Origin of the sequence: Sphingomonas sp. URHD0057 (assembly GCF_000620665.1) — a bacterium.
Classification (GTDB): Bacteria; Pseudomonadota; Alphaproteobacteria; order Sphingomonadales; family Sphingomonadaceae; genus Sphingomicrobium.
Window position 1 is genome coordinate 912,823 of sequence record NZ_KK211162.1, and the last position, 172,342, is coordinate 1,085,164.

Here is a 172,342-nt window from a genome sequence, read left to right on the forward strand (position 1 = left end):
TTGAGCCAGACGCGCTGGCCCGCGATCTCGCTCTCGATCAGCGGCGTGGTCTCCACCAACCCGCGAATTCGCTCCTTCGCGGCGATAACCTCGTCGCGGTCAACGGCAGTCAAAGCGGTCCTCCTCGCCAGTCCGGCATCGGCCGCTCCCCGATCGCGACTTCGACGGCCGCGGCGGCCAGCAGCCGCGTCGAATCGAGGATCGGCAAGGGCGAGACATCGGCGGTGATCAGCAACGGGATCTCGGTACAGACCAGTGCCACCGCATCGCAGCCTTCGGCGGCCAGCGTGCGGATAATCTCGACATAAGCGTCGCGCGAGCTGTCGCTGACCGTCCCCAGGCATAGCTCATCGAAGATCACGTCGTGGATCAGCCGGCGGTCCTCCTCGTCCGGAATTGCCCAGTCGATGCCTCGCCTGCCCAGCGCGCCGGGATAGACCGGGCCGGTCATCGTCCAGTTGGTGCCGAGGATGCCGATCTTGCGCCGTCCCTCTTCGCGCGCCTGCTCGGCGACAACCTCCGCGATATGCAGGCACGGAAGCGCGAAATCCTCGCCGGCCGTCTCCAGCGCAATGTGCGCGGTATTGTCGGGGCAGATGAAAAAGTCGGCGCCGGCCGCAGCGAGCTTGGCGATATCCTGCTCGAACAGGTTACGGACCGTCGTCTGATCGTCCCGCTCATAGGCCTGCATCATGAAATGCATGGCGATCCCGGTCATCGTGATTTCGGGATGAAGGTGGGGGCCGAGCCGGCGAACGCCCTCGAGGCAGGTGGTGCGATAGCACAAGGTCGCGCCCTCGAAGCTATGGGCGAGGATCCCGATGTGCTTCATTTCCATGCCTTAAGCCCCTGTCTTGGCTGAGGTTTCGATCAACCGTTGCAGTTTGACGACAAATGCGCCCGAAAATGAGCCGGCGGGTTCAAAAATTCTTGCACCGCGGGACCCTCGCACATATATCGCGCCCCGCTGCCCCATGGGACTTCCAACCGCAAGGCAGCTTTGGCTTGGATTACCCGTTGGAGGTCCCTTGAATTGCACAAGCATCATCGCCCGCTGGGGCTAGCTAACTCCCAGGACGGCGCCCGGGGGGGTGTCGACATCGCAAAGCTTCGTCCGGTCCAGCCGGTCACGCTGCTGCGTCCTCACGCGGCGCGTCGCGCGGCGCGTTTCTTCGTCGAGAAATTCCTCGGCCGCTCGATCTACGCGGTCAAGGCGAACCCCTCGCCCGACCTGCTGAAGATCCTGTGGGACGCCGGCGTAACCCATTACGACGTCGCCTCGATCGGCGAGGTCCGCCTGGTCAGCGAAACGCTGCCGGGCGCGGTCCAGTGCTTCATGCACCCGGTCAAGGCTGAGGAAACCATCGCCGAGGCCTATTTCGAGCATAATGTGCGGACCTTCAGCCTCGATACGCTGGAAGAGCTGGAGAAGATCATCCGCGCCACCGCCCGCGACGGCGTGGCGGCGACCGACCTCAACCTGCTCGTCCGTATCCGCGTCAGCTCGGATCATTCGAGGTACAGCCTCGCCTCGAAGTTCGGCGCCGAGCCCGCCGAAGTGAAGGCGCTGCTGATGGCCACTCGCCAGGCGGCGGACGCGCTCGGCATCTGCTTCCATGTCGGCAGCCAGGCGATGAGCCCGGCCGCTTATGCCGAAGCGCTGGCGCGGGTTCGCTCGGCGATCCTCGAGGCGTCGGTCACGGTCGACATCCTCGATGTCGGCGGCGGCTTCCCCTCGGTCTACCCGGGCATGGAGCCGCCGGCCCTGGAGAATTATTTCGCTGTCATCCACGCGGGCTTCGAGGCTTTGCCGATCAGCTATTCGGCCGAGCTGTGGTGCGAGCCCGGCCGCGCGCTCTGCGCCGAATATGCGAGCCTGGTCGTGCGCGTCGAAAAGCGCCGCGGTACCGAGCTCTACATTAACGACGGCGCCTATGGCGCGCTGTTCGACGCGGCCCATGTCGACTGGCGATATCCCGTGCGCCTCTTGCGCGAGACGCCGTCGAAGACTCGTAGCGCCGAGTTCAGCTTCTTTGGACCGACCTGCGACGATATCGACCAGATGGCGGGACCGTTCGAGCTTCCCGGAGACGTCGGCACCGGCGATTATATCGAGATCGGCATGCTCGGCGCTTACGGCTGCGCCATGCGCACCCGGTTCAACGGCTTCGGCATGACCGAAAGCATGATCGTCGAGGACGAGCCGATGGCCAGCCTCTACGCCGGGTCCAAGGTTCGCCGCTCGAACGTGGTCAAGCTTTAAGGCCACCCCCGACCGTCATCCCCGTGAAAACGGGGATCCCACTTTGTTTTTCTTGACCATCGCGAGTAGCGGAATTCCCGCGTTCGCGGGAATGACGAGGATTTGAGTGACATGGAAACCGATACGCTGAACAAGGTTCAGGACGCCGAGCGGATCAACGATATCCGCAAGGCGGAGCTGCTGGCGACCCCGATCGAGCATATCGACATCACCACGTTCGACGCCCGCCCGATCATCGATTCGATGGGCAAGATGAGCTTCACCAGCCGCGATCTCGCGCGCGCAACGGGCATCTACAACCAGATGCTCGAGGACCCGGCCTGCTCGATCATTTTGGTGATCGCCGGGTCGACTTCGGCCGGCGGCTGCATGAACCTCTATGCCGAGCTGGTGAAGTCGAACATGGTCGATGCGATCGTCGCCACGGGCGCTTCCATTGTCGACATGGATTTCTTCGAAGCGCTTGGCCACAAGCACTACCAAGCCAATGAAATTCCTGACGATGATACGCTGCGTTCGCTCTACATCGACCGCATCTACGACACTTATATCGACGAGCAGCAGCTGCAGGATTGCGATCACACCATCGGCCAGATCGCCGACAGCCTGGAGCCGCGCGCATACAGCAGCCGCGCCTTCATCCGCGAGATGGGCAAGTGGCTGAGCGAGGGCAACGCCAAGAAACAGGGCAGCCTCGTCCAGCTCGCTTACGAGCATGACGTGCCGATCTTCTGCCCGGCCTTCGTCGACTCGTCGGCCGGGTTTGGCCTCGTCAAGCACCAGGTCGATGCGATGAAACGCGGCGGCCATTACATGGTGCTCGACGCGATCGCCGACTTCCGCGAGCTCACCGACATCAAGATCAAGGCCGGCACCACCGGCCTGCTGATGATCGGCGGCGGTGTGCCGAAGAACTTCACCCAGGACACCGTCGTCTGCGCCGAAATCCTCGGTCACGACGATGTCGAGGTGCATAAATATGCGGTCCAGATCACCGTCGCCGACGTCCGCGACGGCGCCTGTTCTTCCTCCACCCTCCAGGAGGCGGCGAGCTGGGGCAAGGTGTCGACGGCGATGGAGCAAATGGTGTTCGCGGAGGCGACGAGCGTCCTCCCGCTCCTCGCCAGCGACGCCTGGCACCGCGGCGCCTGGCGCAACCGCGAGAAGCGCCGCTTCGCCAAGCTGTTCGAGTAGCGAAGCCTTCATTCGTCATTCCCGCGAAAGCGGGAATCCACCTTTTCTGAGATATCGCTAAGAAAGGTGGATCCCGGATCAAGTCCGGGATGACGAATGGGGGGACACATTCATGGAATACAGCCCAATTCTTGCGCCCGTCGTGGCGCTGGTCGCGTGGTCGATCCTCGTCATGCTGTGGATGTTCGTCGCGCGTTTCGGCGCCTTCCGCAAAATCGGCATCACGCTGGCGAATGCGCCGCGCGGCGGCCGCGGCGTTGACCTGGAGGGCCGCGTTGACGCCGCCGACCAGTGGAAATCGCACAATTACAACCATCTGATGGAGCAGCCGACGCTGTTCTATGCGATCGCGCTGACCCTCGCGTTCATGAACTTCGGTGGCGGGATCAATTACTGGCTGGCCTGGGGCTATGTCGTTTTCCGCATCCTTCACAGCCTCGTGCAATGCACGGCCAACGTCGTCGCTATCCGCTTCGCTTGCTTTGCGCTGGCCTCGCTATGCCTGATCGGCCTGACCACACACGCCGGTCTGCGCATCCTCCACGACTGCGGGATCATCGGCTGAACGAAGCGGCGAGCTCGATATGAGTCGACCAGCGGAACTGCCCCACCGGCCTGACCCATGACAGAGCGTAGCCGCCATCGGCCAGAGCCTTGGCATCGCGGGCAAAGGTCGCCGGGTTGCAGCTGACGTAGGCGATCCGCTGGACATTTGAGGCCGCGAGCTGGGCGGTCTGCTCGGCCGCACCGGCTCGAGGCGGATCGAGGATGACCGCTTCGAACTTGCCAAGCTCGTCGCGGTCGAGTGGTCGGCGGTAGAGGTCTCGATGCTCGACCGCCATGGCGGGCGCGGCGCGCTTCAAGGCTGCCGCCACATCGCGCGACGCTTCGGCCGCATAATCCGCGCCGATGGCGAGCGCGAACGTCCCGAGCCCAGCGAACAAATCCGCGATGGGCCTTCCATCCCCCACCGCCTCTCTGACCGAGGCAACAAGGGTCTCTTCGCCATCGACCGTCGCTTGGAGAAATCCGCCAGTTGGGAAGAGAACCGTTTTACCGGAAAGTGTCACTGTCGTCGGATGCGGCTCAAAGTGTGTTTCCGGACCCAAACCGCGATCGATAGCGAGCCTAGCCAGTCCGTTCTCCATGCCGAACGAACTCAGCGACTCGAGCGCATCATAACCTTGAGGATCGATGGCCGTGAGCAAGACATCGGCTCCCTCGTCCACGAGTGTCATGCGAATCTCGCCGATTGCCTTCGGAATCAGAAAGCTCATCAACAGTTTCCGTAGCGGCCCGACAAGCGCGAACAGCTCCGGCCTCAGGATGTGGCACTCGCGCATGTCGACGATGCGATGCGACTTCGCGGCGTTGAAGCCGATGACCGCGGCCTGCCCGACCTTAAGCGCCCGAAGCGTCGCGCGCCTGCGGCTGTTCGGCGGCGACAGATGCGGCGGGCGGATTTCGGCCGTCAGCCCGTGCTGGGCGAGCGCTCCTTCGATCCGTGACACGAGATAGCCGCGATAGGCCTCGTCGTCGGCGTGCTGGAGCTGACACCCCCCGCACTCGGGAAAGTGACGGCAGGGCGGCTCCTGGTGATGCGGCCCCGACGCCAGCGCGCCATCCTCGAGCAGCACGTCGCCAGGAACGCCCCAGGCCACATGGCGCCCGCTTGGTGTCACGCCGTCGCCGCGCGCCGCAATCCGGACGATCGGCTCGTTCACAGGGATGCGATTGCCCCCGGGATCGCGGCGGCCAGGTCGTCGGCGATCATTGCCGGGCCGGCGATCTCCGCCGCTCGTCCGTGCAGCCAGACGCCGGCGCATGCCGCCTCGAATGCCGGTATGCCTCGCGCGCGCAGGGCCGCAATCATGCCCGACAGAACGTCGCCGGTCCCTGCGCTCGCCAGCCACGCGGGCGCCGGCGGAGCGAAGCTGACGCGGCCGTCGGGCGAACCAACGATTGTGTCCGGCCCCTTGTAGACGACCACTGCACCGGATCGCCGCGCCGCTTCCAGAGCCTGGTCCGCCTTCGAGCCCTCGATCTGGCCAAACAACTTCGCAAACTCGCCCGCGTGCGGCGTGATGATGGCATCCTGGCCCCGCAGCCGCTCCGGCTCACCGAGCTGGGTGATCCCCTCGGCGTCGATGACCTTCGGCGCGCGGCTGGTCAGCGCCAGCGTCAGCAGCTGTGGGATCTCGCCCATGCCGGGCCCGACGAGCAGGCAGCCGATCCGCGGATCGTTCACTTCCGCGGTGTCGACCTGGACAATCGATGCCGGCAAACCCTCGATCGGCCGCGACGTGCTGACCCGGACATAGCCCGCTCCCATTCTCGCCGCCGCCGTCGCCGCGAGCGCGATCGCGCCTGGCATTTTGCCGGCCAGCGCGTGGACCAGCCCGCGGTCATATTTGTGCCCGCCGGGGTCGAGCCCTGGCAAACCTGGCGGCGCAATCTCGTGCCAGTGCGTCTCGGCCGCGATGCCGATGTCGGCAAGCGCGATCCGCCCGCATTTGCGCATCGCCGGGAACAAGCGGTGCGCGGGCTTGAGCGCGCCGAAGGTTACGGTGAGATCGAACGCGAGAACCTCGCTGAGCTCCGCTCCGCCGTCCGTCTCGATTCCGCTCGGCAAGTCGGAGGCGACCTTGGCCACAGCCCGGTCGCACAAGCGCGAAAGTTGTTGTGCGACAACATCTTCGAGGCCGCGCTTCAGCCCGGTTCCGAATAATGCATCGATGACCAGGGGCGCCGACCCCGTCTCGCCCGACAAGACTTCGACCTCGCCGTCCCATTGCGAGCGCGCCCATTGTGCCGCCTCGCTCCTGGGATCGCCGAGCGCCGCCACGCGCACCTCCACCCCGCGCGCCCTGAGCGACTGCGCGGCTACATAGCCATCGCCTCCATTGTTGCCGGGCCCGCACAGCACCAGCGTCGGCAAGGGGCCCGCAAACCGATATGCGGCCTCGGCGAGCCCTGCGCCCGCTCGTTCCATCAGTTGTTCGACGCTCGTCCCGGCATCGATCGCCGCCTGCTCGGCGGCGCGCATCTGCGCGGCAGTGAGGATGGGACGGCCGGTCATGGCCGCGCTCTAGCGCAGGCTGGTCGCCAGATGCCACCATTCACGCGGAACCGCCTCCGCGGCGGCGTCGCGCGCTTCCTCGCGGTCGAACAGCGCAAAGCAGCTCGCGCCACTGCCCGACATGCGCACGAACTCCGCTCCCGCCTGCGCCGAGAGCCAGGCGAGGACCGTCTCGATCTGCGGCACGAGGGCGATCGCGCTTGCCTGGAGGTCATTTCGCCCGAGGCGCCAATCCCCGAGCGGACCGCGATCCACGCCGTCCCATCCGGTAAACACGGCGGCCGTGCTCAGCGGGATCCGTGGATTGACTAGCAAAACCGGCGTTCCGGCCAGCTCGGGCAGGTCGACCGCAGTCAGCGCATCGCCGGCCCCTTCTCCCCGCGCCGGCAGGCTGAGCAGGCACGCGGGGACGTCGCTTCCGAGAGCGGGCGCGAGCTGCTGCGCCAGCCCCGGATCGAGCCCCCACAATGACGTCAGCAACCTCAGGGTCGCCGCAGCGTCCGCCGATCCGCCGCCAATCCCCGAAGCAATTGGCAGCCGCTTGTCGAGCCGGATCGCCGCCCCTTCGTCGATCTTCGCGGCGGCACTCAGCGCTCGCGCCGCTCGGAGCACCAGATTGTCGTCATTGGCGCCGAGATCGGACCCAAAGGGGCCCGTGACTTCGAGCGAGAGGTCGCTCGCCTCTTCCGCGCTCAGCCCATCGCCATCGACGCAGAAGGCGAACACCGTCTCGATATCGTGGCGACCATCGTCGCGCTTGCCGCGGACGTGCAGTGCAAGGTTGAGCTTCGCCGGCGCGATCTCGCGCGCCGGGATCACGGCGCGGCGTTGGTCGTGGTGAGCCCCGACGTAAGCTTCGCCTTCACTCGCGCGACGATCTCATCCTCTCCGGTCACCAGCGCCGCACTCCACGCGAACCGCGCCTCGTAGCGCCGTCCCGAGGTGTAAAGCGCATCGCCGAGGTGCTCCTGGATCTCGGCCTGGTCCGGGTCCTTCTCCGCCGCCTTTTGCAGGGTCGTGATGGCGTCCGCGGTCTTGCCGCGCTTGAACTGCGCCCAGCCGAGCGAATCGATGATCGAGGCATCTTCCGGCGCGAGAGCGCTCGCCTTGCGGATCATTGCTTCGGCAGCGTCGGTGTCCTCGCCCTTCTCGAGCTTCGCATAGCCGAGGAAATTCAGCAGCAACGGCTGATCGGGAGCAAGCGCCAAGCCCTTTTCCAGAGCCTGCTTGGTCTCAGGCCAGCGATTCGCTTCCTGGAGCGCGCTCGCCTGCAGCAACAGCATGGTCCACAAATCGCTCTTGCGGCCCTGGGCCTCGCCGAGCGCGATTGCGCGGCCGTAGGCATTGGCGGCCTCGTTATAGCGCTTCATCGCCTGGTAGACGTCGCCGAGGCGGGAGAAATCGCTGGCGGTGGCGTTCGGCGCCGCGGCGGCGGCAGCCGCGACCGCATAGGCCTCGTTGAAGCGCTTGCCCTCGCTGAGGACGCGGGCCTGGCCGTCGCGCGCCTCCGAAATCATGGCGTCCGACGGAGGGACCGCACGCAACAACCCAAGCGCCTCCTCCGAGCGCCCCTGAGTGTCGAGCAGAAGTGCCAAAAGGATCGTCGCGCCGCTGTTGTCCGGGTTTGCGTAACGCGCGACCTGGACCAGGCCGATCGGCGGGGCAGTCCGCTGCATGCGCGCGAGATCGGTGCCGAAGGCGGTCAGGATTTCGCTCAGCGCCTTGGCGGAATTGTCGATCGCCTGCCCGCTCCGCCGGCCGCCGAGGATGCGCTGGCGCGCGTCGCCGGCGCCGGCGTCGATCCCTTCGAGCATGATCTGCGCCCGCGCCCGGTCGCCGGCGGCAAGGAAGCCGTCGGCCAATGCCAGGCGCAGTCTCGTCTCCCGCGAACCCGCCGAGCCAATCGCGCGGCGCGCATAGGGCTCGGCGTCCGCGGTCCGGCGGAACTTGAGCAGGATCAGCGCCTTCTCCTCGTCCCGCAGCGGCGCCAGCAGGCTGCCGACCGGGATCTGGTCGACCGTCGTCAATGCGCGGGTGAGGTCGCCGCGCTCGGCGAAGTCCCACGCGGTGATCACCGGCGACAGGAAAGACAGGTCGCCATTGTCCGCGGCAACGCTCAGCCACGGCAAAGCCCGATCCAGGCGCCGGCGGCGCACTTCGTCGGCGACGAGCAGCAACCGGGCATCGGTCGGCAGCTTGGCCGTCGGGATCGATCTCGCGAGCCTGAGCGCAAGGTCGATCTGCCCCGCGCCGAGCGCCTCCCCGAGCCCCTTCTTGGCCAGATCGGGATCGCTCGGCTGGGTTTCGGCCATCGCCGCGAACAGCGCGGCCGAGCGCCCATGATCGCCGTTCATCGCCGCCGCCCGGGCCTCGACATAGGTCCGGTTCGGATCGCCCGACGCGGCCAATTTGGCGGCGGCCGTCCCCGGAACCAGCGCCAGCGCCGCCACGGCGGCACCGGCGAGCAACTTACATGTTCGGGTAATTGGGGCCTCCGCCGCCTTCGGGGGTGACCCAATTGATGTTCTGGGTCGGGTCTTTGATGTCGCAGGTCTTGCAGTGAACGCAGTTCTGAGCGTTGATCTGAAGCCGCGGTTCACCGTTCTCGCCATCGACAAATTCGTAAACTCCCGCAGGACAATAGCGCTGCTCCGGGCCTGCATAAACCGGAAGGTTGATGGCGGTCGGTATGTCCGCGTCCTTGAGCGTCAGATGAACCGGCTGGTCTTCTTCGTGGTTGGTGTTGGAGATGAACACCGACGACAAGCGGTCGAACGTCAGAACGCCGTCGGCCCTGGGATAGTCGATCGGCTGCGCCTCTTTCCTGGGCTTGAGGCTCTTGTGGTCGGGCTGGTTCTTGAGCGTCCACGGGAGCGACAGGCCAAGCTGGCCGAGCCACATGTCGAGCCCCGCATAGAGCGTGCCGAGGGTGCCGCCCCAATGCGCCACCGCCGGTTGAGCGTTGCGAACCAGCTTCAGCTCTTTGGCGACCCAGCTGTTGTGGAGCGCCGCCGGATAAGCCTCGAGCAGGTCGCCTGAGCGATCCGCCGCGATCGCCTCGAACGCCGCTTCGGCGGCCAGCATCGCCGATTTCATCGCGGTGTGCGTGCCCTTGATTCGCGGCACGTTCACGAACCCGGCCGAGCAGCCGATCAGCGCCCCGCCCGGGAAGACCAGCTTTGGAATCGCCTGATAACCCCCCTCATTGATCGCCCGCGCCCCGTAGGAGACGCGGCGGCCGCCTTCGATTTCGGCGCGGACCGCCGGATGGGTCTTCCAGCGCTGGAATTCCTCGAACGGCGACAAATACGGGTTGTGATAATCAAGCGCGACGACGAAACCGAGCGCGACCTGGTTGTTCTCCTGATGGTACAAAAAGCCCCCGCCCCACGCGTCGCTGAGCGGCCAGCCTTGCGTGTGGATCACTCGCCCCGGCTTATGCTTGTCGGCAGGAACGTCCCATAATTCCTTGACACCAAGTCCAAAAACCTGGGGCCCGCTGTCCTTGCGAAGCTCGAACAGCACGCTCAGGCGCTTGGTCAAATGGCCGCGGGCACCCTCAGCAAAGAAGGTGTAGCGAGCGTGGAGCTCCATCCCGGGCTGGTAGTCGGGCCGATGGCTGCCGTCGCGGGCGATGCCGAGGTCGCCGGTGGCGACGCCCTTCACTGAGCCGTCATCGTTGAACAGGATCTCGGCCGCCGGAAAGCCGGGGAAAATCTCGACCCCCAGCTCCTCCGCCTGGCCTGCCAGCCAGCGGCAGAGATTGCCGAGGCTCAGGGTATAAGTGCCCTTGTTGCGCATGAACGACGGCAGCAAAGCGTGCGGCATTCCCCATTTGCCGCTTTTGGTCAGCAGCCAGTGATGGTTCTCAGTCACCGGAACGGTGAGCGGCGCGCCTTTGTCCTTCCAGTCGGGAATGAGCTCGTTCAGCGCAATCGGGTCGATCACCGCGCCAGACAGGATGTGGGCGCCGACCTCGCTGCCTTTTTCGAGGATGCAGACCGAAAGCTCGCGCCCGGCGGCGCTCGCCAGCTGCTTGAGGCGGATCGCAGCGCTGAGCCCGGCGGGGCCGGCGCCGACGATCACCACGTCATAGTGCATGGACTCGCGTTCGCTCATCGGTCCCTCTCCGGGCGTCCGCTCGGCGTCTCGTCGCGGCGGAAGCACAATTCGACTCACCCGCCCTGCCAATTCCTTGACCATGCCGTCAATGGCAGGGAGGAGTAGGCGCGTGGGTGGGGTTGTCGACGATATGACCCTCGCGGAAGCGAGGAGCGCGCTCGCGTGGTGGCTGGAGGCTGGCGTCGACGTCGCCGTCCAGGAAGGGCCGCGCGACTGGCTCAAGGCGCCGGCGCCGCGCGTGAAAGCCGCAGGCGAAGCTACGTCCCCGCCGAACGTCGTTCAGCCCAACCAGGAAACGCTCGCCGAGCTGCAGCAATGGCTCGCGAGCAGCGCCACCCTCCCCCTCGCCGGTCCGGCGGCCAAGCGTGTGCTACCCCACGGGCCGGAAAACGCGCCGGTGATGCTGCTCAGCGACGCCCATGCGCTCGAAGATGCGGCTGCGGGGCAGCCCATTGGGGGTGAGGCGTGGATCCTCGCTCAGCGGATGCTGGCCGCAATCGGGATCGACGTCGACGACGCCTACAGCGCGTCGCTGTCGAGCTTTCATGCGCCAGGCGCCCGGATGAGCGAGCAGGACCGCGCGGCCTGCGCCGAAATCGCTCGCCAGCATATCCGGCTGGCCCAGCCGAAGCGCTTGCTGCTGCTCGGCGAAGGGCCGTGCCAGGCGTTGCTCGGCAAGGGCCTCGTCGCCGCCCGGAGCCATATTCACAAGGTCGAAGGCGTGCGCACGGTCGCGACCTTTCATCCCCGTCAGTTGATTAATCAGCCCTCAAAGAAATCAATGGCATGGTGGGATCTTCTGCTTCTGATGGAGAATGAGTCTTGAAGGCGGGATGGCTTGCGTTCGGATGCTTGATTTGGGCCGCGCCGGTGGTGGCGCAGTCGTCTGACCCGCTCGCGCCTTTGCCCAAGGACACGCAATCCTCGCAACCCGCCGCGACGACGGTTCAGCCGGTAACCGCGCCAGTCACGGCGCCGACAGCCCCCACCATGCCTGTGCCCAAGGACTGGCGCGGGGTGTTCGACGCCATCGACGCCGGCGCCTGGGGATCGGCACAAGCGGGGATCGCGGCGCTTCCACCCGGCATCCTCACTCCGGTCGCGAGGGCCGAGCTTTACACCGCCAAGGGTTCGCCGACGGCCGATCTCGGGTCGCTCCAGGCGCTGATCGCCTCAGCGCCCGAGCTGCCGCAGGCCGACCAGCTCGCGGCGATGGCGATCAGGCGCGGAGCGATCACCGCCCCGCTGATCATCTCCGAGCGGGCGACGGTGAACCTCGGCTCCGCGCCGGTCCGCTACAAGGCGCGGCCGGTTTCCGGCGAGCCCGCCGCCGACGAGCTTCGCGCCTTGCTCGATCCGCTGATCAAGGCCGACGATGCCGCCGGCGCCGAAGCCCAGCTGCTGATCTATGCCCCGCAACTGTCCGCGGAAGCGCGCGCCGAAGCCGGGCAGCGGGTCGCCTTTGTCTATTACGTCATGGGTCTCGACATGGACGCGCGCCGCGTGTCCGACACTTGGCGCCAGGGCGCGACCGGCGAATGGGCATCGCAGGCGGCGTGGATCTCGGGCTTGGCCTCGTGGCGCCTGGGCGACTGCGAATCCGCGTCGCGCAATTTCCAGCAGGTCGCCGCGCTCGCGCAACAGCGTGAGCTTCGCGCCGGCGGCCTCTATTGGGCAGCCCGCTCCGAGCAGATGTGCCGTCGGCCGGCCTCGGTCGAGCCGCTTCTTCGCGCCGCTGCCAACACCGCGGAGGGCCCCGAAAGCTTCTACGGCCTGATCGCGCGCCAGACGCTCGGAATGACCACCGAGCTGCCCGGCGACCCGTTCACGGGCCGCGATCCACGAATCGATCAATATCCCAACGTCCAGCGGGCGATGGAGCTGGCGCGGATCGGCGAGCCGGCGCTGGCCGAGGAGATGCTTCGCCACCAGGCCAAAATCGGCTCGCCTGTCGAGCACCACGCGCTGATCCAGATGGCGAAGAGGCTCGACCTTCCGGCGGCGCAGCTCTGGCTCGCGAACAATGGGCCGCCCGGCGCGCGGTCCGACGCCGCCGACCGCTATCCCAATCCGCGCTGGTCACCGCTCAACGGCTGGCGAGTCGATCCGGCACTTGCGTTCGGCCACATTGTCCAGGAATCGGCGTTCCGGCGCACGGCCATCAGCGGCGCCGGCGCGGTTGGCCTGATGCAGGTCCTGCCGGTGACCGCGCAGCTCGTCTCGCGCAATCGGGGCGTGCCCTACACCACCGCCGCACTGACCGATCCGAAATACAATCTCGAATATGGGCAGTGTTTCATCGAAATGATGCGCGGCAATTCGGGGACCGCAGGCCAACTCCCGCGGGTCATCGCTTCCTACAATGCGGGTCCGCTCCCGGTTGGCCGCTGGGCGGCGATCAACGACAAGGGCGATCCGTTGCTGTGGATCGAGTCGATCCCTTATTGGGAGACGCGCTATTACGTGCCCGCGGTCCTCAGGAACATGTGGGTGTACCAGGGGCTCAACAGCGAAGGGACGCCGACGCTGAAGGCGATGGCCGAGCATCATTGGCCGCCGTTTCCGACCAGCATGACGCGGATGTCCAACTAGCTTCGTTCTTGTTATGTTCCCGCGTGAGGATTAGACTCGCGCCATGCCGGTCGAGTCGAGCCATGGTCGCGGGGCCACCCGCAACGCCACGCCCACGCGCTTCAACCTCAAGGAGCGTGTCGCGGAGGGCGAGTGGCTCGACCAGGTCGAGGGGATCGACGGTGTGCCGACCCGCCGCACGACGGTGACGATCGAGCATCCCAAGTCGATCCTGACCCGCAACAGCTCGCCCGACATCGGGTTCGACCGTTCGATCAACGCCTTTCGCGGCTGCGAGCATGGCTGCATCTATTGCTTCGCTCGACCAACCCACGCCTATCATGACCTGTCGCCGGGTGTGGACTTCGAATCGCGGCTGTTCGTGAAGCCGAAGGCCGCGCAATTGCTTCACGCGGCCCTGTCCCGCCCCGGATACGAGTGCCGGCCAATCGCGATGGGCACCAACACCGATCCCTATCAGCCGATCGAGGAGCGCTGGCGGATCACCCGCTCGGTGGTCGAGCTGCTCGTCGAAACCCGCCATCCCTTCACCATCACCACCAAGTCGGACCGCGTCCTCCGCGATCTCGACCTGCTCAAGCCCGCGGCCGACCTCCGCCTCGCGTCGGTCGCCATTTCCATAACGTCGCTCGATCCCCGGACCGCCCGGACGATGGAGCCGCGCGCGCCGCAGCCGAGGAAGCGCCTCGCCGCCGTCAAGGCGCTGAACGCGGCGGGAGTCCCCTGCTACGTCGCGATTGCGCCGGTCGTCCCGCAAATCACCGACCATGAGCTCGAGCATATCGTCGAGGCCGCGGTCGAGGCCGGGGCGCCGGGCGGTTTCTATCTTCCGGTGCGCCTGCCGAACGAGGTCGCGCCGCTGTTCCGCGCGTGGCTGGAAACGAATTACCCCGATCGCGCTGCCAAGGTGATGGCGACGATCAACTCGCTGCGCGGCGGACGCGACAACGATCCCAATTTTTTCAGCCGGATGCGCGGCCAAGGGCCGTGGGCCGACCTGCTCAAAACCCGGTTCGAGATTGCCGCCGCGAAATACGGGCTGAAGCAAGCCAAGTTCCCGCTCCGCACCGACCTGTTCCAGCCCCCTCAGGGCGATCAGCTGCGGCTGCTTTAATCGATCGACGTCGAAATTTTATCGGCTGTAACGCGTGACTCCCGCCCTCTCTTTGCTAGGCCGTCGTCCATGATCCGCATTCTCCTTTCCGCCGCCCTGCTGGCGTCCGCCGCATCGCTCTCGGCCCAGGGCCTGCCGACCCCGACGCCCGCCCCGTCGAGCCCGCCCCTCTATCTCCCGACCGTGCCGGCCCCGGTGGCAGCGCTGCGTGACCGCGCGCTCGACGATCATTATGCCTGGGACATCGTCGAAGGCCTGACGACCGAAGTCGGCCAGCGCATGGGCGGCACCGCCGCCGAGGCCCGGGCCCGAGAATGGGCGGTCGCCCGGCTGACGGCCATGGGCTTCTCGAACGTCCGGGTGGAGCGCTTTGCATTGCCGGTCTGGACTCGGGGGCCGGAGAGCGCGGAAATCCTGGCGCCTTTCCCTCAGCGTCTCGCGCTGACGGCGTTCGGCAATAGCGCGTCGACCTCGCCTGCCGGCATCACGGCGGAGCTCGTCGGCTTCGACAGCATCGCCGACCTGATGGCCGCGCCCGATGCCGCGGTGCGGGGCAAGATCGTGTTTGTCGACCATGCCATGCCGCAGACCCAGGACGGCTCCGGCTACAGCTTCTTCGGCGGCCCGCGGCGCCAGGGCCCGAGCATCGCCAGCCGCAAGGGCGCGCTGGCGATCGTCGTGCGCTCCATCGGCACCGACCATCATCGCAACCCCCACGCCGGCGGCCAACAATTCGAGGCCGGCGTGCAGCCCATCCCCGCCGCGGCTCTCGCAGTCCCCGACGCCGAGCAGCTCCAGCGCATCCTCAAGCGCGGCAAGCCGGTAACGATGCACCTGACTTTGGTCTCGACCGTCCAGCCGGGCGAATCGGGCAACGTCATCGCCGAGGTTCCGGGCCGCGACCGCGCCGCGCCGATCCTGTTGGTTGGCGGCCATCTCGACAGCTGGGACTTGGGGACGGGCGCGATCGACGACGGCGCGGGAGTCGCGATCACCACCGCAGCGGCCAAGCACGTCATGGACGCCGGTCGGCCGCTGCGGACCATTCGCGTGGTGTGGTTCGGGTCGGAGGAAATGGGCCTGTTCGGCGGTATGTTCTACAAGGACCTGCATGGCCGCGAGCCGCATCATGCGATCGCCGAGAGCGATTTCGGCGCCGACCGGATCTGGAAGGTCGATAGCAAGTTCGGCAAGGATCGCGAGGCGGAAGCGCGAGCCCTGCAGGCGGCTCTAGCGCCGCTCGGCATCGTCCCCGGCGCAATCGACAAGGCCGACGGCTCCGACGTCGGCCCGATGATCGACGGCGGCTTGCCCGGCGTCGGCCTGAGCCAGGACGGCACGCATTATTTCGATATCCACCACACACCCGACGATACACTGGACAAGATCGATCCGGCCCAGCTGCGCCAGAACGTCGCCGCCTGGACCGCGATGCTCGCGGTACTTTCCGGTGGAATTGAGCCGGGACCGAAACAGCCCAAGCGGCGTTGACCCTCCCAAACAAGGGAGGAATCCATGCGCTCGATGATCTTCGCTCTGCCGTTGCTCGCCCTCGCCGGCTGCAACGTAACCAAGGACGGCAATGCGGTCACCGTCCAGTACGACCAGAACACCGCCGAGAATGCGGTCGCCGACGTTACCAACACGGCGGAGAATGTCGCGGCGGACGTCGGCAATGAGGTCAAGAATACCGGCGACAAGATCGACAACAAGGTCGACCGCACCGATGCCAACGTGAACGTCAACGCCAACGTCAAGACCGAGAACAAGCAGTAGGCTTGTCGCTTACTCGGTGACGGATGGTCGGGGAGACAGGATTCGAACCTGCGACCCTCTGCTCCCAAAGCAGATGCGCTACCAGGCTGCGCCACTCCCCGATATCCGTCCCACGAGCTTGCGCTCGTGAAGAGCCGGTGGGCCCGGAAGGATTCGAACCTCCAACCTAGCCGTTATGAGCGGCCGGCTCTACCGTTGAGCTACAGGCCCGCCCCGGCCCGGTCGCGATAGCGGCGGAGCCGCTGGGCGCGCAACCCATCAAGCGAGCCGGGACGCCGGCAGCAGCAAGGCGAACGCCATCGGCGTCATCGTCAGGTCGCCGCCGGCCACGCGGGCGAGGCCGCGGACCAGCCGAAGTTGAAGCGCGACCGTGGCGTCGGCCTTGTCGGCTCCCGGTGAGTCCGGTTCGGCAAGCAAGGCGCTTGCGCTGCCGCGAAGCGCCGGCGGCCGGGTAATTGCGAATCGCCAGTGATCGCCGACGTGCTCGAGTGACAGCCGGATCCGCTCGCCCGACTGCGCGCGACCGATCACGGCGGCACCCAGCCGATAGACCAAGCGGTCGGCGAGCTCCGGCTCGACCGCAGCGATCGCGCTTTGCCGAAAGCGGGCGAAATCGAGCTCGACGCCGCGCGACGCCGCCAGGTCCTTCAACGATCCGGCAACTCCACCCAGCAGCTCGACGAGGTCGACCCGGCGGCTTTCCTTGCTGGCGCTGTGGATCTTCGCCGCGAAATCGAGGTCGTCGATCGCGCCGAGCAGCAACCGCGCCTGGGCAACGATGTCGGCCGCCCGCTCGCGATAACCGCGGTCGGCGGGGCCGAGAAGCTGCCCATCAATGATCTCGGCAAAACCGATGATCGCGTTCAGCGGGGTCTTGATCTCGTGGACCAGCTCGCGCAGGGAATCGGGGTCCGGCAGGCTTTCCGCCAGCGCGTCCGGCGCGGCTTTCGGCGCGGGAGCCTCGCGCAACGCGATCCCGCGGTAGCCGGCAAATCGCCCGTCGGCAGGCTCAAACGCGGGCACGCCGCTGACCTTCCATTCGCCGGCCACCGCCCCCTCCCCGGCGACGATCAACGAGGCGTCGCGAAACGGTGCGCGCATGGCGAAGGCCCGCGCCAGCTCCTCGCTCACGCGGTCGCCGTCCTGGTCCTGGGCGCGAGCGATCGAGCGGCCGATCAATGGGCCGCGCGGAGCACCCTCCACCCAGGCGATTTCGCCGCTTGGCCCGCATTCCCAGCGGAACAACCCGGCCGCGGACACCGGCGCCGCGCCGGCCAGGCCCCGGTCCGACGTCTGCTGGACCGCGCGGTTGCGCCGGCGGCGCTCGATTCGGGCAACGACTTCGTGAAGCGAGGGAGCCGAGGGCTTGGCCTCGACCTCGGGTTCAGGCGGCGGCGCTTCGATCAGCTCTTCGGTGAGGTCCGACTGGGGCGCGGCAGCAATGTCCGGATGAAGCGTTTGGACGAAGCGACGCGTTTCCTCATCGGCCTTGTCGAGGACCGTGCGCCACTGCGCCGGGTCAAGGCTCGCGGCGGCCAGCACCGGCGCCGACACCGCCAAGCTGTCGGAGGCGAAATATTCGAGCAAGCCGATCGGCAAGGGCAGCGCGGCAACGGCCCGCGCGGCAGCGGCGCGGAGGTTATCCTCGACCTGCGCCGCGTCGGAGCGGATCGCCGCGAGTGCATCCGCGACCACCGCGCTCGCGCTGTTCGGCCCGGCGCGCGCGACGAGATCGACCAGCTGCCGCCAGCGGACCGCCGCATCATGGCGGTCCGCGGCGGGCTGGTTCAACACAGTCAGCAGGCGATCGTCGAACCGCAAATCCCGTTCCCTCAAGACGCACTGGACAGTAGCCCTATGCGGAAGGGGGAGCGCCGCTAAGGCGGCAGCGCTTAACTATCCCGAAACGGGACAGTACCGAGATTGGTGCGCGCCCGGGAACTTTCCGGTGTCAGGCTCAGGTCTGGGTGTAGAGCAGCCAGTATTTCGCGATCTCGGACCGCGAGCCGCCGACCTTGTTGAGCGCAGCCGCGGCGTCGGCCTTGTCCCCGCTGCGCGCCAAAGCCATGCCGATGTGAAGATTGGCGGCTTCGGCGTCGGCGCCCGGCTTGGCCAGCGCGGCGCGATAAGTTTCGACGGCCTTCGCATAATTGCCGAGACCGTAATAGCGATCGCCGATGCGGATCAGCGTTGCGGCCGGTGGGGCGGTCTTCACCGCCTCGGCGAGGTCCGCCTCGGTCGCCTGCGGCTTGGCCTTGAGCCCGGCGACCATGTCGCGGAAACTCGCCGACGCCAGGTCGATATGCTTGGCGGCTGCGCCCTGGTTGAGGATCGCCAGCGCCTCGACATAATTGCCCTGCTGGGCCGAAGCGCTCGCATAGAGCTGGTAATCGTTCGGGTCAGTGAGAGCGCCGGTGGCGCTGGCCAAACGCAGCAGGTCCAGCACGCCGTCGGTGTCAGGATGGTTCAAGTTGCGGTAGATCGCGATCGAATCCTTCCAGCTCTTCGGGCTCGGATATGCGGCGACCCACTGGCGGGCGAGCGCAGGAGCGTTGGGCAGCTTCGCACTGTAGGCCAGCCCGGCAGTGCGCTTGACCCAATTCTCGTCGGGCTTGCGACCAGCGGCGGTCTGGACCTGGGTGCCGCGCTGCAATGCCGCGACGGCGTCCGCCGTGCGCCCTTGCGCGTTGCGGGTTTCGGCGAGCAGGCCGATGGCGTCGAGATCGTTAGGATCGAGCTGCAGGCGCTGATCGATGACCGCGGCCGCCTGATCATATTGCTTGGCGTTGAACCGCAGGCCGGACAGGTTTTTCAGTAGCGGCCCCAGCTCGGCCGGCTGAAGGACGCCCGTCGTCAGCATTGCGTCCATGGCATTCATGGCTGCAGCCGTGTCGTTCAGATCCGCGGCATGCTGAAGCTGGAGTTGCGCGAGGATGAAGCGGTCGTCGTTGGTGGAAACCACGGCCTGCGCCGCCGCCAGCTTGGCCTGGATCGCGGCTGGGTCCTTGCTCTTCACCGCGGTCTGCAGCTCGGACAAGGGCTTCAGCGCCTTGGCCGAGGGCTTGAGCTGCCGCTGCGGCTTTTCCTGGATCTGGCTCTGTGCGTTGGGCTGCGCCGCCGCCGGGACGGCGGAAAGCGCGGCTACGAGCGCGATCGCGCTGTACGTAAGTAGCTTCATCGAAAAGGTCTCCTGTGCCGGGCGGCCTGGTGCCGGCGCTCGAAATTGCGCGGCGACGCTTAGCTCCGGATTGAAAGCAGGCCAAGCATTTGCCGAAGGCGCTCTGAACCCCGATTGAACTGCCGCGAAATCCCCGCGGAAATCCTCACGCGCGCGGGCGCGCATGTGGCGTTTTGTGGCGCAACACCCTAAATAGGTCGCGGGGAGGCCGCAGTTCGCTGCATTCCCCCTGTGCACCCCTAACGAGCAGGAATTTTCTTGGCCACTGAACCGCCAGTCGACGACCTCAATCCCACCCCGCCCTCTCCGGGCGACCGCGATATCGCGCCGATCTCGATCGTCGACGAAATGAAGACCAGCTACCTCGATTACGCGATGAGCGTGATCGTCGCCCGCGCGCTGCCCGACGTGCGCGACGGGTTGAAGCCGGTTCACCGCCGGATCCTCTATGCCTGCCAGGAAGCTGGCTACGTCGCCGGCCGCCCGTACCGCAAGTCGAGCCGCATCGTCGGCGACGTCATGGGTAAATATCATCCGCACGGCGACAGCGCGATTTACGACGCGCTCGCGCGGATGACCCAGACCTGGTCGATGCGCGTGCCGCTGATCGACGGCCAGGGCAATTTCGGCTCGATGGACCCTGACCCGCCGGCAGCCATGCGCTACACCGAAGCGCGGCTGGCCAAGGTCGCCAATTTCCTCCTCGGCGACATCGACCGCGACACGGTCGATTTCACCCCCAATTACGACGCCTCGGAAAGCGAGCCGCAGGTCCTTCCCGCGCGCTTCCCCAACCTGCTTGTCAACGGTGCGGGCGGCATCGCCGTCGGCATGGCGACCAACATTCCGCCGCACAACCTCGGTGAAGTGCTCGCGGCCTGCCGCGCCTACATGGACGATCCAGCGATCAGCACCGAAGGGCTGATGGAGCATGTCAAAGGCCCGGATTTCCCGACCGGCGGACTGATCCTCGGCCTGTCGGGTATTCGCAGTGCCTACACCACCGGCCGCGGCTCGATCATGATGCGCTCGCGCCACCACGTCGAGGAAGGCCGGGGCGACCGGCGTTCGATCGTGCTGACCGAGATTCCCTATCAGGTCGGCAAGAACCGGCTGGTCGAGATGATTGCCGAAGCCGCCAAGGACAAGCGCATCGAGGGCGTCGCCGACATCCGCGACGAGTCCAACCGCGAAGGCGTGCGGGTCGTCATCGACCTGAAGCGCGACGCGACCCCCGACGTCGTCCTCAACCAGCTGTGGCGGCACACGCCCGCCCAATCGTCCTTCCCGGCGAACATGCTCGCGATCCGCAGCGGCCGGCCCGAAACGCTGACCCTGCGCGATTTCATCGAAGCCTTCATCCGCTTCCGCGAGGAAGTGATCACGAGGCGCTCGAAGTTCGAGCTGCTCAAGGCCCGCGAGCGCGCCCACATCCTGCTCGGCCTGGTCATCGCAGTGACCAATCTCGACGAAGTGGTGAAGCTGATCCGCGGATCGGCGAGCCCCGCCGTGGCGCGCGAAAAGCTGCTCGAACGCGAATGGCCCGGCGAGCAGATCCGCCCGTACATTCAGCTGGTCGAAGCGGTCGAGCCTCAGGCCAAGCGCGAGAAGTACACGCTGTCCGACGCCCAGGTGAAGGCGATCCTCGAGCTTCGCCTGCATCGCCTGACCGCGCTCGGGCGCGACGAGATCGGCGGCGAGCTCGAAGGACTGGCGAAGAATATCGGAGAGCTGCTCGAGGTCCTCGCCAACCGCGCTCGGCTCTACGAAGTGATGCGCGAGGAATTCGACGAGGTCGAGGCCGAATTCGTGACTCCGCGGATGAGCGAGCTTGCCGCGGCCGCCGACGGGATCGAGGACGAGGATTTGATCGAGGTCGAGGACATGGTCGTGACCGTGACCATGACCGGCTACATCAAGCGCACGCCCCTCTCCGTGTTCCGCGAGCAGAAGCGCGGCGGCAAGGGCCGCGCCGGCATGGCGACCAAGGAAGAGGATGCGGTCACCAACCTGTTCGTGACCTCGACCCACAACCCGGTGCTGTTCTTCTCGAACCTCGGGCAGGTCTACCGGATGAAGGTTTGGCGCCTCCCCGAAGGCGGCCCCAACACCAAAGGCCGGCCGATGGTCAATCTACTCCCGCTCGCGGAGGGCGAGGTCATTTCGACCGTGCTGGCGCTGCCTGAGGACGAAGCCGAGTGGGGCGGGTTGCACATCATGTTCGCCACCGCTCGCGGAACGGTCCGGCGCAACAGCATGGACGCCTTCGCCAGCATTCGCTCCTCCGGCAAGCGGGCAATGCGCTTTGGCAGCGATGACGAAGAAGACAGCGATCCCAACGATCGCCTGATCGGCGTGTCGTTGCTGACCGAGGAGGATGACGTCCTGCTGGCGACGCGCAACGGCAAGGCGATCCGCTTCAAGTCGACCGACGTCCGCGAATTCCAGTCGCGCGATTCCCAAGGCGTCCGCGGAGTCCGGCTGCAACCCGGGGACCAGGTCATCTCGATGTCGATCCTCCACCGCGTCGGCACCACCCAGGAGGAACGCGAGGCCTATCTCAAATGCCCGCCGTGGCGCGAGCGCGAAGACGTCGAATGCACGCTTCCTGAGGAACGGGTTGCCGAGCTGTCAGAGCGCGAGCAGTTCATCCTGACGGTCACCGAGAACGGCTACGGCAAGCGCTCATCCGCCTATGAATATCGCCGCACCAACCGCGGCGGCCAGGGCATCACCAACATCGACACGTCGGAGCGCAACGGCTGCGTCGTCGCGAGCTTCCCGGCGCACCAGGGCGAGGCGCTGATGCTGGTCACCGACCAGGGCAAGATGATCCGCACCACCGTCGGCGACATCCGGGTGATGGGCCGCAGCACGCAAGGCGTGACCATCTTCCGGGTCGCCGAGGACGAGCATGTCGTCAGCGTCGCCAAGATCGACGAGAGCGACGAGGAGGAGATCGAGCTCGAGAGCAGCGACGAGATCGCACCGGTCGATGATGCGATCACCGACCAGAGCGAGCTCGATCGGCCGGTGGATCCGGAGGCGGAATAGAGCGAAGGCTGCGACCAACTGCCGCAACCCGCGCCTCTGCCTCCGCGTTCTAATGACGAACGATAAGGAGGAAAGCCCGATGCCCCTTCCCAACAACGCCTTGGTCCTGGTCGCCGACGGCCGTAAAATGCTGTTCTTCCGCAATCACGGAGATGAAAACCAGATCGATCTGAGGACCGAAGCACACGATGCGAGGAAGGACCGCAAGGACCGCGACATCAAGACCGACGCTCCCGGCACGACGAAGCAAAGCGCGGGCTACGGCCATTCCACCTACGAGGAAACGGACTTCCACCAGCAGGAAGAGGATCGCTGGGTGAAGGACGCCGCCGACGAGCTGAAAGCGCGCGCGCTGCGCAACGATTTCGACGCCCTCGCCATCGTCGCCCCACCCAAGGCGCTCGGCGTCCTCAAGAAAAGCCTCCACAAAGAGGTCGAGCGGCGCTTGGTCTGCACCGTCGACAAGGAAATGACCGGCCGCCCGATCCCGGACATCGAGGCGTTGCTCGACGGTCATACCGCGGCGGCCGAGCTTCCGTCCGTTTAAGCTCCGAGGGCCGGCTTCGTCCTCCATTCGGGCGAGATCGCCGGGGATTGGATCCGCTCGGACGAACGGTTCACCAATCCCCGGTTGACCCAGCGCCCGCTGTTCGGCTGACGCCTAGCCGCGTTCGCCCGCGCCGCGCTCGGTCGGCATCGGCACCGGCGGTGGCGGCGGCGCAACGTTCAGCATTTGCGCTTGCTGAAGGTGCATCTGCATCATCGGGATCGCCTGCGACGCAGCGGTGCGCAGCGAGGCGACATCGCCGCTCGCGGAATAGTTCTGCATCAGCTGGATCGCCTGGTTGTGCGCGTCGATCTGCGCCTGGCGGTAGGCCATGTCGAAATTCGGCCCCGTGCCGGCGGCACGCAGCTGTTCGAGCGCGGCCTGCTGCGCCGGAAGCATGCCCGGCGGCGGCATCGGCACGCCACCTGCCGCTGCGGCCGCCGTCACTTGCTGCCCGAGACGGGTGTGGTCGGAGACGAGCAAATTCGCATAATTGCGCACGGCTTGGTTCTGGGACGCCTGCAGCGCCAGCTGGCTCGACTGGATTTCGAACTCGTTGGCGCTCGAGGCCTGGGCCAGGAAGCCCGGGGCGAACAGTGGATTGGTGGGGTCCACAACCGGCGCTGGTGGCGGCGGCGGTGGCGGCGGTGTAGTTGAACAAGCGGCAAGAACGATCGTCCCGCCGAGCATAATCGCCAGTTTCCTCATCGGCCTGTCTCCCTTGTTTGTTCCGGAACGGTAACTGGCACGCGTGGGCGCGGTTCCCTGCGCTAACGCAAAGCAGCTAGGCGAAGAGGTGCGCCACGTCCGCATCCGGAGCAACCGTCTGAAGCAGCAAGGTCCGATGGCACTGCGCCGGCTCGCGCTCGAAGCACAGCAAGGCGCTCGATTTTTCGGCCGCAAGCTCGACCATTTGCGCCGCCTGCACCATCGCCTCGGGCAACTCGAGCTGGCCCGCGTAGATGCGCGCCATAACCTCATGCCGTCCGGAACGTGCCGCCGCGCGGCCCTCGGCGGGGGTACCGAGCGCTTTCAGGTGCACATATTCGATACCGGCCTCCTCGAGCGTCCCCCGCAGCGCCGATTTCGAGAAGCCCGGCCGGCGCGACAGCGGCAGCGCTCGCACGTCGATCACCCGTTCGACGCCGGCCTGCTTCAGTGCGGCGAGGAACTCCCCGACGGTTGCGCCCTCATAACCGATCGTGAATACCCTCATTCCGCGTTGTAGCAGACAGCTTCGATGTTCGCGCCGTCCGGATCGTAGACGAATGCGGCATAATAATTCGGCCCGTAATTGGGCCTCGGGCCGGGCTTGCCATTGTCCCTGCCGCCGGCCTTCAGTGCGGAGACGTGGAAGGCATCGACCTCCGCGTGGCTGTCGGCCGTGAACGCAACGTGGATCCCCTCGCCGACCTTGTCGCCGTCGCCGATCCAGAAGATCTTTTCGCCCGGCACTCCAAAGCCGAGCGCGGTCCAGCCGCCTTCCTCGTCCGAACTATATTCTTTCTGGACCGACATACCGAGCGCTCCAAGCGCGGCCTCGTAGAATTTGCGAGAGCGTTCGATGTCGGAAACGGGGATACCGATGTGATCGATCATTGTTGCACTCCTGGGGCCTGCCAATAAAGCAACGCCTTATGGTCGATCAGGTTCACGTCATTGGCGGCGGGCTGGCCGGAAGCGAAGCCGCGTGGCAGCTCGCCGAGGCCGGTCTTGATGTCCGGCTAAGCGAAATGCGCGGCGGCGCCGGCGGGACCCCCGCGCACGAGACGGATGCGCTCGCCGAAATGGTCTGCTCGAACAGCTTTCGCAGTGACGACGCCGAGCACAATGCGGTCGGCCTCCTGCACCAGGAAATGCGCGCGCTCGGCTCGCTTGTCATGCGCGCCGCCGACAAGCACCGGGTCCCGGCCGGTTCGGCGCTCGCCGTCGACCGCGAAGCGTTCGCCGCCGAGGTTACGCGGGCCATCGAGCAGCATCCCAACATCGCCATTGTCCGGGAGCGCATCGATCGCCTGCCCGACCATCCGGCGATCATTGCCACGGGCCCGCTTACCGGTTCGCAGCTGGCGGAAGCGATCGCCGCCGAGACTGGCGAAGGCGCCCTCGCCTTCTTCGACGCCATCGCCCCGATCGTCCACCGCGACAGCGTCGACATGGACGTCGCGTGGATGGCGGCACGCTGGGACAAAGGGGGCAAGGACTACATCAACTGCCCCATGGACAAGGCGCAGTACGAGGATTTCGTCCAGGTTTTGAACGACGGCGAGAAGATGCCGTTCAAGGAGTGGGAACAGGACACTCCTTATTTCGAGGGCTGCATGCCGATCGAAGTCATGGCCGAGCGTGGGCCCGAAACGCTACGCCACGGCCCAATGAAGCCCGTCGGCCTCGACAACCCCCGCACGGGCCGCTGGCCCTATGCGGTGGTCCAGCTGCGCCAGGACAATGCGCTCGGCACCCTGTGGAACATGGTCGGCTTCCAGACCAAGCTGAAGCATGGCGAGCAAGTGCGCATCTTCCGCAATATTCCCGGCCTCGAGAATGCCGAGTTCGCGCGCCTCGGCGGGATCCACCGCAACAGCTTCATCAACTCGCCGCGCTTACTCGATCGCGAGTTGCGGTTGAAATCCAAGCCCAACATCCGCTTCGCCGGCCAGATCACCGGCTGCGAGGGCTATGTCGAAAGCGCCGCCGTCGGCATCCTCGCCGCGCGGTTCGCAGCGGCAGAGCTGCGCGGCGAGCAACTTGCGCCTCCGCCGGTCGAGACTGCGCTGGGGGCAATTCTCGGCCACATCACCGGCGGCGCCGACGCCGACACGTTCCAGCCCATGAACGTCAATTTCGGACTGATGCCACCGCTCGACGGCCGCCTCAAACGCGCCGACCGCAAGCAGGCCTACACCGACCGGGCCCGAGCGGCGTTAGCCGGATGGCTCGAGCAGCTCAGGGTCCCCGAGCCGGCTTAATCGTCCGCCGATGCAATATCCGTTGCGCGGCAGCTGCAGCTCGGGTGCTTGGGCGGCGGGGGGGCCGTGGTCGAATATTCCGCCGCGGTCAGGATGCCGTTGCGGTCGCGGTCGGCGCCTTTGAACTTGCCGATCGTCTTTGCCGCCCATTCCTCGAACGACAATGTGCCGTTCGCGTTCGTGTCGAGCTTGGCGAAAGCCTTGCGCCGCGGGTCGAGCAGCTCGTTGGCCTCGATCCGCCCGTCCTTGTTCTTGTCGGCGCGGCTGAAGCGCTTCTCTTCGCGGGACTTGGGGCTCGCTTCGGGTGCCTGAAGCGGCACCGGTTGCCCGGTCAGCGACGCGAGCCGGGCTGGCGGTGCCGGCAGGCTCGGCGCGCGCTGGGCGTGGCCTTGCCACAGGAGGAATGCGCCGGTCATGAGCAGGAAACAGGCCGCGGCCCCGGCGAGGAATCGCCACATCGGGCACCTCCATCAAACGGAGATTCGGCGCGAACATGCTCCAGATCGGAGCGGCATCTGTCAACCGTAGCGCGGCAGCCGTCCGCTCAGGCGGTGGCCCAGCATCGTCAGCGCCCGCCCCGGCGTTCCTTCTGGCTCGAACGGTTGACGCCGGCGACAATCGCGGATTGCCAGCGCCGCGAGCATCGACAGCGGCCGGAGGATCGCCGGAAAGCGCGCCCCGCCCAGCCCGTGCGCGAACTTGCGGGCGCGTTCCATCAACATCGCACGCGACTGCTCGTCGCTGCAGTGCCGGGCCGCATCGACCAACGTCCAAAGCCCGCCCGCACCCTGGATGCGGTCGTCCGCTTGCCCAAGAACCTTTGCTCCGATCCCTAACAGCAAGTTCCCGCGAAACCAGATCGCTTCGGCAGTCTCCGCGCCCCACGGAAACGGGTCGAACAGCCGCAGCCAGCCAGTTTCGAGCTGAGCGAGGTCGCGGCCGGCAACGCCGCGCGGGTTGAGTTCCTGCTGCACCGCCTGAAGCCTCGGCTCGGCTGGGGCGCCGCCATCCAGCTCTTCAAGCCGCTCGCGCCACCAGGCCAGGCGGATCGGCCCGAGCTGCGGCTCACGGGTCGTGCGCACCACGTCTGCCATCGCCGCGTCGATCCCGAACAGCGCCTCCAGCGCGCCGCGATCGGCGGTTCGCACATAGGTCAGCGCCAGGCGTAAATCGGCGCCAGGCACGGCGTCAGCGATAGGTGACGGCCTTGACCGCTTCGACCACCTGGGATGCTTTGATCAGCGCCAGCTTTTCGAGGTTGGCGGCATAAGGCAGCGGCACGTCGGCATCGCTCACCCGCAGCACCGGCGCATCGAGGTCGTCGAAGCCCTCGGTCATGGCGATGGCAATGATCTCCGACGCGATCGAGCATTGGGGCCAACCTTCCTCGACCACCACCATGCGGTTGGTGCGCCTGAGGCTTTCGAGCACGGTCGCCTTGTCCAACGGGCGCAGCGTGCGCAGGTCGATCACCTCGGCGTTGATGCCCTGCCCCATCAGCTCCTGCGCCGCTTCGAGCGCGACGCCGACCCCAATCGCGTAAGTGACGATGGTCACGTCCTTGCCGGGGCGGACAATGCGCGCCTTGCCGATCGGCAGCACATAATCGTCCATCTGCGGCACATCGAAATGCTGACCGTAGAGCAATTCGTTTTCGAGGAAGACCACCGGATCATCGGTGCGGATCGCGGCCTTGAGCAGGCCCTTGCCGTCGGCCGCACTGTAGGGTGCGATGACGATCAGGCCCGGCACGCTCGCGTACCATGGCCCGTAATTCTGACTGTGCTGGGCGGCGACCCGCGCGGCGGCGCCGTTCGGACCGCGAAACACAATCGGGCAACGCATCTGCCCGCCCGACATGTAATTGGTCTTAGCCGCCGAATTGATGATGTGGTCGATCGCCTGCATCGCGAAATTGAAGGTCATGAACTCAACGATCGGGCGCAGGCCGCCCATCGCGGCGCCGGCGCCGAGCCCGGCAAAGCCATATTCGGTGATCGGCGTATCGACCACGCGCTTGGGACCGAACTCCTGAAGGAGATTCTGGGTGACCTTATAGGCGCCCTGATATTCGGCGACCTCCTCGCCCATCACAAATACGCGGTCGTCGCGGCGCATCTCTTCCGCCATGGCGTCGCGCAGCGCCTCGCGCAGCGTCATGGTGACCAGCGGCGTGCCTTCGGGCACCTCCGGCTCGTCGCGGGTCGCGGCGACATCGGCGACAAGGTCGCGTGCCGCGGTCTCGAACACGTGCGGCGTCGGCGTGCCTTCGGTCTGTTGCGATTCCGGCGCGGGAACCGTCGGCTCTTCCTTCATCGCCGGCTTGGGCGCCTCAGCGGGCGCAGCGGCAGCTTCGCTGACCTGCTCACCATCCGCGGCAAGCAGGGCGATCGGCTCACCGACCTTCACTCCGTTGGTACCTTCGGGCACCAGGATCTTGGCGATCTTGCCCTCGTCGACCGCTTCGAACTCCATCGTCGCCTTGTCGGTCTCGATTTCGGCGAGGATGTCGCCCGACTTCACCTCGTCGCCTTCCTTGACCAGCCATTTGGCGAGCGTGCCCTCCTCCATGGTCGGCGAGAGCGCGGGCATCTTGAGCTCGACGGGCATCAGTAGGTCCCCACCAACACATCGGTGTAAAGCTCGGCCGGCTCCGGCTCCGGCGCGTCTTCAGCAAACTTCGCAGCTGCGATGACGATAGCTTTGATTTCGTTGTCGATTGCCTTGAGCTCGTCTTCCTTAACACCGAGCTTTTCGAGTTCCTTGGCGGCATGGTCGATGGGGTCGCGATGTTCGCGCACGTCCTGCACCTCCTCGCGCGTGCGGTACTTGGCCGGATCGGACATCGAATGGCCGCGATAGCGATAGGTCAGGAACTCGATGATGATCGGCCCCTTGCCGCTGCGGGTCCAGTCGAGCGCCACCTCGGCGGCGCCACGGACCGCGAGCACGTCCATCCCGTCGACCTGCAGGCCGGGAATGCGATGCGCCTCGCCGCGCCGGTACAACAGCGGCTCGGCGGAGGAGCGCTTGATGCTCGTCCCCATCGCATATTGGTTGTTCTCGATCGCGTAGACGACCGGCAGGTCCCACAGCTTGGCCATGTTGAAGGCCTCGTAGACCTGGCCCTGGTTGACCGCGCCGTCGCCCATGTAGGTCAGGCACACCCCGCCGTCCTCGGCATATTTGTGCTTGAACGCGAGCCCGGTGCCGAGCGGCACCTGAGCGCCGACGATGCCATGCCCGCCGTAGAAACCGTGGTCGACGCTGAACATGTGCATCGACCCGCCCTTGCCGTGCGAGATGCCGGCGTAGCGGCCGGTGAGCTCGGCCATGATCAGTTTGGGATCGATGCCGTAGGCGAGCATGTGGCCGTGGTCGCGATAACCGGTGATGACGCTGTCCTTGCCGACCGTCATTGCCGATTGAAGGCCGACGCCAACCGCTTCCTGGCCGATGTAGAGGTGGCAGAAGCCGCCGATCAGGCCGAGACCATAGAGCTGGCCCGCACGCTCCTCGAAGCGGCGGATGAGCAGCATCTGCTTGTAGAGGCCGAGCAGCTCGTCCTTCGACGCCTGGAAGCGCTTGGGCTGCGGCGGCCGCTCGATCTGGGGTACCTGCGAGGCAGGAGGAACGGCGGATTTCTTGGCGGTTCGCGCCACGGCGATCTCACTTCTGGGATAAGCGCGCTCGCCTATAAGTGGCGCTAGGCCGACCGGCAACTCATTGCAGCGGGACGATCACCTCGTCGGGGCGGACCAGCCCAAGGTCCTTGCGGACCAGCTCGTCGGCCATGTCGGGATCGGCCTTGCGCGGGTCGAGCAGCGCCGAATGGTGCCGCAGCTCGGCCTTCTGCTGCTCGAGCTGCGCCAGCTCGGCCCGACGCTCTTTCAGCGCGCGGTGGTAACCGCCCCAGGCGAGGACGCCGTTGGGCCCAGCGATCGCATGACCGGCGAAGGTTCCGACGATGATCAGCGCCAGCGCCGGCCACGCGGCCCGCCGGATCAGCTCAAAGATAGGCTTCCCACCCCTCATAACTCAAAGGAATCACGAGTGACTCACGAACGCAAGTGAAAAGAACGGTTTGGTGGATACTTCGCGGAAGAACTTGTGGAAGACGCGGGTAATCGCTGTGGATGATAGGCTTTCAGCGCGGCGCGGCCAGGATAGCGCGCCGCCGCGCCGAGTTGCTCCTCGATCCGCAGCAGCTGGTTGTACTTGGCCGTGCGGTCCGACCGCGCCAGGCTCCCTGTCTTGATCTGGCCGCAGCTCAGCGCGACGGCGAGGTCGGCGATGGTCGAATCCTCGGTCTCGCCCGAGCGATGCGACATCACTGCGGTGTAGCCGTTGTTGTGCGCCAGCTTCACGGCGTCGATGGTCTCGGTCAGCGTGCCGATCTGGTTGACCTTGATCAGGATCGAATTGGCGATGCCGTGGTCGATCCCCCATTGGAGGCGCTCGACGTTGGTCACGAAGGCGTCGTCGCCGACCAGCTGGACGCGGGCCCCGAGCTTGTCAGTGAGCGCCTTCCACCCCTCGGCATCGTCTTCCCCCATGCCGTCTTCGATCGAGGCGATCGGATAGTTGCTCGCAAGATCCGTGAGGAAGTCCGCGTTTTCGGCCGGCGACAGCGTCTTCCCCTCGCCCACCATGCGATAGGCACCATCCTTGAAATATTCGCTCGCGGCGCAGTCGAGCGCAAGCAGGACGTCCTTGCCCAGCTCGTAGCCGGCGGAGCGAACCGCCTTCTCGATGAAATCGAGCGCCTCGCGCGACGACTGGATCGCGGGCGCGAAGCCGCCTTCGTCGCCCACCGCCGTCGACAGCCCGGCCGCATGCAGCGCACTCTTCAGCGCATGGAAGATCTCGGCGCCGCAGCGCAGCGCCTCGGCGAAATCGGGCGCGCCGACCGGCATCACCATGAATTCCTGGAAATCGATGCCGTTGTCGGCGTGCGCGCCGCCGTTCAAAATATTCATCATCGGCACCGGCAGCAAATTGGCCTCGGCGCCGCCAATGTAGCGGTACAGCGGCATGTCCGCGCTCGCCGCCGCCGCCTTCGCATTGGCGAGGCTGACGCCGAGGATCGCATTGGCGCCGAGCCGGCCCTTATTGTCGGTCCCGTCGAGCGCGATCATCGCCTGGTCGAGGCCCGCCTGGTCCTCCGCCTCGCGGCCGACGACGGCCTCGGCGATTTCGCCGTTGACGGCGTCGACCGCTTTGCCGACGCCCTTCCCGCCCCACCGGCTGTGGTCGCCGTCGCGAAGCTCGACCGCCTCGTGCGCCCCGGTTGAAGCCCCGGAGGGAACCGCGGCCCGGCCCGTGCTTCCGTCGGCCAGAATCACGTCGGCCTCGACCGTCGGGTTGCCACGGCTGTCGAGGATTTGGCGGGCGCGGACACGGGCGATGGCGGTCATGGCTTTCCTTCTTGCGGACGCGTAACAATATGGGGGTACGCGAGGGCCTATAAGCGCCGCGTCCGGGCGTGCAACTTTCGGTGCGGCACGCCGGAACGACCGCCCGGCCCTCTCCGTTGAGAGGCCAAAGGAGGTATTGCCATGGCTGACCAGAGAACTGCCGATCTGCCCGATGGGACCGACACGATCATCGAACCGGCGGAGCCCGAGAACACGGGCGCGATCGCGACCGACCGCGCGGCCGAGGACGAAGGAGGAGCGAATTTGACGATCGATGATCCGGGCCTGCCGTCCGGCGGCATTGCCGAGCGGCTTCGCAGCGGGCGCGAGCAGCTCGGCAGCCAGGCCGGCGAGAAAGCGCGCGGGCTGGTCACCCAGGGCCTCGAGCGAACCGCCGAAGCACTGGCCAACGTGTCCAAGATGGTCGGCGACACCGCCGATGGCATCGAGGAGCGGCTTGGCCCGGAATATGGCGACTATGCCCGCCGCGCCGCCGGAGCGATCGAGACTGCCGCCAATACCCTTGCCGAAAAAGATCCCGACGAGCTGATCGACGACACCCGCAATTTTGTCCGCAACAGCCCGGGCATCGCGCTTGCCGGCGCGGCGGTGGTCGGCTTCGTCGTCGCCCGGCTGCTGAAGAGCGGGCTCGCCAAGGATGAGGACGACGACGAGGATTGATGCTGAAGACGCCTGAACAAAGCCCTCCGGCGGAGCCGGGCCGCTCGATCGGCGAGATGATCGAGCGGCTGTTCGACAATGCGCTCGACTACGGCCGCGCGGAGCTCGAGCTGCTCAAGGCCCGCGCCCTCGAATTCGCCGAATCCTATGTCCGCGCGGCAATCCTGTTCGCGCTTGCGGCGGCGTTCGCACTCGTCGGTTTAGTCACGCTCTTCGTCGGCATCGCAATCGCCTTGGCGAGGTGGATCGGACCTTTGGGCGGCGCGATCGTCTCGACCTTGCTTGCAGCGACGGTTGCCGGCCTGCTGATCTGGCTTGCGCTGCGCGACCTGGAGAAGGCGAAGTGAGTGAGGACCGCGTCGAGGCTGCTCGAGCGGAGGTCGACCAGGCCCGCAATCGGCTGCTGGTGGCCCTGAACGAGGTGACCGGGCAGCTCGAGCCGCACCGGCTGGTGCAGGAGGTGTGGGAGAAGGCCAAGGACAAGGGCGCCGACCTCGCCGAGGATGCCGTCGATGCGGTCCGCTCCAGGCCGCTGGCGGCGACCGGCGTGGTTGCCGCAATCGCCATGTTCCTCGCCCGCGAACCGCTCATCGAGCTCGCCGGCAAGTTGGCCAGCGGGCTCTCGAAGAAGGGATCGGCGAAAAAGCGCCGAGCCGCCAAAACGGAAAGTGAAACGGAGACAGCGTAATGATCGACGACGACACCACTGCCGACACCGGAAGCTCGCCTCGCCAGCGGGCGATCGAAGCTTACGAAAGCGCTCGGGACAGCGTCTCCGGCGCCGGCCGGCGCGCCGCCGACACCTTCGGCGAGGCGCCGCTGATCGCGCTTGCCGGCGGAATCGCCGCCGGCGCGCTGATCGCCGCGCTCCTGCCCCGCACCGACGCCGAGACGCGGCTCGTCCGGCCGACGGCCAAGCGCGTGAAGGACACCGCTCGCGCGGCTTACAAGGCGGCGCGCGACACGGGGTCGGGCAAGCTCAACGAGCTCGGGCTCAACCGCGAGAAGGGCGAGGAAACCATCCGCGGCTTGTTCCAGGGCGTGACCGATGCCGCCAAGGCATCCGGTCAGGCGGCGCTTGACGCGGCTCGCAACAAGGGCTGAACGAGCAGGATGAGCAAGCTCCACCTGGTGTTCGGCGGGCGGGTCAAGGATCCGCGCGCCCTCGATTTCGATCTCGGCACGATCGACCTGGTCGGCGTCTATGACAGCTTTGGCGCCGCCGAAGACGCCTGGCGCGGCAAGGCCCAGGGCAGCGTCGACGATGCCGAGATGAAATACGTCATCGTCCACCTTCACCGCCTGCTCGAGCCGAACCTCGAAGGCGATATCCCGGGCATTGCACGGCCGCGGGAACCGGCGGGCTAAGGCACGCCTATCCGGTGCTGCTGTCCGGGAATTGATCCAGCGGGCGATAGTCCGAAGGATCCAGGCCGCAGGTTCCGGTAGCGTAGATCGGAACGCCCTGGGCGCGCGCCTCGAGCAAGGGCCGCGGTTCGTGAGTCAGCGTGGCCGGGTGAACGAGCGCCCCGATCCCGTCGAGCCAGTTCGGCCCCGCTTCGCGCCGCTCGATCGCCAATCCGTCCCACATCGGCTCGAAGGTCGCGCCGAACACCACCAGCGGTTCCGGAGCGGCTGCAACCAGTCTCCGGGCGACATCGGGGCGCTGCCGAGCGATCGTCGGGCCAAGGAACGCAATGCGGTTGCCCGCCCGCCGTGGCCGCACCGGCGGCTTGTGCCAGGACAGCACGACCGCCCGTCCCGGAAACATGGCGGCGATGCCGTGGTGCGGCGTGTAAACGCGGCGTGCGCGGGCCAGCAGCTCGGCTTCGCGAGCAACCAGGTCGTTCGAAGCCCGAAAATCGGCAATGGTCGCGGAATCACCGATCTCTGCGGCCGCCTGGTCGAGCAGCCGATGAATTTCGGCCAACGGATAGCGGCTCATCACGACGTCGAAGCTGCGGCCGCCCAACACGCCTGCTTCGTCTAGCCAGGGCAGCCAGCTCTGCGCGACCACCAAATGGCGAGCGCGATAGTCGATGTGCCTTGCAAGTTGCCTCGCGACCAGCCGATCGTGCTTCAAGTAGGTTCTCTGGCGAACCGCTCCGCCGGCCGTGGACGCGCGCCGCATCGCCCAGTGCCGCTGCGCCGTCGCCAACGAGGCCACATGCCGGCACGACCGTGGCCACCGATATCGCGCCGGCCACGCCCCGACGATGCCCGGCGCGAGCAGCTGATCGTCCTTCCCGAATGACGCTCCAAGCATGCTTGCGGTCTCGGGCCAGGCGTTGTCGAGCACCCACGACACTCGCTCGGTCGGCATTTCGAGCGTCTTAAGCTGCTTGTGCATGTCGCAAGCGACTTCGTCGCAACTCGCGCAGCTGCGGGGCTCGACGCTCACCGGAGCGCATCCAGGCGCACCACGAGCGTGGTCTCGGTCAGCCGGGCGCCGATCCGGACCGGCACCGACGAGCGAAAGCGCAGATCGATATAGTTCCAGAACACCGTCGCGTCGGTCTTGTCGTCAATGAAAAACCCCGGCGGATGGACCGTGTGGCTGTGGCGTTCGACGATTTCCAAGCCGGCTTCGTGAGCAACGCGCGACAACGCGTTGGTCAGCTGGCAGATTCCGCCGCCGACCGAGGGGATCAAGCAGCCGCCGCGCAGCTCTCGCCCGGTGACATAGCCCTTGCCGCGGCCCGGGCGCCCGGCGGCCCGCCAAAAGCTGAAGGTCTCCCCCGGCTCCAGGATGATCCCGTCGACGGCGTCCGCCGCGACGCGCAAATTCTGCACCTTGCCGAGCTCGGCGTCGCGCTCGCGCGGATCGGTGGCCGAGTACAGCCGATGCTCGTCGGCCGCGATCAGCGTGGCGCCGGGCGGCACGTTCGCCAGCTTGCGATAGCGACGGAACAGGTCGCCACAAGCGAAGGCCCTGGCCAGCCGCCGGCCGATGAGCAGCCGTGATTTGAGCCAGAAGACGAACCTGCCGGACGCGGCATGACGCGCGTGCAGCGTGCCGCCTTCGATCGTCGAGCTCGCCACCCATGTGCTCATGCGAGCAATCTATCGCGGGTAGCGGCTTATGAAAGCGTTACCGTCTCGAGGGGAGCGTCAGGCTTTCCGGTACCGCCACAGCAGCAGCGGGCGCTGCAGAATGAGCCCGGCGGCGAACCCGCCGACATGCGCCGGCGTCGCGAGGAGGAAACCCTGTCCGCCGGCGAGCCAGCCCATCATCAGCTGCAGCACGACCCACGCGACCATCAGCCACAGCGCGTTGATCCAGCGATTGGCGGTGGGCGACGAGGTGAACCGCTTCGGCCGCCCGAAGCTCAGTGCGAAGGCGCCGATCACCGCGCTGATCGCGCCGCTGGCGCCGATCATCGGGACGGTGCTGTAGGGATCGACTCCCCATTGCGCGAAGGCGGCGGCGAACGCGCCGACCAGGTACAATGCGAGCAGCGCCGTCTGTCCGAGCACCCGCTCGACCGCGGTCCCGCACCAGACGAAGATCAGCATGTTGAAGGCGAGGTGGATGAAGCCCGAGTGCACCAGCGTCGCGCTCAGCGGCGTCAGGAGCGCGGGAAGCGCAAACCACGGCACCGGCAAACCGGTCAGCCGCGCCGGAATGAAGCCGAGCGCCAGCTGCACGGAATCCTGACCGACGAGAATCGCCACCAGCCATGCGAGCACCGTCAGCGCCGTGATGGCGATCGTGGCGGTGCGCGGAATGGCTAGCTTGTCGATCAGATGAACTCGATCTTCTTGATCCCGTAGTAGCGGTCGCCCGACGGGGCCGAAACCTCGACCTCCTCGCCCTTCTCGCGGCCGATCAGCGCGCGGCCGAGCGGGGAATTGTAGCTGATGCGCCCGTCCTTGGCGTCGGCCTCGGTCTGACCGACGAGCTGGTATTTGACCTTCTTGCCGTCCTCGTCCGTGAGCGTCACCGTGGCTCCGAACACGACCTTGTCGCCCGACAGGGTGGTCGGATCGATCACCAACGCCCGGCTCAGCCGGTCCTCGATGTCCGCGATCGACGCCTCGACGTGACCCTGGTGCTCCTTCGCCGCGTGATATTCGGCATTCTCGGAGAGGTCGCCATGCGCGCGCGCCGCCTCGATCGCCTCGACGATCTCGGGCCGTTCGTTCTTGAGGCGCTTCAACTCGTCGGTGAGCTTGGCAAAGCCCTCCGCCAGCATCGGCACCTTGTCGGCACTCGCCATGGTTCAAAAACCCTTTTCAAAAACCCACCCCGGCGCCGCGATCAGCAACGCGTTTGAGGGGCAAAGAGGATGGAAGCTAACGCTTTAGGAAGCGGAGTAATAGGATTGCAGCGAGGCGACTTCAAGCGCGTGGCCCCGCACCGCCTCGATCGCCCGGGCCGCGGCGATGCTCGCCGCTGCAGTCGTGAAGTAAGGCACGCGCTTGGCCAGCGTGGTCGTGCGGATCGAATGGCTGTCCTTGAGCGACTGCCAGCCCTCGGTCGTGTTGAACACCAAGGCGACGTCGCCGTCGAGCAATCGGTCTACGATGTGGGGACGACCCTGCGCGACCTTGTTGACGGCGCTCACCGGCAACCCCTTGCTCGCGAGATGCGCCGCGGTGCCGCCGGTGGCGATGATCGAAAAACCGAGCTCGACCAGCTTCTCGACCGCGGGCAGGATATTGTCCTTGTCGGCGTCCTTGACCGAGACGAACGCCGTCCCGCTCTGCGGCAGGACCATGCCGGCGCCGAGCATGGCCTTGGCGAAAGCGATGTCGAAATCGCGATCGATTCCCATGACTTCGCCGGTGCTCTTCATTTCCGGTCCGAGTACCGGATCGGTCCCGGGAAAGCGGGCGAAGGGAAACACCGGCCCCTTGACCGCGATATAGTCGAGGTCGTGCCGGATCGGTTCGAGCTCGCTGAGCCTTGCCCCGGCCATGACCCGCGCGGCCATCTTCGCCACCGGCTGGCCGATCGCCTTGGCGACGAACGGCACGGTGCGGCTGGCGCGCGGGTTGACCTCGATGAGGTAGACATCCTCCCCCTGGACCGCGAACTGGACGTTCATCAGCCCCTTGACCTTGAGCGCCAGCGCCAGCTCGCGAGTCTGGCGCTCGATCTCGTGCACGATCGCTTCGCTGAGGCTGTGCGGCGGGATCGCGCAGGCGCTGTCGCCCGAATGCACCCCGGCCTCCTCGATATGCTGGAGGACTCCGCACACCACCACGTCCTCGCCGTCGCTGATCGCGTCGACATCGACCTCGATCGCGTCGCGCAGATAGCGGTCGATGAGGACGGGCGAAGTGCCGGATACCGCCACCGCGGTCGCGATATAGTGGTCGAGCTGCTGCGGTCCGTCGACCACCTCCATCCCGCGCCCGCCGAGCACATAAGACGGCCTCAGCAGCACCGGATAGCCGATCCGCTCGGCGATCCGCAGCGCCTCGTCGCGGTTGCGGGCGATGCCGTTGGCCGGCTGCTTGAGGTTCAGCCGCTGCACCAGGCTGGCAAAACGCTCGCGGTCCTCGGCGAGGTCGATGCTGTCGGGCGACGTACCGAGGATGGTCACCCCCGCCGCCTGCAACTCGGCCGCCAGCTTGAGCGGCGTCTGTCCGCCAAGCTGGACGATCACGCCCAGCAGCTCGCCCTTCTCCTGCTCCCGCCGCACGATCTCGAGCACATCCTCGCCGGTCAGCGGCTCGAAATAAAGCCGGTCGGACGTGTCGGGGTCGGTCGACACCGTCTCCGGGTTGCAATTGACCATGATCGTCTCGAGCCCGGCCCCATCGCGCCCGAGCGCGAACGCCGCGTGGCAACAGCAATAATCGAACTCGATCCCCTGCCCGATCCGGTTCGGCCCGCCGCCGAGGATCATCACCTTCTTGCGGTCCGAAACCTCGGCCTCGTCCTCCGCCTCGCCGAACAACGGCGCCTCGTAAGTCGAATAGAGGTACGGCGTCGCCGCATCGAACTCGGCGGCGCAGCTGTCGATCCGCTTGAACACCGGCCGCACGCCAAGCTTCAATCGGTGCTCGCGCACCTCGGCCTCGGTGACGCCGCCCGTCATCGCCCGGATCGCGCTGTGCACCAGCCCTCCGCCCGCGGCGACCGCCTCGCTCATCTCCCGCTCGACATGCGCCGAGCGCAGCGCCAGCTGCGCCAGTCGCCCGTCGGAAAAGCCCATCGCCTTCAGCCGCCGCATGCCTGCCGCATCGCGCGGCAGGCCGCCGAGGCGGACCTCCTGCTCGGCCTCGACGATCTCCTGCAGCCGCTGGAGAAACCACGGGTCGAACCCGGAAATTTCGTGGATCCGCTCGACGGTGAAGCCCTGGCGCAGCGCTTCGGCGGCGACCAGCAGGCGATCGGGGGTCGCCCGCGCCAGCTCGCTCTCGATCCGCGCCGGATCGGCATTCTCGAGCTCGCGCACGCGATCGAGCCCGGTCAGCCCCGTCTCCAGCCCGCGCAGCGCCTTCTGCAGGCTCTCGGCGAAGCTGCGCCCGATCGCCATCACCTCGCCGACCGACTTCATCGAGGTCGACAGCAGCGCCTCGGCGCCGCGGAATTTTTCGAATGCGAAGCGCGGCACTTTCGTCACGACATAATCGATGGTCGGCTCGAAGCTCGCCGGCGTCGCCCCGCCGGTAATGTCATTGGCGATTTCGTCGAGCGTGTAGCCAACCGCCAGCCGCGCCGCGACCTTGGCGATCGGGAAGCCGGTCGCCTTCGACGCCAGCGCCGAGCTCCGCGACACGCGCGGGTTCATCTCGATCACCACCATCCGCCCGGTCTTGGGATCGACCGCGAACTGGACATTGGAACCGCCTGTTTCAACACCGATTTCGCGCAGCACCGCGATCGATGCGTTGCGCATCCGCTGATATTCCTTGTCGGTCAGCGTCAGCGCCGGCGCGACGGTGATCGAATCCCCGGTGTGCACCCCCATCGGGTCGATGTTCTCGATCGAGCAGATGATGATCGCATTGTCGGCGCGGTCGCGCACGACCTCCATTTCATATTCTTTCCAGCCGAGCACCGATTCCTCGATCAGCACCTCGTCGGTCGGGCTGGCTTCGATGCCACCGCGCACGATCGCCTCGAATTCATCGCGGTTGTAGGCGATGCCCCCGCCCGTCCCGCCAAGCGTGAAGCTCGGCCGGATGATCGCCGGCAGCCCGATCGTCTCGAGCGCGCTCAGCGCCTCCTCCAGGCTGTGCGCGATCGCCGAGCGCGGGCTTTCGAGCCCGATCCGGTCCATCGCCTCGCGGAACTTCAAGCGATCCTCGGCCTTCTCGATCGCCTCGGCATTGGCGCCGATCAGCTCGATCCCGAGCCGGTCGAGCGTGCCGTCCTTGAACAGCGCCAGCGCCGTGTTGAGCGCGGTCTGCCCGCCCATCGTCGGCAGCAGCGCGTCGGGCCGCTCCTTCTCGAGGATTTTGGCGACGATCGCCGGAGTGATCGGCTCGATATAGGTCGCGTCGGCAATCTCCGGGTCGGTCATGATCGTCGCCGGGTTCGAATTGACCACGATGACGCGATAGCCCTCGGCCTTCAGCGCCTTCACGGCCTGCGAACCCGAATAATCGAACTCCGCCGCCTGCCCGATGACGATCGGCCCCGCGCCGATGATCAGGATGGACGAGATGTCGGTGCGCTTGGGCATCTATCGTCCGAACAGCTTTCCGAGCAGCCCGCCGCCACGCTCGACTTTCACGCCGTGGACTCGCCCGGCTTCGGCAGCGGCCCTCTCCATCTCGGGAGTCAGCGTCAGTTGATCCAGGAAGCTCGCCTTGGCGTCACCGTCGATCGGCGCGATCTGCAGACGAAAGCTGCTGACGTCGGTCTTCGCGGCAGTGATGCCGGCGCGCAACTGGTCGAACTCGCGCATGACGAAATAGAGGTCGCGGTTGCCCTCGCCGTTCACGACGGCGATCAGGTAAACTTCGGCATTCGCTGCCTCGAGCTTTCCGATCAGCCGGTCCTCATAATCGTCGAGGTCTTTCGTCGACCTGGGCATGCCGGCATCGTTCGCCTCGCCCTCCGCAAGGATGCAGCGGATCCGCGCCATCTCATGCTGCTCTGCGAATTGGCGCACGTCGGGCCCGTGGGTGCGCGATCGGAACAGCAGCGGTTTACCGCTCTGCCCCTTGCGGCCGAACAGTTTCCAGTCGCTGCTATGCATCGATAGCCTGTCGCTCATGTCGCGGGTCCTTCCGGGAACTGCATGTTGACGAACACGGCCTTCAATCCATTGCGCCGCGCCCATTTGGCGACGCAGACGCGCTGCTCGACGCTGGGGTCCTGGCGCACCATCAGCAGCAGCTTTTTTTCGCTTTCGTCCTGGATCAGCTCGCCCAGCGCCAGCCCGCAGCCGAGCGCGATACTGTTGAGCTGCGCCTCGTCATGCATCCGCGCCGGCGTCGCGCAGGCTGAGAGGGCGAAGGCGCCGATTAATAAGCTGCGCTCGAGCCTTGCGAACCGGGCCATCAGGATAGTTTCCGAAAATCGAGCATTCCAAAACTCGTTGCCGAGACTATCGCCCTGTCCCGTGGCTCCCAGGACCAACCGAGGTATTCGAGCTGGTGCTCTCGCGCGTAGCTGTAAAGCTTCTCAACACGCAGCGAGAGAGACGCAGAACTAGGCAACGCGGTTTCCCACGCTTCCAGTCTATCGGACAACCACTCCAATCCCATTTCCTGGAAATCGGCAGTTAGAGGTGCGTAAAAGTCGAAATTACCCTCAGCGAATAGATCCACATCCCCGTTAAAATGGTGACACACGCGGTTAGGACCATCATCACCGCGCTGTTCAATGATGCGGATCGCATCATCCGATGCCTGCAATAGATTTGCGATCGTTGGTTCGAAGAGAGGCTCATCAAAATCTGTCACCGCATCGCACCGACGAATTTCTCGAACAGATAGAAGCTGTCCTGCGGCCCCGGGCTCGCCTCGGGATGATATTGCACGCTGAACGCCGGGCGGTCGGTCAGCTCGATCCCGCAATTGCTGCCGTCGAACAGCGACACGTGGGTTTCGCGCACATGGTCGGGCATCCCTTCTCGCTCGACCGCGAAGCCGTGGTTCATGCTGGTGATCTCGACCCGTCCGTCGGCGAGCCGCTTGACCGGATGATTGGCGCCGCGGTGCCCCTGGAACATCTTACTGGTCTTGCCGCCGACCGCGAGCGCCAGCATCTGATGGCCGAGGCAAATGCCGAACAGCGGCTTCTTGGTCTCCAGCATCTGCTGGATCACCGGCACCGCATATTCGCCGGTCGCCGCCGGGTCGCCCGGCCCGTTGGACAGGAAGAAGCCGTCCGGCTCGTGCGCCATGATCTGGTCGAAGGTCGCGGTTGCCGGGACCACCGTCACCCGCGCGCCGGCCTCGACCAGCAAGCGGAAGATGTTGCGCTTGTTGCCGTAATCGACCGCGACGACGTGGGGGCGGCCGTCCTCCTCGGCGCCCACCCCATGACCCTCACCCCAGGCCCACTTGCCGCCGCTCCAGCGCTCCACCTGCAGCCGGCTGACGTCCTTCGCCAGGTCCATGCCCTCGAGCCCCGGCCACTGCGCCGCCATCGCCTGCAGTTTCTCGAGGTCGAACTGCCCATCCGCGTGATGCGCAACGGCGATGTTGGGCGGCCCGTCCTTTCGCACCAGCTTGGTCAGTGCCCGCGTGTCGACTCCCGCAATCCCGATCCGACCCCATTTCGCCATCCACTCGGCGAAGCCCTGGCTCGCCCGGTAGTTCGAAGGCTCGGTCACCATTTCGCGGACCAGGCAACCGAGGGCATGCGCCTCGCCCGCCTCGACGTCCTCGTCGTTGGCGCCGACATTGCCGATGTGGGGAAAAGTGAAAGCGATGACCTGCTTGGCGAAGCTCGGGTCGGTCATGATCTCCTGATATCCGGTCATCGCCGTGTGGAAGCACAGCTCCCCGACCGCCTGCCCTTCCGCGCCGAAGCCCTTGCCCCACACCGTCCGGCCATCGGCGAACACCACTACTCCCGTCGCGCCCTCCGGTTGTCGGGCGCGCGTAGCCAAGGGGACCGGGCGTGCGTCGGCCATGGGCGGGAAGAGCCTTTCCGTCAGGGTCAGAACAACGATGTCGCTAAGGCATTTCCGCTATGCGCTTTGGCGGTGCGGGTCAACGCTGGTCAGCGCCAAAATCGCTCGCTAGGGCCCAAGTTACACTTCAAGAGTGCACCATGATCCGCGACGCCATCAAGACCGCCACCATCGCTGCGATGAAAAGCGGCGACAAGGAAACGACGCAGACCCTGCGCCTGGCCTCCGCGGCGATCAAGAACCGCGACATCGAGGCGCGCACCGGCACGGCGCCGAAAGACGACGACCTGTTGGTCACCGAAGTCCTGCAGAAAATGGTCAAGCAGCGCCGCGAATCCGCGGAGATCTACCGCACCAATGGCCGCGACGACCGCGCCCAGGTCGAAGAGGCCGAGATCGCGGTGATCGAGGGCTTCCTGCCGGCCCAGCTCGGCGACGCCGAAGCCGAGGCGAAAATCCGCGACATCGTCGCCGAGACTGGCGCTTCTTCGATGAAGGACATGGGCCGGGTGATGGCGCTGGTGAAGGAGCGTCTGGGCGGCGCGATCGAGCCGGCCCGCGCCAGCGCGCTGGTCAAGGCCGCGCTGTCTTAGCCCACAAAAAAGGCCCCGCCGCGCGTGGCGGCGGAGCCATGAAATTCAACCGAGCTTAGTGCGTTGCAGCGGCTGGTGTTCGCGTGCCGCCACCGGCGAGACCCATCAGGCCGTCCATGACGAGCCCGTACAGGAAGATGGCGATGGCACTGGCCAACGCGCCGCCGACACCGATCTGGAGATTGGCGGCAACTGCCATGAGTTGCGTACCGATCGCCGGGATATGACCAAGCGCTCCGCCCACAATCGGAAGCACGAGGGCGATGACTCCCGCCAGGATCATCTTGTCCTGCGGCATCGACAGGCCCGAGATCAGGCCGAGGGCGACGAGGATCAACGCCATGTCCATCGTTCCCAACGCTACGAATCCGGTAATGATCGCGAGCAGAATATAGAGAGCGCGGGCAAGCCCGCTGATCTTGTTCAGCATATGAATCCCCCTCCTTGTTGGCCCGTCTCCCGCTCTTTCGGCGGTTCGTTTCGGAGCCAGTCCAGATTAACCATTCACGGCCGTATGCACAGCGCTATGAATCCTTTCGAATCAGCCCGCTGCGGGAGTCTGTGGATAACTATTTGGCGTCCGTTTGCCCCGGGCCGATTCGCGCATAGGGTCGAGTCGTGACGCTCTCCCCCGCCTGGCTCGACGAATTGCGCGCGCGGACCGTGCTGAGCGCCGTGATCGCGCCGACCGTCAAGCTGCTCCGTGCCGGGCGCGAGTGGAAGGCGTGCTGCCCGTTCCACAACGAGAAGACGCCGAGCTTCACCGTCAACGACGACAAGGGCTTCTACCATTGCTTCGGCTGCGGCGCGCACGGCGACGCGATCCGCTTCCTCACGGACCAGCGCGGAATGCCGTTCATGGACGCGGTCAAGGAGCTGGCGTCCAAGGCCGGCATGGACGTGCCCGCGCCCGACCCCCAGGCGAAGGAGCGCGCCGACCGCGCCGCCACCCTCACCGACGTCATGGGCGAAGTCGCCAAATATTACGCCGAGCAGCTGCAGGGCCTCGCTGGCGCCGAGGCGCGCGAATATTTGAAGCGCCGCGGGATCGACCCGGCCACGGTGCAGCGCTTCGGCATCGGCCTGGCGCCCGACAGCCGCAACGCGCTGAAACGCGCTCTCGCGCATCTCGGCGAGGACCGGCTGGTCGAGACCGGCATGCTGATCCAGCCCAAGGAGGACGGCAAGGACAGCTACGACCGTTTCCGTGGCCGGCTGATGATCCCCATCCGCGATCCGCGCGGCCGGGTCATCGCGTTCGGCGGCCGCATCCTCGGCACCGGCGAGCCCAAGTACCTCAATTCCCCCGACACCCCCCTCTTCGACAAGGGCCGCACCCTCTACAACATCGACCGCGCCGGCCCCGCGAGCCGCACCGCGAAGCGCCTGATCGTCGTCGAAGGCTATATGGACGTGATCGCCCTCGACCGCGCCGGGATCGCCGAGGCGGTTGCCCCCAACGGTACCGCGGTCACCGAGGCGCAGCTCGAGCGGATGTGGCGCCTCGACCCCTCGCCGATCCTCTGCTTCGACGGCGACAGCGCGGGCCGCAAAGCCGCGATCCGCGCCGCCTTGCGCGCCCTTCCCTTCATCACCCCCGAGCGGACGCTGCGCTTCGTCGAGCTGCCTGCGGGACAAGACCCCGACGACGTCGTCAACGCCGGCGGCCGCGAGGCGCTGGAAGCCATGCTGGCCGCGCCCGAAGCCCTCTCAGACCGCCTCTGGCGCCACGAGTTCGAGGCGGCGCCGTTGAGCACCCCAGAAGCCTGGGCGGGCCTGAAGCAGCGGCTGATCGACCACGCCTCGACGATCGGCCACGCCGACCTTGCCCGCATCTATCGCGAGGAGTGGCTCAACCGCTTCTTCGCCCAGCGCCGCCCGGCCACCCCACAGCGCTCGTCCGCGCAGCAAAGGCGGGGCACGTTCAAGAACGGTCGTTTCGTCGCCCCGGAAAAGCCGCCGGGCGACATGATGAAGCAGATCGGCACGCGCGGCATCGATGCCCGCCACGCCCGCGCGCTGCTCGAAGGATTCACTTTGTTCCCTGAGGAATTGCCCGCTCATTGCGAGCAGCTCGAAGGCCTCGTCATTGCTGACAAATCCATTGCATCCCTGCGCGATCAACTGGTCGAGGCCGCCTTCTCCGGCGCGGCGCTTGATCGAGACCGCGTAATGACCATATTGGGCGGCAACGAAGCGGGGGGCGGAACCGTCCCGCGCACGATGGGCTTTTCCTTCACCCGCCGCGACAGCGATCCGGAGCGCGCGCGAAGCGATCTCGCCGCTGCGGTCGAGATCCTCTCGGCGGCGGAGGAAGTGGAAAAAGCTCTCGACGATGCAACGGAACGGCTGAAGCGGGATTTGACCGACGAGGCCTACGAGGAACAGCAGCGTCTCCAAGAGGCGCAGCGTGGATTGAGACAGAGGCTGGCATCGCTTGCCGGCACCGATTAATTAGGCGGACAATGGCGAAAAACGAAGCACAGGAAGTCGAAACGGTCGACGAGGGCGATGCCCCGCTGCTCGACCTCAACGACGCGTCGATCAAGAAGATGATGGCGCGCGCCCAGAAGCGCGGCACCGTCACCATCGACGAGATCAACGCGGCGATCCCGGCCGATCAGAACGAGATGATCGAGGATATCATGTCGCAGCTCTCCGAGCGCGGCGTGACGGTCGTCGAGAATGACGAAGAGTCCGGCGACGACGACGAGGACAAGGATTCGGAACCGGCCATCGAGGACGAGGTCGACCCGCTCGACGACGGCGGCCCCCGCCCCGCCGCGGCGGTCAAGAAGGAAGCGGTCGACCGCACCGACGACCCGGTCCGCATGTACCTGCGCGAGATGGGCGCCGTCGAATTGCTCTCCCGCGAGGGCGAGATCGCCATCGCCAAGCGCATCGAGGCCGGCCGCGACATCATGATCTGGGGCCTGTGCGAAAGCCCGATCACCTTCAACGCCATCATCGGCTGGTCAAACGCCCTCAACGAAGGCCGCATGCAGCTGCGCGAAATCCTCGACCTCGAGGCGATGCTGTCGAAGGGCCCGACCGCCGAGCAGCTGGTCGAGACCGAGGCTGGCGGCGAGAACGCCGAAGGCGAGATCAGCGAGAAGGTCGCCGGCCCCTCGATCAAGGAAGAGGAAGAGGTCGCCGACGAGCCCGAGGCCGGCGCCAACGAAGACGACGAGGACATGGTCGAGCGGCGCACCCAGCCGCAGGCCGAGGAAGAGGACGAGGACAACACTTTGTCGCTCGCCCAGATGGAAGAGACGCTGAAGCCCTCGGCGCTCGAGAAGTTCGCCGAGATCACCTCGATCTTCAAGAAGTTCAGCAAGGTCCAGGCGGCGCGCATGGACGCGCTCGCGACCATGCAGGATTTCCCCACGGCCGACGAGAAGAAGTATCAGAAGCTGCGCGAGCAGCTGACCGCGGAAGTCGAAAGCGTCCAGTTCCACGGCAGCAAGATCGAATATCTCGTCGAGCAGCTCTACAGCTACAACCGCCGCCTGACCGGGCTCGGCGGCCAGATGCTCCGCCTCGCCGAGCGCCACAAGGTGCCGCGCAAGGCCTTCCTCGACAGCTATGTCGGGCATGAGCTCGACGAGACCTGGCTCGAGACCGTCGCTCCGAGCGACAAGAAGTGGGGCGCCTTCGCCACCGCCGAGCGCGACACCGTCGAGCGCATCCGCGGCGAGATCGCCGACATCGCCAACGCCACCGGCACGTCGCTGATGGAGTTCCGGCGCATCGTCAACATGGTCCAGAAGGGCGAGCGCGAGGCGCGCATCGCCAAGAAGGAAATGGTCGAGGCCAACCTCCGCCTCGTCATCTCGATCGCCAAGAAATACACCAACCGCGGCCTGCAGTTCCTCGACCTCATCCAGGAAGGCAACATCGGCCTGATGAAGGCGGTCGATAAGTTCGAATACCGCCGCGGCTACAAATTCTCGACCTACGCGACGTGGTGGATCCGCCAGGCGATCACCCGCAGCATTGCCGATCAGGCAAGAACCATCCGCATCCCGGTGCACATGATCGAGACCATCAACAAGCTGGTGCGCACCGGCCGCCAGTTCCTCCACGAGACCGGCCGCGAAGCGACCCCGGAAGAGCTCGCCGAGCGCCTCTCGATGCCGCTCGAAAAGGTCCGCAAGGTCCTCAAGATCGCCAAGGAGCCGATCAGCCTCGAAACGCCGATCGGCGACGAGGAAGACAGCCACCTCGGCGACTTCATCGAGGACAAGAACGCGGTCATCCCGGTCGACGCCGCGATCCAGAGCAACCTCAAGGAAACGGTCACCCGTGTCCTCGCGTCGCTAACCCCCCGCGAAGAGCGCGTGCTCCGCATGCGCTTCGGCATCGGCATGAACACCGATCATACGCTCGAGGAAGTCGGCCAGCAATTCAGCGTGACGCGCGAACGCATCCGGCAGATCGAGGCGAAGGCGCTGCGCAAGCTCAAGCACCCGTCGCGCTCGCGGAAGATGCGGAGCTTCCTCGACCAGTAACGTCATCGACCAGTAACGTCATCGCGAGGAGCGCAGCGACGTGGCGATCCAGAGACGGATCGCTTCACGCTCGCGTGGCGCCACGCCCCTCAACACGTATCGATGTCGAGCGACCAGATCGCCGAATAATCCGTGTCGCCAGGTGAGCTGTGCGCTCCATCGGGGGCGCCGGTGCCGTCGCCGTTGGTGGCATGGGTCGGCACCCGGACGTCCGGCCCGCCGATCGTATAATCGCCGCCGGCCAGCGTGCCGCCCTTCGGGCTGTGAAGCACATTGGGGGTCGAGATCACCGGGCACACGAAGCCCGTGCTGAACTGGACCGAGCTGGCGTTGGGGTTCGGGCCCGAAGGCGGCTGGGCCGCAACACTTCCGGCCCAGGCCAGCGCACCGGCCGCGGCCGTCATTGGAATGATCCTCATCGCATCCTCTTGGATTGTTGGGGAAACTCGCAGCAACGCGCGTGCCCAGCCAACCGTTCGCATTCGCCCGCGTTCCTCAGCCCAACCGCCATCCCATGGCACTCGCCGCTCGCGGAAGATGCGGAGCTTCCTCGACCAATAAACGGCGTCGAGCTAGGATCGGCCCGCGATGCGCCTGATTGACGAGATCACCGCCGGCGCCCCGATCGCCACCTTCACCCACGACCAGGGCGGCGCCGCGACGCTTTACGCCTATCAACCGCAACCGGCGGCCGAGACACGGTCCGGCGAGAAGATGGCGAATGCCCTGTTCGGAGGGATCATCGACACGCGGTCGCCCAAGACGCCATATTTCTGCTCCTGGCGCGATCCCGCCCCGAGCCGGTTCAGGGCCGGTCCGGATGCGGGCCCACCGCACGAAATCCTGTCTCTTTGCCACTTCGGCACGTCCGCCTGGTCGCCTCCGACCGACCTCGTCAAGCACGCCGAACAGGCGATGAGCCGAGACTCGGCGTCGGTCGTAATGGGCTGGAAACGGCGCGACGACGCTTATGTCCTGACCAGACTCGAAGTGGTGATTTCCAACCTCGCCGCCGAACGGGACTTTCGATCGGTGTGGTTCGACGACGAGATCCAGGAACTCCCGTTCGAGCGGCAGGCCATCACATTCCCGGCCTCGCCGGTTGATGTGCTGACCTTCGAAGTCACCGCCTCGCTGCCCAAGCGGTACAACCGGCGCGAGCAGCCGAAGGAGCCCACGGCGACGTTCACAATGACCGGAAGCGCCCCGCCACTGCCGGAGTGGGTGCTTTACTAAGGCGCCGAAGCCAAGCGGCCACGCTTCTGGTAGATCGAGGCGCCGACGACGACCGACGGCGCTTCGCTTTCTTGTATTCTGCTGCTAACCCCTTGCGACGATCCGAAGATCAGCAAGGCGGCGGGCCTGACGAAGCCGGCACGAAACCATTTTGAATAGGAGAAAGTGCATGGCGGGCCGTTGGACCAACAATAACCGCGAAGCTCTGCATTTGGCTAAGATGATACGAGACGTCCCATTCGCCGGAGTCTGCCAGATTAGCTTACTTGGTGGCCAGGTAACGATCGAGGGCATTGTCCGGGGGTGCTCAGCCGGTAACAACGCTGGTCTTGGAGGTAACTGGGCCTATCACGGCTCCATGACTGCGGAGACGCTAAATGGCGGCGTTCATGAAATTGACCTGTTGGATGCTCACGCCGTTGTGGACGTCACTGCGCAGCGGCTGCAAGCATATGCTGACGCTGGACTGGTGACCTTCGTCGAAGTGCCGACTGACTGCTAAGCTACTACAAATCGGCAGGCCTCTGAGCGACGAGGTTGTCGCTCTTTCGGGCACATGAAATAGTCGCTGCGAAAAGATTGCGCAAGCACATGGGGCTTGCACCTCATTGATTACACTCAATTAGCCGCCACACTGACTGCGACAGAAAGGGGAGGAATGAATACCGAACAACTGGTTGCGCTAGTTAATGAACTTGTCGAAGACGATGAGAACTTTAAGATCCAGCCCGCCCTTGCAACGGTCTCGCAGGCATTAGCGAACTTGGCGGCTAATCCCCAAGATCCGGCTCATCAAACGGCAGTGGCCTCCGCCATGGAGGAGCTCGCCAATGCCTCCGACCTCGAATATGTCCCTGCGACTTTGCAGCGCATGGAAGAAATTGGCGCGAAGCCCTACTTCACGTCAGCAATGGTAGCGCGGTTGCGTCAGAGCATGGAAGATAACCCCATGACTCCCGCGATCGTCCAAACAGAGGCGGCCCAGCTGGTCCAAGAGCGCGCTGAGTTCTTGAATCATTTGCTCAATCTTCAGGCCGCTTTAAGCACGCTCGGATTCCAGGAAGACGAACTCAAAGTAGGAGAAGCCGAAATCGGTTTCCAACTTCCTCGTTCACTATTTCGGAACGAACTGGAGGGGTTCGCAAAAGAGCTTCACGAACTTCGTCTCATCATACGGGCATTCTCCGAGGCTGCCGGTAATACGGGCGAACGAATACAACTTCGGCAGATTTCGACGAGCGACCCTTTAATCTACGTCCTGCTCGGATACCTTACGATCAGCAAGATTGGCGGGGCAGTGAAATGGTGTCTCGATCAGTGGAAGACACTCGAGGAAATCCGTGGCCTGCGGGCGAGCACCGCCAATCTGAAAGGAGTTCCCGCTGCTCAAAAAATGGCGGAGCAGTTTGATGAGATTATAGAGCAAACGGTAACCACCCGAATTCGCGAAGAAGCCGAGCGGCTTTCGTCTGAGGCTAATGCCGACGCATCGCGTGAAAACGAACTCGCAAATCATCTAGCGAAAGCGCTTGAAGGGTTGCTGGCGCGGATTGAGCGCGGAATGAAGGTGGATATCCGTGTCCTGCCACCATCGACGGAAGGCGAAACCGTGGACAAGTCCGTCGCGGATGAATTTGATAGACTTGAGGAACTACGAGACGAGCTCGTTTTTCCAGTGCTTGGAAATGATCCACCCATCCTGAAGCTGACTAAGCAACCAGAACCGCCACGTGGCAGCGGGGGCAAGCGGAAGCCAGACCCGAGCTAAGCTTCGTCGAATTTCGATGACAGCGGAATTTGGCGACAGCGCGCTTAATTTCCAACGGCACATTGACCGCCTTCCGCCTTCCACCCAGCATCGAGATATGCCGCACGATCTCACGGCAAATACAGATGACACACACGAGCCGCGCCGCCTGAGCTTTCCGCTCATGCTCGGGATCGTGTTCTTTCCCGTCATTTGCTGCTGGTTCTTGCTCAGGCGCGGATACTCCGATCACCTGCGGATCGTTGCATTTCTATGGGCAGCGATCGCGCTGGTCATCGGCCTCGTTAGCATCGCCAACCCCTAGAAACGCACTCTCTCGGCAGGCCAACGAATTCGTGCGGTCGACCCGCCTAATCCATGTTAAAGCCGTGCTGCTCGGCGCTCCAACCTTGGAGGGCATCATGCGCCCCATCACAAACCGGACCCTGCTCGCCTCGATCGGAATCGCGGCGCTCGGCATTGCCGCGATCGGGTCAGTGCAGTCCGCTGCACAGCCCCAGAATCCCGAGGCCGCCAATGTGGCTACTTGGATCCAGAGCGTACCCAACCGCGCATTGATCGCCTGCCCGGCGTCAAAGGCGGTCGAAACGCCCGACAATCCGTGGTTCGGTTTCGGTCAGCTCGCCAATCCGGTCATGGCTTCCTGTCTCGAGGATGGTGCCTACACCTGGAACGGCAACCGCTGGTACCTCCAGCGGATCAAGGGGTTCGTGTTCACCGACGGCACGAAGGACGCAGTCCGGGTGTGCAGCCCCGCCGCCGTCGACCCCGATCGCACATCGCATTTCCCGGGACCGTGCCGGACCAAGGATGGGGCCGGCCCTAAAGGGTGCGAGCTCTGCGTGAGAGGCGGCGTGCCGCTTTAGGAACGGGTGCGGGCCGGACGCGGCGGCCACCGCTCCCCCGGTCGCGAAGCGCCCGAGAAGGCGGACGCCTGGGAGCGTCGCCGTGAGCGCCCGCGGCGTCCGCTGATCGAGCTTGCACCGACCGCTAGTCACCACTTTCAATCCATGCCACTTCCGCCGCGGGGGTCGCGTGGACAATTTCGATTATTTCATCGTCTTCTACACGCTGATCCTCGGCCTTGCCGTGACCGAGTTGCTGGGCGGCTTTGCGCGGTTGGTCCGGGCCCGCGCGGTCGGCAAGCTCGAGCCGCAGACGGCCCTCCTTGCGTTGCTGACGCTCATCCTCGTCCTCGCGACGTGGATCGACGCCCGCATATCGCTCCTCTCGGTCACGGTCGATTTCGCCGGGTTATGGGCCCCGATCCTGCTCGCGATCCTCTATTATCTGGCCGCCGCGGTGGTCTTTCCGCACGACGATGCGGACCACGAGCGCCTCGCCGATTATTATTCGGCGCGAAAGCGGTTCGTTGTCGGCATGTTGCTCGCCGCGGGCATCGTCGAGCATGTCACCTATCTCCCCGTGTTCGAGGGGCAATGGGCGCGCCATCCGGCGATCTTCTGGCTCTATCTGCTGCCTTACAATGTCGCGATCGACGGATCGATGATCGCGCTTCTGTTCGTCCGCTCGCGGCGCGCCAATGTCGTCATGCTGTCCGTGCTCATCCTGCTCATCACCATACCCTATTGGGATGCCGGCCTGATCCGGGAGGTGATCGCCAGGCATTTCCACTACAGCTCGGCCGGCTAGCCGACTGGGGCGAGAGATCTTGACGAGGCTTTGCTGAAATCCAGCTCCCAATTGCGCAAAAAACGCTGTCCTACAGCCCCACTTTTGTGATCCAAGCTGGCGGATGGAGCTCCTCGGCCTTCCGGCGAAGTTGACCAAGTTGACTCACCCCACCCCCCCGTGGGCGTGCGCTGCCAACTTTGTTGACTTTCGAGCCCAGGAGCTCGTGCTCGTTCAGCCCCTCACCACCCGCACCGCCGCTTCCATCCGCCTGGTGATCGCGGCTTTCTCGTCCGGCGCCAGCACCCAGTCGCCGTCCTCGTCGGGCTGCCCGGTCGGCGGGCGGGCGTCGGCGTTTTCGAGGTAGAAGATGATCACTTCGGAGAGGCCCTTGGGGTCGCTCACCCGCGCCAGCCGCGCGACCCGGTACAGCTTGGGCGACGCGTAGCCCGCGGCCCTCAGGAAGGCGCGGGTCTTGCCCGGCTCCTTGTCCGGCGTCGCCTTGGCCGCCGCCGCATCGTCATAGGCGAACGCCCCATAACGGTAGGTCTCGGCGCCGAACTGGCGCGGCGGGGTTGAGGGATAGCGGAAGCGGAAATCGGAGCCGGGCCGGACCTTCTCGAACTGGATCACGACCATGCGGTCGATCACGCGGTCGCGGCCGGCGTCGACGAAGATCCGCCGCTCGGCATTGGTCAGATCCTCGATCGGGAATTTGAGCGGCTTTAGCGCCGTGAAGCGCGGATCGATCCGCAGCGTCAGCGCGGGCGCTGCCTTCGACACGATCAGGTTCGGCGCCGCCGCTGCCGGCAAGCTCGCCGCCACCAGCAGCGCGGCTGCAATCTTCGCTAGTTTCATGCGCACCCCCTTCGACCACGCCATCGTAGCCAATTCGCCGAAGGAAGCAGCGGCTTTTCGACCAAGGGTTTCTCTGGCTGCGGGCCAAAGAAAAGGGTGCCCGGCCCTCTCGAACCGGACACCCTCCATCTACCGTCCTCGACTAGCCCTGGTGCGGGCAGTCGGGGCAGCAGTCGGCGATCGCCTTCGCCGCCCCGGGAACGGCGGCAAAAGCCCCCGCGCTCGCGGACAGCATCAGGACCGCTGCAAGCAGCTTCCTCATGTCATTCTCCATTGAAATGGTTGATCCGAAAAGCTGGGCTCTACCCAAGTCGCGGAGGCGGCGGGTCGAGCGCCGGATCGACGCTGGAAAGCGGACTAAGCTCGGACGTGAATGGCTCAAACGAAGGCGGTGCTTCGCCGCCGACCGGCGCCGGCGCCGGCAGCACCGCGAGGCACGCCGCGCAATTGGGCCCGACGTCCGCCTTGGCGGGCGCCCGGCTGCCGTGCTGGTGCATGAGATGACCGCTCATCGCCATTGCCGGCGAGTCCATCGGGCACGACGCAATCGCCTGATTGCTCCAGCCGAGCGTCGACAGAAGCGCGGCAACGGCAACCAGGACCGACAGTGCATGGCGGACGCGGGTCATGGCTTGCTTGTAGCGGTGGCCGGCCACGCTCGCCAGCCCACGATCGCCGGCCTATTTCGCCGGGATCGGCTCCGCGGCCGCCTTGGCCGCTTCGTGGGCGTCGCGCATACGGAGCGTGCGCGCGGCACGGTCGGCGAGCGCTTCCCACGCTTCTTGCGAACGCCGGCAACGCTCGCGCACATGGGCGAGCGTTGCCGCGTCCGCCTCGGCCCGGGCCTGCGCGGCCCGGGCGAGGTAGAAATCGAGGTCGGTCGAGTGACGCACGAAGCCTATTCGGCCTCGTCCGACCCCGCTTCGTCATTGCCGGCCGCTTCGGCGGGAGCGCCTTCGTCGGCATCGCGGATGTTCACTGCCGCCATCTTGCCGCGGCGATCGGCTTCGAGGTCGTAGCCGACGCGCTGGTTCTCGCGCAGCGTGCGCATCCCGGCGCGCTCGAGCGCGGTGATGTGGACGAATGCGTCCTGTCCGCCGCCGTCCGGAGCGATGAAGCCGTAGCCTTTGCCTTCGTTGAAGAATTTTACTGTGCCGGTAGGCATATTGTATGTCCTTGCGCTGGCGGGCCGGAATCGCCGGTCCGCTTCCTGCTAGAAGTCTCGAGAAGAAGGAAAAGGAGCCGCAAAGCGCCCTGGACCGTCCGTTTGCGACTGGTAGCCCGGGCCCTATGCGCCATTTTGAGGCCGAAGTCCAAGGATCGGCGAGGATACCCATCGATAGCTAGGCGCCGTTTCCATCCTGCCCTAGGCGGGAGCCATGAAATTCTATCACGTCTACAGCGTCGACCCGCAGGGTTCGATCACCGGCGACCGCACGATCCGGGCAAACAGCGACGACGACGCGATCTTCGAGGTGCGGGCGATGCAGCGCGCGCTGGAAACCCAGATCTGGGACAAGGACCGCCGCGTCGCGCGAATCCCGGCTCACCAGGGCTAGTTTCGCGAGCCGGTCGGGCCACCGATTCGTTCATTTGTCTTAACCAATTTCCCTCATCTACCGCTAACCGCGGCGGAGTTAATAAGGGGTCGCAGCGCCGTTCCTGTTTTAGCGAGCTCGGGGCGGCCTGTTTCGAGCGTAAGAAGCCCTGCGATCAGGCGCCTCCCCTCGCCGAGCAGGGCTTCATCGCTCGATCTTCCCGTTAAGAAATTGAAATCCTCAGCGAAATATGCTGGCCATTATGCGGACGTTCGCTGTTTTCGGCATCGCTCTCCTGACCAGCGGATGCCTGGCGCCGGGCCAGCGCAATCCCACCCGCTACCCATGGGATCAGCCGCCACCCAAAACCACGTTTTGCGTCGTCGCACTGGAACCGCCGGGCACCAGCGGAATCACGATCGGCCGGCACCGCCCAGAGCTGCTGGGTTGCTCGACGCCCAAGGCCGCGTCCCGGAGGCCCGAGCAGGCGCGTCCGATCTTGCCGCCGCTTCCTTATTGCGTCGTCCCGAGCAGCGCGTGGGTAACCGACGGCAAGCCGAGCGAGCTCCGGACCGATTGCGTCAGGCCGGGCCTTGGTGCCGATTCGCCGCTCGGCCCGGCCTATGTGTCGCGCGAGCTCGGCAACGGCATCACCCAGACCATCAAACTTCGCGACCTCACCCCGGACGAGATCGCTGCGCTCCGGCCGAAGCAGCCGCCGAACCTTCGCTGAAGCCCGACTTGGCTGGTTCAGGGCACCGCTTCACTCGCGGTTCAAGTCGAATGCCGCTAGGGCACTGGCTCACGCGACGCAGACCACTTCCCAACCTTGCCAGCCTATCGCCTTGCCTTGCCCCACGAGCGATCGCCATTGCGGCGGCGCGCCTCGGGATTCGCGCTCGCTCTCGCCGTCAATTTGCTGCTGATCCTGGCTCTACTGACGCTTGGTGCGCGGTTGCCGAAGCCGAAGGGCAGCTCGGGCATACTCATCTTCGACGTCCCTCCCCAATCGAAGAAGAGCGAGAAGGAGCAGGAACAATCGGAGCCGGTGCGGCCGCGAAAATCAAAACCGGTGCCCAAACCGCCACCGATCGTCCTTCCGTCCAAGCCGACCATCACCGTCGAAAAGCCGCCGCCCTATATCGAGCTCAGCCACGACCAATATGCTGAGGCGGATGTTCGGGCCTTGCCGAAGAGCGCGCCCAGCCCCGGGCAGGGAGATTCGCAGCCGGTCGGCCGCGGCCCGAACGGCGAAGTGCTGTACGCGGCGGAATGGGCGCGCGAGCCAACCAACCAGGAGCTGGGCTTCTACCTGCCGCGCAACTCCCCGGACGGTTACGGCCTCATCGCCTGCAAAACCTATCCGCAGAACCGGGTCGACGACTGCATCGCGCTGGAAAGCTATCCGGTCAGCGGGCACCTCGCTCACGCCGTGCTCAATGCCGCCTGGCAGTTCAAGGTTCGCCCCCCGCGCAAGGACGGGAAACCGATGATCGGCGAATGGGTCCGCATCCGGATCGACTACGTCCACTCTGACGGCGGGCGCGACTAAGCCGCCTAGGCGGCGACCAGGCTTCCGCGCTTCTGGCTGGAACCGGGAACCGGCTCCGAAGCGTCATTGCCGATCTTTACGACGTGGTTCTTCTCGTCGACGTGGACGACAAGCGGCTTCAGCGCGCGCGCTTCGGCGTCGTCCATCACCGCGTAGCTCATGATGATCACCAGATCGCCGGGATGCACGAGGTGCGCGGCGGCGCCGTTGATCCCGATCACGCCGCTGCCGGCGGGGCCAGGGATCACATAGGTTTCGACGCGGGCGCCATTGGTGATGTCGACAATCGCCACCTGCTCCCCTTCGAGCAAATCAGCGGCCTCCATCAGCGCGGCGTCGAGCGTGACCGAGCCGACATAGTCCAGATCGGCCTGAGTCACCGTCGCGCGGTGGATCTTGGACTTCATCATGATCCGCATCACGTGGCACCTGTCCTTCAAATGCGCTCTCAACGGGCGGCGCCTCTAGCAGATTTGCGACGAGCCGACACTTTTCAAGTGCTGCAGTGCAATATCGCACTTGCAGCATAAGGTGCAAATTCCCAACTCATGGGTGCGGGACGTGGCGCCATTTACGAACTTCGCCATGTCCTGCGTCGGTAAAGCGCTGACAAACAGCGTTTTTCCAATTTGGCACGGCTCTTGCTCAGTATCGGGCAACAGTTCGCCAGGAGTTTGAGATGCACGCGCAGGACAATATGATCGAGCAGGGTTACACGCCGCTTCCGCTTCGCGCCCACACCATTTTGGGCATTTGCGAAGCGATCGGCGAGGATTTCGGGTTCAATCCCGCGTTCCTGCGCATCCCCCTCGCGGCGTCGGTGATCGTCAGCCCGCTGTGGGCGTTCGGGACCTATTTCGCGCTTGGCGCGATCGTGCTGCTGTCCCGCCTGCTATTCCCCCACGCGAAGGCAGCCGCTGCCGCGGCGGGCGATCGGCGCCCGCTCGTCGCGAACGAGCAGCGCGAGCTTGCGAAAGCGGCCTAGTAGTCGCTGCGTGCTTCGGCGCGGGCCTCGAGCAAGTCGAACAAGGCGCGGTGCTGGAGCAGCAATTGCTCGCCACCAAACGCCAGCGCGCGTGCGGCCGGAGCAATGCCGGCCAGATCGTCGATCACCGCAACCACCGACGCTTCATCGGGCAGCGACGGCGCCGGAGTGTCGATGCCGCCGCGCGCCGCCGCGCGGTCGAGCAAGCGGCGAATCGGCCACCAGTCGCCGACCAGGGCCGTCGCGGCGCCAACCGCACAGCCATTGCGTTCGGACAGCGCCAGCGTCTCGAGCGCATGGCGCGCCGCAAGCAGGCTCGCCTCAGTCTCGGCCGCTCCGGGCGTGCTCGGCATCGGCCCCACTGCGGAGGTCAGCCGGACCAGGTACAAGCGCTCGCGCTCGAACGCTTCGCTGGCATGCGCGAGCCAATCCTTGGCGGCCCCTCGCGGACAACGCTGAAGGGCGATCTCGATCAGTCCGGGATAACGCCCGTGAAGTGCGCACAGGAGATGTACCGCGTCGGCTAGGTCGCGCCCGGCATGAACGCCGGTGGCTTCGAGGAGGGCATTCAAATGCGGGTGGCGCGCGCATCCTTCGCCCGCGACGCGAGCGAGCTGCACTTCGGCAACGCTGACCGGTTTGCTTTGAACTGACCGGTTGATCGCCATTCCCTTCCCCTCGTTCGCGAGCTTGAGGCGGAGCCTATTCCGGCTGGTCCTAAACCAAGGGCGTAAAGAGGAGGTTTATGCCGGCGTAAGTTTTCGGAAGTTAGCTCAGCGACAAAGCTGTGGATCAATCGTCGCGGTACGCGAGCTCGAAATTGCCCCACCGGCGACCCTTGACCCACAGCGGGATGAAGATGTTCTTCACCGCGATGAACTTGTCCCCGAGCTCCATGCGGTAGGTCGCGAGCGTTGCCGGCCGGTCGCTGGCGAGTGCGTTGCGAGTGACGTCGTCGATCATGATCCGCCGATTGCGGCAATGTTCGTCGTTCCACACCGGATCCGGGCCTTGCGGATGGCAGCGCTCCGACAAATGGGTCGGCAGATAGCCATTCATGTCGCCAATCGCCGAGCCGATGATGCGATTGTCGGTCGCCTTGTTGCGGTCGAGGATCGGACGAACGTGGCGGTCGGCGGCGTCGTTGAAGCGGACCATATATTGGACCGGGTTCGAGCCTTCGATCACCTGATAGTCGCGATCGAACACGTCCTCGAAGGTGACTTCGCCCTCATCGATCGCGCGCTCGATGGCGACGACGATCTGGCGGCTGGTTTCCTGGGCCTTGAGGATGAACGGCGTGTCGTCGATCTCGGCGCCGGAATTGGCGAGCGTGTCCAGCATCGTGTTCGATAGCATTTCGAGATGCGCGAGCCGCTTCTGGGCGGTCTGCAGCTCGCTACCATTAGCGCGGGCGTCACCGGCAAACTCGGTGAGTCCCGCCTTCACGCGATCGACGCTGGTCTGAATCATGCTGGTCGAATGGGCGATGCCCTCGGTCTGGCGATCCACCATGCCGACGATCTCGCTGACTTCGCGAACTGTCTCGCTGATGGTGCCGAAGCCCGACTGTGCCGCGCGGCTGCGCTCGACGCCGGTCTTGATCTCGGTCGTGACGGCGCTGGCCTCGCGGGTCAGCTCGCCGATGGTCGAGCCGATCTTGCTGGTCGCGGCGCGGGTGTCGTGGGCGAGCTTCTTCACTTCGGCGGCGACGACCGCGAAGCTGCGCCCGGCATCGCCGGCGCGAGCGGCCTCGATGGTCGCGTTGAGCGCGAGCATATTGGTCTTGCGGGCAATCGTTTCGATGGTCGAGGAGACGGTCTGGACCTGATTCATCGCCGAGGCGAAGCCGGCCATGCGCTCACCGAGCTGCACAATGAGGTCGGTCAGGCCCTTGAAGCCCTCGATCGTCCCTTCGATCGCCTCGCGTCCGGCGTCGAGCTTCGCCTTGGCCTGTTCGGAGAGCAGCCGCGCTTCATCAGTTGAATCGCTGACGCGCCCCTGGTCGCTGAGCAGCCGCGTCGTCACTTCCTCGAGCTGGTCGAGCATGCGCAGATGCTCACCGATGCGCTCGGAAACCCCCTTTACGTAACCGGAAACGTCGCTGCACTCCATCGACAGCGAGCCGCAATCGCGCGCGACCGCGCGGATCGCGTTTTCCGTGACTTCCTCAATCCCATGAGTGGCCATTGAAGCCGCACTCCCACCAACACCGTGGGAGCGGGATTACGGATAACCTCCTACTTCTTCGTTAACCACATCGCTCAGAGGCGGCCGTTAGTTGCCGGCACCGCACATTCCGTCACCTTTGCAACTATAGCCCTTGCCCTGCATGTCCTCCCAGTGCTGCTTTTGGTTTGCAGTTTCCCGCGTCCATTCGGAACGGGTCATGCACATCTTGGTCGTTGCGATAAGCGAACCCGTCGTGATGTCTTTTCTGCAAATGATCTGATCGGGCTTCGGCATGGTTCTGCCGCTCGGCGCATCCGCCACCCTGGTCGCCCCCGGCGGAAGCTTCCACACGATGAAGCCCTGCTGCGCGGCGCGGATCGCGCGACCATCCTGGTTTCGAACGGGTTGAACCTGCGCGTACAGGCTCATGACCTCACAGGTTTCCTTGTCGAGCGCGGGAAAGCCGCTGCTTTCGGTGACGTCGCAGGATGAAATCGTCCCCACGGGATCGATCGTCAGACGAAAGGCGACGCGACCTTGTTCGCCGCGTTTCAAAGCTCCGGGGGGATAGTATTTCCACAGGAACTCGCCGTTCTTCTCGTTCCGGACGATCTGATCGGCGGCGTTGGTTGCTCCACCCGGTGCAGTCCACAGCATCGCCGGAAGCGAGATCAGCATCAACAAAGGCGGCATCCGCATTCTCCTCCCTGAATTCAGCAATCCGGCCTAACTTCGTCGGCGAAGCGCTCCAGTCTCACTGTCCTGGGACGAGCCCGTCGCCGTTGGTGTAGCCCTTGCCCTGCATCTCGCCCCAGTGCGCCTTCTGGTCTTCGCTGTTGCGGTTCCATTCGGAGCGTCTCATGCACACTTTGGTGCTCGCGATCAGCGAGCCGGTGGTGACGTCCTTACGGCAGATCACGTCGTCCGGCTTGGGCAAGACCTTGCTCGGCGACGCGCTGGCGACCCTCACCGACCCAGGCGGAAGCTTCCAAACGATGAAGCCGCCCTGCTCGGCACGGATGGCCCGGCCGTCTGAATTGCGGACCGGCTTTACCTGCGCATACATGCCCATGATTTCGCACGTTTCGGCATCGAGGGTCTTGAAGCCACTGCTCTCGGTCACGGCACAGCTCGAAACCGTTCCCGTCGGTTCAATCGTGAGCTTGAACCCGACTCGCCCCTGCTCGCCGCGCTTGAGCGCGCCCGGGGGATAGTATTTCCAGATGAACTGGCCGTTCTTCTCGTCCCGAACCATCTGCTCGGCGGCGTTATTTGCACTACCTTCGGCAGTCCACAGCATCGAGGGCACCGAAGCCAACAACAGGAACGGTATCATCCATCCTCTCCATCAAAAAGAGCTGCTCAATGATACGGACAATAAAGGCCCAGTCAAACCCGCAAACTGCCGCAAAGTCGGGCGATCGGTCACAGATTCAATGGGAATAACCCTTGCCTTGCATCTCTTGCCAATGCTCTTTCTCTTGTTCGGAGGTCAGTTGCCATTCCGACCGCGGCAAGCACATCCGCGTCGTCGCGACGAGGGAACCGGTGCGGGTATCCTGCCGGCAGATGACCGGATCCGGCTTCCTCATCACGCTTTTTGACGGTTCGCTCGCAGCTACCGCGACGGCGGGTGGAAGCTTCCAGGTGATAAAGCCGTCCCGATTGCCCCGGGTGGCCCGTCCCGCCGAGTCTCGGATGGGCGTCAGGTGCGCGTACAAGCCCATGATCTCGCAAGTCTCCTTGTCCAGCGTCGCGAAGCCGCTGCTCCCGATCACTTCACAGGTTGAAATCAGGCCATCTGGTTCGATGGTAAGGCGGAACGCGACTCTGCCCTGCTCACCGCGCTTGGCCGCCCCCTCGGGATAGAATTTCCATAGGAACTCGCCGTTCTTTTCGGCGCGAACACTCTCTTCGCTCGCGTCGATAGCGCCAGCCGGCCCGACAAGCATCGTCGGCAACGCGGCGAGCAGGACGAAGGGGATCATCATCTCTCTCCGTAGTACTGCGAGAATCGATGACTATGGGGCAGCAAATATCCAGAGAATGACGAATCTACAGGGCGCCGATGAAATTTCGACGAAGTTAGAGCTTTGACGAATTTTCCAGCCACTGACGCTCATCGGGGACCGCAAGCGCGTCGAGGTCGCCCGGCTCTGCTTCGCTGTCATCGGCCCATTCGCGCAAAAGCGGCGAGCCGTTGATCACGTCGATCGCCAGCTTTCCAAGCTCATATTCATAAGGAAAGTCTCGCCACAGGTCATAATCCGGATAGAGCCGCCGGATTGCCTTGAAAGCGAGCGCCTGCAACCGCCACGGCTTGAACGCCTGGTGATCGTACCACGGTCCTTCAGCATGGATGTGAACTCCGCGGCACATCTCACCAACATGTTTGTGGAAAGTGGGCTGGAAGGTGATGTCGCGGAGCTTGCAGCCGGCGAGCCAATCGGGCGCCAGCCTGCGCATCTCCGCCATCACCGCAAGCGGCTCGATGTCCGGCGCCCCGAACAGCTCGAGCGGACGGGTCGTGCCCCGGCCCTCGCTCAAGGTCGTGCCCTCGAGCATGACCGTGCCGGCGTAGCAGCGCGCCATGTTGAGGTTCGCCGCATTGGGCGAGGGATTGATCCAGACACGCTCCGCCGGCCACCCGAACCCCGGCGGCGCTTCGGGCTGCCAACCGTCCATGGCGATCACGCGATAGTCGACGTCGAGCTTGAAATGGTCGACGAACCATTGCCCCATCTCGCCGAGCGTCAGCCCGTGCCGCATCGGCATCGGCCCGGCGCCGACAAAACTTTCCCAGCCCTCGCGCAGCGTCAGTCCCTCGACCGGGCGGCCGGCGGGGTTGGGGCGATCGAGCACCCACACGCTTTTGCCCTGCTCGGCGGCGGCTTCGAGCACGTACAACAGCGTGGTGATGAAGGTGTAGATCCGGCAGCCGAGATCCTGGAGGTCGATGAGGATGGTGTCGAACGTGTCCATCGACTGGCCGGTCGGGCGCCGCACCTCGCCGTACAGGCTGAACACCGGGATGCCGTGGACCGGATCGGTATAGTCGTCCGACTCGACCATATTGTCCTGCTTGTCGCCGCGCAGGCCGTGCTGCGGACCGAACGCCGCCGTCACCTTGAGCCCGGCCGCCATCAGAGCATCGAGGCTATGCGTGAGGTCCCGAGTGACTGAAGCAGGATGAGCGAGCAGTGCGACGCGCTTGCCTTCCAGAGGCTCGCACAACTCAGGCTCAATCAGCAGGCGGTCGATTCCGAACAGGGTCATGGCGCTTGTCTAGGGCAGGCTCGCCGCGAAGCAATCGGGGGCATGGAAATCGGGCTTGTCGCCCGGCGGATGCGCCAGTGCCCAGTAAGATTTCGTGCCGTCCGCTTCCTCGAGGATCGCGGACAGCCCGAGCGTCCAAACGGCGTCGGCATCGACGGCAATGGTGGCCCCCAGGCCCCACCATGTGAGATTGTCCTCGATCCGGATGTAGGGCGGCGCGACGTCGGCATCGGAGCGGCCGTCGCGGTGACCGGTGAAATCGTACGCGGCCCATTCGCCCGACGGCGCGAAATTCCACTCGCGGTAGGCGCTTGCGCCCGGAATCCGCAAAAAAGCCTCGAAGCAGGTCGTCTGCCACAGATCCTCGGCTCTTGCCGGTTCTTGCACCTCCGGAATTACGAAGCGCTCCGCGGGCGCGCCGACCCCGTACCAGATGTTCGTCGATGCGGTGGCGCCGAGCGAGTTGGCGTGATCGATGCTGACCCAGACCTTCAGCGGCCCAGACGGCGGCGTGGCGGGATGCGGCACGAGGTTGAACTGCATGGCCGCACAGTAGCAGCGAGCGAAGTGAGACGCTAAGCGCTGGGTCGATGACAGCCTACAATTCCTCTTTGCTCAAGTTGCTCGACGAGCGCGGATATATCCACCAGCTGACCGACGCCGCGGCGCTCGATGCGCTAGCGGCGAAGGAAGTCGTGCCCGGCTACGTCGGCTTCGATGCGACAGCGCCGAGCCTTCACGTCGGCAATCTCGTTCAGATCATGCAGCTTCGTCGGCTCCAGCAGGCGGGGCACAAGCCCATCGTCCTGATGGGCGGCGGGACCACCAAGGTTGGCGATCCTTCGGGCAAGGACGAGAGCCGCAAGCTGCTCACCAGCGAAGAGATCGACGCCAACATTGCCAGCATCCGCCGGGTCTTCGAGCGCTTCCTCACGTTCGGCGACGGTCCGAGCGACGCCATCCTGCTCAACAATGACGAATGGCTAGGCGGTCTCGAATATATCCCCTTCCTGCGCGAGGTCGGGCGGCACTTCACCGTCAACCGGATGCTGACCTTCGACAGCGTCAAGCTGCGCCTCGACCGCGAGCAGCCGATGACCTTCCTCGAGTTCAATTACATGATCCTCCAGGGCTATGATTTCCTGGAGCTGTCGCGCCGCGCCGGCTGCCGCCTCCAGATGGGTGGCTCCGATCAATGGGGGAACATCGTCAACGGGATCGAGCTCGGACGGCGGATCGACGGCGCCGAGCTTTACGGCGTCACCACGCCGCTGATCACCACCTCCGACGGCGCCAAGATGGGCAAGACCGCGCAGGGCGCCGTATGGCTCGATGCCGACTTCTTGAGCCCGTACGATTATTGGCAGTTCTGGCGGAACACCGACGACGCGGACGTCGGACGGTTCCTGCGCTTGTTCAGCGACCTTCCGCTCGGTGAAATTGCGCGGCTCGAAACGCTCCCCGGCGCCGAGATCAATCAGGCCAAAATCGCACTCGCCACCGAGGCGACTGCGATGCTCCACGGGCGCGAAGCGGCCGACGCCGCAGCGGCAACTGCGCAAGCAACCTTCGCCGAAGGCGGCGTCGGCGCCGATCTGCCGACCCTCAACACTGGTGATGCCATCTCCATCCTGGCGGCGCTGACCGGCCTCGGCTTTTGCGCCTCCAACGGTGAGGCCAAGCGCAAGATCGCCGAAGGCGCGGTGCGTCTCGACGATGTCACCGTCAACGATCCGGGACTGATGCTGACGGCGAGGGATGAGCCGCTAAAGCTCAGCCTTGGCAAGAAACGCCACGGCTTGCTGGTCCGTTAGCCGGTCACCAGCTTCGCCAGTCGGCCGAGGTCCTTGCCAACCGAGCGCTTGACGAACCAGCCCATAAGCTGAGGCCCCGGCCCGGTGTTGCGGATCGATACCTGCGAGGCATTGCCGACGGGCTCGATGCGATACGTGACGGTCCCGCCCTTCATCGGCCCACTGACGAAGTTCATGTGCAGCAGGTGGTCCCGATCATGGCCGGCGACCTCGGTGGTCCATGAGAACTTCTTCCCCATGAATCCGCCGTGGCGCGTGGTTCGAGCACCCAGCGCCAAGGGATTGCTGGTCGCCTGCTCGACCGACTTTGCGCCGCCGATCCATTCGGGGTCGCGGGCGGGATCGAACATCACGGCAGCGACCCTATCGGGCGGGGCCGCCATGGTGCGGGTCGCGGTGACGTTCATGCGATGCAAACGAACGTGCGGGTCAACCGCTCCGGATCAGGTCGATCGCCTGGTCGCGCTCGAACAAATAGAGGCACGTCCGCGCCGCCTGGCCGCGCTCGCCCTTGAGGCCGCCATCCCGATCGAGCAGGAGCTGCGCGTCGCTCTGCGCGACCGGCGCCAGCGCCGCGACATCTTCGGGCCGGGCAACGCGGAACGCCTCCTCGCCCGACTGCCGCGTGCCAAGAATTTCGCCCGGGCCGCGCAACCGCAAATCCTCCTCCGCGATGCGGAAGCCGTCATTGCTTTCGCGCATCAGCGAAAGCCGGGCGCGGCCGACCTCGGTGAGGTTGGGGCCGCGGATCAGCAGGCACGTGCTTTTCCCAGACCCGCGGCCGACCCGCCCGCGCAGCTGGTGGAGCTGGGCCAGGCCGAAGCGCTCGGCGCCCTCGACGACCATCAGGGTCGCGTTGGGCACGTCGACCCCCACCTCGATTACTGTGGTCGCGACGAGGACGGCGAGATCGCCGGACGCAAAGCGCGCCATGACCGCGTCCTTGTCGGGCCCTTTCATGCGCCCATGGACGAGGCCGATCTTGTGGTCGCCGAAACGCTGCTTGAGGACGCGCGCGCGTTCCTCGGCGGCGGCGGCGTCCGACTTCTCGCTTTCCTCGACCAACGGGCACACCCAATAGGCTTGGCCGCCGGCGCTGATATGCCGCCCGAGGCCGTTGACGACGTCGGACAATTTCTCTTCACTGATCACCCGCGTCTCGACCGGCGTTCGACCCGGAGGCATTTCGTCGATCCGGCTGACGTCCATCTCGCCATATTGAGTCAGCGTGAGCGTGCGCGGGATCGGCGTCGCCGTCATCACCAGCAGGTGCGGCGGATGCTCCGCCTTCGACGATAACAGCAGCCGCTGCGAAACACCGAAGCGATGCTGTTCGTCGATCACCGCGAGACCGAGGGTCTTGTAGGCGACCTTCTCCTGGAAGATCGCATGGGTGCCGACGAGGATGTCGATCGAGCCGTCGGCTAGCCCCATCATTACGCTCTCGCGCGCCTTGCCCTTCTCCCGCCCGGTGAGGATCGCGACCCGTACCCCGAGGCTGTCGACCTGACCCAGCAGAGTCGCATGATGCTGCCGGGCGAGGATTTCGGTCGGAGCGAGCAATGCCGCCTGCGCCCCGGATTCGACCGCGGTCAGCATCGCCGCCAGCGCGACCAGCGTCTTGCCCGAGCCGACGTCACCCTGAAGCAGGCGCAGCATCGGCGCGGCCTGGATAAGGTCGCCGCGGATCTCGCGGATCACCCGGCGCTGCGCGTCGGTCATTTGGTAGGGCAGCTGAACCCGCCGGATCAGCTCGCCTGTCCCCGCCAGCGGCGGGGTGCGGTGCCGCCGCTGCGATTGGCGGAGCAGCAATAGCGCGAGTTGGTTGGCGAAGATCTCGTCATAGGCGAGGCGCTTGCGGGCGCTCTCGGTGCCAGGTTCCTGGTGCGCTTCGGCGAGGGACGCACGCCACGGGCGCCACGCCTCGCTCGACAACAGGCTCGGCTCAACCCACTCAGGCAGCTCGGGCGCGCGTTCCAGCGCTTCGCGGGCAAGCTCGCCCATGCGGCGGTTCGTGAGCCCCTCGGTGAGCGGATAGACCGGCTCGCGGAGCGCCGGCGCGGGCCCCTTCCCCGCCTCAGCGACCTCGGGGTGGATGATCTGCCATTCGTCGCCATAGCTTTCGAGCTTGCCCGAGACGATCCGCTTCTGACCCATCGGCAGCTGGCGCTTCGCCCAACCCGGATTGTTGAAGTAGATGAGGCTGATCGCGTTGCCGTTGCTGTCCGAAGCGAAGACTCGCATCGGCCCGCGGCCCGAGCGGCTTTCGCGCGTCTCGAATGGGGTCAGCTCAAGGATGACGTTGCGCCCAAGCAGCGCCGAGCTCGCGGCCGGCGCCTGGATTCGCTCGATCGAACCGGTCGGCAAATGGTAGAGCACGTCGACGACGCGCGTCAGGTCGAGCCGCTTCAGCGTCTTGCTCACCTGCGGACCGACGCCCTTCAACACCTCGATCTCGGCGAACAAGGGGTTGAGGATGTCCGGGCGCATGAGCCGTTGTTAGCGCGAGTCTCGCGTCTCGCAATGAGCCGCGAAGGTGACTACATGCAGCGCATGCCTCCCGACGTGGACCTGAAGCGCCTGCATTGGCGCGCGCACCATCGCGGCACCAAGGAGGCCGATCTGCTGATCGGCGGGTTTTTTGATGCTCACCACCGGCAGTGGGGATCGGACGAGCGCGCGCTGTTCGAGGAAATGTTGAGCGAGCAGGACGTCGACATCATGGCTTGGGCGCACGGAACCGCCATTCCTCCGGCGCGCTTCGCGGGCCCCATGACCGAGGTGCTGAAGAAGCTCGACTATGTGCCGGTGAGCCGATGAGCGGACCGCTGCAGCGCGTCCTTCGCGCCGATCGGCCGCTGACGCTGGCAAGCGTTCCAACCGGCTTCCTGCCGTGGCTTGCCGCGGATCTGGCGCGCGCCGCGCGCGGCACGGGAGAAGGCGGCCGCGCGGTCGTCATTGTCGCCGACGAAGCCGCCATGCGCGCGCTCGCGGAAACGGCGCCCTCGTTCGCGCCGGAGGTCGAGGTGCTGACCTTCCCCGGTTGGGACTGCCTTCCCTACGACCGAGCCTCGCCCGCGCTTCGCGTCATGGCGGAGCGGCTGGCGACGCTGAATGCGCTCCAGGCGAAGCGCGACAAGCCGCAGCTGCTCGTCGCCACCGCCAGCGCCGCCGCCCAACGCGTGCTGACGCCGTTCCGCATCCGCCAGCTGACGCGGCGCATCGCCGAAGGGGAGCGGATCGAGCGCGAAGTGCTGATCGGGCAGCTGAACGCCCTCGGATACCAGCGCGCAGACACCGTCGCCGAGCATGGCGAATACGCGGTGCGCGGGTCATTGATCGACCTGTTCCCGGCGGGCGAGGAGCTGGCGCTCCGGCTCGATTTCTTCGGCGACGAGATGGATTCGATCCGCCGCTTCGATCCGGTCGACCAGCGCTCGACCGACAAGGCCAAAGCCTTCACTTTGATGCCCGCCTCGGAAGCCCTGCTCGACGAGGACGGCATCAAGCGCTTCCGCTCGCTCTACCGCGAGACCTTCGGAGCCACCGCGACCCAGGACCCGCTCTACCAGGCACTGTCGAGCGGGCGGCGGATGGCGGGCATGGAGCATTGGCTGCCGATGCTCGAAGAGCGGCTGGAGACATTGTTCGACCATCTTGGCGAGAACGATCTCATCCTTCGCGACAGCAATGCCGACCAGGCGCTCGAGGCGCGGCGGGAGGCGATCAAGGACTATCACGACAACCGGGTTCGCGCCGCCGCGGCCGAGCCCGGCAGCTATCGACCGCTTGCCCCTGACGCGCTGTACCTCGGCAAAGCCGAGTGGGACGGTTTCGCCACCGACCGGCCGATCCACCTTGCCTCGCCGTTCCCCGAGCCCGAATCCGAACGGATCATCAACTTCGGAGTCGAGGCGGCGCGCGATTTCGCCCCGGAGCGCGCCCAGCAGGCGAACGTCTATGAAGCGGTCGCGGCGCATGTGAAGGCGCTTGCCAGGGGCGGCCGCAAGGTCGTGCTCGCGAGCTATACCGAAGGGGCACGCGACCGCCTGGCCGGCCTGCTGGCGGAGAACGGCCTCAAGGCCCACACATTCGCCGACAGCTGGCAGGAAGCGCTTGGTGCCAAGACTCAGCCGGCGATGCTGGTCCTGCCGCTCGACCATGGCTTCGCCACGCCCGACGTCGCGGTTCTCACCGAGCAGGACATGCTCGGCGACCGACTGGTTCGGCGCCGCCGCAAGCGCAAGGCCGCGGCGGCGTTCCTCGAAGAGCTGGCGACGCTGTCCCCTGGCGACCTTGTCGTCCACGCCGACCACGGCATCGGCCGCTACGAGGGCTTGACCCAGATCCCGGTCAGCAGGGTCCCGCACGATTGCGTCGCGCTCGAATATGCGCGCGGCGACAAGCTCTACGTGCCGGTCGAGAATATCGAGCTGTTGAGCCGCTACGGCAACGAGAGCGAGGGAGTGACGCTCGACAGCCTCGGCGGCGAGGCATGGCAGCGGCGCAAGGCGCGGATGAAGGAGCGCATCCGGGAGATCGCCGGCGAGCTGATCAAGACCGCGGCGATGCGCGCCATGCGTCCCGGCGTCGTGGCTGAGCCCGACAGTAGCTATCCGCAATTCGTCGACCGTTTCCCCTACGAGGAGACCGATGACCAGGAGCGGGCGATCGCCGACGTGCTCGCCGATCTCGAAGCGGGCAAGCCGATGGACAGGCTGGTGTGCGGCGACGTCGGCTTCGGCAAGACCGAGGTCGGGCTGCGCGCGGCCTTCGTCATGGCGATGTCGGGCAAGCAGGTCGCTCTGATCTGCCCAACGACCTTGCTCGCCCGCCAGCATTACAAGAATTTCGTCGAGCGGCTGCAGGGCTTCCCGATCAATGTCGGGCGCTTGTCGCGGCTGGTCCCCGCCGCCGAGGCCAGGAAGACCAAGGAAGGCCTCGCCGACGGCACGGTCGACATCATCATCGGCACCCACGCGCTGCTCGCCAAGAGCATCGAATTCAAGCGCCTGGGACTGGTGATCGTCGATGAGGAACAGCATTTCGGGGTCGCCCACAAGGAGCGGCTGAAGGCGCTGCGCGCCGACGTCCACGTGCTGACCCTGACCGCTACGCCGATCCCGCGCACGCTGCAGATGGCGATGTCCGGCTTGCGCGAGCTAAGCGTCATTCAGACGCCGCCGGTCGACCGGCTCGCGATCAGAACCTACGTCACGCCGTGGGACGGCGTCGTGCTGCGCGAGGCGCTGCTGCGCGAACATTATCGCGGCGGGCAGAGCTTCTTCGTCGTGCCGCGCATCGCCGACCTGCCGCAGACCGAGGAATGGCTCCGCGACCGGGTGCCCGAAGTGAGTTTCGTGACCGCGCACGGGCAGATGAGCGCGAGCCAGGTCGAGGAGCGGATGAGCGCCTTCTACGACCGCAAGTACGACGTGCTGGTGTCGACCACCATCGTCGAGAGCGGGCTCGATATCCCCAGCGCCAACACTTTGGTGGTCCATCGCGCCGACCGCTTCGGGCTCGCCCAGCTGTACCAGCTGCGCGGCCGCGTCGGGCGGGCGAAGACACGCGCCTATGCGTATCTGACGATGCCCGCCGATCGATCGATCACCGACGCGGCGATGAAGCGGCTGCAGGTGCTCGCCGACCTCGACAGCCTCGGCGCCGGCTTCCAGCTCGCCAGCCACGACCTCGACATCCGCGGCGCCGGCAATCTGCTCGGCGACGAGCAGTCGGGCCACATCAAGGAAGTCGGGTTCGAACTCTATCAGTCGATGCTCGAGGACGCGATCGTCGGGCTCAAGGCCGACGGGGCGGTGCGGCCGGAGGAATTCTCGCCGCAGATCAGCGTCGACGCGCCGATCCTCATACCCGAGCATTACGTGCCCGACCTCGACCTCCGCATGGGCCTCTATCGCCGGCTCGGCGACCTCGAGGATCGGCCCGCGATCGATGCCTTCGCGGCCGAGATGATCGACCGCTTCGGCAAGCTTCCGGATGAAACGGCGAACCTGATGAAGATCGTCGAGGTGAAGCTGAACTGCCGCGCCGCCAGAATCGCCAAGCTCGACATCGGTGCGCGCGGCGCGGTCGTGACCTTCGCCGACGCCGGCTTCCCGGACCTGCAGGCGCTTCTCGGCTACATGGAGCGATTGAAGGGCGCGGCGAGGCTGAGGCCCGATAGCAAGCTCGTCATTTCACGCAACTGGGCGACGCCGGCCGCCCGGCTTGATGGAGCGTTGCAGGTATCCCGCGGCTTGGCGCGCGTCGCCGCGGCGGGCGAAGCGGCGAAGGAGGTGCTCGAACCCGCCTAAGGCTTCACGAATTTGTAGGCGAATTGGCTCGTGTGGCCGCGGATCGACTTGTCGAACACCGGGATGTCGAGCGGATCGTTTGGGTTGTTCAGTACCTTCGACTCTCCGGCGAATTGGAACCCCACGGCCTCGACCTGTCGGCGCACGATCGCGGGGTCGATGCGGTGCAGCGCCTCGGTGTCGGCCATGCCGCGCCCCGGCTTCGCCATATGGTCGATGATCATGTAGGTCCCGCCCGGCTTGAGGATCTTGAACACCGCTTTGTTGAGCAGGCCGGGATCGGCGTCCTTGCCCATATATTCGTCGGGATAGTCGTGGTAATTTTGCGACGTCCAAACCACGTCGAGCAGCTCGGGCGCACTCAGGATCGCGCTAGGCTGAACCTCTGTGACGATATTGCCATAATATTTGTCCGCGGACAGCTTACGCATGTCCTGGACGTTGCCCATCGAGAAGCGCGCATAGGCTTGTGGCCAGACGGCATAGACCTTGCCCTCCGGCCCCACGATCTTCGAGAAGATCCGCGTCCAGTATCCGCTGCCTGGAATCAGATCCAAGACTTTGTCGCCGCGTTTCACCCCCGCAAGCGCGATCAACGGCCCCGGCTTGCGGCGCTCATCGGCCGCATCGCGCTGAGCCTTCCGGCCGGGATCGGCGAGGGCCTGATCGAGCGCGGCCTGTGAGAACGCGCGCGGGGTCTCCGCCTTCTTGCAACTGGCGCACAGCGCCGCAGTCAGTGCCAGCCCGATTATCAATGTCCGCATGAGGTCCTCCTGCCAAGCAACAAGCACGGCAATGCCGGCGCGCCAACGCCCCGACGAAAAGTTGACGGAAAATTTAGGCGGCTTCGATGTGCGCGGCGGCGACGAACCGGGTCAGCTCTTCGTGAGTGAGGGCGCCGGCGCCGAGGAATCCCTGGTAGAGGTCGCAGCCCCATTCGACGAGAAGGCCAAGCTGGCCGGTGCTCTCGACACCCTCCACCACCACCGCCAGATCGAGCTCGCGCGCCAGCTGGATCAGCGCCCGGACGACGATCCGGTCGCGGCTTCCGCCGACGATGTCGGCGATCAGGCCACGGTCGATCTTCAGCATGTCGAGCGGCAGTGTGGTGAGATAGGCAAGGCTGGTATAGCCGGTGCCGAAATCGTCCACCGCAACGCGCAGCCCCCGTTCGCGCAAGCGTGTGAGGCGGTCGGCTACGGCGCGTTGATCGACCAGCAGCGCGTTTTCCGTGATCTCGATGGTCACGCGCGTGGGATCGATGCCCGCGGCGTCGATCTCCGCCAGCAGCCAATCGTCGTATCCATCGCGCGAAATGTCTTCGGGCAGCAGGTTGATCGACAACCGCAAGTCCCTGAGCGGACCCTCCCACACCGCGGCGCTGCGCAGCGCCTTGCGTTGCACCAGCCGTGACAGCCGTTCGCTAAGGCCGCTTGCCGCGGCGCGGGCGAACAGGGCCTGAGCCGAATCGGCGATCGACGAGCGCGCCAGCGCTTCCGCGCCAAGGATCCGGCCCGTCTTCGGTTCGATCAAAGGTTGATAGAGGACCTCGATCCCCTCGTGCGCGATGACCGTCTCCAGGAGACTGTCCCTGACGCGACCAACGGGCGCCGGAGCCTCTCGGTCCGACGCCCGCCTCCCCCACTCGAATACGCTATCCCACTTGAACATGGCGGGTCCGTAACGCCCCGCTCTGCCACCCGAAACCAAGGCCTCCTCGCGTGAGCCGAAACGGGACAGTGACGCTTTGCCCCAATCCCCTTATGCTGGATGCGGTTGAGGCTGCCCCGCGAGGACCAGGTTGAACGCCGACGCGCCCCATTCGCCACGCGGCCGCAAGGCCGACCTCAAGAGCCTCGGGATCGGGCTCCTCGCCTCGAATCGCGAAGCATCGCAAGCCGCCTCGGCGGTCCTTGCCCAGCGCTATCAGTTCGCAGACCCGGACAGCGCCGAGACGCTGGTGGCCCTCGGCGGCGACGGCTTCATGCTTCACACCCTGCACCGGATGCTCGAGGGCGAGTGCCCGAACCTGCCGGTGTTCGGGATGAACCGGGGCACGGTCGGCTTCCTGATGAACGAATGGCGGTTGGAGGATCTCGCCGAACGCATGGCCCAGGCCAAGGCAATCCGGGTCGCACCGCTCGAAATGCGCGCCACGACGGTCGGCGGCGACACCTTCGTCCATGCCGCGATCAATGAGATCTCGCTGCTCCGCGAAACCCGCCAGACGGCAAAGATCGAGGTGTTGGTCGACGGCCGCGTCGTCCTGCCCGAGCTGGTCTGCGACGGCGTCCTCGTTTCGACGCCGGCCGGCTCGACCGCCTACAACCTCTCCGCGCACGGGCCGATCCTCCCGCTCCAGGCGAAGATGCTGGCGCTGACGGCGATCAGCCCGTTCCGTCCGCGCCGCTGGTCGGGCGCGATCCTTCCCGACGAGAACAATATCTGCTTCCGCGTGCTCGAGCCAGAAAACCGCCCGGTCTCGGCGGTCGCCGACCAATATGAGGTGCGCGACGTCGCCAAGGTCGAGATCCGGCTCGACCGCGAGCGCTCGCTGACCCTGCTGTTCGATCCCGAGCACGCGCTCGACGAACGCATCGCCATGGAGCAATTCGCGACCTAAATTCGGTTCGGTCACTTGCCTTTAAGGTCGGCTTGGCTATTTAGCCCCCGCGCCCCGCCAAGGGGCTGCTCCCCGGTAGCTCAGCGGTAGAGCGTTCGACTGTTAATCGAATGGTCGCCTGTTCGAATCAGGCCCGGGGAGCCATTCTTCTCGATCCTCCAGCCCTCAAATCGAGAGGCGCAGCTTGGACCAAGTTACCGGAATTTGCCTCTGCGGGGACATGCGGATCGTGGCATCGGGGCCGCCATACCGGGTCGGCGTTTGCCATTGCCTTGACTGCCGCGAGCATCATGGCGCGCTCTTCCACGCCTCGGCCATCTTCCCGGAGGATGCCGTCACCATCGAGGGCGAGACCCGCGAATATGCCGGGCGGCATTTTTGCCCCCGCTGCGGCTCGTCCGTCTTCTCCCGCTCGGGCGATGAGATCGAGGTCAGCCTGGGGGCGCTCGATGCGCCTGACCAGTTCACGCCGACTTACGAACTGTGGACCGTCCGCCGGGAATCCTGGCTGCCGCCGTTCCCGCTCAAACGATACGAGCGCGATCGCGACCCCACCGCTCGATCTGAGCCCTAGGGCTTGGCGCCGTTGAAGGCCGCGGCCTCGCGGACAAGTGCCTTGAACGCGCCCGGGTCGACTTCGTCCCCGTCGTGGAAGTCGATCGCGCGACGGGTATTGCCGTCGAGGCTGGAGTTGAACAGGCCCGCCGGATCGGGAAGCGAGGCGCCCTGGGCAAAGGTCAGCTTGACCTTGTCTCGGTAAGTCTCGCCGGTGCAGATGATCCCGTCGTGCTCCCACACGGGCACTCCCATCGGGTTCGACGGCTTCCGCCATTTGACCGTTTCGACCACTTCCGGGTCGGCGTCGCGAATGAGCGCACGGAGTCGCTTCAGTGTCGCGCCGCGCCAGTCGTCCAGGGATGCAAGCTTGGCGTCAATCAGTTCAGAAGATGATTCAGACATGCCGCGCGCCGTAGCATGAACGGAGCGGCGCGGACATGACGCCCGGCCGCTCCGGCGGAGTGCGTTCGTGTCTCGCTAAAGACCACCCCGCACCACGATCAACCATCATTTGCGCGCCGCGCTCCACAGGCCACTTGCGACCGTATCAAGCCGGGACAATGATGCTGCTACAGGCAGGGGGGCGAAAATGGTCTGGTTCCTAATTTTCCACATCTACGTCGCGCCGGCGGATGCAGTGGACTGGGATGGACCTTGGACCATAGACGACAAGCCAGCGCTGACCGCTGAACATTACTTCAATTCGCAAGCCGAATGTGACGCCACAGCAAAGAAGTTCATTGCCAAAATGCATGAGGGAATGCTCACACCCATGCGATACAACTGTGTCGCGATCCCTTCTTCCCTTCCGAAGGGGACTCCGCGGTAGTTTAGCCCTCGAGCGCCGCCATCAGGCTGGCGTTGCCGCCGGCGGCGGTGGTGTCGATGCAGGTCACGCGCTCGGTCGCGAAGCGGGCGACGTAATGCGGGCCGCCGGCTTTGGGTCCGGTCCCGCTCAGCCCCTCGCCGCCGAACGGCTGGCTTTCAACCACCGCGCCGATCTGGTTGCGGTTGACGTAGAAGTTTCCGACATGCGCGTGCTCCTCGATATAGTCGCGCACGGTGTCGATCCGGCTCTGCAGGCCCAGCGTCAGGCCGTAGCCCGTCTGATTGATATCCTTGACCACCTGTTCGAGGCCTTCCGCGGGGAAGCGGACGACGTGCAGGATCGGTCCAAAGTTTTCGTGATTCAATTGGCTTAGAGAACTAATTTCATAAAACGCGGGAGCAACGAAACAGCCGTGCGCGGCGTCCTTCGGCAACGCCAGCTGACAGACCTTCTTCGCATTCTTGCCCAGCCATTTGATATGCTCGTCGAGCAGCCGCTTGGCGTCGCCGTCGATCACCGGGCCGACATCGGTTTTGAGTTCGCTAGGGTCGCCGATCGCGAGCGCGCTCATGGCCCCCGCGATCATCGCGATCATTGGATCGGCAACGTCGTCCTGGACGAACAGCACGCGCAGGGCCGAGCAGCGTTGGCCGGTGCTCTGGAATGCCGAGGAAATGACGTCACGGGTGACCTGCTCGGGCAGCGCCGAGCTATCGACGATCATCGCATTCTGGCCGCCGGTTTCGGCGACGAACGGGATGATCGGCCCGTCGCGGTCGGCCAGCGTGCGGTTGATCATGCGCGCGGTTTCGGTTGAGCCGGTGAACACGACGCCGGCAAGCAGCGGATGCGCGGTTAGCGTTCCGCCGACCACCCGGCCTTGCCCGGGCGCGAGCTGGACGACGTCCTTGGGGATGCCGGCCCGATGCATCAGCTCGACCGCAAGCGCGCCGACCAGCGGCGTTTGCCCGGCCGGCTTGGCGATAACCGCATTGCCCGCGGCCAGCGGCGCCGAAACCAGGCCGGTGAAGATCGCCAGCGGAAAATTCCATGGCGATATGCTGGCGAAGACGCCGCGGCCGTGGAGGCGAAGCTCGTTTTGTTCACCGGTCGGCCCGGGGAGCGGCATCGGCCTGACGAACTGGCGCCGCGCTTCAGAAGCATAGAAGCGGAGGAAATCGACCGCCTCGCGCACTTCGAGCACCGCGTCGATCAGGGTCTTCCCGGCCTCGCGAATGCACAGCGAGAAGAGCTCTTCCCGATGTTCCTCATAGAGATCGGCGGTGCGGTCGAGCAGGGCTGCGCGCGCCTCGCCGCCGAGCGCATCCCAATTCTGCTGCGCCGCGTGGCCGGCGCGGGCCATCCGGTCGACTTCGGCGGCCGTCGCTTCGAACACCATGCCGACGGTGATCCGCCGGTCGTGAGGCGAGGTGACCGGCCTGGCCTCGCCTTTCCCGAGCGTTGGGCTGGCGGTCCAGCTGCGGGCTTCCAGCGCCTTCAACCGCTCGAGCAGCGGCTCGCGGACGAGCGGGTCGGACAAATCGACGCCAGCGCTATTGTGCCGTTCAGCTCCGAAGACATCGCGGGGCAGGATGATCTTGGGATTGCGCTTGGGTTCCAGCGCTTCGAGCTCGGCCACCGGATCCCTGACCAGCTCGTCGAGCGAAAACTGCTCGTCGGCGATGCGGTTGACGAAGCTCGAGTTCGCGCCATTCTCAAGCAGCCGCCGGACGAGATAGGCAAGCAGCTCCTTATGGCTGCCGACTGGCGCGTAGATGCGCACCGGCGTCGGCGTCTCGCCAATCCCGCGTTCGAGCTCGGCCAGCTCGTCGTACAGCGCCTCGCCCATGCCGTGGAGGCGCTGGAACTCGAAGGCCTTGCCGTGGGCAAGCGCCTTCACCTGGCCGATGGTATTGGCGTTATGGGTGGCGAAAGCGGGGTAAATGACGTCGCTCGCGGCGAGCAGCTTCCTGGCGCACGCGAGATAGGAGACGTCGGTCGCGACCTTGCGCGTGAACACCGGATAATCGCTCAGCCCGGCGACCTGCGCGGCCTTGATCTCGGTGTCCCAATAGGCGCCCTTGACCAGCCGGACCATCAGCGTGCGGCCGTGCGCCCGCGCTGCCTCGGCGACCCAGTCGCACAAAGCGGCGGCGCGCTTCTGATAAGCCTGCATGGCGATCCCGAAGCCAGCCCAGGAGCTTCCATCTTTTCTTGGCGCGAACAATTCGTCGTCGGCAAGAAGCGCTTCGAACACGTCCATCTGCAGCTCGAGCCGGTCAGCCTCCTCGGCGTCGATGGTCAAATGCACGTCGGCGCGGCTCGCCTTCAGCGCCAGCGCGCGGACCACCGGCACCACCGCCGCGACCGCTTCTTGCGCATGGCTGTATTCGAAGCGCGGGTGAAGCGCGGTCAGCTTGACCGAAATGCCGGGAGAGCGGCGGAAACCGTCCTTCGCATCCTTGGCGATGCGGTCGAGCGCACCGGCATAGGCCTCGGCGTAGCGCTCGGCATCGGCGAACGTGCGCGCCGCCTCGCCGAGCATGTCGAAACTGTGGCTCAGCCCCTGCCGCCGCTCGGGCTCGCCGCGCTTCATCGCTTCGTCGATGGTGCGCCCAAACACGAAATTGCGGCCGAGGATCTTCATCGCCTCGCGCACAGCGGTGCGCACCACGGGCTCGCCGAGGCGGCCCACGGCACGGCCGAGCGCCGCCTTCCAATTGTCCGACCGATCCTGGGCGCCTTCGAGCACCTTGCCGGTGAGCAGCAGCGAGAAAGTCGCGGCGTTGACGAACGACGAATCCGATCGTCCCAGCTTCTCCGACCAATCGGGCCCCGCAAGCTTGTCGGCGATGAGCTCATCGGCGGTGTGCGCGTCAGGGATGCGCAGCAGCGCCTCGGCAAGGCACATCATGGCGATGCCCTCGTCGCTGCCAAGATCGTAGGCGTGGAGGAAGGCGTCGATCCCGGTCGCCTTGTGGGCGCGAACGCCCTTGACCAGCGCGCGCGCCATCGCCGTCGCTTCGCCCAGCGCCGCTGGCTCCAGCCGAGCCTCCGCCAGGCGCTCGGCGACGACCTCCTCCTCGTCGGGACGATAGGCGCGGCGCAGCGCCGAACGGTCGATTGGGCTAACGAGCGCCACCGGCGCTACGCGAGCTGGCCGTGGCAATGCTTGTACTTCCGCCCCGAGCCGCACGGGCATGGCGCATTGCGGCTGAGCGGCGCTTCGACCACCTCGGCGGAGCCTTCATGCTGGGGCATGGTCGGCTGCGGGATGTTGAGCGGTGGCAGGTTCGACAGGATCGCGCCGGTCGCCGCATCGATGTCGGCAGTGTCGTCGTCGCCCGAGAACGGGTCGATGTGCTGGGTAATGAAATCGGGCAGGCCCGGCGGCGGCCCTTCCTCCAGCTGAACCTGAGCCCGCATCAGCACGCGAGTCACTTCCTCGCGGATCGAGACCAGCAGCCGCTCGAACAGCAGGAAGGCCTCCTGCTTATATTCGTCGATCGGCTTCTTCTGCGCGTAGCTGCGCAGGTGGATCACCTGCCGCAGCGCGTCGAGCGTCGCCAGATGCTCCTTCCAATGGTGGTCGAGAGTCTGGATCAGAATCTGCTTCTCGACGTCGTTCCAGCGCTCGGGCTCGAGGCCGTGGACCTTGGCGGACATCGTCGCTTCGGCCGCCTCGTTGAGCCGGTCGATGATCATCTCCTGCTCGACCGCTTCCTCGTGAAGCCAGTCGTCGATCGGCGGCTGAAGCCCGAACACTGCCTCGACGCTCTCCTTGAGCCCGGCGACGTCCCACTGCTCGGGATAGCTTCCCGGCGGGCAGTGCACGGTGACGAGCGCCGCCGCGGTCTCGACGCGCATGTCGGCGATGACGTCGTTGACGTTCTCGGCGTCCATGATGTCGGCGCGCTGCTCGTAGATTACCTTGCGCTGGTCGTTCATCACGTCGTCGAATTCGACGACCTGCTTGCGGATGTCGTAGTTGCGCGCCTCGACCTTCTTCTGGGCCGTTTCGATCGCCTTGGAGATCCACGGGGAGACGATCGCTTCGCCATCCTCGAGGTTCTTCTGCATCATCCGCGCGAACAGCGTCTGCGGTCCGAAGATGCGCAGCAAATCGTCGTCGAGGCTGAGGTAGAATTTGGACAAGCCGGGATCGCCCTGCCGGCCCGAGCGTCCACGCAGCTGATTGTCGATGCGCCGGCTCTCGTGGCGCTCGGTGCCGAGGACGTAGAGCCCGCCAGCCTCGAGCACGCGCTGCCTCTCGGCGGCGATCTCGGCGCGGACCTTCTCGGCCTGCGCGTCATATTCCGGCGTTCCGGCGACAAGGTCCGGAAATTCGTCGAGCATCCGGAAGTCGAGGTTGCCGCCCAGCTGGATGTCGGTGCCGCGGCCCGCCATGTTGGTCGCGATCGTCACCACACCACTTCGCCCGGCCTGCGCGACGATGTGCGCTTCCTGCTCGTGGAAGCGGGCATTGAGGACCGAGTGCTTGACGCCCTGCGCCTCCAGATATTCCGACAGCATCTCCGATTTTTCGATCGAGATGGTGCCGACGAGCGCGGGCTGGCCAAGCTCCTGCTTGAGCTTGAGCTCCTCGGCGATCGCCGCGAACTTCTCGGTTATCGTCTTGTAGAAGACGTCGTCCTCGTCGATGCGGAGGACCGGAACGTTGGTCGGGATCGCGACAACGTTCATCCGGTAGATGTCGAAGAATTCGGGCGCTTCGGTCATCGCCGTGCCGGTCATGCCCGACAGCTTGGGGTACATGCGGAAATAGTTCTGGAAGGTGATCGAAGCGAGCGTCTGGTTCTCCGGCTCGATCGCCACGCCCTCCTTCGCCTCGACCGCCTGGTGGAGGCCGTCCGACCACCGGCGTCCGTCCATCATCCGGCCGGTGAACTCGTCGATGATGATGACCTTGGCGTCCTTGACGATGTAATCGATGTCCTTCTTGAACATCATATTGGCCTTGAGCGCCTGGTTGAGGTGGTGGACGACCTGCGTGTTGGCGATGTCGTAGAGGTTGCGCCCCTCGATCAGCCCGGCCTCCTCGAGCGCTCGTTCGGCCTTCTCCGTCCCGTCTTCGGTGAGGACGACGCTCTTCTGTTTCTCGTCCTTCTCGTAATCCGCTTCGGCCAGGGTCTTCACGATCTTGTCGGCTGAGATGTAGAGATCCGACTTGTCGTCGGTCGGGCCCGAAATGATCAGCGGCGTCCGGGCCTCGTCGACCAGGATCGAGTCCACCTCGTCAACGATCGCGAAATGGAATGGCCGCTGGACCATCTGATCGCGCGAATATTTCATATTGTCGCGCAGGTAATCAAAGCCGAGCTCGTTGTTGGTCGCGTAGGTGATGTCGCTGTTGTAGGCGTCGCGCCGCTGCTCGTCGGTGAGGTTGGGGACGATGACGCCCACGCTCATGCCGAGGAAGCGGTAGATTTGCCCCATCCAGTCGGCGTCGCGGCGGGCGAGATAGTCGTTGACGGTGACGACGTGGACGCCCTTGCCCTCGAGCGCGTTGAGATAGACCGCAAGGGTCGCAACCAGCGTCTTGCCTTCGCCGGTCTTCATCTCGGCGATCTCGCCGCGATGGAGCGCGATGCCGCCGATCAGCTGGACGTCGTAGTGACGCTGGCCGAGCGTGCGGGTGGCCGCCTCGCGCACCGTGGCGAACGCCTCGGGGAGAAGCGAATCGAGCTTCTCGCCGGCCGCCAGCCGCTCACGGAGGCGGTCGGTCTGGCCGCGCAGTTCGTCGTCGCTGAGCGCGCTGATCTGCGGCTCGTACGCGTTGACCGCGTCGACATATTTGCCAAGGCCCCGGACATAACGATCGTTGGCCGATCCGAAGATGCTCTTTGCCAGTCCGGCGATCATGGAAATTCCTTAAAAACCGCGCGTTTCGCGGAGAGCCGTGTGGCTCTTTGGCGACGCTCGGGAAACCGTCGCGGGCGATGTAAGGAGCGGCCTAGCCGTAGTCAATTAAGAGGAAGCGTATGGGACAGACCGGTGGATGCATGTGCGGCAGCGTGCGGTACGAGTTGCACAGCGAGCCTTTCGACGGCGGCTGGTGCCATTGCCGAACCTGCCAGCTGAACAGCGGCGCGCCGGCTATGGCTTTCGCCAGCGTCAAGAACGGCGACTGGGTGGTCACCAGCGGCCAAAGCGCCCTGCGAACGATCCGGTCGAGCAGCTTCGGCCACCGCACCTTTTGCGGCGAATGCGGCACGCCGCTCCATGTGAAGGTCGATCATCAGCCCGATACCGTCGATTTCAGCATCGTCACGCTCGACGACCCGAACGCGATCGCGCCCGAGTTCCATATCTTCTGGTCCAGCAAGGCCGACTGGTTCCCCGGCCTCGATTTGCCAAAGCATGCTCGATTTCGTCCGGATACGCGCGGGCTCAGCGGAACCGAGCCGCCCGATGATTCATCGCTCGTCGGCGGCGGTTAGCCGGCGCTCGACTGGGCCGGCGCGTCGAGATTGCTTTCCAGCCACTGCTGGATCTGGCTGCGCGGCGCCGCGCCAACCTTTTGCGCGATCGGCTGGCCGCCCTTGAACAGCAGCATCGTCGGGATTCCGCGGACTCCGTAACGGCCGGGAATATCCGGGTTTTCGTCGATGTTGAGCTTGGTCACCGTCACCTTGTCGCCAAGCTCGCTGGCAATTTCCTCCAGCGCGGGGGCGATCATCCGGCACGGCCCGCACCATTCGGCCCAGAAATCGACGAGGACAGGGCCTTCGGCGCCAAGCACATCGGTGGCGAAGCTCTGGTCGGTGACGGTCTTTGTAGCCATGGCGGGCGAATCTCCATCTGGGCAATCGTTAACGGCAATATGGGCGCTCGATCGCACCCTCTCAAGGTATCAGTTCGATGAGCTTTGGTTCATTTGTGTAGAGAAGCGCGGCCCGGACCGTGCGCCCCGGGAAGATCACGCCCAGCGCTTGCGCATAGGCTTCCATCTGGGCGCGGTGCGCCGCGGGAACGTCGCCGTCACTCGCGGGCACGCGACCGGTCTTGAAGTCGATCACCGAAATCCGGTCCTGCTCAACCAGCAACCGGTCGACGGTGCCGGCAATCACGCGGCCGTCGGGCAGCGTCGCGGCGAGCGGCGCTTCGCCGAGCGACCCGAGCCCGAACAGCTCGCCGAATTGCGGGTCCGACAGGATTCCGCACACCTGGTCGGCGATTTCGGCGCGCATTGCCGCATCATCGACTCCCGCCGACCGCTCGAGCCAGGTCAGCGCTGCCTCGCGCCGCCGCTCGCCTTCGACGGACACGAGCCGTTCGAACAGCTGATGGATCAAGGTTCCGCGCCGGGCGGCGGCGCGCATCGCGATGCTCGGCGGCGGAGCAGCTTCGTCGTCGGCGGCGATGGCCGAGGGAGCGAGCGGCCGCGGCGGGCGTGCTTCAGGCGGCGCCGCCCGCAGCGCCCAGTCAGGCACAGCCACCGGCGCAAGCTCGAGCTTCGCCTTGAGCCGTTTCGGCGGACCAGGGCTCGCTCCGTAAGTCAGCGCCGGCCCCCACGGCCCCTCGGCCACCTGAGCCGAGAGCGATTGCAACGCCTGCTCGACAATGCGGTGCCAGCAGTTCACCGGCCGCGGATCGGAACCGTCCTTTTTCGCCTTGGGCTCGACGCCGGTCACGATCAGCCGGTCGGCAGCGCGAGTAAGCGCCACGTAGAGCAGCCGCCAATGCTCTTCGAGGTCGCGTTTCTCCCGTTCGGCGATCACCTCGTTGAAGACCGGCCCCCGCCCCTCCTTCCTCGGGCGGAGGAGCGGCACCTTCCCCCACGGCGGCACCTCGAAGTCGAGAGTCAGCGGCACTCGTCCGAGCCTCGCCGGGTCGGCGGTCGCATCGGCAAGGATGACGACGGGCGCCTCGAGGCCCTTGGCGCCGTGTACGGTCATCACCCGCACCTCGTTCGCCGGCTGGCCGGGATCGCGCTGGACGTCGACCGTGCCGCGCGAGAACCAGGCGAGGAAGCGCTCGAGCGACGGCGTTTCATTGCGTTCGAAGTCGAGCGCGCTGTTCATCAGTTCGTCGATCGCGTCGCGCGCGGCCAGGCCAAGGCGGGAGTACAGCTTGCGCCGCCCCTGCATTGCGCCGGTCAGGATCGTTTCGAGAAAGCGCGCGGGGGTCGTGAAATCCGCGATCCGGTGCAAGTCCGCCAGCGCCTGATGCGCTTCGGCAAATTCGGACGCGCGTTGCCTTAGCTCGCGCCACAGGCTGCCGCGGCGTTCGAACGCGAGCTCGCGCAATCGGTCCTGGTCCCAACCGATCAGCGGCGACACCAGCAAATTGGCGAGGTTGAGATCGTCGTTCGGTTGAATCGCAAACCGCATCGCAGCGAGGAGGTCCTGGACGACGATCGGCTCGTGGAGCTGGAGGCGATCGACGCCCGCCACCGGGACCTCCGTCGAGAACAGGCGCGCGACGATCAGCGACGCAAGTTCGCCGCGGCTGCGCACGAGGATGAGGATATCGCCCGGGGTCAACGGCCGCTCCGTCGACGGCAGATAGGGCGCGTCGTCGACCATCCTCTTGATCTGCCCCGCGAGCGCCTCGGCGTAGCGGCGGTCGCGCAGGCTGATCCAGCGCTCCTCCCCCTCATCGGATTCGTCGTCGCTCGCCTCGATCCTGAACGGCGCCCACAGCTCGACCTGGCCGGCGCGCCCCGAATGATGCGCGCGGTGCGGTGGTGGCGGCTCAGCCAACGCCATCGCCTGGTGGCCAAGCGCACCGATCACGGCATCGACGACGTCGAGGATCGGCTGCGCGGAGCGGAAGCTCGCGGCGATCGACAGGTCGCGGAATTCTCGCGCGCGACGCCGAAACAGGTCGAGCGTGTCGGCACTGTCGGAGAGCGAATCGGCGAGGCGCTTGAAGTGCTCGCGCGCCTCCTGGAAGCGCCGCGGATCCGTGCCCTGGAAGCCGTAGATCGATTGCTTGAAGTCGCCGACCATGAACAGGGTCCGGTGGCGCTCCTCGCTTTCGCTCGAGCCGCTGAAGAACTCCTCGACCAGCCGCTCGATGATCTCCCATTGCGCGGCGTTGGTGTCCTGCGCCTCGTCGACCAGGACATGATCGATCTGGCGATCGAGCTTGTAGCGGATCCAGTCCCCCATCCCGGGTTGAGCGAGCAGGCCCCTGGTCCATTCGATGAGGTCGTTGAAATCGGCGACGCCGGCGCTGCGCTTGGCCTGGGTGTAGGCCGCGGCGAACGCCTGGCCGGCGCTGAGGCCGGCGGTCATGTCGGCCGCCAGCCGCGCTCCGTTCTGAATCCGCAGCAGCTCGCCGACGAGGTTCGCCAGCCGCCACGCCTGTGCCTCGTAATCCGGCGCGGCCTTGGTCTGCCCCGCGGATACGCGCGGCGTGCCCTTGTCCGTCAGCACCACCTTGCGCAGGCCCTGCAAATCGGCGGCGCGCTCGATCGGGGTCAGCGACAACCATTGCTCGATGACCTCGGCGTGGCCGATCCCCGACCGTGCGCCCCATTTGCGATTGGCGTCGGCGACCGCGCGCAGCAGGTCACAATCGAAGCCGGCGTCGCCGCATTGCTCGGCGATATATTGCTCGACCGAGCCCTCGGGCAGGTCGAGCAAGCGGCGGATCGATTGTTCGATCCTCTCCCGCGAACCGAGCGCCGCAAGCGCCTCGTGACGGCGGGCGCAAATCTGCAAATATTCGACCGCGCCAGCCTCGCCGAGGCGGATGCTCAAGGTCTGGACGTCGCGGATCAGTTGCTGGTCGCCGCGCTCTTCCGCCGCGACCATCAGCTCGGCGAGCGTGCGCCGCACCAGCTCCTCCTCGGCGCGACCCTCGATCGCCTGGAAGCCCGGCACGATCCCGGCCTCCGCCGGAAAGGCGGCAAGGATCGATTGGGCGAAGCTGTGGATGGTCTGGATCTGCAGCCCGCCCGGGCAGTCGAGCACCTTGGCGAACAGCTGGCGCGCGCGCTCCCGCGTTCGCGGGTCATTGGATTCGCCGAGATGATCGAGATCCGTCGCCAGTTCGCTGTCCTTGAGGCGCACCCAGCGCGCCAGCCGCGCCCCGATCCTGTTGGCCATCTCCGCGGCAGCAGCTTTGGTGAACGTCAGGCACAGGATCGATTCCGGCCGCGCGCCCTGGAGCAGCAGGCGAAGCACTCGCGCGGTCAGGACTTGGGTCTTGCCGGTGCCCGCCGAGGCGGACAGCGCGGCATGGGCCTGGGGATCGGACGCTCGCGACTGCTCGCCCTTCAACTGCGGAAGCGGTTTGAAGCGCGCGCTCATTCGGCTTTCCAAGCGAAGCCGGAGGCCATAGAAAACCGCCAATGACCGACGACAATGACAAAGCGAGCGAAGAGCGTCGCACGAAACTGGTGAAGGCGGGAGTCGCCGTGGGCATCGGCTCGGCGGCAATCGTCGCCGCGCTGCTTTATGCCTCCAAGGTCAAGAAGAAGCCGCGCCGCTAGGGTCATGAGCGGCCGTACCATTCTTCGAGCCGCATCAATTGATCATAGTCCCCATAGGGTGCGTAAGCCGGGTTGAGCTTGGCCGTGAACGGTTCGGCGCCCGTCAGCCATTTCTGCACGGCATCGGCAAAGTTCGCGTGGGCATGGGCGAGGAACTCGCCGGGCGCCATGTCCTTGTCGGGCGCCATCAGCCGCCCGAACCGGCCGCGGTAGCGCGCAAGCGACCAATATTCGAACGCGGTCGGATCGCCGCTGACGCCTTCGAACCCGCCGGCGCGCCCGATCAGGCCGAGCAAGCCAAGCTGGAGCGCGAACCCGGCGTCGACCGCTTTTTGCGTCGGCGGGGCGCCGGTCTTGTAGTCGATTATCGCAAGTCCGCCGTCGGCGAGCCGGTCGATGCGGTCGGCCCGGCCGTGAACTATCACGCCGGCAACCGCTGCCTCGCCTGCCGCCTCGGCCTTGAGCGGGCGCCGGCCAGTCGCCCGGTTCTCCCGCTCCAGCTCGGCTATCCAGTCGATCGCTTCGAGCAGCCGGGGCGCCCACAAGGCCCGCAACATCGGATGGATGCCCTGATCCTGCAGCAAGGCCTCGGCCCGCCATCGCAGCTTGGCCGGGTTGCAGTCGTCCTGGTCGAGCCATTCCTGCATCGCGGCATGGACCGCAATGCCCTTCCACGCCGCGGAATAATCGGCATCGACCGGATCGATCCGGCGCAGCTTAAGGATGGATTGAGCATAAAAGGCGAAGGGGTCGGATTTGAGCCGGTCGACCTGCGTCACCGAGATGCGGTCGGGCCGCTGCTCGGGCGGCGGCGACGGCTGCGGACGGGCAGCGGGCGTGGACGACCCTGGGTCGTCGAGTGCCTGTGCCATCCGCTCGAGCCGGACATCGCGCGGCAGGCCGCCACTCAGTGCGTCAAGCCGCATCAACAGGCGCGACGCCACCGTGGGCGAGCGGCCGTCGCGCCTGGATCGGGTGATGAGCACCTCGGGCGCGCCCAGCGCGCTCGCGAAATCATGCGCGGCGAGGCCGATCCGAAACTCCAGCCCCGGGAGATTGAGCTTGGCGCGGACCTTGGGCGCGAGCCAAGGGTCCGGCGCGGCAAGCGGCGGCCAGGTGCCCTCGTTCAAGCCGCCGAGAACCATCAGGTCGGTCCGCTGCAGCCGCGCTTCGAGAAGGCCCCAGATGAAGACGCGGGGATGACCGCCGTAGGGGGGGCGGACCGCGCGCGCATCGAGCAGGTCGCGGAGCAGCGGCACTGCATCGTCAGCGGTGACGATCAGCTCCGCGGCCGCCGGCGATGCCTCGATCTCGGACAGCAATTCCGCGGCCATGCGCCCGGCCGGCCCGCGCCAGGCGGAATCGCCGGCGACGGCTTGAACGGCGGCGCCCAGCCCACCGCTGAACTGCGCCAGCGACATCGGCTCCTTGAGCAATTCGTCGACCGCGACGAAGCGCGGCCGAACCGTCCGCCACTCGCGCACCTCCTCAAGCTTGCCGTCGAGCCCGGCAAGCCCTGCGGCGGGGCGCGGCCCGCGCAGCTTGAGGTCAACCGCCCGCACGGCGTCGAGCCAGGCGAGGCGCTCCTCGCCCTCCCCGCCGACCAGCGGATGCTTGGCCAGCGCCAGGAGCGTGACCGGCGCAAGGTTTTCCGCGGCCGCCGAAGCCACTCCAAGCAGCAGGGTTCCGGGCGCGGTTTTCGAAAGCGGGCGGCCCGCGCTGTCGTCCGCTTCGATTCCCCACCGCGCGAGAAGCGCGGAGACTCGCGACGCCAGCTGCCGGTCGGGCGTGACCAGCGCCGCCGTCTTGCCTGGCGTTTCGAGCGCCTCGCGCAGCGCCAGCGCGATCGCCTGAGCCTCTCCGGCGGCATGCGGCAGGGTTGCGAGCCGCACGCCGGTCAGGCGGCGTGCGCTCGGCCCCAGGCTCCCCCATTTGTGCGAATAGTCGGGTGACGCCATGGCATTTGCAACCGCCCGGGCCCGCGTCGGCGACGAGGCGGCGCCGCCGGTCGATCGCCATTGCCGCACTTCGCCCCGCGCAACGCCCATCCGGTCGAGCAGCAGCTTGAGATGGAATTGCGGATGGGTTTCCTCGCCGTGGCCACGCTCGTCGGGCCCAAGCGCGTCCCACTCCTCGTCCGGCATCAGATTCGCGAGCCACAGGCCGGGAATCACCACCATTCCCTCGGGCATGCGGGCGACGCGCGCGACGAGGTTCGCGACCGCCGGAGCGGCGGTCGTGATCCCGGCGGCGACGGTGAATCCGCTCGGCGGATCGCACCTCCAGCGCTCGGCGACCCGCTCGAGCTGCCGGTTGCGGCGCTCGGCAAGGTCGATCGCGCCGGCGTCGCTCAGCAGCTGCGGCCACACCTCGTAGATCAGCTGAAGCTTCTCCAGCGATTTGCGCCAATGGCCCGCCACTTCGTCGCTCTCGGCGATGGCTTCGCGCAGCCGGGTTGGCTCGACCTTCTCGATCAGCAGCGCATCGAGCGCGCGCGCCAGGTCGGTGGCGAGGCGGACGGCGTTGGCGCTGCCTTCGCCCTTGATCGTCGATCCCAGTCTCAGCAGTCGTTCCAGCGGTTCGATCGACGGCGGCACCGGCGCCCCTTCGTCGATCCGATCGAGCGCGCCGCCGATCCGCTCATCGAGCTCCGGGTCGCCGACGGGGATCAGCCGCGGCAACAGGAGGCCGCTGCCGCTCGCGCGAACGAAAGCCTCCGTCAGCGCTCTCACGGCGCGATTGTTGGGCAGCAGGATCCGGCCGCCGGCGAGGCCGAGCGGATCCTTCCCGAAGCGCTGGATCAGCCCGGCGGCAAGCGCGTCGGCGAACGAACGATGTGACGGGATGGTGAAGACCGCGACGCGGTCAGACATTCTGCAATGCCGTTTCCGTCAGCTCGATCGATTGTGGCGTCCCGACGTCAAACCACAGCCCCTGATGGACGGCGCCGAAGCATCGTCCCTCCTCGATCGCCCGGTCCCACAGGATGTTGGTCGAGAACGGCCCGTCCGGTGCATCGCGCAGCACGCGCTTCGAAAGCATCTGGATGCCGGTGAAAACGAACGGCGCGACGTGACTGCGCTGGCGCCGGCGCAGCCGGCCGGTGCGCGTCATGTGAAAGTCGCCAATGCCCTTGTGGTTGAGCGCCCGCGCCAGCGGAACCAGCAGAAGCAGCGCATCCATCTTCGCATCGTCCCAGTGCGACGCCAGCAGCTTCAGCGTGTCAGCCGGGCCGTCGACCCACAGATTGTCGCTGTTCAAGGCCAGGAACGGGTCGCAATCGATCAGCGGAGCCGCTTGGACTAGCCCGCCGCCGGTCTCCAGCAGCAGCTCGCGCTCGTCGGAGATCACAACCTCGAGGCCGTGCGCTCGGCTGGCCAGATGCGCTTCGAGCGCGTCGGCCAGATAGTGGACGTTGACGACGACCTTGCGCACACCCGCCAGCCGCAGCTTTTCGAGCACATGGTCGAGCAGCGCCTTGCCGCCGACTTCGATCAGCGGCTTGGGCCGGGTCGCGGTCAGCGGACGCATCCGCTTGCCCAGCCCGGCGGCCATGATCATCGCGGTATGGGGCACCTCCGCCGGCACTTCCGCCCGGAGCCGAAGGGCTCGCCGGGCCTCGCTCATGCGGCCTCTCGCCAGGGATCGCGCCGATATCGCGCCGGGACGTTGGCGTCGAACCAGTCGCGCACCGGCTCCAGCCCCGGTTGTTCCAAGTCGCGTTCGAGCAAGCCCCACATCCGCGGCTGGAATTGCCGGTAGTGCGGTTTGTTGTCGCGCTTCCACAGGCGGGTGAAGACGCCGAGAATGCGCGTGTTGCGCTGGGCGGCAAGCGCCCAATAGGCCCGCTCGAAGGCCTCACCGTGGCCGGTCGCGGCGATGTAGCGGTCGATCATCGCGCGCTCGATCGCCGCAGGAACGTCGCGCCGCGCATCCTCCAGCACCGACGCGAGGTCGTAGGCCGGGTGACCCGACAGTGCGTCCTGGAAATCGAGCAGGCCGAAATGCTCGACGCCGCCGCGCCCGGCCACCAGCATGATGTTCTCGGCGTGATAGTCTCGCAGCACCGTGACGGGACTCATCCCATCGCCCGCGACCGGACTCAGCGCACGCGTCCACGCCTCGCGATAGCCCGCCGCATCGATCTCGAGCCCAACCGCCGGGCAATACCAATCGGTGAACAGCTTCACCTCCTCGAGCCATTGGTCGAGGCCGTGAACCGGAAGGCCGGGCATGGGCCGGTGCTGATGGAGGTGGATGAGGACGTCGGTCGCCACCTCATAGAGCTCGCGCTCCCCGTCCGGATTGTCGTCGAGCCATTCGCGCAGCCGCCAGTCGCCGAAATCGCCGAGCAGGAGCAACCCCTTGTCGAGGTCGCGGGCGATGATTTCGGGCGCGCTCAAGCCGACCGAGGCCAGCCACTCGGCGATCGCCACGAACGGCCGCGGATCCTCGTGCGGCGGCGGGGCGTCCATCAGGACCGCGCTGCGATCCCCCTGGACGACGCGAAAATAGCGGCGGAACGACGCATCGCCCGCAAGCGGCAGGACGTCGGCCCCCTTCCACCCGCAAGAGGCAAGGAATTCAGGAGCATGGGCAGGCGGAGTCATCGTGGAGGCCATCGTCCCACCCATGCCGGGGGCACTTGGGCTGTCAAGTTTCTGTCGCCATTCTGCCCGAACTCGAGCGACAAGCGGAGCGCGTCGGGCCAGATTCCCGCGCCCGCTCGCTCGGGCCATTCGACCAGCAGGATCGCGTCCGCGGCGGAATCGAGGCCCAATTCCTCGATCTCGGACGGATTTTCGATCCGGTACAGGTCGACGTGCCACACCGGAGGGTCCAGGTCCTCGTAAGGCTGAACGATCGAGAAGCTGGGGCTCGGCACTTCTCCGTCATGTCCGAGCGCGGCGATGACCCCCCTCGCGAGCGCCGTCTTGCCGACACCGAGCGGCCCCGAGAGCGTGATCACGTCGCCCGGCTTCGCCGCCTGCGCAAGGGCTGCGCCCAGACGCGCGGCTGCGGCTTCATCCTGGAGGATCATTTCGCGTCGCGCGGGACCGTGATGGTGACGGTCGTGCCTTTCCCTTTTTTCGACTGGAGGTCGACCGTGCCGCCGTGGGCTTCGATGAACTGGCGCGTCAGCGGCAGGCCGAGCCCGAGCGCGGCCTCGCCTCGAACGCCCTCCTCGACGACGCGGTCGAACCGGTTGAACACGCGCGGGACGTCCTTGGCCGCGATCCCCATGCCGTTGTCGCTGATCTCGATCACCGCCTCGGTCTCATCGCCGCTCGCCTTGAGCGCGATCCGCCCTTTGCGGTCGGTGTAGGCGATGGCGTTCTGGAGCACGTGCTCGACCGATTCCCGGATGCGCCGGGCGTCGCCGAACACGAACCCGGCGTCGGGCGAAATGTCCGCCTCCAGCTTTTGCGCCTTTTCCGCCGCGCGCGCCTGGGCGGTCTGGACCGCGGCCCGGCACAGGCCGCCGATATCGACCCGTTCGCGCTCCAGCGCGACGCCGCGGCTGTCGCCGGTCGTCAGGTCGAGCACATCGTTGATCAGCTTCGACAACCGCTCGACGGATTCGACGATCGCCGAGACATAATCCTGCCCCTTGGCGCTGAGCTTTCCGGCGTAGCCGCCCTCGAGCAGCTCGGCGAACCCGCCAATCGAGGTCAGCGGGGTCCTCAGCTCGTAGCTCATGTTGGCGACGAAGTCGGTCTTGATCCGGTCCGCCGCTTCGAGTGCCGCGGCGCGCTCGCGCAGCGCCGCCTCGATCCGGCTGGAATCGGTGACGTCGACCATGGTGAACAGCGCATTGCCGTCGGGTAGCGGGACGGCGGCGAACTGGAAGTTGCGGCCGTCGGTCATGGCGATGCGGCCATTGGCGGACTGGCGGTCATTGGTGGCCTGCCGCACCATCTCGCGGATCTGCGCCGCCGCGGTCGGATTGACGAGCTTGGGCGCCATTGCCGGCACCAGTTCGTCGACCCGCGGGTGCTCCGAGAGCCATTCCTCGTCGAGCTCCCAATTGTCACAGAAGCGGCGGTTCCACAGGTACAGCCGCCCATCGCTGGCGAACACGCTGATCGCCTCATACAGGTTGTCGAAGGTCGCGGCCCGCACCCGAAGCAAAGTATCGCGCGCCGAAGCAAGCCGCAGCTGCTCGGTGCGATCCTCGAAGAACAGGCGGAGCCCCCCGTCCGGAAGCGGCTGGGCGACGATCCGGATATGGTCGCCGTCGGGCAGCATCCATTCCTCTTCGATGACTTCCTCGGCGCTGGTGAACCAGTTGCGGCGCTCGTCCTTCCACGCCGGGAAGTCGCGGGTCTCGGGCAAGCGATGATTGTCGCGCATGCGGTCGATCAGGCGGTCGAACTCGGGTTGCTCTGCCAGCCACTCGGGGTCGAGCTGGGTCATTACTGCGAACGGGCGATTGAAGAAGCTCAGCGTCCGGTCGCCGTCGAATTGGGCGGTGCCCGCGGTCATGCGATCGGCGAGCTCGCGCTGGGACTCGATGTAGCGCGTGAGCTCGGTCTGCGCGTCTTCGAGGTCCTGGACGTCGACCGCGAAACCGGCCACGGCGCCGGTCGGCAGCGGCACGTTGACGATCTTCAGCATCCGCCGCTCGCCGCGAATGATCGCCGGCTGCATCCGCGACTGGACCCGCCCGGTTTCGACCGCCGTGCGGGCGCTTGCCGCGGGGCTGTCGTCGCCGGCAGCGTCGATCAGCTCCAGGCCCTGGTCGATCACTTGCCCGGCGTCCTTGCCCTCGACCGCCCCGACGAACGCACTGTTGACCAGGCCCAGGCGAAGGTCGGGACCGCGGTACCACATGGGAAACGGTGCCGCCTCAATCAGCTGGGTCAACGAATTGAGCGCGCCTTCGGTTTGCCTCAGGCGTAGTGCGATTTTGGCTTTTTCTTCCTCGCTCGCGCTGGTGTCGAAGAACCACAACAGCATGGTCCCGGCGGGTTCGGGCGCCGGGGCCGGACCGCCGCGGATTTCGAACATCCGTCCCGATCCCGCCGTCCGGACCTTGCGGGAGATCCTCCCGGCCGAGACGCGTGCGGCCTCGAGGTCGTCGGTCAATGCGGCGAGATCGTCGGCGGCGATACCGTGGTCGTTGCCGAGCAGCTCGCCGAGCCGTGACGGCTTGGTGCGCAGCCCGAGCTCGCGAACTAGCTGCGAGTCGATCTCGATCCGCGCATCGGCGCGAACGAGCATCGGCCGTGCCGGGGTCAGCTCGAGCAAGGTCGCATTCGAACGAGCGGCAGCCAAGACGCTCTGGGCGAGCTTGAGCCGGCGCGCGGCAAGGATCGACAGGCCAACCGCGATGGCGAGCCACAGGACTGCCAGGGCGATGGTGACATAAACGGCAGCCGCGTTCCCGTTCACGCCAATCGATCTCCCCGCCCCATAAGCGAGTGAAATAGCTTAAGAACCGGCGCGCGCCAAAGCGCTAATTCGACGCCTGGGTGACGGCAAAAAAGAAGGGCGGGATTGCTCCCGCCCTTCTGAAGTCACCAAACGGCTCTACTTACTTGAACGTGCGCGTCACGTTCACGAATATCGAGCGGCCACGATAGTCATACCCGGAATTGGCAAAGAAGTTGCCGAAACGCCCGTATGGATTCACGTTATCGTTGCTGATCGTCGGCGGATCCTTGTCGAACAGGTTGTTCACGCCAATCGTGAACTCACCAATGTCACGCCACAGATATTGGGCCGACACGCTGTGCTCGAAATAGTTGGGCACCTTGAAGTCGTAGTCGACAAGGAAGCAACCCGGCCCAGCGCCCAGCGGACAGACAGTACCGTCGTCTTGTCGGTAAGCGGCGGTTGCGAACTGTTGCGAACTCATCTTGCCAATGAAGTTCACGCCCCAACGGAAGGTGAAGCCGCCGGTCTTGAACCGTGTGTCGAGCGAGCCGCTCCACTTCGGGCCGGCGCCGGCACCAGGATAACCCAGCGTTCCGTTGAAGTCGTTAACTTGACCACCGGGGAAGTTGACGATCGACTGTTTCAACATCCGGGTTGCCTGCAACTGCGTCGAAAATTGACCGCCGAAGAAGCGTGCAGCGTAACGCGCGTCGAAGTCGATGCCCCTCGCTTTTTGCGACGCGATATTGAGATAGGGGTTTTTGAGTAGGACGAGGTTGCCGACTGCGTTCGGGGTCGGCGCATTGGCGACCGTGTAACGCGCTCCCGCAAGCGCACAATAGGGGTTGTCGGGGTAGGACCCGCCATAGGTATCCGTATCCAAGCAGAACAACAGGATGTTTTGGGCGCCTAGCACTGAGACTTCGCCCTTCACATTGATGTTCCACAAATCGACCGCGAGCGAGAAATCGGCGATCCGCTTCGGCACGGTCAAGACTACGCCGCCGCCCCAGGTCCTGGCGGTTTCCGCCTTGACGACGCCTGCTCCGCCCGTCGTTTCCACTTGGAACCCGCCGCCTTGCCCACCATAGTTGAGCGCTTTAGCCTGGTTGCCGTTAAACGCCGCCGTCAGTTCGGACAGGCAGTGGTCATAGAGCGCTTGGCCAGGTGCAGATTTCTGCGGAAACAGGTCGCAGGGATCGAGAGAGTTAGGCTGGAAGCCGATCTGGGACGCAACAAACTGCTCGTAGAGGTTCGGCGCGCGGAAGTTGGTGCCGTAGTTGCCGCGGAACCGAACCGCCGCCACCGGCGCCCATTGCGCACCGAGGTGATAGGTCCATCCCGTGCCGTACGATTTATAGTCGGTGTAGCGGCCCGAAGCGTCGAGCTCGAGTAGGTTTAGGAACGGCCGATCCCGGAAGAACGGCAGGTCGATTTCGGCGTAAGCTTCCTTGACGTTGTCCGAGCCCTTCGTCCGCGCAGCCGTGCCATAGCGGTAAATGTCGCCAGCCGAGCGTTCGGCGCCGGGCTGATCGTCGATATGGTCGCCGCGATATTCGAAGCCGACGGCGCTCTTTACGTCGCCGCCGGGCAGGGCGAACAGGGTACCATCGAAGTTGAGAGCGAAGGTTTCCTGCTTGTACGTCGTCTTGGTGTAATTCAGCCATGGGTAGAGATAGGCGATCTGCTGAGGGGTGATCGCGCCATTGAGGAAAACGTTCGGGTCGAAGATATTGAGCGGCTGACAGGTACCGCCATTGTATGCGCCGTTCGTGACGTTGCTCGCGCACGTGAACGACTGACCTGCCAGATACTGACCGGGAAGCGCGGTCGTGATGAAGTCCGCGGGCGTGCCCGAGGGAGCCACCACTGCGTTCAGGACGTTCGTGACCGCGTCAGTGGTCGAAACCTGACGGTCGTCGCGCCCTTTTGTGTGCGACAATTGCACGTTGGCATCATAACGCCAGTCGCCAAGACCCAGGTTGCCGCGAATGCCGCCATTGGCGCGCCAGAAATCTACCTTCTGCTTATTCTGCGGTACGAAGTTTGGCGCATAGAGCGGATTGGTTGCTATCAGCCCAGCGTTATTCCAGGCAATCGGGTAGAAGGGCGAAACCTGCGACGCATATATCGGGCTATGGACGTAGTACTGATCGCCCGGGAAAAAGTCGGGACCATACCTTTGAACCGTCAGCGCGCTTCCGCCGCTGGCGCTGCCTAGCCAGTCCAGACGGTCCGTCGAATACTGATGCGACGTACGGCGGACGAACAAGCCTTCGCCATACAGTTCGGCATCGCCCAGCGCCCCCAACTCATAGGAGCCGTTCACATAGCCCGTGTACGTCTTGAGCGGCGTCAGGAACGTGTTGTCCAGAATGTTGTAGTTGGTATCCGGGCGATCGTTGAAATCGAACTGATTCTTCGCAACCGCGACCGGAACACCAAAAATGTCGGGATGGCCGGTCCAGTAATCGGCGAAGGAGACTCGGGCCGGTCCTGGTGCCGGGCCGGTGAGGTTCTGACGCCACCACGATCCCAAGCCGTAACCCGCCGGAGTGCCGAGGGTGGGACCAGGCCCGAGTGAATAGCAACGCAGTGTGCCAGGCTCGTGTGGCCGGGTCTGGCCAACCTCGTGGCCATTGACGAAGGCCAATTCACGCGCGCAGCGGGTATCCTTACGATCGCCGAAGTCCAGACCCTGGTCCTGCTTATATTCGAACGAAGCCATGATGTGGCCGCGGGCGAAGGTCTTGCCGGCGGTAATTGAACCGCGCAGCGTCTGGCCAGCGCCGATCAGCGGATTATCCGCGAAACCGTCGAGCGTGATACCGTTGATTGACGTGTCCGTGACGACGTTGATGACGCCCGCGATCGCGTCCGAACCGTAGATCGAGGACGCGCCCTCGCGAAGGATTTCGATGCGCTGAACGACAGCCGTCGGCAGCGTGTTGAGATCGGCCGCGATGAGCTGTTCGCCGACGCCGGCCGGCGAAAGCCGGCGGCCGTTGAGCAGAACGAGGGTACGCGACGAGCCAAGGCCGCGAAGACCGACCGTGTTCGCACCCGTTCCGTTGTCGGACAAGAAGCCAAGGAAGCTCCCGCTGACCTGCGACGTGCCGGACGTAACGCTGCTTGATTGCAACGTGTCGGCCACCGAACGAGTGCCCGCCAAGACCTGATCGTCGCGCGTCAAAACGTCGATGTTCTGGGGTGTGTTGAAGTTATTGCGGCGGATGCGCGATCCGGTGACGACGATCGCGCCGCCGCTTGCGGCCGGCGGCGTCTGAGCTACCGCCTGGCCTGTGGCGTTGGTCGGCCCGCTCGACGGCGGAGTGGCCTCGCCCTCTTGCGTCTTCTCGGGGGTCGTATCGACCGGAGCTGGAGTCTGCGCAAATGCCGGCGAAGCGGTCAGTGCGACAATGGAGATCGAAGAAAGAAGCAGTGAATTAAAGGCGCGCATGGCTCGGCCATCCCCTCAGATTGGCTAGAAAACGAAGGGGCTTACTGACCGACTGAGGCTCTAAAAAAAAACTAAATCTGCCGCCGTTCGCAGATTGCTCGAACCATGTAACATTAATGCCACATGAAGAGGTGTCGGCTATACGACACTTCTACTCCCGCCAATTGCCCAGCGTCTCTCCCAGCGCTCCCTTGAGGTCGCCGAGCCACGGCTCATAGTTGCGCCACTTGCCGAAGCCGGCGCGATTGATGGGCCGCCGAACCTGTTCGGAGCTCGGCGTGTGCACGGCACGCTCGGTTTCATAAAAACGCAGGCATGCCTCGTCGAACGGAACCCCGACATAGTTCAGGAGCCGGCGCACCTCCCCCTCGAGATCGTCGACTAGATCGTCATGGATCAGGCGATGAACGCGGCCGGGCAAAACCTCATCGAAATGACGCATCGCCGCGACATAGTCGGCATAATATCGCCCCATGCCACTCTGGCTGAAACTATGGTCTGCCGCGGAGCCATAATAGCGGAAGTAGTTTGCGAAGCAGCAGTCCATGGGATTGCGCCGGACGTCGATGATCCTCGCGTTCGGCAGCATGCAATGGATCAGGCCGATAAACTTCCAGTTCCCGGGATATTTGTCGGTCAGGAACGGGCGCCGCGTCCGCCGGGATCGCGATGATATCTCGAAATAGCGTTGGCCGAACAACTTGAAATCTTCATTCTCGAGGGCTCTCAGCGTGTCGCCATAATTTTGATCCGGATGACTCAACGCCAGCTCGTTCGAGAAGGTGTTGATGATGAAAAGCTCTTCGCTGCCCTCGATCTGCGAATGGCTGGAAAGGATCTGCTCGACCAGGGTTGAGCCGGCACGATGCATCCCGACGATAAAGATCGGGCCGCTGCGCTGGTCACCCCACCCTTGCCGCTCATCGAAGAATTGCTGCGTGAAAGTCTCGCGGATGAAGGCGGACCTCCCGATGATGGATTTCGATTTCGGCTTCTCGGTCTTGCCGCGGATTTCACTGCCGAGTTCGATATGCTCGATGGCGCGCTCGAACTCGCCCGCCGAATCCAGCGCCTTGGCAAGCGCGAAATGAAGCGGAACCCGTTGCCCGTCGGGCAGATCGTCACGCTCGAGCGCCGCCTCCATCTGGGCGATATCGCTTTCGAACAAAGCGACATTCTTGAGGTCGGCCAGGGTCCACCACCCTGATCCGTTGCCGGGATCGAGCGCAAGCGCCGTCCGGATCGCCGCCACCCCCTCGCCCGCCTCGCCGAGCGTTTTCAGCAGATACCCGTATCCGATCCAATATGCCGCGACCTGCGACTGCAGCGAGACGAGCTTGCGACAGGCCGCGTGAGCCTGGTCGAGGCCGCGCGTCTGCATCATCATTTCGGCCTTGAGCGCCAGACCGCGCTCGTGAGCGGGTTCGATCTCCAGCGCCCGGTCAAACACTGCCGCCGCCTTGTAAATCAGCTCCGGAATGTCTTCGTGAACCGCAATTCGGCGAAGCGTCGCGGCGAGATCGACAAGCGCATCCGGATCATCGACATGAAGGCGAGAGGAATGATCGAGGATTCGGTCGCTATCGGCGCGAAGCCCGCAATAAGCGGCAATCTCGGCCATCATATGCATGGCCGGAGGATCGTTGCGGATAATCGCGAGGTGCTTCCGCAGGAGGATTTCCGCTTCCTCCAGCTCGTTCTCGTCAATCAATCGCCGCGCCTCGACGATTTCCGGCGCGGTCGGCGTCGCTTCCGGCTTGGAGTTGGGGAAATCCCGTTGGTATTGCTGCACGACTTCGCGGAGCCGCTCGGCGGCTGACTCATCGCGCGGCGCGGCCGCAACTGCCGCGCGGGCCCGCTCAGCAGCTTCCCTCGATTGGCTTTCCGGTCCCACTTCGCGAGCATTACTTTTTGACGAATTCGACAGCATCGCCAGCCGCTTAAGGGCGAAGCGCCAATGGCGTCAATCTACGTGACAGAAGCGAGAGCCGCGCGCGCCAAAGGATCCGCCGGAAGCGCTCGCCCCGCAACACGACTGAGTCGGCAAAAACGTCACAGTTCATGCTTGATTCACTTTCGTGCTCTCCCGTCGATTGACAGTTCCCCTTCGGGAGGCAAATCATTGCGATCGAGTACCGGTCTCTTGCCTGGACCGGTCCAGAGGGGACGAGCAATGGGAACAACAGAGCGTCGGGCTGCACCCGCACGCGCCGGGCTTCTGGTCAGCGTGTCGGCCACCGCCATCCTCCTTTCTTCACCGGCTTTGGCCCAAACCGCCGATCAGCCGCCCGCTCCGGCGGCGACAACGCCTCCGACCGCCGACCAGCGACAGGCTCAGCAGAGTCTGCCGGCCAATCCGACGGTCGGTTCGAGCGGCGCGAACACGGCCGCGAGCGAAGACCGCAACCAGATCGTCGTCACCGGCACGCGCATCCGGCAGCCCGAGTTTACGAGCTCGGACCCGGTCGCCTCGATCGACCCCTCGCTCGCGCGGCGGGAAGGCAAGCTGGATACCGCGGACACGCTGCAATCGTCACCGATCGCCGCCGGATCTGCGCAGGTCACCGCGGCGATTTCGTCGAACCTGGTTACGAACGGCGGCCCAGGCGCCCAGACCATCGACCTTCGCGGCCTTGGGCCCAACCGTACCCTGGTGCTCCTGAACGGCCGCCGCGCCGGCCCCGCCGGAACCCGCGGCGGCGTGTCGTCCTTCGACCTCAACGTGCTTCCGCAATCGATCATCAGCCGCATCGACATCCTCAAGACCGGCGCTTCGTCGATTTACGGCTCGGACGCCGTGGCCGGCGTGGTCAACATCATCACCAAGACCGACACGAACGGCATCCAGCTCGATGCAAATTCCTCGGTTCCGATCAGCGGCTCGGGGAGTCAGTATCAAATCTCCGCGACATGGGGGAAGAAGTTCGATCGCGGCCACGTCATGGTCGCCGTCGATTACTACCGACAGAACGAGCTGCAGCGCGGCGACCTTCCCTATCTCGGTTGCCCGGAAGCCTTCGTTTTCACCGACGAGAGCCATAACCAGCGCGCCGACCTGATCGACCCAAGGACCGGGAAACCGCACTGCGAGGACCTGCGGTGGGGCCACGTTTGGACCTATGAGAGCACCGGCCAGCTTTACACCACCACCGGCCGGTACGCCGCTGGTCCGGGGTACACCCTGCTGCAATATCAGTATCCGGGCGAGAATCTTGGTTTGCCACCGATCGACCCATCGCTAGGATTCTCATCGCCACCGGGTTGGTTCCCGACCGGCTATGACAGCGCATCCCTTGCGGTGCAGAACGCCTTCCACCCGTTCGTTGGCCAGCAGTCGATCATTCCGCCAACCACCCGCTACACCGTGTACGCCGACGCATCCTACGAATTCGCCGACGCGATCGAAGGCTATGCCGAGTTCCTCGGCAATCGCAGGAAGACGTACCAGAACGGCTGGCGCCAGCTGTGGACCTACGGCTACGGCGAAGACGTTTATCCGGACAACCCGTGGGGCCAGGGTTGGCACGGCCCCAACCTGCTCAGCCCGCTGACGATCACCAATCACGCCGATGCCGGGCAGAAGGTCGATTACTGGCGCGGTGTCGGCGGGCTTCGCGGCGATCTCGGCGGCCTCTTTAAGGGCTGGGCGTATGACGCTTACGTCCAATACAGCCATAACAAGGGGCTCTATAAGACCGAGCAGTTCCTTCAGGACGTCTACGACGCCTCCTATTCCCAAACCGCGTCGTGCGTCGGGAGGACCCTCCCGTTTTCGGGCAAGCAGTGCATGGATCTACCGTGGACGGATCCATTCTTCCTCGCCGGCCAGATGACCCCCGAACAGATCGACTATATGTTCGATTGGGAGACCGGCAAAACCATCTACAAGCAGCTGAGCGGCGAAGCGTCCGTCAACGGGCATTTGTTCGACATGCCGACCGGCGCAGGCCCCGTCGGACTGGCCTTGGGCGTGACGGTGCGGCGTGACTCGATCGTCGATACACCGGGCGACATCACCTTCTCGCCCAACCCCAATTACGATCCAACGATCCCGCTGACCGATCCGCGTTGCACCAAGCATTTCTTTGCCCAGCCCTTATATCCGTGCGATCAGTTCCACAGCAATGCGTGGGGGGTCAGCTCGGGCGGGATTACCGCGGGCCACAGCATTACGAAGGAAGCGTTCGGGGAAATCGAAATCCCGATCCTGAAGGACGTCCCGTTCTTCCGCAGCCTGACATTGTCCGGCGCGGCGCGCATCACCAACGTCACCGCCGTCCAGCGAGACTCTGGGATAACCGACAAGGACACCGGGAACTGGACCTACAAGATCGGAGGCAATTGGGCGGTCAACAAATGGCTGCGGTTCCGCGGGACCTATGGGACGTCGTTCCGGGCGCCGGCCTTGTTCGAAGAGTTCAAGGCGAACGAGACAAGCTTCGTCACTACCTCTCGTATCGACCCTTGCGTACGGGTCACGGCAAACCTCGCGGCCCACAACATCGGCCAGGCGCAGCATGATCGATGCCTCACTGAGCTAACGGCGCTTGGCGTGCCCAATCCCGGAAATTACGGAGGAGGCACGGTCAGCGCGACCGTCTTCGGCCAAGGCGGCATCGGCAACCTCGATCCGGAAACGTCCAAGGCGAAGACCGCGAGCGTCATCCTGACTCCGAGCTTCTCCTTCCTGCCCGACACCCGTTTCAGCGTCGCCGTCGATTATTTCGACATCGACGTCAAAGGCGAAGTCTCGCAGCTCGGCGCATCAACGATCCTGAACCAATGCTATCAGAGTGCGGAGTTCCCGAATTCGTTCTGTGGGCTCTTCACGCGCGCTGGTACTGGCTCACCCGACCCGGGTCAGATCCTCGCGATCCACGACAGGTACATCAACATTGCGGACCAGAAGACCAAGGGCATCGATGTGACCGGACTGGTCCAGCACAATATCCCCGGAGCTGGCCAGATAAGCCTGCTGGCAAACATGAGCTGGACGCTCAAGCAGCAATTCTCTCTGTTCCCCGAGCAGCCCGAGGACCTCCTCGGGGTCATCGACGCGGTCGGCCAGACGCGCACGGGGACGAGGAGATTTGTCGGGGACTTCAGGGTGACCTGGCGAGTGCCGGGCGGCTGGTCGCTGTTCTGGGGAAGTGAGGTCTTCAGCGGAGCGAGCAACGAGAAGGAATTCCGGGACAATAACGGCGGCAGCCTGTGCGTCGACAATTTCGCTGCGGACATCAACGGCGACCCGACGACGATCCCGCTTCGAGGCCACATTTGCGTGGACGTGAAAGTGCCGTCGGCGTGGTATCACAATGCGTCGATCACCAAGGAGTTCGGCAAGGACTTCGAGTTCACGGTCGGCATGAGGAACGTCTTCGACAAGAAGCCGCCGCGGGTGAGCCTGGTCGGCCCGACGACAGGCGCCGTCGGCCTCCCCGCTACCATCGGCCCGGTCGTCGCGACGTCGCAATACGACTTCCTTGGAAGGCGGATGTTCGTCAGTGTGAGCAGGAAATTCTAGGCCTTACGGCTTGGTTTTACGGGGGGCGGCCCTATTCTGCCGCCCCCCGTTTCTTGTAAGCGAACTCCAACCGTGGCCATGCAAGCCGTCATCAGGGTGAAGCCGGATACGCTGGACGCCGACACCGTCCGCTTCGCTCCCGAGCCCTTGCGGCAACCCTTGTTCCTCAACAGCATTCCGAAGAGCGGCAGCCACCTTCTTCGAAACATCCTGCGGATGTTCGTGCCCGTCGAGCAGCAATATCGCGAACAATTCATCCAGTGGCCGAACATCCGGCAACATCTCGACGCCTTCGACTCCGCCCGCAACTACATGAGCTTCGGGCATCTGTTTTTCACCGACGGCCCGGCGATTGAGCTCGCCGACGTGCGCAAGATCCTGCTTTACCGCGACCCCCACGAATGGGTCTTGTCGCGTGCGCGATTCTATCTCTCCGATGAGTTCCAGGGCGAGCTTGAGCATCTCAAGGACGGCCGCATCCACGTCGATGATCTCCTGACGCTGATGATCTTTGGAATTCGCACCGTCGTTCCGTCCCTGAACCACATGTACGAGCTGAATGTCGTCGCCTGGCTCGGGTCGGATGTTTTTGTGGTGCGTTATGAAGACCTTATCGAGCACGTGCAGGCACTCGAAACGAACCAGGCCGAGTCTTACTTTGCCGCACTGTTCGAGGCGTGCGGCATTTCCCCCGTGCCGGCCAATTGGAAAGAGCGCGTCCTGGTCGGAGCAGACCGACGCCAAAGCGGAACGGCGCGCGAGAACCTGACCGGCATCCGGACCAAGCTCCCCGACACCCTTCCCGCCAAGCACCAGCAAATGATCGAATATGCGGCGCCGGGGTTGCGCGCGATCCTCGGCTATGCCGATCGCGCTCGATGACCGGCATTTCCGCATACCCTCGCCTGCGCCAGGCGGAGAAGGCGATCGAAGAGGGCCGTCTGGAAATGGCTTCGGCGATCGTGATCCAGCATTTGCGGGAAAATCGGAACGAACCGCGCGGGGTTGCTCTTCTCGGCTCGATCGCGTTCAAGATGGGCGCGCTGGTTCAAGCCGAGCAGTTCCTTCGGCAAGCGATCGCGGTTGGCGGCAGCTCACTCGAAGTCCAACGCGAGCTCGCCTCCGTCATGCACCACCAGGAGCGTTTGCCAGAGGCGTTGAGCGCTCTGAGCGTGCTTCAGGACCAAACTCCCGACGTGGGACTCCGCGGTGCAAAGGCGCTGATCCTCGATAAGCTCGGACGCAACGCCGAAGCGATCCGCGAACATGAAGACCTGGTGGCGAAGCATCCCGACCACCCCCGGGTCTGGCTCGGATATGGGAACAGTCTTCGCTGGGCCGGCCGCAACGAGGAAGCCATTGCGGCTTACCGCCGGGCGACCGCGATCGATCCTGAACACGGCGATGTGTGGTGGGCGCTCGCCAATATCAAAACGAAGGTCCTCACCGACGAAGACATCGAGATCATGAAAAGCGCGTTGAAGCTTGCGATCGACGAACGAAACGTCATTCCGCTTCATTTCGCGCTCGGCCGAGCCCTTCACGATCGCAAGGAGTATCAGGGCGCTTTCGAGCATTTCGAAACCGGCAACCGACTGCGCGCAGAAACGATCAATTACGTTCCCGAAGACCTGAGCGCCGAGGTGGATGAGATCGGCCGGCTATTCGACCGGGAGTTCTTCGAACGCCGTGAACGGCCGGCGCCGCGCGACGAACCGACGCCGGTGTTCCTGATCAGCTTGCCCCGCGCCGGGTCGACATTGCTCGAGCAGATGCTCGACCAGCATCCGGACATCGAAGCCGTCGGTGAGCTCCCTTACGTGCGCGCGCTGGTCCGCAGCGCCCTGGAAATTCACACTCGGCGAAGGCCCACGACCGTCCCGCAAATGGTGCTGGCGATGAGTCCCCAGGAAGCGCGAGCCTACGGGCAGGATTATATGCACCGCGCTTCGCTGCATTGGACAGGACGTCCGCGCTATTTCGTCGACAAGATGCCCATGAACTGGAGCGAAGTGCCGTTCATTTGGCGCATTCTCCCCCAGGCACGCTTCATCGAGATCCGCCGCAACGCCATGGACTGCTGCGTCTCGAACTATATGCATTATTTCTCGCGCGCCCACTCGTCGTCATTCTCGCTGCGGCACATCGGCTGCGCCTACCTCGACATGGTACGCATGATGGATCACCTCAATTCGGTCGCGCCCCGCCTCGTCCACTCCATCCGATACGAAGAACTTATCGAGAGCCCGGAACCGATCTTGCGCGGCGCGCTCGATTATCTCGGCCTCGAATGGGATCCGGCGCTGCTGAAGTTCTACGAATCCGATCGCATCGTCCGGACACCCAGCGTCGAACAGGTCCAGCAGCCGCTCAATCGCAAGGGCATCGGAACGTGGACGCCCTATGCGGAGTGGCTAGGGCCCTTGCGCGATGCGCTGGGATCCCTCGCCGACGCTTGATTCACTGCAGAAATAGCCGGGTTGACCGGTGCTTCATGGGATTCAAGGGGTTAGATCCTTTATCCAGTCAGTTGACAGTTTCTCTCTGGGCGGCAAATCATTGCGGCGGCATTACGTAACTGTAATGTGGCAACGTCGCGGTCACGACCATCGTGTCATTGGCCGCAAGAGGGGATGAGAACAGATGGGAAAATCAGAGCGTCGTAACGCTCGTGCACGAGTGAGCCTTTTGGTCGGCGTGTCGGCGACCGCGATCCTCATCTCGTCGCCGGCATGGGCGCAGACGGCTGATCAGCCCCCGGCCCCGCCGCCCGAGACGACGCTTCCCGCCGAGCAGCAGCTCCCGCCCACGGACAATCAGCCGCCACCCTCGGAGGTAAGCAATCCCCGTCCGGCGGCGACGCAGCCCCAGCGCGATCAGCAGATCGTCATCACCGGCAGCCGCATCCGCCGCACCGAGGCGACCAGCGCCGCCCCGCTCCAGATCATCGACCCAACGCTGAGCCAACGCCAGGGCCTGAACACGGCCGCGGAGATCATCCAGTCGTCGCCGATCGCCAGCGGATCGAGCCAAATCACCTCCGCCATCTCGACCAATTTCGTCACCAATGGCGGGCCCGGATCCCAAACCATCGATCTGCGCGGCCTTGGCGCCTCACGCACGTTGGTCCTGCTCAACGGGCGGCGGGCCGGCCCGGCCGGTACCCGCGGCGGCGTCACCGCATTCGACCTCAACGTCCTGCCGGCCGGCATCATCCGTTCGGTGGAGATCCTCAAGGATGGTGCGTCGTCGATTTACGGCTCGGACGCCATCGCCGGCGTGGTCAACATCCTGACCAAGAAGGATACTGACGGCATTGAACTGAATATCTCGGGCAACCTTCATCAGCACAAGGGCGGTGAGGAGTTCGAGGGCGGCGCGACCTGGGGCAAGGATTTCGGCCGCGGCCACATCCTGCTCTCCGCCGACTACTACAAGCAGAACTATTTGAAGCGGAAAGACCGCAAGTTCCTCGGCTGCCCGGAGGACTATATGTTCCGGCCCGACGGCTCGCGCGCCGACCTGATCGATCCGCGCACCGGAAAGCCGCGCTGCAACGGCGTCGTCTGGGGTCAGGTCTGGACCTATTACGCCTACAACCTTCCGGATTTTGGGACGGCGGTCCTGCTTCAGCCGGACTTTGGCGACGGGCTCGCGCAATATGTGCCCCATGTTCCCGGGGCGCATGGATACGGCGAGCTCAACGTACCGTCGGACTTCCTGCCCGTCGGCTATATCGCACGACCCGATACGAGCCCTGTCGACGACCTATTCGGGCCAAGTCGGTCTGTCGCCAATGCGCTCGAGAACCTCTACAGCCCAATCGAGGCGGGGACGTCGGTCATCCCGAAGACCAAGCGAATCACGGGTTATGCCGACGCCTCGTACGAGATCACCGACAATATCGAGCTCTACAGCGAGTTCCTGTTCAATAACCGCAAGACCTATACTCAAAGCCTCGTCCAACTTTACAACTTTGGGTACGCCGCGACTGCGCCGTTCGAAGGCGATCCCTTCCCTGGCTTCTATCAGCCGGAAGGCGGCTTCGTCCTTGTCAGCCCGACCAACATCACCGACCATTACGACAATAAGATCGACGTCGATTATTACCGCGGGGTGCTCGGCGCGACCGGCAAGCTGTTCGGCGACTGGGTCTGGGATGCTTACGGCCAGTACAGCCACAACGTCGGCAAATACACCTACGACCAGATCCTCGCCGACTCGATCGCCATCCAGAGCTACAAGACCGGCAGCTGCGTCGGCGAATTCACGTCGGTGGCGCATAAGGCGTGTATCGACATCAACTGGGTGGACCCGGCTTTCCTGGCCGGCAACCTGACCCAGGAGCAGATCGACTTCTTGTTCGGCACCGAAACCGGCAAGACGATCTACAACCAGAAATATTTCGAAGCCTCGACCACCGGCACTTTGTTCCACCTGCCCGCCGGCCCCGTCGGCATTGCCGCTGGTGCCGCCTGGCGAAAGGACTCGATCGACGACCAGCCGGGCAATATCACCATGGCGCCCAATCCGGATCAGGATCCCAACGATCCGGACGACGATTTCATCGACAACGGCTACGCCAACCCAATCGCCTCAGGGCACACGTTTGGTCACAGCGTGACCAAGGAAGCGTTCGCAGAAATCAACGTCCCGATCCTCAAAAACTTCGTCCTCGCGAAGAGCCTGCAATTCTCGGGCGCAGCGCGAGTTACGGATGTGAAGGCGACCCGCGGCGGCGACGGCTTCAGCGCCAGCAGCAAGGGAAATTGGACCTACAAGCTGCAAGGGAATTGGCAGATCGTCGACGCGATCCGGCTGCGCTCGACTTACGGCACTTCTTACCGGGCCCCCGCCTTGTTCGAGCAGTTCCTGGCCAACCAGGTCTCCGGCGCGCGTCAGGTCAATATCGACCCATGCGTCAACTGGGCCAATGGCCTCGCCAAGGGCACGATCACGCAGCGCCAGGCCGACAATTGCGCCGCCGACGGCATCTCTCCGACCCACAGCGGCGCCGGCGTTCAGGCCGCGGTCTTCAATTCGGGTGGCGTCGGCGTGCTCGAGCCGGAAACGTCCCGGGCGTTTACGGCCAGCGTGATTCTGACGCCGCCGCAATTCCTCGACACCAGTGTCGCATTCACGGTCGATTATTTCGACATCAAGGTGAAGGGCGAAATTACCCAGCTTGGCGCCAAGAACATCATCTACGGCTGCTACGCCTCGCTGGACTTCCCCAACGACCCGTTGTGCTCGCTGTTCGAACGCGGCCAGGTCGGCGACCCGACGAACGTCAAGAACGTCTTCGACAAGTTCATCAACGTCAACCGCCAGCACAACCGCGGCCTCGACTTCACGCTTCGCGCGACGCACCGTCTCGGCGGCTTCGGGCGCCTCTCCTTCCTCGGCAACGCCACCTATCAGCTCAAGGACGACGTTACGCTGTTCGGCGGGACGATCGACAATTTGAACGGCGAGATTGGCGATCCGAAGCTAGTGGCGGACGGCAAGTTCACCCTCGACCACAAGAACACCTCGTTCTTCTGGGGGATCGAATATGTCGGCAAGGCGTCGAACGCGAAGCAGTTCATTCGCGACAACGGCGGCCTCTGCAACACCAACCCAGACACCCATCTCATCTTCGGCGACTATTGTTACAAGGTGAATGTCGAACAGCGCTTCTATCACAACGCTTCGGTCACTCAGCGCTTCGCCGGCGACCGTTACGAGCTCACCGTGGGCGTTGCGAACCTGTTCGACACCAAGCCGCCGCGGATCTCGACTCCGGCGGTGGTCAACATCGGCCAGGTACCGGCGGTGTCGCAATACGACTGGCTCGGCCGGCGCTTGTTCTTCTCGGCCAAAGCCCGGTTCAAGTAAGACCGATTCAGCTTTTTAAGGGGCGGCGGAGCATGCTTCGCCGCCCTTTTTATTCACCGGTAGCGAGACGCCGTTCCGGCCGTTAGGATTCAGCCGATGCAGCGCGTCAATCTGAAGGCCGACACACTCGACCAGGAGAACCGGCGCTTTTCGCAGGCCGTCCTGCGCGAGCCCGTATTCCTCAACAGCGTGCCCAAGTCGGGCTCGCACCTGCTGCGCAACATCGTCCGCATGTTCGTGCCGGTCAGCCAGCAATACCAGCGACAGTTCGTCCAGTTCGCCAACCTCGAAGAGCATCGTGACGCATTCAACGCGGAATTGCCGATGGTCAGCTGGGGTCATCTGCCGTTTTCGGACGAATCGGCGATGGATCTCACCGGCGTCCGCAAGATATTGCTGGTCCGCGACCCCTGCAGCTGGGTGATTGCGCGCGCGCGCTTCTTCGTCTCGGACGAGTTCTCGGGCAACCTCGACCTGCTGAAGGAAGGCAGGCTCTCGGCCGAAGAGCTGATGAACCTGATGATCTTCGGCATCTACCAGCGCGCGCCGAGCCTCAATGAGATCTACACCCACAATGCGATCGCCTGGCTCGGCACCGGCGTGCACCTGGTCCGCTACGAAGACTTGGTTGGCCATCTCAAGAGGATCGCGGCGCCGGAGGCTGAGGCTTATTTCGGGGCTCTGCTCGAAGCTTGCGGCGTGGCGCTTCCGGGCGACTGGCGAGAGCGCGTGCAAGTCGGCAGCGACCGCGCGCAAAGCGGCACGGCGCGCGAGAATCTGTCGACCGCGACCAACCTCGAGTTCCCCGCGGAGCTTCCGGCGACCCAGCGGGCCCTGGTCGAGGTCGCGGCACCGGGTTTCCGATCCCTCCTCGGCTATGACTGACAAGGTCGAGGTCCAGGCCGGAACGCTCGAGGAGGGTCTGGCCAACGGCTATGCGCTGCTCGATCCGCATCCCGAGGCCGCGCTGATGCAGGCGCAGACCTTGCTCAAGCTCGGGTCCGACGCGCGGGTCTTTCGGCTCGCCGCGAGTGCCCACCGCCGGCTCGACCAGGCGCGCGAAGCCGAAGCGGCGGAGCTTGCCGCGATCGAGCATAGCCTGACCGTCCCCGAGCTGAAGGCCGCCGCCGGGGCCGAGCACGAGGGCCGCAGCGCCGAAGCCGCCGCCGCGACAGCTGCCTGGCTCGAGCGGCATCCCGACGATCTGCTGGCGATGACGATTTCGGCCGAAGCCGCAATCAGCATGAAGCTGCTCGGCGAAGGCGAGCAGCTGCTCCGCCGCGTGCTCGAGCGAGCCCCGGGTTTCCTCCGCGCCTCGATGTTCCTCGCGCGCGGCCTGATGCTCCAGTGCCGGATTGGCGAAGCGATCGAGGTCATGACGCGCGCGGTCGCCAGGGCTCCCGACAATCTCTCCGCCAACAAGTTCCTCGCCCAGCTCCAGGCCGAGGCGCGCGATTACGAAGGCGCGGCAGCGACCTACGAGCGCCTCCTCGGACGCCACGACAAGGAGGCCGAGCTGTGGGTCAGCTATGGCGACATGCTTCGTTTCCTCGGCCGCCGCACCGACAGCGAACTCGCCTATCGCCGCGCCATTTTCTGCGACGGCGGGTACGGCGCCGGCTGGTGGGGCCTCGCCAGCCTGGACGCCAACGCGCTGGCCGACAAAGACGTGGCGCGAATGGAGGCCGCGCTCGTCGAGCGGCGCGACAAGCCGGAGGACGTCGGCGCCCTCCATTTCTCCCTCGGCGAAGCGTTCGACAAGCGCGGCCGCTATGAGGAGGCATTCGAGGAGTTCGCGGCCGGCAACGCGCTGCGAAGGAAGGCGCAGCCATACGACCCGGCGAGCCTGACCGATGAGATCAGCCGCTCGATCGAATTCTTCACCCGCCACCGGCTGGAGGCCCAGACGAGCGCCGCGGGCGACGCCGGCCCGATCTTCATCGTCGGCATGCCCCGATCGGGATCGACGCTGATCGAGCGCATCCTCGGCGGGCATCCTGAGATCGAGGCAACCGGCGAGTTGCCGATCATCCCGCGCATCGTCGAGGTCCTGAGCGCGCGCGGCGGCGGGGTCGGCGGCTTTCGCGATGTGGTGGCGAAGATCGACCATGCCGGCCTGCGACGCCTCGGCGGAACCTATCTCGAGCGCTCGCCCGAATACCGCAAGAGCGACAAGCCCCGGTTCACCGACAAGCTCCATATGAACTGGCGCCACATCGGCTTTCTCCGCATGATCCTGCCCGGCGCGAAGATGATCGACGTCCGCCGCGACGCGCTCGATTGCTGCTGGTCCAACTTCAAGCTGCTGTTCACCCGCGGCCACCCCGCCGCTAGCGACCTCGACCATATCGGCCGTTTCTACCGCGATTATGTGCGCATGATGGACCATATGGACGCGGTCGCGCCCGGCGCCGTTCTTCGCGTCGGCTACGAAGACGTGATCGACGATGCCGAGCGTGAGGCGCGCCGCATCTTCTCATTCCTCGGCGTGGAGTTCAACGCCCAGTCGCTGGATTTCCACACGTCGGCCGAGCCCGTCGCGACCGCCAGCAGCGAACAGGTGCGCCGCCCTCTCAACCGCTCGGGCATTGGTACGTGGCGGCCTTACGCGCAGTGGCTGGCGCCCTTGCGCGAAGCTCTGGGGCCGCTCGCCGACGCTTAGTAGCGGTAGTGGTCGGGCTTGAACGGCCCGTCCGGCGACACTCCGATGTACGACGCCTGCTTGTCGTTGAGCGTCGTCAGCTTCACTCCGAGCTTGTCTAGGTGGAGCCGCGCGACCTTCTCGTCGAGGTGCTTGGGCAGCACGTAAACGTCGTTCTTATACTTGTCGGCGCCGGTCCACAGCTCGATCTGCGCCAGCACCTGATTGGTGAAGGACGACGACATGACGAAGCTCGGGTGCCCTGTTGCATTGCCGAGATTCACCAGGCGGCCCTTCGACAGCACGATAATCTTCTTGCCGTCCGGAAACTCGACCTCGTCGACCTGCGGCTTGATCTCGATCCACTTCATGTTGGCCAGCGCGCCGATCTGGATTTCGCTGTCGAAGTGGCCGATGTTGCACACGATCGCCATGTTCTTCATCGCCCGCATGTGGTCGAGCGTGATCACGTCCATGTTGCCGGTCGCGGTGCAGAAGATGTCGGCGCGGGTCACCGCTTCCTCCATCGTCACCACCTCATAACCTTCCATCGCCGCCTGCAGCGCGCAGATCGGGTCGACTTCGGTCACCAGCACGCGCGCCCCGCCATTGCGCAGCGACTGCGCCGAGCCCTTGCCGACGTCGCCGAAGCCGGCGACGCAGGCGACCTTGCCCGCAAGCATAACGTCGGTCGCGCGGCGGATCGCGTCAACCAGGCTCTCGCGGCAACCGTAGAGGTTGTCGAACTTCGACTTGGTCACGCTGTCGTTGACGTTGATCGCCGGGAACGGGAGCTTGCCCTTCTTGGCCAGCTCATAGAGCCGGTGAACGCCGGTGGTGGTCTCTTCGGAGACGCCCTTGATCGCTTCGACCGTCTTGGTCAGGTAGCCCGGCCGCTCCTCAAGGAAGCGCTGGAGCGTCACCGCGAAGATTTCCTCTTCCTCGTTCGACGGCGCGAACAGCGCTTCGCCGGCCTCGACGCGCGCGCCCCACAATGCGAACATCGTCGCGTCGCCGCCGTCGTCGAGGATCATGTTGCAGGTCTGCTCCTGACCCCAGTCGAAAATCCGCGCCGCGTAATCCCAATAATCCTCGAGCGTCTCGCCCTTGATCGCGAACACCGGAATGCCCCGCGCCGCAATCGCCGCCGCGGCATGGTCCTGGGTCGAGAAGATGTTGCACGACGCCCACCGCACTTCGGCGCCGAGCTCGATCAGCGTCTCGATCAGCACCGCGGTCTGGATCGTCATGTGCAGCGATCCGGTGATCCGCGCGCCCTTGAGCGGCTTCGACGCCCCGAACTCCTCGCGCAGCGCCATCAGCCCCGGCATCTCGGTCTCGGCAATCTCGATTTCCTTACGGCCGAAATCGGCGAGGCCGAGGTCCTTCACGACAAAGTCGTTGAAACGGGTGTCAGCCTGCGTCGCCACGTCGAGATTCTCCAATGATCATGATGGTGCGCGTCCTCCGCGCCAATGCGCCGCCCCTAGCGCAGGGCAACATATAAGGAAAGCTTTATATGACCGCATTCACCAGTCCGGTGAACGTGCAGGTCCGGTTAGCCGGGCAGCCGTGTATCCGGACGGACACCCCGCTGTCGCCAATAGCGCGCCAATCCGATCTCCTCGCACAAGCCTTTGAAGCGGACGTCGTTACGGACAGCCGCGAGCGGGGGCAGGAACAGCCACTGGGTTCGGCACCAGCTAGGCGAATTTGCGACGAAGCTGCGCGGGACGATCGGCCGGTTCGCCACGAGCGGCCCCTTGCTCAGCAACAGGCCGTCGATAACGGCGAATGCTGCATCAATTTCACCAAGTTGGCTGAGCACCATCGCAGCATATGTCGCCTGGCCCGGATTGAGCTTCGCCGCCGCAAGATTGGCCTCTCTTGCACTTGCGATGGACGCGGGGCTCGGTTCGGCGAAGGCGTCGAGCGTAGGCAGCCATTGAGCAAGCCTGACGGGATGCGCATTACCCGGCGCGACTCCCGCGTTGCGGAGCATCGCCGAGGCTGCGCCTGTCCGACCCGTGAACGCGAGGATCATGAAACGCGCGTTCCACACCAGCGCGTGCCTGGGCCACAGCGGCAGCAACCGCTCGCTTAGATTGACGGCCTCCTCGTCGCGGCCCGCCGTCCAAAGCCGGAGGGCCCGCCGCCATTGGGGCGTCGGTGAGGTCGGAGCGGCTGCCGCTGCTTGCTCATTGTACAACCAGGACTTGGATGTTCGCCCTGCGGCCTGAAGGAACGATGTCATGCTGCCGAGTACATGCGGGTTGGCCGGCGCCGATGCACGCAGGGCCTCTAGCCGGTCTTCCATTTGAGACCAGTCAAGATTGCCGGCCGCAATGTCGATCATCGCGAGGCGCGCATGCGGCTCGCCGGGATCGCGCTGCAGCGCTGCTCGCGCAGCCTGCTCTGCAGCCCGCAGTGTCTCTCCGGCATTGGCGCTCCCGCCGTTGTTCGCACGGGTCTCTTCAGCCAGCGCCAGCAGCCCAAGCGCCTTCGCGTTCTCAGGATCGATCTCAAGCGCTGACCGCAAGGGCGGCAACGCATCGCCGGCTTGGAGCGGAACTGCGTCACGCAGCAGGATATCGCCGCGGTCGACCAAGCGCTGTGCCTCAGCGACGCGAGCCTGCTTTCGCGCGCGCCACAGTCCGGCTCCTCCGAGCGCAACCAGCGACGAAGCGCCGGCGCCGAGCAGAGATCGGCGGGTGATCGGCGGCGTCACGCCGTCGCCTGTCGGTTCGGCGATCAGTCGGTATCCGAGCCTGGGCACCGTCTCGATCTGCACCGCGCCGGCACTCGCCCGTTCGAGCGCTTTCCGGAGGTTTCCGACTAGCCGGTTCAGACTGTCGTCACCCACCTGAGCGTTGCCCCACAGGTGATCGAACAGCTCACGCCGTGGCAGCACCTGTCCCTGACGCTCGACGAGTTGCAGGAGCAACTGCATCACCAGCGGTTCCATGGGCACCTCGCCGCCCGGCCCGGCAACGCGGCGACGGACCGGATCGATGGTCAGTTCGGCGACACGAAAAGGAAAAGTCGCTGCTGCGTTCACCAGTTCCCCCTTTTGTTCGGCGGATCATCGGCTGCTCATCATGGTCTAATCGCTGCCCACCGCCAAGCTTCATCGCAGGCGCGAGCCGAGGGCGAACACAGGAGCTGATGGAATGGGACTGCAGCTCGTCGAGCCACAGTGGCAGCTCGCGGGTACTTGGGGACGTCAATGGGATGGGCGCGACGACGTCATCTGCGCGACAATGATGGGCGCATCACTTCTATCTGATTTCGACGTGGCCCAGGCAGGCAGCATATGACGTGAACTCGAAATCCACGAGCTGCCCCGTGTCCTTGAGGAAATTGCAGACCTGCGTTTTGAAGGCAGCATCTGGCGAGTGGGCAAATTCGAGGCAGTCTCGAAGGTCGAGCGGATACGCCGTGCCCGTAGCGAGCTCATAGCAGATCTCTTGGCGTGCCATCGCATGATCCGGGGCTCTGCCCTGTCGCGCCGGCGCGGGTGCGTTGAAATGCTGTCCTGCAGTCAGAGCCGCTGCTGCAAGTTGAATAAGCGCCGGCATTTCGGACTCCCTTGGGATAGCATCCCGAACCATCGCCGTTCGACAGTGTCTCGAAGGGCTGGAAAGCGGATGTTTGTCTTGTCTCGGAAAGTAGGGACGCGTCGCCGCGTCCCCACCCGGAAGACATTTAGTGCCTGCCGAACGTATGCTGCGGATTGCAGCCCTCGGATGGAAACGCAAAGCTGTCCCGCTGCGCGGGATCGCTCGGATCGTACAAGTCAAACTTGGACATGAAATAGCCAAATGACTGCACCTGTCCGCCTGGATCGATTCCGGGAAGTCCAAGGGGCGTGTCATTCAGCCCCGAAAACGAACAAAGAGAATTGCCATTGCTAATGCTGCTATTCGGCGGCGAGGGAACGTTGCCCGTCGGCGGCGGCCCGGTGATTTCGCCGGCGAGTACCGGTGCAGCCATTAGACCGGCACCGACGATTAATGCAGTTGCACGAAGAAACTTCCTCATGGCGTTTTCCTTGTGAGATGTGTGAACTTCGCGACTCACCCGCGGTGCGCCTGCGTGAGGTTCGGCCTGCCAACGTGCCATGATGAACAGCCGATGATGTTCTGATCATCGTCACAATGCGTGCGCGGCAGGACCACAGGATATTGAAGGTCGCGGATCTGTCCGACCGCTCCGACCGACGCGGCGAAAAGCGGACATTAGCATAACGGACAATGACGAGCCGGGGTCAGTTGCACGTTTCAGTAATTTCAGCCGGACTTTATTCTCGCCTTTGTCCGTCGAAACCGTCGCCGCGCCTTTGAATGTCGCGTCAGGGCCGCGGCAAGGTCATTGTGCTACCGCCTGGCTAATGTCCGCAATGGATAAAAAGCGGTCGCTAGCGAACCATCCTCAGGCGAAGATGAAGTCGCCGGTGGCGACGTGGCTGACACCGATCAGCGTGATGGTGAAATCGGCGCGCCCGTTGTGATCAGCGTCGACTGAGATCACCGTCCCGCTCGTACCAACGGCGATCTTCAAGTCCGCGCTGGTGATGCCGGCGATGAGAGAAAGGTCGATCGTGTCCGTTCCCGAGACGAAGTCCGTCACCTTGTCGCTGCCGCCACCCCTTTCGAACATGAACGTGTCGCCGCCAAGACCGCCGGTCAGCGTATCTGCCCCGAGGCCCCCGCGGAGGAGATCGTTGCCAGCTCCCCCAATCAGCTTGTCGCTTCCGGCCATGCCATAGAGAAAATTGTCGCCATCGTTGCCGATGAGGACGTTGGCGAGCGAGTTCCCGATGAGCTCGACCGAGAACGTGCCTTCGAGGACCCCATTCTCGACATTGGCGCCGAGTGTGTAACCGACCGTCGAATGGACAGTATCTATACCCTGTCCCGCCAGCTCCATGACCTTGTCGCCGGCATCGTCGACATAATAAATGTCGTTGCCTGTCCCGCCCTTCATAACATCGCCGCCCGTGCCCCCGTTGAGCGTGTCGTTGCCGCCGAGACCGTTCAGCGTGTCGTTACCCGCGCCTCCGGTCAGCGTATCGGCGCCGCTGGTACCATTTAAGGTAATTGGCGGCGGCGCGGTGAACTGCAGGCCGGCCTGAACCGTCGCCAAATCGACATTCTGAAAGGTGATCTGGTCCGAGGACGAAAGCCGGACGACCACGTCAGATCCGATCTGAGTGATCGAGACAGCCGAGGCATAGCCATCGATCTGGACCACCTCTCCACCGGCCAGATCGGTGATGATGTCTTGCCCGTCGCCCTTGGCGAACAGGAACGTGTCGGTGCCGCCGCCGCCGGTCAACGTGTCGTTGCCCCAGCCTCCGTGAAGCGTGTCGTTCCCGCCGGCACCACTCAGGAAGTTACTGCGATAGTCTCCGCCCAGCGTGTCGCCAAATGCCGAGCCGGTGGCATTTTCCACGTTACTAAAAGAATCGCCGCCCGCGCCATTCCCCCATTCGAAGTCAACGGACACGCCGCTCGTCGCATTGCGGTAATCGACCGTGTCGATACCCTCGCCGCCGGAGAAGGAGTCGATGCCGGCACCGCTGACAAGCGTGTCGTCGCCGTCACCACCCTCAATGCCATGGAAGCCGTCGCCAGCAATGAAAACGTCATCGCCGCCACCACCATATATGTTCCCGGTGTCTCCGTTCAGAATGAACACATCGCTTCCGCCTTCACCGTCGACGCTGACGTCGGTCGACACTGTGAGTGTGTCGGCGAAGTCCGTGCCGCCAACGAACTGAAGATTTTCAACGTTCTGGATGGTTGCGCCGCCGATGACGGTTCCGGCGAGAAAGGATGCGGTGTCGAGAGTAACGCCGGTCGGCGCCGTAATCAGGCTCAAAAACAGGGTGTCCACGCCGGTTCCGCCGTCGACATCGTCGCCGTAACCCGCGTTCAGGAAATCATCTCCGGCGCCACCGACTAGCGTGTCGTGCGCGCCGTCGGGGTCATTGACCTCCGCATCCGAAAGCCCCTCCGCGCTGTATGAGTAGAGGGAATCGTTGCCCGCGCCCCCGTCGATGACGTCCGCACCGAGCCGGCCTTCGATCCGGTCATCGCCGCTGCCGCCGTTCAAATGGTCGTTGTTCGAACTGCCATAGATCAATTGCCCGAACGGCAGTGCGGCAAAATACATGCCGGCCTGTACGGTCCCAACGTCGGTATTCGACAGAGTGATCTGGTCGGTGCCCGAAAACACGACCACGACATCGCTTCCGACCTGCGTCATCGATTGAGCCTGCGTATAGTCTGCTACCTCGATGAGATCGCCCGCCGTAAAATCGGTGATCACATCTTTCCCGTCGCCCGCACTGAAACGGAATGTATCGTCACCTCCGCCGCCTGAGAGAGTATCGTCGCCGGTTCCACCCCAAAAACCGTCGCGGCCCGTGCTGCCGATGATTGTATCGTTGCCGGCGTCGCCGCTGATGAAATTCGAATAAAAGGTGGGGGCGACGTGGATGGTGTCGTCTCCGGCACCTCCGTGAAGGGTTCCGGCCCCGAAGATGATGTCGTCGCCATCGCCGCCGTTCGCGATCGCGCTCAGGTTGGCAGGGACATAAAGCGTGTCGTTGCCGTCGCCGCCGTCGACCTCCTGCAGATATTGGCTGCCGCGGCCATCGACGATGTCATTGCCATCGCCACCGTCGAGTAATGAAGTAACATAGCCGGCGATCAGCGTGTCATCGCCGCCCATTCCCAAGAGGACTGCGCCGCCTCCATGTCCATTGCCGTCGGCGTCCTTTAGGTAATCGTTGTAATTGCTGCCTTGGATCCAGTTGATATTTTCGAAGCCCGTGATCGTGCCGCCGCCAACGACCAGCGTCCCGAGGCTGAAATCGGCAGTGACGCCACTGCCCGCGCCTTGAAAGCTGATGAATAGCTGGTCGCCGTAATTTCCCTGTTCGCCGCCATCGACATTGTCGCCGTATCCCGCGAAGATCGTGTCATCTCCGCCGCCGCCGATCAGGGTGTCGGCCTCACTTCCGGTATCGAGAGCGGGCGCGTGATACGGGATGTAATAATAGGGACTATTGTAAGCGGGTGAGACATCGGCGCTGTAGATCGTGTCCGCGCCTTCGCCGCCGTTGATCGTATCGCCGCCCGAGCCACCGGCAATGGCGTCGTTCCCGGCCAGACCATCAATCGCGTCGGACCCGCCCAAACCATTGATCGTGTCGTCTCCACTGGTCCCGGTCAGCTGGTCCGGTCCCGCCGTCCCGTTGATCACCGGCGGCGTGGCGTCAGCAAAATAGAGCGCCGCCTGGACGCTTGCGAGGGTAGCATTCTGGAACGTGATCTGGTCGCCGGCAGACAGGACGAGGACCACGCTCGTACCGGCCTGGGTGATCGACTGGGCCGTGGCGTAGCCATGGATCTCGACCGTCTCGCCGGCCGCCAAATCGGCTATCGTGTCCTTTCCGTCGCCTGCCTGAAACTGAAAGAGGTCGAGTCCCTGGCCACCCCTCATGCCATCATCGCCGGCGCCGCCACTGATCACATCTGATCCGTCGCCACCGTCGATCCTGTCGTTTCCCCCCTGACCGTGGATCGTGTCCGATCCTCCGAGGCCGCTAATGATGTCGACGCCGGCGGTGCCGTTCAACACGTCATCGTTGGCAGTCCCGTTGATAGTCGTACTGCCACCCGTTGGTCCCGGCATAATCCCTCCAGCCATCACTAAAACTCATCTGCCCGAGCAGACGTTCGGCTGAAGAACCCCGTGGCCGGTTCCGGGTCGGCTTCCCGGCTGATCCGGCATTCGGGAAAACCCCCGAAGCCCCTGCGCGACGGACGGTGCCCGTTGCGCAAATGAAACATTACCGGGCGGAAACCGCCCGTGCAACATGCGACCAATCGAATGTCCGCAATGGGTCGAAAGGAGCCATCAGTGCAGCGGCACTTAGCGGCCTGACCCACCCGCGCTCCGTATTTTATGCTGTCCTTCGAGACGACCAGCCGAGCGGCGGCTCAGGCCACTCGGGTAAAGTCCATGAACCAATCGTCTTCCCAGGTCTTCCCGTCATCCAGCGACATGGCTTGCTCCCATCGGGCCGATTGCGGCGTGATGCGGGACCAGATGAAGCGCGCCTTTATCGGCTTTCCGTCTAACTCGGTGTCGCCATAGAAAAGTCCGGTCCCGTCGCGGAACCCTCCATGCATTGGAGAATCGATTGTGGCGTCGCTCGCTTGCACCCACCAAATCGACCACAAACGCGTCGTCGCGTTGAACGTGCGAAGACTGACCGCGCGAACGGTCTTGCTGGGAAATTCCAACACATTGTCATCGATATTTCCGTAACCTCCGAGGATTGGCCAAAGGGCAAGCGTACCGTTGAATTCGATCCAGTCGGCGCTGCCGACGAGGCGCTTTTTGAGATAGCGATGCCGTACGGCCCAACGCCCCGTCAGAAAGTCGAAGTCATGGAGATCGCCGGTCTGCGGCGACAAGTTGCCGCTGGCCCCTTTGGTTTGCGCTTCCGCCAATGCCGTTCCAGAAACCGAAGCCGCCGCAGCGATTGCTGCTAGCGACGCAATCATGTCACGGCGTGTGCCGCCTTTCTGGAGCATGCGACCCTCCCAGTGTCCCCCTATGTGGTGACTTGTTCCGACGTTCCCTCGGAAATTTGCTACGCCCGCAATTGGGTCCCCGGTAAGGTCCAGTTCTACATCGAGGCACATAACCAGTCTCGCCGTCCGAGCGCCGGACTTCGCTTCTTTCAGCCGACCAATGTCAAAAAAGGGGTGGAAGGCAGACGCTCGTGCAGCGGCACTTAGCGACTGACCTCGGCATACCTATGCGACAGGACAACTTCTCCGACTGCTGATTGATTGGCCCAGCAATCGGTCAGCTGCGATCGGCAATTTTGTGCTGTCCTACAGCCCCGTCTTTGGCATATCTGAGTCGCCTCCTTCCTCCGGAGGCATAATGGCCACAAAACTCCCCGCCACCTTCACCCGGTCCCCGTCCGCCCGCTTGCTCCTCGCCTGCGCGCGTTCGCGTTGGACCGAAGTTGACCAAGTTGACTCACCCCCCTCCCCCTTGCGTGGGTGCGCGTTGGGGTGCCAACTCTGCCAAATTTCGCGATCATGCCGCGCCGGTCTCGCTGGTCAGCAGCCGCGGATCGATGCCCTCGGCCTTGAACGCGGCCGCCCAGCGCTCGTCGGTCGGCGTGTCGAACAATATCTTCGCGTCGCCGCGCGCGGCGAACCAGCCGTGACGCGTCATCTCCTCCTCGAGCTGACCCTCGCCCCAGCCGGCGTAGCCGAGCGCGGCGATCCATTGCGACGGGCCGCGCCCTTCCGCGATCGCACGCAGCACGTCGATCGTGCCGGTCATCGCGAAGATCGGGCCGTCCGGGCCGGCGACATGCAGCGTATCCTGCCCGCCCCAGTCTTCGGAATGGAGAATGAAGCCGCGCCCCGGCTCGACCGGGCCGCCATGATGCACGGCCAAGTCCGGCGCTTCCCCCGGATCGATGTCGAGTTGCCGGAGCAGGCCGCGGAACGTCATTCCGGTGCGCTTGTGGCCGATGCCGATGCCGATCGCGCCATTCTCGTCGTGGACACACATGGCGATCACGGCGCGCTCGAAACGCGGGTCGGCCATGCCGGGCATTGCAAGCAACAGCCTGCTCGACAGAAACGCTGGCTCTTCAACCACGGGGCCGACCATGGTCCGCCGATCCGCAACCGACAAGCCTTGAGGCCGTCACCCGCCACGCCTATCTGCCGCCTCGACCCCCACGCGAGGAGTATTCCCCAATGACCATTCAAATCGGTGAGCGCCTGCCTGACGTGCCTTTGTCCGCCGCCGGCCTCGATGGCCCCCAGCCAACCACCAGCGCCGAATATTTTCAGGGCAAGCGCGTCGCGCTGTTCGCGGTCCCCGGCGCCTTCACGCCGACCTGCTCGGCGCGCCACCTGCCCTCCTACGTCGACAAGGCGCAGGACCTCAAAGCCCAGGGCATCGACGAAATTGCGTGCATTTCGGTCAACGATCCGTTCGTGATGGCCGCTTGGAACGCGCGCGACGGCTCGCAGGACATCACCATGCTGGCCGACGGCAACGGCGCGTTCGCACAGGCGATCGGCCTGACCATGGACGGCAGCAAGTTTGGCATGGGCGACCGCTCGCAGCGCTATTCGATGATCGTCGACGACGGCGTGGTCGAACAGCTCAATGTCGAGGCCCCCGGCGAATATCGAGCGTCGAGCGCCGAATATATGCTCGACCAGCTGGCGACCGCGTAACGGCTTTTTACGGCTGGCCGCTGCCCGGCCACTCCTCACCGCTCAACCGTCGAATCGACCGAACGGCAAGCGCTTTCAATCGTTTAATCGAGATGAATGCGTAACAATTGTGAGGAGTATTAGTATGCCCAGGAACAGCAATCGAGGCGGACGGAACAACAACCCTTCGGGCCGCAACCAGTATAGCGACTGGGGCGTGATGGAGATGGCGCGCGAGCGTCCGGTGGCGGCGGCCGCGGCCGCAGTGGGCGCCGCGGCGGCGGGCCTTTTCCTGTGGTCGAAGCGCACGCAGATCACCGACCAGCTTAGCAGCCTCAGCGACCAAATGGGCGAGTGGCGGCAGAATATGGGCTCGGGCGGCACCGGCGGTGAATTTGACGATACCGCGGGCCTGACGACGACCGGCTCGAGCCGCACTGCCGGCCGCGGCATGAGCGAAACCGGCGGCGGCAATGCCAGCCTCGGCGCGAAGAGCGGCGGCGGCGGAATGCGCTCGACGGCGAGCGGACGCGGGCGCGCTCAAAGCCGGGCCACGAGCTAACTACCAGGGGCGCCTCCGGGCGCCCCTTCTTCTACGCGGCGAGAAACTCGGCAATCGCTTCGCCGAACTCGGGCTTGGTGACCGAGCTCATGTGGGTTCCCGGAACTTCACGGAAGACGGCGTTGGGGAGCACATTGGCAAGCTCCTCGGCCGAGCCGTTGTCCTCGTCCTCGCTTCCGCACACTACCAGCGTCGGCATGGTGAACGCTTCGAGCCAGGTCACGAACGCATCCTCGAAGCTTTCGAGCAGCTGCGCCGCCGCGACCCGATCGACCTTCTGGGTCTTCATGAACTGGATCGAAAGCCAGTGCGGGTCGCCGCGTTGGGCGGTGTCGAACAATGCGATTGTCTCGAGGAAGAAGATCTTTCGCCGTTTCCAGTTGCGCAAGCCCTCGAGTCCCGCCCCGCCGAGGATCGCCTTGCGCGGCCGCAACCCCTCGCCGACCGCCTCCACAACCGTCCGTGAGCCGAGCGAGAATCCGCCGAGGTCGAAGTCGCTCAGCCCCAGTTGGGCGATCAGCTCGCGCAGGTCCCGCGCCAGGATTCCCTTGGGATAATATTGCTCGCCATGCGGTCTGCCGCTGAGCCCGTGGGCGCGAAGGTCGGGCATGATCACTCGAAATCCCGCTTCCGCAATCCGCGCGGCGTGCCCAAACTTGATCCAATTGACGTTGGCGTCGGAGAACAGGCCGTGGAGGAGGATGACCGGCCGGCCCTGGCCGCATTCGCGCCAAGCCAGCTCGACGCCGTCGGACGCGGTCCAGTAATGCGTGGAGACTTCGCTCATCCGGGAAATCCACTCCTTGGTGCGGCGCCCAATGCCCGGCTAAGGGGCCGCATGTCCAGCGCGCCAAGCCCTGACGAGATCGCCCGCGACGCCACATGGCTCGCCCAGGCGCTCGACCCCGCCGCGGGCGTCATCCGGCTGATCGCCATGGACCGCGACAGCTACCGTGCGGCGAGCTTCCTCGACGACCGGATGCTGCAGCAGCCATTGGATGCACAGATTGTTCCCTGGCCGGACGTGGAGGCGGCAATGGCCGGAGATCTGCGCAGCGACGCGCGCTGGATCTTCCATATCGGCCATGTCGGGTCGACCCTCGTTTCCCGGCTCCTTGGGGAACTCGACAACGTCCTCGCGCTGCGTGAGCCGCGGCTGCTCCGCGACCTGGCGCTTTGCCCGCCAGACGTGCGGGATCGATACCTGCCGCCGGTGGGGAAGCTGATGTCGCGCACCTTCGCGCCCACAGAGGTAGCGCTGGTCAAAGCGACCAGCTTTGTCAGCGAAATCGCCGCCGAGCTCGTTCCGGCGGGCGAAGCCGCGCTGCTCATGTACGCGACACCACGAAACTACGTCGCGAGCATTCTCGCCGGCGAAAATTCGACAAAGGAGCTGCACGCGCTGGCCCCGACGCGGGCGCAGCGACTGGCACGCCGGATCACCGCCATCCGAACGCCGCATAACGATGCCGAGCTCGCCGCGGTGGCCTGGGCCTGCGAGATGAGCGCGCTCGAAACCGCAGCCGAGGCAATGAGTGACCGCCGCGTTGCATGGCTCGACTTCGACCGGATGCTGGCGGATATGCCGACAGCGCTCGCGGCCAGCGTGGAACTCCTGCAAATCCCGGCCGATGCCGAAGAACTGGAGGCGATCGCCGCCGGCCCGCTCACGACCCGCTACTCCAAGGCGCTCGAACACGACTACAGCCCTGCCTTGCGCCGCGACCTGATCGCCGACGCGACCCGCCGCTTTACGTCCGAGGTCGATGGGGCCCTTGCCATGTTGCGCGCGGCAGCCGAGAAATCGCCGTTGCTTGCGCGCTCGCTCGCTCGCTGCGGGGAGGATTGATGTATCGAATTCTGCCGATTCTGACCGAGGCGGAGGTTGCCGAGTGCCGCCGGATCGCGGCTGCCGCGACCTTCGTCGACGGGCGCATCAGCAACCCGCACAATGTCGCCAAGCAGAACGAGCAACTGCACGACGCCGAACCCTATCAGCAAAGCTCGGAGCTTCTGCGCCAGGCCCTCGTCCGCAGTGAGGAGTTCCGCAACTTCTCCTTCGCTTACGCTTTGGCGCCGCCGATGATGACCCGCTACAAGCAGGGAATGCAATACGGCGCGCATGCGGACGCCGCCTTCCTGCCGCTGCCGCAGGGCACGATCCGCAGCGATTTGTCGTGCACCATCTTCCTCAATGAGCCCGATGAATATGACGGCGGAGAGCTGCACATCAGCCTTGGCGATGCGGATTTGTTGTTCAAGCTCAAGCCCGGAGAAGCCGTGCTCTATCCGTCGGACACGCTGCACCAGGTGGTCCCGGTCACCAAGGGGGAGCGGCTGGTCGCGATCACCTTCATCCAGAGCCGCATCCAGGATCCGTTCCGCCGCAACCTGCTTTACAATTTGAACGAGGTCGCGGCGCTCGAGGGCAACAATATGGCGCCCGAGAACTTCACGCTCCTCCAACTCGTGCAGAATCAACTGATGAGGCACTGGGCCGAAACGCCCTGATTTCGTCCCTTCGTCACGGAATTCGGCACTCCGGCCCATTCGTCTTTGCCCCCGGCCGTCCGCGCGCCAGCCTGCCGTCATAGCACCACCGCGGGGAACGATGACGATGACCAAGATCGACAGGCGAGCACTCCTGACCACCGGAGGCGTCCTCGGCGTCGCCGCATTCGGAATCGCCGGCGCCCAGGCCGTGATCGCACCCAAGGCAGCGGCGCCGAAGGCCGCGCCGGATATGGGCGGCCGGATTCCCGTCGCATTCGTGATGGGTTCGGGGTCGACGATGATCGACTTCGCCGGGCCGTGGGAGGTGTTCCAGGACGCCGGCGACGGCGAGAACCAGGCATTCTACATCTACACCGTGTCAGACTCGACCGACGAGATCATGACGACCGGCAATTACCTCAACGACAAGATGAACGGATTGCGATTCCGGCCCGACTTCAGCTTTGCCGACGCGCCCCAGCCGCGCATCATCATGATGGGCGCGCAGGGTGGCCACACGCCGGCGAAAATTGAATGGATTAAGCAGGCGGCGGTGAAGGCGGATCATGTTTTCTCGAACTGCACCGGGGCGTTCCTGCTCGCCAAGACCGGGCTCCTCGACGGCCTTTCGGCCACCACGCATCACGATTTCTTCGACGGCTTCGAGAAGCAATTCCCCAAGGTGAAGCTGGTCCGCGACGCGCGCTACGTCGACAATGGGAAGATGATTACGTCCGGGGGCCTGACATCAGGCATCGACGGCGCACTGCACATCGTCGAACGAACGCTGGGACGCGAACGGGCGGAGCGGACGATCGCCTATATGGAATATAGCGGCGACGGCTGGCGGACCCGGGCGCGCGCCTAGGCCGCCTTCTGCAGATGCTTGCGGCCGAGAAGCTCGGCGATCTGGACGGTGTTGAGCGCCGCGCCCTTGCGGAGGTTGTCGCTGACCACCCATAGCGACAGGCCGTTGTCGACCGTCGGGTCGTCGCGGACGCGGCTGACGAAGGTGGCGTAGTCGCCCACGCACTCCACCGGCGTCACATAGCCGCCGTCCTCGCGCTTATCGATGAGCATGACGCCGGGCGCCTCACGCAGCAGTTTTTGCGCTTCCTTGGCGCTAATTTCATTCTCGAATTCGACGTTCACCGCCTCCGAATGCCCGACGAACACGGGGACGCGGACGCACGTCGCGGTCACCTTGATCGAGGGATCGAGGATTTTCTTGGTTTCCACCACCATCTTCCATTCTTCCTTGGTCGAGCCATCGTCGAGGAAGCTGTCGATTTGGGGGATGACGTTGAACGCGATCTGCTTGGTGAACTTCACCGGCTCGTTGGAATCGCCGACGAAGATGTTGCGGGATTGCTCGAACAGTTCGTCCATCCCGGCTTTTCCGGCGCCAGATACCGACTGATAGGTCGCAACGACGACGCGCTTGATCTTTGCCGCGTCGTGCAAGGGCTTGAGGGCCACCACCATTTGCGCGGTCGAGCAATTGGGGTTGGCGATGATGTTCTTCTTGCGATAGCCGGCGATGGCTTCGGGATTCACCTCTGGCACGATCAACGGCACGTCCGGGTCCATGCGGAACGCCGAGCTGTTGTCGATCACGATACAGCCCTGTGCTGCCGCGACCGGCGCATATTTGAGGCTGGTCGAAGCCCCCGCCGAAAACAGGGCGATGTCGTAGCCGGTGAAGTCGAAATGCTCGAGGTTCTTGACCTTGAGCTCCTGGCCGCTGTCGCCGAAGTCGATCAAATTACCAGTCGAACGCGCCGAGGCGACTGCGGCAACCTCGTCAGCGGGGAATTGACGCTCGGCGAGGATGTTCAGGATCTCGCGCCCGACATTGCCCGTCGCACCGACGACCGCGACCCGATAACCCATGTGCCGATTTCCTTGCTGAAGACGGGCCGCGAGGTGGGCTTGGCGCCCCCGATTGTCAACGCGAACAAAGCTGTCACTATCCGCACCGGAATTGGGGGCGTCATGGCAAATTGGCTTCGCGCGCTGCTGGTGTTCGCGCTCCTGCTGGCAGGCTTCGCGCTCAAAGGTGTGCTGATCGCCCCGCCGACTGCGCCGGCCCACGTAAGAGCGGGCGAGTTCGATACGAGCCGCGCTGCCACACGGCTCCAGCGCATCCTCGGCGATGAGCGCCCGCACCCTGTCGACAGCGCGGCGGACGACGCGGTTCGCACCCGGTTGATCGCCGAGCTGCGCGCGAGCGGTCTTCAGCCGCAGGTCCACGAAACGATGGACTGCAGCGCGATGCCCAGGACCCGCGCCGTCAGCTGCTCGCGCGTCCGCAACGTGATCGCCACAATCCCGTCGCGGCGGCCGGGCCGGCAATTGCTGCTGAACGCGCATTATGACAGCACGCCGACCGGCCCCGGCGCGGGCGACGACGGGCTTGGCGTCGCGGTCCTGCTCGAGGTCGGATCGATCCTCAAAGCAAACCCGCCGCCTCGGCCGGTCACGTTGCTGTTCAACGAAGGCGAGGAATATGGCCTCAACGGTGCCCACGCCTTCGTAAGCGGCGATTCGCTGGCGCGCCAGGTCGATTCGCTGATCAACATCGATGTCCGCGGGGTGAGCGGTCCGGCGCTGATGTACGAAACCAGCGATCCCAACGGCGCCGCCGTGGGCATCTACGCCAGCGCCGCGCGGCGGCCCTACGCCAATTCGATCAGCACCGATTTTGCCAGGCTGATCCCGAACACCACCGATGTTGTCTTTTTCAAGCCGCGCGGCTGGACGCTGCTCAACTACGGCATCATCGGCAACGAGACCCCCTATCACTCGCCCGGCGACACGGTCGCGGCGCTGAGCCGGGACAGCCTCGGGCATGTCGGTACGGAAGTGCTCGCCGCGACCAATGCCATGGCGGCCTCGGCCGATCCCGCTCGGGCAGGAACGGGGCGGACCGTGTTCACCGATCTCGGTGGTCACGCTTTGTTGCGCTTGCCTCTGTTCGCCGCGGCGACCGCTCTCGCCATCCTGTTGCTCGCGGCATTGCTGCTCGGCTGGCGCAGATCGGCGCTCGGTCGGCCGTTATTGCTGTGCACGGCGATGGTTTTCAGCGGAAGCCTGGCGGCGGGCCTGCTGAGCTTTGTCGCGGGCCTGGTCCGGGCCGGCGATTTCTGGCGCGCCTATCCGTTGGTCTCCTACCTCGCCCTCTACGCCACGCTCCTCGCGGCCATGGGCGCGATCTGGTCGAGGTGGGGCCGAGGCTTCGACCCCAAGCGGATGCGGGCGGCCGCCTGGCTCCTCATCCTGATCTTCGGTTCGGCGCTCAGCCTCGCTTTGCCCGGGGCCACCATCTTCTTTCTGATCGCCCCGGCAATCGCCCTGCTCGGGATCGCGCTCTCCGCGCGCTCGCCGTCGGCGGCGAACTTCCTCGCCGTCCTTGCGATCCTCGTTCAGTTTGTGATGGTCGCGCAGCTGCTGGCGCTCATGGAAATGCTGCTGATCGACGGGCCATTGGCGGCGGTCGTCCCGCTTGCCGCGCTCGCCGCGTTGCCAGCAATCGTCGAGACCGACGCTGGATCGCCGCGCCCCGCCCTGCTCGGCTTGCTTCTCGTCGCATCGGTGCTGTGGGTCGCGGCGCTGGCAGCGCCTCGGGCCAGTGCCGAACGGCCGCTCGGGTTCAGCATCGATTATTTCCGGGATGCCACCAAGGGGACCGCGAACTGGGGCGTCGCGACCAAGCAAGCGCCCCTGCCCGCGAGCTTCCCGGGCCGTTGGAGCAAGTCCGTCCTGCCTTACAACGGCCGGCCGCGCTGGGCCTCGGATGCGCCACTGCTGCAGACGCCGATCCCGAACGCGCGTGTCCTCAGCAACATCCCGGAGGGTAACGGCCGCCGGGTGCGCCTGATGATCTCGCCGGGCGGCGGCAACAGTGTCGCGATCCGTTTCCCGAAGGATGTGAAGCTGCTTGCCCTGGGCCTTGCGGGCGCCGCGATTCCCCTTCCCGCAAAGGGCGAGCCCGAAAAGCCGCTGCTGCGCTGCACTGGTCGATCATGCGCGGGCCTGCAGATCGAGGTGCTACTCGGCAATCGGGAGCCGGTCGAGGCGGAACTGTTCTCCACGCGCTTTGGCTTGCCGCCGGAGGGGCAAGCGCTAATCGCCGCGCGCCCTGCAAACGCAATGCCGCAATATGCGCCGGATCAGACCATCACGATGACGCGAATCAAGCTCTGACCGCTACGCCGTCAGTCTATCGCACCAGAGCGGCTGGAGGCCCTAGCCCTTGGCTTCGGTCTCGGCGCCCCGGTCGCCCGGAACGTCGCGCTGGACCATTCGGCGCTCGGCGATGCGCGCCGACTTACCGGTGCGGCCGCGCAGGTAATAGAGCTTGGCGCGGCGGACGTCGCCGCGGCGCACGACCTCGATATGGTCGATGATCGGCGAATAGAGCGGGAACACGCGCTCGACGCCCTCGCCGAAACTGATCTTGCGGACGGTGAAGCTGGAGCCGACACCCTTGTTGGCGCGGGCGATGCAGACGCCCTCGAAATTCTGCACACGAGTGCGCTCGCCCTCGATCACCTTGACGCCGACGCGCAGCGTGTCGCCTGGGCGGAATTCGGGAACGGGCTTGTCGGCGGTGAGCGCATCAATGGCTTCGCGCTCGAGGGTCTCGATCAGGTTCATTTGTTCTTCTCTTCACTGTCCCGCTGCGCGCCAGAGGGCGGTGCCTGCGATGCGCCCCCGTGGCGCTCGATCAGGTCCGGCCGCCGTAGCCGTGTATCGTCGACCGCGCGTTCGTGTCGCCACGCCGCGATCTTCGCATGATCCCCCGACCGCAGCACTTCGGGGATCGTGCGCCCTTCCCATGTCACTGGTCGGGTATAGTGCGGATATTCCAGGAGACTCTCATCGAAGCTCTCCTCCTCTCCGCTGGAGGCCGCGCCCATTACCCCGGGAAGCAGCCTCACGCAAGCATCGAGGACGACCATCGCGCCAAGCTCGCCGCCCGAGAGCACATAATCGCCAATCGACACCGGTTCTATCGGGCGCGCCTCGAAGATCCGCTCGTCGAACCCCTCGAACCGGCCGCAGAGCAGGATCATGCCCTCGCCCGCCGCCAGCTCGCGCACCCGCTCCTGGGTCAGCGGAGCGCCACGCGGCGTCAGCGCCAGCATCGGGCGGCCATCGGCGACGCCGTCGAGCGCTCCTGCGAGCACATCCGGCCGAAGCACCATTCCGGCGCCGCCGCCGGCCGGCGTATCATCGACGCTGCGATGCTTGTCGGTCGCGAAATCGCGGATGTTGACGGCGTCTAGCGCCCAAATGCCCTCCTCCAAAGCTTTGCCCGCCAAACTCGCGCCCAGCGGCCCCGGAAACATCTCTGGGTAGAGCGTGAGGACGGTCGCGCGGAAGGTCATTCCGCCTGCCTGCGGCTGGTCAGGGTCGCGCCGACCAGCCCACCGATCCACGCAAGCAGCGCGAACCCGCCGCCGATCGCGGTCAGCGCCATGATGGCCAGATCCTCGATCTGCTCGCTTCCACGATGATCCATCATGGCAATCATCAGCACCCCGATGCAGGTCGCGATCAAGGTCATCAGCGGAAGCGCCAAGGCGGCAACCAGTCTCCTCCGCCGCCGGCTCCATTGCGGGCGGATTCTGGTGAGCAGGGAAACGAGCGCCGAGCCCATGAAGACCGCGAGCGCGAAGCCGATCAGCACAAAGGTCCAGTTCATTGGCCGCGGGCTAGTCGGGAACCGCCGTTGCGGCAATCCATTGGGCCGCTTCATGGACGAACCCATTCTCGACTGCCTGGTCATCGGCGGCGGGCCCGCGGGCCTGACCGCCGCCATCTATCTCGCCCGCTTCCACCTCGACATCCTCGTCGTCGATGGCGGCAAGAGCCGGACGAGCTGGATTCCCTGCACCCGCAACCACGCTGGCTACCCCGACGGCATCAGCGGGGAGGAGCTGCTCCAGCGGATGCGCGACCAGGCATGCAAATATGGCGCGAAGATCGAGGCGGAGTTCGCGACCAAGCTCGAGCGTGAGGGGCAAAGCGGACTGTTCACCGCCACCTGGGGCTCGGGCGAAGCGAGGGCGCGGACCGTGCTGCTTGCGACCGGCGTCAGCAATCGCCGCCCGCCGATGGACGAGGAGCTTCACGATGACGCGCTGGCGCGCGGCCTCATCCGCTATTGTCCGATTTGCGACGGCTACGAGGTGACCGACAAGCGGGTCGGCGTGATCGGCAGCGACAGCCATGGCGTTGCCGAGGCGGTGTTCATCCGCAGCTACACCGCCGACGTCACGCTCATCGCGCCGGACGCTGCGCTAAAGCTGGGAGCCGAGGACCAGCGCAAGCTCAAGGAGGCCGAGATCGACTGTGTCGACGGCCCTGCTCAGGCGGTTGCGCTCGCCGGCGAGTGCATCGTCGTCGACACCGCCGAAGGTCACTACACCTTCGACAGCGTCTATCCGGCGCTCGGGTCGGACACGCACACCCAGCTCGGCGAGATGGTCGGCGCGGCGCTCGCCGAGGACGGCTGCTTCCTTTGCGACGACCACCAGCGGACCAACGTTGTTGGCCTCTATGCGGCGGGCGATGTGGTGCACGGGCTCGACCAGATCGGCCACGCCATGGGCGAAGGGGGTGTCGCCGCGACCACCATCCGCAATGACCTGTGGACCAAGGACCCGCGCTGGCGCGAGCCGGTCGAGGAGCTGGAACAAGCGGAAAGCGGCAGTTAGGCGAGAAATTCCGGATCGAGGAGGATGCGGCCGTTCTCCAACTCGGCAATTCCAGGCTTGAACGGGATCAGCGAGCGCTTGCCCTGCTCGTTCTCGATTTCGAGCAGGTCGCCGGCGCCGTAATTCTCGACGGCAACGACGGTGCCGACACGAGCGTCGGCGCGATCGAACGCCGCCAGCCCGATCAGGTCGCCGTAATAATATTCGCCCTCACCGAGCGGCGCGAGGGCGGCGCGGTCGACCTCGACCAGCGATCCGCGGAGCGCCTCGGCGGCGCCTCGATCGGCAATGCCCTCGAACCGGGCGACGGGCGATTTGCCTTCGCGCACCGCAAGGAGCCGCCGCTCGGAGCCGCCGACATAGAGCTTTTTGTGGTTCGACAGGCTTTCGACGCTGTCGCTGAACAGCTTGAGTCGCACCTCGCCTTTGACGCCATGCGCTCCGGCGACCGCGGCGAGAGCGATCCTGCGCTCGCCACGGTCACCCGAAGTCGTCAATTACTCGGCCTTCTCTTCGGTCTCGGCCTGGGGCGAGTCCGCGGTCGGCGGGTTCACATCGTCCGCGCCTTCGGCCGGGGCCTCGTCGGCCGGCGCTTCCTCGGCGACGGCTTCCTCAGCCGGAGCTTCCGCCGCGTCGGGCTCGGCCACGACCGACTCTTCGCCAGCCTCGGCTTCAGCAGCAGCCTCTTCGGCCACCACTTCCTCGGCAGGAGTCTCTTCAGCAGCAACGTCCGCGACCGGAGCTTCCTCGCCCGCTTCCGCCTCGGCGGCGGCTTCTTCGGCTACCGGCTCTTCGACCGGAAGATCGGCGGTGTCGGCCGGGGCCTGCTCGGCAGCAACTTCCTCGGCCTCGGTCGGAGCCTCGGCGACGGGTTCCTCCTGCGGCGCGGCGGCGGCTTCGGCGGCTTCGGCTTCCTTGGCGGCGCGCTGCTCGACGCGCTCCTTGGCCTTCTCGCCCGGCTCCGCCTTCTGGGGGTTGTTGCGGGCGGTCCGCTCGCGGATGCCGGCGGCATCGAGGAAGCGCAGCACGCGGTCCGACGGCTGGGCACCGACCGATAGCCAGTGCGAAATGCGCTCCGCATCGAGCTTCACCCGCTCCGGCGAATCCTTCGCCAGCAGCGGATTGTAGCTGCCGAGCTTCTCGATGAAGCGGCCGTCGCGCGGGGCGCGGCTGTCGGCGACGACGATGCGGTAATAAGGCCGCTTCTTGGCGCCGCCACGGGTTAGACGAATTGCTAGTGCCATTTGTTATTCCTTTCAGTGCGTTCGTTTATTTCTTTGAGAATTTATCGAAACCGGGTGGCAAATTGAACGGGGAACCTCCGCCGAGACCCGGAAGCGCCGGACCGCCACTGCCAAGGCCCGGCATGCCGCCGGGCGGCAGCGCGCCGGGAGGAGCAAGTCCGCCGAGCGCTCCTTCGAGGCCGCCCTTGCTGAACATCGCGGCGAGCTTGCCCAGCCCACCCATTTTCTTCAGCCGCTTCATCGCGGTCGCCATTTCCTGGTGCATTTTGAGGAGCTTGTTGATCTCCTGCACCGTCGTTCCGCTGCCCTTGGCGACGCGGATCTTGCGCTTGGCGTTGATCAGCTCGGGCTTGATCCGCTCCTTCGCGGTCATCGACGAGAGCATCGCCTCCATGTGGACCAGCGCCTTGTCGTCCTGCGCCTTGTCCATCGCGCCCTTCATGCCCTTGAGGCCCGGCATCATGCCGGCGAGCGCACCAAGTCCGCCCATGCGCTGCATCTGCCGCAGCTGCGACCACAGATCGTCGAGGTCGAACTTGCCCTTGGCCATCTTGGCCGCGAGCTTCTCGGCTTCCTCGACCTGGATCGTCTCGGCGGCGCGCTCGACCAGGCTGACGACGTCGCCCATGCCGAGGATGCGGCCGGCAACGCGCTGCGGGTGGAAGGCCTCGAGCTTGTCGATCGCCTCGCCGACGCCGGCGAACTTGATCGGCTTGCCGGTGACCGCGCGCATGGACAGCGCCGCGCCGCCACGTGCATCGCCGTCGAGCCGGGTCAGGATCACGCCGCTCAAGTCGACCTCGCCGGCAAAGCCCTTGGCGACGTTGACCGCGTCCTGACCAGTCAGCGCATCGACCACGAGCAGAGTCTCGGTCGGCTGCGATGCCGCCGCGACCGCCTTCATCTCGGCCATCAATTGATCGTCGACGTGGAGCCGGCCCGCGGTGTCGAGCAGCACCACGTCATAGGCCTGGAGCTTGGCCGACTGGATCGCGCGTTTGGCGATGTCGACCGGCTGCTGCCCGGTGACGATCGGCAGCGTATCGACGTTCGCCTGGCGGCCGAGCACCGCGAGCTGCTCCTGTGCCGCCGGCCGCGCCACGTCGAGCGAGGCCATCAGCACCTTCTTGCGCTCGCGCTCGGCAAGCCGCTTGGCAAGCTTAGCCGTCGTCGTCGTCTTGCCCGAGCCCTGAAGCCCGACCATCAGGATTACCGCCGGCGGCGTGACCGCGAGATTGAGCTCCGACGTCTCCGCGCCAAGCGTCTCGACCAATGCATCGTGGACGATCTTGACGACCATCTGGCCCGGCGTGACCGAGCGCAGCACTTCGGCGCCCACCGCCTGCTCGGTGACCTTGTCGACAAAGTCGCGAGCAACCGGCAGCGCGACGTCGGCTTCGAGCAAAGCGACGCGCACCTCGCGCATCGCAGCGCGCACGTCGCTCTCGCTGAGCGCGCCGCGCCCGCGAAGCCGGTCGAATACGCTGCCGAGCCGATCGCTCAACGTGTCGAACAAACTGGTTCTCCCAACCTCAAACGCAACGCCTCAAAACGCAAAATACGCCGGCGGGCGAAACCTCGCCGGCCAGCGTGCACCCGTGGGCGCCTACATCGATGTCTGTCCTTAGGACGTGGCGCGCTTAGCCGCTCGATCGAGAAAACTCAACCGTGTCAGAACTTGGGCTTGCCCTTCGGCTTGCGTGGTCGCGAGGGGCCGCCCCCCGGTCCGCGAGGCCCGCGGTTGGGCCCTTCGCCGTTCGGCGGGCCGCGGCGAGGGCCGCGCGGCGGACCGCGGCGATCGTTGCTTGGGCGCTGGCGGTCGGGCACGCGGTCCATCGGGCGCGCCGCCTGCATCTCCTGGCGCAGGCCGACCGCATAGCCTTCCTTGAGAAGCGCCGTGAACGCCGCCCGCGTGCTCTCCGCGAGCTGGTCCCGCAACTCCTTGGGCAAATCGGCGAAGGTGACGTTGGCGTGGATCGCCTGGACATCGCGCAGCAGCTGGTTGGGCAACCCGCCCGAGGCGCGCTTCAGCGCGGCGATGCCGTCGAGCACCGCCGAGAACAGGATCGATTGCATGACGTCGTTGGCGGCTCTCGGCATGATGCCCTCGCAAGGTGGACTAAGCCCGGCGCGCTCCCTAAGTCGCGGGCCGATGCGGCGGCACTTCCACAAGATGCATGGTCTCGGCAATGATTTCGTGATCATCGATGCGCGAAACGAGCCGTTCGACGTCACGCCGTCGCTCGCCAAAGCGATCGCCGATCGCCGCACCGGCGTCGGTTGCGACCAGCTGATCGTGCTCGAACCGAGCACCACCGCCGACCTCAAGATGCGGATCTGGAACCAGGACGGCGGCGAGGTCGAAAGCTGCGGCAACGCCACGCGCTGCGTCGTCCAGCTGACCGGCGTCCGGACGATCGACAGCGATGGGGGCCTGTTGACCGGCGAGAGCGTCGGCGCCGAGGTCGAGGTCACGCTTCCAGAGCCTCGCTTCGCCTGGAACGAGATTCCACTTGCCTACGCGATGGACACCAACCCGCTGCCGATGGCGTGGGATGAGCTGAATCATCCGGTCGCCATCAACGTCGGCAATCCCCATCTGGTTTTCTTCGTGCCCGATGCGCGCGAAGTCCCCCTGCAAGACGTAGGGCCGCGGATAGAGAACGACCCCGCCTTCCCCGAACGGATCAACGTCAACGTCGCAACCTTGGTTCATGACCGGTTGAAGCTGCGCACGTTCGAGCGCGGCGTCGGCGAGACGCTCGCCTGCGGGACCGGCGCCTGCGCCAGCGCGGTCGCGGCGATCGTAACCAGGCGCGCGCAGTCTCCCGTCACCGTAGACATGGCCGGCGGCTCGCTGACGGTCACGTGGGAGCCGGGCCAGCCCATTCGCATGCGCGGGACCGCCACGCATGTCTTCGAGGGCGAGCTCAACTTGGACGCGCTGCAATGAGCGTCGAGACGATCACCCTCGGCTGCCGTCTCAATTTCGCGGAGAGCGAGACGATCGCGCGTGAAGCGCCGGCCAGCGAAGACTGGATCGTCGTCAACAGCTGCGCCGTGACCAACGAGGCCGTGCGCCAGACCCGCCAGGCCATCCGCCACGCGCACCGCCGGCGCCCGCCCGCCAAGATCCTCGTGACTGGCTGCGCCGCCGAACTCGACGCGACGGCGTTCGAGGCAATGCCTGAGGTCTCCCGCGTCGTCGGAAACACGAATAAACTCAGCGCCTTCAAGGCAAATGACGTCATGGCGCCAGCGGGCTTCTTGCACCATGTGAAGAGCTTCGTCGCGATCCAGACCGGCTGCGACCATCGCTGCACCTTCTGCTCGATCTGGCAGGCCCGCGGGCCGAGCGTCTCGCTGCCCTTCGACGCCATTCGCGACGCCGTCGCTCGCGAGATCGGCCGCGGCGCGAAGGAGATCGTCCTCACCGGCGTCGACATCACCGACTATGAGGGCGGCCTCGGCGTGCTGTGCCAGCGCCTGCTCGCCGCCGAACCCAGGCTCCAGCGCTTGCGTCTGTCATCGCTCGACAGCATCGAAGTCGACGAGGCCTTGTTCGAGCTGATCGCCGGCGAGCCCCGGTTGATGCCGCATTTCCATCTTTCCCTGCAGGCCGGCGACGATTTGATCCTCAAGCGGATGAAGCGCCGTCACAGCCGCGCCCAGGCGGTGCGGACGGTCGAGCGGATCAAGGCCGCGCGCTCCGATGCCACGATCGGCGCCGACCTCATCGCCGGATTTCCGACCGAGTCTGAGGAGATGGCGCTGAATACGCTGGAATTGCTTGATGATTGCGACATTGTCGCAGCTCACGTTTTTCCCTTCTCCCCGCGCCCGAAGACGCCCGCCGCGCGCATGCCGCAAGTTGAGCGCGCGCGGGTCAAAGTCCGCGCCGCCCGCCTCCGCGTTGCCGCCGCCGAGCGGCGCATTCGCTGGCTCGACCGTATGGTCGGCAACCGGCAGCCGGTCCTCATCGAGGGTGACGGCACCGGCCACACGGATAATTTCGCCCCGGTGGCCATCGTCGGCACCCGCCGCGGCGAGACGGGCCTCGCCCGCATTACCGGCCGCAATGAAGGTCGATTGGCGGCGGTCTGGGCATGAGCTGGCTCGATCGCCTGCGCGGCGGCTTCCAGAAAACCGCCGAGCGGGTCGCCGACAACCTTACCGGCGTCACCAACCGCGCCGCGCTCGACACCGCCACGCTCGATGACGTCGAGGAGGCACTGATCGCCTCCGACCTTGGCCCCGAAGCGTCGCACCGGATCCGTGAGGCGATCGCCCGGCAGAAATTCGAGCGGCTCGACGAGCGCGGGCTGCGGACGATTCTCGCCGACGAGATCGAGAAGATCCTAACCCCCGTCGCCAAACCGCTGGAAGTCTGGGGCTTTCCCCGGCCCCATGTCATCCTGGTGATCGGCGTCAACGGTTCGGGCAAGACGACCACCATCGGCAAGCTCGGCCACTGGCTGAAGGAGCAGGATTACGGCGTCCTGCTCGCCGCCGGGGATACCTTTCGCGCCGCGGCGATCGAGCAACTGCAGATCTGGGGCGACCGCATCGGCGCGCCGGTCATTTCGGGCAAGGAAGGCGGCGACGCGGCCGGGATCGTGTTCGACGGCGTCAAGCAGGCCACCGCCCACGGCGAGGACGTGCTGATCGTCGACACCGCCGGGCGCCTGCAGAACAAGACGCATTTGATGGAGGAGTTGGCCAAGATCCGCCGCGTGCTCGGCCGCCTCAACCCCGAGGCGCCGCACGACATTCTGCTCGTGCTCGACGCGACCACCGGTCAGAACGCGCTTGCCCAGGTCGAAGTGTTTCGCGAGAGCGCGGGCGTGACCGGCCTCATCATGACCAAGCTCGACGGCACCGCGCGGGGCGGCATCCTGGTCGCCGCGGCCGAGCGATTCGGGCTCCCGATCCACGCCATCGGGGTCGGCGAGACCGCCGACGACCTGCGCCCGTTCGACCCTCGCGCCGTCGCCCGAGCGATCGCCGGACTGCCGCCCGAATGAGCGAGAAAGCCGAGCCGCAGGGCGGCGCCAAGCTCCTGATCGACCTTGGACCGCTGCTGGTGTTCTTCCTGGTCAATTTCCTGGCACCGGTCCCGTCCGTGCTGAGAATCTTCGTGGCGACGGGTGCCTTCATGGTGGCCATGGTCGCGGCGATGCTGTTTTCGGCCATTCGCTATCACCGGATTTCGCCGCTCCTATGGTTCTCCGGCGTGATGGTCGTGATTCTCGGCGGACTGACGATCTGGCTGCACAACGAAGCCTTCATCAAAATGAAGCCGACGATCTACTATGTGCTCGTGTCCGGGCTATTATGGTTCGGTCTGGCGACGGATCGTCCCCTGCTTCAGCGCGTGCTGGGCAGCTCCTACCCTGGGCTCGACGACGATGGCTGGCGAAAGTTGACGCGCAACTGGGCCCTGTTCTTCGCGATCATGGCGGTGCTGAACGAGGCGGTCTGGCGCAACAGCTCGACCAATTTCTGGCTCGGCTTCAAGCTGTGGGGCGCAATCCCCCTCACCTTCCTGTTCGCGGCCGCAAACATGCCGATGCTGTTAAGGCACGGCCTCATGAAGGAGGACGCAGTGCCAGCCGAACCGGGACCTGTCGAATGAGCGAAATCATCCTCTCCATCCGCGGCCTGCACAAGGAGTATGGCACCGGCGTCAAGGCGTTGAAGTCGGTCGATCTCGACATCCGCAAGGGCGAGATTTTCGCGCTGCTCGGGCCCAACGGCGCCGGCAAGACGACGCTGATCAACATCATCTGCGGGATCGTCACCGCGAGCGGCGGCGAAGTGCTGGTCGAGGGCAAGAACTGGCAGACCGACTATCGCCATGCGCGGGCTCGCATCGGCCTTGTCCCGCAGGAGCTGACCACCGACGCCTTCGAGCCGGTGTCGCGCACGGTCGCTTTCTCGCGCGGGCTGTTCGGCAAGCCGCGCGACGACGCCAGGATCGAGGAGCTGCTGAAGCGCCTGTCGCTGTGGGACAAGCGCAAGACGATCATGATGCACCTGTCGGGCGGCATGAAGCGGCGAGTGATGATCGCCAAGGCGCTCAGTCACGAACCGTCGATCCTGTTCCTCGACGAGCCCACGGCCGGCGTCGACGTCGAGCTTCGCCGCGACATGTGGGACCTCGTTCGCCAGCTCCGCTCCGACCGCACCACGGTCATCCTCACCACCCATTATATCGAGGAAGCGGAGGAAATGGCCGACCGCGTCGGCGTGATCAGCAGGGGCGAGTTGATCGCAGTCGACGAGAAGCAGGCGCTGATGGCGCGACTCGGCAAGAAAACGTTGAAAATCATGCTGGTCGAGCCGCTCGAGACGATCCCGCCCGAGCTTTCGGAATGGAACCTCGCGCTCGAGGATGACGGACACCAGCTTTGCTACCAGTTCGACAGCCACGCCGAGCGCACCGGCATCGCATCGCTGATGAGGCGCCTGTCCGATCTCGGCATCGCCTACAAGGATCTCGCAACCCACCAGTCGAGCCTCGAGGACATCTTCGTCGAGCTCGTCCACGGCGAAAGGGCAAGCGCATGAACTGGAACGGGATCGGCGCCATCTACAAGTTCGAGATGGCGCGCTGGGGGCGGACCCTGTGGCAAAGCCTGATCACCCCGGTGATCACCACCGCGCTCTATTTCGTGGTGTTCGGATCGGCGCTCGGCAGCCGCATGACGGCGATGGACGGGATCAGCTACGGCAGCTTCATCGTGCCCGGGCTGACGCTTCTTTCGGTGTTCATGCAATCGATCTTCAACGCCAGCTTCGGAATTTATTTTCCGAAGTTTACCGGCACGATCTACGAACTTCTCTCAGCACCGATCTCGAGCTTCGAGGCGGTGCTGGCCTATGTCGGAGCAGCCACCACCAAGTCGGTGATCCTCGCCCTCGTCACGCTGGCAACCGCCCTTCTGTTCGTGCCCGTCCAGGTCGATCACCCGATCGCGATGCTCCTGTTCCTGCTTGGCATCACCACCGGATTTTGCCTGTTCGGCTTCGCCATCGGCGTCTGGTCCAAGAATTTCGAGCAGTTGCAGATCTTCCCGATGCTGGTGATTACGCCGCTGACCTTCCTCGGCGGCGCCTTCTACTCGATCAAGGCGCTCGGCGCGCCGTGGCGGACGATTGCGGCGTTCAACCCCATCGTCCACCTCATCAGCGGCTTCCGCTGGAGCTTCTACTCCGTCGCCGACGTGCCCGTCTGGGCCAGCGCCGCGGTCACGCTGGCGATCAACGTCGCCTGCATGGCGGTCATCGCCTGGATGTTTAAGACGGGCTACCGGCTCAAGCAGTAAGCTCCGGCGACCGCGCGCCCTCGCCTTGGTTGGCGCGCTCGAAGCCTTGCCCGTCGAGGTTCTGGGCGACGAAGTCCCAGTTGACGATGTTCGCCAGCACCGTGCTCGCGAACCGCGGACGTTCGTTGCGATAGTCGATGTAATATGCGTGCTCCCACACATCGAGCGTGAACAGCGGCACCATGCCCTCGTGGACGATCGGAGTGTCGGCATCGTGGAGCGACGTCACGCGCAGGTTGCCACGATCGAGGAGAAGCCACGCCCAGCCGTTGGAGAAATGATTGACCGCTTCCTCCTGCAGCTTCTGCAGCAGGTATTCGGCGTTCCCGAACGCGTCGTTGATCAGCGTCGCCAGCTTGCCCGATGGCTGCTGGCCCTGCGCCGGCGCCAGGCATTGCCAGAAGAAGCTGTGATTCCACAGCTGCGCGCCATTGTTGAACAGCTTGGCGTTATCGGACCGCCGCGCCTCGCGGACCACCTGGGTCAATGACGCTCCGCTGAGGTCCCGCTGTCCTTCGATCAGTTCGTTGGTCTTGGCGACATAGGCCTTGTGGTGCTTGCCGTGATGGTAGTCGAGCGTCTCGGCCGACATGTGCGGCGCAAGCGCGTCTTTGGCATAGGGCAGTTCTCGCAGTTGGAAGGGCATTTGGGGCAACTCCTTGAACTGTCGGGGAAACGCCGTTTCCAGCGCCGTCTCCGATCGTGCACCCCTGCCCGCCTTCGCCCGAGATGCTTGCAGCGGGGAAAATTTCAACCCAAGAAGCGACGGCGAAACGAAGTTTTGCGTCGAAGCGCGGCGCGACGGCGCATTGGCGCAACGACAGAGGGGGAAAGTGATGGGAAAATTCTTCGCGAATCTGAACCTGGTCCTGTGCGTGGGACTGATCCTTGCCGTGCTGATCGCGGTCTTTCCGGACTCCGGCTATCGGCCTCCGACCGGGGACCTCGTCAACGGCGTGCTGCAATGGCTGCACGTCTTCTTCGGCATCACCTGGATCGGGCTGCTCTATTATTTCAACTTCGTGCAGACGCCGACCATGCCGACGATTCCCGCCGAGCTGAAGCCGGGGGTCTCCAAGTACATCGCCCCTAAAGCCTTGTTCTATTTCCGCTGGGGCGCGGCCTTTACCGTCCTCACCGGCCTCCTCCTCGCCTGGTCCTATGGGGAGCTCGTCGAAGCGCTGACGCTGCAGCCGTCGGCGCGGCTAATCGGCATCGGCATGTGGCTGGCGCTGATCATGGCCTTCAACGTCTGGGTCATCATCTGGCCCAACCAGCAGAAGGTCCTCGGCCTGGTAGCCGCCGACGATGCGGCCAAGGCGAAAGCCGCTGCGACGGCGGGCATGGCCTCGCGCCTCAACGTGCTGCTGTCGATCCCAATGCTGCTGGCAATGACCAACGCCCACTGACGGGGGCGGTCGATCGCTCAGTGAACCCGGTAGCGCGCCAGCTGCTCGGCCGGCAGCTTCCAGCCCGGCGCCATGTCGCGCGCCTGGCTGAGATCCGTGAAGGCCGCCTTGAGATCGCCCATCATCTCATGCGCGACGCCGCGCGCGTAAAGCGCCAATGCGGGGCGGATCGTATGCGCCTCGATCGCGCGCTGGATGAGCGGCATGGCTTCGCTCGGCTTGTCCTGGCGTAGCCGCAGCAAGCCCTTGTTGAGATAGGCTTCGGCCTCGTTCCGGTCCATCGACAGCGCGGTGTCGAAATCGCGATCGGCGCCGGCATTGTCGCCGAGATTCATGCGAACGATGCCGCGATTGACGAGCGTTGCGACGCGGTCTTCAAAGCTCAGCGGCTCCTGATCCAGGGCAGCCGTGCAATTGTCGAGCTCGCCCGACCGGACGCTGTAGCTTTGCGATGCCGCATAGCAGGTGGCGGCGCGGCTTCCGACGCTGAACGTGCTGGCTTGGGCCGGTGCAATAGACAGACCGGCGACAAGAATAGTGCCGGTACAAAAAGTCAGCGCTTTCATAACGACCTCCGTGGATTCTGCCGTCGCATCATACCACGGGCGGAAGATCGTTTCCTGAGCGTTTTGAAAGCGAATTCGGCGTTTATGCCGAAGAATCGTGAAGCTTATGCCGCTTCAAGGCATGACGAAGCTGGTCATAGCTGAGGCCCAGCGCGACGGCGGTCGCGCGCTGGTTGAAGCGGTTGCGCTTCAGCGCGTCCTCGAGCAGCGCGCGCTCATATTCCGCGACCGCTGACCGAAAATCACTGGTCGAGGCCGGCGCCGGGACCGGTGTCGCGCCCGGCAGGTCGGCATCGGCCGCGGTCTCGTCCTCGACCAGTCGTGCCGGCCCTACATAAGCCTGGGCTGCCGCGCGCGGCGCCCACGGCGAATGAAAGGGATCGAAGACGATCTCCTCGACCGGCCGCTCGGGGTCCTCGTGCCGGTAGACGGCGCGCTCGACGACGTTGCGGAGCTCGCGGACATTTCCCGGCCAGTGATAGGCCTCGAGCTCGGCCATCGCGCGCGGGCTGAATCCCGGCCAGTTGGGCCAGTCGAGCTCGACGCCCATGCGCCGCCCGAAGTGCTCCGCGAGCAATGGAATGTCTTCCTCGCGCGAGCGCAGGGGCGGCAAGGTGATGACCTCGAACGACAGGCGATCGAGCAGGTCGGCCCGAAACTTCCCCTTGTCGACCTGGGCGGGCAAGCTTTCGTTGGTCGCCGCGACGATACGGACGTCGACCGCGATCGGCCTCGACGCGCCGATGCGGGTGATTTCACCATATTCGACGGCGCGCAGGAGGCGGTCCTGGGCCGCCATCGACAACGTCCCGAGCTCATCGAGGAACAAGGTGCCGCCGTCGGCTTCCTCGAACCGCCCGTGGCGGGTCTTGGCGGCGCCCGTAAAGCTGCCCGCCTCATGTCCGAACAGCTCCGCCTCGATCAGGTTTTCGGGAAGCGCCGCGCAATTCATGACGATCAGCGGCCCGGCCCAGCGCTGCGACAGGTGATGAAGGCGTTCCGCGATCAGCTCCTTGCCGGTGCCGCGCTCGCCGACGACGAGCGCCGGCCGGTTGAGCGGCGCGGCCCGGCTCGCCCGCTCGACCGCGTCGAGGAACGCCAGGCTTTGCCCGATGAATTGTTCGGCCCGCTCCATTTTGTCTTTCGATCAGAAATCTGACCGACTGTTGGTGGCAAATCCCATGATTTGGCAAGGATTTTCATGCTGATTTCACACTTAAAAATCGGAAAATTCAGCATGTTTGGCGTTTCTTGCGTTTTGGCACGCCTTTTGAATGGTAAATGGCAGGTACAGGGTCCTGATTTGTGAATGCGGAGTGCTGGAATGGGTATTTTTTCCCGGTCGCGCGATATTTTCGCGGCCAATATCACGGAGCTGCTCGACCGCTCCGAAGATCCGGCGAAGATGATCCGGATGGTCATCCTCGAGATGGAGGAGACGTTGGTCGAAGTGCGCTCGTCTGCGGCGCGCTGCATCGCCGACGGCAAGGAAATGCGGCGGGCCCTGATGCGGCTCGACGAACTCCAGTCGAGCTGGACCGAAAAGGCCGAGCTCGCGCTCAGCAAGGAGCGCGAGGACCTTGCCAAGGCAGCGTTGATGGAGCGCCAGAAAGCGGCGGACATGGCCGACGGCCTGCGCCAGGAAATCGGTGTCATCGACGGCACCCTCAAGGATTATGAGGCGGACATCGCCAAGCTGCAGGGCAAGCTGCGTGAAGCGCGCGCGCGCCAGAACGCGATCTCGACTCGGTTCGAAAGCGCGGTGACGCGAGCCAAGGCGCGCGAGATCATGAACGGCAATCGCACCGAGGACGCCTTTTCGCGCTTCGAGGTGCTCGAGCGCCGCGCCGACTTCGCCGAGGGCCGCGCGGACGCACTGGGAATGACGGGGCCGAAGAGCCTCGAGGAAGAGATTGCAGAACTAAGGGCGAGCGAGTCGGTCGATGCCGAGCTGGAGGCGATGAAGGCCGCGCTCAAAGCGAAGGGAAAATAAGACTTTATGGATGATGTTCTCGGATATTTGGTTGGTGCGATCGCCATCCTCACCTGCTGCCTTGGGTTTCCGTGGCTAGTGTTTCACTACATCACCAAATGGAAGCAGGCGAAGACGTTGACGTCAGGCGACGAGCAACTGCTCGATGAGCTGCACGATGTCGCGCGAAGGCTTGACGACCGCCTGTGCACGATCGAGCGGATCATGACCGCGGAAAATCCAGACTGGCGTCAGCAGTGCCTCCCGGGCCGCGAGAACCAGCGCCTGCTGGCGGACGGAGAATAAAATGGCGGACGATCGCTACCCCATTTCTTCGGACCGGTCCGACCGCGGTTATTTGACCGAGCAGCCGGCCAGCCGCACCCGCTTCTATCGCGACAAGCGCCACGGCAAGGTCATGGGCGTCTGTGCCGGGATCGCCGATTATACGGGCTTCGACGTGAGCCTGGTCCGGATTTGCATGATCGCCGCACTGTTCCTCAGCAGCGGTTCCATCCTGCCGATCTATTTCATCGCCGGCTGGATTGCGCCGGTGAAGCCGCGCGAGCTCGACTATTCCGACCGCGAGGAAACGCGCTTTTGGCAAGGCGTCCGCGCCTCACCGGCCCGGAGCGCGCGCGACATCCGCTCACGCTTCCGCGACCTCGACCGGCGCCTGGCCGACATCGAAAGCTATGTAACCACCGAAAATCGTTCGCTCGCTCGTGAAATCGACCAGCTTCGCTGAACCACCAGGAAGGGGCACAACTCAATGGATCAGGACGTCCAGCAAGTCTTCAACTTCGTCATTGACATACTGCCGTGGGTCGCCGCGATCGTCGCCTTCAGCGTCGGCGGCGCGGTATTTTCCACCTGGCTCAAGATCAAGAACGGCTATCCGCTGTCCAACAGCTGGGGGATGCCGATGCATCCCAAGACCGACAGCGAGGCAGCGGAGAGGATCCGCCTCCTCACGACTGAGAATGCCCAGCTCCGCGCCGAGCTCGGGTCGGTCAAGGACCGGCTGGAAAACATCGAGCGAATCGTGACCGACGAGCCGACACGGCTGGCTCAGGAGATTGATTCCCTCGCGCACGGCAAGGCTGGCCGCGCATGATCGGCCCCGGCGAAGTGATGGTCGCGCTGATCGTCATCGGGCTCCCCGTGATCATGCTGATGGTGATCGGAAACCGCTTCTTTCGCCTCCGCGAAAAGAAGCTCGAGGTCGAAGCGGGGTTGGCAGCGGAAAAAGCCGCACAATATGCGTCGCGCACGATGGAGCTCGAGCAGCGTGTCCGAGTCCTCGAGCAGATCGCCACCGACGGAGGCGCCCAGACGGCCGCCCAAATCGAGGCGTTGCGTGAGCACAAGCGGATCGAGAGCGGAGAAGAAATTCGATGAATCCTTTTGAGATGGTTGCGGTGATCGTGGTCGCGGTGATGATCGGGTCAGTCCTCCGCGCGCGGTACGGCTATCATCGACGCGGTGGTGCGCCCGCGGGCGTCAGTCCCGAAGAGCGTGCCGAGACTTTGCGCCTGCGCGAGGAAGTGAAACAGCTCAAGGAACGGATCACCGTCCTGGAGCGGATCACGATCGAAAAAGAGAACAGCCTGGCCAAGGAAATCGAGTCGCTCCGCGACCGCTAGCGATGCTAGGGCAAAGGGGTGAGCGGTCTTCCAGCCCTGTCGGACATTCGGGAGCGCGATAATATCGGGGTGGAGGACAAAGCCTAATGGACGGCGGACAACTCACGGCGGTTCTCATTGTCGCGATCGTTATGGTGGCCTCGATTATCCGCGCGAGGTTCGGCTATGGCCGGCACGGCCGTCGCGGCGGCGAGGTGAGCGCCGGGGAACAGGCCGAAAACCTGCGCCTTCGGGACGAGGTGAAAGAGCTAAAGGAGCGCCTCAAGGTGATCGAGCGGATCACGGTCGAAAAGGAAAACAGCCTGTCTCGCGAAATCGAGCAGCTACGCGATCGCTAGTGACCGCGCTGCCCCGGTGTTAGGGCAGGCGCATGCCGCTGCCCGCGCTCAAAGACATTCTCGAGGAATATCAGCTCGTCGATGCCGAGGACCGCTACCGGCTGCTGATCGACCTTGGCCGCCAGCTCGAACCGATGCCCGAGGCGCTCAAGACCGACGCGACCAAGGTACGCGGCTGCTCGGCTTCGGTCTGGGTTTATCCGACCGCCGCGGACGGGCGGCTGCATTTCCTCGCCGACAGCAACGCCGCGATCACCAAGGGCATTGTCGCGCTGATCCTGTCATCGGTGCAGGATAAGCCCGCGGCGGAAGTGGCCCGAATGGATGTTGCCGACCTCCTCGCTCCGTTCGAGCTCGCCAGGCACCTCAGCGCCAACCGCACGCAAGGCGTTCCCAACATGATTGCTCTCGTGAAAGCGACCGCGGAGCGCTACGCTGCGGCCGCCTGAGGAGTACGGCTGGGGAAGTTGATTGGAAAACGACTCAATACGAACGATTGGTACCGACACGCTCGTCGACATCTGGATCGACGGCAAAATCCGCGCCCTGTGCGTTTCGCATGAGGCCATCGGCGCCTTCCTTGGCTTCGACCAGGCCAAGGACCTGACCGAAAGCGACCGCTGCGAATTCGTCAGGACTCATCTGCCGCTGATCATCACCGCGGCCAAGGCACGGCTCGGCGAAACGGGCTTTGACGCCGAGGCAGTGACCATCGACGTCGGGCAGCTGCCGCGCCCGGACGGAAAGCCTGGCGATCGTCGCGAGAACGATCGCCGCTCGAGTGAACGGCGCAAGGTCGATGTCCCGCGACGGGGACAGGCGGAACGGCGGCGGAGCGATCGCCGGCAGGGCGACCGGCGGACGAAGCCCGCCAAGCCACGGACGCGTTAACCGACCGTCGTCTTCCCGCTGTTCCGCTCCTCGGCCTTTTTGAGGACGTCGTAAGCCGCCTGCACCTGCTTGAACCGCTTGGCCGCCTCGTGGTCGCCGGGATTGGCGTCCGGATGCGTTTCCTTCACCAGCCGCCGATGGGCCGCCTTGACCGCCTTGAAATCGGCGTCGGGCTCCAGCTCCAGGGCATCGAGGGCGCGCATCTCGTCGCGGCTTCGCGTGCCGTCGCCCGGCCCCGCCCATTGCCATTGGGCGGACTGGCGAAATCCCTTCGCCCCAAGCTCCTCGTCGGCGGCGCGCCGCGCCGCCTCTTCGGGGCTTAGCCCGGCGAAATAATTCCAGTTCTTGTTGTATTCGGCGGCGTGCGCCTCGCAGAAATACCAGCGGTCGGAACTGTGCGGCGCCTTGGGCGCGGGCCGGTCGCCGATCTCATTGCAGCCTTCGCGGTCACACAGCCGAATCCGCGCGGCCGAGCGGCTCTTGTCGCCATAAGAGCGCCAGCGCGGAAATCCCCAGTCGTCCGATCGTTTGTGCTTGGCCATTCGAATCCTTTTGCCGTCATTGCGAGGAGCAAGGCGACGAAGCAATCCATTTGCGCCGTCTGGATTGCTTCGCCCGCATCAGGGTGCGGGGTCGCAATGACGAAAATGATGCCAGAGGGCCTGTAAGCCGGGTTCTGTCCATCGCGCCTTGTGGGCGAGACTGTGCGGCCATTCCTCTAGGAGACGAGTCGCCCCGCCCCTCAAGCAACCAACCCGGGCGACGAGCCGGAACAGGCCCATATGTCGCCCCTATTCGGTCTTGCACCCGGTGGGGTTTACCGTGCCGATCCCGTTGCCGCGACCGCGGTGCGCTCTTGCCGCACCCTTTCGACCTTACCCGTCCGAAGCCGGGCGGTGTCCTTTCTGTGGCACTGTCCCTGATGCGCCTTCGCCGAAGCTAGCGGCGCACCGCCGGGCGTTACCCGGCACCGTTGTTCCGTGGAGCCCGGACTTTCCTCGCCGGAGACAAGTCCCCGCCGCGGCCGCCCGGCCCTCTGGCGAGCGGGATATAGGGGAATGGCCCGACCGTTGCGAGTCAGGTTCCCAATGTCTGCTTTGGGTGGAGAGCGGACCTTAGTCGGGGCATTCCTCGAACCTGACAAGGCGCTCACCAACATCCGAGGCGGCCGCAAAGAGCTTACGCTTTGCCGCCTCACGCTTTGGCGGGGCAGACGTGCGATAAACAAAATCCAAGCGATACGCTCGGTCGTAGCTTAAATGGTGCGGACCGTTCGGATTACACCTGTCGCGAGGCATCGGGGACAGAACCACGGTCACGCCGCTTGCCTCTAGAGTATACATTTTGCTCCGGTCAGCATCCGGAGGCGCATAATCCGATGGCTCCCATGCCCCAGACAAGCGGTTTGAGAGAGCGTCCAGGAAACGCTCGACTGGAACTTTGCTCGTGTTCAACACGAAGTTTTCTTGGTCTGGCCGCGTAACCCGACACCCGGTTAGGGTGAGCGGGACGCAAATACAGACGAGAGCCGCAGCAAAGCGGCGGAAAGCTAGGCTCATTCGTCCTCGCTACGATAGCGGCGCTAATGTCTGCAACGGGTCGAACGCAGACATTGGCAACTGACTATCGCTCCCTACTGCGGCCTCGGCAGCAACAACGCCAGCAACTTCGCCCGACACTCGCCGTCGATGATCCCGTCGATGAGGTCGGGGCGGAAGCGGCGCTGGAAGGCGATCACCGCCTTCTGCTCGTCGGTCACGTCATAGCCGAAGCGCTCCAGCGCGAGCAGGAAGCCCGCGTCGGTCCAGAAGGGATCGATGAGGTCGCGCGAGGGGCTCGGCAGAGCGAGCCTGCGCTTGGCCAGCTCCCACCACGGGAACAGCTCGCCCGGGTCCTCCTTGCGCGCCGGAGCGACGTCGGAATGCCCCACAACGTTGCCGCGGCCGATGCCGTGGCGCTCCTTGATGTCGGCGACCAATGGAATGACCGAGGCGATCTGCTCGTCGGGAAATTCGCGGTAGCCGAACTCGTGGCCCGGATTGACGATCTCGATGCCGACGCTGGCGGAATTGACGTCGGCGACCCCGCGCCAGCGCGACTTGCCCGCGTGCCATGCGCGATTGGCTTCGTCGACGAGACGATAGACGGTGCCATCCTCGTCGACGAGATAGTGGCAGGAGACCCCGGCCTCGGGCGAGGTCAGGCGATCGAGCGCCCCGCCGGCGTCGGGCATGCCGGTGTAATGGAGAACGATCATCGAGACCGGCAGCAGGCGCTCGTCGAAATTGGGCGACGGCCGCTCGATGAAATCCATGTCCATGGCGCCGCAATGGCGCACAGCTATGGCGCTTGGGTCAAGCCCCGGATGCGGCGCGGCGGTCGGCGGCGCGTTTCTCGATTCGCGTCCCATCGCCGGTCAGGCGGTATAGCCCCCGCGCCTTGATGTCCGCCCCAAGCTTGCTGCTCTGGCCGATCACCGTTTCCCCGGCGCCCAGCATCAGCCAGCCGTCTTCGGCCATCGCCCCGGCCAGGCGGTCGAAGGCCAACGCCTTCTTCTCGGGACTGAGATAGAGCAGGACATTGCGGCACAGCACGATATCGAAGTCGCCGGGATGGGGGAACGGCTCAAGCAGATTGTGGACCTGGAACCGGATCGGCCGGCGCAGCGCTTCGGCCGCGCGCCAGCCATCGGACGTCTCTTCAAACCACTTGATCATCTGGTTGATGCCGAGCCCGCGCTGGACCTCGAACTGGCTGTACGACCCTAGCCGCGCCCGATCGATGCAGTGGGTCGATACATCGCTTCCCAGGATGTCGATCGTCCATCCGCGCCATTGCTCGGGCTCGTCGGCGAACAGCATCGCCAGCGAATAGACTTCCTGACCCGTCGAGCAGCCCGCCGACCAGATGCGCACGCGGCTGCTTTTGGCACGCCGCTGCAACAGCTCGGGCAAGGCATAGCGCGCGAGAAGGTCGAACGGCGCGCGGTCGCGGAAGAAATAGGTTTCGTTATTGAGCAAGGCTTCGACCACCTCCTGCGACAGGCTCGGCTCTTTCCCCATCACGAGGATGGTGATGAGCTCGTCGAGCGTGCCGATTCCGCGTTCGCGGAGCAGTGCCGAAAGCGCAGTCTCGATCCGCCAGCGACGGCTCATGGTCAGCTGCTGGCCGGTCCGCGCTTCGAGCAATCCGGCAAGGATCCGGCTGGAGCTGTCGCTCAGCTGCACTGGGATTGCTCCTCGGTACGGGCGGCGATCCGCCGCGCGATCTTGTCGGGCGCGAGGACGGCGCTGGCGAGACCGGCTTCGAGGATCGCGCGCGGCATGCCCCAAACGGCGCAGCTCGCCTGATCCTGCGCCAGTACCGAGCCGCCGTCGGCGACCAGCTGGGCGGCGCCCTCGACTCCGTCGCGCCCCATTCCCGTGAGGACGACGCCGAGCGCTCCCTCGCCGAAGATCGCGCCCGCCGAAGCGAGCATCGGGTCAACCGACGGCAGGCAGCCGCTCGAGCTCGGCCCGTAGCTCAGCCGAACGCACGCGCCGCGGCGTGACGGCTCGAGCGTCAGGTGCGCCGTACCGGGAGCAAGAATGATACGATCGGGGCAAAGCTCCATGCCGTCCTCGGCAACCAGGGTCTCGCGCTGCGCCATGATGCTCAGCTGGCGCGCGAACACCGGCATGAACGGCGCCGGCAAATGCTGGGTGACGAGGATTGGAATGCCGATCCTGAGCGGCAGCTCATGGAACAGCACGCCGAGCGCGTGGATCCCGCCGGTCGACGCACCGATCGCGACGACGTCGATCGGATCGCTCGGCATCGGCCGAAGCAACTCTTCCGGCGCCAGTCCCGCTGGGTTGACCGGCGCGATGACCGGCGCGCGCGCATAACCCAGCGCCTTGAGCTTGCCGACCAGGATTTCAGAGAATTTTCCGTTGAACCGTCCGGTCCCCGGCTTGGGCAGGGTGTCGGCGGCGCCGAGCGCTAAAGCCGCGACGGTCTGCTCGGCGCCTTCTTCGGCGAGCGAGGAGACGATCATCACCTTGGCGCCGGACGCCGCAGCGATGATGCGCGGCATCGATTTCAGCCCGCCAGCGCCCGGCATCTCCAGGTCGAGCAGGATGATATCGACGCGAATGTGGGCAAGTGCCTCGATCGCGGCTTCGGCGGTGCCTGCGATGGCGGAGATTTCGAATACCGGATCGCTTTCGATCATCCGCGACAGCACCGCCCGGGCGACCGTCGAATCATCGACGATCATCAGCCGGATGCGGCGGCGTGCAGGACGGGGATCCGGCAGGCGGTCCCGCGATCTGGCGAGCGCCCGCTCCACGTCGCCTAACTCAGGCGACGCCGACGAGCTGCAGCTTGATGTGAAGCGTCTCTCGGTCGAAGGGTTTCATCACATATTCGTCCGCGCCCGCCTCGAGCGCCGCGCGAATGTGCGCCATGTCGTTCTCGGTCGTGCAAAAGACGACCTTCGGCTGATCGGAATGGCCGCGCTGGCGCAGCATCTTCAGGAACTCCATGCCGCTCATCACCGGCATGTTCCAGTCGAGCAGGACCACGTCGGGCATCTTGGCCTCGCAGCGCGACAAGGCCTCCTGGCCGTCGCCGGCTTCCTCGACCTCGAACTCGAGGGTTTCGAGGATGTGCCTCGCGACCTTGCGGATCACCTTTGAGTCATCGACGATCAAACAGCTCTTCATTGGTTCGGCTTCCCGCTTGGACTGGCGCAGTCTTTAAACACTAAGGGTAACGAAGAAATTAAGCTGCCTTGGCCTCGACGCCGCCGATCAACGCAGCAACGTCGACGACCAGCAGGGGCCCGCTTTCGGTCTCGACCATGCCCTCGGAAATGCGTTCCCATCCGGGTCCCATTGCGGCCCGCACCGCAACCGGCTCGGACAAAGCTTCGACAACGTCTTCGACGAGGTCGACGATGAGCGCGTAATGATGGCCGTCGAGCTCGACGACGACGGCCTCGCGAATACCGCTCGAACATTCGGTGGTTCCAAGATCGATCGAGCGCATGCAGTCGATGACCGTCAGCACCCGGCTGCGCAACGCGGACAGCCCGGCGACATGCGGAGCGGCGCGCGGCACCGGAATGAGAGTGTCCAGCTCGACGACGGATTCGACTGCGGCGGCCGGCAAAGCGACGCGCTCGCCGGCGATCGTCACGACTAGTAGAAGCTCGTTCACTTGCCCCTCCCCGCGCCGGCTGACTTAAGGGCCATCAGCAATCCCGCGCGGTCATAGCGATAGATACTCTCGTCCTTCTTCCCCGAAGCTTCCGCTTCGCTGCGCAGCCAGATCGTCTCCCTGGCCGCATCGTCGGAAATTTCGGCACCGCGCGAGGCAATCACGAGGTCGGCCGGCTCATCGCCCTCGCCGACGACGCGATAGCCCGCCGCTTCGACTATCGGGCGCAGCATGTTCTGCATCCACGGATCGTCGCTTGGCAGGCGACACACCGGGGCCTCGCCCGCGCACGCCGATGCGCCGACGTAATTGGCGAACAGCCAGTGTGCGTCCACGATCTCCGCCGGCTCGCCGCTGATCAAGGACACGCCGCCAATTTCTCCGGGGCTGGCGGCATGGATGACGTCATTTTCGATCACTGCGAAGTCGAGCACTTCGGCGAACGCATATCCGATCTCGTGCGCACCGTCGTTCAGCCGGAACACGCGGACCTTCCCCTCGCCGAACTCGGCAGCGGTTGCACCCGCCAGCGGCAGGATGGCTTCGCCGACCTGGACGCGCAGTTGCCCGGCGGCGTCCTGGATCGCCGATGGTGCGACCTCTTCGATGCGATCGACGACTGCCAGGCGCAGCGCGCGACGGCCGCCGTCAAGGCCGCGGAACAGCAGCACGGCGGTCGACTTCGACGCTTCGCTGGTAGCGGCCTCGGCAATGCGCGAGCCGCGCTCCTGTACTTCCAGCTTGACTCCGCCGACCTCGGCGAGCCCGTTGGCATCGAACAGCAGGATCGGGCTGCCGTCGTCCGCCAACGTAGTCCCGGCATAGAGTCCGGTCGCCATCACCGCCGGGGCGGCAGGCTTAACCACCAGCTCCTCGTGATCGTGGATGCGGTCGACCGAAAGCGCATAAACATCGCCGCCGCTGGCACGAAGCACGACGAGCCGGCGGTCGGTTTCCGGGACGTCGCTCTTCAAGCCGAGGATGTCGGCGAGTGAGACTTCCGGCACGCGGCGACCGCGGATCGTCGCGACGCCCGCGCCGCCGACCCTTTCCAAGGTCACGGATTCGCCGTTGGCCCGGACGATTTCCTCGATTGCCGAGCGCGGGATCGCGAAATGCTGGCCGGCGATGGAAACCGTCAGCGCCGGGATGATCGTCAGCGTCAGCGGCACGCGGAGCGTCATCCGCGTGCCTTGGCCGAGCTTGCTGTCGACCTCGACGATGCCGCCGATGCGCTCGATGTTCGAGCGCACCACGTCCATCCCGACCCCGCGGCCGGAGATGGCGGTGACTTGATCGGCGGTCGACAGTCCGGCCTCGAAGATGAGCGCCAGCTGATCGCGCGGGCTGAGCGCATCGGCGGCGGCCGTGTCGAGCAAGCCGGACGCGGTCGCCTTGTCGACCAGCTTCCTGCCGTCGATTCCGCGACCGTCGTCATGGATGTCGATCAGGATCTGGTTGCCCGACTGGCGCGCCGAAACCGAGAGTATGCCGATTTCGCGCTTGCCGGACTTGAGGCGGTCGGCGGGAAGCTCGATGCCGTGATCGACCGCGTTGCGGACGATGTGCGTCAGGGGATCGCGGATCATTTCGATCATCTCGCGATCCAGCTCAACGTCGCCGCCTTCGATGTCGACGAGGACTTGCTTGCCAAGCTCGGCGCAGAGGTCGCGCACCATGCGCGGGAGGCCGACGAACAGGTTCTCGATCCGCTGCATGCGCGTGCGCGTGATTGCATCGCGCATATCGGCGATGATCGATGACAAGCGCTCGAAGGCGCCATCAACGGGCACGTCGGTCGGCGACTCCCGGAGACGACGCGCGAGCTCGTTACGTGCCAGGACCATGTCGGAGACTGTGCTCATGACACGGTCGAGCAACTCGACCGACAGCCGGATGGTGCGCGGCGCGGAAGCAGACTTGCCATTTCCTTCGAGCGCGGCGGCGAGCGGCGTTGCGGGCCCCTCAGCGCCGGGCGCGAGCGCGGCGATCAGCAAGCTGTCGTCCCCGACCGGAAAATCCTCCCCCGCCTCGATCGCCGCGACCATTTCGCCAATTCGGTCAACGATCGCGAGCACGGCGCTGACGAGCGCACCGTCGGCCTCGCGGCGGTTGGCGCGAACGTCGGCAAGCGCATCCTCGGCGGCGTGGCTCAGGGCCTCGAGCCGCGGAAATTCGAAGAAGCCGCAATTGCCTTTGACGGTGTGGACAAAGCGGAAGATCGAATCCAGGCGCGCGCGGTCGTCCGGCCGGGCCTCCCAGGCGACGATCTCGCCGCCCAGGGCTTCGAGCATCTCGCGGCATTCGGCTACGAAATCGGCAATCAGGTCGTCCATCGGAAGAGACCGTCCCCCAAGCGCTGGTTCGAGGGCCTTATGCCGGGCAGGAGTTAACGCGCCGTTATCCCTACGACCGTTGGCCTAGTCCCGCAGAATCATAACTCCGACCCGGTGCTCGCAGCTGCGTCTGGGCTCTGCCTCCGGGGGCGCCGTGGGATCGCGAAAAGCAGTATGGAAAACGTTGGCGCGCGGTCCGGCGTCCGGACTTTCCTTCCAGAACTCGGACTGCTTGAACACGAGGACCTCATTGGTCGTCATCGCTGGGTAATATCGCCAGCTCTGGCCGGGGTTGAAGCGCAGCGCGAGGTGGCGGCTCACGCGCCCCTCCGAGGTGAGGCGCGGAATCCGTGCCGAAAAGACGTCGTCGGGGTCGACACTCAGTGGGTCGCACAGCGCAAGGGGATAGTCCCGCACCGGCTCGCGCATATTGATCGGCCGCCAGAAGTTGATGAGCATGAAGCCGGCGACCTCGTCGCGAGCAAAGTTCCGGCGCCAGTTCAGCTCGGCTTGCGGCGTCGTCAGCGCGCCAAGATTGGTGGCATAGGAATCGGGAGTGAGAGGACCATCGCAATGGACGCCTTCGCCGTAGATCCGTTTGCCACCGCCCCTGGTAACGACCTTTGTCCCCTGAAAGATTTCAACGCGCCGCCCAGGCAGCAATCGCTCGCGAGTGATCGACGCGACCTCCGGGCGATAGACATTGGCGACGTCGGCGTCCCAATCGCGAACCGCCGTTTGATGGGGAAGAAGGACGCACGCATGCTCGGTCAGGAAACCCGATTCTGACGGCGCTTCCCGTTGCATCGCGCGAGCATCGGCGATTTCGGCCAAATGGTCCTGTCGATAGGCCGGGGGGCGAACGCCGGTGAACACCATCGGCGGAGCCTCTGCGCCGACATACTCCTTCGCGAGCAATCCTTTGATCGAAGCTTGCAGCACAACTCAGCGTGTAGCCGTAATCGTCACTCCGATCATCAGCACATCGCTCGAAGGCTCGGACAATTTGATCGAGCCGCCGGCCTCCGCGGCGAGGCTGTGGGCGAGCCAGGCGCCGGCCGCGCGCGGCTCGACCGTATTTCCGCTCGCGCCTTTCTCGAGCGTCTCGCGAAGCACCGGATCAAGCAGGATGCGCGGTCCTTCGGCGCGAACCGCAAGCTCGATCTCGCCGTCACTGCTCTCCGCCCCGACATCGAGCCGCCCGCCCCTCACCAGCGCGTCCCCGGCCAGGAGCGCGAGATTGAGGAGGAGCTTCACCGCACCCTTGGCGAGCTTGCCGTCGGTCACGACCCAGCCGACCTCGATGCGCCGTTCTGCCCCAAACACGCCTTCGAGCGCCGCCTGCGCCTCATGCGTGTCGACGGCATCGCCGAATCCCCCCGCCGCCCCGAAGGCGAGACGGAAGAATTTGAGCTTGTTAGCCGAGGCCCGGGCGCTGTCGGAAAGAAGCTCGAGGCACTTCTCGCGCATGTCGGGATCGGTTTCGTCGGCGAGGAGCTCAATGCCGTTGTTGAGCGCACCGACCGGGCTCATAAGGTCGTGGCAGAGCCGCGAGCAAAGCAAACTGGCGAGATCGACCGGGTTCATCGCGTGGCGATGGATGCGCCAGAGTTTAACCTTGCGCAAGCTTGGCGCTTCCGCTGTCTTGGCGGCGACAGCTGAAGGAGGATGCGCGTTGACGAAAGCTCGCTTGATCGCTGCGGCGCTGGCGTTTGCCCTCCCGATCACCCCCGCGCCGGCGAAAACGCCGTCGTCTCAGGCGCAAACGCAATTCCATCTTGTTCCGTCGCGCATCGACCGAACGCTTCGCCAGATGGTGGACAGCGACCGGATCGCCGGGGCCGCGGCGCTCGTCTGGAAGGACGGACGCGAGATCTATTTCGGAACCGCCGGCTACGCCGACCGCGAAGCAAAAAGGCCGTTCCGGCGCGATACGCTAACCCAGGTCTGGTCGATGACGAAGCCGGTTACCGGCGTCGCTTTGATGACACTGTGGGAGCAAGGGCGGTTCAGCCTCGACGATCCGCTCGCCAGATATTTGCCTGAATATGCCGACGTCAAAGTGTTCGTCGGCACGGATTCGGCGGGTAAGCCGATCCTCAAGAGTCCTGACCGCCCGATCGTGCTCCGCGACATCATGCGCCACACTGCCGGCTTCGTGACCGATGGCGGGGACGCGGGCGCGGAAAAGATCTTCGCTGAGGTTGATCCGCTCAACCTCGACAACACCCTCGACCAATTCAGCCGCAAACTGGTAACCGTCCCGCTCGCTTATGATCCGGGCACGCAATGGCGCTACAGCCCGGCGGTCGATGTGCAGGCACGTCTCATCGAGAAGCTTAGCGGCATGCCGTTCGAAACTTACGTGCGCAGTCACGTCTTCGAACCGCTCGGCATGCGAGATAGCGCCTGGACGCAGCCGGAAGCACGTTATCCCCGTCTCGCCGCGGCCTATGCCGCCGGGCCCGATGGCAAGCTCAGCCGCAAGAGCGACGCCGACATCCGCCGCTTCAACTTCAGCGATCGCAAGCTGACCCGCGGCGGGGCGGGCATCGCGACGACGATGAACGACTATCTCCGCTTCGCACGGATGTTGCTCAACCACGGCACGCTCGACGGGGTCCGGATCCTCAAGCCGTCGACGGTCAAGCTAATGACCACCGATCAGCTCGATCCGAAGATCACCGAGCGCGCCTGGCTGCCCACCAAGGGCAATGGCGGGTTCGGATTCGATTTCTTCGTTCGCACCGGGCAGCCGAAGGAATCGGCCGAAAACCGGGGGACGGTCGGCGAATTCTGGTGGGACGGGGCGTGGTCGACCTTGTTCTGGATCGACCCTGCCAACGATATGATCGTCCTCTTTTTCACCCAGAAAGAGCCTTGGGATGGAACGCTCCATCATGACATCCGGCAAGCCGTCTACGGTGACAATTATCTCGGCCCCAAGGGGGATTGAGCGGCACTGCCATTGAACAGTGGCGCCATGAAACCCATATTTCAGGAGAAGATGGGGGGTCATCAGACGATCGATGTGCGCCTGGCGCCCGCCCACGCCGGCTGGCGCCTCGACCGTGCGCTTGCCGCAGCCGTTCCGACCATGTCGCGCGAGCGCCTGAAAACGCTGATCCGCAGCGGCGCGGTCGAAGCTTACGGCACGTCCGTCCGCGACCCCGCGACCAAGGTCAAAGGCGACGAGCATTTGAGCGTCGCGGTGCCGGAGCCGGCACCGGCACATAATGTGCCGCAGGACATTCCGCTGACCATCGCTTTCGAGGACGAGCATTTGCTGGTCGTCGACAAGCCCGCCGGCCTCGTCGTTCACCCCGCGGCCGGCAATCTCGATGGCACGCTGGTCAATGCCCTGCTGCACCATTGCGGCGGCAGCCTGTCGGGCATCGGCGGGGTTGCTCGCCCGGGGATCGTGCACCGCATCGACAAGGACACGTCGGGCCTGCTCGTCGTCGCCAAGACCGACGTCGCGCATGAAGGGCTGGCGAGGCAATTCGCCGCTCACTCGATCGAGCGGCGCTATCTCGCCATCGTCTCGGGCGTGCCCAGGGCCAGCCAGGGTACCGTCGACGCTCCGCTGGCGCGGTCGGCCAGCAACCGCAAGAAGATCGCCATCGTCGAAGGCAAGCGGGGCAAGCGCTCGGTCACCCATTGGAAGCGGCTCGACGTGCTGCGCGACGCGGCGCTGGTCGAATGCCGGCTGGAAACCGGCCGGACCCACCAGGTGCGCGTGCACATGGCGTCGCTCGGCCATCCGCTGCTCGGTGATCCGGTTTACGGTCGTGCCGGAAAGACGCACGGCAAGCTGTTGAACGATTTGAGATTTCATCGCCAGGCGCTGCATGCGGCCGAGCTTGGCTTCGTTCATCCGGTGACGAAAATCAGGCTGTCGTTCGCCAGTCCCATGCCGGCTGACATGCAGGAACTGTTCAAGGCACTTGGTGTATAAGGTTTAACTCGCTAGGGCGCGCAATCCGCCCTGCCAAAGGGAGAAAGACGACTAGAATGGCTACTCAAAAACGGATCGTCTCGCTCCCCGCGTCCGGTGGGGAGGCCGGACTCAACCGCTATCTCTCCGAGATCAAGAAATTCCCGATCCTCACTCCCGAGGAAGAATATATGCTCGCCAAGCGCTGGCGCGAGCATGGCGACACCGAGGCCGCGGCGAAGCTCGTCAATTCGCACCTTCGGCTCGTGGCCAAGATCGCCATGGGCTATCGCGGCTACGGCTTGCCCGTCAGCGAGCTGATCAGCGAAGGCAATATCGGCCTGATGCAGGGCGTGAAGAAGTTCGAGCCCGAGCGCGGCTTCCGCCTCGCCACCTATGCGATGTGGTGGATCCGCGCCTCGATCCAGGAATTCATCCTGCGCTCGTGGAGCCTCGTGAAAATGGGCACCACCGCGGCGCAGAAGAAGCTGTTCTTCAACCTCCGCCGGATGAAGAATCAGATCGACGCATTCGAAGAAGGCGACCTCAAGCCCGCCGACGTGACCAAGATCGCGACCGACCTCGGTGTCAGCGAGGAAGAGGTCGTGTCGATGAACCGCCGCATGGGCATGGGCGGCGACACCTCGCTCAATGTCTCGCTCAAGGGCGATGAAGGCGGCGAGGCCCAATGGCAGGACTTCCTCGTCGACACCGGCCCGCTGCAGGACGAGCGCATCGCGGAGGATGAAGAAGCCCGCGTTCGCCACGATCTACTGATGAGCGCGATGGACGGCTTGAACGACCGCGAGCGCCACATCCTGATGGAGCGGCGGCTGGCCGACGAGCCCAAGACGCTCGAGGAACTGAGCCAGGTCTATGGCGTCAGCCGCGAGCGCATCCGCCAGATCGAGGTCCGCGCGTTCGAGAAACTGCAGGCCGGGCTGCTGCGGCTGGCCGGCGAGCGGCGATTGCTGCCGGCCGCGTAGACCAAAGCCGTCATTGCGAGCGTAGCGAAGCAATCCAGGCGCCGTGTCTGGATTGCTTCGTCGCATTCGCTCCTCGCAATGACGAGAGCGTAATCAACCCCTCTTGCCTTCTGCCGAAAACCGTCGGACGGTGAGATATTCAACATAGGCGCCCGAGCGCCTTCTTGAGAGCGACTCGCGCGCCCGCAACGGCACGAAGGGAGAGTCGCATGACCGGAGAATCACCCAAAGGCACCCGAGTCATCGCGCTGGTGGGACCCGCCGGCGCGGGAAAGACCAGCCTTGCCGAGGCAATGCTGTTCGCAGCCGGAACCACCGACCGATTGGGGTCGACGGCCAACGGCTCCAGCATCGGCGATTCGAGTCCTGAAAGTCGCCAGCGCGGCGGCTCGACCGAGCTCAACCTCTACAATTTCGACTATCTCGGCGACTCCTTCGCCATCCTCGATTGCCCCGGGTCGGTCGGGTTTTCGGCGGACGGGAACCGCGCGCTGGCGATCGCCGATGTCGCGATCGTTGTCGTCGACCCCGACCCCGCGCGCGCGGCGCTGGCCGCGCCTGCCCTCCGCGCCCTCGACGAGCTCGGCATTCCCCACCTCATTTTCGTCAACCGCATCGATCAGGCTCATGGCCGAGTGCGCGACCTTCTGTCCGCTCTCCAGCCGATGAGCGTCTCGCCCTTGATCGCGCGCCAGATCCCCATTTGGGATGGCGAGAAAGTCGGCGGCTTCGTCGACTTGGCGCTCGAGCGCGCCTTCAAATATCGCCCTGGCTCGGAGTCCGAGCGGATCGAAATTCCGTCCGATCTTCACGACCGCGAGATCGAAGCTCGCACCCACATGCTCGAGCAGCTTGCCGATCATGATGACGAGCTGCTCGAACAGCTGCTGATGGATCAAGCGCCGACGCCCGAAAAGGTGTTCCAGGATCTCGCTAGGGAGACCGGCGAGAGCCTCGGCGTCTCGGTGCTGTTCGGCTCGGCCAACAGCTCGTGGGGCGTGCGCCGCTTGCTGAAGGCGCTGCGCCACGAAGCGCCCGGTCCCGAAGGCGCCGCGGCCCGGCTCGAAGTCTCCAATCCGGCGATATACGCCTTCAAGGTCATCCACGGCTCGATCGGCCGACTGGCGCTCTCGCGCGTGCTCGGCGGATCCATCGCCGAAGGCTCCGACCTCAAGACCGCCGATGGTGAGCATGCGCGCCTCGGTGCGATCTTCAAGGTCCAGGGTGAAAAGACGCAAAAGGTCGGCGAAGCGCGCGACGGTGACGTCGTCGCGGTCGCGAAGATCGACACGGTGAAGACCGGCCAGTGGCTCGGCGCCGGCAAGCTGCCGCCGGCAATCGAAATCGACTATCCCGCGCGCAACTGCGCGATTGCCATCGAGCCCGCGGACCGCAAGGACGACGTCAAGCTGTCAGGCGCGCTTCAGCGGCTGCAGGAAGAGGATTCCGCGCTGCTCGTCGAACATGATGACGCCAACCACGAAATCCGCTTGCGCGGGGTCAACGACGAGCATCTGAACACTGTGCTCGCACGGTTGAAACGCCGCTTCGGTGTCGAGGTGAAGGGCCATCAGCCCGCGGTCGGCTATCGCGAATCGATCCGCAAGCCGGTCCGCCAGCATGGCCGCCACAAGAAGCAGTCGGGCGGTCACGGCCAGTTCGGCGACGTCATCATCGAAATTCGCCCGCTGTCGCGCGGTGAGGGCTTTCAGTTCGAAGAGAAGATCCACGGCGGCTCGGTGCCCAAGCAATGGATTCCCGCGGTCCAGGAAGGGGTCAGGGAGGCGATGCACAAGGGCCCGCTCGGCTTCCACGTCGTCGATGTCGCCGTCGCCCTGGTCGACGGCAGCTATCACAGCGTCGACAGCTCGGAGCTCGCCTTCCGCCTCGCCGGCCGGCTTGCCATGCAGGAGGCGCTCGCCGCCGCCGGCCCGCATTTGCTCGAGCCCATGCACAAGCTTGGCGTGGTTTGCCCATCGAGCTCGACGAGCCGCATCACGTCGGCCATCGCCGGCCGCCGCGGGCAAATGCTCGGCATGGGCCCGCGCGACGGCTGGACCGGCTGGGATCGGATCGACGCGCTCATTCCCGAATCCGACCTTGCCGGCCTGGAGGCGGAGCTGCGTTCGCAGAGCCAAGGGCTGGCGACCTATGAAGCCGAGTTCGACCATCTCGCCGAGCTCAACGGGCCGCTTGCCGACAAGGTGATCCAGCAAAGGGTGCCGGAACCCGCGTAGAGTTTAATTGGCGCGACAGGCGGTCCGCCTTCGCTTAATCCGCGCGCCAATGAAGCACTGGTTCAAAGACCAGCAACTACGGTCGTTGCTCAGGAACACGAGCTATCTCGGAATGTCGCGCGCCGTCGCCGCGATCTGCGGCATTGCGACGATCGCCTTTGCTGGTCGTGGGCTCGGCTTGCTGCTGCTGGGGACGCTGATCCTCATCACCAGCTACACCAAGGCGGTCAGCGGGCTGGCCAAGTTCCAGTCCTGGCAGGTGATTGTCCGTTACGGCGGTCACGGCGTCGCCCACGGGGATCCCGAGCATTTCAGGATCGCAACGGGGTTCGCCTTCTCGCTTGACCTGGTGAGCGGCATTGCCGGCATGCTGGTGGCGGTCGCGCTGCTTCCCTTCATTAGCCAATGGGTGGGCATTCAGCCGCAATATCTGTGGCTCGGGATGTTCTACTGCACCTTGCTGCCGACCACGGGCGCGGCAACGCCGACCGGCGTCCTGCGCGTACTCGATCGGTTTGACCTGATCGGCTGGTCGGACACGCTGACGCCGATCAGCCGCGCGATCCTCGCCGGACTCGCGTTCCTGGCGAACGCACCATTCGCCGCCTACGTCGTCATTTGGTACGTGACCGACCTCGCCGGCGATCTGTTGACCTGGTTCCTCGCCTTCCGCGAACTGCGTCGAACCGGACATCTCGAAAGCATTCGGCCGACGCTGCGGCCCACCGAACTCGCGGGCGCCTGGCGATTCGCAATCGACGTGAACCTCGCGGCGAGCGTCCAGGCGATCTGGGGCCCGACGGGTCGCCTGGTGGTCGGCGGACTGCTCGGACCTGCGGGCGCGGCGCTGTTCCGGGTCGCATCCACCCTGGCAGACAGCGCGCAAAAGCCGGCCGACCTCCTCGGGCGGGCTTTCTATCCCGAAATCATTCGGATGGATTTTACGACCAACAAGCCCTGGAAGCTGATGTTGCGCGTGATGGTCCTTGCCAGCGGAATCGCGGTGTTTGCGATCGGCCTGCTATTGGTCGGCGGAAAGCCATTGATGTCGGTCGTGTTCGGCAAGGCATTTCTCGCGGCTTATGAGCCGCTCGTCATTTTGATGCTGATCCCCGTTCTCGGCATCTTCGGTTTCCCCTTGCAGCCGATGCTGTACGCGCTCGGCCGATCCGACGCACCGCTAAAGGCGAAGCTGATCGCCACCGCCGTCTTCTTCGGCACCATCGCGCCCCTGTGCTGGGCATTTGGAGTGATCGGCGCCGCCGTTGCGCTGGTGCTCGGGAACGCCGCTAACATCACGGCGATGATGCTCCAGCTAAAAGGCGAGCGCGGCCGAGTATCGAAACGCTGACGAATTCGCTTTCTCGGTCGCCTAGGACGCGGTCGGTTGTCCCAACTCCCGCCGCGCAAACCCCAAAATCGCGTTCGCTTGTCGTTCGGACGCGGGCTCCTCTGACAAATCGATGGAACGGAGGGTGGCGTCCCGTTGAGCGGGCTCGAATTGAGATTGCATGGCAGCCGCCTGGGTCAGCGCCTGCCGGAGGTCTTCCGGCCGCTCGATCACCTGGCCCAGCTTCCAGTGCGCATAATTCTCATTCCCCGCCCACGCGATCCGGTCGAAATTCAGGAATATGCACGGTCGCGGGCGGCGCAGGAACTCATACACCTGGCTGGAGATGTCCCCGATGTAGACCGCCGCTTCCTCGGTGTAGGTCATGTCGATCGACTGGATGCTGCCCATGTCGATGCACACATTGGAAGCCGCCGATCGTATCTTCGGTCCATCCTTGAGCTTGACGTGAGGCGCGACGACGAAGCGCCAGTCGGCGATCTGCTCCATCGCCCGAACGACCGCCTCACCGTATCGAAACCAGGAGGACAGATGTTCGTCGAAATGCGGGTTGTAGAAAGCTATCGGGACGGCAGGCTCGTTGCCGGTGCGGGGGGGAATTAGCTCATACTTCGCGTAACCGACCACCTCGCAATTGCGGTCGTTGACGAGTCCGCGCTCAATCAGCCGCGCCTTGTCCTTGACGCCGTTCACCAACGTCAGATCGAAATGCTTGTGCTTGGGATTGTAGCTTCCTTCGCGATCGCCGGCGCCGTGCTTCAGATGGATGATCCGCGAACGAAAGCCGGGAAGCCGGTAAAGCAGGCTGCTCGTCGTCTCGGTTGTGACGATGATGGGGTAGCGCCTGATCTCCAGAAAATGGGTCAGCAGCACCAGCCGCCTTTTCGGGGGCGAAAACAGTCCGTCTCGCGCAAAGTGTGGAGTCCACAGCTTGCGGATCCGAAGCAGGCGATCGGGGTCGTACGACCTGACCAGGTCCAATCCCGCGTCACTGGCGCCGAAAATTGTCACTTCCACCCCGGGTTCGCGCGCCAGGCGCAACGCGGCCGGCAACCAATGTAGAAATTGGTGGGCTTGCGAAATTGCGAGGAAAGCGATGCGCAACATTGGTCGTGTCTTAACGCTGCAGCCCGTCCACGACAGCCACGGGTCTCCAGTCGCCAAGCCCATGTCGGGCCGCAAAATCGACCGGGAACGGCGCCCCGGCATTGACCCCTCCGGTGACAAACACCGCGTCGATTCCTATCCTCGCTGCGCCCAGCATATCCGTCTCCAGCCCGTCGCCGATCGCCAGGACTGCCTCGATCGACGGGCGCCCGGCGACTTCCAGCGCATGGGCATAAATCGGCTCGAAGGGTTTGCCATACCAACTTACTTGCCCGCCCAGCGCCTCATAAGCGTCGGCGATCGCGCCGGCGCACAGTTCCGGGACGCCGCCGCGGACCACCAGCCGATCCGGGTTCAGGCAATGCATCCGCACGTTCCGCTCAACCCACCGTTCGAGGTCCTCGCCATAGTCCGCGACCCGCGGTCGAGCCTCCTCCAGCCCGGTGCAGGCGAGATCGGTGAAACCGTCGCCCGCCGCGATCCTGAGGCCGCGCCCTTCGATAACGACGCGGTCCTCCGGAGTGCCGATGAAGCCGATGGCCGCGCCCAGCGCTTTTAGAGCGGTGATTCCGGCTTCCCCGCTCGTCACAATCGCGTCCCAGCAATCGCGCGGAAGCCCCAGCCGCGCCAGCTGCTCTTCGACGACATCCGCAGTCTTCGGAGCATTGGTGATCAACAGAACGTAGCGGCCGTCACGACGCCATTGTTGGAGCCGCCTCGCGGCGCCCGGATAAAGCTTCACGCCATCGTGAAGTACGCCCCAGACGTCGCAAAGAATGACGCGGTACTTGGGATCGAGCCGATCCCAGAAATTTCTCGCGTCCGCCATCCGCCGCGCCCTAGCTGAGTCCGTGCAGCCGTGTGAAGCTTGACGCCTTGGCGGCCAGCGGCTTGGGTTCGGATGAAGGAGCCGACATGGGCAAGCGACTGACCCGTTACATCCTCTTGGCGCTGGTCCTCGGTGTCATCGCCGGCTGGGCGGTCAATGCCGCGATCGACGACGGCACGCCGGCAAGCGCCGAGCGGCTGAAGTCGATCGCCGATTATCTGAGCATCGTCACTGCTCTGTTCTTGCGCCTGATCAAGATGATCATCGCGCCCCTGGTGTTCTCGACGCTGGTCGCCGGGATTGCCCACATGGGCGACATCGCCGCACTCGGCCGCGTCGGGCTGCGCTCGCTCGGCTGGTTCATTGCTGCCACCTTCGTCTCGCTGACCCTCGGCCTGATCCTGGTCACCGTCCTTCACCCAGGGGTCGGGCTTAACCTGACGATTCCGCCCGCAACCGCCGCCAGCGGCGTCGAAACGGCGGCGTTCAATCTCAAGGACTTCGTGTCGCACCTCGTCCCGGCTTCGATCATCGAGGCGATGAGCACCAACGAGATCCTGCCGATCGTCATCTTCTCGATCTTCTTCGGGGTCGCGCTGACTTCGATCGGCGAGAAGGGCAAGCCGATCGTCCGTGGCGTGGAATCGCTGGTGCGGGTGATGCTGCAAGTGACGAACTACGTGATGCGCTTCGCACCCTTCGCGGTGTTCACGGCGGTCGCCAGCGCGCTCGCCGAGCGCGGCCCCCAGATCATCATGACGCTCGGAAAATTCGTCGGCAGCTTCTACCTCGGCCTCGCGATCCTGTGGGCGATCCTGATCGGCGCCTGCTTCGTGATCGTCGGCCCGCGCACGCGCCATCTCGTGCGCTACATTCGAGATCCGGTGGTGCTCGCCTTCTCCACCGCGTCGAGCGAAGCGGCCTACCCGCGCACGCTCGAGGAGCTCGAACGGTTCGGCGTACCGCCGCGCATCGCCAGCTTCGTCCTGCCACTGGGCTATTCGTTCAACCTCGACGGCTCGATGATGTACATGACGTTCGCGTCGATCTTCATCGCGCAGGCTTACGGCATCCACCTCAGCCTGGGGCAGGAAATCACCATGCTGCTGGTGCTGATGATCACCTCCAAGGGCATGGCCGGCGTGCCGCGCGCCAGCCTGGTGGTGATCGCGGCGACCCTGTCGATGTTCAAGATCCCGGAAGCCGGGCTGCTGCTGATCCTTGCCGTCGACCATTTCCTCGACATGGGCCGCTCGGCGACGAACGTCGTCGGCAATGCGGTTGCCTCCAGTGTCGTGGCGCGCTGGGAAGGCGAGCTCGCTCCTCCCATGTCACCCGATATCGAATCCGTGTCCGCCGCCGCCCGCAAGCGCGCTTAGCCGAACGGCCGATCGATGTTCGGCGGCGGGGTGGTGAAGAATTTCGGCCCGGCCTCGGTCATGTGCCAGCAATCCTCGAGCCGCACTCCGAACTTTCCTGGAATGTAGAGGCCGGGCTCGTCGGAGAAGCACATGCCGGGCGCCAGCGGCGTCATCTCACCGTGAACCAGATAGATCGGCTCGTGCACCTCCATGCCGATGCCGTGTCCGGTGCGATGCGATAGACCCGGGAGGCGATAACCGGGACCGAAGCCCCAGCTTTCGTAGGTCCGGCGCACCGCGTCGTCGACCGCGCCCGCCGGCAGTCCGACCTTCGCCGTCTCGATCGCGATTTGCTGGCCCCGGCGGACTTGATCCCACAACTTGCGCTGGTCGGCGCTCGGCGGCCCGACGACGAAGGTACGGGTGATGTCCGCCTGGTAGCCATGGACCGAGCTGGTGCAGTCCATCAGCACGACGTCGCCGCGCTGAACGACGTGCGGCTTCTTGCTGCCATGAGGGTAGGCCGAAGCTTCGCCGATCAGCACCAGCCCGCCATCATAAGCCGAGCCCATCTTGTGGTGCACCGAAGCGATCATCGCGTCGATATCCGCGCCGGTCATCCCGGCCCGCGTGCGCTCGCCGGCGTGGCGCAGCGAGGCGAGCATGATGTCGTTCGCGGTCTGCATCAGTGCGAGCTCGGCCGGCGACTTGACCAGGCGGCAGCCGCGCACCACCGGATTGCCGGAAACGACTCGCACACCGGGAAGCTGCTGCTGCAGACGGTCGAGGATGAAGAAGCGATCGGTCTCTTCGAGCCCGACCGGCGCGCCCGCCGCGCCGCGCTCGCGAAGGAAGTCGGCGACCAGCTTCAACGGCTCCTCGTCCTCGTTCCACGTCCGCACTTCGGCCGGGACGTTGAGGCTCTCGGACACCGATGGCTTCTCGAAGAAGGGCGTGACGATAATCGGGTCGCCCTCAGCCGGGATGACCGCGCCGGTCAGGCGCTCCGATCGCCACCATTGGACGCCGGTGAAATAATCGAGGCTCGGGCCCGATTCGACGATGATCGCGCCGATGCCGTGCTGCTGCATCAGCGCGCGGGCCTTGGCCAGGCGCTGGAGGCGCTCGGCGCTGCTGATGGGCGGCGGGATCGGAATGCTGGGCAAGTCCCTCGCCTGCCGGATCGCGGCACGCGCAAGGCCCGTCACGCCAAGGCCCAGCGCTGCGGTCCCGCCACCGAGCAGCGCCCGTCTCGAAATGTGCATGGTCATCGTCCCCTCCCCGCCAGCGCCGCCAGCTCCTTCACGAATTTCGCGGCGACCACCGCGGTCATGCCGTTGATGTCGCGCGTCGGATTGAGCTCGACCACGTCCGCGCCAACGATCGGCCCGTTCACCCGCTGGAGCACCGACACGATGTCGCGGACCGACAGCCCGCCCGGCTCATGATGCGACACGCCCGGCGCGAAGGCAGGATCGAGACCGTCGAGGTCGATGCTGATGTACAGCGGCGCGTCCGGGATCGGCACCGTCGCGGCATCGAAGTCGCGCATCTCGACCGTCTCGATGCCATATTTCTCCGCCTGCTCACGGCAATGCTGGGTCGACGTGCGGATCCCGACCTGGACCAGGCGCCGGGCATCGCCGCGCTCCAGAATCCTCGCGAAGGGCGAGGCATGGCTCAGCGGATCGCCGCCGAAGTCCTCGTAAGTGTCGGGATGAGCGTCGAAGTGGAGGATGTTGATTGGCCCGCGCGCGGCACGGATGCCGGCGACGATCGGATTGGTCACCATATGGTCGCCGCCGAGGAACAAGGGCGTCACGTCATCGCGCGCAGCCTGCTCGGCGGCGAAACGGATGTGTTCGATGTCGCCCGCCGTTTCCTCGAGCGGCAGATCGCCGATGTCCTCGACCAGGATGTCATTGCCGAGCTCGAGCCCGCTCTCCGACGCGGCGTTGCCGTGATCGGACCACAGCGCCGCCCGGATCGCGGCCGGCGCCGAGGCGGCACCGCGCAGGAACGATGAATGGCTGTCGGTCGGCAGGCCGATGAGCCGCACTGTGACCCGCGATTCTCGCACCCGCCCTCCCCGCTTCGTCGCTGCTCTCTTGCATGTCATGCGCGGCTGCGCCAGCAGCGCCATTCCCATGCCCTTCGACCTCAACCATCCGCCGGGCGCGACCCGCCGCCCCGGAGCGCGCGAGCTGACCGCGATGCTCGCGCTGCTGATGGCCCTCAACGCCTTCGCAATCGACGCGATGGTCCCGGCGCTTCCCGACATCGGTCGCTCCTTGCACGTCGCGGAGGAGAACAAACGGCAGCTCGTCGTCATCGCTTACTTCCTCGGGTTCGGCTCGACCCAGTTGGTGTGGGGGCCACTCGCCGATCGCTTCGGGCGCAAGCCGATCCTGGCCGCGGGGGTTGCACTCTATGCAGTGTTCGCGGTGCTGTGCGGCCTCGCCGGCACTTTCGCGCTGCTGATCGCCGGGCGGGTTGCGATGGGCGCGTCGGCCGCAGTCACCCGGATCCTCGTCATCTCGATGGTCCGCGACCTGTTCGAAGCGGAGTCGATGGCGCGCATCATGAGCCTCGTATTCATGACCTTCATGCTGGTCCCGGTGCTTGCCCCCAATATCGGCCAGGCCATCCTGCTGTTCTTCCCGTGGCGGGCGATCTTCATCATCCTCGCGCTCTACGCCTTGGCGATGCTCGGCTGGTCGTGGAAGCGGCTGCCCGAAACGCTGCACCCCGAATATCGGCGTTCGCTCAAGTGGCGGCAAATGGCGGCGGCGATGGCTCAGTCCCTCACCGAGCGGCAGTCGCTTGGCTACACGCTGGCGATGACGGTGACCTTCGCCGGGCTGGTCGCCTACATCGCCTCGATCCAGCAGATCGTGTTCGAGGTGTTCGACTCCCCGCAGCTGATCGGCCTGGTGTTCGCCTCGATCGCGGCGCCGATGGCGCTCGCCTCCTACGGCAACAGCCGGATCGTCGAGCGCTTCGGCCTGCGGCGGGTCGGGCACAGCAGCGCGCTCCTCCTCGTCGTCGTCACCGTCGCGCATGCCGCAATTGCGCTCAGCGGGCATGAAAGCCTGCCGATCTTCGTCGTCATGCAGGGACTGACGATGTGTTGCTTCGCCTTCACCTCATCCAATTTCGGCACGTTGGCGATGGAGCATATGGCGCCGATCGCCGGCACGGCATCTTCGGTCCAGGGCGTGATCGGAACCCTGGGCTCGGCGCTGATCGGCTTCGGCATCGGCCAGGCCTTTGACGGGACCGCGCTGCCGTTCCTGATCGGCTTTGCGGTCTGCGCCATCGTCGGCTTCCTCATCGTCGTCGCGACCGACCCAAAGAAGATGTTCGCGGCGATCCGCGTCGACACAAGCGCCGACCCGACCCCCCTCATGCCCGACGACCTTTGCTGAGCGCTTAGTCGACCATTTCCTCGTCGTCGTCGGACGGGCCGGCCATCAGTGCCTCGCCGATCTCCGCGGTGCGGCCGCGGATCGCATTTTCGATGCGCTGCGCGACCTCGGGATTTTCCTTGAGATAGGTCTTGGCGTTCTCGCGCCCCTGGCCGATGCGCACGCTGTCGTAGCTGAACCAGGAGCCCGATTTCTCGATGAGGCCAGCCTTGACCCCGAGGTCGAGGATCTCGCCGACCTTGGAAATGCCCTCGCCGTACATGATGTCGAACTCGACCTGCTTGAACGGCGGCGCGACCTTGTTCTTGACGACTTTGACGCGGGTCGCATTGCCGACGATGTCGTCGCGGTCCTTGATCGAGCCGGTGCGGCGGATGTCGAGCCGGACCGAGGCGTAGAATTTGAGCGCGTTGCCGCCGGTGGTGGTTTCGGGGTTGCCGTACATCACCCCGATCTTCATGCGCAGCTGGTTGATGAAAATGACGGTGCAGCGCGAGCGGCTGATCGAACCGGTCAGCTTGCGCAACGATTGGCTCATCAGCCGCGCCTGGAGGCCGACGTGGCTGTCGCCCATCTCGCCCTCGATCTCGGCCCGCGGCACCAGCGCCGCGACCGAGTCGATCACCAGCACGTCGATTGCATTGGAGCGCACCAAAGTATCGACGATCTCCAGCGCCTGTTCGCCGGTGTCGGGCTGCGAGACGATCAGCTCGTCGATGTTGACGCCCAGTTTCCTCGCATAGATCGGGTCGAGCGCATGCTCGGCATCGACGAACGCGGCCGAACCGCCGGTCTTCTGCGCCTCGGCGATGGCGTGCAGCGCCAGCGTCGTCTTGCCCGAGCTTTCGGGCCCGTAAATCTCGACCACCCGGCCGCGCGGCAGGCCGCCGACGCCGAGCGCGATGTCGAGGCCCAGACTGCCGGTCGAGATCGTCTCGACCTCCATCTTCTCGCGGCTGCCGAGCCGCATCGCCGAGCCCTTGCCGAACGCGCGGTCGATCTGCGCGAGCGCCGCTTCGAGGGCCTTTTGCCGGTCCGTGCCCGAGGATGCCAAACGCGCTTCCAATCCGCTTCCGATGACTTTCAACTGCGCCGCCATGTTCCCTGTCTCCCTCGTCATTGCAAGCGGTCATTCCGCTTGCGGCAACGGCGGCCGAGCCCCGCCTGATGACGCTGTCGTATCTGATTTGTTCGGTTAGAACAATAGGAGAACATACGCTAGTGGATGACGCGGCCTTCCTTCACCACGCCATCGACCTGCTCGAGCGCGCGGATGTCGCCCAGCGGGTCGCCCTTGACCGCGATCAAATCGCCATAAGCGCCCGGCGCAATGGTCCCGACCTTGCCCTCCAGGCGAAGCGCCCGGGCGGCCTCGGTCGTGGCCGCCTGGATCGCCTGCATCGGGGTCATGCCGTAGCGCACCATGTAAGCGAACTGCCGCCCGCCGAGGCCATACATGTACACGCCGGCATCGGTCCCGAACGTCATCCTGGCGCCAGCCTTGACCGCGGCCGCGAACCCGCGCCGCTGGACGTCGGTCGTCTCGACATTCTTGCGCAGATATTCGGCGGGCCAGCCCTGCTTGACGCCAACGTCGTTGATCCAGTCGCCATTGTAGATGTCCATGTCGAGCCACACGCCGTTGGCCTTGGCGAGCGCGATCCCTTCCGCGTCGAGGTAGCTGGCATGCTCGATGGTCCGCACGCCGGCACGGATCGCGGCCTTGATCCCTTCCGCGCCATGGGCATGCGCGATGCAGTAGGAGCCGTGCTCCTTCGCCTCGTCGCAGGCGGCCTTCATCTCTTCCGGACTGAGTTCGAGCGCGCCGGGAATGCCGCCGATCGCGAGCACCGCGCCAGTGGCGATCAGCTTGATGAAGTCGGCGCCGCGATCGAGGAAGAAGCGGGCGCGGTCGCGGGCTTCGGCGGGATTATGGACCTCGCCCATCCGAAACGCCTCGGGCACCAGGACGTCCGCCGCCAGGGCGTTGATCTCGCCGCCGCCGCCCGGCACCGTGATGTAGCCGCCCGCGACGAACATGCGCGGGCCTTCCACCTCGCCGGCATTGATCGCGTCCCTCAGCGCAATGTCCGTGAGGCCGCGATAGACGCCGACATCGCGGACGGTGGTGAAGCCGCTGCGAAGCTCCATCCGCGCGGCCACGGCGCCTTTCAGGATGGTGTCCGCCTCGCTGTGCTTGAGCGGCGCGGCCGGATCGCTTTCAGTCACGTCGATCGCGCCGTCGGCGAGATGGGTGTGGAGGTCGATCAGGCCGGGCAACACCGTCTCGCCCGACCAGTCGACCGCGGCCGGGCCGTCCGCGTCGCGCCACACGCTGACTGCGGCGATCTTGCCGTCGACGATGCGGATGCGCTGGTCGGTCAGCACCTTGGCGTTCTGCGGATCGATTAGCCGCCCGGCGTGGACGTCGACCGTCTGCGCGCCCGCCGTGCCTGCCATCAGCAGCGCCAGCGTACCGGCAAGGATGTTACGCATCACCTTCCCCCCATTTTTTCGTCGCAAAGCCTACGCACCGCGACGGGGTGCGGCAATGCGCTGCAGTCGCTCCGCTGCGCTCGGTGGCTCGACCTGGAAGTTGTCAAAGTTGGCAGCGACATGTGCGCGCGGGCGCGTATGCGCGCGAGGGGCGGCCCGTCATGGCTGGTCCGCCTCGTCCGGGCGCGGCTCGTCCTCGTCCCCGTCCCCGTCCTCTTGCGGCGGCTCGGGCGCGAACTCGAGCCCGTCGAGGCAGCCGTCGAGCTCGGCCTCCGGGTCGAAGGGAATCTCCCCTTCCGGATCGTAGCCGGGAATGTCCGAAGGCGGACGGATCGGCCGCTCGGCCTCAAGGCCGAAGCGATGGCGGCGGCGGAAGCGGAGCAGGAATATGGTCAGCCGCTCGTCATGGTGGCGCCACTCGCCGACCTTCTCGCCCTTGTAGAAGATCGGCCGCGCAACGCCTTTCTTGGAACGCTCCACCGCCGATTCCTCAAGTTCGGCATAGCCGCAATCGAGCGCGGCGTCGCACGCGTCGCGGAAGGCGCGCCCGAACGGCCGCCGTCGCAGCTGGCGAACGGACTCGCGGCTCATGCCCACATGCCTGGCTGCGGCGGCGATGCTGCCGGTGTCGGCGAGCTTCTCGACGAAGGCCATCTGTCGCTCGACGGTCCAGCCGTCGTGGCGGTAGCGGACGGGGACCGGGGTGAAGGGGATGGGGAGTTTGGGGTTTGTGGCCATTGTGCCTCCAAAAGGGAAAAGGAGGCGAGCCAGTTATCTCATGTCGGGGGCTGTAGGACAGCGAATTCTAATGGCAACTTTGGGTGGAAAGCGGACATTAGGGGCAAACAAGAGCAACCATCGAAAAACGTCTTCGACGGGTGTATTCATCGCGATGCAAGGAGGCGGACCGATGGCTGCAACTATCGTAAAGGCTGGCGCGCGAAAGCCGCTCAACGTCCTGGGCATGCCGCTTACGATGCTTTGCGAAGCGAGGGAGACTAGCGGCAACTGGTCGCTCTTCGAAGAGGAAGTGCCGCTTGGAATGGGCCCGCCAGCCCATCGCCACGACTGGGACGAGGCCTACTACATCCTCGACGGCGAGGTCGAGTTCACGATTGACGGTGACGCGGTGACATCTGCCCGGGGCGATTTCAATTATCTGCCGCGGGGCACGATCCATGGGTTCAAGGGCGCGTCGGACTCGCCCGCTCGGGTCCTCATCTTCGCGTCGCCCGCGCACGGGTCTGAGTTCTTCGAAGAGATCAGCGAGCAGGTTCGTACTGTGCCGGACGACCTGGCAAAGATGCCGGCTATCGGTCGGCGGCACGGCATTGAGTTCATGTCCACACCAAGCGCCTGCTCTACGCCGGACGGTTCCTACTAGTGTCAGCTTTGGTCGAAATCAGACCTAGGCCGCTAAACTGTCTGCTTTGGGTGGAAAGAGGACATTAGTTTCAGTGGCCGCCTTTTGGTCGGCAATCACTTCTAGTTCAGCGCACTGATCGGAAGGTCTCGCGCATGTCTTGCGTGAGCAGCTGCGGCTGTTCCCAAGCCGCAAAGTGCGTGCCCTTGTCGTGCGCGCGGTAGAAGACGAGGTGCGGGTAGGCTGTGCGCGCCCAGCTTTCCGGTGCCTGGTAGATTTCATAGCGGAAAGCGCTGACCCCAGTGGGGAGCGGGACCCCGCGCGGATCGAAGAAGCCCCCCTTGCTGTTGCGCATTTCCCAGTAGAGTCGCGCCGACGATACCGCCGTGTTGGTCAGCCAGTAGAGCGTGATGTTGTCGAGAATGTCGTCGCGGGACAGTCCCTCCTGCGCTCCGTCGAAGACGCGGGCGATGAGGTCGTAGCTCTGGATGTCGTGGTCGAGCATCCACGAGGCCAGCCCGATCGGTGAATCGGCGATGCCATAGAGCGTCTGCGGACGCTGGTTCATCTCCAGAGCGTAGCCGAGGCCATGGGTGTAGAAGTCGGTGAGCTGATCC

161 protein-coding genes, 3 tRNA genes, 1 other RNA gene and 4 pseudogenes (1 of these 169 cut by a window edge) are annotated in these 172,342 nt (G+C 65.1%); 73 read left to right on the forward strand and 96 right to left on the reverse strand.

The window, feature by feature from the left end; all coding sequences use genetic code 11:
• Together N539_RS0113500 and N539_RS0113505 are read right to left on the reverse strand one after the other, a co-directional pair.
• Positions 1-113 carry the start of a threonine ammonia-lyase gene (locus N539_RS0113500; protein ID WP_231463063.1) on the reverse strand. 832 nt of this gene lie to the left of the window's left edge, so the window shows 113 of its 945 coding nt (coding positions 1-113); the start codon lies at positions 111-113; the stop codon falls past the left edge of the window.
• A complete protein-coding gene (locus tag N539_RS0113505; protein WP_028970694.1) occupies positions 110-832 on the reverse strand; it encodes an aspartate/glutamate racemase family protein in 723 nt (240 codons plus the stop codon). Before N539_RS0113505 ends, N539_RS0113500 begins: the two co-directional genes overlap by 4 nt.
• Positions 833-1,033: 201 nt before the next feature.
• Between N539_RS0113505 and N539_RS0113510 the strand changes: the two genes are divergently transcribed.
• From N539_RS0113510 to N539_RS0113520, 3 genes are all read left to right on the forward strand, one after another.
• The gene (locus N539_RS0113510) at positions 1,034-2,263 is read left to right on the forward strand and encodes a type III PLP-dependent enzyme (protein ID WP_028970695.1); all 1,230 of its coding nucleotides are present in this window, start codon (positions 1,034-1,036) and stop codon (positions 2,261-2,263) included.
• A 111-nt stretch (positions 2,264-2,374) separates the two neighbouring features.
• Complete coding sequence (locus tag N539_RS0113515; protein WP_037552793.1) at positions 2,375-3,457, forward strand: 1,9-bis(guanidino)-5-aza-nonane synthase; 1,083 nt, start codon at positions 2,375-2,377, stop codon at positions 3,455-3,457.
• 112 nt (positions 3,458-3,569) lie between these two features.
• Positions 3,570-4,022 (forward strand): MAPEG family protein, encoded by a 453-nt coding sequence (locus N539_RS0113520; RefSeq protein WP_028970697.1) that lies wholly within the window; start codon positions 3,570-3,572, stop codon positions 4,020-4,022.
• Here N539_RS0113520 and N539_RS0113525 read toward each other — a convergent pair.
• From N539_RS0113525 to N539_RS0113545, 5 genes are read right to left on the reverse strand one after another with little or no spacing between them, the layout of a single operon-like run.
• On the reverse strand, positions 4,012-5,181 hold the full coding sequence (locus N539_RS0113525; protein ID WP_028970698.1) for a class I SAM-dependent RNA methyltransferase: 1,170 nt from the start codon (positions 5,179-5,181) through the stop codon (positions 4,012-4,014). The two genes, N539_RS0113520 and N539_RS0113525, sit on opposite strands and share 11 nt — an antisense overlap.
• Positions 5,178-6,536 (reverse strand): bifunctional ADP-dependent NAD(P)H-hydrate dehydratase/NAD(P)H-hydrate epimerase, encoded by a 1,359-nt coding sequence (locus N539_RS0113530; RefSeq protein WP_028970699.1) that lies wholly within the window; start codon positions 6,534-6,536, stop codon positions 5,178-5,180. The genes N539_RS0113525 and N539_RS0113530 overlap by 4 nt, the downstream gene beginning before the upstream one ends.
• Positions 6,537-6,545: 9 nt before the next feature.
• Positions 6,546-7,355 carry a 4-(cytidine 5'-diphospho)-2-C-methyl-D-erythritol kinase gene (locus N539_RS0113535; RefSeq protein WP_028970700.1) on the reverse strand — a complete coding sequence of 270 codons (810 nt, stop codon included), beginning with the start codon at positions 7,353-7,355 and terminating at the stop codon, positions 6,546-6,548.
• Complete coding sequence (locus tag N539_RS17990; protein ID WP_051531817.1) at positions 7,352-9,004, reverse strand: tetratricopeptide repeat protein; 1,653 nt, start codon at positions 9,002-9,004, stop codon at positions 7,352-7,354. The genes N539_RS0113535 and N539_RS17990 overlap by 4 nt, the downstream gene beginning before the upstream one ends.
• A gap of 1 nt (position 9,005) precedes the next feature.
• Positions 9,006-10,655 carry an electron transfer flavoprotein-ubiquinone oxidoreductase gene (locus N539_RS0113545; RefSeq protein ID WP_028970701.1) on the reverse strand — a complete coding sequence of 550 codons (1,650 nt, stop codon included), beginning with the start codon at positions 10,653-10,655 and terminating at the stop codon, positions 9,006-9,008.
• Positions 10,656-10,767: 112 nt separating this feature from the next.
• Between N539_RS0113545 and N539_RS0113550 the strand changes: the two genes are divergently transcribed.
• From N539_RS0113550 to N539_RS0113570, 5 genes are all read left to right on the forward strand, one after another.
• Entirely contained in the window at positions 10,768-11,484 is a 717-nt protein-coding gene (locus N539_RS0113550) for a uracil-DNA glycosylase (protein ID WP_051531818.1), read from the forward strand.
• Positions 11,485-11,648: 164 nt separating this feature from the next.
• Positions 11,649-13,250 carry a lytic transglycosylase domain-containing protein gene (locus N539_RS17185; RefSeq protein ID WP_156029967.1) on the forward strand — a complete coding sequence of 534 codons (1,602 nt, stop codon included), beginning with the start codon at positions 11,649-11,651 and terminating at the stop codon, positions 13,248-13,250.
• Between the two features lie 43 nt (positions 13,251-13,293).
• Positions 13,294-14,364 carry a PA0069 family radical SAM protein gene (locus N539_RS0113560; RefSeq protein ID WP_028970703.1) on the forward strand — a complete coding sequence of 357 codons (1,071 nt, stop codon included), beginning with the start codon at positions 13,294-13,296 and terminating at the stop codon, positions 14,362-14,364.
• A gap of 69 nt (positions 14,365-14,433) precedes the next feature.
• Entirely contained in the window at positions 14,434-15,855 is a 1,422-nt protein-coding gene (locus tag N539_RS0113565) for a M28 family peptidase (protein ID WP_028970704.1), read from the forward strand.
• 24 nt (positions 15,856-15,879) lie between these two features.
• Complete coding sequence (locus N539_RS0113570) at positions 15,880-16,140, forward strand: hypothetical protein (protein ID WP_028970705.1); 261 nt, start codon at positions 15,880-15,882, stop codon at positions 16,138-16,140.
• 24 nt (positions 16,141-16,164) lie between these two features.
• On the opposite strand, the gene N539_RS0113575 is transcribed toward N539_RS0113570, so the two are convergent.
• The 4 genes from N539_RS0113575 to N539_RS0113590 form a co-directional block, all read right to left on the reverse strand.
• Positions 16,165-16,241 (reverse strand) — tRNA-Pro (locus N539_RS0113575).
• Positions 16,242-16,278: 37 nt separating this feature from the next.
• A tRNA-Ile gene (locus tag N539_RS0113580) sits at positions 16,279-16,350 on the reverse strand.
• A gap of 48 nt (positions 16,351-16,398) precedes the next feature.
• Entirely contained in the window at positions 16,399-17,976 is a 1,578-nt protein-coding gene (locus N539_RS0113585; protein WP_156029969.1) for a histidine kinase dimerization/phospho-acceptor domain-containing protein, read from the reverse strand.
• Between the two features lie 121 nt (positions 17,977-18,097).
• Positions 18,098-19,318: a tetratricopeptide repeat protein gene (locus N539_RS0113590; protein WP_156029971.1), complete on the reverse strand. Its 1,221-nt coding sequence runs from the start codon at positions 19,316-19,318 to the stop codon at positions 18,098-18,100.
• Between the two features lie 258 nt (positions 19,319-19,576).
• On the opposite strand from N539_RS0113590, the gene gyrA reads away from it, so the two are divergent.
• Both gyrA and N539_RS17195 read left to right on the forward strand, forming a co-directional pair.
• Positions 19,577-22,372, forward strand: a complete 2,796-nt coding sequence (gyrA, locus tag N539_RS17190; RefSeq protein ID WP_231463065.1) for a DNA gyrase subunit A — start codon at positions 19,577-19,579, stop codon at positions 22,370-22,372.
• 79 nt (positions 22,373-22,451) lie between these two features.
• The gene (locus N539_RS17195) at positions 22,452-22,919 is read left to right on the forward strand and encodes a host attachment family protein (protein ID WP_051531874.1); all 468 of its coding nucleotides are present in this window, start codon (positions 22,452-22,454) and stop codon (positions 22,917-22,919) included.
• Between the two features lie 114 nt (positions 22,920-23,033).
• On the opposite strand, the gene N539_RS17200 is transcribed toward N539_RS17195, so the two are convergent.
• From N539_RS17200 to N539_RS0113615, 3 genes are all read right to left on the reverse strand, one after another.
• The gene (locus tag N539_RS17200; protein WP_197018424.1) at positions 23,034-23,627 is read right to left on the reverse strand and encodes a DUF4142 domain-containing protein; all 594 of its coding nucleotides are present in this window, start codon (positions 23,625-23,627) and stop codon (positions 23,034-23,036) included.
• Positions 23,628-23,703: 76 nt separating this feature from the next.
• Entirely contained in the window at positions 23,704-24,135 is a 432-nt protein-coding gene (locus tag N539_RS0113610; RefSeq protein WP_028970708.1) for a DUF488 domain-containing protein, read from the reverse strand.
• Positions 24,132-24,518 (reverse strand): VOC family protein, encoded by a 387-nt coding sequence (locus N539_RS0113615; protein WP_028970709.1) that lies wholly within the window; start codon positions 24,516-24,518, stop codon positions 24,132-24,134. Before N539_RS0113615 ends, N539_RS0113610 begins: the two co-directional genes overlap by 4 nt.
• A gap of 38 nt (positions 24,519-24,556) precedes the next feature.
• On the opposite strand from N539_RS0113615, the gene trmFO reads away from it, so the two are divergent.
• A complete protein-coding gene (trmFO, locus tag N539_RS0113620) occupies positions 24,557-25,888 on the forward strand; it encodes a methylenetetrahydrofolate--tRNA-(uracil(54)-C(5))-methyltransferase (FADH(2)-oxidizing) TrmFO (RefSeq protein ID WP_028970710.1) in 1,332 nt (443 codons plus the stop codon).
• On the opposite strand, the gene N539_RS0113625 is transcribed toward trmFO, so the two are convergent.
• The 6 genes and pseudogenes from N539_RS0113625 to eno all read right to left on the reverse strand — a co-directional run.
• Positions 25,885-26,346, reverse strand: a complete 462-nt coding sequence (locus N539_RS0113625) for an EF-hand domain-containing protein (protein WP_028970711.1) — start codon at positions 26,344-26,346, stop codon at positions 25,885-25,887. The two genes, trmFO and N539_RS0113625, sit on opposite strands and share 4 nt — an antisense overlap.
• A gap of 60 nt (positions 26,347-26,406) precedes the next feature.
• Positions 26,407-27,072: a hypothetical protein gene (locus N539_RS17205; protein ID WP_051531821.1), complete on the reverse strand. Its 666-nt coding sequence runs from the start codon at positions 27,070-27,072 to the stop codon at positions 26,407-26,409.
• A 4-nt stretch (positions 27,073-27,076) separates the two neighbouring features.
• On the reverse strand, positions 27,077-28,498 hold the full coding sequence (locus N539_RS0113635) for a pyruvate dehydrogenase complex E1 component subunit beta (RefSeq protein WP_028970712.1): 1,422 nt from the start codon (positions 28,496-28,498) through the stop codon (positions 27,077-27,079).
• A complete protein-coding gene (gene pdhA, locus N539_RS0113640; RefSeq protein WP_051531822.1) occupies positions 28,498-29,550 on the reverse strand; it encodes a pyruvate dehydrogenase (acetyl-transferring) E1 component subunit alpha in 1,053 nt (350 codons plus the stop codon). Before pdhA ends, N539_RS0113635 begins: the two co-directional genes overlap by 1 nt.
• A gap of 61 nt (positions 29,551-29,611) precedes the next feature.
• On the reverse strand, positions 29,612-29,923 hold the full coding sequence (locus N539_RS0113645; protein WP_028970714.1) for an FtsB family cell division protein: 312 nt from the start codon (positions 29,921-29,923) through the stop codon (positions 29,612-29,614).
• 107 nt (positions 29,924-30,030) lie between these two features.
• Positions 30,031-31,305, reverse strand: a pseudogene (gene eno, locus N539_RS17210) (phosphopyruvate hydratase); the annotation flags it as partial.
• Between the two features lie 141 nt (positions 31,306-31,446).
• On the opposite strand from eno, the gene N539_RS17215 reads away from it, so the two are divergent.
• The 5 genes from N539_RS17215 to N539_RS17230 are packed head-to-tail and all read left to right on the forward strand — an operon-like array spanning position 31,447 to position 33,354.
• A complete protein-coding gene (locus N539_RS17215) occupies positions 31,447-31,986 on the forward strand; it encodes a hypothetical protein (RefSeq protein WP_051531823.1) in 540 nt (179 codons plus the stop codon).
• A complete protein-coding gene (locus tag N539_RS17220; protein WP_051531824.1) occupies positions 31,986-32,333 on the forward strand; it encodes a phage holin family protein in 348 nt (115 codons plus the stop codon). Before N539_RS17215 ends, N539_RS17220 begins: the two co-directional genes overlap by 1 nt.
• On the forward strand, positions 32,330-32,674 hold the full coding sequence (locus N539_RS0113665) for a DUF3618 domain-containing protein (protein WP_028970715.1): 345 nt from the start codon (positions 32,330-32,332) through the stop codon (positions 32,672-32,674). Before N539_RS17220 ends, N539_RS0113665 begins: the two co-directional genes overlap by 4 nt.
• A complete protein-coding gene (locus N539_RS17225) occupies positions 32,674-33,090 on the forward strand; it encodes a hypothetical protein (RefSeq protein ID WP_051531825.1) in 417 nt (138 codons plus the stop codon). Before N539_RS0113665 ends, N539_RS17225 begins: the two co-directional genes overlap by 1 nt.
• A gap of 9 nt (positions 33,091-33,099) precedes the next feature.
• Positions 33,100-33,354, forward strand: coding sequence for a DUF4170 domain-containing protein (locus N539_RS17230; protein ID WP_051531826.1), 255 nt, complete (start codon positions 33,100-33,102; stop codon positions 33,352-33,354).
• A 7-nt stretch (positions 33,355-33,361) separates the two neighbouring features.
• Here the strand turns inward: N539_RS17230 and N539_RS0113680 are convergent, their stop codons facing one another.
• The 9 genes from N539_RS0113680 to carA form a co-directional block, all read right to left on the reverse strand.
• Positions 33,362-34,336, reverse strand: a complete 975-nt coding sequence (locus N539_RS0113680; RefSeq protein ID WP_028970716.1) for a hypothetical protein — start codon at positions 34,334-34,336, stop codon at positions 33,362-33,364.
• Between the two features lie 47 nt (positions 34,337-34,383).
• Entirely contained in the window at positions 34,384-35,040 is a 657-nt protein-coding gene (locus N539_RS17235; protein ID WP_081774369.1) for a VanW family protein, read from the reverse strand.
• 57 nt (positions 35,041-35,097) lie between these two features.
• Positions 35,098-35,676: a rhomboid family intramembrane serine protease gene (locus tag N539_RS0113690; protein ID WP_231463067.1), complete on the reverse strand. Its 579-nt coding sequence runs from the start codon at positions 35,674-35,676 to the stop codon at positions 35,098-35,100.
• A 53-nt stretch (positions 35,677-35,729) separates the two neighbouring features.
• Positions 35,730-36,206 carry a transcription elongation factor GreA gene (gene greA / locus N539_RS0113695; RefSeq protein WP_028970717.1) on the reverse strand — a complete coding sequence of 159 codons (477 nt, stop codon included), beginning with the start codon at positions 36,204-36,206 and terminating at the stop codon, positions 35,730-35,732.
• 84 nt (positions 36,207-36,290) lie between these two features.
• Positions 36,291-39,629 (reverse strand): carbamoyl-phosphate synthase large subunit, encoded by a 3,339-nt coding sequence (gene carB / locus N539_RS0113700; protein WP_028970718.1) that lies wholly within the window; start codon positions 39,627-39,629, stop codon positions 36,291-36,293.
• Entirely contained in the window at positions 39,630-40,166 is a 537-nt protein-coding gene (locus tag N539_RS0113705; protein WP_028970719.1) for a DUF695 domain-containing protein, read from the reverse strand.
• Positions 40,163-40,453 (reverse strand): hypothetical protein, encoded by a 291-nt coding sequence (locus tag N539_RS0113710; protein ID WP_028970720.1) that lies wholly within the window; start codon positions 40,451-40,453, stop codon positions 40,163-40,165. The genes N539_RS0113705 and N539_RS0113710 overlap by 4 nt, the downstream gene beginning before the upstream one ends.
• Complete coding sequence (locus N539_RS0113715; protein ID WP_156029975.1) at positions 40,453-40,857, reverse strand: hypothetical protein; 405 nt, start codon at positions 40,855-40,857, stop codon at positions 40,453-40,455. Before N539_RS0113715 ends, N539_RS0113710 begins: the two co-directional genes overlap by 1 nt.
• On the reverse strand, positions 40,854-42,035 hold the full coding sequence (carA, locus tag N539_RS0113720; RefSeq protein ID WP_028970722.1) for a glutamine-hydrolyzing carbamoyl-phosphate synthase small subunit: 1,182 nt from the start codon (positions 42,033-42,035) through the stop codon (positions 40,854-40,856). The genes N539_RS0113715 and carA overlap by 4 nt, the downstream gene beginning before the upstream one ends.
• Before the next feature lie 140 nt (positions 42,036-42,175).
• Here carA and N539_RS0113725 point away from each other — a divergent pair, with 140 nt between their 5' ends.
• Positions 42,176-42,628, forward strand: a complete 453-nt coding sequence (locus tag N539_RS0113725) for a GatB/YqeY domain-containing protein (RefSeq protein ID WP_028970723.1) — start codon at positions 42,176-42,178, stop codon at positions 42,626-42,628.
• A gap of 55 nt (positions 42,629-42,683) precedes the next feature.
• On the opposite strand, the gene N539_RS0113730 is transcribed toward N539_RS0113725, so the two are convergent.
• The gene (locus tag N539_RS0113730; protein WP_028970724.1) at positions 42,684-43,058 is read right to left on the reverse strand and encodes a hypothetical protein; all 375 of its coding nucleotides are present in this window, start codon (positions 43,056-43,058) and stop codon (positions 42,684-42,686) included.
• Positions 43,059-43,246: 188 nt separating this feature from the next.
• Between N539_RS0113730 and dnaG the strand changes: the two genes are divergently transcribed.
• Together dnaG and rpoD are read left to right on the forward strand one after the other, a co-directional pair.
• Complete coding sequence (dnaG, locus tag N539_RS0113735; RefSeq protein WP_028970725.1) at positions 43,247-45,082, forward strand: DNA primase; 1,836 nt, start codon at positions 43,247-43,249, stop codon at positions 45,080-45,082.
• A gap of 11 nt (positions 45,083-45,093) precedes the next feature.
• Positions 45,094-47,139 carry an RNA polymerase sigma factor RpoD gene (rpoD, locus tag N539_RS0113740; RefSeq protein ID WP_028970726.1) on the forward strand — a complete coding sequence of 682 codons (2,046 nt, stop codon included), beginning with the start codon at positions 45,094-45,096 and terminating at the stop codon, positions 47,137-47,139.
• 89 nt (positions 47,140-47,228) lie between these two features.
• Here the strand turns inward: rpoD and N539_RS0113745 are convergent, their stop codons facing one another.
• Positions 47,229-47,558, reverse strand: coding sequence for a hypothetical protein (locus tag N539_RS0113745; protein ID WP_028970727.1), 330 nt, complete (start codon positions 47,556-47,558; stop codon positions 47,229-47,231).
• Positions 47,559-47,727: 169 nt separating this feature from the next.
• Between N539_RS0113745 and N539_RS0113750 the strand changes: the two genes are divergently transcribed.
• The 5 genes from N539_RS0113750 to N539_RS0113775 all read left to right on the forward strand — a co-directional run bounded on the left by N539_RS0113750 (position 47,728) and on the right by N539_RS0113775 (position 51,796).
• Positions 47,728-48,375: a hypothetical protein gene (locus tag N539_RS0113750; protein ID WP_028970728.1), complete on the forward strand. Its 648-nt coding sequence runs from the start codon at positions 47,728-47,730 to the stop codon at positions 48,373-48,375.
• Between the two features lie 358 nt (positions 48,376-48,733).
• Positions 48,734-48,877: a hypothetical protein gene (locus N539_RS18665; RefSeq protein WP_156029977.1), complete on the forward strand. Its 144-nt coding sequence runs from the start codon at positions 48,734-48,736 to the stop codon at positions 48,875-48,877.
• 156 nt (positions 48,878-49,033) lie between these two features.
• Positions 49,034-50,143 (forward strand): hypothetical protein, encoded by a 1,110-nt coding sequence (locus N539_RS0113760; RefSeq protein ID WP_028970730.1) that lies wholly within the window; start codon positions 49,034-49,036, stop codon positions 50,141-50,143.
• A 401-nt stretch (positions 50,144-50,544) separates the two neighbouring features.
• Positions 50,545-51,009, forward strand: a complete 465-nt coding sequence (locus N539_RS0113770) for a hypothetical protein (RefSeq protein ID WP_156029980.1) — start codon at positions 50,545-50,547, stop codon at positions 51,007-51,009.
• A 169-nt stretch (positions 51,010-51,178) separates the two neighbouring features.
• A complete protein-coding gene (locus tag N539_RS0113775) occupies positions 51,179-51,796 on the forward strand; it encodes a hypothetical protein (protein ID WP_028970733.1) in 618 nt (205 codons plus the stop codon).
• A 213-nt stretch (positions 51,797-52,009) separates the two neighbouring features.
• Here N539_RS0113775 and N539_RS0113780 read toward each other — a convergent pair whose 3' ends face one another.
• From N539_RS0113780 to N539_RS19070, 4 genes and pseudogenes are all read right to left on the reverse strand, one after another.
• Positions 52,010-52,633 (reverse strand): hypothetical protein, encoded by a 624-nt coding sequence (locus tag N539_RS0113780; protein WP_037552795.1) that lies wholly within the window; start codon positions 52,631-52,633, stop codon positions 52,010-52,012.
• A 302-nt stretch (positions 52,634-52,935) separates the two neighbouring features.
• On the reverse strand, positions 52,936-53,262 hold the full coding sequence (locus N539_RS0113790; protein WP_156029983.1) for a hypothetical protein: 327 nt from the start codon (positions 53,260-53,262) through the stop codon (positions 52,936-52,938).
• Positions 53,263-53,313: 51 nt separating this feature from the next.
• A complete protein-coding gene (locus N539_RS0113795; RefSeq protein ID WP_028970736.1) occupies positions 53,314-53,526 on the reverse strand; it encodes a hypothetical protein in 213 nt (70 codons plus the stop codon).
• Positions 53,527-53,591: 65 nt separating this feature from the next.
• Positions 53,592-53,798 (reverse strand): annotated as a pseudogene (locus N539_RS19070) (cold-shock protein); the annotation flags it as partial.
• Positions 53,799-54,012: 214 nt separating this feature from the next.
• Between N539_RS19070 and N539_RS0113805 the strand changes: the two are divergent.
• The 3 genes from N539_RS0113805 (at position 54,013) to N539_RS0113815 (ending at position 55,723) form a co-directional block, all read left to right on the forward strand.
• On the forward strand, positions 54,013-54,192 hold the full coding sequence (locus N539_RS0113805) for a hypothetical protein (protein ID WP_028970737.1): 180 nt from the start codon (positions 54,013-54,015) through the stop codon (positions 54,190-54,192).
• A gap of 241 nt (positions 54,193-54,433) precedes the next feature.
• Complete coding sequence (locus N539_RS0113810; RefSeq protein ID WP_156029986.1) at positions 54,434-54,904, forward strand: hypothetical protein; 471 nt, start codon at positions 54,434-54,436, stop codon at positions 54,902-54,904.
• A 117-nt stretch (positions 54,905-55,021) separates the two neighbouring features.
• Positions 55,022-55,723 carry a hypothetical protein gene (locus tag N539_RS0113815; RefSeq protein ID WP_028970739.1) on the forward strand — a complete coding sequence of 234 codons (702 nt, stop codon included), beginning with the start codon at positions 55,022-55,024 and terminating at the stop codon, positions 55,721-55,723.
• Between the two features lie 5 nt (positions 55,724-55,728).
• On the opposite strand, the gene panD is transcribed toward N539_RS0113815, so the two are convergent.
• Complete coding sequence (panD, locus tag N539_RS0113820; RefSeq protein ID WP_231463070.1) at positions 55,729-56,175, reverse strand: aspartate 1-decarboxylase; 447 nt, start codon at positions 56,173-56,175, stop codon at positions 55,729-55,731.
• Positions 56,176-56,402: 227 nt separating this feature from the next.
• Between panD and N539_RS17245 the strand changes: the two genes are divergently transcribed.
• Entirely contained in the window at positions 56,403-56,708 is a 306-nt protein-coding gene (locus tag N539_RS17245) for a hypothetical protein (RefSeq protein WP_051531830.1), read from the forward strand.
• On the opposite strand, the gene N539_RS0113830 is transcribed toward N539_RS17245, so the two are convergent.
• The 7 genes from N539_RS0113830 to N539_RS0113860 all read right to left on the reverse strand — a co-directional run bounded on the left by N539_RS0113830 (position 56,705) and on the right by N539_RS0113860 (position 62,699).
• Positions 56,705-57,376, reverse strand: a complete 672-nt coding sequence (locus tag N539_RS0113830) for a DUF6975 family protein (RefSeq protein ID WP_028970741.1) — start codon at positions 57,374-57,376, stop codon at positions 56,705-56,707. The genes N539_RS17245 and N539_RS0113830 overlap by 4 nt on opposite strands.
• 124 nt (positions 57,377-57,500) lie before the next feature.
• Positions 57,501-58,898: a methyl-accepting chemotaxis protein gene (locus N539_RS0113835; protein WP_028970742.1), complete on the reverse strand. Its 1,398-nt coding sequence runs from the start codon at positions 58,896-58,898 to the stop codon at positions 57,501-57,503.
• 87 nt (positions 58,899-58,985) lie between these two features.
• The gene (locus tag N539_RS0113840) at positions 58,986-59,573 is read right to left on the reverse strand and encodes an energy transducer TonB (protein WP_197018425.1); all 588 of its coding nucleotides are present in this window, start codon (positions 59,571-59,573) and stop codon (positions 58,986-58,988) included.
• A gap of 61 nt (positions 59,574-59,634) precedes the next feature.
• The gene (locus N539_RS0113845) at positions 59,635-60,216 is read right to left on the reverse strand and encodes an energy transducer TonB (RefSeq protein WP_028970744.1); all 582 of its coding nucleotides are present in this window, start codon (positions 60,214-60,216) and stop codon (positions 59,635-59,637) included.
• A 97-nt stretch (positions 60,217-60,313) separates the two neighbouring features.
• Positions 60,314-60,868: an energy transducer TonB gene (locus tag N539_RS17995; protein WP_197018426.1), complete on the reverse strand. Its 555-nt coding sequence runs from the start codon at positions 60,866-60,868 to the stop codon at positions 60,314-60,316.
• Positions 60,869-60,965: 97 nt separating this feature from the next.
• Positions 60,966-62,156 (reverse strand): exo-beta-N-acetylmuramidase NamZ family protein, encoded by a 1,191-nt coding sequence (locus tag N539_RS0113855; RefSeq protein ID WP_028970746.1) that lies wholly within the window; start codon positions 62,154-62,156, stop codon positions 60,966-60,968.
• Positions 62,157-62,165: 9 nt separating this feature from the next.
• The gene (locus N539_RS0113860) at positions 62,166-62,699 is read right to left on the reverse strand and encodes a DOMON-like domain-containing protein (protein ID WP_028970747.1); all 534 of its coding nucleotides are present in this window, start codon (positions 62,697-62,699) and stop codon (positions 62,166-62,168) included.
• Positions 62,700-62,746: 47 nt separating this feature from the next.
• On the opposite strand from N539_RS0113860, the gene tyrS reads away from it, so the two are divergent.
• Positions 62,747-63,970: a tyrosine--tRNA ligase gene (gene tyrS / locus N539_RS0113865; RefSeq protein ID WP_028970748.1), complete on the forward strand. Its 1,224-nt coding sequence runs from the start codon at positions 62,747-62,749 to the stop codon at positions 63,968-63,970.
• Here the strand turns inward: tyrS and N539_RS0113870 are convergent.
• Positions 63,967-64,377 carry an SRPBCC family protein gene (locus N539_RS0113870; RefSeq protein WP_028970749.1) on the reverse strand — a complete coding sequence of 137 codons (411 nt, stop codon included), beginning with the start codon at positions 64,375-64,377 and terminating at the stop codon, positions 63,967-63,969. The two genes, tyrS and N539_RS0113870, sit on opposite strands and share 4 nt — an antisense overlap.
• A gap of 22 nt (positions 64,378-64,399) precedes the next feature.
• Positions 64,400-66,460, reverse strand: a complete 2,061-nt coding sequence (gene recG / locus N539_RS0113875) for an ATP-dependent DNA helicase RecG (protein ID WP_028970750.1) — start codon at positions 66,458-66,460, stop codon at positions 64,400-64,402.
• 63 nt (positions 66,461-66,523) lie between these two features.
• Between recG and N539_RS0113880 the strand changes: the two genes are divergently transcribed.
• Together N539_RS0113880 and mfd are read left to right on the forward strand one after the other, a co-directional pair.
• Positions 66,524-66,790 (forward strand): succinate dehydrogenase assembly factor 2, encoded by a 267-nt coding sequence (locus N539_RS0113880; protein WP_028970751.1) that lies wholly within the window; start codon positions 66,524-66,526, stop codon positions 66,788-66,790.
• On the forward strand, positions 66,787-70,287 hold the full coding sequence (gene mfd, locus N539_RS17255) for a transcription-repair coupling factor (RefSeq protein ID WP_051531831.1): 3,501 nt from the start codon (positions 66,787-66,789) through the stop codon (positions 70,285-70,287). Before N539_RS0113880 ends, mfd begins: the two co-directional genes overlap by 4 nt.
• Here the strand turns inward: mfd and N539_RS0113890 are convergent.
• Together N539_RS0113890 and N539_RS0113895 are read right to left on the reverse strand one after the other, a co-directional pair.
• Positions 70,284-71,051, reverse strand: coding sequence for a class I SAM-dependent methyltransferase (locus N539_RS0113890; protein ID WP_028970752.1), 768 nt, complete (start codon positions 71,049-71,051; stop codon positions 70,284-70,286). The two genes, mfd and N539_RS0113890, sit on opposite strands and share 4 nt — an antisense overlap.
• Before the next feature lie 73 nt (positions 71,052-71,124).
• Positions 71,125-71,958: an EAL domain-containing protein gene (locus N539_RS0113895; protein WP_028970753.1), complete on the reverse strand. Its 834-nt coding sequence runs from the start codon at positions 71,956-71,958 to the stop codon at positions 71,125-71,127.
• Positions 71,959-72,148: 190 nt separating this feature from the next.
• On the opposite strand from N539_RS0113895, the gene N539_RS0113900 reads away from it, so the two are divergent.
• From N539_RS0113900 to N539_RS0113910, 3 genes are all read left to right on the forward strand, one after another.
• Positions 72,149-72,910, forward strand: coding sequence for an NAD kinase (locus tag N539_RS0113900; RefSeq protein ID WP_028970754.1), 762 nt, complete (start codon positions 72,149-72,151; stop codon positions 72,908-72,910).
• A 69-nt stretch (positions 72,911-72,979) separates the two neighbouring features.
• A tRNA-Asn gene (locus N539_RS0113905) sits at positions 72,980-73,054 on the forward strand.
• Between the two features lie 40 nt (positions 73,055-73,094).
• Positions 73,095-73,484, forward strand: coding sequence for a GFA family protein (locus N539_RS0113910; protein ID WP_028970755.1), 390 nt, complete (start codon positions 73,095-73,097; stop codon positions 73,482-73,484).
• Here N539_RS0113910 and N539_RS0113915 read toward each other — a convergent pair.
• The 3 genes from N539_RS0113915 to secA all read right to left on the reverse strand — a co-directional run bounded on the left by N539_RS0113915 (position 73,481) and on the right by secA (position 80,180).
• Complete coding sequence (locus N539_RS0113915; protein WP_028970756.1) at positions 73,481-73,870, reverse strand: DUF1801 domain-containing protein; 390 nt, start codon at positions 73,868-73,870, stop codon at positions 73,481-73,483. The two genes, N539_RS0113910 and N539_RS0113915, sit on opposite strands and share 4 nt — an antisense overlap.
• A 428-nt stretch (positions 73,871-74,298) precedes the next feature.
• Entirely contained in the window at positions 74,299-77,499 is a 3,201-nt protein-coding gene (putA, locus tag N539_RS0113925) for a bifunctional proline dehydrogenase/L-glutamate gamma-semialdehyde dehydrogenase PutA (RefSeq protein WP_051531832.1), read from the reverse strand.
• On the reverse strand, positions 77,445-80,180 hold the full coding sequence (gene secA, locus N539_RS0113930; protein ID WP_028970759.1) for a preprotein translocase subunit SecA: 2,736 nt from the start codon (positions 80,178-80,180) through the stop codon (positions 77,445-77,447). The genes putA and secA overlap by 55 nt, the downstream gene beginning before the upstream one ends.
• Before the next feature lie 140 nt (positions 80,181-80,320).
• Between secA and N539_RS17260 the strand changes: the two genes are divergently transcribed.
• Positions 80,321-80,758 carry a GFA family protein gene (locus N539_RS17260; protein WP_269319437.1) on the forward strand — a complete coding sequence of 146 codons (438 nt, stop codon included), beginning with the start codon at positions 80,321-80,323 and terminating at the stop codon, positions 80,756-80,758.
• On the opposite strand, the gene trxA is transcribed toward N539_RS17260, so the two are convergent.
• Both trxA and addA read right to left on the reverse strand, forming a co-directional pair.
• Positions 80,755-81,102, reverse strand: a complete 348-nt coding sequence (trxA, locus tag N539_RS0113940) for a thioredoxin TrxA (protein ID WP_028970760.1) — start codon at positions 81,100-81,102, stop codon at positions 80,755-80,757. The genes N539_RS17260 and trxA overlap by 4 nt on opposite strands.
• A 61-nt stretch (positions 81,103-81,163) precedes the next feature.
• On the reverse strand, positions 81,164-84,580 hold the full coding sequence (gene addA / locus N539_RS17265) for a double-strand break repair helicase AddA (protein WP_051531876.1): 3,417 nt from the start codon (positions 84,578-84,580) through the stop codon (positions 81,164-81,166).
• Positions 84,581-84,621: 41 nt separating this feature from the next.
• Here addA and N539_RS18670 point away from each other — a divergent pair, with 41 nt between their 5' ends.
• On the forward strand, positions 84,622-84,762 hold the full coding sequence (locus N539_RS18670) for a hypothetical protein (RefSeq protein ID WP_156029989.1): 141 nt from the start codon (positions 84,622-84,624) through the stop codon (positions 84,760-84,762).
• Between the two features lie 2 nt (positions 84,763-84,764).
• Here the strand turns inward: N539_RS18670 and N539_RS0113955 are convergent, their stop codons facing one another.
• The 7 genes from N539_RS0113955 to N539_RS17275 all read right to left on the reverse strand — a co-directional run bounded on the left by N539_RS0113955 (position 84,765) and on the right by N539_RS17275 (position 97,496).
• Complete coding sequence (locus tag N539_RS0113955) at positions 84,765-87,635, reverse strand: PD-(D/E)XK nuclease family protein (protein ID WP_028970761.1); 2,871 nt, start codon at positions 87,633-87,635, stop codon at positions 84,765-84,767.
• Positions 87,628-88,389 (reverse strand): nucleotidyltransferase family protein, encoded by a 762-nt coding sequence (locus tag N539_RS0113960; RefSeq protein ID WP_028970762.1) that lies wholly within the window; start codon positions 88,387-88,389, stop codon positions 87,628-87,630. Before N539_RS0113960 ends, N539_RS0113955 begins: the two co-directional genes overlap by 8 nt.
• Positions 88,386-89,372 (reverse strand): aminoglycoside phosphotransferase family protein, encoded by a 987-nt coding sequence (locus N539_RS0113965; protein WP_028970763.1) that lies wholly within the window; start codon positions 89,370-89,372, stop codon positions 88,386-88,388. Before N539_RS0113965 ends, N539_RS0113960 begins: the two co-directional genes overlap by 4 nt.
• Positions 89,369-89,803 (reverse strand): tRNA (adenosine(37)-N6)-threonylcarbamoyltransferase complex ATPase subunit type 1 TsaE, encoded by a 435-nt coding sequence (tsaE, locus tag N539_RS0113970; RefSeq protein WP_028970764.1) that lies wholly within the window; start codon positions 89,801-89,803, stop codon positions 89,369-89,371. The genes N539_RS0113965 and tsaE overlap by 4 nt, the downstream gene beginning before the upstream one ends.
• Positions 89,800-92,157, reverse strand: a complete 2,358-nt coding sequence (locus N539_RS17270; RefSeq protein WP_037552798.1) for a sensor histidine kinase — start codon at positions 92,155-92,157, stop codon at positions 89,800-89,802. Before N539_RS17270 ends, tsaE begins: the two co-directional genes overlap by 4 nt.
• A gap of 142 nt (positions 92,158-92,299) precedes the next feature.
• Positions 92,300-95,602 carry a TonB-dependent receptor domain-containing protein gene (locus tag N539_RS0113980; protein ID WP_028970765.1) on the reverse strand — a complete coding sequence of 1,101 codons (3,303 nt, stop codon included), beginning with the start codon at positions 95,600-95,602 and terminating at the stop codon, positions 92,300-92,302.
• Between the two features lie 151 nt (positions 95,603-95,753).
• Complete coding sequence (locus N539_RS17275; protein ID WP_197018428.1) at positions 95,754-97,496, reverse strand: tetratricopeptide repeat-containing sulfotransferase family protein; 1,743 nt, start codon at positions 97,494-97,496, stop codon at positions 95,754-95,756.
• A gap of 279 nt (positions 97,497-97,775) precedes the next feature.
• Between N539_RS17275 and N539_RS17280 the strand changes: the two genes are divergently transcribed.
• The 6 genes from N539_RS17280 (at position 97,776) to N539_RS0114015 (ending at position 109,665) form a co-directional block, all read left to right on the forward strand.
• The gene (locus N539_RS17280; protein ID WP_197018429.1) at positions 97,776-101,126 is read left to right on the forward strand and encodes a TonB-dependent receptor domain-containing protein; all 3,351 of its coding nucleotides are present in this window, start codon (positions 97,776-97,778) and stop codon (positions 101,124-101,126) included.
• A 72-nt stretch (positions 101,127-101,198) separates the two neighbouring features.
• Positions 101,199-102,008: a hypothetical protein gene (locus N539_RS0113995; RefSeq protein WP_231463079.1), complete on the forward strand. Its 810-nt coding sequence runs from the start codon at positions 101,199-101,201 to the stop codon at positions 102,006-102,008.
• The gene (locus N539_RS17285; protein ID WP_051531835.1) at positions 102,005-103,585 is read left to right on the forward strand and encodes a tetratricopeptide repeat-containing sulfotransferase family protein; all 1,581 of its coding nucleotides are present in this window, start codon (positions 102,005-102,007) and stop codon (positions 103,583-103,585) included. The genes N539_RS0113995 and N539_RS17285 overlap by 4 nt, the downstream gene beginning before the upstream one ends.
• 220 nt (positions 103,586-103,805) lie before the next feature.
• Complete coding sequence (locus tag N539_RS17290) at positions 103,806-107,003, forward strand: TonB-dependent receptor domain-containing protein (protein WP_197018430.1); 3,198 nt, start codon at positions 103,806-103,808, stop codon at positions 107,001-107,003.
• Positions 107,004-107,099: 96 nt separating this feature from the next.
• Positions 107,100-107,888: a hypothetical protein gene (locus N539_RS0114010; RefSeq protein WP_028970767.1), complete on the forward strand. Its 789-nt coding sequence runs from the start codon at positions 107,100-107,102 to the stop codon at positions 107,886-107,888.
• Positions 107,881-109,665: a tetratricopeptide repeat-containing sulfotransferase family protein gene (locus tag N539_RS0114015; protein WP_037552799.1), complete on the forward strand. Its 1,785-nt coding sequence runs from the start codon at positions 107,881-107,883 to the stop codon at positions 109,663-109,665. The genes N539_RS0114010 and N539_RS0114015 overlap by 8 nt, the downstream gene beginning before the upstream one ends.
• On the opposite strand, the gene ahcY is transcribed toward N539_RS0114015, so the two are convergent.
• The 7 genes from ahcY to N539_RS0114050 all read right to left on the reverse strand — a co-directional run bounded on the left by ahcY (position 109,662) and on the right by N539_RS0114050 (position 119,304).
• Positions 109,662-111,074: an adenosylhomocysteinase gene (gene ahcY, locus N539_RS0114020; protein ID WP_028970769.1), complete on the reverse strand. Its 1,413-nt coding sequence runs from the start codon at positions 111,072-111,074 to the stop codon at positions 109,662-109,664. The two genes, N539_RS0114015 and ahcY, sit on opposite strands and share 4 nt — an antisense overlap.
• 128 nt (positions 111,075-111,202) lie before the next feature.
• Positions 111,203-112,702 (reverse strand): winged helix-turn-helix domain-containing protein, encoded by a 1,500-nt coding sequence (locus tag N539_RS0114025; protein WP_028970770.1) that lies wholly within the window; start codon positions 112,700-112,702, stop codon positions 111,203-111,205.
• 220 nt (positions 112,703-112,922) lie between these two features.
• Entirely contained in the window at positions 112,923-113,222 is a 300-nt protein-coding gene (locus tag N539_RS0114030; protein ID WP_156029992.1) for a hypothetical protein, read from the reverse strand.
• 127 nt (positions 113,223-113,349) lie between these two features.
• Positions 113,350-113,685 carry a hypothetical protein gene (locus N539_RS0114035; protein WP_156029995.1) on the reverse strand — a complete coding sequence of 112 codons (336 nt, stop codon included), beginning with the start codon at positions 113,683-113,685 and terminating at the stop codon, positions 113,350-113,352.
• 390 nt (positions 113,686-114,075) lie between these two features.
• Positions 114,076-117,363: a beta strand repeat-containing protein gene (locus N539_RS0114040; RefSeq protein ID WP_081774374.1), complete on the reverse strand. Its 3,288-nt coding sequence runs from the start codon at positions 117,361-117,363 to the stop codon at positions 114,076-114,078.
• Between the two features lie 293 nt (positions 117,364-117,656).
• On the reverse strand, positions 117,657-118,256 hold the full coding sequence (locus N539_RS0114045) for a DUF1579 domain-containing protein (protein WP_197018431.1): 600 nt from the start codon (positions 118,254-118,256) through the stop codon (positions 117,657-117,659).
• 517 nt (positions 118,257-118,773) lie between these two features.
• Entirely contained in the window at positions 118,774-119,304 is a 531-nt protein-coding gene (locus N539_RS0114050) for a YqgE/AlgH family protein (RefSeq protein WP_231463120.1), read from the reverse strand.
• Between the two features lie 146 nt (positions 119,305-119,450).
• On the opposite strand from N539_RS0114050, the gene N539_RS0114055 reads away from it, so the two are divergent.
• Together N539_RS0114055 and N539_RS0114060 are read left to right on the forward strand one after the other, a co-directional pair.
• On the forward strand, positions 119,451-119,939 hold the full coding sequence (locus tag N539_RS0114055; protein WP_028970776.1) for a peroxiredoxin: 489 nt from the start codon (positions 119,451-119,453) through the stop codon (positions 119,937-119,939).
• Between the two features lie 124 nt (positions 119,940-120,063).
• Complete coding sequence (locus N539_RS0114060; protein WP_028970777.1) at positions 120,064-120,480, forward strand: hypothetical protein; 417 nt, start codon at positions 120,064-120,066, stop codon at positions 120,478-120,480.
• A gap of 31 nt (positions 120,481-120,511) precedes the next feature.
• On the opposite strand, the gene N539_RS0114065 is transcribed toward N539_RS0114060, so the two are convergent.
• Entirely contained in the window at positions 120,512-121,267 is a 756-nt protein-coding gene (locus N539_RS0114065; protein ID WP_028970778.1) for an alpha/beta fold hydrolase, read from the reverse strand.
• Between the two features lie 51 nt (positions 121,268-121,318).
• Between N539_RS0114065 and N539_RS0114070 the strand changes: the two genes are divergently transcribed.
• The 3 genes from N539_RS0114070 (at position 121,319) to N539_RS17295 (ending at position 123,841) form a co-directional block, all read left to right on the forward strand.
• Positions 121,319-122,329, forward strand: coding sequence for a hypothetical protein (locus N539_RS0114070; RefSeq protein WP_028970779.1), 1,011 nt, complete (start codon positions 121,319-121,321; stop codon positions 122,327-122,329).
• The gene (locus N539_RS0114075) at positions 122,329-122,991 is read left to right on the forward strand and encodes a Fe2+-dependent dioxygenase (RefSeq protein ID WP_028970780.1); all 663 of its coding nucleotides are present in this window, start codon (positions 122,329-122,331) and stop codon (positions 122,989-122,991) included. Before N539_RS0114070 ends, N539_RS0114075 begins: the two co-directional genes overlap by 1 nt.
• 106 nt (positions 122,992-123,097) lie before the next feature.
• On the forward strand, positions 123,098-123,841 hold the full coding sequence (locus N539_RS17295) for a DJ-1/PfpI family protein (protein ID WP_197018432.1): 744 nt from the start codon (positions 123,098-123,100) through the stop codon (positions 123,839-123,841).
• Here the strand turns inward: N539_RS17295 and N539_RS0114085 are convergent.
• The gene (locus tag N539_RS0114085; protein ID WP_028970781.1) at positions 123,838-124,866 is read right to left on the reverse strand and encodes an aspartate-semialdehyde dehydrogenase; all 1,029 of its coding nucleotides are present in this window, start codon (positions 124,864-124,866) and stop codon (positions 123,838-123,840) included. The genes N539_RS17295 and N539_RS0114085 overlap by 4 nt on opposite strands.
• A gap of 102 nt (positions 124,867-124,968) precedes the next feature.
• Between N539_RS0114085 and N539_RS0114090 the strand changes: the two genes are divergently transcribed.
• Positions 124,969-127,179, forward strand: a complete 2,211-nt coding sequence (locus N539_RS0114090) for a M28 family peptidase (RefSeq protein ID WP_156029998.1) — start codon at positions 124,969-124,971, stop codon at positions 127,177-127,179.
• Between the two features lie 42 nt (positions 127,180-127,221).
• On the opposite strand, the gene rplS is transcribed toward N539_RS0114090, so the two are convergent.
• From rplS to N539_RS0114105, 3 genes are read right to left on the reverse strand one after another with little or no spacing between them, the layout of a single operon-like run.
• Positions 127,222-127,632 carry a 50S ribosomal protein L19 gene (gene rplS / locus N539_RS17300; RefSeq protein WP_051531838.1) on the reverse strand — a complete coding sequence of 137 codons (411 nt, stop codon included), beginning with the start codon at positions 127,630-127,632 and terminating at the stop codon, positions 127,222-127,224.
• Positions 127,629-128,366 carry a tRNA (guanosine(37)-N1)-methyltransferase TrmD gene (gene trmD, locus N539_RS0114100; protein ID WP_028970783.1) on the reverse strand — a complete coding sequence of 246 codons (738 nt, stop codon included), beginning with the start codon at positions 128,364-128,366 and terminating at the stop codon, positions 127,629-127,631. Before trmD ends, rplS begins: the two co-directional genes overlap by 4 nt.
• Positions 128,363-128,683, reverse strand: coding sequence for a hypothetical protein (locus N539_RS0114105; protein ID WP_028970784.1), 321 nt, complete (start codon positions 128,681-128,683; stop codon positions 128,363-128,365). Before N539_RS0114105 ends, trmD begins: the two co-directional genes overlap by 4 nt.
• A 52-nt stretch (positions 128,684-128,735) precedes the next feature.
• Between N539_RS0114105 and N539_RS17305 the strand changes: the two genes are divergently transcribed.
• Positions 128,736-129,698: an NAD(P)/FAD-dependent oxidoreductase gene (locus tag N539_RS17305; RefSeq protein ID WP_051531839.1), complete on the forward strand. Its 963-nt coding sequence runs from the start codon at positions 128,736-128,738 to the stop codon at positions 129,696-129,698.
• Here the strand turns inward: N539_RS17305 and rimM are convergent.
• The 4 genes and pseudogenes from rimM to N539_RS17315 form a co-directional block, all read right to left on the reverse strand.
• Entirely contained in the window at positions 129,695-130,195 is a 501-nt protein-coding gene (gene rimM, locus N539_RS0114115) for a ribosome maturation factor RimM (RefSeq protein WP_028970785.1), read from the reverse strand. The genes N539_RS17305 and rimM overlap by 4 nt on opposite strands.
• A 273-nt stretch (positions 130,196-130,468) precedes the next feature.
• Positions 130,469-130,942: pseudogene (gene rpsP, locus N539_RS18275) on the reverse strand (30S ribosomal protein S16); the annotation flags it as partial.
• Positions 130,943-130,967: 25 nt separating this feature from the next.
• The gene (gene ffh / locus N539_RS0114125; RefSeq protein WP_028970786.1) at positions 130,968-132,458 is read right to left on the reverse strand and encodes a signal recognition particle protein; all 1,491 of its coding nucleotides are present in this window, start codon (positions 132,456-132,458) and stop codon (positions 130,968-130,970) included.
• Positions 132,459-132,613: 155 nt separating this feature from the next.
• Positions 132,614-133,042, reverse strand: coding sequence for a hypothetical protein (locus tag N539_RS17315; RefSeq protein WP_051531840.1), 429 nt, complete (start codon positions 133,040-133,042; stop codon positions 132,614-132,616).
• Positions 133,043-133,094: 52 nt separating this feature from the next.
• On the opposite strand from N539_RS17315, the gene dapF reads away from it, so the two are divergent.
• The 6 genes from dapF to N539_RS0114160 are packed head-to-tail and all read left to right on the forward strand — an operon-like array spanning position 133,095 to position 138,270.
• Positions 133,095-133,895 (forward strand): diaminopimelate epimerase, encoded by an 801-nt coding sequence (dapF, locus tag N539_RS0114135; RefSeq protein WP_028970787.1) that lies wholly within the window; start codon positions 133,095-133,097, stop codon positions 133,893-133,895.
• Entirely contained in the window at positions 133,892-135,052 is a 1,161-nt protein-coding gene (locus N539_RS17320; RefSeq protein WP_037552802.1) for a MiaB/RimO family radical SAM methylthiotransferase, read from the forward strand. The genes dapF and N539_RS17320 overlap by 4 nt, the downstream gene beginning before the upstream one ends.
• Positions 135,049-135,966: a signal recognition particle-docking protein FtsY gene (gene ftsY / locus N539_RS0114145; protein ID WP_028970788.1), complete on the forward strand. Its 918-nt coding sequence runs from the start codon at positions 135,049-135,051 to the stop codon at positions 135,964-135,966. The genes N539_RS17320 and ftsY overlap by 4 nt, the downstream gene beginning before the upstream one ends.
• Complete coding sequence (locus N539_RS0114150; RefSeq protein WP_028970789.1) at positions 135,963-136,577, forward strand: septation protein A; 615 nt, start codon at positions 135,963-135,965, stop codon at positions 136,575-136,577. The genes ftsY and N539_RS0114150 overlap by 4 nt, the downstream gene beginning before the upstream one ends.
• Positions 136,574-137,512, forward strand: a complete 939-nt coding sequence (locus N539_RS0114155) for an ABC transporter ATP-binding protein (protein ID WP_028970790.1) — start codon at positions 136,574-136,576, stop codon at positions 137,510-137,512. Before N539_RS0114150 ends, N539_RS0114155 begins: the two co-directional genes overlap by 4 nt.
• Complete coding sequence (locus N539_RS0114160; protein ID WP_028970791.1) at positions 137,509-138,270, forward strand: ABC transporter permease; 762 nt, start codon at positions 137,509-137,511, stop codon at positions 138,268-138,270. The genes N539_RS0114155 and N539_RS0114160 overlap by 4 nt, the downstream gene beginning before the upstream one ends.
• Here N539_RS0114160 and N539_RS0114165 read toward each other — a convergent pair.
• Positions 138,260-138,916: a superoxide dismutase gene (locus tag N539_RS0114165; protein ID WP_028970792.1), complete on the reverse strand. Its 657-nt coding sequence runs from the start codon at positions 138,914-138,916 to the stop codon at positions 138,260-138,262. The two genes, N539_RS0114160 and N539_RS0114165, sit on opposite strands and share 11 nt — an antisense overlap.
• 190 nt (positions 138,917-139,106) lie before the next feature.
• Between N539_RS0114165 and N539_RS0114170 the strand changes: the two genes are divergently transcribed.
• Positions 139,107-139,679 (forward strand): urate hydroxylase PuuD, encoded by a 573-nt coding sequence (locus N539_RS0114170; RefSeq protein WP_028970793.1) that lies wholly within the window; start codon positions 139,107-139,109, stop codon positions 139,677-139,679.
• A 17-nt stretch (positions 139,680-139,696) separates the two neighbouring features.
• Here N539_RS0114170 and N539_RS0114175 read toward each other — a convergent pair whose 3' ends face one another.
• Together N539_RS0114175 and pspF are read right to left on the reverse strand one after the other, a co-directional pair.
• Positions 139,697-140,245: a tetratricopeptide repeat protein gene (locus N539_RS0114175; protein WP_028970794.1), complete on the reverse strand. Its 549-nt coding sequence runs from the start codon at positions 140,243-140,245 to the stop codon at positions 139,697-139,699.
• An 82-nt stretch (positions 140,246-140,327) separates the two neighbouring features.
• Complete coding sequence (gene pspF, locus N539_RS0114180) at positions 140,328-141,380, reverse strand: phage shock protein operon transcriptional activator (RefSeq protein ID WP_028970795.1); 1,053 nt, start codon at positions 141,378-141,380, stop codon at positions 140,328-140,330.
• Between the two features lie 189 nt (positions 141,381-141,569).
• On the opposite strand from pspF, the gene pspA reads away from it, so the two are divergent.
• From pspA to N539_RS0114225, 9 genes are all read left to right on the forward strand, one after another.
• The gene (gene pspA, locus N539_RS0114185; protein WP_028970796.1) at positions 141,570-142,238 is read left to right on the forward strand and encodes a phage shock protein PspA; all 669 of its coding nucleotides are present in this window, start codon (positions 141,570-141,572) and stop codon (positions 142,236-142,238) included.
• 6 nt (positions 142,239-142,244) lie between these two features.
• Positions 142,245-142,523, forward strand: a complete 279-nt coding sequence (pspB, locus tag N539_RS0114190; protein WP_028970797.1) for an envelope stress response membrane protein PspB — start codon at positions 142,245-142,247, stop codon at positions 142,521-142,523.
• A 112-nt stretch (positions 142,524-142,635) separates the two neighbouring features.
• Positions 142,636-142,965, forward strand: a complete 330-nt coding sequence (pspC, locus tag N539_RS0114195) for an envelope stress response membrane protein PspC (protein WP_051531878.1) — start codon at positions 142,636-142,638, stop codon at positions 142,963-142,965.
• Positions 142,966-142,989: 24 nt separating this feature from the next.
• On the forward strand, positions 142,990-143,334 hold the full coding sequence (locus N539_RS0114200) for a hypothetical protein (protein WP_028970799.1): 345 nt from the start codon (positions 142,990-142,992) through the stop codon (positions 143,332-143,334).
• Positions 143,331-143,618: a hypothetical protein gene (locus N539_RS17325; protein ID WP_051531841.1), complete on the forward strand. Its 288-nt coding sequence runs from the start codon at positions 143,331-143,333 to the stop codon at positions 143,616-143,618. Before N539_RS0114200 ends, N539_RS17325 begins: the two co-directional genes overlap by 4 nt.
• Positions 143,615-143,863, forward strand: coding sequence for a hypothetical protein (locus N539_RS0114210; RefSeq protein ID WP_028970800.1), 249 nt, complete (start codon positions 143,615-143,617; stop codon positions 143,861-143,863). Before N539_RS17325 ends, N539_RS0114210 begins: the two co-directional genes overlap by 4 nt.
• An 86-nt stretch (positions 143,864-143,949) precedes the next feature.
• On the forward strand, positions 143,950-144,201 hold the full coding sequence (locus N539_RS0114215) for a hypothetical protein (protein ID WP_028970801.1): 252 nt from the start codon (positions 143,950-143,952) through the stop codon (positions 144,199-144,201).
• A 32-nt stretch (positions 144,202-144,233) separates the two neighbouring features.
• Positions 144,234-144,650, forward strand: a complete 417-nt coding sequence (locus N539_RS0114220) for a SufE family protein (RefSeq protein ID WP_037552803.1) — start codon at positions 144,234-144,236, stop codon at positions 144,648-144,650.
• Positions 144,651-144,672: 22 nt separating this feature from the next.
• Positions 144,673-145,092, forward strand: a complete 420-nt coding sequence (locus N539_RS0114225) for a hypothetical protein (RefSeq protein ID WP_028970803.1) — start codon at positions 144,673-144,675, stop codon at positions 145,090-145,092.
• On the opposite strand, the gene N539_RS0114230 is transcribed toward N539_RS0114225, so the two are convergent.
• The 10 genes from N539_RS0114230 to N539_RS0114270 form a co-directional block, all read right to left on the reverse strand.
• A complete protein-coding gene (locus tag N539_RS0114230) occupies positions 145,089-145,634 on the reverse strand; it encodes a J domain-containing protein (RefSeq protein ID WP_028970804.1) in 546 nt (181 codons plus the stop codon). The genes N539_RS0114225 and N539_RS0114230 overlap by 4 nt on opposite strands.
• A gap of 107 nt (positions 145,635-145,741) precedes the next feature.
• Positions 145,742-146,132, reverse strand: an RNA gene (gene rnpB, locus N539_RS18005) — RNase P RNA component class A.
• 593 nt (positions 146,133-146,725) lie between these two features.
• Positions 146,726-147,406, reverse strand: coding sequence for an N-acetylmuramoyl-L-alanine amidase (locus N539_RS0114235; RefSeq protein ID WP_028970805.1), 681 nt, complete (start codon positions 147,404-147,406; stop codon positions 146,726-146,728).
• Positions 147,407-147,446: 40 nt separating this feature from the next.
• Positions 147,447-148,319, reverse strand: a complete 873-nt coding sequence (locus N539_RS17330; protein ID WP_231463084.1) for a CheR family methyltransferase — start codon at positions 148,317-148,319, stop codon at positions 147,447-147,449.
• Positions 148,310-149,350 carry a chemotaxis-specific protein-glutamate methyltransferase CheB gene (cheB, locus tag N539_RS0114245; protein WP_028970806.1) on the reverse strand — a complete coding sequence of 347 codons (1,041 nt, stop codon included), beginning with the start codon at positions 149,348-149,350 and terminating at the stop codon, positions 148,310-148,312. Before cheB ends, N539_RS17330 begins: the two co-directional genes overlap by 10 nt.
• 82 nt (positions 149,351-149,432) lie before the next feature.
• Positions 149,433-149,798, reverse strand: coding sequence for a response regulator (locus N539_RS0114250; protein WP_028970807.1), 366 nt, complete (start codon positions 149,796-149,798; stop codon positions 149,433-149,435).
• A 58-nt stretch (positions 149,799-149,856) separates the two neighbouring features.
• Entirely contained in the window at positions 149,857-150,294 is a 438-nt protein-coding gene (locus N539_RS0114255; RefSeq protein ID WP_028970808.1) for a chemotaxis protein CheW, read from the reverse strand.
• Positions 150,291-152,630 (reverse strand): chemotaxis protein CheA, encoded by a 2,340-nt coding sequence (locus N539_RS0114260; RefSeq protein ID WP_028970809.1) that lies wholly within the window; start codon positions 152,628-152,630, stop codon positions 150,291-150,293. The genes N539_RS0114255 and N539_RS0114260 overlap by 4 nt, the downstream gene beginning before the upstream one ends.
• 84 nt (positions 152,631-152,714) lie before the next feature.
• Complete coding sequence (locus tag N539_RS18000; RefSeq protein ID WP_028970810.1) at positions 152,715-153,572, reverse strand: CmcJ/NvfI family oxidoreductase; 858 nt, start codon at positions 153,570-153,572, stop codon at positions 152,715-152,717.
• Positions 153,573-153,575: 3 nt separating this feature from the next.
• Positions 153,576-154,217 (reverse strand): histidine phosphotransferase family protein, encoded by a 642-nt coding sequence (locus tag N539_RS0114270; protein ID WP_028970811.1) that lies wholly within the window; start codon positions 154,215-154,217, stop codon positions 153,576-153,578.
• An 88-nt stretch (positions 154,218-154,305) separates the two neighbouring features.
• On the opposite strand from N539_RS0114270, the gene N539_RS0114275 reads away from it, so the two are divergent.
• From N539_RS0114275 to N539_RS0114295, 5 genes are all read left to right on the forward strand, one after another.
• Entirely contained in the window at positions 154,306-155,586 is a 1,281-nt protein-coding gene (locus N539_RS0114275) for a serine hydrolase domain-containing protein (RefSeq protein WP_028970812.1), read from the forward strand.
• A 27-nt stretch (positions 155,587-155,613) separates the two neighbouring features.
• Entirely contained in the window at positions 155,614-156,588 is a 975-nt protein-coding gene (locus N539_RS0114280) for an RluA family pseudouridine synthase (protein WP_443027626.1), read from the forward strand.
• Positions 156,589-156,644: 56 nt separating this feature from the next.
• Complete coding sequence (rpoH, locus tag N539_RS0114285) at positions 156,645-157,553, forward strand: RNA polymerase sigma factor RpoH (protein ID WP_028970814.1); 909 nt, start codon at positions 156,645-156,647, stop codon at positions 157,551-157,553.
• A 209-nt stretch (positions 157,554-157,762) separates the two neighbouring features.
• Positions 157,763-159,790 carry an elongation factor G gene (locus N539_RS0114290; protein WP_028970815.1) on the forward strand — a complete coding sequence of 676 codons (2,028 nt, stop codon included), beginning with the start codon at positions 157,763-157,765 and terminating at the stop codon, positions 159,788-159,790.
• Between the two features lie 49 nt (positions 159,791-159,839).
• The gene (locus N539_RS0114295; RefSeq protein WP_028970816.1) at positions 159,840-161,141 is read left to right on the forward strand and encodes a lipopolysaccharide biosynthesis protein; all 1,302 of its coding nucleotides are present in this window, start codon (positions 159,840-159,842) and stop codon (positions 161,139-161,141) included.
• 21 nt (positions 161,142-161,162) lie between these two features.
• Here N539_RS0114295 and N539_RS0114300 read toward each other — a convergent pair whose 3' ends face one another.
• Together N539_RS0114300 and N539_RS17340 are read right to left on the reverse strand one after the other, a co-directional pair.
• Positions 161,163-162,122: a glycosyl transferase gene (locus N539_RS0114300; protein WP_231463087.1), complete on the reverse strand. Its 960-nt coding sequence runs from the start codon at positions 162,120-162,122 to the stop codon at positions 161,163-161,165.
• A 136-nt stretch (positions 162,123-162,258) separates the two neighbouring features.
• Positions 162,259-163,077 (reverse strand): TIGR01459 family HAD-type hydrolase, encoded by an 819-nt coding sequence (locus N539_RS17340; protein WP_051531842.1) that lies wholly within the window; start codon positions 163,075-163,077, stop codon positions 162,259-162,261.
• Between the two features lie 86 nt (positions 163,078-163,163).
• Between N539_RS17340 and N539_RS0114310 the strand changes: the two genes are divergently transcribed.
• Positions 163,164-164,456, forward strand: a complete 1,293-nt coding sequence (locus tag N539_RS0114310) for a dicarboxylate/amino acid:cation symporter (RefSeq protein ID WP_028970818.1) — start codon at positions 163,164-163,166, stop codon at positions 164,454-164,456.
• Here the strand turns inward: N539_RS0114310 and N539_RS0114315 are convergent.
• Positions 164,453-165,709: a M24 family metallopeptidase gene (locus N539_RS0114315; RefSeq protein WP_331280091.1), complete on the reverse strand. Its 1,257-nt coding sequence runs from the start codon at positions 165,707-165,709 to the stop codon at positions 164,453-164,455. The two genes, N539_RS0114310 and N539_RS0114315, sit on opposite strands and share 4 nt — an antisense overlap.
• A complete protein-coding gene (locus tag N539_RS0114320; RefSeq protein ID WP_028970820.1) occupies positions 165,706-166,518 on the reverse strand; it encodes an arginase family protein in 813 nt (270 codons plus the stop codon). The genes N539_RS0114315 and N539_RS0114320 overlap by 4 nt, the downstream gene beginning before the upstream one ends.
• Positions 166,519-166,555: 37 nt before the next feature.
• Here N539_RS0114320 and N539_RS17345 point away from each other — a divergent pair, with 37 nt between their 5' ends.
• Entirely contained in the window at positions 166,556-167,866 is a 1,311-nt protein-coding gene (locus N539_RS17345; RefSeq protein ID WP_231463090.1) for a multidrug effflux MFS transporter, read from the forward strand.
• A 4-nt stretch (positions 167,867-167,870) separates the two neighbouring features.
• Here N539_RS17345 and recA read toward each other — a convergent pair whose 3' ends face one another.
• From recA to N539_RS17350, 3 genes are all read right to left on the reverse strand, one after another.
• Positions 167,871-168,965 carry a recombinase RecA gene (recA, locus tag N539_RS0114330; protein ID WP_028970821.1) on the reverse strand — a complete coding sequence of 365 codons (1,095 nt, stop codon included), beginning with the start codon at positions 168,963-168,965 and terminating at the stop codon, positions 167,871-167,873.
• A 119-nt stretch (positions 168,966-169,084) separates the two neighbouring features.
• Positions 169,085-170,362, reverse strand: coding sequence for a metal-dependent hydrolase family protein (locus tag N539_RS0114335; RefSeq protein WP_037552806.1), 1,278 nt, complete (start codon positions 170,360-170,362; stop codon positions 169,085-169,087).
• A 159-nt stretch (positions 170,363-170,521) separates the two neighbouring features.
• Positions 170,522-171,100, reverse strand: a complete 579-nt coding sequence (locus N539_RS17350) for a helix-turn-helix domain-containing protein (protein ID WP_051531844.1) — start codon at positions 171,098-171,100, stop codon at positions 170,522-170,524.
• Between the two features lie 172 nt (positions 171,101-171,272).
• Between N539_RS17350 and N539_RS17355 the strand changes: the two genes are divergently transcribed.
• Positions 171,273-171,746: a cupin domain-containing protein gene (locus N539_RS17355; protein ID WP_051531845.1), complete on the forward strand. Its 474-nt coding sequence runs from the start codon at positions 171,273-171,275 to the stop codon at positions 171,744-171,746.
• A gap of 106 nt (positions 171,747-171,852) precedes the next feature.
• Here the strand turns inward: N539_RS17355 and N539_RS18865 are convergent.
• Positions 171,853-172,342: pseudogene (locus tag N539_RS18865) on the reverse strand (epoxide hydrolase); the annotation flags it as partial.

What these genes read in the sequence shown, in the direction of transcription:
- N539_RS0113505 (WP_028970694.1), bottom strand. Translation starts at nt 832, where the DNA reads ATGAAGCACATCGGGATCCTCGCCCATAGCTTCGAGGGCGCGACCTTG.
- N539_RS0113515 (WP_037552793.1), top strand. Translation starts at nt 2,375, where the DNA reads ATGGAAACCGATACGCTGAACAAGGTTCAGGACGCCGAGCGGATCAAC.
- N539_RS0113520 (WP_028970697.1), top strand. Translation starts at nt 3,570, where the DNA reads ATGGAATACAGCCCAATTCTTGCGCCCGTCGTGGCGCTGGTCGCGTGG.
- N539_RS0113530 (WP_028970699.1), bottom strand. Translation starts at nt 6,536, where the DNA reads ATGACCGGCCGTCCCATCCTCACTGCCGCGCAGATGCGCGCCGCCGAG.
- N539_RS0113545 (WP_028970701.1), bottom strand. Translation starts at nt 10,655, where the DNA reads ATGAGCGAACGCGAGTCCATGCACTATGACGTGGTGATCGTCGGCGCC.
- N539_RS17185 (WP_156029967.1), top strand. Translation starts at nt 11,649, where the DNA reads ATGCCTGTGCCCAAGGACTGGCGCGGGGTGTTCGACGCCATCGACGCC.
- N539_RS0113560 (WP_028970703.1), top strand. Translation starts at nt 13,294, where the DNA reads ATGCCGGTCGAGTCGAGCCATGGTCGCGGGGCCACCCGCAACGCCACG.
- N539_RS0113565 (WP_028970704.1), top strand. Translation starts at nt 14,434, where the DNA reads ATGATCCGCATTCTCCTTTCCGCCGCCCTGCTGGCGTCCGCCGCATCG.
- N539_RS0113570 (WP_028970705.1), top strand. Translation starts at nt 15,880, where the DNA reads ATGCGCTCGATGATCTTCGCTCTGCCGTTGCTCGCCCTCGCCGGCTGC.
- N539_RS0113590 (WP_156029971.1), bottom strand. Translation starts at nt 19,318, where the DNA reads ATGAAGCTACTTACGTACAGCGCGATCGCGCTCGTAGCCGCGCTTTCC.
- N539_RS17195 (WP_051531874.1), top strand. Translation starts at nt 22,452, where the DNA reads ATGCCCCTTCCCAACAACGCCTTGGTCCTGGTCGCCGACGGCCGTAAA.
- N539_RS17200 (WP_197018424.1), bottom strand. Translation starts at nt 23,627, where the DNA reads ATGAGGAAACTGGCGATTATGCTCGGCGGGACGATCGTTCTTGCCGCT.
- N539_RS0113610 (WP_028970708.1), bottom strand. Translation starts at nt 24,135, where the DNA reads ATGAGGGTATTCACGATCGGTTATGAGGGCGCAACCGTCGGGGAGTTC.
- N539_RS0113615 (WP_028970709.1), bottom strand. Translation starts at nt 24,518, where the DNA reads ATGATCGATCACATCGGTATCCCCGTTTCCGACATCGAACGCTCTCGC.
- trmFO (WP_028970710.1), top strand. Translation starts at nt 24,557, where the DNA reads ATGGTCGATCAGGTTCACGTCATTGGCGGCGGGCTGGCCGGAAGCGAA.
- N539_RS0113625 (WP_028970711.1), bottom strand. Translation starts at nt 26,346, where the DNA reads ATGTGGCGATTCCTCGCCGGGGCCGCGGCCTGTTTCCTGCTCATGACC.
- N539_RS0113635 (WP_028970712.1), bottom strand. Translation starts at nt 28,498, where the DNA reads ATGCCCGTCGAGCTCAAGATGCCCGCGCTCTCGCCGACCATGGAGGAG.
- N539_RS0113645 (WP_028970714.1), bottom strand. Translation starts at nt 29,923, where the DNA reads ATGAGGGGTGGGAAGCCTATCTTTGAGCTGATCCGGCGGGCCGCGTGG.
- N539_RS17215 (WP_051531823.1), top strand. Translation starts at nt 31,447, where the DNA reads ATGGCTGACCAGAGAACTGCCGATCTGCCCGATGGGACCGACACGATC.
- N539_RS17220 (WP_051531824.1), top strand. Translation starts at nt 31,986, where the DNA reads ATGCTGAAGACGCCTGAACAAAGCCCTCCGGCGGAGCCGGGCCGCTCG.
- N539_RS17225 (WP_051531825.1), top strand. Translation starts at nt 32,674, where the DNA reads ATGATCGACGACGACACCACTGCCGACACCGGAAGCTCGCCTCGCCAG.
- N539_RS17230 (WP_051531826.1), top strand. Translation starts at nt 33,100, where the DNA reads ATGAGCAAGCTCCACCTGGTGTTCGGCGGGCGGGTCAAGGATCCGCGC.
- N539_RS0113680 (WP_028970716.1), bottom strand. Translation starts at nt 34,336, where the DNA reads ATGCACAAGCAGCTTAAGACGCTCGAAATGCCGACCGAGCGAGTGTCG.
- N539_RS17235 (WP_081774369.1), bottom strand. Translation starts at nt 35,040, where the DNA reads ATGAGCACATGGGTGGCGAGCTCGACGATCGAAGGCGGCACGCTGCAC.
- greA (WP_028970717.1), bottom strand. Translation starts at nt 36,206, where the DNA reads ATGGCGAGTGCCGACAAGGTGCCGATGCTGGCGGAGGGCTTTGCCAAG.
- carB (WP_028970718.1), bottom strand. Translation starts at nt 39,629, where the DNA reads ATGCCCAAGCGCACCGACATCTCGTCCATCCTGATCATCGGCGCGGGG.
- N539_RS0113705 (WP_028970719.1), bottom strand. Translation starts at nt 40,166, where the DNA reads ATGAGCGACAGGCTATCGATGCATAGCAGCGACTGGAAACTGTTCGGC.
- N539_RS0113710 (WP_028970720.1), bottom strand. Translation starts at nt 40,453, where the DNA reads ATGGCCCGGTTCGCAAGGCTCGAGCGCAGCTTATTAATCGGCGCCTTC.
- carA (WP_028970722.1), bottom strand. Translation starts at nt 42,035, where the DNA reads ATGGCCGACGCACGCCCGGTCCCCTTGGCTACGCGCGCCCGACAACCG.
- N539_RS0113725 (WP_028970723.1), top strand. Translation starts at nt 42,176, where the DNA reads ATGATCCGCGACGCCATCAAGACCGCCACCATCGCTGCGATGAAAAGC.
- N539_RS0113730 (WP_028970724.1), bottom strand. Translation starts at nt 43,058, where the DNA reads ATGCTGAACAAGATCAGCGGGCTTGCCCGCGCTCTCTATATTCTGCTC.
- rpoD (WP_028970726.1), top strand. Translation starts at nt 45,094, where the DNA reads ATGGCGAAAAACGAAGCACAGGAAGTCGAAACGGTCGACGAGGGCGAT.
- N539_RS0113745 (WP_028970727.1), bottom strand. Translation starts at nt 47,558, where the DNA reads ATGAGGATCATTCCAATGACGGCCGCGGCCGGTGCGCTGGCCTGGGCC.
- N539_RS0113750 (WP_028970728.1), top strand. Translation starts at nt 47,728, where the DNA reads ATGCGCCTGATTGACGAGATCACCGCCGGCGCCCCGATCGCCACCTTC.
- N539_RS18665 (WP_156029977.1), top strand. Translation starts at nt 48,734, where the DNA reads ATGACTGCGGAGACGCTAAATGGCGGCGTTCATGAAATTGACCTGTTG.
- N539_RS0113760 (WP_028970730.1), top strand. Translation starts at nt 49,034, where the DNA reads ATGAATACCGAACAACTGGTTGCGCTAGTTAATGAACTTGTCGAAGAC.
- N539_RS0113770 (WP_156029980.1), top strand. Translation starts at nt 50,545, where the DNA reads ATGCGCCCCATCACAAACCGGACCCTGCTCGCCTCGATCGGAATCGCG.
- N539_RS0113780 (WP_037552795.1), bottom strand. Translation starts at nt 52,633, where the DNA reads ATGAAACTAGCGAAGATTGCAGCCGCGCTGCTGGTGGCGGCGAGCTTG.
- N539_RS0113790 (WP_156029983.1), bottom strand. Translation starts at nt 53,262, where the DNA reads ATGACCCGCGTCCGCCATGCACTGTCGGTCCTGGTTGCCGTTGCCGCG.
- N539_RS0113805 (WP_028970737.1), top strand. Translation starts at nt 54,013, where the DNA reads ATGAAATTCTATCACGTCTACAGCGTCGACCCGCAGGGTTCGATCACC.
- N539_RS0113810 (WP_156029986.1), top strand. Translation starts at nt 54,434, where the DNA reads ATGCGGACGTTCGCTGTTTTCGGCATCGCTCTCCTGACCAGCGGATGC.
- N539_RS17245 (WP_051531830.1), top strand. Translation starts at nt 56,403, where the DNA reads ATGCACGCGCAGGACAATATGATCGAGCAGGGTTACACGCCGCTTCCG.
- N539_RS0113830 (WP_028970741.1), bottom strand. Translation starts at nt 57,376, where the DNA reads ATGGCGATCAACCGGTCAGTTCAAAGCAAACCGGTCAGCGTTGCCGAA.
- N539_RS0113835 (WP_028970742.1), bottom strand. Translation starts at nt 58,898, where the DNA reads ATGGCCACTCATGGGATTGAGGAAGTCACGGAAAACGCGATCCGCGCG.
- N539_RS0113840 (WP_197018425.1), bottom strand. Translation starts at nt 59,573, where the DNA reads ATGCCGCCTTTGTTGATGCTGATCTCGCTTCCGGCGATGCTGTGGACT.
- N539_RS0113845 (WP_028970744.1), bottom strand. Translation starts at nt 60,216, where the DNA reads ATGATACCGTTCCTGTTGTTGGCTTCGGTGCCCTCGATGCTGTGGACT.
- N539_RS17995 (WP_197018426.1), bottom strand. Translation starts at nt 60,868, where the DNA reads ATGATCCCCTTCGTCCTGCTCGCCGCGTTGCCGACGATGCTTGTCGGG.
- N539_RS0113855 (WP_028970746.1), bottom strand. Translation starts at nt 62,156, where the DNA reads ATGACCCTGTTCGGAATCGACCGCCTGCTGATTGAGCCTGAGTTGTGC.
- N539_RS0113860 (WP_028970747.1), bottom strand. Translation starts at nt 62,699, where the DNA reads ATGCAGTTCAACCTCGTGCCGCATCCCGCCACGCCGCCGTCTGGGCCG.
- tyrS (WP_028970748.1), top strand. Translation starts at nt 62,747, where the DNA reads ATGACAGCCTACAATTCCTCTTTGCTCAAGTTGCTCGACGAGCGCGGA.
- N539_RS0113870 (WP_028970749.1), bottom strand. Translation starts at nt 64,377, where the DNA reads ATGAACGTCACCGCGACCCGCACCATGGCGGCCCCGCCCGATAGGGTC.
- recG (WP_028970750.1), bottom strand. Translation starts at nt 66,460, where the DNA reads ATGCGCCCGGACATCCTCAACCCCTTGTTCGCCGAGATCGAGGTGTTG.
- N539_RS0113880 (WP_028970751.1), top strand. Translation starts at nt 66,524, where the DNA reads ATGCCTCCCGACGTGGACCTGAAGCGCCTGCATTGGCGCGCGCACCAT.
- mfd (WP_051531831.1), top strand. Translation starts at nt 66,787, where the DNA reads ATGAGCGGACCGCTGCAGCGCGTCCTTCGCGCCGATCGGCCGCTGACG.
- N539_RS0113890 (WP_028970752.1), bottom strand. Translation starts at nt 71,051, where the DNA reads ATGCGGACATTGATAATCGGGCTGGCACTGACTGCGGCGCTGTGCGCC.
- N539_RS0113895 (WP_028970753.1), bottom strand. Translation starts at nt 71,958, where the DNA reads ATGTTCAAGTGGGATAGCGTATTCGAGTGGGGGAGGCGGGCGTCGGAC.
- N539_RS0113915 (WP_028970756.1), bottom strand. Translation starts at nt 73,870, where the DNA reads ATGTCTGAATCATCTTCTGAACTGATTGACGCCAAGCTTGCATCCCTG.
- putA (WP_051531832.1), bottom strand. Translation starts at nt 77,499, where the DNA reads ATGCCCGTGCGGCTCGGGGCGGAAGTACAAGCATTGCCACGGCCAGCT.
- secA (WP_028970759.1), bottom strand. Translation starts at nt 80,180, where the DNA reads ATGATCGCCGGACTGGCAAAGAGCATCTTCGGATCGGCCAACGATCGT.
- N539_RS17260 (WP_269319437.1), top strand. Translation starts at nt 80,321, where the DNA reads ATGTGCGGCAGCGTGCGGTACGAGTTGCACAGCGAGCCTTTCGACGGC.
- trxA (WP_028970760.1), bottom strand. Translation starts at nt 81,102, where the DNA reads ATGGCTACAAAGACCGTCACCGACCAGAGCTTCGCCACCGATGTGCTT.
- addA (WP_051531876.1), bottom strand. Translation starts at nt 84,580, where the DNA reads ATGAGCGCGCGCTTCAAACCGCTTCCGCAGTTGAAGGGCGAGCAGTCG.
- N539_RS18670 (WP_156029989.1), top strand. Translation starts at nt 84,622, where the DNA reads ATGACCGACGACAATGACAAAGCGAGCGAAGAGCGTCGCACGAAACTG.
- N539_RS0113955 (WP_028970761.1), bottom strand. Translation starts at nt 87,635, where the DNA reads ATGTCTGACCGCGTCGCGGTCTTCACCATCCCGTCACATCGTTCGTTC.
- N539_RS0113960 (WP_028970762.1), bottom strand. Translation starts at nt 88,389, where the DNA reads ATGAGCGAGGCCCGGCGAGCCCTTCGGCTCCGGGCGGAAGTGCCGGCG.
- N539_RS0113965 (WP_028970763.1), bottom strand. Translation starts at nt 89,372, where the DNA reads ATGACTCCGCCTGCCCATGCTCCTGAATTCCTTGCCTCTTGCGGGTGG.
- tsaE (WP_028970764.1), bottom strand. Translation starts at nt 89,803, where the DNA reads ATGATCCTCCAGGATGAAGCCGCAGCCGCGCGTCTGGGCGCAGCCCTT.
- N539_RS0113980 (WP_028970765.1), bottom strand. Translation starts at nt 95,602, where the DNA reads ATGCGCGCCTTTAATTCACTGCTTCTTTCTTCGATCTCCATTGTCGCA.
- N539_RS17280 (WP_197018429.1), top strand. Translation starts at nt 97,776, where the DNA reads ATGGGAACAACAGAGCGTCGGGCTGCACCCGCACGCGCCGGGCTTCTG.
- N539_RS17285 (WP_051531835.1), top strand. Translation starts at nt 102,005, where the DNA reads ATGACCGGCATTTCCGCATACCCTCGCCTGCGCCAGGCGGAGAAGGCG.
- N539_RS0114010 (WP_028970767.1), top strand. Translation starts at nt 107,100, where the DNA reads ATGCAGCGCGTCAATCTGAAGGCCGACACACTCGACCAGGAGAACCGG.
- N539_RS0114015 (WP_037552799.1), top strand. Translation starts at nt 107,881, where the DNA reads ATGACTGACAAGGTCGAGGTCCAGGCCGGAACGCTCGAGGAGGGTCTG.
- N539_RS0114030 (WP_156029992.1), bottom strand. Translation starts at nt 113,222, where the DNA reads ATGCCGGCGCTTATTCAACTTGCAGCAGCGGCTCTGACTGCAGGACAG.
- N539_RS0114035 (WP_156029995.1), bottom strand. Translation starts at nt 113,685, where the DNA reads ATGAGGAAGTTTCTTCGTGCAACTGCATTAATCGTCGGTGCCGGTCTA.
- N539_RS0114040 (WP_081774374.1), bottom strand. Translation starts at nt 117,363, where the DNA reads ATGGCTGGAGGGATTATGCCGGGACCAACGGGTGGCAGTACGACTATC.
- N539_RS0114045 (WP_197018431.1), bottom strand. Translation starts at nt 118,256, where the DNA reads ATGCTCCAGAAAGGCGGCACACGCCGTGACATGATTGCGTCGCTAGCA.
- N539_RS0114050 (WP_231463120.1), bottom strand. Translation starts at nt 119,304, where the DNA reads ATGCCCGGCATGGCCGACCCGCGTTTCGAGCGCGCCGTGATCGCCATG.
- N539_RS0114055 (WP_028970776.1), top strand. Translation starts at nt 119,451, where the DNA reads ATGACCATTCAAATCGGTGAGCGCCTGCCTGACGTGCCTTTGTCCGCC.
- N539_RS0114060 (WP_028970777.1), top strand. Translation starts at nt 120,064, where the DNA reads ATGCCCAGGAACAGCAATCGAGGCGGACGGAACAACAACCCTTCGGGC.
- N539_RS0114065 (WP_028970778.1), bottom strand. Translation starts at nt 121,267, where the DNA reads ATGAGCGAAGTCTCCACGCATTACTGGACCGCGTCCGACGGCGTCGAG.
- N539_RS0114070 (WP_028970779.1), top strand. Translation starts at nt 121,319, where the DNA reads ATGTCCAGCGCGCCAAGCCCTGACGAGATCGCCCGCGACGCCACATGG.
- N539_RS0114075 (WP_028970780.1), top strand. Translation starts at nt 122,329, where the DNA reads ATGTATCGAATTCTGCCGATTCTGACCGAGGCGGAGGTTGCCGAGTGC.
- N539_RS17295 (WP_197018432.1), top strand. Translation starts at nt 123,098, where the DNA reads ATGACCAAGATCGACAGGCGAGCACTCCTGACCACCGGAGGCGTCCTC.
- N539_RS0114085 (WP_028970781.1), bottom strand. Translation starts at nt 124,866, where the DNA reads ATGGGTTATCGGGTCGCGGTCGTCGGTGCGACGGGCAATGTCGGGCGC.
- N539_RS0114090 (WP_156029998.1), top strand. Translation starts at nt 124,969, where the DNA reads ATGGCAAATTGGCTTCGCGCGCTGCTGGTGTTCGCGCTCCTGCTGGCA.
- rplS (WP_051531838.1), bottom strand. Translation starts at nt 127,632, where the DNA reads ATGAACCTGATCGAGACCCTCGAGCGCGAAGCCATTGATGCGCTCACC.
- trmD (WP_028970783.1), bottom strand. Translation starts at nt 128,366, where the DNA reads ATGACCTTCCGCGCGACCGTCCTCACGCTCTACCCAGAGATGTTTCCG.
- N539_RS0114105 (WP_028970784.1), bottom strand. Translation starts at nt 128,683, where the DNA reads ATGAACTGGACCTTTGTGCTGATCGGCTTCGCGCTCGCGGTCTTCATG.
- N539_RS17305 (WP_051531839.1), top strand. Translation starts at nt 128,736, where the DNA reads ATGGACGAACCCATTCTCGACTGCCTGGTCATCGGCGGCGGGCCCGCG.
- N539_RS17315 (WP_051531840.1), bottom strand. Translation starts at nt 133,042, where the DNA reads ATGCCGAGAGCCGCCAACGACGTCATGCAATCGATCCTGTTCTCGGCG.
- dapF (WP_028970787.1), top strand. Translation starts at nt 133,095, where the DNA reads ATGCGGCGGCACTTCCACAAGATGCATGGTCTCGGCAATGATTTCGTG.
- N539_RS17320 (WP_037552802.1), top strand. Translation starts at nt 133,892, where the DNA reads ATGAGCGTCGAGACGATCACCCTCGGCTGCCGTCTCAATTTCGCGGAG.
- ftsY (WP_028970788.1), top strand. Translation starts at nt 135,049, where the DNA reads ATGAGCTGGCTCGATCGCCTGCGCGGCGGCTTCCAGAAAACCGCCGAG.
- N539_RS0114150 (WP_028970789.1), top strand. Translation starts at nt 135,963, where the DNA reads ATGAGCGAGAAAGCCGAGCCGCAGGGCGGCGCCAAGCTCCTGATCGAC.
- N539_RS0114155 (WP_028970790.1), top strand. Translation starts at nt 136,574, where the DNA reads ATGAGCGAAATCATCCTCTCCATCCGCGGCCTGCACAAGGAGTATGGC.
- N539_RS0114160 (WP_028970791.1), top strand. Translation starts at nt 137,509, where the DNA reads ATGAACTGGAACGGGATCGGCGCCATCTACAAGTTCGAGATGGCGCGC.
- N539_RS0114165 (WP_028970792.1), bottom strand. Translation starts at nt 138,916, where the DNA reads ATGCCCTTCCAACTGCGAGAACTGCCCTATGCCAAAGACGCGCTTGCG.
- N539_RS0114170 (WP_028970793.1), top strand. Translation starts at nt 139,107, where the DNA reads ATGGGAAAATTCTTCGCGAATCTGAACCTGGTCCTGTGCGTGGGACTG.
- N539_RS0114175 (WP_028970794.1), bottom strand. Translation starts at nt 140,245, where the DNA reads ATGAAAGCGCTGACTTTTTGTACCGGCACTATTCTTGTCGCCGGTCTG.
- pspF (WP_028970795.1), bottom strand. Translation starts at nt 141,380, where the DNA reads ATGGAGCGGGCCGAACAATTCATCGGGCAAAGCCTGGCGTTCCTCGAC.
- pspA (WP_028970796.1), top strand. Translation starts at nt 141,570, where the DNA reads ATGGGTATTTTTTCCCGGTCGCGCGATATTTTCGCGGCCAATATCACG.
- pspB (WP_028970797.1), top strand. Translation starts at nt 142,245, where the DNA reads ATGGATGATGTTCTCGGATATTTGGTTGGTGCGATCGCCATCCTCACC.
- pspC (WP_051531878.1), top strand. Translation starts at nt 142,636, where the DNA reads ATGGGCGTCTGTGCCGGGATCGCCGATTATACGGGCTTCGACGTGAGC.
- N539_RS0114200 (WP_028970799.1), top strand. Translation starts at nt 142,990, where the DNA reads ATGGATCAGGACGTCCAGCAAGTCTTCAACTTCGTCATTGACATACTG.
- N539_RS17325 (WP_051531841.1), top strand. Translation starts at nt 143,331, where the DNA reads ATGATCGGCCCCGGCGAAGTGATGGTCGCGCTGATCGTCATCGGGCTC.
- N539_RS0114210 (WP_028970800.1), top strand. Translation starts at nt 143,615, where the DNA reads ATGAATCCTTTTGAGATGGTTGCGGTGATCGTGGTCGCGGTGATGATC.
- N539_RS0114215 (WP_028970801.1), top strand. Translation starts at nt 143,950, where the DNA reads ATGGACGGCGGACAACTCACGGCGGTTCTCATTGTCGCGATCGTTATG.
- N539_RS0114220 (WP_037552803.1), top strand. Translation starts at nt 144,234, where the DNA reads ATGCCGCTGCCCGCGCTCAAAGACATTCTCGAGGAATATCAGCTCGTC.
- N539_RS0114230 (WP_028970804.1), bottom strand. Translation starts at nt 145,634, where the DNA reads ATGGCCAAGCACAAACGATCGGACGACTGGGGATTTCCGCGCTGGCGC.
- N539_RS0114235 (WP_028970805.1), bottom strand. Translation starts at nt 147,406, where the DNA reads ATGGATTTCATCGAGCGGCCGTCGCCCAATTTCGACGAGCGCCTGCTG.
- cheB (WP_028970806.1), bottom strand. Translation starts at nt 149,350, where the DNA reads ATGATCGTCGATGATTCGACGGTCGCCCGGGCGGTGCTGTCGCGGATG.
- N539_RS0114250 (WP_028970807.1), bottom strand. Translation starts at nt 149,798, where the DNA reads ATGAAGAGCTGTTTGATCGTCGATGACTCAAAGGTGATCCGCAAGGTC.
- N539_RS0114260 (WP_028970809.1), bottom strand. Translation starts at nt 152,630, where the DNA reads ATGGACGACCTGATTGCCGATTTCGTAGCCGAATGCCGCGAGATGCTC.
- N539_RS0114270 (WP_028970811.1), bottom strand. Translation starts at nt 154,217, where the DNA reads ATGAACCCGGTCGATCTCGCCAGTTTGCTTTGCTCGCGGCTCTGCCAC.
- N539_RS0114280 (WP_443027626.1), top strand. Translation starts at nt 155,614, where the DNA reads ATGAAACCCATATTTCAGGAGAAGATGGGGGGTCATCAGACGATCGAT.
- rpoH (WP_028970814.1), top strand. Translation starts at nt 156,645, where the DNA reads ATGGCTACTCAAAAACGGATCGTCTCGCTCCCCGCGTCCGGTGGGGAG.
- N539_RS0114290 (WP_028970815.1), top strand. Translation starts at nt 157,763, where the DNA reads ATGACCGGAGAATCACCCAAAGGCACCCGAGTCATCGCGCTGGTGGGA.
- N539_RS0114295 (WP_028970816.1), top strand. Translation starts at nt 159,840, where the DNA reads ATGAAGCACTGGTTCAAAGACCAGCAACTACGGTCGTTGCTCAGGAAC.
- N539_RS17340 (WP_051531842.1), bottom strand. Translation starts at nt 163,077, where the DNA reads ATGGCGGACGCGAGAAATTTCTGGGATCGGCTCGATCCCAAGTACCGC.
- N539_RS0114310 (WP_028970818.1), top strand. Translation starts at nt 163,164, where the DNA reads ATGGGCAAGCGACTGACCCGTTACATCCTCTTGGCGCTGGTCCTCGGT.
- N539_RS0114315 (WP_331280091.1), bottom strand. Translation starts at nt 165,709, where the DNA reads ATGACCATGCACATTTCGAGACGGGCGCTGCTCGGTGGCGGGACCGCA.
- N539_RS17345 (WP_231463090.1), top strand. Translation starts at nt 166,556, where the DNA reads ATGCGCGGCTGCGCCAGCAGCGCCATTCCCATGCCCTTCGACCTCAAC.
- recA (WP_028970821.1), bottom strand. Translation starts at nt 168,965, where the DNA reads ATGGCGGCGCAGTTGAAAGTCATCGGAAGCGGATTGGAAGCGCGTTTG.
- N539_RS0114335 (WP_037552806.1), bottom strand. Translation starts at nt 170,362, where the DNA reads ATGCGTAACATCCTTGCCGGTACGCTGGCGCTGCTGATGGCAGGCACG.
- N539_RS17350 (WP_051531844.1), bottom strand. Translation starts at nt 171,100, where the DNA reads ATGGCCACAAACCCCAAACTCCCCATCCCCTTCACCCCGGTCCCCGTC.
- N539_RS17355 (WP_051531845.1), top strand. Translation starts at nt 171,273, where the DNA reads ATGGCTGCAACTATCGTAAAGGCTGGCGCGCGAAAGCCGCTCAACGTC.